The following is a 229,224-nucleotide window of genomic DNA, read 5'->3' on the forward strand; positions in this document are numbered from 1 at the left end:
GCGCGCGGCGCCCAAGCCCTCCCGCGCCAGCATGCTGCGCAGGTCCTCGCGCACTTCCGCTTCAGCGGCCGGCGGCACACGGTCGAGGACCACCGCCACCATGATGTCCCGCGATGCCGCGTTCAGCAGCAGCTTCCATGGGACGGCGTCGGCGTACCGGTTGGCGGTGGTCACGAAGATCCAGAGGTCGGCGGCCGCCAGCAACTGCCCGGCGAGCCTGCGGTTCTCGTCGGAGATGGAGTCGACGTCGGGCGCATCCAGCAGTGCAATGCCTTCGGGCACGGCTGGTTCGCCTACCAGGACCAGCGACGAGACGGGAGCAGAGTCCGACGGCGGCCCGGCCTGCCCGGCCGGCTGGCGGTTGGGGAGGGCCGGGACAGCGGCCGGGACTACGGTTCCGCGGATCCGGCTGAGGCCGGGCAGTACCCGCTGGTCCTCGAACCAGGCGGCTTCCGAGGGATGGTGCAGCAGGATGGGCTGCCGGGTGGTGGGCCGGATGGCCCCGGCACGCGTTACGGGATGGCCCACGAGCGCGTTCACGAGAGTTGATTTGCCGGCGCCCGTTGAACCGCCGACGACGGCCAGCAGCGGGGCGTCCAGGCTGCGGTAGCGGGGCAGGATGTAGTCATCGAGCTGGGCCACGGAGTTCCGGATCTCCAGCCGTGCCTGGTCGGCCGTCGGCAGCGCCAGCGGCAGCGTGACATCTGCCAGGTTGCGGCGGACCTCCTCGAGGAGGCGCACGCCGGCAGGCTGCGTTTCCATGTCCTGGCCGCTGGCTGGCGGGATCCGGTTGGAGGTCACAGCCTCATCATGCCAGTTCAGATGTGTTTTGGGGTTCAGGACCACCGAACAGAGCGGAACCACAGGACAGAGTGGAGCCACAGTACAGAGCAGAACCACAGAACAGACCATACAAATTCAGGCAACACAAAACCGGCCCCGGGCTGTTGCCCGGAGCCGGTTGCTTGTGACCCCAGCGGGATTCGAACCCGCGTTACCGCCGTGAGAGGGCGGCGTACTAGGCCGCTATACGATGGGGCCGCGTACTTTCCGATCAGCGTTTCCGCTGATCAAGCCAAGTTAGTGTTTCACACATTTGGCTTTGTTCCAAATCGATGATTTTCGATTCGCAACACCTGAAATTCTTCGGAAAATCCGGAGAAATCCAGAGCTGGGATACCAGGACTCGAACCTAGAATGACGGTACCAGAAACCGTAGTGTTGCCAATTACACCATATCCCATTGGCACTTTCGGGCCGGTGGAAAGTCTTTATCTTTCGCTCCGTGCCCCTCAGCACGAGTAATTACTCTACCCGAGACTTTTGCGCCGCACAAATCGGCGGGCCGTTACCTGCGCCACACTTTCTGAACGCCTCAAGCGGGAGCAGGCAACGGACCCAACCGGCTAGCTGGAGTCGGCAGGCAGCGCCAGGAGTTCCAGCAGGGAGGCGACTTCCTGCCCCTGGAAACCAGGGGCCTGTTCCCCGCCGCGATTCAGCCAGATGCCCGACAGTCCTGCCGCCGTCGAGCCCTCAGCGTCCAGAAGCCGGTTGTCCCCGATATACAGGGTGGTGGCAGGAGTGCTGCCGATCAGCCGGACACCCTCGAGGTAGATGGCCGGGTCCGGCTTGGGAACACCCACTGTGTCCGTGCCCACGAGGAACCGGATCCGTTCCAGTCCGGCACTGTCCAGCTTTGCCCGCTGGTAGTCGTGCACATTGTTGCTCACCGCCCCGTAGGGAATGCCCGCCTGGTCCAAGGCGTCCAGAAGCGGCTCAACGTCCTCAAAGGCCCGCACATAGCTGGGCTGTAGCCGCGCATAGGTGCTGAGCCAGTTATGCGCTTCCTCCCCCTCGCCCATTTCCACGCCGAAGTGGCCCAGGGCCGCACGGCCCCGGAGCAGCCGCTGCTCATTGAAGGTCAGCTCGCCCGCGAGATAGCGGTCGTAGTAGTGGGTTGTCTCGTGCGTGAAGATCCGCCCCACCCTGTCCCACCCGGCCTGGTCCAGGCCGGGCAGGAGGTGTTCGCTGGCATCCCGCAGCGCCGTGGTCATGGCGTAGGCAAGGTCCACCAGCGTGTCGTCGATGTCGAACAGGACACCGCTGACCGTCCCAAGGGCGTGGGACAGGACGGCGGTTTCGGCTGCGGGGTGTGACATCAGCCGCGGAAAGCGCGCAGGCGCGCCAGGGACGAGTCCTTGCCCAGGATGACCATGGACTCAAAGAGCGGCGGGGAGATCCGGCGGCCGGAGATCGCAGTGCGCACTGGACCGAACGCAAGCCGCGGCTTGATACCCAGGTCCTCCACCAGCGCCTGCTTCAGGGCGGACTGGATGTTCTCTGCGTTCCAGTCGCTGATCGGTTCGAGGGCTGCCAGCGCCGCCTCGAGGACCTCGGTAACGTTCTCCGGCAGGCCCTTGCGGGCGTCGGCGGCGACGTCGATCTGGTCGTCGGACTTGAAGAGGAAAGCCAGCATCTCCGGAGCTTCGCCGAGCAGGGTGATCCGTTCCTGGACGAGCGGTGCGGCTTCGGTCAGGATCTCCTCCTGGCGGTCGGTGAGAATCTCCCCCACCAGGCCCTCGTGGCGGAGGTACGGGACCAGCCTTTCGCGGAAGACCGCGGGGTCCAGCAGCCGGACGTGCGTTCCGTTGATCGCTTCGGCCTTCTTGAGGTCGAAGCGGGCCGGGTTGGCCAGGACGTCGTGGATGTCGAAGTTCTTCACCAGCTGGTCCACCGTGAAGATGTCCTCGTCGGCGCTCAGGGACCAGCCCAACAGGGACAGGTAGTTCAGCAGGCCCTCGGGGATGAAGCCGCGTTCCCGGTGCAGGAACAAGCTCGATTCCGGATCGCGCTTGGACAGCTTCTTGTTGCCCTGGCCCATGACGTAGGGCAAGTGGCCGAACTCCGGCATGTACTCGGCCACGCCCACCGCATACAGCGCCCGGTACAGGGCGATCTGGCGCGGCGTGGAGCTCAGCAGGTCCTCGCCGCGGAGGACGTGGGTGATGCCCATGAGGGCATCGTCCACCGGGTTGACCAGGGTGTACAGCGGTGCGCCGTTGGCCCGCACCACGGCGAAGTCCGGCACAGAGCCGGCCTTGAACGTGATCTCGCCCCGGACCAGGTCGGTGAACGTGATGTCCTCGTCCGGCATCCTCAGCCGCAGCACCGCTTCCCGGCCCTCGGCCTTGAAGGCAGCGACCTGTTCCTCGTTGAGGTCGCGGTCAAAGCCGTCGTAGCCCAGCTTGGGGTCCCGGCCGGCGGCCCGGTGGCGCGCTTCGATCTCGTCAGGGGTCGAGTAGGACTCGTAGATGTGGCCGCCTGCCCGAAGCTTGGCGATGACATCCTGGTACAGCTCGCTCCGCTGCGACTGGCGGTACGGTTCGTGCGGCCCGCCCACCTCGACGCCCTCGTCCCAGTCGATGCCGAGCCACTTCAGGGCGTCCAGCAGCTGGTGGTAGCTTTCCTCGCTGTCGCGCGCCGAATCGGTGTCCTCGATGCGGAAAATCATCTTGCCGCCTGTGTGGCGGGCATAGGCCCAGTTGAACAGCGCCGTGCGGATCAGCCCGACGTGCGGGGTGCCCGTGGGAGACGGGCAGAAGCGGACGCGGACGGGCGTTTCGGCGGTGACGGCAGGGATGGCAGCAGGAGCGGCGGAGGGGGTAGTCATAGTGATACCAACTTTACCAACCGGCCACCCCTGCGCCGTCCCCGGCTGGGTACGGCTAGCGGCGGACCACGGGGTTCGACAAACGGCCGATTCCCTCGATCTCCACTTCGTACCGGTCGCCGGCCTGGACGAGGCCGACTCCCGCCGGCGTGCCGGTCATGATGACGTCGCCGGGCAGCAGCGTGAACGCGCTGGAGACGATGGAGACCAGTTCGCGGACGCCGCGGATCATCTGGGTGGTGCTGCCGTCCTGGCGAAGTTCACCGTTGAGCCGGCCCTTGATGGACAGGTCCTCCGGATCGAGGTCGGTTTCGATCCATGGTCCCAGGGGCGCGGACGTGTCGAAGCCCTTGGCGCGGGCCCACTGGAGGTCGGTTTTCTGCACGTCGCGGGCGGTGAGGTCGTTGCCGCAGGTGTATCCGAAGATGACGTCGTCCACTCGGTCTTCCGGCACGTCCTTGCAGATGCGGCCGATGACGACGCACAACTCCGCCTCGAAGGAGACCTCCTCGGAGAACTCGGGCAGCACGACGGGATCGTTCGGGCCAACCACGGACGTGTTGGGCTTCAGGAACAGCAGCGGCTGCTGGGGCACCTCATTGCCGAGCTCGTGGGCGTGCTCCACAAAGTTCCGGCCCACGCCGATGACCTTGCTGCGCGGAATGATGGGCGCCAGCAGGCGGACATCCTCCAGCTTGTGCCGCACCGAAGTGCGTTCCACGCCGTTGAAGAACGGGTCGCCGTTGATGACAGTGATTTCCTCACTGCCGGGCTGGCCTTCAACAACGCCGTAAAGGGGATCAGAATCGACTACAAACCGGGCAATACGCATGGCCCCAAGCCTACAGTCTCAGCCTCGCCCACTCAGGAAGCGAAGGTACTGTAGCTGTGCCGCCACGGAATTCTCTGCGGCGCGCCGCACGGAAGGGTCGACGTCGGCATAGACAACGCTGGTGACCTCGCCCACTCCGGCGTCAGTACCGAGGCCGGCGAGAGCCGAGCGGATCTGCGCCAGCCGGTCCAGCCGATGGTCCCGGTAGGCGCGGACCACTGCGTCGAGGGCGGGCAGGACAGGGCCGTGGGCAGGCAGGACCGTGGCGGGCCCCAGCCGCTCCAGCCGGTCGAGTGAGGCGAGGTAGTCGGCCAGCGTGCCGTCCGGGTGGTCCAGGACGGTGGTTCCCCGGCCCAAGATGGTGTCACCGGTCAGCACGGAACCGGCAGGTCCGTCGTGGGGAAGGTGGAAGCAGACGGAGTCCGAGGTATGCCCGGGGGTGGAAACCACCCGGATCTCGGTTCCGCCGGCGGCGATGGTCTCCCCCGCCTGCAGCGTGCTTCCCCCATGGCAGTGCTCGCGTGCGGCGGCCCGGACGGGCGCGCCGGTGATTTCTGCAAGGCGGGCCGAACCGGCGGTGTGGTCCGCGTGCCGGTGCGTGACCAGGATGAGCTCCACCGGCCCGGCTGCCGCCAGCGCCTGGAGATGGTTTTCGTCCAGGGGACCAGGATCAACCACCACCACTGCCCCATGGCGAGGTTCCCCGACGACGTAGGAGTTGGTCCCCTCCAGGCTCATCGGGCCCGGATTGGGCGCCAGGCGGAAACGCGTCAGCTGGCTGCTGCGGGTAAATGCAGTGGAGATGTCCTGATTCACAGGTTTCATTCTGTCACCCGGCACCACCGGATACAGCCAGACAAAATGGCACAAGAACGACGGCGGGCGGCCGGTGAGCTGCCAAAACAGCCCAGCCAGCCACCCGCCGTCGTTCTACAACCGCTCGCTAAAAGCCTCAGGCGAGCCGGGTCAGCCAGCCGTGGGTGTCTGCGACGGCCCCGGTCTGGATGCCGAGCAGCTGCTGGCGGATCGCCATGGTGGTCTCGCCGGCCTTCGCATCCTCCGAACCGATGAACTCGGTGGCATCCTTCAGCACGCCGATGGGCGTGATGACGGCCGCGGTACCGCAGGCAAACACCTCGGCGATGTCGCCGGAGGCAACGCCGTCGCGCCATTCGTCCAGGGTGATCTTCCGCTCCGTGACCTCACGGCCCATGTCCTTGGCAACCTGGATGATCGACGAGCGGGTCACCCCTTCGAGAATGGTGCCGCTGAGCGCGGGCGTCACCAGCGAGCCGTCCTTCATGACGAAGAAGACGTTCATTCCGCCCAGCTCCTCAACGGCGTTGTCATTGAACTGGTCCAGGAACAGCACCTGCTTGCAGCCGTTGGCCTCGGCTTCCTGCTGGGCGATGAGCGAGGCAGCGTAGTTGCCGCCGCACTTCGCGGCACCCGTGCCGCCCCGGCCAGCACGGGCGTACTCGCGGGAGATCCAGATGGAGATCGGCTTCAGTTCCCCGCCGAAGTAGTTCCCGGCCGGCGAGGCAATGACGCGGAAGGACACCTCACGGGCCGCCCGCACGCCCAGGAACGCCTCCGTGGCGATCATGAACGGGCGCAGGTACAGGGCCTCGCCGTCGCCGGACGGAACCCATTCCTTGTCCACCGCGACCAGTTCGCGGATGGCGCCCAGGAAGTATTCGGCCGGGAGTTCCGGAAGCGCCAGGCGGCGGGCGGACTTGTTCATCCGGGCGGCGTTGGCCTCCGGCCGGAAGCTCCAGATGGAACCGTCGGCGTGGCGGTAGGCCTTCAGCCCCTCGAAGATCTCCTGCCCGTAGTGCAGCACCGCGGCGGACGGGTCCAGCATGATGGGCCCGTAGGCCTCGATCCGGGCATCATGCCATCCGCCCTGGCCGCTGGCGTCGACCGTGTAGTCAACAATCGCAGTGTGGTCGGTGAAGTGGTCGCCAAAGCCTGGGTTCGCCAGGATGGCTGCACGCTCTTCAGCAGACTTCGGGGTGGCCGAGAGCTGCTGGGTGAATTCGACGCCATGGGCAGTCTGAGTCATGGTTCCTCCACGGTCGGCTGCCTGGCATCTGAAGGTGGTTCAGCGTCGGACCACGGCAGCGATTGGTAATTCAGGTCAAGCTTACGCCTGCTGGCGGAGGCTAAACGGCCGCTGCGATGGCATCACCAATGGCGCTTGTGCTGCGCACTTCACCGTTGCGGCTTTCGACGTCGGCCACCACCGCGGACTCGATCCGCCGGGCAGCGTCGGAGTAGCCCAGGTGGTCCAGCAGGAGGGCTGCGGACAGGATCGCGGCGGTGGGGTCGGCCTTCTGCTGGCCGGCAATATCCGGTGCGGAGCCGTGGACGGGCTCGAACATGGACGGGGCGGTGCGGTCCATGTTGATGTTGCCCGAGGCTGCCAGGCCGATGCCTCCGGTGACGGCGGCAGCAAGGTCCGTGATGATGTCGCCGAACAGGTTGTCGGTGACAATGACATCAAAGCGGGCCGGATCAGTAACCATGAAGATCGTCGCGGCATCGATGTGCAGGTAGTCGTGGGTGACCTCGGGGAATTCCTTGGCCACAGCCTCGACAGTGCGCTTCCACAGGTGGCCGGCAAACACCAGCACGTTGTGCTTGTGGACCAGGGTCAGCTTCTTGCGCGGGCGCTCGTTGGCCCGGCGGAATGCATCGCGGACAACACGCTCCACGCCGTGGGCGGTGTTAAGGGAAACCTCGGTGGCCACTTCGTGCGGCGTGCCGCCGCGGAGGGTACCGCCGTTGCCCACGTAGGGTCCTTCGGTGCCTTCACGGACGACGATGAAATCGATGTTGCCGGGCTCGGCCAGCGGGCTGCCCACCGTGCCGTAAAGCCGGGACGGACGCAGATTGACGTAGTGGTCCAGGCTGAAGCGCAGCTTGAGAAGCAGCTCGCGTTCAATGAGCCCGGACGGAATGCGGGTATCCCCGGGCGCCGCGCCGATGGCACCGAAAAGGATGGCGTCGCGCGTCTTCAGGTCCTCCAGGACAGCATCCGGAAGGGTCTCGCCGGTCTCGAGCCAGTGCCGGGCACCGAGCTCGTAGTGGGTCTGCTCCAGGGTGACCCCCTCGGCGGCCACGACCTTTTCGAGAACCTTCAGGGCTTCGGCGGTGACCTCCGGGCCAATGCCGTCGCCCGGAATGACAGCAAGATTGATGGTAGATGCGCTCATACTTTCAGCGTAGCCAAACCATCCACATTCTGGTCAAAGCGTCTCATTATTCAGACAACAGGAATGGTGGGCGCTTCATTTGGCCCGCACCGGTGACGCGACCACCGCCACGTTCTTGCCCCAGAGGTCCTGCGTGTAGCAGCTGATCAGCACGAGGCGGTTCGGAACAACAGACCAAATCGGACTGTCCTTCAAGGTGGACTTCGTATAGGTCGTGACTGAGTCCACTCTGTAGGAAAGTTTGGCTTTGGCGGTTACAACGGTGAATACATCCCCCGGGACTGCCGCTGCGCTGAGGTGGTTAAAGGGGGCGTCCTGGCCCTCCCAGCTGTGCCCGATGACGTAGGTCGTGTTGACGGAGCCGACGCCGGGCTGGCCGTACGGTGTGAGCCAGTAGCCGTCCATGGTCTCCGGGGGCACTATGGACCGGCTGTCCATATCTCCACTGCCGGGTTTCAGCGGGTGCACCACCACATCCATGCCGGCAGCAGGATAAATAATCCGCTGCGGAGGCGCAGCTGTTATGGCCTTTGGAGCCGGTGATGGCTTCGGTGCCGCGGGTTTTGCAGCAACGGCGGATTTTGCGGGAACGGGCGCCTTGGTGGTCCCTGCCAGCGCGCCTGCCTTCGGAATCTCGGTTGGGGCCCCGGCAGGTGTGTAGCGGACCACCGGTGCGTCCACGGCGGAAGCGGATGATGGGCTGATACCCCCGGCGCCATAGATGAGCCAGGCGGTCAGGATCCCAAGACAGCAGAACGACAGCACAAGGAGGTCCACATAGCTGAGCAGCAGCCGTCGGCTGCCCCCGCGTTCGGTCTCGCTGCTCCGGCGATGCCTGCCCATGGCCCCTCCTTTGCCGGGAATCGGATAGGAAGGCGCCACGCCCAGCAACGTGGCACCCTCAAACCGCTACCAGTCAGCTGCCAAGGTTCCTGGCCCGGGCACCGCCCCGCGCGAGGATAACGCCGGACAGGCCCGCAAAGAGGGCCGTCAAAGTGGCCAGCCAAGCTGGAATCCCGCTTTCTGTTCCCCCGCCTGCGGCCGTTTGCACGTTATATCCCTCGTTGATCGCCGCCGGAGCTGCAACGGGCGCCGCTGCAACCGGCGCCGCCGCTGCAGGGGCCGCCACGGCTGGCTTTGCAACGGGCTTCACCACTGGTGCTGCGGGTACCACGGCCGCCGGGGGTGCTACCGCCGGAGGAGCGACAGCAGGAGGCTGCTCCTCTGCCGGGGGCTGTTCGGCCGGCGGCTCTTCGGCCGGCGGCTCTTCGGCGGGCGGCTCCTCATTCGGCGGCGTTTCGTTGTCTGGGTAGCATTCCCCCTGATGGCCGACGCCGTTCCCGTTGCCGCCGTTCCCGGCGTTACCGTTCCCGTAGCCGCCGTTCCCGTTTCCGTTCCCGTTTCCGTTCCCGTTTCCGCCGTTCCCGTTCTCGGCAGCCCGCTCATTGACATCGATCTCAAAGGCCGGGTTCGATTCAGAGCCCGTGTGGTGGCAGACCGTGACCTGCCCGTTGTCCGGCGTAGCAATAGCCGGAATTGTGGTGCCCACGAGTCCCAGACCCACAAGCCCCACCGCCGCGATAGTTCGTCTCATTTCGTGTACCTCCATACCGCTGGACCAAACTGACGGGATCGTTCGCGGCATTCCGTCTCAACGAACCACTGGCTGAAGACACCAAACGGTGGAAGAGAGAGCGATGAATACTTCCGAAAATGCCGGCAGTCTGCTTGCAATCTCAGGGTAGGGTTCGGTCCTGCGGCAGTCCCGAGTAGTCACTACGCCTTATTCTGAGGCCTTCTACTTGGTGGTATCGGCCCCGTAGCCCGGTTGTACCTAGAACTACTTGGATAGGCGGCGTGGGGATGGCATCAAAAAAATCCCCCGTGCCATGGGTGGAACCATGGCACGGGGGATCAGCCGGCAGCGGCACGCCGCCGGGAAAATCACGGTCAGGCTTCCGCGGGCTCCTCGTACTTCGGGAACACCGGCGCGGGGGCGGGCAGGTCGGTGCCCGCGGTGATCGGCGTCCCAATGGCCGAGAACTCCCGGGCTTCCCCCTCCGGCTGGCCGAGGTACCCAAGAAGGGCGGCAGTGGCCGTGGGCATGACGGGCTGGGCGAGGATCGACACGATGCGGAGCACTTCCAGGGTCACGTACAGCACCGTCTGCATGCGTTCGACGTCGGTCTTCCGCAGCACCCACGGTGCCTGCTCGGCGAAGTACGCGTTGGTGTCGCCCAGCACCGTCCAGATCGCCTCGAGGGCGCGGCTGAACTCCTGCTTTTCGAACGCGGCGCGTGCCTGCTCCAGGAGGGCATTGGCCTGGCCCAGGATAGCTGTGTCAGCGTCGGTAAACGCGCCGGGCACAGGTACGCGGCCTTCGCAGTTCTTGGCCACCATGGACAGTGAGCGCTGCGCCAGGTTTCCGAAGTTGTTCGCCAGGTCGGAGTTCATCCGGCCGACGATCGCTTCATGGTTGTAGCTGCCGTCGGCGCCGAACGGGACCTCGCGCAGGAAGAAGAAGCGGACCTGGTCCAGGCCGTACTGCGCCACGAAGTCTTCCGGGGCAACGACGTTGCCCAGGGACTTGGACATTTTGACCCCGTTGTTATGCAGGAAGCCGTGGATCATGATGCGCTTGGGCAGTTCGAGCCCGGCGCTCATGAGGAAGGCCGGCCAGTAGATGGCATGGAAGCGCGAGATGTCCTTGCCGATGACGTGGACGTCGGCCGGCCAGTACCTCTTGAACTGCTCCGATTCGACGTCCGGGTAACCCGCGCCCGTGAGGTAGTTGGTCAGTGCGTCGACCCACACATACATGACGTGCTTTTCGTCGCCGGGAACGGGCACGCCCCAGTCGAACGTGGTGCGGCTGATGGAAAGGTCCTCGAGGCCGCGCCGGACAAAGCTGATGACCTCGTTGAACCGGGACTGCGGCGCGCCGAACTCCGGCTGTGCCTCGTACAGGGCCAGCAGCTTGTCCTGGTAGGCGGACAGCCGGAAGAAGTAGCTTTCCTCGGCGGTCCAGGTGACCGGGGTGTCGGTCTCCTTGGTATACCGTGCCCCGTCCTCCTTGACCACGGTGTCGTCTTCACCGTAGTAGGCCTCGTCCCGCACGGAGTACCAGCCCTCGTACTTGGACAGGTAGATGTCCCCGTTGGCTTCCATCTTCTTCCAGATGGCCTGGGAGGCGGTGTAGTGGTCAGCGTCCGTGGTGCGGATGAACCGGTCGTAGGTGATGCCGAGGGCGGCGTGGGCGGCCTTGTATATTTCGGCGTTCCGGTCCACCAGTTCCTTGGGCGAGATGCCTTCCTTCTCGGCCGTCTGCGCAATCTTCAGACCGTGTTCGTCGGTGCCGGTCAGGAACTTCACGTCGTAGCCGTCGAGCCGCTTGAACCGGGCCATTGCATCCGTGGCGATGTACTCGTAGGCGTGGCCGATGTGCGGCACGCCGTTCGGGTAGGTGATGGCCGTAGTGATGTAGAAGGGGCTCTTGTCTGAGGAAGTCACGGGCAGAACATTACCTTTAGTGCGGAGGAATGGATCTAGATCAGTTCGGTCAGCGTATCGCTCAGCCGGACCAGTTCGTGGTCATGTGACGCCACGAGGACTGCGATGCCGTCGGACGTGGTGTCCTTCAGGATGCTGATAATGCGGTTGGCGGAGGCCCGGTCCAGGCTCGCCGTCGGCTCATCCACCACCAGGACGCGGGTCCCCAGGATCAGGGCGCGGGCGATGGCGACGCGCTGGCGTTCACCGCCGGAGAGCTGCTCGGGGCGGTGCCGCATGCGGCGTCCCAGGCCCACGAGGTCCAGCAGGTCCTTGGCCATCTCGCGCCGCTGCTCCACCTCGCCGTCCGGAACCGCCGGGAGGAGCACGTTTTCGAGCGCGCTCATGCCGTCAATCAGGGCGCCGCCCTGGTCGACGTAGCCGATCAGGGCCCGGCGGCGGTCGGCGATCTCGTCGTCGGACATGGTCTCGAGGGAATCGCCCTCCCACAGCACCCGGCCCGACGTCGGCAGGGTCAGGCCTGCGCCGACGGTCAGGATACTGGTCTTGCCCGAGCCGCTTCGGCCGGCCACGCAGTGCATCTCCCCCGCGTTGAGGGTCAGGTCAAAACCTTCGACGACGCTGACGGCTTCAGACCCGTTCTTGCCCCCGCCGTAGCGGATGGTGATGTTGCTCAGCTCCAGCGGGGTGGCGTGGTCCGCTTCCTTGACAATGGTGTTGGCCCGGGTCTGGACCGGGGTTTCAGCCTCATTGTTCCCGCGCACGCGGCGAAGGTTCAGGTCGTTACTCATTTGACCACTTTCGTTGCAATCGGAATCCAGCAGAGAACAGCCACGAGCCCGGCCACGGCGGCCCACAACGCGGCGTAGGGGGCAAGAACAAGGCCGATGCCCAGGGCACCGAGAATACCCAGCGGCACGGCGACCGCTCCCACCAGGGCGTTTTCGAACAAGCGGACCTGGCCCAGCATGTCGGGGTTCCAGCCCATCGCCTGCAGCGTTCCGAGGTACCGCCGCTTGGCCTTCAGCTCAAAGCGCCCGGTCACCAGTGTGAGCAGGAGCCCCACTGCCACGCCGGACAATCCAAGGATGATGCTGGGCAGGGCAACGCTGGCGGCGGCCAGGCCGCTGAGGGCACTGGCGCCGGCGGCACGCGGAATGTCGATCAGCAGGGCGATCAGCCCGCCGACGGCCGAGGCGAACACGCCGACGGCGACAGCCAGCGAGATGGCGTTGAACCGGTGCGTGCTGAGCTGGCGGTTCGCGAAGGTCAGCGGCGAGTCGACGGCAATGAGCTTTTCGTCGTGCTGCGGCTCCTGGCTGACCACTTCGCGGTGGCGCAGCTGCTGGGCGGCGAAGAAGGCCGCGCCCAGGTAAAGGGCCAGCACGGACGCCGAGACGATGGCGGTTGCGATGTTCCAGCTCAGGAGGCTGAGCACGATGCCGGCCACGGCCAGCAGCCCGGCGCCGACGGCGAACTCCTCCAGCACCCAGGACCGGATGCGGCGCTGGGTCCAGCCCATGGCCCGGAGGGTGCCGGCTTCGCTGCGGCGCAGCCGCACGTAGCTGACGGTCGAGGCACCGGTCAGCAGCGCGGCGCCGCACAGGGTGATGAACAGCAGCGTCAGGTTGGTCGCCGTCAGGGAGCCGGCCACGGCGTCGGCCGCGTTCTGCCTGACCCACGACTGCTGGACTGTTCCGAGCGCGGACTCCTTGCCGGCGTCGTCCTTGGAGTAGCCGGGAACGAAGATGTTGGCGTCTTCACGGGCAGAACCGGCCACAACGGTGGCTTCCAGTCCCATCTCCCGGATTTCCGCGGCGAGCTTGTCCACCTCAGGCTGGACCTGCTTCCAGCTGCCGGCGGCGCTGGCACGGACGCGCACAGCGTCGATGACAGAGGCATTCTTCTCGTAGCCGCGGGCAGCAGCAAGGCCGTAGTAGTCCGTGATCGCGCCGGCCGACTGGCTGACGAGCCCGGTGGCGCTCAGGGAAGGCTTGAGCGTGGTGTCGTCAACATCCTTGCCCTGTGCGTCCTTGGTCAGGGTCATGGGCGCGGGGTCGTAACCGCCGAGCGGGAGCCGGTTGACATCGCCGGCCGCAGCCTGGACAGCGGCCGGATCGAAGGTGCCGTAGACCATGGCGAGCGGCGTGGCCAGCTTCTTGCCCGTTTCGAGGTTCTCCCGGTAGGAGCGCTCGTCCACGGGGTTGCGCTGGGTCTGGTCCACGGCTTCCCCGGTGACGCTCTTCTCGGGCAGGCGGTTCACGGTGACCCACTCACCCGGGGTGGCGGTCTTGTCCTCGGCACCGTTGCCGGCAGTCGATCCGTCCTTGTACTTGGGAGCGGCGGCGAAGTTGGTGCTCCAGGTGGCGGGGCTGTAGAGGCCGCGGCTAAAGGCTGCCGAGTTGCCGAGCAGCTCGGAATAGTCGGTGGATCCGGGCCAGGACAGCGCGAAGGGCGACTTGGAGACGAAGGGCAGGTAGTCCTTGTCCAGGGAGCGCTCTGCCGTGCCGACTTCCTTGACCACGTTTCCGGAGTCGTCGATTTCCTCGATTTTCACCGAGTACTTCAGGTCAACAGAGGTGCCGGAACGGACGATCAGCGGGATGGCCTGGGAGTCCTCGGTGAGCTGGCCGTTGCGCTTGGCCTGCTGGTACTGGGTCATGATGGGGGCCCAGTACTTGAGCTTGACGCCGAGGAAGTCCGGACCCTCCTCGAGTTCCTTCATGCCAATGCCGGTGGTGAAGAGGCTCTCCAGGTGCTGGCCCACCGCCTCGGCGCTGCGGGCATCCGCCGGCGGCGCCTTTTCCAGCGGGGCCAGGAAGTCACCGGCGCCGCCCAGCAGGGCGCGTTCGGAAACGGGGTCGACCGCGACCACGGATTCCGTGACCTCCGGTGCCATGGGCAGCGCAACGGTGAGGTTGAAGAGGTTGTGCTCGGAGCCTCCGGCCGGCGCCGGGAACTTGATGCCGGTTTCGCCTTCGGGGCCGGCGATCTGGACGCTGTTGCCGCCCTCCACCTGCTGCTCCACGAGCTTGCCCTTGCCGAGCGTGCCCTCGGCGGTGGACTTGAACAGGGTGTGTTCGGAGGAACCGTCGGAGCTCGTGGCGCTGGCCGTCAGGCGGTACTTCTTCGGGGTGTCGCTGAGCACGGACTGGGCTTCGGGCCATTTGCTGGGGTCGGTGCCCCCGGACTGGCCGGCGGTCGCCGTGCCGACGAGGCCCGCGTTGAAGCCCAGGTAGTCCATGGCCTCCAGCCGGGGGGTCTCGAGGTTCTGCGTCACGCGCGAGACCAGGCTGATGGGGGCAGCAACGGAGGTGCCGGAGAGGTCCCGGATCTTCTGCAGCTGGTCGAAGCTGATGCCGCCCTGGCCCGTGGCAATCTCGGGCTGCATGAGCGTGCCGTCCGAGCCGGCCTTGGCCTGGACCAGGATGTCGTAGAGCCCGCGCGAGTTCTGGTCCACGGTCCGGTTCAGCGCAGCCTGCGACTGGGTCTGGACGAGGACGGAGAGGCACATGGCGAAGATCAGAATGGCAGCGGTCAGCAGCAGCACTTTGCTTCTGATGAACCTCTGGACGGCGTTCATTGGGCTCCCTGAAACCTGGATTGCGTGCGCACGCCACTATGACCAGAAAGTGGAGGTGTCCCTTGAGGGCGTGCAAAAAGTATTGGCCGGCCTGCCGGCTGGATCCTTGAATTCGAACCTAGCCATTGTACGCAGACCGGCCAATCATACTTGGCCGGGGTGAACTCCAGGGGACGTGGAGTTCACCCCGCGTTAGGACCCTGGTCCCTGCGGACCAGTTCTTCGGGGACTAGTCCTCGAGGTCCACTTCGCGCACCATCTCGGCACCGATGCCGGCCTTGATGGCGTCCAGCACCTGCTGCGGGACGGAGCTATCGATGGTGAGCAGCGCCAGGACCTGGCCGCCCTCCGCGTTCCGTGCCACCTGCATGCCGCCGATGTTGATGTTGTTCATGCCCAGGATGTGGCCGATCGTGCCGATGACGCCCGGACGGTCCGCGTAGGAGACCACAACCAGGTGCTCGCTGACTGGAATCTCGACGTCGTAGCCGTTCACGCCGACGAGCTTCTGGACCTGCTTGGGTCCGGTCAGGGTACCGGAAACGGAGATCTGGGCTCCGTCGCTCAGGGCGCCGCGCAGGGTCAGGACGTTGCGGTAGTCCTCGGCTTCAGGGGTGGTGATGAGCCGGACGTTGATGCCGCGCTGCTCAGCGATCACCGGGGCGTTGACGTAGGACACCTGCTCGGTGACGACGTCGGCGAAGATCCCCTTGAGAGCGGCCAGTTCCAGGACCTTGACGTCAAGCGCGGCGATCTCGCCGGCAACCTCGACGTCGATCTGGGTCACGGAGGCGTGGGTCAGCGCCGTGAAGATGCGGCCCAGCTTCTCGATCAGCGGGATGCCCGGGCGGACGTCGGGGGCGATCACGCCGCCGGCGACGTTCACGGCATCCGGAACCAGTTCCCCGGCGAGGGCGAGGCGGACGGACTTCGCGACGGAGACGCCGGCCTTTTCCTGTGCCTCGTCGGTGGACGCGCCCAGGTGCGGGGTGACCACAACGTTGTCCAGCTTGAAGAACGGCAGGTCCGTACTGGGCTCCTGGACGAAGACGTCCACGGCGGCGCCGGCGATCTGACGGTCCTGCAGCGCGGTGTACAGGGCTTCCTCGTCCACGAGGCCGCCGCGGGCAACGTTAACGACGTAAGCCGTGTCCTTCATCTTCCTGAAGGCGTCGGCGCCCAGCATGCCAACCGTCTCCGGCGTCTTGGGCATGTGGATGGTGATGAAGTCAGACTGCGCCAGCAGTTCGTCGAGCGTGACGAGCTTCACGCCGAGCTGCGCGGCGCGGGCGGAGGTGATGTAGGGGTCGTACGCGAGGATCTCGGTGTCGAAGCCCTGCAGGCGGGCGGCGACCAGGGCGCCGATGCGGCCCAGGCCGATAATGCCGATCTTCTTCTCGAACAGTTCGATGCCCGTGTACTTGGAGCGCTTCCATTCGCCGTCCTTCAGGGCGGCGCTGGCCTGCGGGATGTGGCGGGCCAGGCTCAGGATGTGGCCCACAGTCAGTTCCGCGGCAGACACGATGTTCGACGTCGGGGCGTTGACCACCATGACGCCGGCCTGGGTGGCGGCTTTGATGTCCACGTTGTCCAGCCCGACGCCGGCACGGGCGATGACCTTCAGGTTCTTCGCGGCGGCAATGGCCTCGGCGTCCACCTTGGTGGCGGAGCGGACCAGGATGGCGTCAACGTCCCCGATGGCAGAAAGCAGCTGGGAACGATCGGCGCCGTCGGTCTGGCGGATTTCAAAGTCCGGGCCAAGCGCCTCGATGGTGGCGGGCGAAAGTTCTTCGGCAAGCAGTACTACGGGTTTTGACACAGCTGATCCTCTGCGTTGAAGTCCTGGGGGTAAATAAAGTCTAGGCGTAGGGAAAGGCCGGGCTCACATTGTTAAGTGTGAACCCGGCCTCACTGTCACGCTGAAAGGGGGGCAGCCTTAGCGGGCTGCAGAGCCTTCGACGTAGTCCTGGTCCTGCTGCTGCCAGGAGAACAGGGAGCGCAGTTCGCGGCCAACGCCCTCGATCGGGTGCTGCTCAGCCTTGGCGCGCAGTTCCTTGAACTCGACGGCGCCGTTGTCCTGGTCTTCGATGAAGCGCTTGGCGAAGGCACCGGACTGGACGTCTGCGAGGACGGCCTTCATGTTTTCCTTCACCTCGGGGGTGATGACGCGCGGGCCGGAGACGTAGTCGCCGTACTCGGCGGTGTCGGAGACGCTCCAGCGCTGCTTGGCGATGCCGCCTTCCCACATGAGGTCAACGATGAGCTTGAGCTCGTGCAGCACCTCGAAGTAGGCGATCTGCGGCTGGTAGCCGGCCTCGGTCAGGGTCTCGAAGCCGTACTGGATCAGCTGGGACACGCCGCCGCAGAGGACAGCCTGCTCGCCGAAGAGGTCGGTTTCGGTCTCTTCGGTGAAGGTGGTCTTAATGACACCGGCGCGGGTGCCGCCGATGGCCTTGGCGTAGGACTTGGCCAGTTCCCAGGCGGAACCGGAGGCGTCCTGCTCCACAGCGATGATGTCCGGGATGCCGCGGCCGGCTTCGAATTCGCGGCGGACCGTGTGGCCCGGAGCCTTCGGGGCGACCAGGATGACGTCAACGCCTTCCGGTGCCTCAATGTAGCCGAAGCGGATGTTGAAGCCGTGCGCGAAGGCGAGGGCCTTGCCCGGGGTCAGCTTGTCCTTGATGGAGTCGTTGAAGATCGAGCGCTGGTGCTGGTCCGGTGCCAGGATCATGATGACGTCGGCCCATTCGGCGGCGTCGGCAACGTTCTTGACCTGGAAGCCCGCGTCCTCAGCCTTGGCGGTGGACTTGGAGCCTTCCTGGAGGGCGATAACAACCTCGACGCCGGAGTCGCGCAGGTTCAGTGCGTGGGCGTGGCCCTGGGATCCGTAGCCGACAATGGCAACCTTGCGACCCTGGATGATCGACAGGTCTGCGTCGTCGTCGTAAAACATTTCAGTCACTTGCGTAACTCCTCTTGAGTGGATTTTTTGTAGATGTGTGTCTTTGGTGCTGCGTTTCCGGGCGATGCCCCCGCCTAGGCTGTGCCTTACGCGGAGCGTAGCGCCCGATCACTCATGGAGCGGGATCCCCGTCCAACGGCCAAGGTGCCGGACTGCACAATTTCGCGGATACCGAAGGGCTCCAGCACTGAGAGCAGTGCCGTGAGTTTTTCGGGATGGCCAGTTGCTTCAATGACCAGCGAGTCTGTGGAGACGTCGACCACTGAAGCGCGGAACAGGTCTGCAGCCTGGGTCACCTGCAGACGAGTTGCGGCATCCGCACGTACCTTGACCAGGATGTGGTCGCGCTGTACGGAAGATTCGGAAGTAAGTTCAACAATCTTGATCACGTTGACCAGCTTGTTCAACTGCTTGGTGACCTGTTCGATCAGGTCACCGTCGGCGTCGACGACGACGGTCATCCGGGAGATGCCCGGAACTTCCGTCGGGCCGACGGCCAGGGAATTGATGTTGAAGGCACGGCGGGCGAAAAGGCTGGCCACGCGGGTCAGCACACCGGGCTTGTCTTCGACCAGAACGGACAGTGTGTGGCGGCTCATGATCAGTCCTCCTCTTCCCATTCCGGGGTCATGTTGCGGGCAACCTGGATCTGGTCGTTGCTGACTCCGGCGGGCACCATCGGCCACACCATGGAGTCGGGGCTGACCACGAAGTCGATGACCACGGGGCGGTCATTGATTTCCAGCGCCTTCTGGATTGTTGCGTCGATGTCCTCGTCCCGCTCGCACCGGAAGGACGCGCAGCCGTAGGCCTCGCCGAGCTTGACGAAGTCCGGGATCCGGATGGTCTCGTGGCCGGTGTTCAGGTCCGTGTTGGAGTAGCGGCCCTCGTAGAAGAGGGTCTGCCACTGCCGCACCATGCCCAGCGAGGAGTTGTTGATGACGGCAACCTTGATGGGGATGTTGTTGATGGCACAGGTGGCCAGTTCCTGGTTGGTCATCTGGAAGCAGCCGTCGCCGTCGATGGCCCAGACCACGCGGTCCGGCTCCCCCACCTTGGCACCCATGGCAGCCGGAACGGCGTAGCCCATGGTGCCGGCACCGCCGGAGTTCAGCCAGGCGTGCGGGCGCTCGTACTTGATGAACTGCGCCGCCCACATCTGGTGCTGGCCAACGCCTGCCACGTACACACCCTCCGGCCCGGTCAGGGCGCCGATGCGCTCAATGACGCGCTGCGGGGCGGTCAGGCCATCCTCGGGTTCGGTCCAGCCCAGCGGGTAGGTTTCCTTCAGGTTGTTCAGGAACGCCCACCAGTTCGTCAGGTCCGGGGTTCCGGAGGCGCCGAACTGGGTCCGGACAGCTTCCGTCAGTTCCGGAATGATCTCCTTCACGGAGCCAACGATGGGAACGTCGGCGGTGCGGTTCTTGGAGATTTCCGCGGGGTCGATGTCGGCGTGGATGACCTTGGCGTTCGGCGCGAAGGTCTTCAGGACGCCGGTGACGCGGTCGTCAAAGCGCGCGCCCAGGGTAATCAGCAGGTCAGCCTGCTGCAGGGCCGTCACGGCCGAGACGGTGCCGTGCATTCCGGGCATGCCCACATGCTGCGGGTGCGAGTCCGGGAAGACACCGCGGGCCATGAGGGTCGTGACCACGGGGGCACCGGTGAGTTCTGCCAGCTCGCGGAGTTCGGCTGAGGCGTGGGCCTTGACCACACCGCCGCCCACGTACAGGACAGGCTTGCTGGCGGCCGAGATCAGCTTGGCGGCCTCGCGGACCTGCTTGTTGTGGCCGCGGACCACGGGCCGGTAGCCCGGCAGGTCGATCTTGGGCGGCCAGGAGAAGGTCATCTGCCCCTGCTGGGCGTCCTTGGCAACGTCAACGAGGACCGGGCCGGGCCGTCCGGTCGAGGCCAGGTGGAAGGCCTCGGCCATGACGTGGGGAATGTCGTTGGCGTCCGTCACCAGGAACGAGTGCTTGGTGATGGGCATGGTGATGCCCACGATGTCGGCTTCCTGAAAGGCGTCGGTGCCGATCACGCCGCTGGAAACCTGGCCGGTAATGGCCACGAGCGGAACGGAGTCCATGTGCGCATCCATGATGGCGGTGACGAGGTTGGTGGCACCCGGGCCCGAGGTGGCGATGCAGACGCCCACCCGGCCGGTGACCATGGCATAGCCTTGCGCGGCGTGGCCGGCTCCCTGTTCGTGACGGACCAGAACGTGGTTCATTTTGGAGGCCATCAAGGGGTCGTAGGTGGGCAGGATCGCGCCACCGGGCAAACCGAAAATATCGTCGACGCCGAGTTCTTCGAGCGAACGGACAATTGCTTCTGAGCCGGTCATCACCGTCGGGGGTACGACGTTGTTCGGCCCAAGGACAGGAGAGGCGGCTGCAGCAGTGTCGACGCCGGCATCAGCCGGCTTGTCGACGCGTTCCGGAGCCTTGGGGGCTCCAGCGGACTTTGAAGCCATCAGCGAGGGGCTGATGGGCGATCCTTTGCTCATCGAACTCTTCCTTAGTGGATCTTGAATTGGTGTTGTGCTTGGAAAACTGAACGTTCCGTCCCGCCCGGAAAATAAAAAAACCCCTCAGCCTGGCGGCTCTTCGAGGGGTTGCGCGTGACAGTTCGTTACCAGTCGGGCTATGGAGCCACGCGCTTGGTAAGTACGACGACTGCATTTGCAGCGGCGCGGCTGGTAACGAGTGCGATCATGCGTTCAGTTTTCCCTCTAAGTGAGATAGGTGTCAACGAAGGTTAACGCTATCTCACCATATGGACATCATTGTCCATTTTTCGGGAAGCTCCCACCCCAAGCGCGCGGCGCAGGCGCCGTGTGTTCAGGGCCCCTTGGAGCATCCCTTATTAAGCCTGGTTACCCAGGCCTAAAAAATCACCCGCAGTAGGCGCCCGTGCTGGCGCTGTGGACCAGCTTGGCGTACTTGGCCAGCACACCCTTGGTGAACTTGGCCGGCAGCGGCGCCCAGCCTTCCTTGCGGGCTTCGAGTTCTGCATCGTCAACGAGCAGGTCGAAGGTGCGTGCTGCGATGTCCACGCGGATCCGGTCGCCGTCCTTGACGAAGGCGATGGGGCCGCCGTCGACCGCTTCGGGCGCAACGTGACCAATGCACAGGCCGGTGGTTCCGCCAGAGAATCGGCCATCGGTGAGCAACAGGACGTCCTTGCCCAGTCCGGCGCCCTTGATGGCACCGGTGATGGCGAGCATCTCGCGCATGCCCGGACCGCCCTTGGGGCCTTCGTAGCGGATCACCACGACGTCACCCTTCTGGATCTCGCCGTTGTCCAGCGCGTCCAGCGCGCCCTGTTCACGCTCGAACACGCGGGCGCTGCCTTCGAAGACGTCGGCGTCGAAGCCGGCGCTCTTCACCACGGCGCCCTCGGGGGCGAGCGAGCCGTGCAGGATGGTGATGCCGCCGGTCTTGTGGATCGGGTTGTCCAGCGCGCGAAGGATCTTGCCGTCGACGTCCGGCGGGTTGATGGCCTCGAGGTTTTCGGAGACCGTTTTGCCCGTGACGGTGAGGCAGTCCCCGTGCAGCAGGCCGGCGTCGAGCAGCGCCTTCATGATCACCGGTACTCCGCCGATCTTGTCGACGTCGGTCATGACGTAGCGGCCGAACGGCTTCAGGTCGCCCAGGTGCGGGATCTTGTCCCCGATGCGGTTGAAGTCGTCCAGGCTCAGTTCGACCTCTGCCTCGCGGGCGATGGCCAGCAGGTGCAGGACAGCGTTGGTGGATCCGCCGAAGGCCATGGTGACGGCGATTGCATTCTCGAAGGCCTTCTTGGTCATGATGTCGCGCGCCGTGATGCCGTTGCGCAGCAGGTTGACCACTGCCTCGCCGGACTTGCGCGCGAATTCATCACGGCGGCGGTCCGCCGAGGGCGGGGCTGCCGACCCGGGCAGGGACATGCCGAGGGCCTCACCGATGCAGGCCATGGTGTTGGCCGTGTACATGCCGCCGCAGGCGCCTTCGCCGGGACAGATCGCCTTTTCGATACGGGTGAGGTCTTCCATGCTCATCTTGCCGGCAGCGCATGCACCGACCGCCTCGAACGCATCGATGAGGGTGACTTCCTTTTCGGAGCCGTCCTCCAGCTTGACCCAGCCCGGCATGATGGAGCCGGCGTACAGGAAGACGCTGGCAAGGTTCAGGCGCGCGGCTGCCATGAGCATGCCCGGAAGGGACTTGTCGCAGCCTGCCAGCAGCACGGAGCCGTCGATGCGCTCTGCCTGCATGACGGTTTCCACGGAGTCGGCGATGACTTCGCGGGAGACCAGGGAGAAGTGCATGCCCTCGTGGCCCATGGAGATGCCGTCGGACACGGAGATGGTGCCGAACTGCATCGGGAACCCGCCGCCGGCGTGGACGCCTTCCTTGGCGCCCTGGGCGAGCCGGTTCAGGGAGAGGTTGCAGGGAGTGATTTCGTTCCAGGAACTCGCGACGCCGATTTGCGGCTTGGCGAAGTCATCGTCCCCCATGCCGACAGCCCGGAACATTCCGCGTGCCGGAGCCGCGTGAATGCCGTCAGTGACAACCCGGCTCCGGGGCTTAATGTCAGGCTTGGTGGCGGTTTCAGTCAGGGCGTCCTCACTCATGGGTCAAAGTCTATGACTCCTCAAGGACCGCCAACGACCGGAAGCGGCCCCTTTTGCCCAATTTCCAGAAAAAACTGGCCCAAATAGTGGACTCACGTCTCATCATATGAGACGTGAGGACCGTCTTCCGTAGCCAAAACCGGCTCTGACAAGCCTAGACAGCCCTATTGACACCGACGTACCGTCAAGCAACGGCAACCTAGCGTGACGGATGAAAGGCTGTGCTATGGAGTGGATTATCTGGGTCATTGTCATCGTTTTGATCATCGCCGTCGTTTGGTGGCTGTTGAACCGGACCTCGCGGGGAACGGCAGCGGACGCGGCACGGAACGAACAGCTGGCCTCCCCGGCGGAAAGCACTTCCGCAGGATCGACCCGGACGGAAGGGGCGCCGTCCGCTGCCGCAGCAGCGGCGGGGCCGCCGTCGAACATCACCCGCACCGTTCCGGAGACCGGCCGTCTTGCCGAACCGGACGCCGGGCCGGCAGCGGCGGAAGCCGCACCGCTGGCCTCCCGCCCCTCCCCCGCACCGGCGCGCCGGGAGCCCGAGGATGTGGAACCGGACATCGAATCCTGGGAAGCCGCCACCGCCCGCCCCTCGGCGCCGTCCGCCGGGCGGGACGTTGATGACTGGGACGACGACGGGGACAAGGCCGAATGGGATGCCCAGTGGTCAGAGGCCGGCAGCTCCAGCCAGACTGGCATCTCCGGCGGGCACGGCGCGCCACGTGCTGCCCAGCCTGCCACGGAACGGCCCGCCCAGCCGGCCGCCCCGACGCACCACGCCGAGTACACCGACCCCCACGCCCCCACCCTGCCGGGCGCCGAATCTGCAGCGGCCGAATCCCTGGATGCTGAGGCCGAAACCCAGCAGCGGATTGAGTCGTCCGCTGCCACCGAGGCAGGTGCCAGCCATGTGGCCCAGCCCCGCCAGGAAGCCCATCCGCGCCACGAACCGCAGCCTCATCATCTGGAACAGGGCTTCGGCTCGGAGCGGGGCTTCGGCGAACAGCCCATCCATCGGGAACAGGTCGCCCCGGTAAGTGCACCAGCCGCCGGGGCTGAGCCCTACGGTGAAGGTTCAGCCGCCCCGGCCGCAGACGGCAGCGCCCCCGAGGGATACACCGTCAAGGGCGACGTCAGTGCCATGACCTATTACGACGAAGACAGCTCCGGCTACGCGGACGCCAAGGCGGAGGTCTGGTTCCTGTCCGTGGCGCATGCCGAGGCAGCGGGATTCCGGGCGCCGCGCCGGACCCGGCGCTAGGGCCATGCGGCGGCAGCCCGCGGACCAAGGACGCGCATGAGACGCAACCATCCGGTACAAGCCGCCGCGGCTGCCCTCGCCATGTCCGCCCTAACGATGTCGCTGTCCGCCTGCACCGGGGACGGCGGCGCCCCGGCCCCGGGCAGCACCCCGCCGACAACCGGCGGGGCTACTTCGGCCTCCGCGCCGGCTCCCACCACACAGGGCACTTCTTCCAGCCCGGCAGCCCCCTCTCCGCCGCAGGCACCGGAAGTGCGGGGCAGGATCGAGGGGCTGCAGATTCCCTGGTCGACCGTGTTCCTGCCGGACGGCACGGCCGTCATTTCCGAACGCGATACGGCACTGCTCAAATCCGTCACTGACGGCAGGGTCGGCACCATCGGTGCCGTGCCCGGCGTCGTACCCGGCGGTGAAGGCGGGCTGATGGGCCTGGCGCTGTCGCCTGACTTCGCCTCGGACCGCTATCTCTACGCTTACTTCACCGCGGCCGACGACAACCAGGGCCGGCTCTGGGCCAGCGAGTTCGGCCCGGATGTGAATGACGAACTCAACCTGATCCAGCCGGGCGGCAACTACGGGTGGCCGGAGGTCACGGGGGCGCCCCACCGGGACGGCTTCATCGACGCCGAGACTGTCTGGCCGTCGACAGCGGACTCCTCGCCCAGCGGGCTGGAAATTGTTGGCAACACGGCGTATCTCGGCGCGCTGCGGGGCCAGCGCATCTGGGCCGTACCGCTCGCCGGTGAAAATGCCGGGGATCCTGTGGGCTATTTCACACGGGAGTTTGGGCGGATCAGGAACGTTTCGCTGGCGCCTAACGGTGATTTGTGGGCCCTCAGCAACAACCAAAACCCTGATTTCGCGCTGATTTTGCGGCTTCCGCGGTAGCGCTGGCACGTCCAGTCCGCCCCGATTTCACACCGGCCAAAAGTTCGTGTAAAGTTACATGTCGTTGCGGAGGTCAGCGAGGGAATAAAAGCCCGCGAATGAACAAGACAACAAAATGCACCTCTAGCTCAATTGGCAGAGCAATTGACTCTTAATCAATGGGTTCCGGGTTCAAGTCCCGGGGGGTGCACCACCGAAGCCCCGTCTTCAAGGCGAAAGCCTGAAGGCGGGGCTTTGTCGTTCCGGGAAAAGCCACTGCGCCGAATACCGGCGCGCGGGAGGCGGTCGTGTGTTGTGGCAGCCAAAACTTCGTGTAGAGTTGCATGTCGTTGCGGAGGTCAACGCGGGAACCAAAAGCCCGCCGATGAACGAAACAACAGATGCACCTCTAGCTCAATTGGCAGAGCAATTGACTCTTAATCAATGGGTTCCGGGTTCAAGTCCCGGGGGGTGCACCAGCGAAGCCCCGCCTTCACGCCGACAAGCGTGAAGGCGGGGCTTCCCCTTTCTGTACGGCAGTTCTGTATGGCAGCGCTGTCAGCCCGCCGTCTGGAGCGCGACGCGCACCGGTTCCCCGGACTGCAGCGACGCCTGGGCAGCGTCAGCCACCATCGATGCCGCGACGGCGTCCTCAGGTGTGCACGGGTTCTCCCGCTGCCCCAGCACCAGTTCCACGAAGGCCGCCATCTCGGCACGGTACGCGGTGTGGAACCGCTCGGCGAAAGTCGTGTGCGGCGGCCCTGCCGGGAAAGTCACTCCGGGTTCAGCGGAGGACATCGCCATCTGCTCGTCCATCCCCACCATCACGGACCCGGCGGATCCTTGGAGTTCCAGCCGGACATCGTGGCCAGCCCCGTTGTAGCGGGTGGCCGAGACCGTTCCGACGCTGCCGTCGTCAAACGTCACCACGGCGAGCGCGGTGTCGACGTCCCCGACGGCGCCGATTGCGGGGTCGCCGTTGTTTGACCCCTTGGCGAAGACCTCCACGATTTCCCTGCCGGTGAGCCACCGGAGGATATCGAAATCGTGGACGGAGCAGTCACGGAAGAGCCCGCCGGAGGTTGCGAGGAACTCCACCGGCGGCGGTGCCATATCGCACGTGACCGCCCGGATCGTATGGAGCCATCCCAACTCCCCGGCGCCGAAGGCACGCTTGGCCTCGAGGTAGCCGGGATCGAACCGCCGCTGGTGGCCGATCTGCACCGTACCGCCCCCAGCCCGGATGTGGTCGAGCACGGGCAGTGATTCCGGCACGTTCACGGCCACGGGCTTTTCGCAGAACACCGGGATGCCGGCGTCGACGCCCGCCCTGATCAAATCCGGATGCGTGGCCGTTCCGGTAGCGATGACCAGGCCATCGACGCCGGATTCAAGCAGTGCCTCAACGGACGGAACGAACCCGGCGCGTATTCCTGCAGCCAGCGACCGGGCGTGCTCCGCGGCGACGTCGGTCAGCTTGAGGTGCACCGCGGTGCCTTGCGGGTTCATCAGCTCATTCAGGCCGGTGATGTTCCGGGCGTGCATGGCGCCGATGCGGCCGACTCCCACGAGCCCAAGAGTTACTTCTGTCATACTCCTCCTTGCCTTCCCTGGTTTCCTTACTCCGGTGCCCGGCCGGATTCCGGGACCCTGCCGGATTCCGGGACCCTGTCGGCTTGCAAGGACTTGCCGGCATCCGGCGTGGTCTCGTGCACGTCGGCGACTTCGGCCTGGACTTCCTTGAGGGCGTCGGTGTGGCCGCCGAGCTGTTCGAGTTCGTGCGCCAGTTCGGCCAGTTCTGCGCCGCCGGCCATCTGCGCGGTGAGCTCCTCGAGCGTGATGTCCTTTTTCTCGTAGTAGCCGATGGATTTGCCGCGCTTGAGGAGCAGGAACCGGTCGCCGACGGGGAAGGCGTGGTGCGGGTTGTGGGTGATGAAGATGACGCCGAGGCCGCGGTCCCTTGCCTGGAGGATGTAACGGAGCACGACGCCGGACTGCTTCACGCCGAGGGCGGCGGTGGGTTCGTCCAGGATCAGGACCTTGGCTCCGAAGTACACGGCACGGGCGATCGCCACGCACTGGCGTTCACCGCCGGAGAGCTGCCCGATGGGCTGTTCGACATCGCGCAGGTCGATGCCCATGTCCGAGAGCTCCTTCTTGGTGATGTCCTTCATCCGCTGGACGTCCAGGCGCTTGAAGGGTCCCCCGCCGGTGGTCAGTTCGGAGCCCAGGAAGAAGTTCCGCCAGATCGGCATGAGCGACACGACGGCCAGGTCCTGGTACACCGCGGCAATGCCCGCGTCCAGGGCCTCCCGCGGTGAATTCAGCTTGCGCTCCTCCCCCATGATCCTGAAGACGCCCTCGTCATGCTGGTGCAGGCCCGCGATGATCTTGATCAGCGTGGACTTCCCGGCGCCGTTGTCACCGAGGACGCAGGTGACGCGGCCGTTGTCCACCGCCATCGTGACGTCGCGCAGCGCGATGATGTTGCCGTAATGCTTGCCGACGTTCTCCAGCGAAAGCAGGTGGACAGGGGTGTGCGTCAGCGGGTCTTTTTCGTCCTTGAGCAGCGTCTGCTGGTCAATCTGGTGTGCGTTCATGGCTCGGCTCCTACTTCAGTTCCGCGCGGCGCTTGACGATGAGGTTGACGATGGTGGCCAGCAGCAGCATCAGGCCCAGGAAGAACTTGAACCAGTCCGGGTTCCACTGCGCGTACACGATGCCCTTGTTGGCCATGCCGAAGATGAACGCACCGATCGCGCCGCCAACCGCGGAGCCGTACCCGCCGGTGAGCAGGCAGCCGCCGATCACTGCGGCGATGATGTAGAGGAACTCGTTGCCCACGCCTTCGCCGGACTGCACGGCGTCGAACGCGAACAGATTGTGCATCCCCAAAACCCAGCCGCAGAATCCGACGGCCATGAACAAACCGATCTTGGTCTTCGTTACCGGAACACCCACCGCGCGGGCCGCGTTTGCGTCCCCGCCGGAAGCGAAGATCCAGTTGCCCACGCGGGTACGCAGCAGCACCCAGGACGCCACCGCGACCAGGGCGATCCAGATGAACACGGTGACCTTTACCTCCACCCCGCCCAGCGTGATCGAGGAGGCGAAGATGGCCTGCGCGGAGGAAAACCCGTCCATGTTCGAGATTGACGGCGAGGACACACTGCCGCCGACCAGCCGGGTCAGGCCAAGGTTCAGGCCGGTCAGCATCAGGAACGTCGCCAGGGTCACGATGAAGCTCGGCAGCTTGGTCTTGATGAGGATCCAGCCGTTGATGAAGCCGATGCTGAGCGAGACGACCAGGGCCAGACCGACGCCGACCCACACGTTCGTGCTGAAGTACCAGCTGAACAGGGACGCCGTCAGCGCCGAACTGATCACGGCAACACCGGTGGAGAGGTCAAACTCGCCGCCGATCATCAGCAGCGACACGCCCACCGCCATGATGCCGATGGTCGAGGACCCGTAGAGCACCGTGGCGAAGGCGTTCGGCTGGGTAAAGGTCGGGGATACGGAAGCGAAAAAAACGAACAAAACGATCGCGCCGACGAGGGCGCCCACCTCGGGACGGCCAAGCAGCTTCTGCAGCGGATTGCGCCTGCCGACGCGTTCGTCGGTCACCGCCGGTTTGGTAATGGTCTGGGTCATGGTCATTGGAATGCTCCTTGCTGCCCGGTCCGGCGTAACCGCCGGACGGGGCTGGCGGACTCTAGCGGATTCCCTGCTGGGCGAAGGTGAGGGCGTTGGCTGCTCCGGCCTTGTCCACGATGGTGGGCCCGGTCAGGACGGGCTGGCCCCCGCCGAGCTTGAAGCCGCCGCGCTTTGCCTGCCACAGCGCATCCACCGAACCGTAGCCCTGAAGCCAGGGCTGCTGGTCGACGGTGAACTCGACGTCGCCGTCAGCGATCTTCTGGGCGAGTTCGGCGTTCATGTCAAAGGAGGCCACCTTGGCCTTGCTGCCGGCCGTGGTCACCGCCTTAAGGATGGTGAGCGTGTACGGAGCACCCAGTCCGATGATGACATCGGCGTCAGCGGTGGCCTGCAGTTTGGCGGTCACCGTGGACGACACCTGGGTCATGTCCGTGCCCTGCACGTACAGGATTTCGGTTGCCGGAACCTTCGACTTCACACCTCCACAGCGCGCCTCGAGGCCGACGTGTCCCTGCTCCTGGATGACGCAGACCGGGTGCTTGAGTCCGAGGGAGTTGAGCTTGTCGCCCACTGCCTCGCCGGCCAGTTTCTCATTCGACCCGAAGTGCGTGAACGCACCAAGCTGGGCGAACACGGACTCGCCGGCGTTCAGGCTCACCACCGGGATGCCGGCGTCGGTGGCTTTCTTCAGGGCGTCCTTCAAAGCGTCCGGCTTGGCAAGGGTCACTGCAATGCCGTCGACCTTCTGGTCCACGGCCTGCTGGATCAGCTGGGCCTGGCGTCCGCCTTCAGGGTCTGAGGTGTAGAGCAGCTCCACATTGTCCTTGGCTGCAGCTTCCTCGGCGCCCTTGCGGACAATGTCCCAGAAAGTGTCACCGGGTGCAGCATGGGTGATGAGGGCGACCTTGATGCGCGGCGTTGACGCTGCCTGCCCGCCGGCTCCGGCGTTCGCATTTTCCGGGGCCCTGCCGCCGGTGGATGAACAGGCGCTGAGGGCCAGCATCGGCACGACGGCCGTAACGAGCGCCACCCTCCGCCATGAAAATTTCTTCACCGAAAATCTCCTTTGATTCGGGCTCCGGCCATGCCACCGCGCACTGGCCGGAATCTTGATAACTCTGATCATGGTGACTTGGATCACCCTTGTCAATCTTTGTCCTAACATTAGGACGATATTAGTTTGATGATGCCAGCACTCCGGCCGAAAAGGCGTTCCGGAACGCCGCCAGGGCCTTGTCCCCCGCAGCGGGTCCCGCCCCACCAGAGGCGGCTGCCTCCAGGCCAATAACGCCGGAGTAGCCGGCGTCGGCGATCGCTTTGGCGACAGCCGTGTACTCGATCTCCCCCGTTCCGGGCTCGCACCTGCCCGGGACGTCAGCCACCTGGATCTCCCCGATCCACGGGAGTGCGCCGCGGACAAGCCGGATCAGGTTCCCTTCGCCGATCTGAGCGTGGTAGAGGTCCAGCATCATCCTCACGTTCGGGTGGTCGGCCGCGGATACCAGCGCCTGCGTGTCCTTGGCCCGTGCGAGCGGTATGCCCGGATGGTCCAGGACCGTATTGAGGTTCTCAAGGGCAAACACCACACCGTGCCGTTCACCCAGGCTGCCAAGCCGCTGCAGGGTGCGGAGCCCGGTCAGCCACATCTGGCCAGTGGAGCGGTGGAGGGGCCGTACGGCAACCCCGCCGTCGCCAAGTTCGGCCGGATGGATGACCAGGCGCTCGACGCCGAGTTCCAGTGCCGTCGGAATGAGTTTCTCCGCCGATTCAACCACCCGGTCCGCGCTGTCGGGGTCGATAAGGCTGCCGCCGAAATAGCCGCTCATGGAGGAAAACCGGGCACCCGTGGCAGCCAGTGCTGAAATGTCCCGGTTCCGGGTGTCCCAGAGCTCCACCTCGAACCCCTGCTCATGGATCCGCCGCACCCGTTCGACGAGGGGCAGCTCTCCGTAGATCATCTCGGCACAGGCCGCCAGCCGGAAGCTCATGCGCCCGGTCCTGCGGGCTGCAGGCCTGCGAGCTGCGGTCCTGTGAACTCCGGTCCTGTGAGCTGCAGTTCAGGCTCTGCAGCCTCCAGGTGCGCCACAGCCGAAACATCCACCGGGAGACCGGTCTCGTGCGACCGGATCGCCGCCAGCGCCACCGCGAGAGCATTGCGGGCGTCGGTGCCGCCCGGGGCCGGCGCTCCCCTATCAACACGTCCCGCCCGGCGGGCCGCAGCCAGCTCGACGAAGCGGGCGAGTTCGGCCGTATAAGCGTCGTGGAAGAGGTCGATGTTCCGCCGCACGGTGTCCGACGCAATGCCCGCGGCGGTGTAGCTCACGGCATTTGACGCCTGGGGACCGCCGGCAGTGACCATACCCGCCGATCCGAAAACCTCGCCCCGCACGTCGTAGCCATACAGGGCGTTGAAGTTGGCTTCCGCCACCGCAATGGCCCCGTTGCTGTAGGTCACAGTAACCACGGCCGTATCCAACAGGCCTCCGGCTTTGGCGTCCGGCGCCACCAGGGCATCAGCCACGGCATGCACCTTCAGCGGAACAGCCCCGGGGTTCAGCCAGTTCAGCGTGTCAAAATCGTGGATCAGCGTTTCCAGGAAAATCGTTCCCGGCGCAATTCGCTCCGGGGAGGCGAGCCCGGACGCCGTGCCGGGGTCCCGGGTAAGGGAGCGCAGCAGCTGCGGGGTGCCCACGGCACCGTCGTCGATAAGCTTCCTGGCAGCGGCGAAGTCGGCCGCGAAGCGCCGGTTGAACCCAAACTGGACATGGACCCCCGCGGCATCCGCAGCAGCCAGCGCCTCATCCAGTTCCTCGACAGTGCGGCCGCCCGGCTTTTCGCAAAACACGTCCTTCCCCGCCCGGGCCGCAGCTGCGATCAGGCCGGAATGGAACCTTGCCGGAGACGCCACCAGGACAGCGTCGATGTTGGGGTCGTCAATCACGTCCGCCGGATCGGCGGTGATCCTGGCAACGCCAAGCCTGCCGGACAGAGCCTCGGCGGCGGCAAATGCCGGATCGGCGACGGCGTCCAGCCGTGCATCGGGAAGGCGGCGCGCCACGGACTCGGCATGGAAGGCGCCGATCCAGCCTGCCCCTATCAGGCCAAGGCGGAGGGGGCGGTTTTCACCGGCCGGCTGCTGGACGTAGGTCATGGTTCAATTCCCTTCGCAGTTCTCTAGATCGTTCTAGTGATCCGATCGTGGCGCAGCCTTTGGCATTCTGTCTAGATCGTTCTATAGACTGCTGTCAGCAAGGAGGCACATGACTGAACAGCAACGGCGGCCCACCCTGATGGATGTAGCCGAAGCGGCCGGCGTATCAAGGGCCCTGGTTTCCATCGTGATGCGCGGCGCCCCGGGTGCGGCGGAAGCCACCCGGAAGAAGGTGCTCGACGCCGCGCGCGAGCTCGGCTACCGGCCCGACAGCCGCGCCCGGCTGCTGCGCAGCACCCGCACCAAGCTCCTGGGACTCAGCTTCTCCACGGCCCAGGCTTTCCATACCGAAATCGTGGATGCCGCGTACGCCGAGGCCAGCGCCAAGGGGTACGAACTCGCATTGGGCGGCGTCACCAGCGGCAGGCCCGAAACGCGGACCATCGAGGCCCTGCTGGATCTCGGGTCCGAGGCCCTGATCCTGATTTCGCCCACGCTCAGCAGTGACGAACTGGGGCGGTATGCCGGCCAGGTGCCGGTGGTGAGCCTGCTCCGGAACGACGTCGGCGAACTCACCGACTCGGTGAGCAGCGACGACCGTGAGGGAATCCGGATGGCAGTGGATCACCTGGTTTCCCTGGGGCACCGGAGGATTGTGCATGTCGACGGCGGTTCTGCTGTTTCTGCCGGGCCGCGCCGCGCTGCGTTCCGGGCGGAGATGGAACGCCGCGGCCTTCGGCCCACGATCATTGCCGGCGGCCCGATGGAGGAAGACGGGATGGCGGCCGGAAATTCGTTGCGTGAGGACATGCCAACGGCCGTCATCGCCTTCAATGACAGGGCCGCCCTCGGACTCATCGAAAGCCTCCGGGCACAGGGGCAGCAGGTCCCGGCGGATGTGTCAGTGCTGGGCTATGACGACAGCCAGTTCGCGCGGCTCAGCTATGTGCAGCTGTCCTCGATCAGCCAGGATGCCCCGCTGCTGGCTGCGGCAGCCGTGGACCGGGCCGTGGCGCGGATAGAAGGAGCGCAACCGGCCGCGCACGTTGTGCGGACCCCGCACCTGGTGGCGCGCAGGACCACTGCCGCTGCACCCGCCGGCGGGTAGTGCCCGGGCGGGTGGAGGCGGTGCTAGGACTTGGCGTCGAGCGTCAGTCCGGCGTCGGCGCCGGCAACAATGGCGTTGGTCTCCGGCGAAGCGAAACGTTTGGCCAACTCCCTGACCACGGCCTGAAGCTCCTGGCGGAGCAAATCCGGGTCTATGGACGCCGCGGCGAGAACGGACCGTTCCATGTCGGCTGCAGCCATGACAGCTTCCGTGCCGCGCTCGGTCAGCGATACGACGTGGCTGCGGCGGTCCGACGTGCTGCGCTGCCGCACGATGTGCCCATGCGCTTCGAGGCGGCTCAGCGTCTTGCCCATGGTTTGGGCCTGCACACGGACGAGTTGCGCAAGCTGCGCCTGCGTCATGGGGCCGCTGTTGTAGAGCACCTCGATGGCGATGACGCCGGCATGGGTCAGCCCAATGGCGCCCAGCTTCTCGTTCCAGGAGTGCTCAACAAGGCGGGCCGCCGTGGACAAGAGGCGCCCCGTGGGCCAGCGATCCATATCAGGCATAGCACCAAGTATAACTAAGCCTGATTAGTACTTGGCACGGACCCCTTACTAAGCTGAAATGTCCTGAACTAAAACAAGGAGTCAATGTTGGCTGAAAAACTTACGCCGGGCGACACCGCCCCCGGATTCACACTGAAGGACGCTACGGGAGCGGACGTCAGCCTCAGCGATTACCGCGGCCGGAACACCATCGTTTATTTCTACCCGGCCGCTGCCACGCCCGGCTGCACCAAGCAGGCCTGCGATTTCCGTGACAGCCTGGCATCGCTTCAGGCTGCCGGCTACGAGGTGCTGGGGATCTCACCCGACCCCGTGGGCAAGCTGGCCAAATTCGCCGACGCCGAAGGCCTCACCTTCCCGCTCCTGTCGGACGAGGACCATGCCGTTGCCGAGGCGTATGCCGCGTGGGGCGAAAAGAAGAACTACGGCCGGACTTACGAGGGCCTCATCCGCTCCACAGTGGTGGTGGACCAGGACGGCAAAGTTGCAGTGGCCCAGTACAACGTCCGGGCCACCGGACATGTCGCCAAGCTGCGGAAGGACCTCAAGCTCGCAGAGGCCGGCTAACCCTGCGCCTGACACCCGGGCGGCACCTGCCGCCAGGACCGCACAGGTGACGGTACAATTGAGGCTGGCATCCGCCGTCGTACGTTTTCCCGCTGCTAACAGCGGGCTGGGTGCACCAGGCGGAGCCGGGCGCGAGTGGTGAAATTGGCAGACACGCAGGATTTAGGTTCCTGTGCCTTCGGGCGTGGGGGTTCAAGTCCCCCCTTGCGCACAATTTATGAAGAAGAAATCCCGGGCTCCGGCCCGGGATTTCTTCATTTAAAAATCTTTTGCGGTTCCACCCATCCATGGCTGCCAGTCCGGCGAATACCCAGTGAGACACCGCCCCACAGCCTGGAACCTCAGGCCGGTGCCCCGCAGTCGGAAAAGATCACCGGAGGACTCCGCACTCCATCCGATCACCATATTCGGCACAACCAAGGAGAATCGAAATGCAGTCAGTCAAGCGCCAAACCTTCACCGTCGCAGGCATTGCAGCCGCAGCACTGCTGGGCCTCACCGCCTGTGGTGGCTCCGCCGGCACGTCCAGCACCTCCTCGGCAGCCGCAGAGCCGTCCGCCTCCACCATGGCTCCGTCCCCGTCCGAGACCTCGTCCGCGGCTATGGATCCGGCGGCCAACCTGGCCGGACCCGGCTGCGCCGACTACGCCAAGCAGGTCCCCAGCGGCAAGGGTTCCGTCGCAGGCATGGCTCTTGACCCCGTGGCCGTGGCAGCCTCGAACAACCCGCTGCTGAAAACACTGACAGCAGCTGTCTCCGGCAAGCTGAACCCGAAAGTCAACCTGGTGGACACGCTGAACGGCAGCGAGTTCACGGTGTTCGCACCGGTTGACGACGCCTTCGCGAAGGTGGACGCAGCCACGATCGAGACGCTCAAGAAGGACGACGCCCTCCTGACCAAGATCCTCACCTACCACGTGGTCCCGGGGCAGGTCACCCCGGACAAGATCGCGGGCACGCACAAGACCGTGCAGGGCGGATCGGTGACCGTGACCGGCACCAAGGATGCCCTCAAGGTGGATGGCGCCAACGTGATCTGCGGCGGCGTACAGACGGCGAACGCCACCGTTTACCTGGTGGACTCGGTGCTGATGCCCAAGTAGCCGCCGGGCCTGGTCCGGGACACGTTCCCGGGCAGAGGCCGCGGTCCGTGCCCCACGGCGCGGACCGCGGCCTTTTCGCTGCCCGGCGTGTCCTGGCTCACGCATAAGCCAGGGGTGGGCGATCCGTCAACTAGACTGGGTGCCGGGCAAGCAGCCGCCCACGCGCACCCCAGCAGTCCAGAGGTGGTAATCGAGTGCCCAGCAGCAGTATCCCGCGCCGTACGGCCCTCAAGACGGGCGCCGTGTTCCTGGGCCTGTCCCTCACCTCCTGCACGAGCGAGGCCGAAGCCCCGCCGCCGTCGGCTGCGCCGAGCACCACAACAGCCGCGGTAGCACCTTCAGAGACCTTCACGTTCGGTACCGCCTCGCAGCCCCTGGGCCTGGACCCCGCGCTGGCCGACGACGTCGAATCGCAGCGCGTCACCCGGCAGATCCTGGAAGGGCTCGTGGGTGTGGATCAGACAACCGGCGAGCCCACGCCACTGCTGGCAACGGCGTGGACGGAATCACCGGACGGGCTGTCGTACACCTTCACTCTTCGCCCGGGCATCAGGTTCCACGACGGTTCCCCGTTCAACGCCGACGCCGTCTGCACCAATTTCCAGCGCTGGTTCAAGTTTTCGGAGGCGCTGCGGAAGCAGGCTCCGGGCACCACTTTCAAGGGGGTCTTTAAGGAACACGCCGACCACGCGGAGCTGTCCGTCTTCAAGTCCTGCACCGCCCTCTCGACGTTGCGGGTGCGGATCAGCCTGACGGAGCGCTTCACCGGTTTCCTGCAGGCCCTGACGCTGCCGGCGTTTGCAATTTCCTCTCCCAAGGCACTCGCCGCCGGAAAGGCCGACCAGCTCAGCCTCCGGCGCGGCAGCCAGGCACTGTCCTCTTACGCCACCCATCCCGTGGGCACCGGCCCCTTCCGTTTCTCCGCGTGGGACAGCGCTGGCGTCACCCTCGTGACCAACAAGGAGTACTGGGGCACCAGGGGGCAGATCGCCACCCTGAAATTTGTCACCTACGACCATCCGCAGACGCGGCTCCAGGCCCTGCTGGACGGCAGGATCGACGGGTATGACGCGGTGACAGTGGGGAACTTCGACCAGCTGGTCAAACGCGGCAAGCAGATCATCCAGCGGGACCCGTTCTCCGTGATGTACCTGGGCATGAACCAGGAAATCCCGGTGCTGAAGGACCTTAAGGTCCGCCAGGCGATCGAACTGGCCATCGACAAGGACACGCTGATCAGGCGCTTCTTCATCGACAACACGGCGCAGGCCTCACAGTTCGTTCCGCCCAAGCTCAGCGGGTTCAACAACAACGCCCCTGCACTGGGCCATGATCCCGGCAAGGCGAAGGAACTCCTGGCAGAGGCCGGCTACAAGGGCCAGCCCCTGAAGTTCTACTACCCCATGAACGCCACCCGGCCGTACCTGCCCACGCCGGAAAAGGTCTATGCGGAAATCAGCCGCCAGCTGACCGCCGTCGGCCTGAACATCAAGCCCGTCCCCGTCGACTGGGCGGACGGCTACCTGCAGAAGGTGCAGAATCCCGGCGACCACGCCCTGCATCTGCTCGGCTGGAACGGTTCGTATTCCGACGCGGACAACTTCCTCGCGCCGCTCTTCGCCGAGAAGAACGGCGAGTTCGGCTACCAGGACCCGCAGGTGTTCGCCAAGATCGACCGCGCCCGCGGCCTGCCCAACGGCCAGGAGCGCACGCAGCAGTACCAGACCATCAACGCCCAGATCGCGGAGTCCTTGCCCGCCGTCCCCATCGCGTTCCCGATCTCCGCACTGGCCCTCTCCGACCGGGTCATCAGTTATCCTGCCTCGCCGGTATTAAATGAAGTTTTCACCAAGGTCCAGCTGAGGTCTTGACGTCGGGGACCAATTTCAGTTAGTGGGCGCCGCAGGGATATTCTGTGACAGCCAGAGCCGCCTATCGGAGACTGATTGTGACCTTCATTTCCAAGACCCAACATGCCGACGTCGTTCTTATTGGCGGCGGCATCATGAGCGCCACACTGGGTGCGTTCATCAAGCAGCTCGAACCCAACTGGACCATCTCCCTGTTCGAGCGGCTTGACGAGGCCGGCCTGGAGAGCTCGGGCCCGTGGAACAACGCCGGCACCGGACACGCCGCCCTGTGTGAGCTTAACTACTCCCCCGCAGCCAAAGACGGCTCGGTCAATCCCGCCAAGGCACTGCACATCAACGAGCAGTTCCAGCTCTCCCGCCAGTTCTGGGCCCACCTGGTGGACAACTCCCTGATCGGCTCCCCCAAGGGCTTCATCAACACCGTTCCGCACATGAGTTTCGTCATCGGTGACGACAACTCCAACTTCCTCAAGGCCCGGTACGACGCGCTCAAGCAGCACACCCTGTTCCGGAGCATGGAGTATTCCGAGGACTACGCGCAGATCGCCAAGTGGGCGCCCCTGATCGTCAAGGGACGTGACCGGAAGCAGCGCGTCGCCGCCACCCGCGCAGCCGAAGGCACCGACGTCGACTTCGGTACCCTCACCCGGGAGCTGACCGGCTACCTGGCCAACAACGGCGTCGAAATCAACTACGGCCACGACGTCACCGACGTGCGCAGGGCGTCCGACGGCGGCTGGGACCTTTCGCTCAAGCACCCGGCTTCCGGTGAGCGCGGCAGCATCCGGGCCAAGTTCGTCTTCGTCGGCGCGGGCGGCGGGGCGCTGCACCTGCTGCAGGCTTCGGGTATCCCGGAAAGCAAGGGCTACGGCGGGTTCCCCGTCTCCGGCCAGTTTTTCCGCTGCACTGACGCATCCCTTGCGTCCCAGCACAACGCCAAGGTCTACGGCCAGGCATCCGTCGGCGCGCCGCCCATGTCCGTGCCGCACCTGGACACCCGCTACGTCAACGGCAAGCGGTCCCTCCTGTTCGGCCCCTACGCCGGTTTCTCAACGAACTTCCTGAAGAACGGAAGCTACCTCGACCTCCCGCTGTCCATCCGGCCCAGCAACATCATCCCGATGCTCGCCGTGGCCAAGGACAACATGGACCTGACCGCCTACCTGGTCAAGGAGGTGGCCAAGCGCCACGCTGACAAGGTGGAGGCACTGCGCGAGTACTACCCCGAGGCCAAGGACGGCGACTGGGAACTCATCACCGCCGGCCAGCGCGTGCAGATCATCAAGAAAGATCCGAAGAAGGGCGGTGTCCTGCAGTTCGGCACCGAGGTGATCGCCGCACGCGACGGTTCCATCGGCGCCCTCCTCGGCGCCTCGCCGGGGGCGTCCACGGCCGTGCCCATCATGATCGAACTCCTGCAGAAGTCCTTCCCCAAGAACTTCAAGGGCTGGCAGTCCAAGCTCAAGGAGATGATGCCCGGCTACGGCGTCAAGCTCAACGAGAACCCGGAACTGGCGGCGGAGCTTGAAAAGGCCACGGCCAAGAGCCTCCAGCTGGAAGTATCGCCCGCAGTCCAGCGCTAACCCAGGAGATCATGCGATGTTCCGGCTGGCCCAGCTATCCCTCGGGAACCGCGCGCTCATCGCGCTGATCACCATCTTCGCCTCGGTGTTCGGCGTGATCACCATGTCCTCGCTGAAGCAGGAACTCATTCCCTCGATTGAGTTCCCGCGGATCACGGTGATCACGTCGATGCCCGGGGCGTCCCCCGAGGTGGTGGACAAGCAGGTCAGCCGGCCGCTGGAGACGGCACTGAACGGCGTCGAAGGGCTGGAGTCGACGTCGTCCACCTCCCGCAACGGCGTCTCGCAGATCAGCTTCGTATTCACCTATGGCTCCAATCTGGACCGTGCCCGGAACCAGATCGACCGGGCCATTTCCAACGCGAAGCGCACGCTCCCGGACGACGTCCAGCCGCAGTCAATCGCCGGGAGCATCAGCGACTTCCCGATCGTCTTCCTCGCGGTTTCGTCGGACAAGCCGCTAAGTGAGCTGAACACGGACCTTCAGCGCCTTTCGGTGCCGAGGCTGCAAAAGCTAGACGGCGTCCGCGGCGCCGACGTGACGGGCGGCGCCAGCCGGCACATCCTCATCCAGCCGGACACGGCCAGGATGGCCTCCGGGGATGCCAGCATCCAGTCGATCCGGAACGCCCTGACCAACAACGGGGACCTTGTCCCGGCGGGCACCATCGAGGAGAAAGGCCAAAACCTCTCCCTGCAGATCGGCAGCCCGGTCGACTCCGTGGCCGCGGTAAAGGCCCTCCCGCTCAGCGGGGCCAAGGCCGGCACCACCATCGGTTCTGTGGCCGACGTCAGCATCAAGGATGACGAGCGGACGTCCATCACCCGGACAAACGGCCTCGAAACGCTGGCCATCTCCGTGACCAAGAAGCCCGAAGGCGACACCGTGGCGATCTCGCACGCGGTGAAGGATCTGCTGCCGCAGCTCGAGGCGGAGCTTGGCTCCAACGCCAGGTTCACGCCTGTCTTCGACCAGGCACCCTTTATCGAGAAGTCCATCAAGGACCTGACGACGGAGGGGCTGCTGGGCCTCGGTTTCGCGGTGGCCGTCATCCTCCTCTTCCTCATGTCCGTCCGGTCCACCCTGGTCACGGCCGTCTCCATTCCGCTGTCGCTGCTGATCACTTTCATCGGCCTGTCCGGCACGGGGTATTCGCTGAACATCCTCACGCTCGGGGCGCTGACCATCGCCATCGGCCGGGTGGTGGACGATTCCATCGTGGTGATCGAAAACATCAAGCGGCACCTGAGCTACGGCGAGGCCAAGCTCACCGCGATCCTCACCTCCATCCGCGAGGTGGCCGGCGCCATCACCGCTTCCACGCTGACGACCGTGGCCGTCTTCCTTCCCATCGCCTTCGTCGGCGAGCTCGCGGGCGAACTGTTCCGCCCGTTCGCCCTGACGGTCACCATTGCCCTGCTCTCCTCGCTGCTGGTGTCCCTGACCATCGTCCCCGTGCTCGCCTACTGGTTCCTGAAGAGCCCCGCCAACGGCAGCGCCGATGATGCCCCGCGCTCCGCCCGCGAAGTGCAGGCGCAGGCACACGAAGCCGAACAGCGCAGCCTCCTCCAGCGCGGCTATCTGCCCGTGCTGAACAAAACCCAGAAGCACCCGGTCATCACGCTGATCGCCGCGGTCCTGGTCCTCGGCGGAACCGCTGCAATGACGCCGCTGCTCGCCACCGACCTGCTGGGCCGGTCCGGGGAGAACAGCATGACGGTCAAACAGGAACTTCCTGCCGGGACGAGCCTGGAAGACACGAGCGCCGCGGCCCGGACGGTCGAGGACGTGCTCATGGGCATCAACGGGATCAAGGACGTCCAGGTGACCTCCGGCAATGCGCAGGCGGGTTTCACCGCACTGACGTCCTCGGGCGCCTCCAATTCCTCCTTCACCGTTGTCACCGACGAAAAAATGAACCAGGGCAGGCTGCAGGACACTGTCCGCAGCGAACTCGCCGCGGCGGGTGCTGCCGGCAAGATCTCCGTCGGCTCGCAGCAGGGGGGCTTCGGAACGTCCTCCACCGTGGACATCACCCTGAAGGCAGCCACCTCCGAGGACCTGAGGAAGGCCAGCGACGCCATGGTCAAGGCCATGGCCGGAGTACCGGGAAGCAGTGAGGTGACCACCAACCTGGCAGCCAGCCAGCCCGTGGTGCAGGTTCGGGTCGACCGGGCCAAGGCTGTTGCCGCTGGCCTGACCGAAGAGCAGGTGGCCGGCGTCCTGGCGTCCACCATCAGCCCCGTCCCCGCAGGCACCGTCCGCATCGACACGGACGACTTCCCGGTCCAGATCGGGGAGGGCAAACGCTTCACCAGCATCGCCGCCGTCCGCAACATCCCGCTGCCCACCGCCTCCGGGCCGGTCCCGCTCAGCCGGATTGCCGCCGTCGAACAGGTGGACGTCCCCGTCTCGATCACCTCGAGCAACGGCCAGCGGACCGCGCAGGTGTCCGTCACGCCGTCGGGATCCAACCTGGGCGCCGTCAGCGCCGAGGTGCAGCAGCGCCTCAAGGCCGTGGATCTTCCCGCCGGCGTGACGGCGGCGATCGGCGGTGCCACCACCCAGCAGGCGGAATCGTTCCGCCAGCTCGGCCTCGCGCTGCTGGCCGCCATCGCCATCGTCTACGTGATCATGGTGGCGACCTTCAAGTCCCTGGTGCAGCCGCTGATCCTCCTCGTTTCAGTGCCGTTCGCCGCGACCGGAGCGGTGGCCCTGCTGCTGGTCACCCGGGTGCCGGTGGGGCTGCCGTCGCTGATCGGCATGCTGATGCTGGTGGGCATCGTGGTGACCAACGCGATTGTGCTGATCGACCTGGTCAACCAGTACCGGAAGCCAGCCGGCGGCACGCCCGGCATGAGCGTTGCCGACGCCATCACCCACGGCGCCCGGCAGCGGCTCCGGCCCATCCTGATGACCGCGCTGGCTACGGTCTTCGCGCTCACCCCCATGGCTCTTGGCATGACGGGCGGCGGCGGGTTCATTTCCCAGCCGCTGGCCATCGTGGTGATCGGCGGCCTCGTCTCCTCCACCGCGCTCACGCTGGTCCTGGTTCCCGTGCTGTACCGGCTGGTGGAGGGGCGGAAGGAGAAAAAGGAGCTCCTGCGCCAGCTCAAGGAGCGGCCCGGCTTCTCCCCTGCGGATGACGACGTCGATGCCGAATTTGCCGACTGGACCACCGGCATGGTGCCCAAGCTCAGCGGCCGCCGCGCCGCCCCCGGCTCCCCCGACTGATTCCCGTCCGGGCTGGTTCCTCGCCTGCGACTTCTGCTGGTCCCGGAACAGGTCTTGAGGGCTAGAGTGAGCCTCATGAGCGAGCAATTTAGCGTGGAACCCGTGACCGAGCACCAGTTCGTGGTGCGCGCCACCATCGAGGGCGGGGTCATCGAATCCTGGTTCCGGGCAGACCCCGAGGTCATTGAGGAGCTTGGCCTGGATGATGTCGATGAAGCGGAGATCGTGAAACAGACGGCGGTCTTCCTTGCCCAGCACCAGCCCGTGGAGGATTTTCCGCCGATGCTTGACCTGGTCGATGTCATGGCCAGCTACGACGACTATGCCGACAGGATCCGGGGGCAACTTCGCTCCAGTTAGGCGCGGACGTTTCACGGCTGGCCGGCTCGTCGCGGGGACCGGGAATATCCTGGCGCCGGGGACGTTGAGGTGGGTACATGCAAATGCATGTAAATCGGGTACACTGGTAATGCAGGCCCGGACTACTTCGGCGAACGGAAGGCACATCATGCAGATCGGCGTATTCAGCGTCAGCGACATCACCCAGGACCCCACCACGGGCCGGACCCCCACGGAGCACGAGCGCATCAAGGCATCCGTGGCCATCGCCAAGAAGGTCGAAGAGATCGGCATGGATGTATACGCCCTCGGCGAGCACCACAACCGGCCGTTCTTCTCTTCCTCCCCCACCACCACCCTCGCATACATCGCCGCGCAGACCGAGCGCATCACGCTTTCCACGGCCACCACGCTGATCACCACCAACGATCCGGTCAAGATCGCCGAGGACTTCGCCATGCTGCAGCATCTGGCCGACGGCCGCGTTGACCTGGTGCTGGGCCGCGGCAACACCGCTCCGGTCTACCCCTGGTTCGGCAAGAACATCCAGGACGGGATCGAGCTGGCCATCGAGAACTACAGCCTCCTCCGCAAGCTGTGGGATGAGGACACCGTCAACTGGTCCGGAAAGTTCCGCACGCCGCTGCAGAACTTCACCTCCACCCCCCGCCCGCTCGACGGCGTGGCCCCCTTTGTGTGGCACGGCTCCATCCGTACGCCGCAGATCGCGGAGGTGGCGGCGTACTACGGCGACGGGTTCTTCGCGAACAACATCTTCTGGCCCAAGGAGCACTACCAGCAGCTGATCGGCCTGTACCGCGAGCGCTACGAGCACTACGGCCACGGCAAGGCAGACCAGGCCATCGTGGGGCTCGGCGGGCAGTTCTTCATGCGGAAGAACTCGCAGGACGCTGTCCGGGAGTTCCGGCCGTACTTCGACAACGCCCCCGTCTACGGCCACGGCCCGTCGCTGGAGGACTTCACGTCGCAGACACCGCTCACCGTCGGCAGCCCGCAGGAGGTCATCGAGAAGACCCTGACCTTCCGCGAGTTCTTCGGTGACTACCAGCGCCAGCTGTTCCTGATCGACCACGCAGGCCTGCCGCTGAAGACCGTTCTGGAGCAGCTGGACCTGTTCGGCGAGGAAGTCCTGCCGGTCCTGCGCAAGGAGTACGCCGACCGCACGCCGGCGCACATCCCGGCCCCGCCCACGCACGCCGGACGCGTCGCGGCCCGGATTGCCGCCGAAGGGGCTGCCGGTGAGGACGCTGCCGCCGGAATCGGCCAGGACACCGCTGCCGCCGCAGGCTCCCCGACGGAGTCACGGTGACACCGAGGAACACCCCGGCCACGTCCGGGGAGTCGAGGTCCGGGCGCTCGGCGCCCGGGCCGTCGACGTCCGGGAAGTCGACGTCCGGGAAGTCGACGTCTACAGTCCGGCTGGCCGCTGAAACCTGGGAGTCGCTGTTCCGGGCGCAGGTGGCCGTGATGCGCCGGCTACAGTCTGGGCCGGCCTTCCGGAACCTGGCAGTTAACGAGTACGACGTGCTGTTCACCCTGTCGCGGTGCCCGTCCGGCTGGCTTCGCCTGAATGAGCTGAACGACAATGTGCTGCTGAGCCAGTCCAGCCTGAGCAGGCTGGTGGACCGGCTGGAGAAGCGCGGCCTGCTGGAGCGCATGCCTGCCCCGGACGACGGCCGGGGCGTGCTGCTGCGGCTGACGGAGGAGGGTGCCGCGCTGCAGAAGGAAATCGGCCGGGAGCATGTGCGGGACATCGCCGAGCTCGTTGGCCCGGCGCTGACGGCGGCGGAGCAGCGGGAACTGCTGCGGCTCACGGAGAAGCTGCGCGCGTCGCTGCCACCCCGTTAGCGGGACGGCAGGAGATGCCCGACGGCGGGACGCCAGTCCCGCCGCAGCTTGCCTTCCGCCCTGCTGCAGTCAGCGGCAAACAGTCAGCGGATCACTGCCAGCTTGTCCGGCTCCTCCGCCGGGAGTTCACCGTCCACGGTCGCGGACACCCGGATCTCTTTGAGGGACAGGCTTCCGCCCACGGTGGACAGGAACGCCGTGTCCGAGGAGTCGCGCCCGGCCGTGATGCGCAGCATGGCCTCCCGGGGCGCCAGGCCGGTGGGGTCGATCACGTGCCAGGCCCCGTTGACATGGGCCTCGGCGACGGCATGGAAATCCATCGGGGAAAGCCCCGGCGCGTAGACGGCCGCCAGCCGGGCGGGCACGTTCTTCGCCCGGAGCAGAGAGATCGCCAGGTGCGCGTAGTCCCGGCAGACGCCCCGCCGGTGCAGGAGGGTCTCCACGGCGCCGTCCGTTCCCCGGGAAGAACCGCTGACGTAGCGCAGCTCGCTGAACACCCAGTTGCGCACAGCCTGCAGGAGCTCCCCGCCCTGGAGTCCGCCGAACTCCGCATAGGACGTGGGAAGCAGCCGGTCGGACTCTGCATACCGGCTGGGCCGGACATACCTGATCAGTTCCATCAGTGAGGCCTCGGCGGGTTCCGCCCGGCCCCCGACAGTCGCCGAATAATCCACGGTGACTTCCGTGGGGTCCGCGAACTCCATGTAGTGGAACCTGCCGCCGTGATGGTCCGAAAGCTCAGTGAGCGGAACCTGTTTCCCGTCCGCCGTCACGCTGAGGTCCTCCTCAAAAGACGTGTAGCCGGCGTTCCTCGCCACGGCGATGGCCATGGCCACCTTGGTGTCGGCCACAGTCTTAAATACCAGGCGGGAAGCAACAGTTCGTTCCATGGGTCTCCGGGGTGTGAGGCGTCAGCCGCGGCTGCGGGCTGGGGTGTGCCGGAGGCGCAGCGGGACTAGTTCTTGATCTCCAGAGACATTAGCATCCGCTGGACGTTGGCGAATTCGGCGCCCTCGTTGACGTAGCCGGCGGCCTGGTCAAGGGTGTCGAAGGCTTTGGCGGGGGCCACCTTTTCATCCGGCGCGAACGCCTTCAGCGAGCGCACGTCGCTGAACGAGTAGTTCCCCTTGCCCGCCAGGCCCTGCACCACATTCTGCAGCTGGCAGGCCTTGGAATCGGCGCCACCCACCATGTTGGTGATGCCGTAGGAGCCGAAGTACCGGTAGCCCTGGATCACCCTGAACACCACATGCGGGTCGATGGTCCCCTCCCCGCCGCTGTGTGGCAGCTCCACCGGGACACTGCTGACCACGACGTATGACTTACGGGCAGAAGCCGGGCAGCTCGCTGCGGTGCTGCTGGGCAGGCCTGTCTGCAGGGTGGCCAGATACGTGCCTTCTGCGTCCTTGACTTCAATCTTCACGGCACCCGGAAGGGTTCCCTTGTCAGGTTCCACCGACTGGGCGATCCAGTCCTGCGGAAGGTCAAAGCTCACGGTCTTGGCGGGGTCGGTGAAGACCTTCCACGCCGCTGCCGTGGCACCGGCCGAGGCGGAGGCACCGGCGGATGCCGTTGGGGAGGGACCTGCGGAACCCGTGGCCGCACCGCTCGCCGGGCTGGTGCCCGGCTCCGCTGTCCAGGCGGGCGCACCTTTGCCGCCGCTGCTGCAGCCAGCCAGCAGCCCTGCCGTCAACAGCACGACGGCGGCGATCGCCGTACGTCCAGAGGCCGTGATCCCTGTCATGGCTCCAGCCTAGCTGTATTGAACTGGGAGGCTGGGGACGCCGGGCCTGGCCGCAGGTTGCGGGCCAGCGTTTCGCCCTGTGCTCCGGCCCCCGCCCCAGCCCACGACTGGAATTGGCAATAGGCTGTGATCATGGCCGAACACGAACTGGATGCAGCGGAACAGACCCTGGCGGACATGTCCGCCGTCGACATTGCAGACTGGCGGCTGCGGACGTTTGCCCTCTACGACACGGTGCGCAAGATCGCCGCGGACAGTCCCGCTGAAGCCCACGCCTACTGGCGCCAGGAGCGTGACCGCATGTTCGGCACGCATCCGGCGTCGGCCCTGACCGCCGAGGCCAAGGCGTCCTTCTACGGTCTGAAGACGGCTGACTACGATCCCATCTACCGGTTCTACGTTCCCTTGACCAAGGAGGGCGCCGGACAGGAGATGAACGTCGAAACCGGAACGGACGGGCTGGTGAGGTTTGTCCGGCTGGGTACGTTCGACCTTCCCGAGATGGGGCAGCTGGCCGTGTGGAAGCTGTTGGGCTACGGCGGCGGGATCTTCGTCCCGTTCCGCGACGCCACGGCCGGACAGCCGGGCGGCAGCTACGGCGCCGGCCGCTACCTCCTGGACACCATCAAGGGGGCATTCCATGGCATCCGCGGTTCCGGGTCCGAGGCCCAGTACGTGCTTGACTTCAACTTCGCCTACAACCCCTCGTGCGCCTACAACGAGGCCTGGGCCTGCCCGCTCGCCGGCCCCGCCAACCGGCTTGCCGTGGAGATCCCCGTCGGCGAGCTGTACTGACGTCACGCAGTCCCCGGCTGCTCCACCCGGCACATACGATGGCTGAATGACCCCACCCGTCCCGCGCCGGATCGCCCGCGTCCGCCCCCTCGCCCCTGCACAGTCCCCGCATATTGCACAGTCCCAGCTTCCCGAACAGTTTTTCGTGGCCAACGACGCCAAGGATTTCGGGGGCACCGCGGGACGGACCTGGACCGTGGTGGAGTCGCCGTTCCCTGGCTCACGGGCCAACGCCGCCAGTAACCACCGGCAGGGATGGGAGCCCGGCGCCCAGGTCTCCGAGGACAGCTTCACCTTCCTGGCACCGAGCGTGCCTGCGAATGTCCTGGGGATGGCCCACAACACCGGGCAGGCCGGCCGGGACCTTCCGGCCCAGGCCTTCCACAAGGCGGCCACCAGCGTAATCGGACCCGGCGAGGCGATCGAACTGCCGGCCGGAATCGGCCTGGTGGAGCCGGAAGCGGAACTGGCCGTCGTCGTCGGCCGGACAGCGAAAAACCTGACCCTCGACAACGCCCGGACAGCGGTTCTGGGCTACACCATCGCCAACGACGTCACCGCCCGCAGGCTGCAAGGGACCGATGAGCTCTGGTTGAGCGCCAAGAGCCAGGACACCTTCACGCCCGCGGGGCCCTGGATCGTAACCGGGCTGGACCACGCGGACCTGCCGGTCGGCGTGGTGCACAACGGCACCGAACTGCCGGCGGCAAGCACCGCAGACCTGGGCTGGAAGGTGGACGAGATCCTCGTCTACCTGACGTCGTTCATGACCCTGCACCCCGGCGACCTGGTGCTCACCGGATTCCCGGCGGCCAGCGCCGGCATCCAGCCGGGCGACGCCGTCACGTGCCGGGTGGGCGGAATCGGCGAGCTCTCCAACCCCGTCACAGCCGCTACCTGACCGGCAGCCTACCCCGGAATCAGGCCCAGGTTCCGGACGCTTCCGACGGCGGCCGTCACCGCCGCCGCGGCAGCCTCCAGGTCCGCCGCGGTCACCGAGGAATCAAAGCTGAAGCGGACGGCCGTCTGTGCCACCTCGGCCCCGATGCCCAGTGCCACCAGCACCGGGGACGGCGCATCCGAGCCCGCCGCGCACGCCGATCCGCTGGAGCAGACCACGCCCTGGCGTTCGAGTTCCAGCAGCACGGACTCCCCGCTGGTGCCCGGGAAGCAGAAGGATGCCACCGAGGGCAGCCGTTCGGTCGGGTGACCGGTCAGCAGTGCTCCGGGGACGCTGTGCAGCACCTCTTTGATGAACTGGTCCCGCAAGCCAATGACGCGGCCCGCGAGCGCCGGCTGGTCGGCATGCGCCAGGGTGAGGGCGGTGGCCAGGGCCACGGCGCCCGCAACGTTCTCGGTGCCGGAGCGGCGGCCGCGTTCCTGGCCGCCGCCGTGCAGGAGGGGCTCCATGCGGGTCCGGCCGCGCACGAACAGGACGCCGTTGCCCTTGGGCGCCCCGAGCTTGTGCCCGGAGATGCTCAGCGCATCCACCCCGAGCGCCCTCACATCCAACGGCAGCCAGCCGGCGGCCTGGACGGCGTCGGTGTGGAACGGGATCCCCCGCCCCCTCGCCAAAGCCGCCAGTTCGGCCACCGGCTGGACCGTGCCCACCTCGTTGTTGGCGTACATGATGCTGACCAGCGCGGTTTCATCCCGCAGCACGGCGGCAAGCGCCTCCGTTGCGACCCTTCCGTCCCCGTCAACCGGCACCACATCCACGGTGAAGCCGTGGAAGCGCTCAAGGTATCGCGCGGACTCCTCCACGGCAGGATGCTCGACGGCGCTGATCGCCACCCGGTTCAGCGCCGGGTCCGCGGCCTGCCGCGCCAGGGCAATCCCCTTGAGGGCGAGGTTGTCCGCCTCCGTCCCTCCGGAGGTGAACGTGATCTCCCCCGGCCGGCAGCCCAGCACCCCGGCCACGGCCTTCCGGGCATCCGCGAGCGCCCGCGCGGCAGAGTCTCCGAGCGAATGGTGGCTTGAGGGGTTGCCGAATTCGCCGGTGAGGTAGGGCCACATGGCCTCCAGCACCTCCCGGCGGACGGGTGTTGTGGCTGCTGCGTCCAGGAAGATCATGGTGTGCTCACCCCACTGTCAGTTCGACGTCCAGGCCGAGGTCCAGTGCCGTGACGCTGTGCGTCAGGGCTCCGACGGAGATGACGTCCACGCCGGCGGCCGCGATATCGGCCACGGTGCGGAGGTTGACGTTGCCGCTGGCTTCCACCACGGCCCGGCCGGCGACCTGCCGGACCCCGGCGCGGAGTTCCTCGATGGCGAAGTTGTCCAGCATGATGGTGTCCACGCCGGCCGCCAGGACGGGTTCGATCTGCTCGGCACTGTCCACCTCCACCTCGAAGTGTGTGGTGTGCCCCAGCTGCGCCTTCGCGCCGGCGAGGAGCTCGGTCAATCGTGCGGGGTCTCCCCCGGTCATGACGGCGAGGTGGTTGTCCTTGGCCAGCACGGCGTCGGAAAGGCTGTAGCGGTGGTTGGCGCCTCCCCCGCACCGGACGGCGTACCGTTCCAGGACGCGCAGGCCCGGAGTGGTTTTGCGAGTGTCCGTGATGCGGGCCTTGGTGCCGGCGGCCAAGGCTACGAATTCCGCCGTCTTGGTAGCGATGGCGCTCATCCGCTGAGCCAGGTTCAGGCCGACCCGCTCGGCCAGCAGCACGCTGCGCGCCCGGCCGGTGACCCGTGCCAGCTTCGTTCCGGCGGCGAATGCCTCGCCGTCTGCCACGAGCAGCTCCACCTGCGTGTCCGGGTCAACCATCAGCATCGCGTCGCGGAACACGCTGCCTCCGCTGAAGACTCCCGGGACGCGGGCGTTAAGGACCGCGGTGGCCCGGGCCTCTGCCGGGATCAGCAGCTGCGAGGTGATGTCGCCGCTGGGTGCATCCTCCGCAAAGGCCCGCTCCAGGATCTCGCGGACGGGTGCTGCAGGGAGGGTCAGGCTAGTCATGGACAAGGCTCGCTTTCGGGCTCATTCTGAATGCTTCGTCTAGGGTGTCCGGAACTGCGGGTTCCGCCAGGCTGTCGTCCCGGTAATGCGCGCCGAGCGAGCCGGTTCGCTCCCGCGCCGCGTGGACCAGCAGCTGCGCGGCGAGCAGCAGGTTGGCGTCCTCATGGGCCCGCGGGTCCGCGCTCAGCGGCGCGACTTCCGGGCACACGTCTTCAAACCACCCGGCAAGCGTGGTTCCGGCCTCCCGCAGCAAGTCGCCGCTGCGCAACACCCCGGCCTTGGCAGTCATCAACCGCCGCAGGCTCTCGCGGGAAAACTCCCCCGGCTCCACGGCGAAGTCATCGATAGGTCCGGTTCGAGGCAGCGGGTCGAGCTCCCGCGCTACCCGAAGTTCGGGAACATCCTCCAAAACGCTCTCGGGGTAGGTCGAAGAAGTTCGGGCGTCCGCCGCGAAGTCGCGGGACAGTGCTACGGAAGCGTGCGTCAAGGGGAGGCCGCCAGCGGCCCTGGGCCCACGCGATCCGGGTTCCCTGGCCGAGCTTGCGAGGTTAGGGCGATCGTGGGGACGCGGAGTAGTGCTGTCCTGCGACGGCTCAACCAGGAACGCCTCAACAGCCCGCCGCCCGAAGACGAGTCCTTCAAGCAAGGAGTTGCTGGCGAGCCGGTTGGCGCCCTGGACTCCGGTGCACGCAACCTCGCCGGCGGCATAGAGGCCGGGGACGGTGGTGCGGCCGTGCAGGTCGGTGGAGACGCCGCCCATCCAGTAGTGCGCAGCCGGCGCGACGGGCACCAGCTCCCGGGTCCAGTCGATGCCGGCTTCGCGGGTGCGCTGCGTGAGGGTCGGGAAGCGCTTGGCCAGGAAGCCTGCTCCACGTGCTTCCTCGAGACCCCGGGCGTCGAGGTAAACGTGGCCGTTGGGGTCGCCCAGCGCGGCCAGGTGCAGGGCGATACTGCGCGAAACCACATCGCGCGGGGCGAGTTCACCGTCCGGGTGGTACCCGTGCAGGAAGCGGCGGCCGTGCGCATCGACGAGGATGGCACCCTCGCCGCGGACGGCCTCGGAGATCAGCAGCGGGTCCAGTCCGTACTCAGCCCCTGCTCCCCCGCCCAGCCGGACCAGGCACGTGGGGTGGAACTGGAAGAACTCGAGGTCCGCAACGGCGGCGCCGGCGCGCCAGGCGAGGGCCAGCCCGTCGGCGGTGGCAACGGACGGGTTCGTGGTCTGCGCGAACAGCTGTCCTGCCCCGCCGGTGGCCAGCAGCACGGCGTCGGCCTGGAGGCTGCCTGCCCTTCCATCCTGCAGGAACTCAACACCGGTGACCCGCCGGCCCTGCTGCAGGAGGGCGGTGACCGTGGCGTGGCCCAGCAGCCGGATCCTGCCTGTGGCCTGCGCGGCGAGCACGGCGCAGATCAGGGCGTTGGCGATCCCGGCGCCGGTGGCGTCGCCGCCGGCGTGCAGGATCCGCGGCGCCGAGTGGGCGGCCTCCAGGCCCAAGGCCGGGTCGCCGTCGTCGTCAAGGTCGAAGCGGACGCCGAAGCGTCCGAGCCCGGCGATGTCCCGGCGCGCCTCGGTGCAGAGAATGCGGACGGCCGCGGGGTTGCAGTGCCCGGCACCGGCCTTCAGCGTGTCGGCGATGTGGGCGGCCACGGTGTCGCCGGGTGACGGCTCATCGAGGACGGCGGAAATGCCGCCCTGCGCGAAGTACGTGTTGCTCTCCGCGGGTGCGCCCTTGGTCAGCAGCACCACGTCGGCGCCGGCCTCCGCCGCGAGCAGGGCGGCGTAGAGGCCGGCGATGCCGCTGCCGACGACGGCGAGCCGCCGGCGGCCGGCCGTTCCGTTATCGCTGGTCATTGTGGGCTCCCTATCAGGGCTTGGCGGCGAGCATGCGTTCGAGTGCTGTCCTGGCGTCCTGCTGCACGTCGTCGTCCACGGTGATGCGGTTGACCACCCGGCCGGCGACGAGCTCTTCGAGGACCCAGGCCAGGTAGCCGGGGTGGATCCGATACATGGTGCTGCAGGGGCAGATCACCGGGTCCAGGCAGAAGATGGTGTGCTGCGGGTACTGGGCAGCCAGCCGGTTCACCATGTTGATCTCGGTGCCGATCGCGAAGACCGTGGGTTCGGTGGCTGCCGCGATGGCCTTCTGGATGAAGTCCGTGGAGCCGGCGGAGTCGGCTGCGTCCACCACTTCCATGGGGCATTCGGGGTGCACAATCACGTTGACGCCGGGGAAGTCGGCGCGGGCCTTCTCGATCTGGGCAACGCTGAAGCGCTTGTGGACCGAGCAGAATCCGTGCCAGAGGATGACGCGGGCGTCCAGCAGTGCCTGTTCCTCGTTGCCGCCAAGTTCCTTGCGCGGGTTCCACATGGGCATCTGCTCGAGCGGGACACCCAGGGCCTTGGCCGTGTTCCGGCCGAGGTGCTGGTCCGGGAAGAAGAGGACGCGCTGGCCGCGCTCGAAGGCCCACTCCAGCACCGTCTTGGCGTTGGAGGAGGTGCAGACGATGCCGCCGTTCCGGCCGCAGAAGGCCTTCAGAGCCGCCGAGGAGTTCATGTAGGTGACAGGGATGACCGGAACGCGGCCTTCGGCGTCGGGCTCGGTGCCGAAGATCTCCTCAAGCTGTTCCCAGCAGTCCTCCACGGAATCGGCGTCGGCCATGTCCGCCATCGAGCATCCGGCGGCGAGGTTGGGCAGGATGACAGCCTGCTCCGGCTTGGATAGGGTGTCAGCGGTTTCGGCCATGAAGTGCACCCCGCAGAAGACGATCGCCTCGGCGTCGGGCCGGGTCAGGGCGGCATTGGCCAGCTGGAAGGAGTCACCCACAAAGTCGGCGTACTGGACAACCTCGTCGCGCTGGTAGAAGTGGCCCAGGATGACGGCGCGGTCGCCCAGTGCCGCCTTGGCAGCCCGGATCCGGGTGTCCAGCTCGGCTTCGCTGGCCAGCTTGTACTCCTCCGGAAGCTGCCCCTGGCGCGGCGTGGCGGCGGGCGCGACGTCGGCGCTGGAAGCGCCGGGACCGTAGGCCGGAACACCGGCGAGGGCTTCCGCGAGGTCGTACTCCCAGGGGCCCTGGGCAAGAGCTGAACTGCAGGTGCCGCCGGCGCCGGTTGCACTGGCCTTCTCGGCCTGTTCACGCGTGATCAGCTGGATGGCAGTGTTGACGCTGCTCATGGGTTGCTCCTGTTATCTGGGTCGAGGCCGGGGCGGCCGGTGAATCGGTAAAGACGCGGCGGACGGTGCTTGCCGCCCTGGAGGTATTCACCGGTTTCTTCGATTTCCGGCGTCGACTTGATCTGCCGTCGGAAGTTGGCGGGGTCCAGTTGCGTGTCCAGCACGGCTTCATAGACCTCGCGGACCTGGGCGAGGGTGAAGTACTCGCCCAGGAAGTGGTAGGCGATGGAGCCGTAGGCCAGCTTGTTGCGCAGGCGCCAGAGGGCATAGTCCACAATCGCGTTGTGGTCGAAGGCCAGGTTGCCGAGCTTGTCGGCGCGGAACCACCGGACGTTCTCGGATTCGTCCGCCAGGGCAGCTTCCGTGGGCTGGACCAGCGCCCAGTAGACGATTGACACCACCCGCTGGGTGGGTGAGCGGTGCAGGCCGCCGAAGGCGTAGAGCTGTTCGAGGTAACTGGGTGCCAGCCCCGTGGTTTCCCGCAGGTTCCGTGAGGCGGCGTCCTGCAGCGACTCGGAGTGCGTCAGCGGGCCGCCGGGCAGGGCCCACAGGCCTTTGAACGGTTCCCGGATGCGGCGGACCAGCGGCAGCCAGAGTGTTGGCCGGCCGGAGGACTCGCTGGGGCGGAGGGCGAAAATCACCGTGGAGATGGCCAGCGACGGCGGCGCGGACTGCCGCTCGGCCACGTTGGCTGAGGTGGTGTACACGGTAATCACCCGCTTCGCTGCGATCGCCGGCACTTCGGCCGGCTCGGAATTAGTTATGGTCAAAATGACCTGAACTGATTCTACGGCGGCTTGCCCGCGATGCAAAATGTTGCGGACTTTGCGGCCGGAAGTTGGGTGTAAATTCGAAAGGTCCCAAAAGGACCATTTCCCCAACCCCAAGAAGGTACGCAGCATGACGATGAAGTCCACAGCAGAGCGACCCGCGGTACAGCTCCGCCACAGCATGAAGCCCCGCCAGCTCACCATGATGGGCCTGGGCAGCGCCATTGGCGCCGGGCTCTTCCTGGGCTCCGGGGCCGGCGTCCAGGCGGCCGGTCCCGCGGTCCTGGTCTCCTACCTGGTGGCCGGCACGCTCATCATCCTGGTCATGTGGGCGCTCGGCGAAATGGCGGCAGCGAACCCCAACAGCGGCGCTTTCTCCGTTTACGCCGAACGCGCCATGGGCAAGACCGCCGGGGCAACGGTGGGCTGGCTCTGGTGGCTGCAGCTGGTGGTGGTCATCGCCGCCGAAGCGCTCGGCGCTGCAGGGCTGCTCTTTTCTGTCTGGCCTGTGATTCCGGTGTGGGCGCTCTCCCTGGTCTTCATGGTGGTGTTCACCGGCATCAACCTGGCCGGTGTGAAGAACTTCGGCGAGTTCGAGTTCTGGTTTGCCATCCTCAAGGTGGCCGCCATTGTCCTGTTCCTCGCCATCGGCGCCGCCCTGCTCCTGGGACTCCTGCCGGACGTGGCATCCCCGGGGCTGGCCAACATCACCGGCGACTTTGCTCCGGCCGGCCTGGGCGGCATCGCCACCGCCCTGTTCGTGGTGATATTCGCCTTCGGCGGCACGGAGATCGTCAGCGTCGCTGCAGCGGAGACCGAAGACCCCGAGCACAGCGTCACCAAAGCGATCCGCACAGTTGTGTGGCGGATCCTCGTCTTCTACATCGGCTCGGTCTTCGTGATCGCGGCCGTCCTTCCGGCCACCTCGGAGGCACTGTCCTCGCCGTTTGCCGGCGTCCTGGACTCCGCCCGCATCCCCGGTGCCGCCACGGCAATTACCCTGGTGGCCGTCGTCGCGCTCCTGTCTGCCCTGAACGCCAACCTGTACGGCGCGTCCCGCATGGTGTTCTCGCTCGCGGAGCGCGGCGAGGCTCCCGGTTTCCTGTCCCGGCTCAGCGGTGCAGGAGTGCCCATGATCGCCGTCGGCGTCTCGGTCGCCTTCGGATTCATCGCCACAGTCCTGGAACTGCTCTTCCCCGAACGCATCCTGCCCGCCCTGTTCCAGCTCGTCGGGTCCACGTGCCTGGTGGTCTGGGGCTCGGCGCTGGTGGCCCAGCTGATCCTGCGCCGGCGCGCCGACCGCGACGGTACTGCCCTGCCGTTGCGGATGAAGGGCTTCCCCGGGCTCACGGTGTTCGGCCTGGTGCTGCTTGGGCTGGTGTTCGCGGTGGGTTTCAGTGCCGAGAGCAGCCGCATCCAGCTGGTCAGCACCCTCCTGCTGATCGCCGGCATCGCCGCCGCCTGCTGGGCAGGGGCCCGGATCGCTGCAAGCCGGCGCGCCCGGCGCCGCTAGCCGTGGATTTGCCCGGTCCGCCGGCAGGTAGAGTGGTGCCCATCCACGGCGGACCGGCAAAGAAGCAGCGCTGGCGAGCCCTGTACTGACAAGGATCGAGACTTGACGAGGACTGAGGCGATGAGCGGCAGACACACCGGCGAACAGCACTCCCACACGGTCGAGGGCACCGACCCGCAGCTATACGTCGAAGTGCACGAACCCCGGAACGACGCCGGGCTCCGCCCCATCCTCCTCATTCACGGCTTCTCCGCATCGAGCAAGCTGAACTGGGAGGATACGGGCTGGATCCCGGCACTGCTGGAGGCCGGCCGCCGGGTCATCGCCGTCGACCTTCCCGGCCATGGCCGGAGCGGTGCGCCCGAGGACATGGACTCCTACTCGCCCAGTCGGATCCGGGCAGACCTCCTGCAAATCGCGTTCGACGCCGGAGCGCGGCCCCTGCGCGAGGATGACCCCGCCAGCGGGCTGGACGTGATCGGCTATTCCCTCGGTTCCCGGCTCGCCTGGGAGTTCGGCGCCACCCAGCCGGAGCTGGTGCACCGGCTGGTCTTGGGCGGACCGAACATGGCTGACCCGCTGGCGGCCTTCGACCTGATCGCTGCCCAACGCTACCTGGCGGACGGCACGCCCATTGCCGACGCGTCCACGGCCGGGCTCCTCAGCATGGCGCAGGCGCTGCCGACCAACAACATCTTCGCCCTGCTGTCCCTGGTGGAGGCCATCAAGGGAGAGCCGTACGATCCCGCCGAGGCCGTGCCGCACATGCCCGTGCTGCTGGTGGCCGGCGAGAACGATGAGCGCGCCGCGTCCATGCCGCAGCTGGCCGAACTGGCACGGAACGCCGGCTCTTCGGCCGAGCAGCTGGTGCTGCCCGGACGCACGCACACCAATGCCATCACCAGCCGCGCCTTCAAGCAGGCGGCCATCTCGTTCCTCGGCAGTTAGGGAAGCCGCAGGAATATGCCGGCTCCCGCCGGAGCTGACGGGCGTAGGCTGGATCCTGGGGGGAGACACCGGAAGAGGAACCCATGGGCATGGTTTTTGAAGGCCGGGAAGACGCCGGACGGCAGCTGGCGGCCGCCCTGCCGCAATTCCGCGAGCGCCCTGACACGGTGGTGCTGGGCCTGGCCCGGGGCGGCATCCCCGTGGCCGTCGCCGCCGCTGACGTCCTGCACCTGCCGTTCGGCGCCCTGCTGGTCCGCAAGCTCGGCATCCCCGGGCATGATGAGACCGCATACGGCGCGCTGGCCTATTCGGGCGGCAGGATCGTCCGGCTGCTCAACAGGCCTCTCGTCGAGCGGATTCTTGTCGACGGCGTGCGGCAGGAGTGGCTTGACCAAGTGGAGGACCGGGAACGGACCGAACTGATGCGCCGCGCTGACAGCTATCCGGCGGTACACCCGGATATCCACGGCAAGACGGTCCTGCTCGTGGACGACGGACTGGCGACGGGAGCCACCATGCGGGCAGCGGTCGAGGCTGTCCGGATGGCAGGCGCGGCAACCGTGGTGGCTGCCGCGCCCGTCGGTTCGATCGAGGCGGAGAAGTCATTGTCGCGGGTCTGCACTGTCCTTTGCCTCCACCTGCCGGGAAGATTCCGGGCCGTGGGAGCTTTTTACCGGCACTTTGAGCAGCTGAGCGACGAGGACGCCATCGCCCTGTTGCAGGGCGCCCGCATTTAGTGCCGGCTGACCATTTAGTGCCGGCTGACGCCGAGCGGGCGGCCCCGCGTCTCCTTCGCCAGCAGCACACCAACGGCCGAGATGACGCACAGGATCATGATGTAGATGCCGATGGAGCCGGCCCACCCGGTGCTCTGCAGCAGCGACTCGGCGATCGTGGCGGCGAACGCGCCGCCCAAAATGGCGCCGAAGGCGTAGCCGATCGAGATGCCCGAGTACCGGACGTTGGCCGGGAACATCTCCGCGTACATGGCTGACATGGGGCCGTAGGACAGGCCGAGGCCCACCGTCAGGACGAACAGGGCAATGCCGTACAGCCAGATGTTTTTCGTGTCGATGAGGGCAAACATCGGAATCATCCAGGCGAAGACGATGGCGTAACCGGTCAGGAAGGTCTTGACCCGGCCGATCCGGTCCGACAGCCAGCCGCCCACGAGGGTGAAGATCAGCCAGCCGAACGAGGCCAGCGTGGTGGCGAGCAGCACCGGCGGGGCCGGCATCTTCAGGATGCGGGTGGCGTAGGAGATGAAGAAGGCGATGAGGAGGTAGCCTGCCGCGTTGTTGGCGATGAAGATCAGGGTGGAGTGCAGCACGGCCTTCTTGTGGTGGCGGATGAGCTCGCCGAGCGGCGCCTTGCTTTCAGCCTTGCGCGCGGCCATTTCCTTGAAGACGGGGCTTTCGCCGACTGCGCGGCGGATGATGTAGCCCACCACGATCAGGATGATGGAGAGCAGGAACGGAACGCGCCAGCCCCACGAGGCGAAGTCTTCCCGCGACATTCCGGAGTTCAGGAAGAACAGCAGCCCGGTGGCCAGGATCATGCCGACGGGAACGCCGATCTGCGGATAGGCACCGAACAGCCCCCTCTTGTGCAGCGGCGCGTGCTCTACAGCCATGAGGGCGGCGCCGCCCCACTCGCCGCCTGCGGAAAAGCCCTGCAGGACACGGAGGAGGATCAGCAGGACTGGGGCCCAGGCGCCGATCTGGGCGTAGGTGGGCAGCATGCCGATGAGCGCAGTTGCGGCACCCATCATGATGAGGGTGAACACGAGCATTGCCTTGCGCCCGAGGCGGTCCCCCAGGTGTCCGGCGATGATGGCGCCGAGCGGCCGGAACAGGAAGCTGATGCCGATCAGGGCGAAGGAGAGGATCTGCGCCAGGCCGGGGTTGGATGCGTTCAGCGGGGCCAGGAACAGCGGGGACAGCAGCGTTGCCGTGAGCTGGGCGAAGATGAAGAAGTCATACCACTCGATGGTGGTGCCCACCAGCGTGCCGGCAAGGACTTTGCGTTCCTCGCGCTTGCTGCTGGGGCCTGCCTCTGAATCTACGGGTGAAGTTGCGGTCATTGAAACTCCGTGACTGGGGGGCAGTGCTACTGCCGCAGGTGATGAATGGCCGTCCGATTTACTGATCGAACGGTCAGTTAGTGTCAAAGGATACTACGGAAATGTGATGTGGCGCACCCCTCAGTCAGCCCTGTGCAGGAACTCGCGCAGGCGCGCCCTGGCCGGTTCACGGTCATAGGTGTTGACCAGCGCCCCCGCCATCCGGACCGGATCCCCGAAGAAGAAGTATTCATAGAGGGACTGCCGGCCGGAGAAACCGGAGATTGAGGCGTCGAACGCCAGCTTGAACAGCCGGACCCGCTCAGGCCCGGTCAGCGTCTTCCCCTGCAGGTAGAGGTCGATGTCCGCCCGGGCCTCGCCGTTGACGTCCGCTTCACCGGGCAGGGCCATCAGCCCCGACGCCGAGAACTTCCGAATGATCTGCGGGAAACGCTGCGCCACCTTCGGATACCAGTTGCGGGCAGCGTTGAGCGTGGTCCACTTTGGCAGCATCATGCCGGCCTCGTTGGGTGCGGCGTCCGCCTCCGAGGCGCGCACCAGCGCCTTGCCGATTTCGACGTCGATGATCAGTTCGGCGATGTCCTCCTGGATGTGCTGGAACCCGTCGATGCCGATCGAATCGGCGAGTTCGGAGGCCAGGCCAAGGAAGAACTCACTCTTGGCGATGGTCCGGGTGACAACCTGGTGGGTCATGAGGGCACCGGCGCCGGTTTCCGCGTAGAACGAGTTGCACAGCTGCGGGTTGCCGAGCATGAAGATGCGGTCGCCTGGCACGAAGACGTCATCAAAGACGGCCACGGCGTCCATTTCCTCATAGCGGGATGCCAGTGGTTCGTCGTGGACGCTTCCGCCGTTGTACAGGGAGGTGCGGCACAGGTACCGGAGCCCGGGCGCGTCATTGGGAATGGCGAACGCAAAGGAATACGGGGCGTCCTCCGGCGTGCCGCGCAGCACCGTTGAGGGAAAAACCAGCAGCTCATCGGCGATGGGCGCGATCGTGGCGAGCATGCGGGCGCCGCGGACCACAATGCCGCCGTCGCGCTCCTCCACAACGTGCGCCGTGAGCTGGCCGCCCAGCTGCTCTGAACCGGAGACGGACCTGTTCACCTGCGGCGGGATCAGCGTATGGGTTGCCAGCAGGTCGTTTTCACGGGCCCACTCATAGTAGTTGCTGATATTTTCGGCAAACTTGGGATCGGCCTGCGAGAACCACTTCCCGGCCGCGCCCAGGGCAGTGAGCGCGGAGTTCATGTAGTCGCCGGTGCGGCCGAGGAATCCGTTGGTCGCCTCGGCCCACGTGGAGGTCGCCCGGCGCCGGTGCTGCAGGTCCTCGATGGTCCGGGGCACCAGGAAGGACGCATTGACAAGGTCCCCCGTGGTCGGCGAGGTGTAGGTCAGCGCGCCCTGGTACCGCTGGTCGTGCTGCATGTCGAACAGCTTCGCGTACTGCCGGGCAACGTTGCGGAAGGCCGGATGTTCGGCGACCTTCCCGCTGACCACCTCGCCGTCGATCGCGATGTGCGGGCTCATCGCGTTGAGTTTGTCCAGGTACTGCTGGCCGGTCCTGATGCCCATTGCTGCCTCCAGTCGTCGTCGAACTGTCAATTTGGTGGTGGTGAAGGAATGGCGCCTACAGCAGGTCTTCTATCCCCAGCTGGCTCTCCGGGATGGTGGTGAAGGCACTGTTGGCAAACGCGAGCGCATCGCCGCTCCGGTGGTCGAAATCCACCACCTCGCCGAGATAAAGGGTGTGGTCGCCGCCGTCGTACGCCGCCCAGGGCCGGCACTCAAAGTAGGCAAGCACGCCAGCGAGCCGGGGAGCCGTAGCCCCTTCCACCCATCGTGGTTCCGGGCCCGGACGTCCCGCAAAATGCATGGCCAGCTGGCGCTGCTCGGCTCCGAGGATGTTGACGGTGAAGGGCCTGCCGGCCAGCTCGTCGTGGGCTTTGGCGGTGCGGGCGATGCTGGCCAGGACCAGGGGCGGGTCCATGGAGACGGCGGTGAAGGAGTTGACCGTAATCCCGTGGCGCTTGGTGACGCCGTCGAACGTGACAATGGCGACTCCCGTGGCAAATCGGCCCAGGCTGCCCCGGAACCGGTGGGCGCGGGGAACTGAAGTTCTGCCCGGAACGTCGGGGCCAGCTGCTGGATTGGCCATCATCATGAACTGTTCTATAGTTGACTTGTTCGATAGTTGAACAGGCAATTCCTATATGGAACCGTAGCCCAAGGTGACGTGCTGCACAAGCCCTTGTGGCTGGCCGCCCCGCCTACATGCCTAGGATGGACAGCATGACTCCCAACGCCGGTGCCGCAGCGCAGGTTGCGCCCGCCCAGGCTTCCCCCTCCCAGACCCTCTCCCGAGGCATCCGTGCACTGGAAATCCTGGCCGAAGCCGACCGCCCGCTGACCATCGCCGAACTGGCCGAGGCCATGGGCGTGCACCGCTCCGTCGCCTATCGGATCCTGCGGACCCTCGAGGACCATTCCCTGCTGGTACGTGACGACGCCGGGCGCGTCCAGCCCGGCCCCGGCCTCGCGGTGCTGGCGCGTGGCGTCTCGCGGAACCTCCAGACCGCAGCCCTTCCGGAACTGACCCAGCTGGCCAACAGTCTCAACATGACGGCCTTCGTGGCGGTATGGGACCACCAGGACTGCGTGACGCTCGTGACGGTGGAGCCCCGGCATTCGGCCGCGACGGTGGTGCAGCACCCGGGGTCCCGTCATCCGATCAGTTCCGGCGCGCCCGGCATCGCCATCCAGTCCGCGCTGACGGAGCAGGAGTGGAACCAGCTCGCTCCCGCCGTGCCGTACCGCCCCGAGGCCGCCGAGGCCCGGAAGCGCGGTTATGCCGCGAGCCATGACGAAGTCATCGCCGGGGTCTCCTCACTGGCCGCCCCCGTCCGGGTTCCCGGCGGGCGCCCGGCCGCCGTCGCCGTCGTCTATATCCGGTCAGCGCAGGACCCGGAAGCGGTGGCCGCTGCCCTGACCGCCAGCGCGGCCAGGATCGAAAGTCAGCTCGCCTGAGCTGCCCGCTGCCTGGAACGGACGACGACGGCGGCCGCCACCCCGAGGGCGAACAGCGCCGCCGCGGCGGCAGCCGTGACCAGGAAGGCGGCGCCGTGGCCGGCGTCCTGGGCCAGCTGGCCTCCGATGGATGAGCCAAGCGCCGTGCCGGCGACGATGCCGCTGGCGAGCGCCGTCATCACCGTCGCCAGCCGGCCCGCCGGTGCCACCATCCCGCCAATTGCAAAGACCGTGACCATGACCGGGCCCACCGGCAGGCCCAGTGCGAGCAGAACCAGCACCATGCCCCAGCCGTCTGTTGGCAGGAACAGCAGCCCCGACAGCGCGGCCATGGCTGCGGCTCCGGCCACCCAGCGGGCAGCCACCGGGAAGCCGGCCGGCCAGTAGGCCACCGAGATGGCGGCCGCGGCCGAGCTGATCCCCATGACGGCGTACAGGAGCCCGGCTGCCTCCGACGTCGCGAATCCGGCGGAAAAGGCGCTCAAAGCTGCCTGCGTCGAACCGAAGAAGGTGCCCATGCAGACCATGGCCAGGACAGGAAGCGCCACCGGGCCCAACCCGGCGAGGCGGCTGCCTGCCCGGGTACTGGGCGCCTTGCCGCGGGTAATGGCCTTTTCCCGGCGCGGGACTGCCGTGTGGGTCGGGTGGACGGCGAAGGCCGGAACGAGCGTGAGCGTCAGCGCTGCGGCCAGGGCCAGCGGGAGCCACGGAGCCACAAGGCTGGCCAGGACGCCCACGAGGGCCGGACCAAGCACGAAGGTCAGTTCGTCGGCCGTGCTCTCATAGGACAAGGCGACGTCGAGGTCAGTGCTGTCCCCTGCGCGCCGGCTGTCAGACGTAAGCGCCATCCACCGGACGCGGGCCAGCGGGCCGACCTGGGGGGAGCTGACTCCTGCCAGGAACGCGGCCGTGATGACGCCCCAGGCGGCGCCGACCTCGTGCACGCCCGGAATCACATACGCGGTGGCGATGACGGCAAGCACGGCCACGACATTCAGGACAGCGGCGGCCAGCAGCACGGGGCGCTGGCTGAACCGGTCGGCCAACCAGCCGAGGACCGGCGCACCTGCGGCCGAGCCGATACCGACGGCGCCGGCCGCAGCTCCGCCCACGGCATAGGAGCCGGTGACCGAGGTGGCAAGGGTGAGGGTTCCCAGCGTCAGCATCGCGAGGGGCAGGCGCGCGAACAGGCCCAGGGGCAGGAATCCCCTGCCGGCCAGGGCCGGCAGGCGGGCGAAGCGGCCGCCGAATTTTGCGGCCGGCGTGCCGGTTTCAGGTAAGTCCGTGCCGGGAGATTCAGGGCTGGCAGGGACGGTGCCTGCTACGTCGATGCCGCCAGGGTCGGTGCCGACGGTGCCGGCTGGTGGCGTGGAGGGGCCAGGGTTGGCGTGTGATTGGGACGCCGTTGGAGTGTGCATGTATCCGGGCTCGTTCAGTCGTGCGCATCGTCCCTCCTCCCGATGCGCCGAACCCGGTAACAGTCCCATGGTACCGGACCGGTGAAGCCGCCCGGCAGCGGCTTCACCGGTTCAGGCCGTCACCGGTTCAGACCGTCACGAGCGCATCGACAACGTGGACAGTCGAGCCGTTGCGCTGCTTCACCACCTGGAGCTGGCTGCCGATGCGCTGCTTCATCTCCCCCACATGGCTCACGAGGCCCACCACGCGGCCGCCGTCACGGAGGCCCTCCAACGCATCCATGACCTGCTCCAGTGCCTGCTCATCGAGGCTCCCAAAGCCCTCGTCGACGAACAGTGTTTCAATATCGACCCCGCCCGCCTCCTGCTGCACCACGTCCGCAAGGCCGAGGGCGAGCGACAGCGAGGCCATGAAGGATTCCCCGCCGGAGAGTGTCGACGTGTCGCGGCGGCGCCCGGTCCATTCGTCCACGACTTCCAGCCCCAGCCCGGACTTGGCGTTCCGGGCTGCCCTCGCATCCGAGTGCTGGAGTGTGTAGCGGCCGTCGCTCATGGCAACCAGCCTTTCCGATGCAGCAATGGCAACCTGCTCCAGCCGCGCGGCCAGGACGTACGCGTTCAGGCTCATGCGGTAACTGTTGTCGCCGGCACCACGTGCCGCTTCGGCCAGGCCCTTCAGCACTTCGGCGCGTTCCCTCGGTTCCCGGCCGGATTCGGCTAGCTCCCCGTACTCGGCGCGCAGGCGCCCGAGCGTCCTGGCGGCCTGCTTGGCCAGGCCCGCCGCCAGTGCAACGTCCTTTGCGGCCTGCTCGGCCCGCTCCGCCTCGGCCCGCAGCGCATCCAGGTCCGCCGCGGTGGCCGCAGAGCCGGCGGCCTGCTCCTTGACTGCCAGGACGAGCTCCTCGCTGGCGAACAGTTCCTCGAGCCGCACCTCCTCATCCCGCCCGGCCTGCACGGCCGACTCCAGCCGGGCCGCTTCCGGCGCGGGCAGGAGGGCCTGGCGAGCCTCGGCAGCCGAGGCAAATCCGGCCTCGGGAAGGGCGCGGTCGAGCTCCGTCCGCGCCTCGGCCACGCGGGCCGCTGCCTGCTCCAGCTGTGACTGGGCAGCATCAGCCTGTTCCAGAATGCCAACAACCTGGCCGATGGCTTCGCTGCGGAGAACGAGGCTCGCGTGGCCGGCACGGAGCGCTTCGAGCGACGATTCCAGCGCGGCGGACTGCCCCTCGATTTCGGCCAGGGCGGACTCCGTCTGCGCCAGCTGTGACAACGTATCCACACGCAGGTGCTCCGCGGAGTCGATGCGTTCGGCCAGCTCCTCCTGCCGGCTCCTGCTGGTTGCCAGTTCCGTTACGGCGGCTGCTGCTTCGGCAGCGGCTGCCCGGGCGGCCTTGGCTGCCTCGGCCGCTTCGGCGGGATCGGCGTCGCCGCCCTGTCCGGCGAGAACGGCAACCAGCTGCCTGGCCTCGGACAGTTCGGCTTCCAGTGCAGACAGTGCCCCCTCGGCTGCCTCGCTGAGCTCCTTGGCGCGTTCCTCCCTGTCGGCCAGCCCCAGGACGGAGTCCCCCGCAGGCACCGGCGCCGGATGCTCAGCGCTGCCGCAGACGGGACAGGGCGCGCCGTTTTCCAGGCGGGAAGCCAATTCGGCCGCCGCATTGGACAGCCGTTCCTCGCGGACGTCCAGCCACTGCCGGCGCACTTCCTGGTGGTGTTCCCTGGCCCTGAGGTGCCGTTCGGCCACGGCAGCGCACTCGGCCGCCGCAATGCCGTAGCGCCTGACAACGTCCACCAGCTCATCCGCGTCGGCGGCCTCCTTGGTGCGGAGGACTGATTCACCTGCCAGCTGTTCCAACGGCTGAAGAGTAGTGCGCAGGCCCTCCATCTCAGTGCGGAGGGAAAGCAGCCGGGCGGCATGGTCGTCGCCGGCCCGGGTGAGTTGCTGCCGCTGCTGGACGAGCCCGGCAGCGCGCTGGTGCAGGCCGCCCAGCCGGTCCTCGTCGGCAAGGCGCTCCCCGATCACGGCCGCCAGCGAACGCAGGCGCGACAGCTCCGCGGCCACGTCAACGGAAACGTGTTCTGCGACAGCACTGCGCCCTGCGGGGCCGCCTCCTCCAGCAGCGCGTTCTGCGGGGCCGTTTTCCGGTCCCGCCAATTCGACGCTGGACCTGGCTGCCTCCCGCACGCTGGCGGCGGCGAGGTCCGCGGCTTCCTCTGCGCGGGCGAACATCGCCTCGGCGCTGGCTACGGACTTCAGCTGCCCGCCGAGAAGTTCTGCCTTCCGGTGCAGTGCCAGGGCGGCCCCTGCGCTTTCGAGTTCGGGCGCGGCGGCCTCTGCGTCCGCCCTCCGCCTCAGGGCGGCAGCAAGCTTCAGGCGCCTGCTCTCCCTGGCCAGCTCCACTTCGAGCTGGTCCGCGCAGCCGCGCCGCTGCTCCTCGCACGATTCTGCGTCCCGGGCAAGCACCGAGGCACGTTCCTTGGCCGCAGTCTCCAGCCAGGACAGGAGTTCCGGATCGCCAGCAAATTCCGGTGCTGCATCGAAGTCGACTTCGAGAGCCGCGGCCTCCGCCCGGGCCCTCGCCACGAGCAGGCCCAGCCTGTCCTCGAGATCCCCTACTTCCTTGACGGCACCCGTGGCCTGGACCACCAGCTCCCGCTCCACTGCCTCAAACCGTTCCGTGCCAAAGAGTTTCTGCAGCAGCTCGAGGCGGTCCGAAGCCTTGGACCGGAGGAATGCAGCGAAGTCTCCCTGGGGGAGCATGACCACGCGGGTGAACTGTTCCCGGTCCATGCCGAGGAGCGCGGTGATTTCCGCCCCCGCTTCGTCGTTCCGGCCGGATTTTTCTACCCAGGCACCGGCGACCCGTTCGCGGAGGAGCGTCTTGGCCTGTTGTGTGGTGAACCCGTTCCGTCCGCGGGCGCTCGGCTTGTCCCAGGCCGGTGACCGGGAGACTTCGTACCGCCTTCCCCGGGCGGTGAATTCACAGGTCACGCGCGGTTCTGCAGCCGCGTCCGCATGGTCGCTGCGAAGTCGCTTGCCGTCCTGCCGTGCTCCGGGAACGGACCCGTAGAGCGCATAGCAGATGGCATCCAGCACGCTGGTCTTGCCGGCGCCGGTGGGCCCATTCAGCAGGAACAGCCCGTGGGCGCTCAGCTGGTCGAAATCAATTTCCTCTGTTCCGGCAAACGGCCCGAACGCCGAGATCTCCAGACGGTGGATCCTCACAGTGATGCCTCCTGCAGACGCACATTCTCCAAAGCTTCGGTGAGAGCGGCCCGTTCTGCCGCTTCAGGCTCCCGGCCGCGGACGTGTTCGAGGAATCCGCAGCACACGGCGAGATCGTCCTCGGCCTTGGCCAGCCGGCTGCTGTAGCTCGCCGACGATGCCGCGGTGGCCCCTTCCGGCTCGAAGCCGAGGACAAGCGTGTCCGGGAACCTGGCCCGCAGGCGCTCCATGGCCTGGGCCGGCCGCTGGGCGTCGGTCAGGGTCACCTGGCAGTAGGCGTCCTCGGCCCAGGCATGCTCCGGCGACTCCAGCAGTTCGTCGAGCGTTCCCCGGAGGACGGCAAGCTGCCGGGGTGCGTCCCAGAGGATCTCCTCCACAGCGGTGACACCGGACCCGTCAATGTCCACGAGCCAGCCGCCCTTGAGGTGCTTCGCCTCTGAGAAGGAGTACGCCAGGGGCGATCCCGAATAGCGCACCTCCGGGGAGAGGGACTGCCGGCCGTGCAGATGGCCCAGCCCGGTGTAGCTGAAGCCGTCGAACAGGTCCAGCGGCACAGCGCCGACGCCCCCGATGCTCAGGTCGCGTTCGCTGTCCGAGCTGATGCCGCCGCTGGCGAAGGTGTGTGCCAGCACCACGGAATGGACGGTCCGGGACGAGCTGCGTGCGGCGACATCGGCCCTGATGCGTTCGGTGGCGGCACGGGTGACCTCGAAGTGGCTGGCGGTGTCCGCGCCAAGCTGCTCGGCAACAAGGCGTGGTTCGAGCCAGGGGATCCCGTAGATCGCCAGCACGGGGCCATCCGAGTCCGCCCCGGCCCCGCCGAGCGGCAGGGTGACGGGGACATCCAGCTCCTGGAGGCGGGTGCGCAGATGGACGCCGCCCTTCTCCAGCAGACGGGACGCGAATCCTAGCCGGATGGCGGAGTCGTGGTTTCCGCTGGTCAGCACCACCTGCGCGCCCGCTCCGGTTAGCCGGACCAGGGCGTCATCCAGCAGGTTGACGACATCGACGCCGGGCAGCGCGCGGTCGTAGACGTCGCCGGCAATCAGCACGACGTCGACGGACAGTTCACTGACCCGGGCAACCAGCTGGTCGATGAAGGATCGCTGGGCGTCCAGCATGCCGACGCCATGGAAGGACCGGCCCAGGTGCCAGTCGGAAGTGTGCAATAACCGCATATTCATAAGCTAAGCGCGGGCACCGACAATATTGCCGACCCCGCGCTTCGGCGCGTCAGGACTACTGGCTGCGCGGGCCGTCGAAGAAGTCGCGCGCCTCGTCGCGGCCTGCCTCCGGCGCTCCGGCCGGGCGTTCAGCGCTGGCGGTGCGACCATTTGCGGTCTGTGTTTCCGCGGCACCCGGCTCTTCGTCTGAGTCGTCGGAGTCGTCGGAGTCGTCGTCGAACTCATCCTCGGCATCCGGTGCGGCTCCGGCGTGCTCGGTGTCTGCCGCGGCACTCCGGGCGCCGGCGTCAGCGAACCCGCGGAAAACAAGGCCGGCAATACCGGCACCGACGATCGGGGCCACCCAGAACAGCCACAGCTGTTCCAGCGCCCAGCTGCTGCTGAAGAGGGCCGACGCGGTGGCCCGTGCCGGGTTGAAGGGCGCGTTGCCAAGGGCCTGGCCCAGCTGCAGCAGCACCGCAAAGGCCAGCCCGACGGCGAAGGGGGCTGCGGCCGCGTGGATGTTGCGGCGGGCCGTCGTGCCGAGGAACACGGCAACCAGGAGCGCTGCTCCCAGCACTTCGGCGAGGAGGACGCCTGCCATCGACGTCTGGATCACGGAATGCTCACCGAAGCCGGCGGTGACAGTGCCAAACGCCGTCCGGGCGTCGGGAATGTTGGGCACAGTGCGGAGAATCCCGAACAGCGCAAGCGCGCCGGCTGCCGCACCGATCAGCTGCGCGCCGATGTACGCCGCGGCGCCAGCGATGCCGATCCTGCCCGCCACGAGGTTGCCCACTGTGATGGCCGGGTTGAAGTGCCCGCCCGAGATGTAAGCGAAGGCCAGCATCGCCGCCGTCACGGCGAGGCCTCCAGCGAGGGCGCCGGGCAGCGGGTTGGACTGCGGAAGGGTAAAGAGCGGCACGCCCAGCCCGGCGACCACCAGGAACAGCGTGCCGAACGCCTCCGCTCCGAGCCGCGACAGAAGCCCGGGCCGGAACCCGTTGTCACCGGCGGATGGCCGGCCGTCGGTCGGTGGGACGGACACAGGGGTGCTCATGGTGAAATCCTTATGTTTTGGTCAGCGGGGAACGCCGCTCGCCTGGGGAGCCGGCCCCAGCAGTCTGGCAGCAAAGTCTGGACAGTTCCTGAATCCGAGCTTATCGTCCGGTCTGCGGACCCCCGGCATTCAGAGTTCGAGATCACAGCAGCGTGCAAATCATCGGGACGGGAGAGCTCCGGCGGGCAGGTAAATTTGCCTGCATGAGCATTGTTCCCGGCACCGTTGTGTCCCCCGAGTCCCGCATCCATGGCTGCCTGCTCGGCGGCGCCCTGGGCGACTCGCTCGGCTACGCCGTCGAGTTCGACCCGATAGAGGAGATCCGGCGCCGTTTCGGCACTGCCGGCCTCCGGGATTTTGCGGCGCTCGACGGCGGGACGCACTTTTCGGACGACACGCAGATGACGCTGTACACGGTGGACGGGATCGTCGAGGCCCTGGAGTGGGCCAATTCGGGTGTAGGTGCGGACGCCAACGCCTGCGTGTGGCTTGCGTACCTGCGCTGGCTGGACACGCAGGGCGTTTCCGTTCCCGAATCCGCACCGCGGCCGCAGCCCCGCTGGATTGACGGCCAGGAGGTGCTGCGGCACCGGCGGGCGCCCGGCAATGCCTGCCTGAGCGGGCTGGCCACCGGCGAAATGGGAACGGCCGCCCGCCCGGTCAACCCCGAGTCGAAGGGCTGCGGAACCGTAATGCGCTCCGCCCCTTTCGGCCTGGTGCCGCATATCCCGGCAGACTCCGTCTACAAGTTGAGCGCCGACGCCGCCTCGCTCACCCACGGGCATCCCTCCGCCCGGCAGAGCGCGGGCGCTTTTAGCCTGCTCATCCATTTCCTGGTGCAGGGCAGCAGCCTGGCCCAGGCAGCGGAGGCTGCACTCGCCCGGGTGCTGGCCGATGATGAAGCGGCGCCCGAACTCCGCGAGCGGCTGGAAGCAGCCATAGGCCTCGCCGGCGAGGCCGCATCCGGCACAATCCTCAGCCCGGAGGACCTGGTCCGTGAACTGGGTGAAGGGTGGGTCGCAGAGGAGGCCCTCGCCGTCGGACTTTATGCGGTGCTGGCAACGGTCCAGCAGGGAGCCGCGACCGCTCCGGTGGACCATTTCAAGGCCGCCATCGCCCTGGCAATCAACCACAGCGGCGACAGCGATTCCACTGGGTCCATCGCGGGCAACATCCTGGGCGCGTACTACGGCACCGACTGCCTGCCTGCAGACTGGCTGGAGGCGCTGGAGGCCCCCGAAGTGATCCGCGGCATGGCCAGTCAGCTGGTTGCGGTCACATCTGCCTAAGCAGAGTCTTGCTGCGCGCCCCGCGGCCCCTGCCTGCCACGCGAGGACGCGTTTGGAAAAAACCTGCAGGACGTGAGGACGCGTTTGGGAAAAACCTGCAGGATGTGAGGAAGCGTCGGGAGAAAACCTGCAGGACGTGAGGAAGGGTTTAGGCCCTGCCTACCCGTTCGCCGTCTGCCGGTGGGGTTTCCCGCAACGCTCCATCAGATCCTGTCGGGTTTCCCGCAACGCTCCATCAGATCCTGTCGGGTTTTTCAGGACGCTCCATCACGTCGTGCCGGGTTTCTCGCAAAACCGGCAGGACGTGAGGGAGGCCCGTTCAGCAGGCTGCAGGATCTGCGGCAGCGTTCGCCAGGTGCACCGGTGCCCCGCCCACCATCTGCAGGAACTCCCCTTCGGAAATCACCTCGATGGCCTGGCCGCGGTCGTGCAGCTCCAGGACGCGTTTGGCCTTGCCGGTGAGCCTGCCGGACCGCAGGTCGCCGGCCACGAAGCCGTCCCCCACCACCAGGACGCTGGTCCGGGCCGTGACCCGGCTCTCCGGACGCGCCCCCAGTTCGGCGGAGCGCGTCTTCGCTTCGGGACGCGGCATCGCGAGCTGGCCGGTGAACACCACGGTCTGTCCGAACAGCGGATTCCCGGGCTCGGCGTCGGGATTCGGCTCGGGGTTGGGCCCTTCCTCGGGCCACCCGCTGCGGAAGGGCCGGGCAACACTCGTGCCGCCCGCGGCGGCGAGCGCCGAGACGGTCGCCTTGGAAAGCTCGCCGGTCGCCGGGTCGAACGCCGGCTGCTGGGGTATGGACAATCCCAGCGAAAGGTAGAGCTCGGCGATGCTGTTGGCCCGGTTGCGCCCCGCGATGTCGATGAGGATGCCGGCGCACGCCCGGGCATCCTCGGCCGCATCGTGGTGGTTCACGAGCGGCACGCCCGCCTCCTCGGCGGCAAAGGGCAGGGAATTCGAAACCAGCGAATAGCAGCGCCGGGAGAGCATCACGGTGCACACGTAGTCGTAGGCCGGGCCGGGAAGCCCCGAGACCTCAAGCCCGGAGCGGATCACCCCGAGGTCGAAGGCGGCGTTGTGCGCGGCGAGGATGTCGCCGCCAATGAATGCGCCGATCTCCGGAAACAGCTCCCCGAAGCGCGGCAGGCCGGCCACCTGTTCGGGCCGGATGCCGTGGACGCGGACGTTGTGGTAGTCGAACGTGTCGTGGTTTTCCGGAGGCCGCATGAGCCAGGAGGCCTCCTCGACGATGACGCCGCCACGGACCTTGGTGAGGCCAACGGCACACGGCGAACCGCGGAAGCCGTTGGCGGTCTCGAAGTCGATCGCCGTAAAGTCCAAACCCACGGGGACAACTGTAGCCCGGCAGGGGCGCGGAACCCGTCAAGTACCCTTGAAACGTGAACTTAAATGCATTGAGCGACTTTGCCGTGCCCGCGCTGGGTGGCGCCGGCCCCGTCCAGCCGCATCTGGCATCATTCCTGCCGGACTGGCTCAACCCCCAGGTGTTCCTGGCCGACCCGGCCCTGGCCCCGTGGGTTGTCCTGCTGGTCTGCGGGATTGTCTTCGCGGAAACCGGGCTGCTGATCGGGTTCTTCCTGCCGGGCGATTCCATGCTGTTTACGGCGGGCCTGCTCGTGGCAACGGACACGATCAAATTCAACATCTGGCTCTTCGCGGCACTGATCATCGTGTCCGCCATCGTCGGCAACCAGACGGGCTATTTCATCGGTTCGAAGGCCGGCCCCGCCATCTTCAACAAGCCGGATTCCAGGCTGTTCAAGCATGAGAACGTGGACAGCGCGCACAAGTTCTTCGAAAAGCACGGCGGCAAAGCCCTGATCCTTGCACGCTTTGTTCCCATCATCCGGACGTTTGTCCCGGTCATCGTGGGCGTTGCCCAAATGGACAAGCGCAAGTTCTTCCTCTTCAACGTCATCGGCGCTCTTCTGTGGGGCGGCGGCGTGACCCTTCTCGGCTACGTGCTGGGCGACCGGGTGCCGTGGGTGCGGGAGAACCTGGACATCATCTTCATCGTCATTGTCCTGGTCTCGGTGATCCCGGTCGGCGTTGAAGTGGTGCGCGGCATGACCGCCAAGCGCGAAGCCGCAGCATTCGGGACCGATCCGGTGGAGGAGTTCATCGAGGAGCACGAGCCCGAGGCCGAGCGCAAAACAAACCTGGACTGACCGGAGATCCGGCCGGCTTCCACCGGAAACCCGGACAGCAGAAAGGCACCTCAGGAATGAGGTGCCTTTCTGCTGTTTACGGCCGTTTCAGCGGATAGCGCAGGGCCTCGACGATCGAGGGCAGCAGCGCACGGAACGCCAGCCCGCGGTGGCTGATGGCGTTTTTCTCCTCCGGGCTGAGCTCTGCGCAGCTGCGGTCCATGCCCAGCGGCTCCAAAACGGGGTCGTAGCCGAACCCGCCTTCGCCCCGCGGCTCGCGCAGCAGCGTACCGGCAAGCTGTCCGTACTCCACCACCTCGCGCGCCCCGTCCGCGGTGGCCGACGCCGGCACGGCGAGGGCCGCGGCGCACACGAAGGCGGCGCCGCGGTGGCCGTCCGGCACGTCGGACAGCTGGGCCAGCAGCAGGCGCAGGTTGGCGACGTCGTCGCCGTGGCGTCCTGCCCACCGCGCGGAAAAGATCCCCGGCGCGCCGCCGAGGACATCCACGGACAGCCCCGAGTCGTCCGCGATGGCAACCAGACCCGTGGCGTCGGCCACGGCCCGAGCCTTCAGCAGCGAATTTTCGGCGAACGTCACCCCTGTCTCGGCGACATCGGGCGCTCCGACGGCGGCCGCGTCAACCACCTGGGTGTCGACGTCGAGCCCCGGGACCTGCCCGCGCAGCAGCTCACGCAGCTCCCGCAGTTTTCCGGCGTTACGGGTGGCCAGCACCAGCCGGGGCGCGGGAGAAGCGCTGTCCGCGCTCACGGGGCTGTTCTCACTCACGGCGCTTCAGCCAGGGTCTCGCGCTGGATGGCAGCCAGCTGTTCTGTTCCCAGCAGTGCCAGGTCCAGCAGCTTGTTGAGTTCCTCCCGGTCGAACGGGGCGCCCTCGGCCGTTCCCTGGACCTCCACGAACTTGCCGGAGCCGGTCACGACGACGTTCATGTCGGTCTCGGCCCGCACGTCCTCGATGTACGGCAGGTCCAGCATCGGAATGCCGTCGATGATCCCCACCGACACGGCGGCGATGGTGTCCACCAGGGGCTGGGCGTTGCGGGCGATCATCTTGTTCTCGCGGGCGAAGCGGATAGCCTCGGCGAGCGCCACGTAGGCGCCGGTGATGGCTGCCGTCCGGGTACCGCCGTCGGCCTGCAGGACATCGCAGTCCAGCACGATGGTGTTCTCCCCCAGGGCCTTGGTGTCGATGATCGACCGCAGCGAACGCCCGATGAGGCGGGAGATCTCGTGGGTGCGGCCGCCGATCTTGCCCTTGACGGACTCGCGGTCGGAGCGGGTGTTCGTGGCCCGCGGGAGCATCGCGTATTCGGCGGTCACCCAGCCACGGCCTTCGCCCTTGAGCCAGCGCGGAACACCTTCGGTGAGGGAAGCGGTGCACAGGACCCGGGTGTTGCCGAACTCGATGAGGGCCGATCCCTCGGCCTGCTTGGACCAGCCGCGGGTGATGCTGATGGGCCGGAGCTGGTCCGGGGTGCGGCCGTCGGCACGGATGACGGGGGCAGTGGTTGCTTCGGAAGTCATGCCTTTAGCTTATCGAGGCTACAGGCATGCCGTGTCAGGTCAGCCGGCGCCACGTCGGTCGAGTGCCCAGTCCGGCAGGTCCCCAGTCCGGCAATTGCCAGATCAGACAGCTGCCACATCAGACGTTGTAGTGCACGCCCGCAACGGCCACGGCCACGTCGCCGGCGAAGGCGGGACGCGCCTCGGCCATGACCTTGGTCTGCGAGGTCCATACCGGAATATGGGTGAGCAGCAGGCGGCGCGCGCCGGCGGCGGTGGCTGCCTCCCCGGCCCGCTTGCCGGTCAGGTGGACGTCCTTGATGCCGTCGTCGCGGCCTTCCTCGAACGCGGCTTCGCAGAGGAAGAGGTCGGCGTCCTTGGCCGCCTCCTCCAGCCCGCGGCAGGAATCGGTGTCACCCGAATAGGTGAGCACGCGGGTCGCGGTGCCGCCGGCCGGATCCGGCTCGGTGACCTCCACGCGGAGGGCATAGGCCTCCTCCACCGGGTGGTTCACGGCGAAGGGCGTCACGGTGAAAGGGCCCACCGTGACGGACTGGCGTTCGGTCCAGTTGGTGAAGTCGAACTCCTCGTGCATCCCCGGGTCCAGGTCCAGCCCGTAGGCAGTGGCCATCCTGTCGGCGGTGGCGGCAGGCCCCCAGACGGGGATCCTCCCCCGGTCCCAGCCGCCCGGTTTCCAGCGCACGGCAACGTGCAACCCGCACAGGTCCATGCAGTGGTCGGGGTGCAGGTGCGTGAGGAAGATCGCGTCGATGTCCTCGAGGTCGGTGTAGCGCTGGATGGCGCCCAGGGCCCCGCTGCCGAGGTCCATGACCACCTTCCACACCCGTTCGCCGTCGTTGGCGGTCAGCAGGTAGCAGGAGGCGGGTGATCCGGGGCCTGGAAATGAGCCAGTGCAGCCGACGATGGTGAGCTTCACAGGAAGGACCCCCCGGAGGCTGCACCGCTGGCAGAGGCCTGCCCGACGAAGTTGGAGATGCGCGGGCGCGCTGCCGCCTCCCGGGCTGCGGCGATCATTTCGGGGGTGATCCGTGCCAGGCTGCCCGTGGGGTACTGCGCCGCGACGTGGTCCACGTGCTTGACGCTGAGCACCTCCGGTCCGAGGAACCTGCGGGCCAGCGCTTCGAACTGGCCCGGATCGCCGGTGGCGATGAAACTGTGCTCCGGCGCAGCGGCTTCGGTGCGTTCGAGACCGTTGCTGGCCAGCGCCCGGTAGACGTCCTTGGCGGTTTCCTCGGCGCTGGAGACCAGGGTGACGTCCTCGCCCATGACGTAGGAGATCACACCGGTCAGGAGCGGATAGTGCGTGCAGCCGAGCACCACGGTGTCCACGCCGGCTGCCTTCAGCGGCTCCAGGTACTCACGGGCTACGTCGAGCAGTTCCGGCCCCGTGGTGATGCCGGCCTCCACGTACGGCACGAATGCCGGGCAGGCCACCGAGGTGATCTGCAGGTCGGGTGCGGCGGCGAACGTGTCCTCGTAGGCCCGGGAGCCCACGGTGGCTGAGGTTCCAATCACGCCGACGCGGCCGGTGCGGGTTGCTGCGACAGCCCGGCGGACGGCGGGCTGGATCACCTCGATGACTGGGATGCCGTAGCGCGCGGTGTACCGCTCACGGGCGTCACGGAGCACGGCGGCCGACGCCGAGTTGCAGGCGATGGTCAGCAGCTTGACGCCGGAGTCCACAAGTTCGTCCATGACGCCGAGGGCGTTGGCCCGAACCTCCGCGATGGGCAGCGGCCCGTACGGGCCGTGGGCGGTATCGCCCACATAGAGGATGGATTCGTTGGGCAGCTGGTCGATGATTGACCGTGCCACGGTGAGGCCGCCGACCCCGGAGTCGAAGACGCCGATCGGCAGCGATCCCACATTTATGCCGTCGGCCGTTGCGGATTCCGCTGCAGCTCCCGCTGCCGGATCCATGCTCGATGCTGAAGTCATGATTATTTGAGGATAGGTCTTCCCGTGAGGTGCGGCCATCACTTGTGGCGAGCGACTCATGTCGAATTTGTCACACTTGGCGCGTCGGAAACCGCTCAGCGCCGGGACCGCGGACCGCGGAAACCGCTCAGGGCCGCGCGTCCAGCGACTGCAGCATTGCCTGCACGAGCGACTCCTGCAGCCAGGTAGTGAAGTTGTAGACCAGGGCAAGGTAGCTTTCCACGTCCTCGGCCTGGGACCAGTCCTGCATCTGGTGGACGTGGTCGGCGTCCGCCTCGTCCCGGATGTCGAGGCGTTCGGCAAGCACCAGCCGCACGTCGTTGAGGGCTGTGGACCAGTGCCGGGCATCAGCGGGAGTCAGGACCAGTTCGTCCTTGTCCAGGCCAAGCGCGGCGGCGCGCAGCGCGCCGATCTTGCTTTCCCGCAGCGAGCGTTCGGTGAGCTGGCGGAACTCAAGCGAGGCGGCGGCGTCGTCCTTCACGGCGTTGGGCAACAGCCGGCGGAGGGCGCGGTCGGCCGGTTCCCGGACCTCCAGGTCCAGCCCGATCATCGCGGCGAGCGGGTCCTCGGAGCCGCGGTCCGCCGGCTCCAGCATGGAGATGACATCGGCGAACAGGCTGCGCAGCAGTTCCCGCTCGGCCGGTTCCAGGAAACCGGAGATGCCCTTGAGTCCGTATTTGAAAGCCTTAGCCACGTTTTCCCTTGCCCTTGCCCGGGCCGCCGCTTTTGCCGCCGCCGCTGTCTCCGCCGGTGGCCTTCTCCACGGTGGCCCACAGGCCGAACCCGTGCATCGCGACCGCGTGCTGCTCCACCTGTTCCTTGCTGCCGTGGGCAACGATGGACCGGCCCTTCCTGTGGACCTCGAGCATCAGCTTGTTAGCTTTGGTTTCCGAGTATCCGAAATAACTCTGGAAAACGTAGCTGACATAGCTCATCAGATTGACGGGGTCGTTCCAGATGACAAGGTTCCAAGGGACGTCCGGGGCGGTCAGGGAGTCGGTGGACACCGCCGTACCGGTCTGGATGCTCTCCTGGGTGTCAGGGCCGAGCGCAACGCTTGAGGTCATCTGTCCATTCTATGGCGATGATGGGGCCACGCCGGCGAGGGCCCCGCGGCGAAGCGAAGCGAGACGTGGGAGCCGGTGGATGGGGCCACGCCGGCGAGGGGCCCGCGGCCAAGCGAAGCGAGACGTGGGAGCCGGTGGATGGGGCCACGCCGGCGAGGGGCCCGCGGCCAAGCGAAGCGAGACGTGGGAGCCGGTGGGTAGGGCCACGCCGGCGAGGGGCCCGCGGCCAAGCGAAGCGAGACGTGGGAGCCGGTGGGTAGGGCCACGCCGGCGAGGGGCCCGCGGCGAAGCGAAGCGAGACGTGGGAGCCGGTGGGTAGGGCCACGCCGGCGAGGGGCCCGCGGCGAAGCGAAGCGAGACGTGGGAGCCGGTGGGTAGGGCCACGCCGGCGAGGGGCCCGCGGCGAAGCGAAGCGAGACGTGGGAGCCGGTGGGGACTAGAGTGATTTTGTGAGTACCTCCGCTGGCTGGGAGCAGCCCCGCACGTCCCTGTTCACCGACCATTACGAGCTGACCATGCTGCAAGGGGCCCTCCATTCCGGCGCCGCGCACCGCAAGGCCGTGTTCGAAGCGTTCGCGCGCAGGCTGCCGGACGGGCGCCGCTACGGGATTGTGGGTGGCACGGGCAGGCTGCTGGAAGGCATCATGGCGTTCCGGTTCGGCGCCGAGGAGCTCGAATTCCTGGCGCGCACCGGCGTGGTTAACCAGGAGACCCTGGACTACCTGGCCGACTTCCGGTTCACTGGCGACGTCTGGGGCTACGCCGAGGGCGAGGCGTACTTCCCCAACTCCCCCATCCTGATTGTCGAATCGACGTTCGCCGAGGCGTGCATCCTGGAGACCTACGTCCTGTCCGTCCTCAACCACGACAGCGCCATCGCCTCCGCGGCCTCGCGCATGGTGATGGCCGCCGGCCAGCGGCCCTGCATCGAGATGGGATCCCGCCGCACGCAGGAGGAATCGGCCACGTCCGCCGCCCGGGCCGCCGTCATCGCCGGATTCGACAGCACCTCAAACCTTGAGGCCGGCCTGCGGTACGGCCTCAAAACGGTGGGCACCGCCGCCCACTCCTTCACGCTCCTCCATGACACCGAACGGGACGCCTTTGAGGCGCAGGTCGCCTCCCTGGGGGCCGGCACCTCGCTGCTCGTGGACACGTACGACGTCGAAACGGCCGTCCGTACGGCCGTGGACATCGCCGGGGACAAGTTGGGCGCCGTCCGGCTGGACTCCGGCGACCTCGTGGAACAGGCGCAGTGGGTCCGGCAGCTGCTGGACGACCTCGGCAACCACCACACGCGCATCACGGTGACCTCGGACCTGGACGAATACGCGATCGCCGCACTGCAGTCCGCCCCCGTCGACTCGTACGGTGTGGGCACGTCGCTCGTGACCGGCTCCGGGGCGCCCACGGCCAGCATGGTCTACAAGCTGGTCAGCCGGACCAACGATGCCGGCGAGTTCGTATCGGTGGCCAAGGCCGCCAAGAACAAGACAAGCAAGGGCGGGCGGAAATACGCCCTGCGCCGGCTCAACGACCACGGGACGGCCACCCAGGAGCTCATCGGCGTGGGACACCGGCCGGCGGACGACGGCAACGACCGCACGCTGCTGCAGCAGTTCATCAAGAACGGCGAGCTCCTGCCCGGCTGGACCGGCCACGAGGGCGTCCTGCGCGCCCGGCAGCGCCATGCTGATTCCATGGCCGAACTGCCGGCAGTGGTTCACCGCCTGCACCGCGGCGAGCCGGCGATCCCGACGATCTATGAGGAAAACTGAAGGAAACAGAGGAGAACTGATGGCACGGGCACTCATCATCGTCGACGTCCAGAACGACTTCTGCGAGGGCGGCGCGCTGCCCGTGGAAGGCGGGGCTGCCGTGGCCGGGGCCATCAGCGAGTACGTCGAGAACCACCACGGCCAGTTCGACCACATCGTGGCCACGCAGGACTGGCACATCGACCCCGGCACCCATTTCTCGGAGGCCCCGGACTTCAAGGACAGCTGGCCGCCGCACTGCATCGCGGGCACCAAGGGTGCCGAGCTTCACCCGGAGCTCGACACCGAACACATCCAGGCGTACTTCCACAAGGGCCTCTACGCCGCGGCCTACTCCGGTTTCGAGGGCCTGCTGGCACCCGAAGACGCCGTTCCCACCGGGGAGCGGCAGCCGGGTTCCCTGCCGGGTTCGATGTCCGCTGCCGCTGAAACCGGCTACGCCCCCGAAGAAGACGCCATCGGCCTGGACGACTGGCTGCAGAGCCACGACGTGGAGGACATCGTGGTGGTGGGACTGGCCACCGACCACTGCGTCATGGCGACATCCCTGGATGCCGTGCAGGCAGGTTACTCCGTCACCGTGATCAAGCGGCTGACGGCGGGCATCGCTGATGACCTCGACGACACCTACGCCGAAATGGAACTGGGCGGCGTCGACCTCGAGTAGTCACGCCGCCCGGGTTATTTCCGTCCGGGCTATTTCCGCCCCGGTTATTTCCGCCCCGGTTATTTCCGCTCCGGTTATTTCCGTCCGATGAACCAGTCCTGAAGCTTCTTCAGCCGGGACTGGAGCTGCTCCTCGTTGGCCTGGGCCACCGGAGGCCCGCCGCAGACGGTCCGCAGCTTGGTGTGCACCACGCCGTGCGGGGTGCCCGTTCGTGCCGACCAGGCCGCCACGTTCTTGGCCAGCTCGTTGCGCAGGTCCATCAGCAGGCGGTGGTCGGGTACCGCGGCAGCGGGCGCGGCTGCGGGACTCTGGCGTTTCTTCCGGCCTTGCTGCTCGTGCTGGCGCTGGCGCAGCAGCAGGCCCACCTGCTCGGCGTCCAGCAGGCCCGGGATGCCGAGGAAGTCGAGTTCATCCTCGGAGCCGATGTCGCCCCCGGTGCCGAACTCGCCGCCGTCGAACAGCACGCGGTCAAAGGATGCCTGCGAGTCCAGCGCCTCAAACTTGCCCTTGGTCAGGCTGTCCGAAGCCTTTTCCTCGCGGTTGGCCTCGTCCATGAGGGACTCTTCGAGGTCCATCAGGCCGTCCGGGTCGTCGTTCTGCGGCCGGTCCAGGGCATGGTCGCGTTCGGCTTCCATGCTGTTGGCCAGCGCCATCAGCGGGGGCACGGACGGCAGGAAGACCGAGGCCGTCTCGCCCCGCTTCCGGGAGCGCACAAAGCGCCCTACCGCCTGGGCGAAGAACAGCGGCGTGGAGGTGGACGTGGCGTAGACGCCGACCGAAAGGCGCGGCACGTCCACGCCTTCGGAAACCATGCGCACGGCAACCATCCAGCGCTTGTCGCCTGCGCTGAACTCCTCGATCTTGCTGGAGGCCTTCGCGTCATCGGACAGAATGACCGTGGGCGACTCGCCCGTAATCTTCTTGAGCTGGCCGGCGTACGCCCGGGCATCTTCGTGGTCGGTGGCGATCACCAGGCCACCGGCGTCGGGAACGGAACGCCGGACCTCGCTCAGCCGCTTGTCCGCTCCTGCCAGCACGGCCGGGATCCACTCCCCTGCAGGATTCAGGGCGGTCCGCCATGCCTGCGACGTGATGTCCTTGGTGACAGCGGCCTCACCAAGGGAGGCCGCCATCTCGTCGCCCGCGCTGGTGCGCCACCGCATCTGCCCGGAGTACGCCATGAAGATGACGGGACGCACCACATGGTCACGCAACGCATTGCCGTAGCCGTAGGTGTAGTCCGCCTTGGAGCGGCGGATGCCCTCTCGGTCCTCGATGTACTCCACGAAGGGAATCGGCGAAGTGTCCGAACGGAAGGGCGTGCCGGTGAGGGACAGCCGCCTGACGGCGGGGTCGAAGGCCTCGCGGAGACCGTCGCCCCACGACAGCGCCTCGCCGCCATGGTGGATTTCGTCAAGAATCACCAGGGTGCGGGCGGCCTCGGTCTTGGCCCGGTGCAGCAGGGGCTTGCTGGCCACCTGCGCATACGTCACGGCCACGCCGATGAACCCGCGGCCGTGCTGGCCGTCCGAATTCTTGAAGTTCGGGTCGATGGCGATGCCAACACGCGCCGCAGCATCGGCCCACTGCCGCTTCAGGTGGTCGGTGGGTGCCACGATCGTCACGCGGTTCACCGTGCCGGCCTCGATAAGCATGGAGGCCACCCTGAGTGCAAAGGTGGTCTTGCCGGCGCCGGGGGTGGCCACGGCCATGAAGTCGCGAGGACCTTTACTGAAGTAAAGGTCCAGGGCTTCCTGCTGCCAGGCACGGAGCTTCGGGGCGGTTCCCCAGGCTGCACGTTCCGGATAAGCCGGGGGCAGGGTGGGTCCGCCGAAGAGTGTCTCCGTCACTACTTGTTGTTGCCTGAGTCTCCGCCGGACCCGTTGCCGCCGTCGTTGCCCGGGCGGAGGCCGTCGTAGACCTCTTTGCACATCGGGCAGATCGGGAACTTCTGCGGATCCCGGCCGGGGGTCCAGACCTTGCCGCACAGCGCGATGACCGGTTCGCCCGTCATGGCGGACTCCATGATCTTTTCCTTGCGCACGTAGTGTGCAAAGCGCTCACGGTCGCCGGGCTCCACTTCCTGGCGCAGTTCCTCGCGCTCAATGGTTGCGGTGGACGATCCGGCGCCGGAAAGCTCACGCATGGGGTCGTTGTCGAGAGGATCCGTCATGCTACTCATGGCATCCATCTTAGCCGTTCCGCACGCGCGCCTGCGGGAGGACCCGGGCGCACGTTCCGGTCACAGCCCCTGCCACGCAGGTTTGTGGTCGTAGGTGTGCCGGTAGTAGTCGGCAAGTTTCAGTGACGATGCCGCGGCCTCATCCACCACGATGGAGGCATGCGGGTGCAGCTGCAGCACCGAGGCAGGACAGATCGCGGCCAGGGGCCCCTCCACCAGGTCATGGACGGCCTGTGCCTTCTGGGCTCCCGTGGCCAGCAGGATGGCGTGTCGGGACTCGAGGATCGTGCCCAGCCCCTGGGTCACCACGTGGTGCGGCACTTCATCGAGGCTGCGGAAGAAGCGGGCGTTGTCGCGGCGTGTCTGCTCAATTAGCGACTTGATGCGGGTGCGGGAGGCCAGGGACGACCCCGGCTCGTTGAACCCGATATGCCCGTCGGTGCCGAGCCCCAGCAGCTGCAGGTCGATCCCGCCGCGCTCCCTGATCCGGTCCTCGTAGGCACGGCACGCTGCCGGAAGGTCGGCGGCGCCTCCGTCCGGCCCGAAGACGTTGTCCGGGCCGATGTTGACCCGGTTGGCGAACTCGCGGCGGATCACCTCCCGGTAGGACTCGGGATGGCCGGGCGCCAGCCCGACGTACTCATCGAGAGTGAATCCAGAAGCCCGGCTGAAGTCCAGGCCGGCCTGTTCATGGCGCCGGGCGAGTTCGTCATACACCGGCAGCGGCGATGATCCAGTGGCCAGCCCCAGGACTGCGTCGGGTTTGCTGCGCAGCAGGCTTTCCACGGCGTCCGCCACGAGGGAGGCTATCTGCCTCCCGCCCTGAAGAATGACGACCTCCATGGCCAGGCCTTTCTCTCAGCTGTCCTGCTAGTCAACCACGGCTGGCCGCCGCCCGGCAGTGGCATTCTGCGGTTGTAAGCTCACCGGTTGACCGTCACCTGGGCGAGGAGCTCCGGCCCGCGGGCATCGAGCCAGCGCCCGCCCACCACGACGCCCGTGGTGAACAGTGCGGCGCCGAGGACAGGGCCGACCGCAAGGTTGATCCAGCCAAAGAGCGGGTCCCCGGTGAGCAGCTGGGCAAGGACCAGTCCGGCCTCCGGGAGGACCAGCACCAGCAGGACCGCCATCCCGCCAAACTGCACGGCCAGCGTCTGTCCCACGTTGCCAGGGGGCTTCTTGAAGGGGCTGTCGCCGGGAAGCGGCACCGCAATGGTGTAGCGGGCGGACACCACGGATGACAGGCCCAGGCCGGTCAGCAGCACTCCCACGGACATTCCCACGGTGGCCGGCCACCACGTCCAGTCCCCCGTTATGAAGAACGGCACGATGGCGAGGACCAGCACGGCGGGCAATGCGAAGGCCAGGCAGGCCAGCGCGCGTCCCAGCCGGTCATGGACACCCCGCACGCCGGCAGCAAGGTGCAGGGCAAACGCGGTGTTGTCATAGGACACATCGCCTGAAATGGACCACGCCAGGAGGAATGCCGTGAGCGGCCCGGTGATCATCAGAACGCCATAATCGTTGGTCTGGCTGCCCTGGAAAGCCAGCACAACCGGCAGCAGCGGAATCACCACCAGCGAACCTGAATACCGTGGATCACGGAACCAGTAGGTCAGGGCGCGCGCCGTGACAGCACCGGCCGGCGTCGCAGGCAGCAGGGTGAAAAGACCCAGCCGCCCGCCCTTCCGGCGGCTGCTTCCGCTGTACGGAGGCGTCACCAGGGCCCGTTCCAGCAGCAGCTTCCAGCACCAGGCCAGCCCTGCCAGGGTGGCTGCGGCAATAAGCAGTTTCAGCCCCGCCGCGCCTGCCTGTCCGGCTTCGAGATCCCCGCCCAGTGACCACGCTGCCCCCAGGGGCGTCCAGGAAATCCTGCCGGCCAGCTCCGAAAGGAAAGCCCCGGAACCCGCCATGCCCTGGAAGACGGCGGCGATGATGGGGCCCAGGAGAACCAGCGGAACCATGAAGGCGATCCCGCTGACGTCCTTGAAGCGCCGTGAGGCCGCCAGGCTCGAGGTGGCGGTGGTGACCACGCGGGCAAACACGACGCAGGTGAGCACGCCGAGGACAGCGCCCACCAAGGCGCCCGCCGCGGGCAGCACACCCCGGGACCACGTGACGACGGTGGCCAGGGCGACGAGCAAGGTGGCCAGTCCCGGCAGGCCGATGGGGCCGCCGAGTGCCAGGCCCGCCAGAAGCTGCGGCATGGGCACTGCGGACGTGGTGAACCGGGCAGGGTCCAGGGTCATGTCCACGGCCGAGGCTATGACCGGCACAATCCCCCAGCCGAGCACGGCTGCCGAGCCGCCGAGCACCACCACGGTCTGGGCAAGAACGGGGTCCTCCTGCCGGAGCAGGACCAGCAGCACCACACACATGCCGACGATGAACAGCGCGTAGAGTCCGCCGAACGCCAGGCCAACCAGCTGCCACGGGCTCCGGCGCAGGCCGTTCCGGAGCAGCGTGAGCTTCAGCCTCAGAAGGTGCGCAACCATTCGAGCCCCTCCGTCCGGCTCCTGCCGCCCACCAGCTGCACGAACCGTTCCTCCAGGGTTGCCCCGGCCCGCACCTGCTCAACGGTTCCGGCAGCCAGGATCCGGCCGGCGGCAACCACGGCAACGTGATCGCACATGCGCTGGACGAGGTCCATCACGTGGCTGGAAACGATCACGGTACCGCCGGTGGCAACGTACCTGTCCAGGATGTCCCTGATGTTGGCGGCTGAGACAGGATCGACCGACTCGAAGGGCTCATCCAGCACGAGCACTTTCGGAGCGTGGATCAGAGCGGAGGCCAGCGCGATCTTCTTTGTCATGCCGGCCGAGTAATCCACCACCAGGGTGCCAGCGTCCTGGGTGAGGTCCAAAGCTGCCAGCAGCTCCCCCACCCGTGAAGCCACCACATCCCTGCTCATGCCCCGGAGCAGTCCGGCGTAGGTGACCAGCTGCTCACCGCTGAGCCGGTCGAAGAGCCGCACCCCGTCGGGCAGGATGCCCATCAGCTTCTTGGCTTCCAGCGGCTGCGCCCAGACGTCCACCCCGTGGACCACCGCCGTTCCGAAGTCCGGGCGGAGAAGGCCCGTGGCCATGGACAGGGTGGTGGTCTTTCCGGCACCGTTGGGTCCGACGATGCCGAAGAACGATCCGGCGGGGACGTCGAGGTTGATGCCGTCCACAGCGATTTTGCTACCGAAGCGTTTTGCAAGCCCCCTGATCGAGAGGGCCACTAAGGGAGTGCTCATGCACTCACCCTAGCCGCGGGCCGTCCCCACGGGGATCCTCCGGAAGGAGTAAAACCTCAGAGGGGAACAGCACGGCTAAAAAGCGCGGCGCGGCACGGCCCGTTCGTACTGCGGCGCCCAGCGCAGGTCGTGGCCGAGCTCAAAGGCTGCCCGGAGCCACCAGTGCGGATCCCGCAGTGCGGCACGGGCTATGAAGACGCCGTCCGCCTGGCCGGTGGCCACCACATGCTCCGCCTGCCCGGGCGACGTCAGCAGCCCGACAGTGCCGGTGGGGACCCCCGTTTCGCGCCGGATCCGGGCCGCGAACTCCGTCTGATACCCCGGCCCCGGCTGGATCCGCTGGTGCGCCACCGCTCCGCCGCTGGACACGTCCACGAGGTCTACCCCGTGCTCCGCGGCCTGGGCAGCCAGCCGGACCGAATCCTCAATGCCGATCCCGCCTTCGGCCCAGTCGGTGGCGGAGATCCGCAGCAGCAGGGGCATGGAGTCGGGGATGACGTTGCGCACCGCGTCGATGACGGCCAGGGTCAGCCGGTTCCGTCCGTCCGCGCCGCCGCCCCAGGCGTCCGTGCGGTCGTTGATCAGCGGGCTTTGGAACTGGTGTAGGAGGTATCCGTGGGCACCGTGCAGCTCGATGCTGTCGAAGCCGATGTCAACGGCGCGGGCAGCCGCGGCGGCAAAATCAGCAATGACGCGATGGATGTCATCCTCGGTCATGGCGGCGGGTGACGCATAGCCGTCGAAGGCCTGGGTGCCCGGCCCCACAGTCTCCCACCCGCCGTCGGACGCCGGGACCGATCCGCTCCGCCCGGAGAACGGCCAGTACGTGGACGCTTTGCGTCCGGCATGGGCGAGCTGGGCGCCGATCTTCGTGCCGGCCGTACCGTGGCGGTGCACGAAGCGGACGATCCGCTCCCAGGCCGCCGCCTGCTCATCGTTGTAGAGTCCCGCGTCGCGCGGGCTGATGCGCCCCTCGGCGTTGACTGCCGCGGCCTCGGTCAGGATGAGGGCTGCTCCCCCGGCGGCGAACGATCCCAGGTGCATGAGGTGCCAGTCGTTCGGCACACCGGGCGCCCCGTCAGGCTCGCAGCTGTACTGGCACATCGGCGAAACCCAGCCCCGGTGCTGCAGCTCAAGGGACCGCAGCGTCAGGGGCTGGAACAGCGCGGGGACCGCCACTAAAAGAGCACCCGGGCCAGCGCCTGGCGGGCCTTGCCCACCCGTTCGTCCGTGGTCCCCACAACTTCGAACAGCTCCAGCAGGCGCACCCGGGCGGTCTCGCGTTCGGGTCCGAAGTTCCTGCCGATGAACGCCACGACGCGGTTCAGGGCATCCTCCACGTGGCCGCCTGCGAGATCCAGGTCGGCAACGCCCAGCTGGGCTGTGAGGTTGTCGGGTTCATCAGCGGCAAGCTGGCGCAGGGCCTCGCCCTCGGGACCGGACAGGCTCTGCAGGCGTTCCATCAGTTCCACCTGCGCCAGGCCTGCCTTGGCCTCCGCATCGGCCGGCATCTCGGCGAGCGCCTGCCGGTACGCGGCTGCGGCAGCGGCGTAGTCACCGGCTTCGATGGCGTCGAAGGCCTTCTGGTGCAGGGGCGGCAGAGGTGCAGGGGCAGGTTCCTCGGACGTGCCCGCGCCGCCGCCGACGTTGCCAGTCACTCCGTTCGCGGCCGCAACCGTCAGCAGCTCGTCCAGCAGCGGGCGGATCTGCTGCTCGTCGGCGCCGCCCTGGAAGAGGGGAACCGGCTGGCCCTTGAGCACGGCCACCGCGGTGGGAACGGCCTGCACCTGGAAGGCCTGGGCCAGCTGTGGGAATGCTTCAATGTCCGCAGCAGCGAGAACCAGCCGGCCGCCGTAGCTCTGGATGATCCGCTCCAGGACGTTCAGGAGGCCGCTGGATTCGGGCGAATAGGCGGCCCACAGGGTAAACACCACGGGCACCTGGGCGGACAGCTCCACCAGGCTCTGGAAATTTGCCTCCGTGACGTCCACCCGGAGGGCCGGCCCGCCCTCGGACTGTTGCACCGGCGGGGCACCCGCCGCGGCGGCGTTATTCGGCGCCGGCGGCGCCGGCCGCTGCTTGAGGGAGGAGAGATCGACGGCGCCGCGAAGGTTTAGCTGGCTCGCGGCCGAAGGGACAGGACGGGAAGCTGGCGAACTCATAGCTCCCACTCTAGCCACAAGAGCGGCCGCGGTAGCACCGCGGCCGCTCCAGTGACGGCAGGTTTACGGAAAAGCCGTTGCCTACTTGAAGCTGGCGTCAACCAGACCACGCGTGGCGGCCACGAGCTTCATCGGATCCTTCGAGTCGGCCGGCGGCACGTACACGGCCACGGATTCGGCGAACTTCAGCACCATGCCGGTGGTGGTCTCCTTGCCGCCGGCGAGGACGGCAGCATCGTTGCCGATGGACAGCTTGTCGCCGTCCGCCTTGGGCGTGCCGTCGAAGTTGAAGTTCAGGTGGCCCAGGACCAAGGCCCCGCCGTCCTCGGTCCGGAACACGACAGTGCTCTTCGGGTCAACCTTGTGCGAGAAAGTGAACTTGCCGTCGACGCCGTCCTTCACGATGTCAGCCTGGTAGGACAGCGTGTCGGCGATGTAAGGGGAGGACTCCCCTTCCACCAGCTTGCTCTTGAAGGTCGAGCTGGACTTGGTGAGGCGGTCCGCCAGACCGGCGAGCGCTTCCTGTCCGCTGTAGAGAAGGCCGGACTTATCACCCGCGGCAAGCGACTCGGTGCCGCCGCGGACGATGGCCGGGAAGGTGGTGCCCGGCTGCAGCGGCGACGTGCCCACGAGCTTGTAGTTCTCCCGCGGGGATTCCTGCACGAGCGTGAGCAGCTGCGGCACCACGTTGCCTTCACCCTGCGTGACGGCCAGGACGGAGCGCGGCCATTCGCGCTTGTCTGTGACAACGGTGGTCAGGAGCTTGGTGGACCGCACGGGCATGCGGGCGTCGTACGACGCCACCCGCGACCTGATCTTGTAGTTCTGCGTGCGCACTTCCAGCTCGGTGCCGGCAACGCGGGCGGCAAGCTTCTTGGCATCCTTGGCGGCGTCGCCGGCGTCGGTGGCGCTGGCCACCTGTTCCAGGATGCGGCGGAACTGGGCGTCCAGGACCACCGGAGTGCCGCTGGCCTTGGCAGCGTCCGACGCGCCCGTCGTCGGGGTCGTCGTCGTGGAAGCCGGGGCAGAGGACGTGCTGGCCTGGGCGGCAGCTGCGGTGCCGGCCAGGACGGCGGCGGTGGTGGCCGCAACCACCACGCCGAGCCGCGCCGAGGAGGACCGGTCTCCGGCCTTGGCTGCTGCCTTGGCGCGGGCACGCCGCGCAAACGGGCTGCCCTGGTTGTCGCCGCCGTTGCCGGCGGATCCGTTGCCGGAGGTTCCGTTACCGGGGGATTCGCCGTCGCGCGGCGCCCCCGCCTTCGGCTTGAGCACCAGCAGTGCACCGCCGGCGAGGATCAGGAGCCCGCCGAGGACCATGAGCGGCACGGCCCACGGGGTGGAGGTGTCATTGGGGAACGTCATGGAAATGGACGACGGCGCGGGCTTCTTTCCGTCCGCGGCGAGCAGCAGGGACCACTCGCCGTCGGCCGGGGCGGACCACGTGTAGTCCAGCTCGCCACTGGCCTTCTCGGTGCTGACCCAGAGGTCGGAGCCGGCCGGCGACGGCGCGCTGGCTTCGCCGCCGGTGTGCTCTACCTGCAGCGACTTCTTGTCCTCGGACAGGCCCGTAACCGTATTGTGGGCGGTCTTGCCCACCCAGGCGTCAACGTCGTCCGGGCGTCCTGCCGCGAGCAGGAAGCTGCCCTCTCCCTCGACCTTGATGCTGACGGTTCCGCCCTCGAGGGTGCGCAGCTTCTGGTCAATAACGGTCAGGGGCGCGGCTTCACCGGCGGAAGCCGTTGCCGTCACCGTCTCGGCGGGCGCCCAGAAGGTCTTCTGCCCGATGCCGGCCAGCAGTGTCAGGAGGCCGAGCAGCACAAGTGCAACTGCAGTCTTGAAACGCAAAGGAATACCTATCATCAGCGGGGGGTTTGCCTTCAATAGTAACCGTTTTGTTACCAATAGGCCTGATCGGGGGTTTCCGGGGCCGGCTGCCGCTACGGTTAAACCCCGACCGGCCCGCTATTCACAAGGCTGCTGATAGTGTTTGCGATGATCATCACACCGGCGCGCAGCCGCGGCGCCACGGACGGTAAGGGCATCAAAAAGCAGTGACTCACAACACGGATCCGTCCAAGCGCGGCCCCGAAGATCTGCCAAACGCCGACTCCTCCCGGAGCCTGCCCGAGCCCTCTGAAACCGCAGCACAGGACGCTGCCGCGGAGAGCGCGGCAGGACACGGCGGCGCTCCACACCCCTCGGCGCCGCAGAAGCCGGCAAAGACGAAGCGCCGTCCGGCTGCCCTGGGCGCCGTGCTGAGGCGGCTGCGCCAGCCGATCCCGGGTGCCCAGCCCAGGCTGCGGTTCGAGTTTCCGCCGGAACACCCCGAGACCGTCGAGGCGGAGGAAACCGGGGACACCGAGCGTTTTGGCCCGCCCGGGCCCCGCATCTCCACCCAGCACCCGCTGTACCTCGGATTCATGGGCACCGTGGGTGTGGGGCTTGCGCTGCTGGTCTACTGGATCGGATCCCACACCACGCAGCTGCTGCTTTGGATCGTCGCTGCACTGTTCATTGCCCTCGGCCTGGACCCGGTGGTGCGCTGGCTGGAGGGCCGGAAGATACCCAGGCCCGCCGGCATCCTGGTGTCCGTATCGGTGCTGATCATCGCGGTTGTCGGCTTCTTTGCCACCCTCATCCCCACGATCGTGGAACAGGTGACCGAGCTGGTGAAGCAGGCCCCCGTGTGGGTGCGGGACTTCATCAACTCGGATTTCTTCCGCACCCTCGACAACCAGTTCGGCGTCCGGGACCGGATCATGGAGGAGCTCGACAAGTTCGTCAAGAACCCTGAGGCCATGAGCGGCATCTTCGGCGGCGTCCTCGGCTTCGGGTCAACGGTGGCCAACGGTCTCTTCGGCGCACTGATCGTGCTGGTGCTCAGCCTGTATTTCCTCGCCGCACTGCCTGCGATGAAGAGATGGGGCTACCGGCTCGCACCGCGGTCCCGCCGGCAGCGCGTCGAGGCGCTCTCCGAGGAGATCACCCGCTCGGTGGGCAACTACGTCATCGGGCAGGCCGTGGTCGCCCTCCTGAATGCCACCTTTGCCTTCATCGTCATGTCCATCATCGGCGTGCCCTTCGCCGTGCTGCTGGCCTTCATCGTGGCGCTGCTGGCCTTCATTCCGCTGGTCGGCGGGCTGATCGCCGGCGTCCTGGTCATCCTGATCACGCTGACGCTGGGCTGGCAGTCCGCCCTGGCCTACGCCATCTGCTACTTCGCCTACCTGCAGTTCGAGGCCTACTTCATCTCGCCGCGCATTATGCAGAAGGCAGTGGCTGTGCCCGGCGCCGTCGCCGTGATCTCGGTGATCGCGGGCGGCAGCCTGCTCGGCGTCCTGGGGGCGCTCATTGCCATCCCGACGGCGGCCGCCACCCTGCTGCTCATCAAGGAGATTTACATCGTCCGGCAGGACAAGCACTAGACACAGTCGGGCATTAGGCCCAGTCAGGCATTAGGCAGGTTCACACCGCCGCGGTGGCCACCGGACCTTCCCATTCCTGCGGCAGGCCCGCGGCGCCGGAGCCGGCGCGCGTGACGTCGTCGACAATCTCGTTCAGCACCCGCGCGGCCTGCTTCTCCCCCACCCACAGGTGCTTGGCGCCGTCGACCCCCACCACCCTGGCCTGGGGCACCAGGCTGAACCGGGATTCCGCTGCAGCGGGCCGCAGGTAGTCGTCGTGCTCGGGCACCAGGACCGTCAGCGGCTTGCCGAACGCAGCCCAGAGCTTGAGGTGCTCGTCGGTGGCGCGGTGCAGCGGCGGGGACAGCAGTACGGCGCCCTCCACCTGTGAGGCCACCGGTTCCACTGCGCCGTACATGAGCGCGAGTTCGGTGCCGAAGGACCAGCCCACGAGCCAGCGGTTGGGCAGCTGCCGCTCGACGGCGAAGCGCACGGCCGCCTCCACGTCGTACCGCTCGCCGATGCCTTCCTCAAACATTCCGTCGCTGGTTCCGCGCGGCGAGGAGGTGCCCCGGGTGTTGAAGCGCAGCACGGCCACCCCGGCCAGCGCCGGCAGACGGTAGGAGGCCTTGCGGTACACGTGGGAATCCATGAAGCCGCCGTGCGTGGGCAGCGGGTGCAGGGTGATCAGCGTGGCGGTGACCGGACCCGATTCAGGCAGCGCCAGCTCGCCAACCAGCGTGTGGCCGTCCTCGGTGCGGATTTCGATGTTCTCCCGCCGGGCCGGGAGCACCGTTGAGGCACGGATGGCGGTGGATCCTGATGGCTGGCTGAACACGTACGACGCCGGGTCAAAAGTCATGCGCACCAGCTTATCTTCCGGCCGGGTTGCGTCCGGACACCGGCCGCTTGGTTACCGGTACCGGAAGTTCCGGGACGTCCAGCAGTTGGTGTGCCAGTGGCGCCGCTCGGCCAGTCCCGCGGCTGCCCCAAACATATGGTCGTCGGCCCAGACCACAAGATGGGCGATGCCGGGCAGGACAGCGGTGGAGCAGCCCGGGCAAATATACGTCTTCTCGGCGTTGCGGGCCGTCATGGTCCGCACCATCCACTCCCCGTCCGGTGCGCTTTCCCTGCGGGCAATGCCCGCCCGCGCCCGTTCCAGGTCAAGTTCCGGTGCGGGACCTGCGCCGTGCTTCCGGCCGCCCGGGCCACTTCCGGCCGCGCCGCGGCCCGTCTTGGCACGGCGGGGACGGTTGGAGCGGGGCATGCCTCCATTCTGCCCTAGCCGGTACCCCGTGCCGTCCAGCGTGACACTGTGCTACCTGCGGGAGAAGGTATGGTGTAGGGCGTGCGTCTCGTCATAGCCCGTTGCTCCGTTGATTATGTTGGCCGGCTCAAAGCCCATCTCCCCCTCGCCACCCGGCTCCTGCTGGTGAAGGCCGACGGGTCGGTGCTGGTGCACTCCGACGGCGGCTCCTACAAGCCCCTGAACTGGATGAGCCCTCCCGCCGTACTCCGCGTCACCTCGCCGGAGGACGCCGACATCGAGGTGGGCGTCGTCGAACAGTGGACGGTGCAGTCGGCCAAGACGGACGACAGGCTCATCATCAACATCCACGAACAGCTCCACGACAGCTCCCACGAGCTGGGACAGGACCCCGGCCTGATCAAGGACGGCGTGGAAGCCGATCTGCAGCGGCTCCTCGCCGACCAGATCGAAACTCTCGGGGAAGGGTTCTCGCTGATCCGGCGTGAGTACTTCACGGCCATCGGGCCCGTGGACATTCTTGCCCGGGACGCCGACGGCGCCACGGTCGCCATCGAGCTGAAGCGGCGCGGGGACATCGACGGCGTGGAACAGCTGACGCGCTACCTTGAGCTGCTGAACCGGGATCCGCTGCTGGCGCCGGTGCGGGGCATCTTCGCCGCCCAGCAGATCAAGCCGCAGGCCCGTGTGCTCGCCACGGACCGCGGCATCGACTGCGTGACCCTCGATTACGACGCAATGCGCGGCGTTGACGACATTGAATCCCGCCTTTTCTGATCTCTGTTTCTCACCGCCGGGGCGGCTGGCCAAGCGGTGATCAGGCGTTTACTCCGGATTTGCCCAAAATTTGCCGGAATTCGCGTTTTGACCGTTGACCAGACCGTTTGCCCGTGAAATTCTTGTATCAGTCTTTGTGTAGGTGTTTTTCATGCTCGCAAGACATGTTGCGAGCGCGAAGCTCCTGCAACGCATTTCCGGTTATCCGGAGTGCAGGCCAGGATTCTTCTCGCGGAGTAACCAAGACCAGTACGAGGTGTGCTGGCCTTAAAAAGTTCCATACTGAGGAGAAATAAATGGCACAGGGAACCGTCAAGTGGTTCAACGCTGAAAAGGGCTTCGGCTTCATCACCCCGGATGACTCCGAGGGCGATGTCTTCGTTCACTACTCTGAGATCCAGACCGGCGGCTTCAAGACCCTCGACGAGAACCAGCGTGTTCAGTTCGAAATCGGCCAGGGCGCCAAGGGCCCGCAGGCTACCGGCGTCACCGTCGTCTAATTTGCCTTAAACGAAATGATCCTCGGCATTCGTGCCGGGGATCATTTTTTTGTCACTAATATTTTCAAATATTGCAACATTTAGGTGAAACACCTCAGCGCCAGGTTCCCACGCCGATTACCGGGCCCGCCTCAAGCCACGATGACAGCCCCGTGTAGGCGTCGAACTTCATCGCCAGGAAGACGTCCTCCCCCTCGTACCGAAGCTCCACGATCACGACGTCGGGCTGCACCTTGACCAGCTCCGCCTCGGTAGGCTGGCGCCGGCCCAGCAACTCCAGGGAACTCCGTTTGAAGCGGTGCCGCGGCCGCACGCTCAGGGACAGGAGCTTGAACCACTCAAGCTCATTGTCCTGATAACGACAAACCCCCATCCGCCAGCTCTTTCCAGCTGTACGAATGGAGGCGTCCACCGTGCCCAGGGCGCGCCGCAGGTTGAAGCGGCGCACCCCAAACAGGCACAGCGTAAAAATCAGCACCGCGAACACGGTTGCTATGGCGATGAACGGAAAGGAAGTAACGTCCATCAGGGTTGTGCTATCGGATCCCCGCAGTGGCCGCGTCACCCATGTGGGCGTTGTCAGCAACGATTACCACCCGGTTGTTGTCGACGGAAAAGAATCCGCCGTCAACATCTACAGCAATGCGGTCGCCGGAGACCGGCTCGATTGCCAGCTGACCCTCGGCCAAAATCGCCAGCACGGGCGAGTGGCCGGGCAGGATTCCGATCTCACCATCGCTGGTGCGGGCCTTGACCATCTTGGCCGCCCCGGACCACACGAAGTGGTCCGCTGCGACAATCTCAACCTCAAGCTCAGCCATATTACTTGGTCTGTTCCTGAATCTTGGCCCACTGGCGCTCGACGTCGTCCAGACCGCCGACGTTGAAGAACGCCTGCTCTGCAACGTGGTCAAGTTCGCCGTCGCAGATGGCCGCGAAGCCTTCCACGGTGTCCTTGATGGAAACGGTGGAGCCCTCAACGCCGGTGAACTGCTTGGCGGTGTAGGTGTTCTGGGAGAGGAACTGCTGGATGCGGCGTGCACGCGACACGACGATCTTGTCCTCTTCAGACAGTTCGTCAACACCGAGGATGGCGATGATGTCCTGGAGTTCCTTGTTCTTCTGCAGGATCTGCTTCACACGGACAGCCGTGTTGTAGTGGTCCTTGCCGATGTACTGCGGGTCCAGGATTCGGGACGTGGACGTCAGCGGGTCCACGGCCGGGTACAGACCACGGGAAGCGATTTCACGGGAAAGTTCCGTGGTCGCATCCAGGTGCGCGAAGGTCGTGGCCGGTGCCGGGTCGGTGTAGTCATCTGCGGGAACGTAGATGGCCTGCATCGAGGTGATGGAGTGGCCCTTGGTGGACGTGATGCGCTCCTGCAGGAGGCCCATCTCGTCGGCAAGGTTCGGCTGGTAACCCACGGCGGAAGGCATACGGCCCAGCAGCGTGGAAACCTCGGAACCTGCCTGCGTGAAACGGAAGATGTTGTCGATGAAGAGCAGCACGTCCTGGTTCTGGACATCGCGGAAGTACTCCGCCATGGTCAGGGCGGACAGGGCCACACGCAGACGCGTTCCCGGCGGCTCGTCCATCTGGCCGAACACAAGCGCGGTGTCCTTCAGAACGCCGGCCTCTTCCATTTCAACCCAGAGGTCGTTGCCTTCACGGGTACGCTCGCCAACACCGGCGAACACGGAGGTACCACCGAAGTTGCGGGCAACACGGGTGATCATTTCCTGGATCAGAACGGTCTTGCCGACGCCGGCGCCGCCGAACAGGCCGATCTTTCCACCCTTGATGTACGGGGTGAGGAGGTCGATGACCTTGATGCCCGTTTCGAGCATTTCGGTGGAACCCTCGAGGGACGCGAAGGACGGAGCCTTGCGGTGGATCGGCCAGTGGTCAGCGGCCTGGATCTCGGACTCTGCAACGTCCAGCGGCTTGCCGAGCACGTTGAAGATGTGGCCCTTGACGCCGTCGCCGACAGGCACGGAGATCGGGGCACCGGTGTCCACCACAGACGTGCCGCGGACCAGGCCGTCGGTTGCCTGCAGGGAGATAGCGCGGACGAGGTTGTCACCCAGGTGCTGGGAGGTCTCGAACGTGATGGTCTTGGTCTCACCGTTGAGAGTGATCTCGGTGGTGAGTGCGTTGTAAATCGAGGGGATTGCGTCAGCCGGGAATTCGACGTCGACAACCGGGCCAATGACACGTGCGATACGGCCGGTGGCACCGGCCGTTGCTGCTACGTGCTCGGTAGCGGTGGCAGTCATCTCTCTCACTTCACTCGTAGATGGCGTGGGGTTAAGTTTATCTGGTGGTGCAGGTCTGGCTGGATCCGAGATCCGGCCGGTTAGGACGCGAGTGCGTCGGCGCCGGCCACGATCTCGGAAAGCTCCTGCGTAATCTCTGCCTGGCGGGCGGTGTTGCGCAGACGCGTGTACTTCTTGATGAGCTCCGTGGCGTTGTCGCCGGCGGATTTCATCGCCCGCTGGCGTGCAGCAAGCTCGGAAGCCGCTGCCTGCAGCATGGCCGCGAAGATGCGGGATTCGATGTAGCGCGGCAGCAGGGCGTTGAGCACCTGTTCCGGCTCCGGTTCGAACTCGTACAGCGGCAGCAGGTCCGTCTCGGAGGCTGCCTGCTCTTCCACAACTTCGAGGGGAAGAAGTCGGATGACGGTCGGCTCCTGGGTCACCATGGACTTGAAGCGGGTGTACACAACGTGGATCTCATCCACGCCGCCCTCTTCGAAATCAGTGGCGAAGTCCTCGAGCAGAGCCGCACCGATTTCCTGCGCCGTGGCGAACTCAGGGGCATCAGTGCTGCCGGTCCAGACACGTCCGTACGGACGGTTCCGGAAATCGAAGTAAGCCTGCGCCTTGCGGCCCACCAGGTACGTCTTGACTTCCTTGCCTTCGGCACGGAGCAGTTCGTTCAGCCCTTCAGCCTGCTTCAGCACGCTGGCGGAGTACGAGCCTGCGAGGCCGCGGTCGGAAGTGATGACCAGAACAGCGGCCCGGCGGATGCTCGCCGGCTCGGTGGTCAGCGGGTGGTCGATTTCGCTCTGGCTTGCGACGGCAGAAACGGCGCGCGTGATCGCGTTCGCGTAAGGCAGTGAAGCTGCTACGCGGGCGCGGGCCTTGCCGATGCGCGAGGTAGCAATCAGTTCCATCGCCTTGAAGATCTTGCGCATCGACGTCGTCGAGCTGATCTTCTGGCGGTAGACCCGAATCTGGGCTCCCATACTTATCCTTTCCTAAGATCCCGATGGCCGGGACTGCCGGAGCCCCGAAGGGTTCCGGCAGTCCCTGCCAGCGAAACTAGCGCTTCTGCCTGACGATTTTTTCCTGGTCGACCTGACCCTCCGAGATAGCTTCATGCTCCTCGTGGCCGGCGCCCACCAGCTGGCTGTCACCCTCGCCGAAGAAGCCCTTCTTGAAGTCCACAATGGCGGTCTTCAGTGCTTCCACGGTGTCGTCGTCCAGGACGTTGGTCTGGGCCAGCGTCGTGAGGATCGAGGACTTGTGCTTGAGGTGCTCCAGGAATTCGGACTCGAAGCGGCTGATGTCCTCAACCGGAACGTCGTCCAGGTAGCCCTGGGTACCGGCCCAGATGGACACAACCTGGTTCTCCACCGGGAACGGCGAGTACTGGCCCTGCTTGAGCAGTTCCATCAGGCGTGCACCGCGGGTCAGCTGCTGGCGGGATGCGGCGTCGAGGTCCGAAGCGAACATCGCGAACGCCTGCATGTCGCGGTACTGGGCCAGGTCCAGCTTCAAGGTACCGGAGACCTTCTTCATGGACTTGACCTGGGCGGCACCACCAACGCGGGACACCGAGACACCAACGTCAACAGCGGGACGCTGGTTGGCGTTGAAGAGGTCCGACTGCAGGAAGATCTGGCCATCGGTGATGGAGATCACGTTGGTCGGGATGTAGGCGGAAACGTCGTTTGCCTTGGTTTCGATGAGCGGCAGACCGGTCATCGAACCTGCGCCGAGGTCGTCGGAGAGCTTGGCGCAACGCTCCAGCAGGCGGGAGTGCAGGTAGAAGACGTCACCGGGGTACGCTTCGCGTCCCGGCGGGCGGCGGAGCAGCAGCGACACGGCGCGGTAGGCTTCAGCCTGCTTGGACAGGTCATCGAACACGATGAGGACGTGCTTGCCGCCGTACATCCAGTGCTGGCCGATGGCCGAACCGGCGTACGGTGCCAGGTACTTGAAGCCGGCCGGATCGGAAGCCGGGGAGGCCACGATCGTGGTGTACTCGAGCGCTCCGTTGTCCTCAAGGGTCTGGCGGATTGCTGCAATCGTGGAAGCCTTCTGACCAATCGCAACGTAAACGCAGCGGACCTGCTTGTTCACGTCACCGGAAGCCCAGTTGTCCTTCTGGTTGATGATGGTGTCGATGGCAATGGCGGACTTGCCGGTCTGACGGTCACCAATGATCAGCTGGCGCTGGCCGCGGCCGATCGGGATCATCGCGTCGATGGCCTTCAGGCCGGTCTGCATCGGCTCATGCACAGACTTGCGCTGGGTAACGCCCGGAGCCTGGAGTTCCAGGGCGCGGGTGGCCTCGGCCTTGATCTCGCCGAGGTCGTCGATCGGCACACCCAGCGGGTCCACCACGCGGCCGAGGAAGGCGTCGCCGACCGGAACGGACAGAACCTGTCCGGTGCGGTGCACTTCCTGGCCCTCTTCGATGCCGTTGAAGTCACCGAGGATGATGACACCGATTTCGCGCACGTCGAGGTTCTGGGCGAGGCCCAGGGTACCGTCTTCAAAGCGAAGCAGCTCGTTCGCCATGACCGAGGGAAGACCCTCAACACGGGCGATGCCGTCGCTTGCGGTGGTCACACGGCCGACCTCTACGCGCTCTGCGTTGCCGGGTTCGTAGGACGCCGCGAATTCGTTCAACGCATTACGGACGTCGTCGGCGTTGATGGTCAATTCGGCCATCTGCAGTCCCTGCTCTCCTGTATTCGTGATCATCGTTGCTCACGATGACCGGGGTTTCTATCAGTTGTGTTGTGCTTGTCCGGCTAGCCGGCCAGCTGGCGCTGGAGCTCATTCAGGCGGGTGATGACCGAAGCGTCGAGCACTTCGTCCCCCACCTGCACCCGGATGCCGCCGATCAGCGTGGGATCAACCTTGAAGTTGACCTTCAGCTCGCGTCCGTAGAGGGAGTTCAGTCCCTGCTGCAGACGGCTTGCCTGCGTCTCCGTCAGGGGACGCGTAACGCTGACCGTCGCAATCCAGCGCTGCTGGCGCTTAGCGGCGAGCTCGGCGAAACGGCTCACGAGCCTGGTTGCCTTGATGCCGCGGGGCTGCGTCACAGCCTGTCCGATGAGGACCTTCGCTTCCTCGCTTGCGGAAGGAACGAGCCTTTCGGCCAGCGCAGTCTTCGCTGCGGCGCTGGCCTGCGGTTCAGACAGGGCACGCTGCACCTCGTGGCTGGCAGCCACGGCCTGGTTGAAGGAGAACAGATCGTTCTCCAGCGCTTCCAGGCCGGTGATTCCGGAGGCAGAAACGGCCGACTTGTTTTCAGCAACGGCGATGACCACCGTTGCGGCAAGCGTCTCGAGTGCATCGCCGATGTCTCGCGCCGATGCCCAGCGTGAGCTGGCCAGACCGGCTGCGATGTCCACGGCCTCAGCGGAAGCTTTTCCGCTGAAGAGCTGCTTGATCAACGCCGACTTTTCCTCACCGCTGCGGGAGGGGTCAGTCAGGGCGCGGCGCAAGCCAGCCGAGCTGTCTACCGCTCCCAGGATCCCGAAAAGTTCCTTTGCCAACTGCAGCGATGCAAACGGAAGCTTTGGCTCCAGCTCGGTCAGCGCCTTGGTCAGCGATTCGCTCGATACACCTGCCATTACTTAGCTACACCTGCGTTCTGGGTCTCCAGATCGGCCAGGAAGCGGTCAACAACACGTGCTGCACGTGCGTCGTCCTCGAGGGTCTCCCCCACGATGCGGCCTGCAAGCGTGGTGGCAAGGGTGCCAACCTCAGAGCGCAGGGACGCGACGGCCGCCTGGCGCTCGGATTCGATCTGCACATGTGCCTGGGCGGTGATCCGCGCAGACTCGGCTGCAGCCTTCTCCTTCAGTTCCGCCAGGATCTGGGCGCCTTCGGCGCGTGCTTCCTCGCGGATGCGGTTGGCTTCCGCACGGGCATCAGTGAGCTGCTGCTTGTACTCTTCGAGTGCAGCAGAAGCTTCGGCCTGGGCCTGCTCGGCCTTGGCGATGCCACCCTCGATGGCCTCGGCGCGCTCTGCGAACGTCTTCTCGAACATCGGGACAACGAACTTGACCACGATGAACAGGAGGACGGCAAAGCCGACGAGAACAACGCCCATTTCCCAGACGTTGGGCACGAGCGGGTTCGCACCTTCGGTGGCGGCTGAGATGATCATAGGATTCATAATTCACCCGTCCTTATCTACTAGGTTCTGGATTCGCTTGGCTCTAGCGGGACTAGAGAACGAAAGCGAAGACCAGACCGAGGATGGCGAGAGCTTCAGTCAGGGCCAGGCCCAGGAACGCGATCGGCTGCAGCACACGCTGAGCTTCCGGCTGACGTGCCACACCGTTGATGTAAGCGGCGAACACGAGACCAACACCGATACCACCGCCGATTGCGGACAGACCGTAACCTACGAGGTTGAGATTGCCTTCCATTTTATTCCTTTCAAGATGCCACCCGTGTGGCAGGTTGTTTGGTTTGCTTCATCCCGTGAGGGAAGTTTGTGGGGCCTTAGTGGCTGTCCGCGTGCAGGGCACCTTCGATGTAGATCGCCGTCAGCAGCGTGAACACGTAAGCCTGCAGGGCCATGATCAGGGCCTCGAGCATGTACATGGCGATTGCGCCGACAAGCACCAGGACCGACGTTCCCTTCAGGAGGACGTTCTCCTGCATGACGAGGAACTCGATGCCGGATCCGGCGAGCATGACGATCAGGTGGCCGGCGAGCATCGTCGCGAAGAGACGGAGGCTGTGGGTGACCGGGCGGACCAGGAAGTTGGAGATGATCTCGATCGGTACAACGATCGGCAGGATGTACCACGGGACACCCGAGGGCACGGTGGCCAGCTTGAAGTACTTCAGGCCGTTCTTCTTAAGGCCGATGCCGATCCAGGTGAAGTAGACGATGCCGGCCAGCACGTAGGCTCCGCCGACGTGCGAGAAGCTCGGAAGCTGCAGGACGGGAATGGCGCCGTAGATGTTGTTCACCAGGATGAAGAAGAACAGGCTGAACAGCAGGGGGACGTACTTGATGAAGTCCTTGCCGCCGATGATGTCCTTGGCGATGCTGTTACGGACGAAGCCGTAAGCGGCCTCACCTGCAAACTGCAGCTTGCCGGGAACGAGCTGCTGCTTCCGCGCAGCGGCAACGAAGAATGTTGCGATAATGACAACGGACAGCACTACCAGCAGCATCTGCTTCGAGAATCCGTCTGCGGCACCCCACGGCAGGATTGCCGGCAGGTGCATTTCTTCAATTCCGGGAGGCGTGAAGCCTCCTGAATTTTGGGCCGGGAGCGCAAGCGCGATCAACGCGTTTCCTCTCTGCAGTGTCCATCGTTGGGCGTTGGTCGGGTTCCGGCGCGCGTCATGCTTGCCCTCCCCCTCGTGAAGTTATTTGGCATTACTGTTCCCGTCCTCGGACGGGCCGCTGGCGGCACTTTTCCCGCCAGCTGAATCTTTCGAACTGGTGAGGCCGTGCATATGGGACAGATAGAACCCTCCCGCTGCTCCAAGAAGAGCACCAGCGAGCACAATCCAGCGGGTTCCCCACAGATAATCCAGTCCCCACCCTATCAAACTCCAGACGATGATTCCGCCAATTATGTAGCTGAAGACGGCGATGCCAGCGTTGTAGCCGCCGTCGGAATTTTCGTTGGATGCAGCGGCAGAAGCCGGTGCCGGATCGGGTGTTTGGGACCCGTTTTTGCCACGGGGATTGCGCTTATTCATCGGTGCTCCCCTTGTCAGGTTCAGGGTCGTTGTAGATCTGCAGCCGGGCCTTGCTAAAGCCATAGATCTCGGCTGCCTGCCAGGTGACTACTGCCACGACGGCGCCAAGCACGAACCAGCGGCCGTGCAGCCAGCCGGGGGCACCGATGGCGAAAAGCACCACGGCGAACCCGATGACCTTGACGAAGTATGTCGCCACGAACAGTCCGATGGCGCCTGAGGGGTTGTTGCGCCCCACAAAGTGTCCGATGAGCAGGCTGATTGCAAAGAACACAACCACCAGCAATCCACCAAGACCGCTGGAGACAGCACCGGTCCAGCCATCCAGCATGGCAGCGACCACGCCGGTGATGACCAGGGCACTGCCCGCGACTGCGGAACTGAGTCCCAGCAGCCCCAGCCAGAGGGACCGCGTGGGCCCGGAGACGCCAACGGTTCCTTTGCCGGACGCAGGTCCGGGCTCGGCGTTGGAGGTCATGCGAACCCAATCTTCGGGGCAGGGTGGAGTGGTGCAGGAAATGCCTGCACCTGAATTCTACATGAGATAGAAATTTTCCGAAAAGCGGCCCTACTGCGGTGTTGGCCCCACCCCGCTGTTCTCGCCCCGGCGGCTTAGATAAGGCCATGCCGTGACAAGTCCCATGACCAGCGTGGCAGCGATGACCACCGCGAGCACCACCTGCCAGGGGTAGACGGCGAACGCGAGGCCGCCGAAAGAGAGCACAGCCGCCCACAGGTAAAGCAGCATCACCGCGGTGCGGTGGGAGTACCCGATGTCCATCAGCTTGTGGTGCAGGTGCCCGCGGTCTGCTGACCAGGGTGAACGGCCGACGGCGGTGCGGCGCACCACCGCGAGGCAAAGATCCAGCAGCGGCAGGAACAGGACAGCAAACGGCAGCAGGATGGGGACAATCGTGGGGATACCGTTCACCCGGTCATAGAGGCCTGAGGTGATCTGGCCCGTTGAGACCACACCGGCGGACGCCATCAGCAGCCCTATCAGCATGGCGCCGGAATCGCCCATGAAGATCTTTGACGGAAACCAGTTGTGCGGCAGGAAGCCAAGGCAGCTGCCAACGAGGACTGCCGTCAGCAGCGTGGCGAGGTCCGAACGGTCCAGGATGGGCGCGTTCCGGTGGACCCAGTAGGCGGTCAGGAAGAACGCGGAGCCGCCAATAATGGCCACCCCGGCGGCCAGCCCGTCCAGCCCGTCAATGAAGTTGAACGCGTTCATCGTGACCACGATGAGGATGGTGGTGAGGGCGATGTTGACCGGGTCCGAGTCGAAGCGGATCGGCTCCGGAACGAACGGGATAATGGCCATGCGCACGCCCCAGACCGCCACCACGAGCGCGGCCAAAGCCTGCCCGATCAGCTTGATCCACCAGCGGAGGTCCAGAAGGTCGTCCGCCACCCCCACCAGCACGATGACGGCAGCGCCGGCCAGCACGCCCCATGGAGCGCCGTTGTTCCGGAAGATGTCCTTAACGAAGAAGGACTGGCTGGCCACTGCCAGCGCCACCAGGACGCCGGCGAAGATACCCAGCCCGCCGAGCCGCGACACCGGGCTTGAATGCATGTCCCGGCTGCGGATCGGGGCGAACAGCTCAAGCCGGTTGCCGATCAGGCGCGCGCCCCACGTTGCCCCGTAGGAGACGACCGCCGCTGTGAGCATCATGGACAGGTACATGATCATGGCGCGGCCACCAGATTATACGGATACGGATTCGGGGTCAGGCCGGGCGGACCATGCGGGCTCGATAGGTATGGATCTGAGCAATAAATGAAACTTCTCCGTCGCCATGCGCACAGACAGGCAGTGCATAGTGCCTGACGGGGCTGTATTACAGTGGACTCTAGTCAAGATACTAACGCCAACGGGTACATCGCTTCGCGTCACACGGCCTCATGCCGGCGGGAAACTTGCCGACGGCTGTGCTGAAAGGATCCCCGCAATGCCAGTGTCGGTCGCAGTTGCCGCCGTGACGTTTGACCGCCCCGATGAGCTCGCAGTCCTGCTGAAGGCCATCAATGGCCAGACCGCCCCGGTGTCCACCATCTGCCTCGTTGACAGCGGAACGAAGCCTGCCAGGGACGTGGCGGCACAGCATGCGAACGTGGACTACGTCCGCTCCGAGGCCAACCTTGGCGGCGCCGGAGGCTTCTCCCTCGCAGCCCTGAAGGCCGTCGCCAGCGGCGCGGACTGGGTCTGGATGATGGACGACGACGCCGAGCCGGCGGACGCCGACTGCCTGGCCACGCTGATCCGCGAAGCGGAGGCGCGCGACCTGGAGGCTGTGGTTCCCCTGGTGGTGGCCCCGGGCCACCCCGACCAGCTCTCCTTCTTCTTCCGCCTGGACGGCAAGGTCACCCATGACCGGGCCGCACTGGAGAAGGTCGGCTTCCTGCCCAACGACGGGCACTTCTTCAACGGCGCGCTCATCCGCTCGGACGTCTTCTTCAAGGTGGGCCTGCCGGACATGCGGCTTTTCATCCGCGGCGACGAGGTGGACTTCACCATCCGGCTGCGCAAGGCCGGCATCCGGTTCGGCACTGTCACCACGGCCGCGATCATGCACCCGCACGCGTTTTCGGAAACAAAGCACGTGTTTGGCGCCCGCTGGCACGTTATCGTCCCGGAGAGCGCCTTCAAGCGCTATTACTACTACCGCAACCGCGGGTACCTGATCCGCCGCCACTTCCGGGTCAAGTCCCTGGTGGCAGATGTGGGCGGCTACCTGGGCTACTTCCTCCGCAGGGGCGATCTCCGTGGACTGGCGGACTGGTTCCGGGCCTTCTCCACAGGGCTCCGGGGCAAGGGGTTTGCACCGCTGAAGGACCAGAACTTTTAATCCGGGGCTCGGTGCCCCGCCGGGGCGGCCCCGTCAGTCCTGTCTCCTTAGGCTTGCCCGCGCAGCCGGCGCCGCACCAGGAGAGCCAGCAGGACCCACGGCTCGCCGAACACGCGGTATGCCACGCGGCGCGGATGCAGCAGCAGCCGCCAGGCCCACTCCAGCCCCAGCCGGCCCAGCCAGCGGGGCGCCAGCTTCTGGATCCCGGCGATCTGTTCAATCGCTCCCCCGACCGCGCAGTAGATTGCGGGCGGCAGCGCCGGCAGGCGGCGCCACAGCACCTCTTCCTGCAGCGGCATGCCGAGGCCGATCAGCACCAGCTGCGGCTGGAGTTCCGCAAGCCACGCGGCAGCCTTCTCTTCCAGCTCCGGGTTCCAGTCCTCCCCCGGCATTCCGGAGACCGTGGCACCCGGGACGATGGCCCGCAGCTTCGCGACGGCCTTGGCGTTCGCGGCCGCCCCGGCGCCGATGACGGCGATGCGGTGGAGGCCGTCCAGCCGGCCCAGGGCAGGAATCCAGTCTGTCGAACCGAGCCGGTAGTCCATGACGGGCCTTGTCTTCGAGCCTGGAGTCCCGGAGCCTGGCTTTTCATTGCCACCCTTTTGCCGGCCCCTCCCCCATAGCCACAGGACAGGTGCGCCGTCCAGAAGGACAACGTCGCTGTTCTCGTAGAACTTCCGGAACTGCGGCTCGGAGTGGAACAGCGTCACGCTGTGGAGATTGTGTCCGACGACGGTCCTGGTGGCGCCGTCAGCCAGGTATCCGTTGAGGACTGCGGTCAGTCCTTCGACGTCCAGGGGCGTAGCATCCACGCCGAGGACCGGTATGGGTTGCCTCTGCAGCGTCATTCGGCGCTTGCGGGCTTTTCGCCGGCGTCGGCCTGCACAGCTTCTGGTACGGCCTGAGTCTCGATTACCGTCACGTCGGGCTCGTCGGCTGCATTGCCGTTGATATCGAGAATTCCGGGAACCACCTCGCGCAGCCGTTCCAGGCTGATGGCCCCCTCCCGGACCACGCGCAGCGGCAGGGATGTGGCATCCACGATGGTGGACGGCGTGGCGTCGGTTCCCTCGACCGGGCGGAAGCCGGCCTCAAGGTACACCTCGACAGACTCCGCGAGCTGGGTACGTGCTTCAAAGGCTGTCTGTGCCGGTGCCTGGCCCGTCCGGTTCGCCGAGGATACGGCGAGGGGGCCGGTGACGGTCAGCAGGTCGATGGCCACCTCATCGTCCGGAATGCGAAGGGCAACGGTGCCCTTGGTTTCGCCCAGGTCCCAGTCGAGCGACGGCTGGGCATGGAAGATCAGGGTCAGTCCGCCGGGCCAAAAAGCCTCGGCCAACTGGCGGGCATCCGGGTACACATCGGTGGCCAGCCCGTCGAGCGCATTCAGCCGCGGAATCAGGACCGGTGGCGGCATGTTCCGGCCGCGGCCCTTGGAAACCAGCAGCATGGTGACCGCCTGCGGGGAAAAGGCGTCGGCCGCAATTCCGTAGACGGTGTCCGTGGGAAGGACAACGCATTTCTTCTCGAGGATCGCCCGCCGTGCGTGCGCGATACCGGCGGTCCGCTCGTCGTCGGCCGTGCAGTTGTACGTAGTGGTCACTGCCTCATTCTTTCATTACTCCGCGGGCGGAAAAGCAAGGACGGCGCTGGTGGCACGTTCCTTGCCATTCAGGTCAAAGTGCGTGGTGACGTCGGTCCACAGCCCGGTCCGGTTCAGCATCGTCGATATCCAGCCAGCCTGGACCTCGGCGTGTTCCATCACGAAGTAGCCGCCGGGAACCAGGAGGCGGGCCGCCGAGGCGGCCGCCGCCGTCGGCAGTTCCATGCCGTCCGCTCCCCCGCCGTAAAGCGCTTCCGGCGGGTCATGGAGCGCCACCTCCGGTTCGTTGGGGATCGCTTCGGCGGGAATGTACGGCGGGTTGGAAACCACGACGTCGAACGTTCCGTTGAGTTCCGGCAGGGCGTTTCGCAGGTCCCCCAGCAGCAGGGTGACCCCGAGCGGGCGGAGGTTCTTCGCCGCCCAGGCGTGCGCGAATTCGCTGAACTCCACCGCGAAGACCTCGGTCTCGGGCACCTCGTGCGCGATTGAACCGGCAATCGCACCGGAGCCGGTTCCCAGGTCCACCACCTTCGGGCGGACCACGCCGGCACGTTCCAGTGCCCGCAGCCGGTCGATGACCAGCTGCACCACGGATTCCGTCTCCGGGCGGGGAATGAAGACGCCGGGACCCACCGCGAGCTGAAGGTAGCGGAAGTGGGCGACGCCGGTGATGTGCTGGAGCGGAACGCGCGTGGCCCGCTCGGCAACGAGTTCGGCGTAGCCGGCCGGGGCGGGAGCATCGCCGAGCAACATGGCCCGCAGCCGGCCCAACCCAACCCCCAGCAGGTGGTCCGCCAGGAGTTCGGCATCCACCCGGGGGCTGGGGACACCGGCCTCGGTAAGGCGTTCCGTTGCCTCACGGACCGCGGCAGCCAGGGACTGCGCAGGCTGGCTGTGCTCAGCCGGCTCCGGAGTGTGCTCCGACGTCATGTATCCGGGGGCTCCTAGTCGCCGATGGCGTCCAGCCGCGCCTGCTCGTCCATCTCGATGGCGGACTGGATGACCGGTTCGAGGTCGCCGTTCATGACCTGGTCAAGGTTGTAAGCCTTGTAGCCGGTGCGGTGGTCGGCGATCCGGTTCTCCGGATAGTTGTACGTGCGGATGCGCTCGGACCGGTCCATGGTGCGGATCTGGGACTTCCGCTGCTCGGAGTTGGCGGCGTCGATCTGCTCCTGCTGGTGGGCCAGGATACGGGCGCGGAGGACGCGCATGCCTGCTTCACGGTTCTGCAGCTGGGACTTCTCGTTCTGCATGGCCACGACGATTCCGGTGGGGAGGTGCGTGATGCGGACCGCGGAGTCGGTGGTGTTGACGGACTGGCCGCCAGGCCCCGAGGAACGGTACACGTCAATCTTGAGGTCGTTCTGGTTGATTTCGAGCTCTTCGGGCTCATCCACCTCGGGCAGGACCAGGACGCCGGCGGCCGACGTGTGGATGCGGCCCTGCGATTCAGTCACAGGCACACGCTGGACACGGTGCACACCGCCCTCGAACTTGAGCCGTGCGTAAACGCCTTCGGCGGGATCATTGGAGCTGCCCTTGACGGCCACCTGGACGTCCTTGAAGCCGCCGAGGTCGGACTCGGTGGCCGAGATGATCTCGGTCTTCCAGCCCCGGGACTCCGCGTAGCGGGTGTACATGCGCAGCAGGTCGCCGGCGAACAGGGCAGCCTCGTCGCCGCCTTCGCCGCCCTTGACCTCGAGGATCACGTTGCGTGCATCGTCCGGGTCCCGCGGAATCAGCAGCCGCCGCAGCCGCGCCGCAGCCGTCTCCAGGGCTTCCTCCAGTTCAGGCACCTCGGCAGCAAACTCAGGGTCCTCGGCAGCCATCTCCTTGGCAGCCGCAAGGTCATCCCGGAGACCTTCCCACTTGTGGTAGGCCTCCACAATGCCATTCAGCTGTGCAGACCGCCGCCCCAGCTTCCGGGCGAGCTTCTGGTCAGCATAAACAGCCGGATCCCCCAACTGCGCCTGGATGGAATCATGCTCATCCAACAGGCCCTGTACGGACTCAAACATTTGTGATTACCCTTTCAACGCTCTGGTATCAGTCTAATGACGCCCACAGCGGTAGGTGACGGGCGACCGTCGTCGTATATTTTTGCCGGCCTGGGAGTGGCATCGAAGGGCCTGGCCGAGGGACCCGGCGCGAGCTTGTGAGCGACGGGAAGGCCATGCCCGCTGTCGGAGCGTTGCAGCTGACGTACGCACTACGTCAGCTGCAACGCGAAGGGGCGGGGCCGGCAAAAATATGCGACGGCCCCACCCCCTAGCTCAGCTACTTGTCGTTATCCGACTTCGCACCAAGCGTCGTCTTCTGAACCTGCATGAGGAACTCGACGTTGCTCTGGGTTTCGCGGATCTTGTTGGTCAGGAGTTCCAGGCTCTGCTGGGTCTCAAGGCCGGAGAGTACGCGGCGCAGCTTCCACATGATCTTGACCTCTTCGGCCGAGAGCAGGTTCTCTTCGCGGCGCGTGCCGGAGGCGTTGACGTCCACGGCGGGGAAGATGCGCTTGTCTGCCAGCTGGCGGGACAGGCGGAGCTCCATGTTGCCGGTGCCCTTGAACTCTTCGAAGATGACCTCGTCCATCTTGGATCCGGTTTCCACGAGGGCCGTTGCCAGGATGGTCAGCGAGCCGCCGTTTTCGATGTTGCGGGCAGCGCCGAAGAACCGCTTGGGCGGGTACAGCGCTGCGGAATCCACACCACCGGACAGGATGCGGCCGGAGGCCGGTGCTGCCAGGTTGTAGGCGCGGCCCAGGCGGGTCATGGAGTCCAGGAGCACCACGACGTCCATGCCCATCTCCACGAGGCGCTTGGCGCGTTCGATGGAGAGTTCGGCCACGGTGGTGTGGTCGTCGGCGGGACGGTCGAAGGTGGAGGCAATGACCTCGCCCTTGACGGTGCGCTGCATGTCCGTGACTTCTTCGGGGCGTTCGTCAACCAGCACCATCATGAGGTGGACCTCAGGGTTGTTGGTGGTGATCGCGTTGGCGATGGACTGCAGGATGAGCGTCTTGCCGGCCTTGGGCGGGGAAACGATCAGGCCACGCTGGCCCTTGCCGATCGGGGCCACGAGGTCGATGACGCGGGGGCCGATCTTCTTGGGGTCGGTCTCGAGGCGCAGGCGCTCGGACGGGTACAGCGGGACCAGCTTGGCGAACTCCACGCGGTCCTTGAGGTCCTCGGCGGTCTTGCCGTTCACCGAGGTGACGCGGACCAGTGCGTTGAACTTCTGGCGGGCGGACTGCTGGCCGCGGTCCTCGCCGTCGCGCGGCGCACGGATGGCGCCAACCACGGCGTCGCCCTTGCGCAGGTTGTACTTCTTGACCTGGGCCAGGGAGACGTAGACGTCGTTCGGGCCCGGGAGGTAGCCGGACGTACGGATGAACGCGTAGTTCTCGAGGACGTCCAGGATGCCGGCCACCGGCAGCAGGACGTCGTCGTCGGTGATTTCAACGTCGTCGACGTCGGGACCCTGGCTGCGTCCGCGGCGGCGGTCGTTGCGGTCACGGAACCGGTCGTTGCGGCCGCCGTCGCGGCTGTCGGACCGTTCGTTGCGGTCGTTCCGGTCACGGCGGTTGCGCCGGTTGCGGCGGCTGCCGCCGTCTTCGTCGCCCTCGCGGCTATCGTCACGGCGGTTGTCGCGTCCGCCTGCCTCGCCGGCGTCACGGCCTCCGCGGCCGCGGGTCTCCCGGCGTTCGCGCTGGCCGGCTTCACCTTCCGGGGCCTGCTCGCGGGCCTCGGCACCGCGGGATTCCCCGCCACGGGCCTCAACACCGCGGGCTTCGGGAGCAGCTTCGGCAGGAGCGGCCGGTGCCTCGGCGGGCGCAGCTGCGGCGGCTTCGCCGCGGCGGCGGTTGCGGGTCCGGGGCTGGCGGCGTTCTGCACCTTCTGCCTCGACGGCGCCTTCAGCGGCCGGGGCGGCAACGGGTGCCTCGGCAGCAGCCGGTGCTTCAGCGGGCCGTGCTTCGGCGGCCGGAGGAGCTGCCGGCGCCTCAGCAGCAGGCTGTGCTGCGGCTTCCGCAGCGGGTGCGGCGACGATGCCGTCGCTCACTGCCCGGCGGCTGCGGCCACGGCCACGCGCACGGGTTTCCTGGGCCGGTGCCTCGGCTGCCGCAGCGGCTTCCGGGGCCACAGCTGCTGCAGCAGCTTCCGGGGCCGGAGCTGCCGGAGCGGCTTCAGCACCCTTGGCTGCGGCCCGCGCCGGTGCCTTGGTGGCGGGGGCGGACGTACCTGCACGGTGTGCGGAAATGGCCGCCACCAGGTCGCCCTTGCGCATGCGGGATCCGCCGGAGATGCCAAGCTGGCTGGCGAGGGCCTGCAGCTGGGCGAGCTTGAGGCCGGCAAGGCCGCTGCTCTTGGCGGGTGCTTCCGTCAACGATCCGGAAGCAGAAGATGGAGTGTCCACAGCTGGTGACAGCTCAGTGGTTTCGGTCACGAAGGATCCTTCCCCCTCGACGGCGTCCAGACTGTGAGCTGGACGCGATGATTGGATCTGGGCTGCAGTTCAGATCTGCAGCCGGGATGTCGGCCTTGCCGGTTGGAGTTCGGCCAGCAGGGCCGGATACTGATCACCTTCAATCGCCCCGCATAGCTGGCGGGACGGCGGACTGGCGGTTCAGGGAACAGAAACACTCTGTAGGTTCCTGGCCAGGCCAAGCAGGTGGCGCCGAAGGAAGTCGCGCAATAAGAGAGATCGAAGCAGCAGCAGCAGATCGAAGCAGATTCTGACCCGATGACCGATAAAGGCCATCCTGGGGGTCGTTGACTGCACGGTCTCTTGGCTGCAGGGCCCTCTCGACTGCAGAGTCGCCGTCTGGCTGCATCAATGTAAATGCGGTATTCACTAAATGCGGTAGAGACTGCGGAGACTGCATGCGGTGTTACCGCCGGTGCACTCCCACTTTAGCACCTTCAACGTCCACTGCCAGCTTCATCACACGCCAGTTGATATCCGGCGTATTTGCCTCGGAGAACGCGGCAATGAATTCCAGGACTGTGGCGGCTTCCGCCTCGCCATTTGCCACGACCATGACCGTCGGTCCTGCACCGGAGACAACGGCGGCGTGGCCGGCTCCGCGCAGGGCCTTGATGAGGCTGGCGCTGGGCCGCATGGCCTCGGCACGGTAGCTCTGGTGCAGGAAGTCCTCGGTCCCGGCGAGCAGGAATTCAGGCTTCTGGGTGAGGGCATGGATCAGCAGCGCCGCGCGGCCGGAGTTCATCGCCGCGGCGTGATGGCCAATGGACGCAGGCAGCAGGGCGCGGGCGGCCTCGGTGGAGAGTTCGTAGTCCGGAACAGCCACGACCGGGATAACGGCAGCGTCGACAGTGGCGCACGTGGTGCTGTACTGGTCACTGTCCTGCCACGACAGCGCCAGTCCGCCGTAGATCGCCGGAGCGACGTTGTCCGGGTGGCCTTCCATCTCGCTGGTCAGCTGCAGGATCCAGTTCCTGTCCTGCTGCTCCCCCGCCGGCAGAAGGGCGTTGGCTGCCGTCACGGCTGCCACCACGGCGGATGCCGACGAACCCAGGCCACGGCCGTGCGGAACGACGTTTTCTGCCGTGATCTTCAGGCCGGTGTGCCGGTAACCCAGCCGCGCGAAGGCGGCGTTCATCGCCCGGACCACCAGGTGGCTGGCGTCGCGCGGAAGGGAATCGGCCCCCTCGCCGCTGAGCTCGAAGATCAGCTCACCGCTGTCCAGGCTCTCCACGGTGAGGGTGTCGTGCAGCGTGAGCGCCAGTCCAAGGCTGTCGTAACCGGGACCGAGGTTGGCGCTGGTGGCCGGAACGCGGACCGTCACCTGCTGCCCGGCCTGGATGGCGGGCAGCTGGGCGGTCTGCGGCAGCATGGTTTCCACTGTTATTAGTCTTCCAGTCCCAGTTCAGCAGCAACGGTCACGACGTCGTTCGGCACCTTGACGGGCTGCACATCGCTGCCGTCCTCGGTGCGGAGGGCCCACTGCGGGTCCTTGAGGCCGTGGCCGGTGACGGTGATGGCGATGGTCTTGCCGGCGGGCACCTCACCTGCGGCGTGCTTCTTGAGCAGGCCTGCGACGCCGGCGGCAGAGCCGGGCTCCACGAAGACGCCCTCGCGGGAGGACAGCCAGCGGTGTGCGGCGAGGATCTCCTCGTCAGTGACGGAATCGATGAACCCGCCGGATTCGTCGCGGGCGGCGATGGCACCGTCCCAGGAGGCCGGGTTGCCGATCCGGATGGCGGTGGCGATGGTGTCCGGTTCCGTGATCGGGTGGCCGGCGACGAACGGCGCGGCGCCGGCGGCCTGGAAGCCCCACATGGCAGGTGTCTTGGTGGAGACGGGAGCCAGCGTGCCGGCGGTTTCGGACTCGAAGGGGGCAGCGTACTCCTTGTACCCCTTCCAGTAGGCCGTGATGTTTCCGGCGTTGCCGACAGGAAGCACGTGGATGTCCGGGGCATCGCCCAGGGCGTCGACGATCTCGAAGGCGCCGGTCTTCTGGCCCTGGATGCGGGCAGGGTTCACGGAGTTCACGAGGAAGACCGGGTAGGACTCGCCCAGCTTGCGGGCGATGTCCAGGCAGTTGTCGAAATTGCCGTCAACCTGCAGGAGCGTGGCGCCGTGGGCGATGGCCTGGCTCAGCTTGCCCATGGAGATCTTGCCTTCGGGCACCAGCACGGCACAGGTCAGCCCCGCGGCGGTTGCGTACGCCGCAGCGGAGGCGGACGTGTTTCCGGTGGAGGCGCACACCACGGCCTTCGCGCCGGCCTCCACAGCCGCGGTCATGGCCATGGTCATGCCGCGGTCCTTGAAGGAACCGGTGGGGTTCATGCCCTCGACCTTGAGGTAGACCTCCGAGCCCGTCAGCTCCGAGAGCTTCTGGGCGTGGACCAGGGGCGTGCCGCCCTCGCCGAGGGTAATGACCCGGGTTGCCTCGGTTACGGGCAGACGGTCAGCGTATTCGCGGATGACACCGCGCCATTGGTGAGCCACTTAAGCTCCTTCTACCCGCAGTACGGATGTAACTGAATTGATCACGTCAAGGCCCTTCACGGCCTCGACGGTTGCTGCCAGTGCAGCCTCGCTTGCGCGGTGCGTGACGATCCGCAGCTCGGCTGATTCCACGTTGGAGTCGGCATCGCGGTGGATGGTCTGGCGCATGAGTTCGATCGAGACGCCGTGCTCGGCGAACAGCTGGGCGATCTTCGCCAGCACGCCGGGCTGGTCGGCAACGTCCAGGCCGATGTAGTAGCTGGTGGTCGCGGCATCGATGGGCAGCGCCGGAACGTGGCCGGTGGTGGACTCGATGCGGCCCGGTCCGCCCAGGACGATGCGGCGTGCCGCGGACACGAGGTCACCCAGCACGGCAGACGCCGTCGGGGTTCCGCCGGCGCCCTGGCCGTAGAACATCAGCTCACCGGCGTTCTCGGCCTCGACGAAGACGGCGTTGAACGCACCGCGGACGGCTGCGAGCGGGTGCTCGCGCGGCAGCAGCGTGGGATGGACACGCACGGAGACGCCCTCGTTGCCCCCTGTTTCCGTGCCGGTGGCGGCGAGCTTTTCAGCGATGGCCAGCAGCTTGATGACAAAGCCGGCGTCCTTCGCGGCGGCGATGTCGGCGGCGCTGACGCGGGTGATGCCCTCGCAGTAGACGTTCTCCAGGTCGAAGCGGGTGTGGAAGGACAGGGACGCCAGGATGGCGGCCTTGGCGGCGGCGTCGTGGCCCTCGACGTCGGCCGTCGGATCAGCTTCGGCGTAACCGAGCCGCTGTGCCTCGGCGAGTGCGTCGGCGAACTGCGCGCCGGTGGAGTCCATCTGGTCCAGGATGAAGTTGGTGGTGCCGTTGACGATGCCCAGCACGCGGGTGATGCGGTCACCGGACAGGCTGTCGCGGATGGGCCGCAGGATGGGGATGGCCCCTGCCACGGCGGCTTCGTAGGACAGCTCGACGCCGGCCTTGTCCGCTTCTTCGTAGAGTGCCGGGCCGTCGGCTGCCAGCAGGGCCTTGTTGCCGGTGACGACGCTGGCGCCGTTCTGGATGGCGGACAGGATCAGCGAGCGGGCAGGCTCGATGCCGCCCATCAGCTCGATCACGAGGTCGGCGTCCTTGACCAGGGTTTCACCGTCGGTGGTGAACAGGTCGCGAGGGAGATCGACCTCGCGTTCCGCGTCGAGGTTCCGCACGGCGATGCCGGCCAGTTCCAGGCGGGCGCCGGTGCGCGGCGCCAGGGTACCGGCGTCGTCAATCAGAATCCGCGCCACCTGAGCCCCGACGTTGCCACAGCCCAGCAGGGCCACTTTCAGGGTTCGCAATTCGGTCATTCAGGCTCCCATGTCGCGGTTCAGCAGATCTTCTTCGGTTTCCCCGCGGACAATCAGCCGGGGAGATCCGTCGCGCACAGCGACAACGCCCGGCCGGGCCAGATAGTTGTAGTTGCTTGACAGGGCCCAGCAGTAGGCGCCGGTCCCCGGTACAGCGAGCAGATCACCGGCTGCCACGTCCTCGGGCAGATATACATCTCTAACAACTATGTCGCCGCTCTCGCAATGTTTGCCCACTACGCGGGACAGCTGCGGGGCCGCCGCGGAGGTCCGCGAGGCGAGAATGGCCGAATAATCCGCGTCGTACAGCACCGGACGGGCGTTGTCGCTCATGCCGCCGTCCACTGAAACATAGCGGCGCGGGTGCGTAACGTTTTCAGCCGTATTTTCACCAGTTCCGCCGTCGCCGGCGGCCGGGGCATCAACGCGGACGGTTTTCAGCGTGCCCACCTCGTACAGCGTGAAGGTGCTGCTGCCGACGATCGCACGCCCGGGCTCGATGGAAATCCGGGGTGCGGTGATCCCCAGTTCGGCGCACTTGGAACGGACGACGGCGGCCATCGCCTGCGCGATGTCGGCTGCCGGGCGGGGCGTGTCCACCGGGGTGTAGGCGATGCCGTACCCGCCGCCCAGGTCGAGCTCGGGCAGGGTGATGGAGTACTTCGCCTGCATTGCGGCCAGGAACGTCAGCAGCTTCTGCGCGGCGAGGGCAAAGCCGTCCGGCTCGAAGATCTGCGAGCCGATGTGGCAGTGCAGGCCCAGCAGTTCCACGCTGTCATACGACGTTGCCGCGGCGACGGCTTCTTCTGCGGCCGACAGGCCTGCCTCGTCGGTGGAATCCCCGGCCATGGAGAGGCCGAACTTCTGGTCCTCGTGGGCGGTGGCGATGAACTCGTGGGTGTGGGCGTGCACGCCGGGCGTCAGCCGCAGCATGACCTTGGCTTTGGCGCCGCGGCCGGAGGCGATTTTGGCCACACGCTCCAGCTCGTCCAGGCTGTCCACCACGATGCGGCCGAGGTCCATGTCCAGCGCCCGGCTGATCTCGGCGTCGGACTTGTTGTTGCCGTGCAGCGAAAGGCTGGCACCGTCGATGCCGGCGCGGGCCGCCACCGCGAGCTCGCCGCCGGAACAGGTGTCCAGCCGCAACCCTTCTTCGGCCACCCACGTCGCGACGGCGGTGCAGAGGAAGGACTTGCCCGCGTAGTAGACGTCCACTCCCCCGCAGATGTCGGCGAAAGCCTCATCGAAGGCATCCTTGAAGGCGCGGGCACGGGCGCGGAAGTCCGATTCGCTCATGACGAACAGGGGCGTTCCGAACTGCTCCTTGAGGCTGCTGACCGGGATGCCGTCAATGGCAAGTTCGCCGCCCGCGTTCCGTTCCACCCCGCCGGCCCACACCGGAGTATGGAGGGCGTTGAGGTCGGCGGGGACGGCGAGCCACTCCGGAGCCAGCGGCGAGGCGGTGTTGGTGCTTTCCAACCTGATCACATCCGTTCCGGCGCCGAGACGCCCAGCAGTTCGAGCCCGTTGGCGAGCACCTGGCTGGTGGCGTCGTTGAGCCAGAGCCTGGTGCGGTTGGTATCGGTAACCGACTCGTCGCCCATGGGCGCGATCCGGCAGGCGTCGTACCAGCGGTGGTACGCACCGGCGATGAGCTCAAGGTGGCGCGCCACCCGGTGCGGCTCGCGGAGTTCGGCAGCCTTGGCCACCACCGAGGGGTAGCTGCCGAGGTAGGAGAGCAGTTCGTTTTCCGTAGCGTGGTCCAGCAGGGAGGCATCGAAAGCGCTCCGGTCCACACCGGCAGCCACGGCGTTGCGGGCGGCTCCGCGGGAGCGTGCGTGGGCGTACTGCACGTAGAATACGGGGTTCTCGTTGGAGTGCTTCTTGAGCAACTCGGGGTCCAGGGTGAGCGGCGAATCAGCCGGGAAGCGTGCCAGCGAGTAGCGCACCGCGTCCGTGCCCAGCCACGAGATCAGGTCCTTGAGCTCGATGATGTTGCCCGCCCGCTTGGAGAGCTTGGCGCCGTTGACGGAGACCAGCTGGCCGATCAGGACCTCGATGTTGACCTCGGGGTCGTCCCCGGCCGCGGCCGCGATGGCCTTGAGCCGGTTGATGTAGCCGTGGTGGTCGGCTCCCAGGAGGTAGATCTTTTCGGTGTAGCCGCGGTCCTTCTTGGAGAGGTAGTAGGCGGCGTCGGCGGCGAAGTACGTCGGCTCGCCGTTCGCGCGGATCATGACGCGGTCCTTGTCGTCACCGAAGTCGGTGGTGCGGAGCCAGACGGCACCGCCGTCGTCGAACACGTGGCCCTGCTCGCGAAGGCGGGCAACGGCACTTTCGATCGCACCGGCGTCGTGCAGTTCCTGCTCGGAGAAGAACACGTCGAAGGAGACGCCGAAGTCCGCCAGGGTGTCCTTGATGTCCTTGAGCTGCGCCTCGTAGGCAGCGGCCCGGATCACGGGCAGTGCTGCGGCATCGGTCAGTTCGCGGATGTCCGGGTGCTGGGTCAGGACCTCGTGGCCGAGGTCGCGGATGTATTCGCCCGGGTAGCCGCCCTCAGGCACGTCTCGGCCGTGCAGGCGGGCCAGCACCGAGTTGGCGAACACGTTCATTTGGGAGCCGGCGTCGTTGATGTAGTACTCGGCGGTGACGTCGGCACCCGAGGCGCGCAGCACCCTGGCAATCGAGTCGCCCAGGGCCGCCCAGCGGGTGTGGCCGATGTGCAGCGGGCCGGTGGGGTTGGCGGACACAAACTCCATGTTCACCGTGTGGCCGGCGAGCGCGCTGTTGGTGCCGTACTCCTTGCCGGCTTCGACGATGGCCTTGGCAAGCGCACCGGCTGCGGCAGCGTCAACGGTGATGTTAAGGAAGCCTGGACCGGCTATTTCCACGCCGTCGACGCCGTTGATGTCCTTGAGCCGCGAGCTGAGCAGCGTGGCGAATTCGCGCGGGTTGGTGCCGGCCTTCTTGGCCAGCTGCAGGGCGATGTTGGTCGCCCAGTCGCCGTGCTCCCGGTTCTTCGGTCGCTCCACCAGGACGGAGTCCGGTATTGCCGCCTCGTCAAGGGCAATGTCACCGGCGGCAACGGCGTCTTTCAGGCAGGCGGATATTGCGAGGGAGAGTTCTTCGGGAGTCACACTCCTAGCCTACCGGGGAGCCCGTCATGGCGCGGAATCCGGCAGGGGGACCCGGGGCCCCTCAGCGTCACAGCAAACAGAGGGGGAATTCACAGGAAAGGCACTTAGCCTTTACTCAGCCCCTCGAATGTTGAAATATCAACCCTGTCCCTGTCAGTGCCAGCACCACGAAAAGAGACCACAGTGAAGCCTTCAATCCGCAAGACCGTATTCGCCGGCATGGCGGGTCTGTCACTCGCAGGAACGGTGGCCGGCTGCGCGCCGTCCGCCCAGCAGCCCGCCGCCCAGGAAACACCGCAGGAAACGCAGTCCTCGTCGGCACCGTCATCCGCAACCGGGTCCGGATCCGCGGCGGGCTACAAGGACGGCACCTACAGCGCAGACGGCAACTACACGTCCCCCAACGGCACCGAGACAGTGGGCGTCCAGCTGACGCTGGCGAACGGCACGGTGTCCGCAGTGGAGATCACCCAGCACCCCTCCAATCCGAACACCCGTAAGTTCCAGGGCGAGTTCGCCGGCGGTATCGCCGACCAGGTGGTGGGCAAGAGCCTGGATGAAATCAAGGTCTCCAAGGTGGCAGGTTCCTCCCTGACCAGCGGCGGCTTCAACCAGGCTGTCGAAGCGATCAAGACGCAGGCCCTCTAGGCCGACTGCTGGATCCCTGCACGACGCCGAGCCAAAAGGAGGGCGCATGCCGCACCCGGGCTGGCAGAACTTCGGGTTTGATGGAATCGGAACCCGGTGGGAAATTTCCACGCCCGCTCCTTTGGCCCCCGCGCTGCGTGCCGGGCTGTTGGCCGAAGTGGAGCGCTACGACTCCACGTGGTCCAGGTTCCGGGCGGACTCGCTGGTCACCCGGGTGTCGGTGGCCCCCGGGCAGTACGGGTTGCCGGCCGAGGCCTCCGGACTCGCTGCCCTTTACCGTCAGCTCTATGCGCTCAGCGGCGGCGCCATGACTCCACTCATCGGCAAAAGCCTTGAGCAGCTGGGCTACGATCCGCAGTACTCTCTCCGGCCGCACGGAGCGGCCATCGCGCCGCCGGCGTGGGACGACGTTTTGGAATGGCACGGCACGTCACTGACCACCACGGCTCCGGTGGTGCTGGACATCGGAGCGGCCGGCAAAGGCCAGCTCGTGGACCTCCTCGCCGGGCAACTGAGGAGCCACGGGGTTCCGGACTTCTTCATTGATGCCAGCGGGGACCTGCTGAACGGCGGCCGGCAGCCGGTGCAGGTGGCCCTGGAGCATCCGTATGACGCCACCAAGGCGATAGGAACAGTTCCGCTGGGATCGGGCGCGCTCTGCGCCTCGGCATCGAACCGGCGGGCCTGGGGAGACGGGCTCCACCACGTCCTGGACGGCACCACCGGGGCGCCGGTCAGGACTGTCGTGGCCACGTGGGCGCTGGCGGACAGCGCCATGGAGGCGGACGCCCTCGCCACCGCCCTGTTCCTGGTTCCGGCCGCGGACCTGGAACAGCACTTCCGCTTTTCCTGGCTCAAGGTATTTTCCAACGGCAGCGCGGAGTATTCCGCGGCATTCGAAGGAGCGCTGTTCACATGAGTTCCACCACCTCCCGGCAGCAGACCGCCCCCGGCACCGCCCTGGACGCCTACCTTGGCCGGTTCACGATGTACCGGCTGGTGCTGCTGGTGCTTGCAGTGCTGGCCGTCTACAGCCTCGTCCTCGACGCCCTCGGCTGGCTGACGTTCGGCATTCCCAACATGCTGGCCCACCTGGCCCTTTGCCTGGGGCTGACGTACGTTTCCAACCGCGCCCTGGCAGCGCTGTTCCGCGTCCGGCCGCACAGCGAATCCTCGCTGATTACGGGCCTCCTGCTCTACTTCCTCTTCTGGCCCACCCAGCTCGGCCCTGCATTTGCGCCGATGGATCTGGGCGGGGTTGCCCTGGCCTGTGTCCTGGCGTCAGCTTCCAAGTACGCCCTGGCCTGGCGCGGGCGCCATGTGTTCAACCCTGCTGCTGCCGGGGCATTCATCACCGGGCTCACGGGCCTCAACATCGCCACATGGTGGGCCGGCACACCGGCCATGCTGTGGCTACTGGTTCCGGGCGTCTTGCTGGTGCTGTACCGGACCCGGAAAATGCTCATGGCCGCTGTGTTCGTCCTGGTGGCCATCGCCGTCGTGGCCGCGGTGCAGGTGCCTTCCGGCGTCGGCCCCGGAAGTGCCGTCTGGCAAACCCTGGCCCAGGGTCCCGTGCTGTTTTTTGCCGGCTTCATGCTCACCGAGCCGCTCACCCTGCCGCCCCGGCGCTGGCAGCAGCTGGCGATGGCCGCCGTCGTGGCGGTCCTGCTGGCGACGCCCTTCAACCTGGGCATTATGGCTAACTCCCCCGAGCTGGCTTTGCTGGTTGGCAACCTGCTCGCGTTCCTGGTGGGTCAGCGTGGAAGCGTCCGGCTGCTTTTCAGCCACTCCCGCCCGCTCACGCCGAGCACCACAGAATTCGTCTTCCGCCCCCACCGGCCGCTCCGCCACGAACCCGGACAGTACCTGGAGCTGGATCTTCCACATGCCAAGCCGGACGGACGCGGCCGGCGCCGCGTCTTCAGCCTGACCAGCTCCCCGGAGGCATCCCACGTGAAGATCGGCGTCGGCACAGCACACCCGGTTTCGGCTGCCAAGCGCAGGCTTCTTGCACTCGAGCCCGGCGACGAACTCACCGCCACCACCGTCGCCGGAGACTTCGTGCTGCCAAAGGGACCGGACCCGCTCCTGTTCATTGCCGCAGGCATCGGCGTGACGCCATATGTGGCCCACCTTTCCCAGGGTGTGGCCCGCGAGCGCGACACGGTCCTTCTGTACCTCGCCCGGAACACCTCGGAGCTCGCCTACACGGCGGAACTGGAGGATTCGGGCGCCCGCGTCGTTGCCCGGCTCGCCGACGGGTCGGTTCCGCCGGACTTTATCGAGGATGCCGGCGCCGTGCTTGCCCCGGGGGCACGGCTGGACGGCCACGCGCTGAAACGGCTGGTACCGGACATCGGCCAGCGGAGGGTGTTTATCTCGGGTTCGCCCGCCAGTGTCGGCTCGCTGCGGCGCGCCGCGCGGCATGCCGGCGCCCGCCGTATCCACGTGGATTCCTTCGCGGGATACTAGATAGGAGATCCCGTTTTCCTTTCCGGGCCACCTTCCTGCTAAGCTCTAGGACGTCCGGCCGGGAACGGCAGGATCCCTGAATGCCCTCGTAGCTCAGGGGATAGAGCGTCTGCCTCCGGAGCAGAAGGCCGTAGGTTCGAATCCTACCGAGGGCACAGAAGAAACCCCCGCCGCTGACTGAAAGCGGCGGGGGTTTCGTGCATGCCCAGTGCGCCTGACAAAGAATGTCAGACGCCGTCCATAGGGTGAGTCGCATGATCTGTTCAATTGTTCCGCCGTACATCCTCCGCCGCCTGGCCGCCCAGGGGTCCCCCCGGTACTCGGCTGTTGCCCGGGCGGCCAAGGAGGCCCTGCACCACGTTGGCGCCGTGCACGCGGCCCGCACGGCGGCGCCGTCGGCTCCGGCCAGCGTCAGGCAACTGCAGCCCGCCCCGGTTAACAGGTCCATCTTTGACGCGATGTACGGTGAGTCGCTGCCCGGGCAGGTTGTCAGGAAGGAAGGCGACCTGGCCACCGGTGATCCCGCGGTCGATGAGGCCTATGACGGCATGGGCCACACGCACGGCCTCTACGCCGACGCGTTCGGGCGCAACTCCGTCGACGGGCAGGGAATGCCGCTGAAGGCCACCGTCCACTTCGGCCGGATGTATGACAACGCCTTCTGGGACGGCCAGCAGATGGTGTTTGGCGACGGCGACGGCGAGGTCTTCCAGCGGTTCACCCGCTCGCTCAGCGTCATCGGCCATGAACTGGCGCATGGCGTGACGCAGTTTTCTGCCGGGCTCGCCTACCGCAACCAGGCCGGGGCCATCAACGAGTCCGTCTCCGACGTCTTCGGCGCACTCGTGGAGCAGTATTCCCGGAAGCAGACCGCCGCCGAGGCCTCCTGGCTGATTGGCGAGGGCCTGTTCACACCGCAGGTCCAGGGATCCGCCCTGCGTTCCATGAAGGCACCGGGAACCGCGTACGACGACGACGTCCTGGGCAAGGACCCGCAGCCGGACTCCATGGACTCCTATGTCCGCACGCGGGCGGACAACGGCGGGGTCCACATCAACTCCGGCATTCCGAACCGGGCGTTCTGCCTGGTAGCCCAGGCCTTGGGCGGGAATGCCTGGGAAGCTCCGGGGCAGATCTGGTACGAGACCCTGACCGGCGGCTTGCTCAGCCCCAACAGCACCTTCACAGCGTTCGCCAAAGCCACCGCTGCAACGGCGAGGGAACTGTTCGGCGAGGAGTCCGCAGAGCATGACGCCGTGCGCGGGGCGTGGGAGACTGTGAAGGTAAAGCTCTAACCGACGCCGGGACTGTGACCTTCCGTTTCCCGGCAGCTGCGGAAAACCGGGAACCTCGCCATGAAAATCACAGTCGAGCGCAGCGGCGGGATAGCCGCACTCACCCGCGTGTGGACGGTGCAAGCCGTCACGTCGAGCGACAAGAGCCGGTGGCAACCCATCGTCGAAGCCTGCCCCTGGGACGCCGTCGCCGACCCCCGGCAGGCGGCGGACGGGCAGCCGGACCGCTTCACGTACTCCATCCGGGCAGGCCAGCACCGTGCCACGCTGCCCGAGACGGCAGTCACCGGCCCGTGGCGGGTGCTCGTGGAGTCGACGCGGGCCGCCGCCGAAGAATCCCGGCAGTCCTAGCCTGCCGTCCCTGCCTAACCGGCCGGGGCCATCTGGCCGCGGAAGGCCCTGCGGTAGGACTGCGGACTCGTGTCCAGCACCTTGGCGAAGTGGTGCCGAAGCAGCACGGGGTGGCCGAACCCCGACTGGCGCGCCACCTCGTCAATGTTCAGCTCCGTGGACTCCAGCAGCTCCTGGGCCCGGAGGACCCGCTGGGAATTGAGCCACGCAGCGGGAGTGGCGCCCGTCTCCGCGCGGAAGCGGCGGGCAAAAGTGCGCGGCGACATGTGCACGCGGGCGGCCAGCTCATGGACGGGATGTTCCTCGTCCAGGTTCTCCACCATCCAGCGAAGGAGTTCCTCCATCGGCTGGGAGCCGCATTCGGGCATGGGCCGGTCGATAAACTGGGCCTGGCCACCGTCGCGGTGCGGCGGGACCACCATGTCCCTGGCGATGGCGGCCGCCACGGCAGCCCCGAATTCGATCCGCACCAGATGCAGGCACGCGTCAATGCCGGCGGCCGTTCCGGCGCTGGAGATGATCCGCCCGTCCTGGACGTAGAGGACGTTCTCGTCGACCAGGACTTTGGGATACTGGGCCGCCAGTTCCTCCGAGTAGTGCCAGTGCGTGGTGCAGCGGCGCCCGTCCAGAAGTCCAGCCCGCGCCAACGCAAAGGCACCGGAGCAGATGGACATCACCCAGGCGCCGCGGCTGTGCGCGGCCCGGAGGGCATCGAGGACCGCTTCCGGAACGTCTTCATCCCGGCCGTAGGGCGCCATAATCACCAGGTCCGCGTCGGCGGCAGCTTCGAGCCCGAGTCCGACATTCATGGTCAGGCCGGACTTCAGCGGAACTTCGCCGGGCACCGGAGTGCACACGCGGAAGTCGAACTGCGGCACGCCCGTCCCCCGGTCCGAACGGTCGATGCCAAACACTTCAAAAGCGGTACCGAACTCAAAGATCGAGAAGTTGGAAACCACGATGACTGCCACTGACTTGAGCATGTTTCCAGTATGGCAGAAATTTGTACTTTTTAGGCATTTCTGCCACTTCTTTCCGCTGTTCCACGGGAGAACCATGGAGGCATGGAAATCCTCGGAATCGCCCTTCTTGTCCTGGTCCTCGTTGCCGCTGCAGCCACGGTCGGCGCCATTCTTCGGGATGGCCGCGGGCACACCCCTCCCGAGTATTCGGTCCGGGACTGGTCCGCACTGGACCTGCCCAGCAGCAACTACACCATGCGCATCTTCTAGCAGCGCTAACCAAGCACCCAACCAAGGACCCGGCGCACGCCGGGTCCTTTTACGCGGCAGTAGACTTGGAGGAGCCATGACTTTTCACATCTCCTACCCCGCCGAGCTGCCGGTTTCCGAGCGCCGCGAGGACCTGATGGCCGCGATCGCCGCCAACCAGGTGACGATCATCGCCGGTGAGACCGGCTCCGGAAAGACCACCCAGATTCCCAAGATGTGCCTCGAGCTGGGCCTGGGCGAGAACGGCCTGATCGGCCACACCCAGCCGCGCCGGCTCGCGGCGCGGACGGTGGCCGAACGCATAGCCTCCGAACTCGGCGTCGACATCGGGCAGGAAGTGGGCTTCCAGGTCCGCTTTACCGGCGAGGTGAGCAAGTCCACCAAGGTCAAGCTGATGACCGACGGCATCCTGCTGGCCGAGATCCAGCGCGACAAGCTGCTCCGCAAATACAACGCGATCATCATCGATGAGGCCCACGAACGCAGCCTGAACATCGACTTCATCCTCGGCTACCTCAAACGGATCCTGCCGCAGCGGCCGGACCTGAAGGTCATCATCACCTCCGCCACGATCGATCCGGAGCGCTTCGCCCGGCACTTCGGCTCGGACGAGGAACCGGCACCCATCGTTGAGGTGTCCGGACGCACCTTCCCGGTGGAGATCCGCTACCGGCCGCTCTCCCAGCCTGCCGGCGGCCCGTCCGGCGATGACGAGGACAACTCCTCCGACGATGAACTCGAGGAAGACCGCGACCCGCTGGACGCCGTCTGCGACGCCGTCGACGAGCTTGCCCTTGAAGCGCCTGGCGACATCCTCATCTTCTTCTCCGGCGAGCGTGAGATCCGGGATGCCGCGGACGCCCTGCAGGCCAGGATCCAGTCCAACCGGCGGCTCGCCGGCACCGAGGTCCTCCCCCTGTTCGCGCGCCTGAGCCTGCAGGAGCAGCACCGGGTGTTCAACCCGGGCGGCAAGCGGCGGATCGTGCTGGCCACCAACGTGGCCGAAACCTCGCTGACCGTGCCGGGCATCAAGTACGTGATCGACACCGGCACTGCCCGCATCTCGCGCTATTCGCACCGCACCAAAGTGCAGCGGCTGCCCATCGAACGGGTGTCCCAGGCGTCGGCAAACCAGCGTTCCGGACGCTGCGGCCGCGTCTCGGACGGCATCGCCATCCGACTGTACTCCGAGGAGGACTTCGAGTCCCGGCCGCTCTACACCGATCCGGAAATCCTGCGCACCAACCTGGCGGCCGTCATCCTGCAGATGACCGCCATGGGGGTGGCCCGGGGACCGAAGGACATCGAAAACTTCCCCTTCGTGGAGCCCCCGGACTCGCGGGCCATTAACGACGGCGTGACCCTCCTTCGTGAGCTTGGCGCCTTGAGCGCGCCGCAGGCAGCCGGTGGTGTGTCGCAGGCAGGAAGTAGCGCGCCGCAGACTGCCGGCGCCGCGGGAAAGCGCAACGGCCGCAACGGCGGCAGCGGACTGACCGCCGTCGGACAGAAACTTGCCCAGCTGCCGGTGGACCCGCGACTCGGCCGCATGATCGTGGAAGCGGGCAAGCGCGGCTGCGTCCGCGAAGTCATGGTCCTGGCGGCGGCCCTCACCATCCAGGACCCCCGGGAACGCCCGACGGACAAGCAGCAACTGGCGGCCGAAAAGCACGCGCGCTTCCGTGACGAGAACTCCGACTTCACCGGCTACCTGAACCTCTGGAATTACATCCATGAGAAGCAGCAGGAGCTGTCCTCCACCCAGTTCCGCCGCCTGTGCCGGAACGAATTCATCAATTACCTCCGCGTCCGTGAGTGGCAGGACCTGTTCACCCAGCTCCGGCAGCTGGCCCGGCCCCTGGGCATCAGTCTGGACAACAAGCGGGAAGCAGACCCCGTGGGCAACCACGAGGGCATCCACATCAGCCTCCTTTCCGGGCTGCTCAGCCACATCGGCATCCTCGACGAGCGCAAGCGGGAATACGCCGGCGCCCGTGGCAGCCGCTTCGCCATCTTCCCCGGCTCGGCGCTGTTCAAGAAGTCGCCCACCTTTGTCATGGCCGCCGAGCTCGTGGAAACCAGCCGGCTGTGGGCGCGGGTCGCTTCCAGGTTCGAGCCGGCATGGGCCGAGCAGGTGGCTCCGCACCTGATCAAGCACAGCTACAGCGAACCCCACTGGTCCACCAAGATGGGGGCCGTGATGGCCTACGAAAAGGTCACCCTCTACGGTGTGCCCATCATTGCCCAGCGCCGGGTCAATTACGGCAAGGTCGATCCCGTCCTGGCCCGCGAGCTGTTCATCCGGCATGCGCTGGTCCAGGGCGAATGGAAGACGCACCACAAGTTCTTCCACCGCAACCGGGCCCTGCTGCAGGAAGTCGAAGAGCTCGAGGCGCGGATGCGCCGCCGGGACCTGCTGGTGGACGACGAGACGCTCTTCGAGTTCTACGACGCCCGGGTGGGCAAGGACGTCGTCTCGGAACGGCACTTCGACAAATGGTGGAAGGACGCCCGGCAGCAGGAGCCCGCACTCCTGGACTTCGATGAGGCGCTGCTGCTGAGCGAGGACGCCGAGGCGCTCGATGAGTCCGCCTACCCGAAAATCTGGCTGCACAAGGGCTTCGAACTGCCCCTGAGCTATGAATTCCATCCCGTGGCACCCGGCTCGACGCCCAATCCGTCGGACGGCGTCACGGCCGAAGTGCCGGTCCTCTTCCTGAACCAGCTCGACGACGCACCCTTCCGCTGGCTGATCCCCGGCCAGCGGGTGGAGCTCGTCACCGCGCTGCTCAAGTCACTGCCAAAGCAGGTCCGCAAAAGCTTCGTTCCAGCCCCCGACGTCGCGCGGCAGGCGGTGGCGGCCCTGGAATCCGGTTTCGACCCTGCCGAGGACGAGCTGGAAAGTTCACTGGAGCTTGTCCTGCGCCGCCTGAAGGGCCAGATTATCCCTCCCGGTTCCTGGAACTGGGACGCGGTCCCGCCGCATCTTCGGGTGAGCTTCAAGGTGGTGGACAGCCGGGGCAAGGTGCTGGACGAGGGCAAGGACCTGGAAGCGCTGCAGGAGCGGCTGGCACCGGCCACGCGCCGGGCAATCGCGGAATCGCTGGGTGCAACCCCCGCCACTGCCGGTCCAGGCTCCCCCAACTCGCGGACGCCGAAGAAGACCCGGCAACAGGCGGCCGCCCCCAAATCCAGCCCGCAGGCGCACGCCGGATTCAAGGAACAGTCCGGCCTGACCCAGTGGCAGTTCGGCACCCTCCAGCGCGAAGTCAGCGTTACCGTCAAGGGCCACACCGTCACGGGATTTCCCGCCCTGGTGGACGAGGGGACGTCCGTGGGCCTGCGCGTCTTCCAGACGGCGTCCGAGCAGCTTGAGGCCATGCGGGGCGGCGTCATCCGGCTCCTCGCGCTGCGGGTACCGGCGCCGGACCGCTATGTGCTGGAGCACCTGAACAACACGGAGAAACTGACGTTCAGCCAGAACCCGCACGGTTCCGTTTCGGCCCTGATCGCCGACTGCGTCCTCGCAGCGGTGGACAAGCTCACGCCCGCAGAACTTCCCTGGGACCAGGCAGCGTTCGACGCTCTGTATGAGCACGTGCGGGCGGAGCTGATCGACACCGTCTTCAGCGTCACTGCCGTGGTGGAGCGCATCCTTGCCAGCACCAGGCGGATCGAGAAGCAGCTCAAGGGCACCACCAGCCTGGCTCTCATCAGCGCGCTCAATGACATCCGCAGCCAGCTTGAGCAGCTCGTGTTCCCCGGCTTTGTGGCCAAGACCGGCTATGCGCAACTGAGCCAGCTTCCGCGCTACCTCGCCGCCATCGAAAAGCGCCTGGAGAAGCTGCCCGGGAACGTCCAGCGCGATGCGCTCAACATGGCCGCCGTCCAGCGGCTGGAGGACGACTACGACGACGCCGTGTCGGCGCTGCTCCCTGGCCGCCGCGCCGGGGCGGAGCTGACGCAGGTCCGGTGGATGATCGAGGAGCTAAGGGTGAGCCTGTTCGCCGTCGAGCTCGGCACAGCCTATTCCGTATCCGAGAAGCGGATCCGGACGGCACTGAACAAAGTGCTGGCGGCATAAGCCGCTTTTAAGCCCGACGGCGGCCGCCTCCTCCCGGAAGCAGCCGCCGTCGTATGCCCCCTTGCACCGGGCATTTGGGTATGGCTTAGCGGGCGCCAGCGCCTACAGCCTCTGCCGGTTCAGGCGAGAGCAGCATGGTCCTCGTGTCGAGGCGTTCGTTGCTGTCCTGCCCTTCAACCAGCTTTGCGGCCTCATCGTGGCTGGATACCACCGGAACGGAACCGAGCAGCGGCCGAGCGGCAGATTCGCGCATCTTCACGAGTGCCACCAACGCGACGGCGGAGAAAAACATGACGTAGAAGGCCGGCGCATAGGTGTTGCCTGTGACCTGGACGAGGATCTGGCTGACAAGCGGCGTGGTGCCGCCAAAGATTGAGATGGACAGATTGTGGGTGACGCCTACGCATCCATAGCGCGAGGCCGTGGGGAACAGTTCGGACATCACGGCACCCGTCAGCGACAGGAAGAAAGCGCTGGGCACCATTACCAGGAAGAATGCGAGATACAGCGACCAGAGAGTCCCGACATGCATCAGCGCGAATGCCGGCACCAGCAGGACAAGGTTTCCAATCGTCGCCATGGCGTAGATGGGGCGCCGGCCGATGCGGTCGGACCAGCGTGCCACGACCGGAATCAGGAGAGCCTGCAGGACCAGCACAACAACCGCAGCCACGGCGGTGTGCACAGCGTTCGAACCGATCTGGGTTTCCAGGAAGGTGGGCATGTAGCTCGTGAGCATGTAGCCCGCGGTTCCATCGGCGGCGACGATAGCGCAACCGATGAGGATCTGGGGCCAGTAGTGCTTCATGATGTTCGGCAGGTTGTGCCGGACGAAAATGGGGTCGACGTCCTCGGTGGCCGTCCTTACATGCGCGACCTCGAAGCTGGGTGACTCCGGGATACGCCGCCGGAGGGAAATGGCCAGGATGCCCAGGGGCAGGGCAATCAGGAAAGGAATGCGCCAGCCGCCGTCGAGCATTGCCGACTCGCCCCACAGCGAGGTTGTGACCATGGTGGTTACCGCCACAACGCTGGCCCCGGCAGCGAAGCCGAGCATGGACCCGGAATTCAGCAGCGAGGTCATGAAGCCGCGGTTACGGTCCGGCGAGAACTCCGCGATGTATGTCGCGGCGCCGGAATACTCGCCGCCGGTGGAGAATCCCTGCAGCATCTTCAACAGGTAGAGGGGAATGATGACCCAAAGGCCGACCTGCCCGGCGGTGGGCAGCAGGCCGATGATGGTGGTTGCCGCGGCCATGATGGCCATCGTGAAGAAGAGCACCCTGCGGCGGCCGATCCTGTCCCCCAGCGGGCCGAGGATCATGCCACCCAGGGGGCGCACCACGAAGGAGACGGCGAAGCCCAGCAGCGTAACCAGCAGACCCATCCGCGAGTCCATGCCCTCGGTGAACACAGACGTCATGGTGACAGCGAGGTAACCGTAGATGCCGATGTCGTACCACTCGATGAAGTTGCCGACGCCGGCACCGATCTGGGCCTTGCGGAGCTCACGCTTGTCAACGACGATGCAGTCGTCCGTCCGCAGCCGGCGGGTGGTCGTTTTCAGCGCCGACTCTTGTGTTCTGGACTGATCGAACATCCTTGTCCTTCTTTTCCTAGAGATGAGAAGCGCAGTTCATGGTCGCGTAGGACGGGGTATTTGCGCTGCCTCGTTGGGGATCGTCGGTTCAACGGGACTGAAGCTCTCCGGCGAGGTCACCGCCCAGATGTCCGGCGCCAACGCCGGGCTCAGTCCGTTCATTGTACGAACGTTGCGTTCAAAACTATGGCATGGACCACACGGGTGTCAAGAGCCGGCCGACCCTGTTGGTCGCTGGAACCGCATCGGCTGGCCCCGGCCCGTACGCCCAACTGGGTGGCAGATCAGGGTGTTCCCAGGGCTGGAAACCCCCTATGCTGCTAGCCGGTTTTCGTTCCTGCGTGGACTCAGAAAATGTTGCAGGATTTACCCGGATCCGGTGCCCGATCGGGCCTAATTGTCAGTACCCCTTGGCAGACTGTGTTCATGGAGGTCATTGGGAGCTCAGCACCGGCGCCGGACTGCTGTGACCTGCACGCTGCAGCAGTTCTCGAGGGCTGGATGATTGAGACTTATCCATTCGATGGGTTTGCGGGCAGCGGGTTCGTCGACGACATGTTCCCGGACGATGGGGTTCCCTACGACGATGAGTACCCGGAGGTTCTTCCGGAGGACCCGTTCCCCGAAGCGGGGTTTTACGATGCTGCGTTCGTCGATGCTGCTAGCGCCGGCGGCGCGGCCTCCGATGCTACTGCGTCGCGGCTGAGCCTGGACGACCGGGTCGAGGCGGTTAGGGCGCTGTTGCCGGCCGATCTCACCGCTGACGGTCCCGGGCTGATGGACCAGAACCGGGCGCTGGAGAAGGTCAAGTGCATGATTGCCGGGCAGCAGGCCCGGCTTGCCGTGGAGTTCGAAGCCAGACAGCGGCAGGAACAAACCGAACCAGGAACGGAGAGCAGCCCGGGGATGGCCGATCCCGGGCAGACTGCTCCCGCGCTGGCCAAAAGCAGCACCCTGTCGACCGAGGCGCCGGGCAGGAAACGCCCCAAAGACCACAACTTGGGCGTGGCTGAGCAGATTGCCCTTGCCCGGGGTGAATCCCCGCACCGGGGCGGCCGGCTGCTGGGGATGGCCAAAGCCCTCGTCATCGAAATGCCGCACACCCTCGCGGCCCTGGATACCGGCCAGCTCAATGAAGAGCGCGCGATGTACTTCGTGAAGGAAACAGCTGTCCTGACCGTCGAAGACCGGGCCGCGGTGGATGAGGAACTCGCCGCCGATACCGGGACCTTTGACGGGGTCGGAACCCGCGGCGTCATCGCCGCCGTCAAGGCCGCCGCGATCCGAAGGGATCCGCGCTCGGTCACGCAGCGCGCCAGCCACGCCGCATCCGAGCGGGGCGTGAGCCTGCGCCCGGTCCCGGACTGCATGACCTACCTGACAGCCCTGCTGCCCGCCCACCAAGGCGTCGCCGTCTACAAGGCACTCACCCTGCAGGCGGATGCCCTCCGTTCCGCCGCGGACCCGCGATCCAAGAACCAGGCCATGGCAGACACCCTCGTTGAATGGATCACCGGAACGCCCGGCGGCATCACCGGGATAGACGTCAACCTCGTCATGACCGACCGCACCCTCCTCCAAGGCGACAGCGAACCCGCTCGGCTCACCGGGTACGGCATCGTCCCCGCCGCCTGGGCCCGGGAACTCCTCAACCAAGAAGAAGCACAGGAAACTGAACAATGGGAAGGTGCCAAGAAAAACGCGGTGAAAGACCTGAAGATCTGGCTGCGCCGGCTCTACACCGCCCCGGAGACAGGCGATCTGGTGGCCATGGACTCGAAACGGCGGCTCTTCCCGCCACCGCTGCGCCGCTTCATCCAGGTCCGCGACGACACCTGCCGCACCCCCTACTGCGACGCACCCATCCGACACCTGGACCATGTTGTCCCGTGGCATAACGACGGCCCAACCAGCCTCGCCAACGGCGCCGGACTCTGCGAAGCCTGCAACCGCACCAAAGAACTCCCCGGCTGGAAAGCCCAACCCCGCCCTGGCCCGCGGCACACCCTAGAAATCACCACCCCAACCGGCCACACCTACCACTCCACCGCACCCCCACTGCCAGGAACCAGACTGGCCAGATCCACAACGTCCGGAACTGGGGTGGGTGAAACCGGACCGCCGGGCGGGACTTAGGCCTCGGGCACGAACTCCCCGTAGCCGGCGTCGCGCAGGCCCGCCCGCAGCTTTTCCGCGTTGGCGTCCAGCCGGGCCGGATCAGGGTTGTGCTCAGCGGTGGCGAAGTTGAATTCCGACATGCTGTTGGAAGGCCACACGTGAACATGCATGTGGTTGATCTCGTAACCGGCAACGATCAGTCCTGCCCGGGCCGCCCCGAAGGTGTCCACCTGCACCGCGCCGATCCGCCGGGCCACTTCCATGACCTTGGCCAGGGTCTCCGGTGAGGCGTCAGTCCAGCGGTCCACTTCCTCGGTCGGGACCACCAGCGTGTGGCCGTCTGCCAGCGGACCCATGGTGAGGAACGCGGAGACGTCCGGCTCACGCCAGACAAACCGGCCGGGAATCTCCCCGTTGAGAATCTTGGTGAACAGCGTGCTCATGCGTCAGCCCTTTCCGACGGTTCCTGCAGGGTGGATGTATCCAGGACAAAACGGTACTTCACATCGCCTGCAACCATCCGGTCATAGGCGTCGTTAAGTTGCTCGGCACCCACCAGTTCGATATCGGAGACAACCCCGTGCTCGGCGCAAAAGTCGAGCATCTCCTGCGTTTCGGCGATACCCCCGATCAGGGAACCCGCGTACGAGATCCGCCTTCTGATCAGTGCCCCAGGGTTAACGGGCGGCATGGATTCCGAGGGCAGGCCCAGCTGGAACAGGGCGCCGTCCCGGCGCAGGGTGCGGAAAAGCGGGTTGAGGTCGTGCGGGGCGGCAACGGTGTCGATGATGACGTCGATGCTCCGGTTTTCAGCGGCCATCGCCTCCTCGTCGCGGGACAGCACAACTGCGTCAGCACCCAGTTCCAGCGCCGCGGACACTTTGGCTTCGGACGTAGTAAAGACCTTGACTTCGGCTCCCATTGCTTTGGCCAGTTTGACGGCCATGTGCCCCAGGCCGCCCAGGCCAACGACGCCGACCACGTGGCCTTCCCGGACACCGAAGTGCCGCAGCGGCGAGAACGTGGTGATGCCGGCACAGAGCAACGGGGCAGCCGCCGCAGGGTCCAGGCCCTCCGGCACCCGCAGGACATACCGGCGGTCCACCACCACTGACGAGGCGTAGCCGCCCTGCGTGACAGCGTCCCCGTTCCTGGCATCCCTGGCGCCGTACGTCCCGGTCAGGCCGCGTTCGCAGTACTGCTCCAGCCCTTCACGGCAGCTCCCGCATTCCCGGCAGGAGTCCACCATGCAGCCCACGCCCACACGGTCTCCCGGCTGGAAGTCCACCACATCAGAACCGACGCGGCTGACCCGTCCCACGATCTCGTGGCCCGGTACGAGCGGGTAGTTCTGGGAGCCCCACTCCCCCCGGGTGGCGTGGACGTCGGAGTGGCAGAGCCCGCAGAACTCGATCGCAATTTCGACGTCGTCGGCTTTGGGCGCCCGCCGGGCAAGGGTCAGCGCTACCAGACCGCTCGTGGCAGAGGATGCCCCGCGGGCCGCGGCAAGGCGTCCCTCGAGGGGCCCGACGGCGGCCTCCTCCAGCGGGATTCGCAGGTTCAGCGGCGGGGGCACAGGGCGTCCAGGAGTCATATGGCGACGCTACCGCGGCTCCCGGATGACTTCCAACCGCAAGTGCACTTCGCTATTCCCCGGGACGGTCGCCCGTGGCCACGGGGCGGGAGGCGTCATTGGACCATTCGGAGAAGGACCCGGGGAACAGCGTGGCGGCAAACCCGGCTATTTCCAGGGCCGCGATCTCATGGGAGGCGGTCACGCCGCTGCCGCAGTAGACGGCGGTCGGCGTTGCACCATCAACCCCAAGGCCGGCAAAGCGCTTCCGCAGCTCCTCCGCCGGCAGGAAGCGGCCGTCGTCGTCGAGATTCCCGGTGGTGGGGGCGCTGACGGCGCCGGGAATGTGGCCGGCCCGCGGATCCACCGGTTCCACGTCCCCGCGGTAGCGTTCTGCGGCACGTGCATCCAGCAGCAGTCCTCCGGCAGCCCAGCCGGCGGCACCGTCCGCGTCGGTCACCGGCATGCCGCCGTCTGTAAGTGTCACGTTGCCTGCCTCGGGCTCCACGGCCCCTCCCTCCACGGGCAGCCTTGCCGCACGCCAGGCGGCCAGGCCGCCGTCGAGCAGGTGAACGGTGCGGACGCCAGCGTTCCGCAACATCCACCACACGCGTGCAGCGGACGTGCTGCCCGCATCGTCGTACGCAACCACGGTGTCGCCGTCGCTAATGCCCCAGGACCGGGCCGCTTCCTGGAAGCGGGCCGTCGAAGGCAGCGGGTGGCGCCCGCGGCCGGGGTCCGCCGGGTCCGCCAATTCGCTGGGAAGGTCCACGTACACAGCACCAGGGATGTGTTCTTCCAGGTACCGTGAGCGGCCGTCCGGATCCCCGAGCTTCCAGCGGACGTCGAGCACCACGGTGCGCTGGCCGGAGGCCATCCTGGCATTCAGCCCGGCCGCGTCAATGAGGATGTTCATCTGTCTCCTTGAATTCGTCTGAAGGGTTTGCGCGGGCCGCTCGGGGGCGCAACAGCACTAACTCTAGCTGCGGGTGCCCGCGCCGGTAGGCTGATGCGGTGAGCAGGCGATTCAGTGACCGGGCATGGGCGGATGAGGCAGTCCGCAAGATCAACGCTGAAAACAACCGTTCGGCGGACACCCACCTGTACTCGGTGCCGCTGCCGGAACACTGGGGCGTCCAGCTCTACCTCAAGGACGAATCCACGCACCGCTCCGGAAGCCTGAAACACCGGCTGGCCCGTTCCCTGTTCCTGTTCGGGCTGGTGAACGGGTGGATCCGCGAGGGGACCACGATTGTGGAGGCATCCAGCGGCAGCACCGCGGTTTCCGAGGCGTACTTCGCCCAGCTCCTCGGCCTGCCTTTTATCGCCGTGATGACCCGCACCACCAGCCCCGAGAAGATCGCCCTGATCGAACAGTTCGGCGGTGCCTGCCTCCTGGTGGACCATGCTTCAGAGGTGTACGCCGCAGCTGCCGAGGTCGCCGCCACAAGCGGCGGCCACTACATGGACCAGTTCACCTACGCCGAGCGCGCTACCGACTGGCGGGGCAACAACAACATTGCCGAGTCCATCTTTGAACAGCTGGCGCTGGAGGAGCATCCGGTCCCCCGCTGGATTGTGGTGGGCGCGGGCACAGGCGGAACCAGCGCCACGATCGGCCGTTACCTCCGCTACCACCGCCATCACACATCCCTGGCGGTGGTCGATCCGGAAAACTCCGCGTTCTACCCCGGCTGGCGGAGCGGCGCCGCGGACTTCAGCACCGGCCAGCCCTCCCGGATCGAGGGCATCGGCCGGCCACGCATGGAACCGAGCTTTGTGCCCTCGGTCATCGACCACATGATCCAGGTTCCCGACGCTGCGTCCGTCGCAGCCATGCGGCACCTGCGTTCGCTGGCGGGCCTGCACGCCGGGCCTTCCACGGGCACCAACCTTTGGGGTGTCTGGCAGCTCGTGGCCCAGATGATCGCCGACGGCGAGCGGGGAAGCGTCGTGTCCCTGATGTGCGACGGCGGCGACCGGTACGCGGGCAGCTACTACAGCCCTGCGTGGCTGGCATCCCAAGGACTGGATCCCCAGCCACATGAAGCCACGCTGAAGGCGTTCTTCGAGACGGGAATCTGGCAGCCCTAGAGGTCCACCGACTCCCTGCTGGAGAGGTGGGTGTACTCGGTTCCGTACTTCGCCCCGATCCGCTTGACATGGCCTTCCACGAGTCCCAGGCCGGTCTCGTTCAGGAGCCCGTCGTGGATGGGGAAAGCCCGTCCGGCGCGGACGCCGATGACGAAGTCCACGACTTCGCTGACCTTGTTCCACGGGGCATAGATCGGGACCAGGAGCGTACGCACGCTAACGCCGTCCGGGATGATGAACGAGTCACCCGGGTGATACACGTCCCCGTCCACGAGGTACCCGATGTTGGCGACCACCGGAATCTGGGGATGGATCAGGGCGTGCTGGCCGCCGAAGCTGCGGATCGCAAACCCGGCCGTGTCGAAGGCCGTTCCCGGTTCCACGGCATGCACCCGATCCGCTGCCTCCGGCGCCTCCTTGCGCACGTTCTGCGCCACACCTGCCGGAGCAAAAAGCTCCAGCCCTCCGTTGTCCTTGAGGGCAGCCGCGACAGCGGGAACGTCGATATGGTCGGGATGTTCGTGCGTGATGAGGACGGCGTGTGCGCCGTCCAGCGCTTCGGCGGTTTCGGAGAAGGTTCCCGGATCAAGGACCAGGACCTGGCCATCCTTTTCGAGCCGGACGCAGGCGTGCGTGAATTTAGTCAGCTTCATGGGGCCAGCCTAGGGACGGGCCCGGGCAGTGTCCACGCACCTCCGGCTGGTAACGTTAAAGCTTGCCATTACCCGAAAGAAAAGCGAGTTCCATCCATGCCACAACGCGCCAGCGCTGACGGCAGGCCACAGGCACCTTCGACGCCCGCCGGCGGGAAAGAGCAGCGCGTCACCAAGCAGCGGATCGCTGTCAGCGCCGCCTTGGACGAGCTCAATGACTTCGTGAGCACCCAGGAGCTGTACCGGATACTCCAGAACAAAGGTGTATCCGTTTCCCTGGCCACCGCCTACCGGATCCTGCAGTCGCTGGCCGACGAGGACCTCGTGGACGTGCTGCGCAATGGCGACGGCGAGGCGGTCTACCGCCGCTGCGCCGTGACGGTGCATCACCACCACCTGCTGTGCCGCAACTGCGGCAAGGCGGTTGAGGTGGAGGCCCCCGCCGTCGAGACGTGGGCCGCCCGGACGGCCCAGGAGCACGGCTACACGGAAGTGGCCCACACGGTGGAAATCTACGGCCTGTGCCCCGACTGCTCGGCGCGTAAGGGCGCCGCGCAATAGTCAAGCACAGCGCAGTAATCAGACGCCGGGCAGTAGACCCCCCAACCGGATTATGCGGTCCGCATCACCCGGCCGTTAAGGCCGCGCTTGGCGCGGACGCTGCCGATGACCCGGCAGGCCACGTAGATCAGGAATGACAGCGTGGTGACGTAAGGGCTGATGGGGATGCGCCCGCCGAGGGCCAGCAGTATGCCGCCCACCGTCGCCGAAACGGCGAACACCACGCTGAGCAGAACCACGAGGCGCGGCGAGGATGTCACCCGCAGGGCCGCTGCCGCGGGCGTGATCAGCAGGGCAAGAACCAGCAGCGCGCCCACGATCTGGATGGACAGCGCCACGCTGACGCCCAGAAGCACCATGAAAACCAGGGCAAGTGAACGCACGGGAACGCCGCGGGCCTCGGCCAGTTCGGGATCGACACTGGCGAAGCTCAGCGGGCGCCAGATGAAGCACAGCGCCACCATCACTGCCACCGCGGTCCCCGCCAGGACCTGAAGCTGGACGGTATCCACGGACACAATCTGCCCGGTGAGCAGGCCGAACTTATTGGCCGCCCTGCCTTCATAGAGCGACAGGAAAAGAATCCCGAGCCCCAGGCCAAAGGGCATGATCACGCCGATGATGGAGTTCTTGTCGCGGGCCCGGACACCCATCAGCCCGAGCAGGAGCGCAGCTGCCACCGATCCGACCAGGGAACCGAACACCACATCGGTGCCGATGAGAAGCGCAAAGGCGGCGCCGGCGAACGAGAGCTCGGAAATTCCGTGGACAGCAAACGCCAGGTCGCGCTTCATCACGAAGGTCCCTACGAGGCCGCCGAGGAGTCCAAGCACGGCACCGGCCCACAGCGAGTTCTGCACCAGCACGAGCAGTTCCCCGTAGTTATCGAAGTTGAACACCGTTTGCAGGAATGATTCCAGATCCATCAGGAGCCCTTCCCGGAAGCGGCGTGCGCGTCGTCATGATGGTGCGTGGTGGCGTCGGGCAGACCGACGACGACGATCCTGCCGTTGGCATGGATCACTTCCACGTTGCTGTCATAAAGATCGGACAGGACTTCGGTGGTCATGACCTCGTGCGGCGTTCCCACGCTGAACCGGCCGCCGGCCAGGTACAGGATCCGGTCCACGTAGTCGATGATCGGATTGATCTCGTGGGTTACGAACACCACTGCGCTCTTCCGGTCATGGCACTGCTTGTTGATGAGCGCGCTCACAGCCTGCTGGTGGTGCAGGTCCAGCGACAGGAGCGGCTCGTCGCACAGCAGCACCCTGGGGTCGGTGGCGAGTGCCTGGGCAACGCGGAGGCGCTGCTGCTCTCCGCCGGACAGCTGTCCGACAGGCACCTTGGCGTAGTCGCTGGCCCCGACAAGCTCCAGCAGTTCGTCAATCCTGCGGTTTGCCTTGGCGGTGCCGAGCCGGATTCCCCAGCGGTGCCCGTCGACGCCCAGGCCCACCAGGTCGCGGGCGCGCATCGGGGTGTCGGGCGGGAAGGGCTTTTGCTGCGGGATGTAGCCGATCATCCGGCTTCCGCGCTCCACGGGGTGGCCGCCGAGGCTTGCGTGGCCGGAGTGAAGCTCCTGCAGTCCCAGCAGGACCTTGAGGAAGCTGGTCTTGCCGCTGCCGTTAGGACCCAGCACCGCGAAAAACTCGCCCGGATTGATGTCCAGGTTCAGGTCCTCCCAGAGCGCGCGCCGGCCGAACTTCAGCGACGCTTGCTTCAGGCTGACGACTGGGTTCAACGCTGGCTCTTCAGTGCGTTGCTGATGTTGTCCACGTTGTCCGCCATCCACTGCAGGTAGGTCTTGCCGCCCGGAAGCGTCTCGGTGAAGTTCACCACGGGGGTCCCGGCGGCGGTGGCTGCTTTTTTCACGGCCTGCGTCTGCGGACCTTCCGTCTGTTCGTTGTAGGCGAGGAAACTGGTGCTCTTTGCGGCGGCCGTCGCGGTGGCCGCCTTCAGGACCGCGGGCGATACGTCGGCACCTTCTTCGACGGCGGCGGTGTACTCGGCGGGCGTGCGGTTCTCCAGCCCGGCCGCTTCCAGCAGGTATAGCGGGACCGGTTCCGTGATGGCAACGCCGGCACCGCCGTGCGAGGTCTTCATTGCCGAAATCTTACTCTCAAGCTCCGCAAGACCGGACTTGAACTCAGCGGCGTTGGCGGTGAACTGGGCGGCCGAAGCGGAGTCGAGCGCACCGAGACGGGCGGCGACGGCATCGGCAAGGTGCGCCATGGCATCAAAGCTGTACCAGACGTGTTCGTTGAACTCGCCGTGGTCATGGGCATGTTCATCGGTAGCGTGGGCAGAGGAGGTGCCTGCCTTCTCCGGGGCCAGTCCTGAAACCTCCACTGCACTGACGATGTTTTCGTGCGGCACCTTGCCGTCGTCCGCGAGAGTGTGGATGAAGTCGTCGTAGCCGCCGCCGTTTTCCACCACCAGCTTGGCCTTGGACACTGTCAGACGGTCCTGGGCGTTGGCTTCGTAGGAGTGCGGGTCCTGGCTCGGCCGGGAGATGATGGCCGAGACGTTGACCTTGTCCCCGCCGACTGCCTCAACAATTTCCCCGTAGACGTTGGTGGACGTGACGACGGCGATGCGGCCGTTGTCCCCTGCGGCTCCGGTCTCGGCCGCCGGCGCACCGCAGCCGGTGAGGAGCAGGCCGAATCCGGCCACTGCGGCGGTCAGGACAGTACGGGCGTAGCTGGGCACGGAAATACCTCGGTTCTGAACGGGATGAGTTGCGGGGAGGAGGCAACCTCCCTTCGAGTGTATCGCTAAATAGGAATCATTCCTATTTAGCGAATGCGGCGGGTTGGCCCGGCACCTGCCCGGCTATTCGCCGTCGGGCGCGCCGAGCCTCCGGATGCCCTTTGCCTGGGTGGCGTCCCTGATCTCGCCCACGAGCTGCTCAATCACATCCTCCAGGAACAGCACGCCTTCGGTTTGCCCGCCCGGGCCGATGACGCGTGCCAGGTGCGAGCCGGAACGCTGCATCACGGACATGGCCTTTTCAATCTCGTCGTCCCGCGAGAGGTTGGCCAGGGAACGGATGCGGCTCTCCGCGATGGGCTGCTCATAACCTGATTCCGGAATGGCGAGCACGTCCTTGATGTGGAGGTAGCCGGAGAGCAGGCCGTCGTCGTCCACCATCGGGAACCGGGAAAAGCCTGTGCGGCTGACCGCCTTCTCAAATTCCAGGGGCGACGCCGACGACTTCAGCATCACCAGCCGTTCCAGCGGAACCATGACGTTGCCGGCGGTGTACTCCGAAAATTCCAAGGCACCCGTGATAAGTCCCGCATCATCGTCCACCAGGCCATGCCGGGTGGACTCCTGCACGATGGACTGCACCTCTTCCAGCGTGAAGGTGGAACTGACCTCGTCCTTGGGCTCGATACGCATCAGCTTCAGGATGTGGTTCGCAGACCAGTTCAGCGCAGTGATGACCGGGTTCACGATCCGTGAAATGAACATCAGCGGCGGAGCCAGGAGCAGCGCTGCCTTGTCCGCAACGGACACCGAGATGTTCTTGGGCACCATCTCACCGAACGTGACGTGCAGGAACGTCACCAGCATCAGGGCCACCGCGAACGCCGAGACATCGGCAACTTCCTCCGGCATACCCAGCCCGGCCAGGGGCGCAGCCAGCAGGTGGTGGATCGCCGGCTCCGCCACCAGCAGGATCAGCAGCGAGCACACCGTGATGCCCAGCTGGGCGCAGGCCAGCATCAGCGAAACGTTCTCCATGGCCCGAAGTGTTGTTTGCGCCCGGACGACACCCTCGTCCGCCAGGGGCTCAATCTGGCTCCGGCGCGCGGACATGACGGCAAACTCCGCCGCCACGAAGAAGGCGTTGCCCAGGAGCAGCAGCACCAGCCAGATAAGCCCTGCCCAGTCGCTCATGGCCGGCCGCCGTTCCCAGACTTGCCGTTCCCGGCCTTGTGGTTCCCGGTCTTGGCGTTACCCGTTTTACCGTTCTTTGCGGTGCCGTTACCGGGGCTGTCCCGGGGTTCCCGGTGGGGCCGGAAGCAGATCCGGTCGATGCGGCGGCCATCCATCCGGGTGACGCTAAGGGTTCCGCCGCCAGCCTCCACCGTGTCCCCAACCACGGGTATCCGTCCAAGCTCGCTCATGACATACCCGCCCACTGTTTCGTAGGCCGACTCGTCCGGGACGGTGAGGCCGGGGATCTGTTCCGAGAGCTCGTCCGGCCGCATCAGCCCGGGAAAGTACCAGTCGCCCGAAGCGCTTTGCAGCAGCCCGGGCCGGACCTTGTCGTGTTCATCGGACACTTCTCCCACGATCTCCTCGACCAGGTCCTCCAGCGTGGCGATCCCGGCAGTTCCGCCGTACTCATCCAGCACCACGGCCAGCTGCAGGTTTCCCTCCCGCAGTTCGGCAAGCAGGGCGTCGAGGTGGATGGTTTCGGGCACCCGGAGGACGTCGGTCATGATGGCTCCGGCCTCGAGTTTCCGCCTGCGGTCGGGAGGAACCGCGATGGCCTTTTTGACATGCACCAGCCCGCGGATGTCGTCCGCTGACTCACCCAGGACGGGGAAGCGCGAATAGCCGCTGCGGCGGGCCGCGGCGATGATCTCCGAAACGGGCTGGTCGGCGTCGATGGTTTCGAGCCGGATGCGCGGGGTCATGACGTCGGCTGCGGTACGGCCGGAGAAGTTCAGCGTGCGGGCAATAAAGTTCGCTGTTCCCGGATCGATCGTGCCCATGGCGGCGGACCTGCGTACCAGGGAGGCAAGCTCCGCCGGCGTGCGGGCGCCGGATATCTCCTCCTTGGCCTCCAGTCCGAAGATGTTCAGGACCTTGTTCGAGAAGCCGTTCAGAACCACGATGGCAGGCTTGAAAATGGTGGTGAAGAGCAGCTGGGGCGGCGCCAGGGTGCGGCCGATGCGGAACGCGAGGGCAATGGCCATGTTTTTGGGAACGAGCTCGCCCAGGAGCATCGACAGTCCCGTCGCGATCACCATCGCCACCACCAGGGAGACGGAGCCGGCCACCGGTTCGGGGATTCCGACGGCGGCAAGCGGCACCTCGAGCAGCGCCCCGACGGACGGCTCCATGACATAGCCGGTCAGGAGCGTTGTCATGGTGATGCCCAGCTGGCAACTGGACAGCTGCGTGGACAGGGATTTCAGGCATTTCAGCAGCGGCACTGCCGCTGCATCGCCGTCGTCAACGGCGCGCTGCACTGTTGGCTGGTCCAGCGCAATAAGGGAAAATTCGACGGCGACAAAGAAGCCGGTTCCGAGGATGAGCAGCAGGCCGGCGGCAACAAGGAGCCACTCCATCATGGGTGGTAGCCCCCAGGCCGGCACCTGGATTTACCGTCCATGGCACCTATATTTACTGTCCATAAGGATTGCAGTCTACAGGAGCGGCGCCCCGCCACAGAGGGACTAAAACCGTTCATCCGGCCCTTCCGGAAGCGGTGTCTGCCCATGGCGGGAAGGGCACTGTTTCCGGCTCGTTTGAAGCGCCATTTCGCCACAATTCGGGTGGTACATGATTTGGGTCACCCTTATTGGCAGTTAAGCCGGAACGGTCACTAGACTGGCAAAGGTCTGGGTTCATAGGACGCAGAAACTGGTTCGATAGTAGTGCCGTGGCACCTTCGGCGACCAGAGGGAAATCAAACTCATGGAAGAGGCGTATTTCAAGTGCCAGAGCAGCCTAGCCACCGTCTGCCAGAGGAATTTGGTGGGAACGAGTGGCTCGTTGACGAACTGTACGAGCGTTACCAACAGGACAAGAATACGGTCGATGCCAAGTGGTGGCCCCTGTTCGAATCATTCGACAGCGGCAACGGTCCATCTTCCAACGGCGCTCCGGCCGTGACGGCACCGGAGGCCAATCCGGCTACCCGCGAACTGCCCGTCGTCACTCCCCCGGTGCCCGCGCAGGCACCGGCATCGGCTACCCCCGCGGCCCAGGCGCCTGCGGCAACTCCGGCACCGGCGCCGGCAGCAGCCCCCGCCCAGCCCGCACCCGCCAAGAAGGCTCCGGCAACGGTGGCCCGCGACGGCGCGAAGAAGACTGAGGCGGGCACCGGCGCCCAGCCGATCCCGGCCCAGCTGCCGAAGAACGTCAAGGCCCCCACCGCCCCCGAGGAAGACGTCGTGTCCGTCCTCCGCGGACCGGCCAAGGCCATTGCGTCCAACATGGTCACGAGCCTTGAGGTTCCCACGGCCACCAGCGTCCGGGCGGTTCCGGCCAAGCTCCTGATCGACAACCGGGTTGTCATCAACTCCAACCTCGCCCGCGCCCGCGGCGGCAAGGTCTCCTTCACCCACCTCATCGGCTACGCCGTAGTCCGGGCACTGTCCCAGTTCCCGTCCATGAACGTCTACTACGACGAGGTCGACGGCAAGCCTGTGGCGGTGCAGCCGGCCCACGTGAACTTCGGCATCGCCATCGACATGCCCAAGCCCGACGGCACCCGCCTTCTGATGGTTCCCAACATCAAGAAGGCCGAAACCATGAACTTCGCCGAGTTCTGGCACACCTATGAAGACCTCATCAAGCGCGCCCGCAACGGCAAGCTGACGGCTGACGACCACGCCGGCACCACCGTGTCGCTGACCAACCCTGGCGGCATCGGCACCGTGCACTCCGTGCCCCGCCTCTCCAAGGGCCAGGCCGCCATCATCGGCGTCGGCGCCCTCGACTACCCGGCCGAGTGGCAGGGCGCGAGCGAGAAGATCATCGCCCAGAACGCCATCAGCAAGATCCTCACCCTGACCTCCACCTATGACCACCGCGTCATCCAGGGTGCAGGCAGCGGCGAATTCCTCAAGCTCGTCCACTCGCTGCTCCTGGGCGCGCAGAACTTCTACGACGAGATCTTCGAAGCCCTGCGCATCCCGTACGAGCCCGTGCGCTGGAGCCCGGACCTGCAGGTGGACCCGTCCGACCAGATCAATAAGGTCGCCCGGATCCAGCAGCTGATCCACTCCTACCGCGTCCGCGGCCACCTCATGGCGGATACCGATCCCCTCGAGTACGTCCAGCGCAAGCACCCCGACCTCGACGTCCTCACCTACGGCCTGACCCTGTGGGACCTCGACCGCGAGTGGCCCACGGGCGGCTTCGGCGGCAAGCCGATGCTCAAGTTCCGCGACATCCTGGGCGTGCTCCGTGACGCCTACTGCCGCACCACCGGCATCGAGTACATGCACATCCAGGAGCCGGCCGAACGCAAGTGGTTCCAGGACCAGCTGGAGCACCCGTACTCCAAGCCGAGCCGTGACGAGCAGCTGCGCATCGTCTCCAAGCTGAACGCCGCGGAGGCCTTCGAGACCTTCCTGCAGACCAAGTTCGTGGGCCAGAAGCGGTTCTCGCTTGAGGGCGGCGAATCCCTGATTCCGCTGCTGGATGCGATCATCTCCGATGCCGCCGACGACGGACTGGACGAGGTTGCCATCGGCATGGCCCACCGCGGCCGCCTGAACGTGCTGACCAACATCGCCGGCAAGACCTACGCCCAGGTGTTCCGCGAGTTCGAAGGCACCCAGGACCCCCGCTCCGTGCAGGGCTCCGGTGACGTCAAGTACCACCTCGGCACCGAAGGCACCTTCACGTCGGACAACGGCAAGGAGACCAAGGTCTACCTGGCCGCCAACCCGTCCCACCTCGAGGCCGTGGACCCTGTCCTGGAGGGCATCGTCCGCGCCAAGCAGGACCGGCTGGACCAGGGATCGTCCTTCCCCGTGCTGCCCATCATGGTGCACGGCGACGCAGCCTTCGCCGGCCAGGGTGTTGTGGCGGAAACGCTCAACCTGTCCCAGCTGCGCGGCTACCGCACGGGCGGAACCATCCACATCGTGGTCAACAACCAGGTCGGCTTCACCACCGCGCCGTCCTCGTCGCGTTCGTCCACGTACTCCACGGACGTCGCCAAGATGATCCAGGCTCCCGTGTTCCATGTGAACGGCGACGACCCCGAGGCAGTTGTCCGCATCGGCCAGCTCGCCTACGAGTTCCGCCAGCGGTTCCACAAGGACGTCGTCATCGACATGGTCTGCTACCGCCGCCGCGGCCACAACGAGGGCGACGACCCCTCGATGACGCAGCCGCTGATGTACAACCTGATCGAGGCCAAGCGCTCCGTCCGCAAGCTCTACACGGAATCGCTGATCGGCCGCGGTGACATCACCGAGGAAGAAGCCGAGCAGCTGCTCCGCGACTACCAGGAACGCCTCGAGCGCGTGTTCGCCGAGACCCACGCTGCCCAGACCTCGCCGATTCCGATCATCACTGCCGACTCGGCAGCGGTCTCGGACATCGAGCGTCCGCAGGCGCAGCAGTCGGACATGGGCACGAACGCTCCGGCGTCGACGGCGATCTCGGCCGACACCCTGGCCCGCATCGGCAAGGCGCACGTGGAGATCCCCGAGGGCTTCACTGTCCACGCCAAGCTCAAGCAGCTGCTGGAGAAGCGTGAACAGATGTCCCGCGAAGGCGGCATCGACTGGGGCTTCGGCGAAATCGCTGCCTTCGGCTCCCTGATCATGGAAGGCGTCCCGGTTCGCCTTGCCGGCCAGGACTCGCGCCGCGGCACGTTCGTGCAGCGCCACGCCGTGTTCCACGACCGCGCCAACGGCAACGAATGGCTGCCGCTGGGCAACCTCTCGGACAACCAGGCCAAGCTCTGGATCTACGACTCCCTGCTGTCCGAGTACGCGGCGATGGGCTTCGAGTACGGCTACTCCGTCGAGCGCCCGGATGCCCTGGTCCTGTGGGAGGCGCAGTTCGGTGACTTCGTCAACGGCGCGCAGACCATCATCGATGAGTTCATCTCCTCCGCCGAGCAGAAGTGGGGCCAGCGCTCGTCGCTCGTGCTCATGCTGCCGCACGGCTATGAGGGACAGGGCCCGGACCACTCCTCGGCCCGCATCGAACGCTTCCTGCAGCTGTGTGCCGAGGAAAACATCATCGTCGCCAACCCGACGACGGCCGCCTCGCACTTCCACCTGCTGCGCCGCCAGGCCTACAGCCGGCCGCGCAAGCCGCTCATCATCTTCACGCCGAAGCAGCTGCTGCGCCTCAAGGCCGCTGCCTCGTCCGTGGAGGACTTCACCACCGGCGGTTTCCGCCCGGTGATCGGCGAGCACGAGCTGCTGAGGGCGGAAGACGTCGAGCGCGTGCTGCTGGTCTCCGGCCGCCTGTACTACGATCTGCTGTCAACGCGGCAGAAGACGGGCGACAAGTCGACGGCGATCATCCGCGTCGAGCAGCTGTACCCGCTGCCGCAGGCGGAGATCGAAGCCGAACTCGCCAAGTACCCGAACGCGGAAGTTGTGTGGGCGCAGGACGAGCCCGCCAACCAGGGTCCGTGGCCCTTCATGGGCCTGCACCTGCCGACCGCCCTGGACCGGAAGGTGCGCCTGGTCTCACGCCCGGCCTCAGCTTCCACCGCGGCCGGCTCCATGAAGCGCCACGCTGTGGAGCAGGACGCGCTCCTGAAGCAGGCTTTCGCCCGCAAGTAGCAGATCAGCTGCCCGGCCGGACGGTGACATACCGTTCCAGCCGGGCAGTTCTGTTTAATCGGCGTGAGTTAATAGATCTTTAGCGTTGGCACGTAAACGGTCCGTGTCCGGGACACGCCCTCCCAACAAGTGAAGAGGTAGTAGTGGAAGACAGGAAGCTGCGGATTGCGGCTGTTGGAGATGAACTGCTCGCCGGGCTCGGTGATCCCCGGGCGCTGGGGTGGCTGGGCCGGGTGCTCGCCCGCACTCCGCAGGACGGCATGACGGTGGAGAGCTTTTCCCTTCCGTGCCCTCAGGAAGGCACCGAGGGCCTGTCCGCCCGCTGGCTCGAGGAGGCCGGCCGCAGGTTCAGCGATCTTCACGAGAACCGCCTGGTCATCGGACTCTCCGGCCGGGACATTGAGTTCGGGCTGTCCACGGCCCGAAGCCGGCTCAATCTCGCCAACATCCTGGATTCGGCCACGCAGAAGCGGCTGGAAGTCTTCGTCGTGGGACCGCCGCCAACACTCGATCCCGCGCAGAACCGACGCCTCGGCGAGCTGAACACTGCCTTTGCCGACGTCACCACCCGGCGCAAGCACCTCTACGTGGACACCTTTTCGCCGCTGCTGAACCATGAGCAGTGGCGCCAGGACCTTGCGGCTAACGGAGGGTCCCCCGGACAGGCGGGCTACGGGCTGATGGCGTGGCTGGTGCTGCACCGGGGCTGGTTCCAGTGGCTGGGGATGGAAACCCCTGAATAGGGAAGTCGCGGACTAGGCAATCGCGATATATCTTGATATTACTGCACGGGAGGACAATCGTGACTCGCACAGTCACGATATATCGCAAGTGGAGGAACCGTGGAAGAGAACTCCTGGACCGTCACCGGCCCGCAGACCATTGATGTCGACGGCGTCGCGCACCTTAAGCTGGGCATCGTCCGGGGCAGGTTTGACGTCGTCACGCACGACGAGGCTGCCGTCCGGGTCGAGGTGTCGGAGGTGCACGGAGACCCCCTGGCTGTCTCCGTGGCCGGCGGGCGCCTCGAAATCCGCCACCAGCTCCACGGCCCGCACGGCTGGTTCAGGAACCTGATGGAGTCGGTCAACAACAGCAGCAACAACTCCGCGGTCATCAGCATCGCGGTCCCTGCCGGCGTGGAGGTCGAGGCCGGCACGGTCAGCGGTGACGGACTGGTTTCCGGCGTCCACGGCCGGACCCGGCTGAGCACCGTGACCGGATCCCTCCTGGCGGACGGGACTTCCGGCGACCTGCACGTGAACACCGTCAGCGGCGAGGTGATCGCCCGCAACCACAACGGCGTCCTCACAGCCAAGAGCGTCTCCGGCGAGGTCACGGCCTCCGGACGGTTCAGCAACATCCGGGCCAACACCGTCAGCGGCGATATGAGCTTCGACCTGCACGGCTTCACCCACGACTTCGGCGCGAACTCGGTGTCCGGGGACCTGACGGTCCGCGTCCCGCACGACGTTGGCGTGGACATCGTGGCCCAGTCGGCCAGCGGACCGGTGGTCATCGACGACCGGAAGTACGGCCATCCCGGCGGCAAGGTGCAGACCATCTCAGGCCCGGACGCCAAACTCATGCTGGTCCGCACCAACTCGGTCTCCGGGAAGACGGCTATCTTCCACGGCCAGGCACCTGCCACCACGGAACCGGCGCTCTGATGCCTCCCGTCTTTGCCCATGGCGCGCTCCGGCTGTATCTGCTGGCGCTCCTTGAATCGGGTCCCAAGCATGGATATGAACTCATCAAGGCCCTGAGCGACCGGTTCGGCGGCACCTACTCCCCCAGTGCAGGCACCATCTATCCGCGCCTGGGCAAGCTGGAGGAGGACGGCCTGGTGGCCACTGAAGCCCAGGGGCGCCGCACCAACTACCGGATCACCGCTGCGGGGCTGGCTGAACTGAACAGCCGGCGCGGGGAGCTGGAGACGGTGGAGAACGACATCGCGGCCTCCGTCCGCCGGCTCGCCGATGATTTGCGCGCCGACATCCGCAGCAACATGCGGGGGCTGCGCGCGGACCTGGCGGCCACGGCGGAAGCGGCCCGCACCGCCGCCAGGTCAGCCAACGCTACCGGGTCGCCAAGCCCTGCCAGGCCGGCCGGCGGGGCCGGCGGAGGCCGGTACACCGCTGAGGGCCAGGGCATGCTGAAGGAAGCGGAGATGCTGCTGCAGTCGTTCCGTGACGACATGCGCGCCGAGCTGCGCCTGCAGACCAGCGCCAGGCCCATGACGCCGGTGGCCCTCGAGACGGTGCGGACAGTCCTGGACCAGGCCCGGGTTGCGATCCGGAACTCGCTGTAGGCGCTCCACAATGCCGCCGGTTCGCGGCCTGTCCGCCGATATGGGAGACTGGAGGGCAACTCTTTTGGGTAACGAGATTAAGGAGGCCAGCTATGAGCAAGCGTGCACGTAAGCGTCGTGACCGTAAGCGTGGCGGCGCGAACCACGGGAAGCGCCCCAACACCTAAGCCACGGCTTGAACCGAAGCTTAAACGCGATGCCCCCGCTACCGGCAAGGTAGCGGGGGCATCGTGTTTAACTCAGTGGCCCTGTCAGGCGTCCACCGGACGGATCGTGTGGATCCGCTGCAGGATGGCGTTCTTGAGGTTTTCCGGAGCAGCCTCGGTACAGGAGCGCTTCACCACTTTCCGGATGACGCACTCCAGATCGTACTGCTCTGTGCATTCGGGGCACTCGTCCAGGTGCTGCTTGATCTCCGCAAGGTCGCTGCGGGTCAAGGCCCCGTCCAGATACTCGTAGATGCGTTGCATCCTGGTGTCGTCGCAATCACCCAATCCCTGGCAGTCGCTCATTTCCCGTTCTCCTGTTTGTTGCCCTGCGCTGCCGCCGTGGTGTCCGCAGCAGCCTTGAATCCCCGCTCGGCGGCGTAATCCGCCAGCATGTCCCGCAGCATCTTTCGGCCCCGGTGCAGCCGGGACATCACAGTGCCGATGGGGGTGTTCATGATGTCCGATATTTCCTTGTACGCGAAGCCCTCGACGTCGGCGAAGTACACGGCCAGCCGGAACTCCTCGGGGATGGCCTGCAGTGCCCGCTTGACGTCCGAATCCGGCAGGTGGTCCAGCGCCTCGGCCTCGGCCGAGCGCAGGCCGCTGGAGGTGTGGGATTCGGCGCGGGCGAGTTGCCAGTCCTCGATGGTGTCCGAATTCGACTGCAGGGGTTCCCGCTGCCGCTTCCGGTACAGGTTGATGTAGGTGTTCGTCAGGATCCGGTACAGCCAGGCCTTCAGGTTGGTCCCCGGCTTGTACTGATGGAACGCCGAGAACGCCTTGGTATACGCCTCCTGGACGAGGTCCTCGGCATCTGCGGGGTTCCGCGCCATGCGCATGGCCGCCGAATACAGCTGGTCCACGTACTGCATGGCGTCGCGCTCAAACCGCGCCCGGCGCGCTTCAGTGCTCTCCGAACCGACGTCGATATCCTCTGCCGCTTCAGCAGCGGGCGACGTGCCATTCTCCGGGATGCCGCTGGCGGCGTCCTCCTGTGCGGCCTGCAGGGCCGGGTCCACGGTGCTCATTGCATTCAAGTCTACTTTGATCGGCGCCGGGCGCCCCTGGCGGCGTGCCGTGCCATAGTCCGGGCCAAGAAGCCCGCCCGGAGCGGGGAAGGCACTTCCTGACTCCAGCGCGCCAGCTTCGGACACCACGAACGGCCGCATTCTGGCGGGACTTCGCACCCCCACAGCTTCCTTCACCAAAGTCAATGCTCCATCTCCACTCCGCCTGCTAAGACCCGTCGAAAAGACCCGCGTTCGTGCAGCGGTCCGTGCTCCTGCCGGTTCCGGCCATCCCCCAGCCGCCGCTGAACACCGGGAACGGCAACAGGACACCGCCTGCCTATCGTTTCCGGCCAAAGAGCACAACGACGCGCGGTGGGCAAATATTCCGCAAAAGTGCAAGACTAGAACCGACTCCGCCGCGGCCACCGCGGCTCGGCCATCCAGGAGGAAATTCATGTCCTTTGTCCGCTTTTTTGCCCGGCCGATGCTGGCCTCAAGTTTCATCCTCGCCGGCACGGACAAGCTCAGGAATGCGGACGACACCGCGCAGCAACTGTCGCCCCTCCTGCGCCGTGCCGCTGAAGCCCTGCCGTTCCAGACTGACGAGAGGGTCCTTGCCCGGATCATCGGCGGCACGCAGGTGGGCGCCGGCGTCCTCTTCGCCCTCGGCAAGTCGGCACGGCTGGCAGCCTCGGTACTGGCCGTCATCTCGGCACTGAACGCCTTCGTTGAATGGCGCAGCGCCGACATCAGCAGCAAGGAAGGCCGCGAAGCGCGCCGGAACCAGCTGCTCAAGAACATCACACTCACCGGCGGCGTGATGCTGGCCTCGGTGGACACAGCGGGCAAGCCCAGCCTGGCCTGGCGTGCAGAGCACCTCGCCGCCGACGCCCGGAAGGCAGCGACCCACCTCGCCGCCGACGCCCGCAAGACCACCGGCAAGAAACTGCACAGCGCGGACAAGGCTGTCCGCCGGGCCGACAAGGCAGTCCGCAGGGCCGTCGACCAAGCGGTAGGGGCATAAGCAGGAATGGCAGCATCACCCATGGGCGCGTCCGCTGAACACTCCGGCGCTGCTCCGCACTGGCCCGCGCCATTTGCGGAACAGCCGGTTGACGCAACAGTCCGCGTACCGGGCTCCAAGTCGTTGACCAACAGGTATCTGGTGCTTGCCGCGCTGGCCGACGGGCCGTCCCGGCTCCGGGCACCGCTGCACTCCCGGGACTCTGCGCTCATGATCGCCGCCCTGCGCCAGCTTGGCGCCGACATCCGGGAAGTCCCGGGCGACGGCGCCTTTGGCCCGGACCTCGAGGTGACGCCAATTCCGGCCAACGCCGGCGGCGCGGACGTCGCCATCGACTGCGGCCTGGCCGGGACAGTCATGCGGTTCGTACCGCCTCTGGCGGCACTGCGCTCTGGCGCCACCCTTTTCGACGGCGACCCCCACGCCCGGGAACGGCCGATGGGCACCATCATCGACGCGCTCTCAGCGCTCGGAGTAGCCGTAACGGGCGACGACGGCGGCACGCCCGCCTCGCTGCCGTTCCGCGTCGAGGGCTCCGGCCAGGTCCGCGGCGGGCACCTCGTCATCGACGCCAGTGCGTCCTCGCAGTTCGTCTCCGCCCTGCTGCTGGTCGGTGCACGGTTCGCCGACGGCCTGCACCTTGAACATTCAGGCAGCACGGTCCCGAGTTTGGACCATATCAACATGACCATCGCCGTGCTGCGCGGCGCGGGCGTGGCGGTGGATGACTCCACGCCCAACCACTGGGTTGTCAGCCCCGGCCCGATCCGCGCGTTCGACCAGCGCATCGAGCAGGACTTGTCCAACGCCGGCCCGTTCCTGGCCGCCGCGCTGGCCACCGGCGGTACTGTCCGGATTCCGGACTGGCCCGGGCACACCACGCAGGTCGGCGACATGTGGCGCAGCATCCTGACCGATATGGGGGCCACGGTCACCCTGGCCGACGGTACCCTGACGGTGACCGGCGGCAGCGAGATCAAGGGTGCGGACTTCGCCGAAACCAGCGAACTGGCGCCCACAGTCGCCGCGCTCTGCGCCCTGGCATCCGGACCGTCACGGCTGAGCGGCATCGCCCACCTTCGCGGACATGAAACGGACAGGCTCGCCGCGCTCGTCACCGAGATCAACCGGCTCGGCGGCGATTCAGAGGAAACTGCCGACGGACTCATCATCCGGCCTGCGGAACTGCACGCCGGCGTCGTCCACAGCTATGCGGACCACCGGATGGCCACCGCCGGAGCCATCCTCGGGCTGGCGGTCAGGGGCGTGGAGGTGGAGGACATTGCCACGACGTCCAAGACCATGCCCGATTTCCCCAAGCTGTGGGCGGACATGCTCGCCCAGCGGGGCAGCGGTGTGACCAACAGTGCTGTTACCAATACCGCGGGGACCACCGGTGGCACGCAGCACTGATTCCTGGGACGAGTCCGACGTCCGGATCCGGCCGAACAAAAAGGGTTCCCGGCCCCGGACGAAGGACCGCCCAAGCCATGAGGATGCCGTCACCGGCCGGATCATCACCGTGGACCGGGGCCGCTACACCGCCGTCGTCGGCGAGGACTCGGGCCACGAGCGGACGGTCATTGCCGCTCGCGCCCGCGAGCTGCGCCGCTCCCCCGTGGTGGCCGGAGACTTCGTCTCCCTCGTGGGGGACGTGTCCGGCTCGCCGGACACCCTGGCCCGGCTGGTGAAAATCCAGGACCGCAAGACCCTGCTGCGCCGCAGCGCCGACGACACCGATCCCGTGGAACGCGCCGTCGTCGCCAACGCCGACCAGCTGGTGGTGGTTGTGGCCGCCGCCAACCCGGAACCCCGCACCGGCTTCATCGACCGGGCGCTGGTGGCAGCCTACGACGCCGGGATCGAGCCGCTGCTGCTCGTCACCAAAGCGGACGTCAAGGATCCGACCGAGCTGCTGAGCAACTACCGGCACCTCGACTTTCCGGTGATCATCAGCCGCACTGCCGATGCCGACGCGTCCGGCATCGACGCCCGGTCCGACGACGGCCTCTCCGCCCGGCTCGACGTTGCCGCCGTGTCCGATCTCCGCGCCCATCTGGACGGCAAGGTGACGGTGATGCTGGGCCATTCCGGCGTCGGAAAATCCACCATGGTCAACGCGCTGACGGGCGCCGAACGGGCCACCGGCGGCGTGAACGCGGTGACGGGCCGCGGACGGCACACGTCGTCGTCGGCCCTTGCCCTCAAGCTCGCCGACGCCCCGGCGGGCAGCTGGATCATCGACACGCCGGGCATCCGCTCCTTCGGACTGGCGCACGTCGATCCGGACCGAATCCTGCGTTCCTTCCCCGACCTTGAGCCCGGCACGGAGGCCTGCGAACGCGGGTGCAAACACGACGCCACCGCCGTCAACTGCGGCGTGGACGCGTGGGTGGAAGCCGGCCACGCCGGCCCCTCGGGAGCAGCACGGCTCGCGTCCCTGCGCCGCCTGCTGGGCACCGACCCGCGCGCTGAGGCCCAGGAAACCAAGGAACTCGGCAGCGTCGGCTAGCCGCCCCCGGCGCTGTCCGGCCGCTGCCTCCCCGCCGTGCCGGGCCTTTGAGGGTAGTTTGGAACCATGACCCAACCCGCTTCAACGTACAACGATGACCTGCGTCTTGCCCATGTGCTGGCCGATTCCGTGGACGACCAGACCATGAGCCGGTTCAAGGCACTGGACCTTCAGATCGAGACGAAGCCAGATCTGACGCCGGTCACCGATGCGGACAAGGCCGCCGAGGAGTCAATCCGCGGCCAACTGTCACGCTCCCGTCCCCGTGACGCCGTCCTCGGTGAGGAGTTCGGAAGTTCCGGCCACGGTTCCCGCCGCTGGATCATCGACCCCATCGACGGCACCAAGAACTTTGTCCGCGGGGTGCCGGTCTGGGCCACGCTGATTGCCCTCGTCGACGAGGGAGAACCTGTGGTGGGCGTTGTCAGCGCCCCGGCGCTCGGCAAGCGCTGGTGGGCGGCCAAAGGCGCCGGCGCCTACTCGGGCCGATCCCTCGCGGCCGCCACCCGGCTCAAGGTGTCCAACGTGTCCAGCCTGTCCGACGCCTCGCTTTCCTACTCCAGCCTCGGCGGCTGGAAAGACCGCGGCAACCTTGAAGAGTTCCTCCAGCTGACCGAGGATGTGTGGCGCACCCGCGCCTTCGGCGACTTCTGGTCCTACTGCATGGTGGCCGAAGGGGCCGTGGACATCGCCTGCGAACCGGAACTGAACCTGTACGACATGGCGGCGCTGGTGCCGATCGTGACGGAGGCCGGCGGCCGTTTCACCTCCCTCGAGGGCACGGACGGCCCGTTCGGCGGCAACGCCCTGGCGACCAACTCGATCCTGCACTCGGAAGTCCTGAAGCGGCTGAACCCGCAGCTGGACGACCTGCTCTAGGTTTTCTCCCACCACCGCCCTGGCGCTGAACATTACGACGGCGGCCGCCCGCTTTTGGGGGCGGCCGCCGTCGTTTCTTCGGCAGCAGGCCCTATATCCGGTTCGCGTAATAATCCGCTTAACATTCCAACCGGCTTTTTCATCGCCTCTGCCGATGTCCTAATCTCGTAACAGGTCACGAGTGCCAGCGCTAAACCCCGGTTAGCTGGCCGGCAACCCTCCATTCGCGGTGGGGTGCCCCGGGTGACGACCAGGCCGATCCGGAACGGACCCGGCAAGCGCGGATCCCCGTCACACGGGGTCCTTATCCCAGTGAGGTCCCATGACGACTGCCATCATTGCTTCCACCCCCGACGCCCTCGCGCTGGACGGCCGGTTCGCCGCCGCCCGCCGCCCCCTGGCCGCCGTCACCGGCGCAGAGATCCAAGCCCCGCTGATACAGGGCGGCCACGTCCGCTACGCAAACCTCGACTATGGCGCCTCCGCCCCTGCGCTGTCGGTCGTCTCCGCGTACCTCAACGAGATCCTGCCGTTCTACGCGAGCGTGCACCGCGGCGCCGGCTACGCCTCGCAGATCAGCACCTCCGTGTACGAGAACTCGCGGAACATCGTGCGCGAATTCGTGGGGGGCCGCGCCGATGACGCTGTCATCTTCACCCGGAACACCACCGACTCCCTCAACCTGCTGGCCGGCTGCCTGCCCGTGGAGGACCACCACCACACGGGCGAGGTGCTGTACCTGGACATCGAGCACCACGCCAACCTGCTGCCGTGGCAGGGCGTGCCGCACCGCAGCGTGGTGGCCTCCGAAACGCTTGAAGCCACCATCGCCAGCCTGCGTGCCGAACTGGAGCACGGCGACATCAGCCTCCTCGCCGTGACCGGCGCCTCCAACGTCACGGGCGAAATCCTCCCGATCCGCCGCCTCGCCGCGCTGGCCCATGAATACGGCGCCCGCATCGTGGTGGACGCCGCCCAGCTCGCGCCGCACCGCCGCGTCAACATCGCCGCGGACGACGTCGACTACCTCGCCTTCTCGGGCCACAAGCTCTACGCCCCCTTCGGGGCCGGCGTCCTCATCGGCCGTCCCGACTGGCTCGACGCCGGCACCCCCCACCTCGCCGGCGGCGGCGCCGTAAGCGAGGCCCGGCTCGACGGCGTCAGCTGGGCCACCGGCCCCGCCCGCCACGAGGGCGGCTCACCGAACGTCCTCGGCGCTGCCACCCTGGCCCGGGCAACCCAGGTCATCGCCGCCCTTGATCCGCAGGAATGGCACGCCCATGAAGCCGGCATCCGGTCCTTCCTGGTCGAGGGACTGCGCCAGATCGACGGCGTCACCGTCCACCAGATTTTCGCGGACAGCGACCCGGACGACGCCATCGGCGTAGTCAACTTCTCGGTAGAGGGTTACGACGCCGGCCTGGTCGCCGCCTACCTGTCGGCCGAACACGGCGTGGGTCTGCGCGACGGACGCTTCTGCGCCCACCCGCTGCTGAAGCGCCTCGGACTGCCGTCCGGGTCCCTGCGCGCCAGCTTCGGCGTGGGTTCACGGCTCGAGGACGCACAGCGGCTGCTCGCCGGCATCGAGGAGCTCCGCCGCTCGGGCCTCGGCTGGGACTACGTGGTGGACGCCGGGCGCTGGGTTCCGGCGAACGACACCCGCACCTACCCCGAGTGGGCGCCCAACACGCCCGGCACCGCCGGCGCCGCACCGTGTGTCCAGGACTGATCGGCATCCAGGACTAACCCGCACCCAGGACTAAGCACCTCCCGCTCCCCGTACGGTAAATTCGAAGGGTAATTTTCGACGTCGGTATAAGGAGACTGTGCGTGGCACGGGGCGGTCCCAAACTTCATCACGGCCGGCGGCAGGAGCTTGGACAGAGCTTCCAGGACGGCGGCGAGCACTACCACCGCGTCCGTCCGGGCTACCCGGAGGACTCCGCCAGCTGGCTTATTCCGGCCGGGGCCCGTACCGCCGCTGACCTCGGCGCAGGAACGGGCAAATTCACCGCGTTGCTGGTGGACCGCGGGCTCGAGGTCAGCGCCGTGGACCCTTCCCGGGACATGCTGGAGCAGCTGGGCCGTGACTGCCCCGCGGTCCATGCCGTGGTGGGGACCGCTGAGGAAACCGGGCTGCCCTCGGCGGCGTTCGACGTCGTCAGCGTTGCCCAGGCGTGGCACTGGTGCGATCCGCTGCGGGCCAGCACGGAGATTTCCCGCATCCTCAGGCCCCAGGGAGTACTGGGCCTGATCTGGAACCAGCTGGACACGTCAGTACCCTGGGTGCACCGGCTGTCGCGCATCATGCACGCCGGGGACGTCCACAAACCGGACTTCAGGCCCAGGATCGGCCCGGAATTCACCTCCCTGGAAAGCCACCTGACCAGGTGGGAGGATCCCGTCACCCCGGACGACATCCTCGAACTGGCCAAGTCCCGCAGCTACTACCTCGCGGCCAACGATGCCACCCGCGCGAAGGTGACCGGAAACCTGACCTGGTACCTGCACGAGCACCTCGGCCATGCCGACGGCGAGCTGCTGCAGCTCCCCTACCTCACCCAGACCTGGCGGGCGGTCAGGGCGGAACGCCGTGGTGGCAGCAGGTAGGCTTGAAGCTGTGAAGACCAGTACGCCCTCCTCCTCGATCGAGGACTACGTTAAGGTCATCTATTCCTTCACGGAATGGCAGGACAAGCCCATCACCTCCACCCAGCTTGCACAGCGCCTCGGTGTGGCCAACTCCTCGGTCTCCGAGATGGTGCGCAAGCTCAAGGACCAGGGCCTGGTCCTCCACAAGCCCTACAGTGCCATCACGCTCACGCCCCAGGGTGTCCGGCTGGCCCTCTCCATGGTCCGCCGGCACCGGCTGATTGAGACGTACCTGGTCAAGGACCTCGGCTACAGCTGGGATGAAGTCCATGACGAGGCTGAGCAGCTGGAGCATGCGGTCTCGGACACGTTCATTGAGCGGCTGGCCGCCCGGCTGGGCAACCCGTCCAGGGACCCGCACGGCGACCCCATCCCCTCGGCTGACGGAACTGTCAGGATGCCGTCCGCCCACCGGATGATCGAGCTCGATGACGGCCACACCGGCAGGATCACCCGGATCAGTGACGAGAACCCGGATCTGCTGCGCTACCTGGCCGCGGAACAGATCAGCCTCGATGCCGACGTCGAGGTGCGGGGCCGCAGGCCCTTCGGCGGCGCGCTCGTGGTGCGAATCGGGTCCCCCGGAACCAGCCGGGACGTTGACCTCGCCGACGAAGTGGCCTCCGCGCTCTGGATCCACAGCGACTCCGCCCACCCCGGCTGCCGCATGGCCGGCCTGTAGCCTCAGGTGCGGGTCCCCCTGGCAGGCCGCACCGGCACCGCCGCCGCGACCGGCTCCGGTTATGGCTGGCGGGTGTGGACAGCCGTGGCCGCCGGCGGACTGCTTGGCACGGAACTCCGGTACGCGCTGGGACTGCTGTTCCCCGACCGTCCGGGAGACCTGCCCTGGGCCACACTGGGCATCAATATCCTCGGCAGCTTCGTGCTGGCGGCCCTCACCACCATCTGGATCGCGCGTCCCCGCACCGCGTTCTGGCTCCGCGCCGCCGTCGGGCCCGGTGTGCTCGGCTCCTTCACTACCTTCTCCGCCGTCGTCTTTTCCGCGGACCAGCTGACCCGTGCCGGGCTGCCGGGCCTGGGGCTGCTCTACCTGGGGCTGTCCGTGCTGCTGGGGCTGGCGGCGGCGGCCGCCGGCTGGCGGACCGGCAAGGCAATCGGCGCTGCCCGTGAGGCTAATCCGTGACGGCGCTCCTCGTGGGTCTATTCGGCATCGGCGGGGCGCTGCTCAGGTTTGCCGTGGACGGCTGGCTGGCCGGCTACCCCTCGCCGCGGCGGCACTGGCCCTGGGCCACCCTGCTGGTGAACGTGGCCGGCTCGTTTGTGATCGGGCTGTCCATGGGGCTCACCGCATCGTTCGCCCCCGAATGGCGTTCCGCCCTTGCCACCGGGTTCGCCGGCGGGTTGACCACCTTCAGTTCCTGGACCACGGCAACAGTCCGGCTGGCCAGTGAGCGGCGCTACCTTGCCGCCGTCGTTAATGTCCTGGCCAACCTGCTGCTGGGCCTGGCTGCGGCGTGGGCGGGAATCGCGATCAGCGGCGGCTAGCCGGCGCGGGGTTGCGGATTCCGACGGCGGAGCAGGCCGCCCCCAGCAAGAGCAGCGCGGCGGTGGCCAGCAGCGCGCGGTGCAGGCCCGGCGTCGTCAGCTCCGGGCCGACGATGAAGCCCGTAAATGCGATGCACACCAGGCCCGCGATCCTCGAGACCGCGTTGTTCACGGCCGAGCCCACGCCGGCCTGCTTTTCCGGCACGGAGCCCAGGATGGCAGCCGTCAATGGTGCCACCGTCATGGAAAGGCCGAGGCCGAAGACCAGCTGCCCGGGCAGGATCTGGGTCCAGTAGTTCAGGGAGCCGCCAACGGACAGTGTCAGCAGGAACCCGGCGGCGCACAGCACGGGCCCGGCCGTCATGAACCAGCGCGGCCCGTACTTGCCGGCGAGTTTTCCAAAGAACGAGGCCAGCAGCATCAGGATCAGCGTGGAGGGCAGCAGCGCCAGTCCGGCGGTGGTCGCTTTCATGCCGCCCACCTGCTGGATATAGATGCCCAGCGCGAAGAACCCGAGGGAAAGGCCGCCGTAAATCGCGGCGGTGGCGATGTTGCCCCAGCCGAAGTTCCGGACCGTGAACATGCCAAGTGGCAGTAGCGGGGCGGCCGCGCGGGCTTCATGGATGAGGAAAAACACAGTGGCCAGGAGCCCGGCGGCCAGCGGCAGCCAGACCTGCGGGCTGCCCCAGCCGGCCGTGCCCTGCTCGATCAGTGCGTAGACCGGCCCGCCAAGCGCGATGACGGCCAGCAACGCGCCGGCAATGTCGATGCTGCCAGCGGCAGCGGGAACGGTGCCGGTCTTCCGTAGCCTTGCCAGCACGGGCCAGATGGCAGCCGCAGGCAGGACGTTGACGAAGAAGATGACCCGCCACGACAGCACGTCCACGGACAAGCCGCCGATCAACGGGGCCACGATGGCGGCGGCGCTTGTCCACGCCGACCATTTGCCGATGGCCGCCCCCTGGGCGCCGCTGTCAAAGTGGCTGACGATCAGCGCCAGCGAACTGGGAACGAGGAGTGCTCCCGCGACGCCCTGCAGTCCCCGGCTGACCACCAGCACTTCCCCGGACCACGCTGCCCCGCAAAGGACCGAGGTGAGGGCAAAACCGCCCAGCCCCCACTGCAGCACACGCACCCGTCCAAAGTGATCGGACAGCGAGCCGGCCGCCAGAATGAGCGCACCGAGTGTCAGGAGGTAGGCATCCACCACCCACTGCTGGATGCGGAGGCCGCCGCCGAGTTCCCGGCCGATGGCAGGCAGCGCCAGGCTGACAACGAAGCTGTCGAGGATCGCCATGAAGGACGCCACGATCGCGACGGCCAGGACCTGCCGCTGGAGGCGGGTCGGGGCAACCGTCTGGCTGGTGTCGCTCATGACTTACCGTATCGTGGACTGGATGATCAGCAGACGTGATGCGGCAATTGCCCTGGATGTACCACTGGAAATGGCCCAGCGCCACGGCATTCCAAAACACCTGACCGAAGCCGAGCTGGGTGAACTGCTGGACAATCCTCCTGCCTGGCTCCTCCAGTCCCGCGCCAACCGGACGGGAAAGAGGCCGGTGTGGGTGCATCTCACCTGCGCGGTCTGCGGGTACACCGAGGCGGCCAGGCCCAAGAAGTGGTGGCCGGAGTTCACGTACGTCATGTGTGCCCATCACCGCCCCTCCGAAGTCCCTCCGCCGGCGCCCGGTTCCGTCCGGAGCGAGTTCGACGGCGTGGGCACCAGGTTTGTGGGAATCGCCGACGTCGTGGGGTGAAAGTTTTTGCCGGTTGACTGTCAGGTCAGGCAGTTACATTTGGGCTGCAACAGGCGTAATTTACGTAGGGAGGGGCACCCTCCTGCCCCTCGGACGAGGGAGCACGCCATGCCGGACAAGACGCCGCACCAGCAACAGCAGAAAAAAGCGGGCAAGACCATTAAGCAGAAACGCGCGGACAAAAAGGCCAAGCACCCGATTGAGGGACCTGCAGACCCTGTCGCACATCTGAAGAAACGCTGATTGCCGGACAAGTCGAATACAGTCGGAGCGGGGCGGATACACCGTCCCGCTCCGGCTGTTTCCCGCTCCTCCCGGCTAAGGCCGCACCCTATCCCCAGTCCGCCATCTCGCCGGGAACTGCAGAAATGGCTGTTACATGTCCGTCGCGCAGGACGGCTATGTCCATCGGCACGCCGATGGCCTCGGCGAAGAGGAGCTTCTGCAGGCTCTCGGCGTTGCTGACTGCACGGGAACCAACGCGCAACAGAACATCACCGGGACGGAGACCTGCCTGTTCAGCAGGGGAACCGGCCAGCACCTCAACCACGCGCAGCCCCTCCCGCTGGCCGGTGCGGACCACTTCGCTGGTACCCAGCCGGATCGGCGTGCTCACCACGCCGAGGTAGGCGCGCCGGACTCTTCCGTCCGACAGGAGCGCAGAGATGATCCGGCGCGATGTGCTGTTGATGGGAACGGCCAGCCCCAGCCCGGCGCCGGCCACCGCAGTGTTGATTCCCACGATCCGGCTTCGTGCGTCGGCCAGTGCCCCGCCGGAACTGCCGGCGTTCAAGGCGGCATCGGTCTGGATGACATCCTCGATGACGCGGCGGTTGCGGCCTGCCCAGACGGGAATTGCCCTTCCGAGTCCGCTCACCACACCGGCCGTCACCGAGCCCGACAACCCCAGCGGATTGCCGACGGCAATCACAAGCTGCCCCACCTGTAGTGACTCGGCGTCGCCGAATTCGGCAGGAGCCACATGCGGGGCACGCCCCAGGAGCACAGCCAGATCGGACAAGGGATCCGCGCCCACCACCTCGAGGTCCGTACCGGAGCCGTCGGCGAAGACCGCGCGGCCTTTCTGGGTTCCGGCCACCACGTGGGCGTTGGTCAGCAGGTAGCCATCCTCAGTGAACAGGACCGCAGACCCGGCGTCGACCCGGAAGCGGCCGTTGCGCCGGTTTCCCGTCATCTCGATGGCAGCCACGTGGGGCGTGACGGTCCTGGCCACCCTGATGACCGTCTCCGAATAAGAGTCGAGGGCCGCGCCGTCGTCGACGGGTCCGGGCTCGTTGGCAGCCGCCGTGGGCATCGCTTGCCTCCCTACCGCAGGAATCGCACGATTCGTGATACCTGTCACAACCGCGCGGGCGAGGCAGGTAGTCCCGCCTTGGCTACGCCGTGGGTGAACGGCAGCGGCCAGTACTTTCCCAGGCAACAAAGTGGGGTTATAGGACAAAACGTGTGTATGGGATGGGGCTGCTTCCCAGTAACGGCGCGCGAATTCCGGGGTGGCTAAGCTTTTGGAGCTTAGGGTGGCTGGGGTGCGTGCATATCTCTGGAGTGTTTGATTTGTGGTCGGGGTTTGGTTCGGAACGGAAAAACGGCCGCGGGTAAGCAGCGCTACCGGTGCCTGGCGTGCGGGGCGAGCCGTTCTGGTGAGCGCCCGGACGTAAGCCTGCGGGCTGAGCTGGACGCCTTTCTGGGCTGGCTGGTCGGCACCGGCAGCCAGCAAGGGGTTGCGTCGCTTGGCACCGCGCGGTCCTTCCGTCGGCGCACCGCCTGGTGCTGGAACATCACGCCGCAGATCCCGGTCACGGGCGAGGTCCATGACCAGATCCAGGTCGACGGGATCTACGTCGGGTCATGGTGCTGCCTGATCGCTGTCGCCGGGGACTACGTGCTCGGCTGGCAGTGGTGCGACACCGAAAAGAAAGCCGCGTGGGCGGCCTTGCTCGCCCGGTTCCCGGCCCCGACGGTGGTGATCACAGACGGCGGTTCAGGGATAGCAGCGGCCCTGTCCGAGTGCTGGAGTGAAACCGCCGTCCAACGCTGCCTGGTCCATGTCCAGCGCAACGTCCGCACCTACCTCACCGGCCGGCCCAGAACCGAGGCGGGCCGGGCGTTGCTGCGGTTGGGCCGGACCCTGACCAGGATCACCACCGCCACCGAAGCGGCGGCATGGCTGGGCGGGCTGAACGACTGGCACCAGAGTTACGGGCAGCTCGTCAAAGCCCGCACCTACCGCAACGGCAACCCCATCGTTCCGGGATGGGTCAGGGCCAACCAGACCTGGTGGTACACCCACGACCGGCTCCGCAAGGCCTACCGGCTCCTGGAACGGCTCAGCCAGGCCGGGACGCTGTTCACCTACCTGCGCACCGAATTCGCCGGACTCGAGATCGCGTCCACGACCAACCGGATTGAAGGCGGCACCAACGCCCAGCTACGGCTGCTGCTGCGGTCACACCGCGGGATGAGCGAAGAGCACCGAAAACGCGCCATCGAGTGGTACCTCTACCTCCACAGCGAACAACCCATGCCGCCGGCGAAACTCATCAAAGCCCAGCACCACCAGCCGCCAAAACCAACCACCGGCACCAGCACTGAAGACGATCCAGGCCCCGAACGCTACAGCAGCGGACTCAGCGCCGAAGAAGGCCTCTGGACCCGGAAAGGATGGGCAGGACGCACATGACACACCCGGGATTTACACACGTTTTGTCCTATAACCCACAAAGTGGGGTTCTTGGCCAACAGGCAAAAAGAAAGCCCCGGAAGCTCAGGGCTTCCGGGGCTCACATTGGTGGAGATGGGGGGAATTGAACCCCCGTCCGATGTCGTGTTGTCAGGGCTTCTCCGGGCGCAGTTTGCGTCGGATTTTCTCGGCCCCAGCCGTCCTGCAAACAGGCGGCTGATCCGGGCCCAGTCATCTAAAAGTCCCGCTTACTCCGATGACGGGAGCAAACAGCAGTGGCTATCTAAATGACGCCAGGAACCGGGGCGATAGCAACCCCGGGCTGACGGACTGAACTACTGCTTAGGCAGCGAGTTCGAAGTCAGTGCGCTTAGATTCGGCACTTATTGGTTTGCAGAAAGCGTTTACGAGATAATTCTGCATCCTCGGCCCGCTTCACCTGTCGCGACTAACATCGTCGAAACCGATCATCCCCGTATTTTGTTACCAAACCGGCTGGAAGGTCAGCACCCGCCTGCCGGACTATCCATTGTAACGCATACCTGCCGCGAATAATTCCTACCGGCGGTTGCGTTCCCGCATGGCCCGCAGGGCCTCGCGCTTGTCCTGCTGCTCGCGGAGCGTCTGGCGCTTGTCGTAGTCCTTCTTACCGCGGGCGATTCCGATTTCCACCTTGGCGCGGCCGTCCAGGAAGTACAGCTGCAGCGGAACAATAGTGAAGCCCGATTCACGGATCTTATGCGAGATCTTGGTGAGTTCCTCGCGGTGCAGCAGGAGTTTCCGCCGCCGCCGAGCCGCATGGTTGGTCCAGCTGCCCTGGTTATATTCAGGGATGTGGATGCCTTCCATCCAGAGCTCGTCGTTGTAGAACATGCAGAACCCGTCCACCATGGATGCGTGACCTTCGCGAAGGGACTTCACCTCTGTCCCCATCAGTGCGATCCCGGCCTCGTAGGTATCCAGGACATGATAGTCGTGCCGGGCCTTCCGGTTGGTGGCCACGACTTTACGGCCACTTTCTTTGGGCACGGTTCAACTCCTCGGTTCTCGGTACTTGCTGCTCCGGCGGCGCAGGAACACAGTCTTACTATTCTACGGCAGGTGCACCGGCTGCTCCCTGGTCAGAGCAGGCGCATCGGGTCAACGGCCTCGCCGTTCAGCCATGTCTCAAAGTGCGAGTGGCAGCCCGTGGAATTGCCGGTGGTGCCCGAGTAGGCGATGAGCTGGCCCTGGCTGACCTGCTGTCCCGATGAGACCACCACGCTGGTGTTGTGGTAGTAGATCGTCGTCAGCGAGTTGCCCTGGACCACGCCGTGCGAGATCTTGACGTTGTTTCCGCCGCCGTCGTCCGCCCAGCCGGCGGAGAAGACGGTGCCGGCGGCGGCCGCATAAACCGGAGTGCCGCAGGCGGCACCGAAGTCGATGCCGGTGTGCATGTATCCGCCGGCGCCGTAGAAGTCGATGGTGCCGGGCGGCGTCGCACGCCACCCAAAACCGGACGTGATGGGCACACCGCCGGAGAACGGGTTGCGGAGGCCAAAGGCCGACGGCGGACCTGCCACGGGCGGCACGTAAGGCTTGGGCTGCTCGCCCTTGGCCTTCGCCGCCGCGGCGGCGGCAGCGGCGATCCGCCGCTGCTCGGCGAGCCACGCCTCGCGCAGCCTGCGGTCACGCTCTTTGATTTCGGCGGCGACGGCGTCCTGGCGCGCCTTGACGCCGGCCAGCTTCTTCTGGATTCCGGGCTTGGCGGCCTCAAGTTCCTTGTTCAGGCGCGCGGTGTCGGCGATGAGCTTATCCACCTTGGCCTTCTTGGCGGCGGCTTCGTCACGGGCAGCCTTCTCCTTGGCAAGCGCCGCGTCGGCCTTGGCCTTGAGATCCTTGATCTCGGCTTCCACCGCCTGCAGGCGGGCCTGCGAGTTCACGTTGGTGGCGTTCTGCTGCGTGAGCTTGTCCATCGCGGAGTTCTGGCTGCGCAGCGCCTGGTCGGCCAGGTCCATCGTTTCAGTGAGGCTGCCGGTGTTGTTGGAACCGAAGAACAGCGTGAGGTCGGAGGGCACACCGCCCGACTTGTAAGCCTGCGTCGCGATCTGGCCGATCAGCTTCTTGGTGCTGGCAATCTTCTGCTTGTCCGCATCGAGCTGCTGCGTGATTTTGGCTTTGTTCTGCTGTGCGAGGTCCACCCTGGCAGCGAGGGCCTCCACTTCCTTGACCGCACTGGCCACCCGGCCCTGGGCCTCGAGGAGCGCCTGCTGGGCAGCCGGAAGCTGTCCGCGGTAGATCACGAGGTCGGCGGCAGCCTTGGAAATTTTGGCGTCGACGAACTCGAGTGACTGCTGGACCCGGGCGGCTTCTTCCTTCAGTGCGGCCTGCTGGTCTTCAAGCTCGTCCGCGAAGGCGGCGGGAGCCGACGCGCCGAGGCTTGCGGCCAGCATCAGTGCCACGGCGGCGCTGAGGATCCTGCGCTGGCGCCTGGGCCCGCCGGAACTGGTCATGGGCATTCCTTCAATGAGCATGGCCTACACCCTCAAGTATCGGCGGAGCGTGAGCAGAGATGAAGTACCCGCCAGAACCACGCCCAGCCCAACGAGGGCCGGGACAAGGAGCAGGGTCTGGGCCGGGGAGATGAACGCTGTGTCCGGATACTGTTTGGACAGGTACTCACCCAGGAAGAAGTGGGCCACCGCCCACAATGTTCCGGATGCGAGGGCGGCGCCGATGACAGCGGCGATCACGCCCTCGAGGATGAAGGGCAGTTGGATGACCATCTTTGAGGCGCCGACGAGCCGCATGATGCCCGTCTCCCGCCGCCGGCTGAATGCCGAGAGCCGGATCGTGGTGGCGATGAGGAGGATCGCACAGACCGTCATCACCCCGGCGATGATGACTGCCACGAGGGAGGCCGCGTTCATCACGGAGAAGAGCCGCTCCAGGACCTGCCGCTGGTCGATGACGGTTTCCACGCCCGGCTGGGAGGAGAAGGTCTCGCTGATGATCTGGTACTTCTCCGGGTCCTTCATGTTGATCCGGAACGAGGCGGGAAGCTGGTCCGGTGTGACCGAATCGACGATGGGAGAGTTGGAGAACTGCTCCTTGAAATGCTTGTAGGCGTCGTCCTTCGACTCGAACTGGAAGTCATTGATGTACTGGGCCACCGCGGGCGACGCCAGCAGGGTCCGGAGGTTGTCCTGCTGTTCGGCCGTCACGGGTCCCGAGGCGCAGCCGGCGGCCGTCGACCCCTCACCGCAAAGGAAGATGGCCACCTGGACCTTGTCGTACCAGTAGCCCTTCATCTGGTTGATCTGAAGCTGGAGCATCCCGGCCGCGCCCACAAAGGTCAGGGACACGAAGGTCACCAGGATGACGGAGACGACCATCGACAGGTTGCGCCGCAGGCCGCCGCCGATCTCGCCGAGGATGAACTGGAGCCTCACAGCCGGCCCTCCCCTGCCTGGCCGCGGGCAGCCCCGGCGTCGTCGCGGCCGCTGGCGTCCTTGAGCCTTCGGGACTGGCCGACGACCGGCATCATCGACGTGTAAAGGGCCCGAGCTTCGTCGCGGATGACTTTGCCGTTCTTGAGCTCCACGACGCGCTTGCGCATCTCATTGACGATGTCGTCGTCGTGCGTGGCCATGACCACGGTGGTGCCGTTCTGGTTGATCTTGTCCAGGACCCCCATGATTCCCATGGATGTGGTGGGGTCGAGGTTACCGGTGGGCTCGTCGGCCAGCAGGATGCCGGGGCGGTTGACCACGGCGCGGGCAATGGCCACGCGCTGCTGCTCACCGCCGGAGAGCTCGTGGGGCATGCGCTTCTCTTTGCCCTCCAGGCCCACGGTCTTGAGCACCTCGGGAACGGTGTCGCGGATGACGCTGCGGCTCTTGCCGATCACCTGCATGGCAAAGGCGACGTTGGCGAAGACGTTTTTCTGCGGCAACAGGCGAAAGTCCTGGAACACCACGCCTATTCCACGGCGCAGGCGGGGCACCCGCCAGCTGGAGATGTTGGCCACGTTCTGGCCGGCGACGTAGACGGTGCCGGACGTCGCGCGGTCTTCCTTGAGGACCAGGCGCAGGAATGTGGACTTGCCGGATCCCGACGCGCCTACGAGGAAGGCGAATTCACCACGGTCGATCTCAAGGCTGACAGCATCCAGGGCGGGCCTGGCCTTCTGGTCGTAGACCTTGGTGACATTTTCGAAACGGATCATGACCCTAAAACCCTGCAGGACGCGGCTTTATGGGCATGGTCTGCAACCGGTGCGGGGGCTGTCGCTAGGGGGAAGTATGGCTCCGGCCTCTTGACTATACGCACGGGCTGCCATGCGCAGGCGGGAGTCGAAGGGGCGTGTCGCGGGATTGGTGGTTCCGTTTCCCCGCGGGTGCCTACCGTTCCGCGTTGCGGTTGTCAGTACGCCAGCGGATCCCGGCTTCGATGAAGTCGTCGATGGCGCCGTCGAACACGGCGGAGGTGTTGCCCACCTCGTGTTCCGTTCGGAGGTCCTTGACCATCTGGTACGGGTTGAGGACGTAGGAGCGCATCTGGTCGCCCCAGGACGCCTTGACGTCCCCGGCCAGAGCCTTCTTTTCCGCGTCCTCCTGCTCCTTCTTCAGCAGCAGAAGCCTCGACTGGAGCACCCTCATCGCGGCGGCGCGGTTCTGCAGCTGCGACTTTTCATTCTGCATGGACACTACCGTGCCCGTGGGGATGTGGGTCAGGCGGACGGCGGAGTCAGTGGTGTTGACCGACTGGCCGCCGGGGCCCGACGAACGGAAGACGTCAACACGGATTTCGTTGTCCGGGATGTCGATGGAGTCCGTCTGCTCAATGAGGGGAATGACTTCGACGGCGGCGAAGGACGTCTGCCGGCGGCCCTGGTTGTCGAAGGGGCTGATCCTGACCAGCCGGTGTGTTCCCGCCTCGACGCTCAGGGTGCCGAAAGCGTAAGGGGCATTGACCTCGAAGGTGGCAGACTTCAGGCCCGCCTCTTCCGCGTAGGAGGTGTCCATGACGGTGGTGGGGTAGCCGTGGCGCTCCGCCCACCGCAGGTACATGCGCAACAGCATTTCAGCGAAGTCCGCGGCATCGACGCCGCCGGCGCCGGAGCGGATGGTCACCACCGCCTCACGCTCGTCATACTCGCCGGACAGCAGGGTGACGACCTCAAGGTCTTTCAGGGATTTGCGGATGGCCTCAAGCTCCGTCTCGGCCTCCCCCATGGAGTCGGCGTCGTCCTCGTCCTGGCCGAGCTCCACCAGCACCTCGAGGTCGTCAATCCGGGACGCCAGGGTGTTCAGCCGCTCCAGCTCGGACTGGCGGTGCGAAAGCCTGGACGTGATGACCTGGGCGGCTGCGGGGTCGTCCCAGAGGTCCGGCTCGCCGGCCCGCTCGCTCAGTTCTGCGATCTCTTCCTTGAGCGCCTCGACATCGGTGACCTTTTCGATGGAGGTATAGGTGCCGCGCAGCGCGCGGATTTCTGCAGCAAAATCAATTTGAGCCATGGTTGTTTAAGCGTACGCTATCCGCCCTCACCGGCTGTGCCGGCCGCCAGTGCGGCGGCCGCTGCGGGGTTAGCGGGTCAGCCGCGAGCGTGCGGTGGACGAGGCCGTAATGGGTATGCCGTCCGGTACGAGGAAGTTGACCACCGGCGGATGCACGGTGGCGCTGAGAACCACGACGGCGGTGGAGCCGTCGGGCGTCCCCGTTCCGGCCGCGACGGCCAGCCCGTCGACGCGGCCGAAGGCACCGTTGCGGCTGAGGTAGTCCGCGGCGACGTTCCGGACTCTTTGGCCGTTCAGCAGGGCCGACGGGGTCCCGCCGGCCGTTTCGACCTGCCCCAGAGTATAGGAGTCGGCAGCGGCCACCGAGGCGCCGTCCGCGAGCGAGAGAAGCTTCTTGTGCTCGATGTAGAGGCTCGAAGCGGCCATGACCACGGTGCTGACCAGCAGGGCCAGCATGACGAAGCCGATGATGAGGACCGTCATTTGCCCGTCCTCGTGGCTGCTCGTTTTCGGTGGTCCCCCTGCGGCGCCGTCCGGCGCGGGACGCGTCAACGGAACCTGCCCACGACCTGGGTGGCCGAAGCGCTCAGCTCGCCGGCGTTGAGCCGGAGTGCTTCCCCAAAGGGCACGAAGGGCAGCGGTACGGTCAGCCCTACGGTGACGGTGACCGCGGAGCCTGCCGCGCTGCAGTCGCCGCCGGAGTCACAGTGAACCTCAATGCGGGCGTTTCCGGCGGGATGGCCGTAATCGGCAAGGGCCACCATGGCGGCCTGCTCTGCTGCCGCCCGGCCCTGCGACGCATCCGGCTGGGCCACGAAGACTTTGGCCGCCTGGTCCGCTGCGCCCACCACGGCAAACGAGCCGCCCTGAATCTGGCCAACGGTGATGATGAAGTAGACCACTGGGACCATGAGGAGCAGTCCCAGGAAGGTGAACTCCACGACGGCACTCCCCCGCTCGCCGCCGTCGCCTAAGGCATCCCGGAACCTGCCCGCGACGCTGCCGGTGAGGCGGCTCGTGAGGCGGCGCCCTCTGTCAGCCGGTGATCGCGGCATGGCCCGAAACCTCCAGACCTTCGCGCGGGCCGATCAGACCGATGACCGGCAGCGGAGCCCTGACGGTTACCTCCAGCGTCCGCAGCCCCTGGAAGACGACCTCACGGGTTTGGATGTCGCGGGCAAAATCCGGGTTGAGTGCCGTTGCGATGAGTTCACCGGTGCGGCGCCTGGCGTCGTCCGCGCTACGGTCAGCCAGGGTCCCGTACCGCGCGCCGGACGCCGCCGCATCGATGAGTGTGTTCCGCACGTGCAGGACGAGCGCGAGCTGGATGATGGAGACAAAAAACATGGCCAGCAGGGCGCCGACGAGCACAAAGTCAACCACTGCGGCACCCCGTTCGCTTCCGGGGTTGTCTGCGCCGGTCACGTTGCGGACTACTTTCCGACCGTGTCCATTGCCTGATTGAACATGGCTTCCAGGGCAGGACCCGCCAGGGCCAGCAACGCGGCAACAAGCACCGCCGACATCAGAGTGATCATGACCCAACCGGGCACGTCCCCGCGCTCAGGATGATCCACGTGCGCCGTAGTCCTCCGGGGTCGCGGGACCGCTTCCGAGTGGCCAATCAGCGCAACCACTGAGGCGAGAAGTGCAAGTCCGTGCCGGGCCATGAATGTCATGTGCTTCCCTCTTCTGCGAGTCGTTTCTTGTTAGGAGCGGTTGTTGGGCATGATTTGTTGGGCATCGCCACCGCCGGCCGTTGCCGGAACAATGGCGTCAAAAATTCAGGCTGAGGGCCGCTATTCCGGGGAACACGGCGAACACCACTGTCAGGGGCAGCACGCCGAAGACAAGCGGCACCATCATCGCGATTTCCTTCTTGCCGGCAGACTCCATCAGCTCGCGCTTCGCGGTATCCCGGACGTCCTGGGCCTGGGCCCGCAGCACCTCGGCCAGTGGGGTTCCGCGCTCCACCGCCACGATGATGCCGTCGACAAAGCGGATAAGCGGCCCGAGATCAGTACGCGCGGAAAACTCCTGAAGCGCCTCCACCAGGGGCTTTCCTGCCCGGGTTTCGCTCAGGACCCTGCCGAACTCTTCGGAGAGCTCACCCCGGGCTGTCCGGCACACACGGTCGAGTGCGCCGGTGGCGCTTTCCCCCGCCCCGACCGCGAGCGCAATCATTTCCGCCAGGCTCGGGAACTCGGCCAGCATCCGCTCTTCCCGCCGCCTGATCTGCACCCCCAGCCAGTAATCACGGAAGAGGAATCCGCCAACTCCACAGCCGACTGAGACTGCCACGGCCAGGACGGGACTGAATCTGCCGGCCAATGCTGCCAGGACGATCACGCCGACAGCGGCAATGAACGCGCACAGTGCCCAGAAGAGCTGCTGGGCACGGAAGTCCAGCGGCGACTTGTCGATACGGGCCTGGGCGAGCCTTCGGCCGAGGGCTGCGGATCCGAGGTTGAGCCGGGCCAGTTTGGCAGTGGCTTCCTGGATCAGCGGACGGAGTATGCGTTCGAGGGGACCAAACGGAGTGATGACCCGCTCCTCCGCCCGCAGAAGCCTCGATTCGAGGTTTTGGGACCGGAGCTGTGGTTCGATGCGTTCGACGAAACTGACAGAACGCATGAACGGGAGTCTGACCAGGAGGAGCCACAGTCCGCCGCCCAGGAGTACACCGCAGACGATCGCGGCCGCTGGCACCGTGCTCATCGCAAGACCCTCTCTTCCTCAGGCAGGGCTCCGATCTTCAGCATGACCGAATAGCACACCAGCGAAACCACCAGTCCTCCCAACAGCACGGCTGCCCCTATCGGCGTGTTGTAGGCAGCCACGGCCTCCGGACGGCTGACCAGCAGCAGCATGACGAACCACGGGGCCGCAACAGCGAGCCGGGCTGCGTTCACCGTCCATGACTGCCGCGCCTCAAGCTCGCTCCGGGTCCGCGCATTTTCCCGCAGGAACTCAGCGAGGGTCCCAAGCAGCTTGCCGAGATCGGAGCCGCCCACTTCCCTGGTCAGCCTGAGCGCCTCGATGATGCGGTCCGCGACAGGGTCCGCCAGCCGTTCCTTGAGTCTGTTCAGGGATGCATCGAACTGGCCGCCCGAGCGGTAATCCGAACCGAAGTCGCGAAACACGTGCCGCAGCTCCTCCGGTCCCTTGTCGCCCAGCTGTATGAGTGCTTCCGGCAGGGACAGCCCGGCCCGGATGGCCGATCTCAGGTGATCAACGACGTCGGGCCATACCCGCCGCAGGACGGCGCTGCGCCGTTTGGCCCGCCATTTCACCACCGCCACCGGAAGCCAGCCGCCGAACAGGCCAAAGCAAACGGAAATGGGCCAGGACCGGCTCACTGCAAAGAACGCCAGCGTGGCAAAAGCACCAAGACCCAGGCACGTCCCGATGAGACCCGCACCGGTGACCTTTTCAATGCCCGCGGACAACAGCAGGTCATGGAGGCGGCTGGGCCGCGGTCCTCGTTTGGGGCGGGCGGGCTGGTCCCAGGCCGACCACCAGATGAGGAACAATCCGGCACCCGTCAGAACCCCCAGCAGCGCAGCCATCAGCGCGGATCCAGTAGAGCCGCGACCTCATAGCCTGCCCGGGCGAATTTATGCTCCGCCGGCATGGTGTTGGCCGTCGGCTCCAGCAGGCCGTCGACCATCGAAAAGATCATGGAGGACTCGATGATTCCGTTCTCGACCCGCCTGCCCAGGGAGAGGATTTCGGTCACCTGCCTGCGCCCGTTGGCAAGCCTGGTGCAGTGAACAACCAGATCGATGCAGGAGGCCACGGTGGGGACCACGAACGCGCTGGAAATGTTGTCCCCGGCGAGCAAGGGCAGGGTGCACAGTTTGGTCACGGCGTCGTGTGCAGAATTTGCGTGGACGGTGCACATCCCGGGGAGGCCGCTGTTAAGGGCAATCAGCATGTCGAGACTCTCTGCTTCCCGGACCTCCCCCACCACCAGGCGGTCGGGCCGCATCCTGAGAGCTTCCTTGACCAGCCGGCGGAGCGGAATCTCCCCTTCACCTTCCAAGTTGGGTTGCCGGCATTGCAGCCCGACGACGTCCCGCAGCGGAAACTGCAGTTCGAAGATCTCCTCAACAGTGATGACGCGCTCCCGGCTGCCGATGCTGGCCGCAAGGCAGTTCAGCAGTGTGGTCTTGCCTGCCTGCGTCGCCCCTGAGACCAGGATGTTGAGTCCACTCGCGACGGCGGCGCCCAGGAACCGCGCAGCATGCGGGGTCAGGGTGCCCAGCTCCACGAGATGATCCAGCCGGCTCGCCTTCACAACGAACTTGCGGATGTTGACCGCCCAATGGCGCCGCGTAACGTCAGGAATGACCACGTGCAGGCGGGCCCCGTCCGGCAGCGCGGCGTCCACGAACGGAGATGAGATGTCCAGGCGCCGGCCGGAGCTCTTCAGCATGCGTTCGACCAGGTCCCGGACCTGCTGGTCCGTAAGGCTCAGTGAGGTGAGTTCGGATTCGCCGTTCCGCGCGACGTAGATTTCCGTGGGTGCATTGATCCAGATCTCCTCGATCCCCGGATCATCCAGCAATGGCTGGATGGGGCCGAATCCGGCCACGGCATCAAAGACAAACCTGCGTGCTGACTCCAGCGGTCCAAGGGGCGGAAGCGGACCCATAAGGGCGCGCTCGTCATAGTCCGTCACCGCCGCCTCAACGAGCCGCCTGACCTCGGCAGTCTGGTGCAACGGATCGAGACCCCGCCGACGAATCAGCTCCCGGACTTCATCCTCGACAATGCGCACTGCATCCATGAATTCCCCCGAACGACTGCCGGCCCCAGCGGAGGCAGTACATCTGGGTTAAAGCTAAATGATTGCTTCCGGCGAATACAGAGAAAAGGCGCAATTGTGGATAACTGATCCCCCTGCCGTTGGCAGGCGAAGCCAGGACCAGGACTAATGGGATAGCATCGCGGACCGCGTTGACCGCGGCTTGCCAGCTTTAGGAGTGCCCAACATCAGGGGCGACAGGGGCGTCCGGAAAACGAGCACGGCGACCAGCCAGGGGACGACGAGTGATCCGGCAAACACGGTCCAGGTGTCCGCGTTCAACTGCACCAGAACTGCCAGGAGAAGTGCGTGCGTAAGAACAACCAGCAGGCCGCATCTGGCCAGCATGGATACCCCGGCGGCAAACCGCGCTCCGGCCAGTGGAATAAGAGCCTCCGTAGTGAGCACCATTCCGGCGCAAATAGCGACAGCAACAACGACGGTGACTACTGGCACTCCGAGCTTTGCGCTCTTGAGGTCAAGGTATGACGACCACCCTGCCATGGTCGCGGCAGCAGATCCCAGGAGCAGAAGAGTTCCGGTAATCAATGGCCGCTCTACCCGGCTCCTTAGCCTCTTGAATGCACGTCCAGCCAGCACGAAAACAAGGCAAGTGCATCCCACACCCGCAGCCAGCGGAATCCGCGCGACCAGGGCGCTGTCGGCGTAGGTCACGGCAAGAGCAGCGAGAGCCGCCGCCCATTGAAGCACGAGCGGGAACCGCTGCATGGCGCGAAGAAGCACTACCGTCACAAAAAGTGCCGTGACGAACCAGAACGCAGCAAACGGGCCGGTGAGCCGTGATCCACCCTGCAGGAGTCTGCTAAACGTCGAAGGCCCAATCACGTCCAACTGCGCTATCCACCACGCGCCCACCACCACCAGCCAAAACAAGTAAGGGACCAGCAGTGATTTTGTGCGATTAGTGATCTCCGATTTCAGGGTCCTGTTCGCTGACCAGAAGTAGCCGGACAGAAAGAAGAACAACGGCACGTGCCATGTGTACAGCATTTCCCGAGTCAAAGGACCGCCCCAGGCAGCCACATGCCCGGCAACAACGGCCACAATCCCCAGGACCCGAAGAAAATCCACGGCCCCGGACCGGCCGGGACTGGCCGGCCTGCTCTGGCCGGACTCCCCTACCGGATAGGATCTGTCAGCGCGGCCTGGTTCAGAGACATAACTCTGAATGGGCTCCATAAATCTACGTCGTGCCTGACGCAGCGACCGGTTCTGTTGCTTCCGTCCCTGCGTAGCCGTAAGGGTTTGCACTCTGCCAGCGCCAGTGGTCAGCACACATTTGCGCCAGGTCACGGTGCGCGGACCATCCAAGATCCGCCAGGGCTGCCGAGGGGTCGGCGTAACTCACGGCGGCGTCACCCGGCCGACGCGGTGCAAACTCATAGGGAACCGGGTGCCCCGCGGCAGCGCCGAAGGCTTCAATGACCTCCAGGACGGACGAACCGCGGCCGGTTCCAAGGTTCCACCGGAACGAACCGGTCTTCGTCTGCAGGTAGTTCAGGGCTGCCAGGTGGCCGGCCGCCAGGTCCATGACGTGGATGTAGTCACGGACCCCTGTACCGTCCGGCGTAGGGTAGTCGTTACCGAACACCATGACCTTCTCCCGCCGCCCCACTGCAACCTGGGCGACGAAAGGCAGCAGGTTGTTGGGGATACCGCGGGGGTCTTCGCCGATACGCCCTGATTCGTGTGCACCAACGGGATTGAAGTAGCGCAGCAGCGCGACGCTCCACCGCGGGTCGGCCTCGCTCAGGTCGGACAGGATGTCCTCGATCTGCTCTTTCGTCCGGCCGTAGGGATTGGTCGCATCCAGCGGGGACTTCTCAATGAGGGGAACGTGCTCGGAAGCGCCATATACCGTGGCCGAGGAACTAAAGACCAGCCGCCGGACGCCGGCCTTCTCCATGCTCTCGAGGAGGTTGAGCGTGCCCACTACGTTGTTCCTGTAGTACCAGAGCGGTTTCGCCACGGACTCACCGACGGCTTTCAGGCCCGCGAAGTGGATGACGGCGCCGAAGCCACCTTCCGCGAAGACCTCGTCGACAGCCTCGGCGTCGAGCAGGTCGGCCTCGCGGAACTCCACCTTCTTGCCGGCGAGTTCTTCAACACGGCGGACTGCCTCGATGTTCGAGTTCATGAGGTTGTCCAGCACGACGACGTCATGTCCGTCCTCGAGCAGGCAGAGAGCCGTGTGTGATCCGATGTAGCCGGCGCCGCCGGTAACCAAAACCTTCATGGCCCTCATTTTATGCGGGGTCCCGGCACCGCCGAAAAACCGGGGCGCGTGTTCCCGTCTCCGCTTGACAGGAGCCCCCGGCACCCCAGGGCCCTATAGCAGGAATCACAGGAGCAACATTAGTAACATCAGCACCTTCAGTGTTAGGATGGCCGCCTACATCGCCGCCGGCGTGATGGGACTCAAGACGGCGAAGACGTCAGCCACGAGCCGGCTCTCTGCCCGGAATTTGAAGGCTACGGAGTATTAGATGCAGCGTTCCCCCAACAACAGGATCTCCGCAGCGCTCACGGCAAACGTGAGGCGGCTTGGACTCGTGGGCGGCACAGCGCTGCTGTCCACGATGCTCTGCCTGGGTGGCGGACTCCCCGCTCAAGCAGTGTCGCCTTCCCCGACGGACCCAGCCTCTCGGGAAGCCTCCTCGCCGCCTTCGGAGACAGCCAAACCAGCAGCAGAGCCCACGCCGGCCCAGATCGACATGACAGCGCTCCGCGCCGAAATCGGCAGGGACGGCGCCTACCTCGGCCAGGGCGTCAAGCGCCGGGCCGCTACGTTCGCAAAGCAGTCCACGGCGTCGTCCCTTAACGCGATCTCCACCGAAGCGGCCAACACATGGATGGCACCCGGCGTGCAGGGCCTGGACGTCAGCAGCCACCAGACAAGTGTCAACTGGGCCGCGCAGTACAGCATGGGGGCACGGTTTGCCTACGTGAAAGCCACCGAGGGAACCACGTACAAAAACCCGTACTTCGGAAGCCAGTACGGCGGGGCGCTCGCCTCCGGCATGATTCGCGGGGCATATCACTTCGCCCTGCCCGGTGTCTCAACCGCCGCAGCCCAGGCCGATTACTTCGTCAACAACGGCGGCGGCTGGAGCGGTGACGGGAAAACCATGCCCCCGCTGCTGGATATTGAGTACAACCCTTACTCTTCCTTGGGCAACACTTGCTACAACCTGAGCCAGGCGGCGATGGTCAACTGGATCGCGGCTTTCTCCAACAGGGTGCTCGCCCGGACCGGGCGCCTGCCCATGATCTACACCACCACCGACTGGTGGACCCAGTGCACCGGCAATTCGGGCGCCTTCAGCCGCCAGCCGCTGCATCTGGCGTCCTATTCACGCTACGTGGGCTCCATGCCCAACGGATGGGGCACATACAGCGTCTGGCAGTACAGTGCCACCGGGCCGTTCGCCGGCGATTCCAATGCCTGGAACGGAGACCTCGCCAGCCTCCGGAAGTTCGCCTCCAAGGCGGACGGCGCCGTGCCCACCCCCTCCATCACGTCACTGGGCGACGTGGTGGCAGCCGACTCCTCCGGTGTCCTCTGGGATTATCCGGCGACTGGCAACGGGACATTCCGCACCCGGAAGCAGATCGGCGTCGGCTGGAGCGGGCTGCGGTCCATCAACGCCATTGACTGGAACGCCGACGGCGTCTTAGACCTGATTGCCCAGTGGAAGACCGGGCGGGTCAACATCTACCTGGGGATCGCGGCCGGAGGTTTTGCCACCGGCCCTGTCCTCGCGGCGTCGGGCTGGGGCAACTACCATCTGACGGTCGGATATTGGTTCAACAGCAGCTACTACCCGCAAATCATCAGCCGTGATGACTCTGGCGTGCTGCGCCTTTGGCAGAATAACTCAGGCGCCGGTGTCAGCGGAGGAACAACGATCGGTCAGGGCTGGGGCGGCCTTAACCTCACGATGATCGATTTCGACGGCGACGGCAACCAGGACGTCCTGGCGCAAAGGCCTGGCGGCGAGATGTTGCTGTACCGGACGAACGGCAGCGGAGCCTTTATCGCCGAAGCCCGCAGGACCATCGGCAGCGGCTGGCACAACATGACGAGCGTAACCGTCACCACGAACTTCAAGGGGGCCGGCACCAACGGCCTCATGGCCCGCAATGCCGACGGTCAGCTCTACTATTATCCGGTGCCCGGCAATTCCGCATGGGGTCCCGTCAGTGCCATTGGCGCGGGTTGGAACAACTACCTCATCGCTGGCGGCGAAACGATCAACGTCGGCACGGCTCCCCCTGCTCCGACGCCGGTGACCCCCTCGATCTCCTCGGCCTCCGACGTCGTGACCGTTGATCCTTCGGGTAACGTCTACCGGCGAAGCTCAGGTACAGGCACCCTGGGGACCGCCACGAAGATTGGCACCGGCTTCACCGGGCTCGCGTCCATCCACGTGACTGACTGGAACGCCGATGGCATCCAGGACCTGGCCACGCTGAGCACTACAGGCGTACTCGGAATCCAAACCGGACTGCCGGCCGGAGGCTTTGCCGCCCGCACCGTACTGGCCTCCGGCCTGACCGGAGCCGACGTCACCTTCGGTACCTGGATCAAGGCCTCCAAATATCCCGGCGTTGTAGTACGGCGGGCAGACGGCTCGGTCCGGTTCCATGCGAACCCCTCCGGAGGGGCGCTCGCCCCCGCGACCAGCGTCGCCTCCGGATTCGCGCGCACGGATATCTCCATGGTGGACGCCGACGGCGATGGGAACCAGGATCTCGTGGCGGTCGACTATCTGGGCCGGATGACGCTGTACCGCTCCGGCGGAACAGGGACGCTGGTTTCCGAAGCCCGCAAGCTCCTGGCCAGCGGATGGAACGCCATGAACAGCATCAGCCCGATCAGGGGCTTCGCGGCCGCGGGCTCGAACGGCCTCCTCGCCCGCGACCGCGCCGGGCAGTTGAGCTACTACCCGCTGACAGCCGGCGCCCTGGGTGCCCACTCGGTGCTGTCCTCCGGCTGGACCGGGCACCTCATCGGGGGAAGCGGGCTCCTGGTGCCCGGACACGCAATCACCAGCACTGCAGACATCCTGACCGTCGACACGGCCGGGGGGCTCTGGAACCGGCCTGCAGGGAATTCCTCCGTCAGCAGCCCCTACCAGATCGGGACCGGCTGGTCCGGAATGAAGTCCCTGAACGTTGTGGACTGGAACAGTGACGGCATTGCCGACGTCCTCGCACAGAGGTCCAACGGCACGATGTCCCTGTACCCAGGATCGGCGTCCGGCGGTTTTTCGACGCCGTTCACGGTTGCATCATCAGGCTTCGCGCAGACCACCCTGGTCACCGGCAAATGGGTCTCCGGTTCCCGCTTTCCGGGCCTGCTGGGGTACGGCGCCGACGGGGCCCTCTACTACTGGGGGAACGCGACAGGACGGACCGTCAGCGGCCCGGTCCGCCTCGGGTCCGGCTGGTCGGGTCTGAAACTCGCCATGATCGACTTCGATTCCGACGGCAAGCAGGACCTGCTGGCCATCAACACCGCTGGTGCCATGCGGCTCTACCGCTCCACCGGCGCGATCGGGTTCATCTCGGAAGCGAGGAGAACCGTCGGCAGCGGGTGGCAGTCATTCCGCCAGTTCTCCGCCAACAAGGGCTTTGCCGGGACGGCCAGCAAGGGCGTGATGGCCGTGCAGACCGATGGACAGCTGCGCTACTACCCGGTGGTGGCCGGCAGCCGGTGGGGCACGTCCTTCGTGGCCGGGTCCGTGGGCTCGGCCACCACCGTGTCGTCGACCTCCGGCGGTAGCTAAGGCCTGACGGCATGAAGAAGGCGGTTCCCCTGTGGCTTTAGGGAACCGCCTTCTTCATGTGCAGTTTTGTTGGTGCCGGGGTCAGTGTCCGGCCATGACGCCGCGGTAGATGCCCGCCAGCTTCTCCACTGCCGCGTCCGGGCCGTGGTACTTCTCAACCCATGCCCGGGCATTGGCCTGCGCCGAGACCGCCAACGGGTCCTCCAAGACGTGACGAGCCTGGGCCGCCAAACCCTCAGGCCCGTCACCCTCAAGCACAGGCGCGTCCACGTAATAACCCTCACCAAGGTTCATCAGCACCGGAACACCCATCGACAGGGCCTGCAGCTCACTCATCCCCATGATCCCGCTCGACTGTCCGACGATGCAATGAGCTCCCGACATCCACTGCAGGTAAGCTGCTTTGGGCATCCGCGGGACTAGGCGCACGCCTAACGCCTCTGCCTCCGATGCCATGTTGCCCCAGTCGAGTCCTTCAAGGACCACCTCACCCTGCACTACGTCCCTAATGGCAGCGGCAACTTTGAGCTGTTCAACCCCTCCTTTTGAATTTTCCCAGCGTGAGGCAAAAACCACCCGCGGCGGACCGGCCGGAGTCCAGGCCGGCAACTCAGCAAAGTCCACCGGATTCGGCAGATAAATCGCATCAAACCGGACAGGTTCAGCATGCTGCCGCAAATCCGGAGTCGAGTACACGACCGCAGCCGCATGATCCGCCCCCCACTGGACGTTCGGGCGCCCTTTCGGTGTGTGGTACGTGGTGCGGATGTCCGTGCCGTGCCAGTGCATAACGAAGGGGATGACCGGCCTACTGTTGGCGACCCCGCCACGGGTGCCGAAATGGACGTGCATCAGATCAGCGCGAAGTGCTTCCACCGTCCGGCGTATCCGCCAGGACACGTTGGTGTACTTGGTCTGGAAGGCCCCCGAGGGAACTGCACCGCCTTGGCCAGGGGCAAGGGCGGGACGATGCCGCCAGTTGTATCCTCCCCGCCTGCCATAAGAGACCAACGTCTTGCCGACGTCCGCGCAATCAAAGAAATGGACAACGGACGGTTCGTGCCTAGTTTTTCCCACGACAGCAACCCTAGCATCGCGGTCTTCCACGAATCCGGCCCCGAGGCGAGGCCAGAGGGCCGGCGCCTGGCGCAAGCGGATAACCTGCCGCATAGCATTCTCCAGTAACCTGATCCATGTATGAAAAATCTAATCTCGGTTTTGCGGCCCCTGCTATCGACCCTGCCAGCCGGGAGCAGGCGGTTCCTGCTGAGCTATGGCATCGCCAGCGCCTGCCTGGCTCTGTTGGACATGCTGGCACTGGGAATGATCGCGCTGCTGCTGCCGTCCCTTGTCTCCAATAGGCCGGTCACGCTTCCGGTATTCGGGGACGTCTCGGACTACGTACTGCCAATCCTTGGCGGGGTCTGCACGCTCATCGTCCTCAAAGGGTTGCTGGCCGTCCTTCTCCTGAGGGTGGCGACGCGGCGCTTCGCCCAGCACGAAGTCGCGATCGGCGACCGACTGTTCGCCTCGTACCTCGCTTCGCCTTGGGAAAACCGGCTGAAGAAGAATTCCAGCGAGCTTATCCGAATGGTCGACGTCGGAGTTGGCATCACGGTTTCCGGTGTCCTGATCCCGGCGATGACACTCTTCGGTGAGTTCGGCACGCTGATTGCTGTCATCGTCGTGCTTTTCGTCGCAGAGCCGCTCATCGCCGTCGTCACTCTCGCCTACCTGGGCATCATCGCCTTCCTCCTGGCCCGCGTGATCTCTCCCAGATCCGTCGCTGCGGGCAGGGAGAACCGCCACTGGTCCGGACGCACCGTCGTGATGCTCACCGAGGCGATGAACGCCCTCAAGGAACTGACCCTTGCGGGCAGGGCCGGTGACGTGCAGGAAGGGGTCCACGACACGAGGACGCGCAGTTCTGCCGCCCGCGCTCAATCGATATTCCTGGCGCAGGTCCCCCGCTACGTTCTTGAGACCGCCTTGATTGTCGGCTTTGCCCTCGTGGGCGGAGTCGGCCTTGCCACTGGCGGACCGGCAGGGGCTGTCAGTGCGATTGGACTCTTTGCCGTTGCCGGCTTTCGGCTCGTGCCGTCATTGACCAGGCTCCAGGCCGTCCAGTCACAGGCAAACTCCAGCGCCTCCTTTGCCCACCAGGTCATGCGTGACATCACCAGCGGCGAGGAGTTACTCGCAACCAAGGCCGCCGAGCGGCCGCAGCGCGAACTTGGCAGCGGCAAGACTGACATTGTCCTGCACGACGTTTCCTTCAGCTACCCGAATGCGGATCAGCCTGCGCTCAGCGGCGTGGACATGACGATTCCTGCCGGAACACACGTAGCGCTGGTTGGTTCCTCTGGGGCCGGCAAATCCACTCTGGTGGACATTCTTCTCGGGCTGCTGGAACCCAGCGGCGGCTACATCGAGGTTGCCGGCCAGAACATGGACTTCGTGCTGGACGACTGGCGCAAGCGCATCGGCTACGTTCCCCAAGAGGTCTCGCTCTTCGACGCGACGGTGGGCCAGAACGTGGCGCTGACCTGGAACCCCGACAACGTCGACCGGGAGAAGGTGAAGGCGGCCTTGCGACGTGCCCAGCTTCTTGACACGGTGATGGGCCGCGAGGGCGGCATCGATGCTGTGATCGCCGAACGGGGCCTGGCACTGTCCGGCGGCCAGCGCCAGCGGCTCGGCATCGCCCGGGCCCTCTACAACGAGCCGAAGGTGCTGGTAATGGACGAGGCCACCAGTGCCCTCGACACCAGCACGGAGGCCGCCGTCACCAAAGCCATTCACGAACTGCACGGTGAGGTCACCGTCATCACCGTGGCTCACCGTCTCTCCACGATCCGCGACGCCGACATTGTTTTCTTCATGCGGGACGGCCGCGTGGTGGCCCAGGGCTCCTTCGACGAGGTCGTGAAGAGCGTGCCGGACTTCGCTGTCCAGGCGGCGCTGGCGGGCCTGAGCTGATCCCTACTACCGCTTCAGTCCGTCAGCAGATCCGGACAGTGAGGAATAGACCGCGGACAACTCCCTGACGATCCTGTCCGGATCATGGTGCTCGATGACCCAGGCGCGTGCGCCAAGCCCGGCCGACACTTCCCGGGCATCCTTCGCGGCGGCCACGATCGAGTCGACCTGCTCGCCTAGGGAGCCGGTGCCCACAACAGGCACCGTGCCGGGGTAGAGTCCCGGGCGCACGTTCGAGGCCGTCGGGACGCCTATGGCCAACGCCTGCAGTTCGCTCATGCCCAGCAGCCCGGTGGATTGCCCGACGACGGTATGCGCCTTCGCCAGCCACTGCAGATAAGCGGGCTTGCTCATGACAGGGACGAGTTCGACGCCGAGCTCTGCTGCCTTTGCGGCATTCTCGCCCCAGTCCAGCCCCTGCAGCCGGATGCAGGTCCCCTGCACGGCCCGCGCCAGCTTGGCGGCCAGTTCGAGCTGCTCTGTGCCACCCTTGGCGGCTCCCCACCGGGAGGCAAACACAATTCGCGGCTCAGGGGCGGGCTGCCATCGGGGCAGTTCCGCAAGGTCCACGGGATTGGGAAGGTAGCGCGCGTCGGAACGGGCTGCCAGCGCGTATTCGGCCAGATCCGGCGTCGCATAAAAGACTGCCTGGGAGTTATCGGCGCCCCACTGGATTCTCTGGCGCTGCCTGGGGTCCTGGTAGAACTCCCTGATATCTGTGCCGTGGAAATGGACCACGAAGGGGCGCCGCGGCCAGCGCGTGGCAATGTCCACCCGGGTGCCGAAATGGATGTGGAGCAGGTCAGCCGGCAGCGTCAGCTGCCAGCGCCGCGCCGTCCACCCTGCGACTCCACGCAGCCTGTTCGTCCGTCCCAGCAGATCCGCTCCGTCGTATGCGGTGTCCCGGGCCGGCAGGTAGCTCCACTGCTGCCCTTGGGACCGGGCGGCCCTGACCAGTGTGGCACCGACGTCTGCGCAGTCAAAAAGGTGCACAACCCGCGGATTCCCGTTGCTTTTCGCCATGGTTCGAACCTAGCAGACAGGCCAGGACCGGGCGGACAGCCAGGTCAGGGACCAGGGACGGTACAGTAATACGGTCAGAACACCGGAAGGAATCTAGTGAGTTCACCGAAGCGCCCCCACCTGTTGTATGTCGCTTGGGGCTTCCCTCCCTCGCGGGGTGCCGGCGTCTACCGTGCTCTGGCTACTGCCAACGCCTTCGTCGAGGCGGGCTGGAAAGTGACGGTCCTGACAGCCACCCGGGAGGTGTTTGAGTACCAGACAGGCACGGACATCGAACTGGAACTGAAGGTGGATCCGCGCCTTAACATCGTACGGGCGCCGTTCAGCTGGGTCCGTGGTGAACCCGACCTGGCCAAGTGGTCGCGGATGCGCATCACCTCAAACCTCCTGTGGTCCTTCGCCCGCGCGAAGTCGGACCGCCTCGCCTTCCCGGAGCCTGTTTATGGTGGCTGGAAGCACGCATTGCTCAAGGAAACGGACCGGATCCACAAGGACGATCCGGTCGACCTCGTGATCGGCACCGCCAATCCAAACGTTGACTTTGTTCCCGGCTGGCACCTGCACAAAACTGCCGGCGTTCCCTACGTTATGGACTACCGCGACACGTGGCACCTGAATGTCTACACCGACACCTTCGTGGGCTCCCGCTTCAGCCGGTCCGCCAGGCTGGAGAAGAAACTCCTGCGCTCGGCTGCTGAGGTCTGGTTCGTGAATGCCCCCATCCGCGACTGGCATGCGAAAACCTATCCGGAGGGATCGGAGCGCTTCCACGTGGTGGCCAACGCTTTCGATCCGGACTTTGCACAGGCCTTTGCCGGTATCTCCAAACCGTCCCGCTCCCCCGCTGACGGCCTCGTATTTGGCTACCTCGGGACCATCTACGGGCCGATGCCCCTGCGGGAGTCTCTCGAAGGGTGGAGGATCGCCCGCAGCCGTTCCGAGCTCGTGCGCAACTCCCGGTTCGAAATCCACGGCAGACTGGGACATTACGCGGAGCCCGATCCGGCGATCCTGGCGCTCCTGGAGGAATATGCGGGGGACGGTGTCAGCTACGAGGGTCCTGTCAGCAAGACGGCAGTAGCGGACAGATACAAGAGTTTCGACGCCCTGATGCTCATTCTCGGCCGCAGCAAGTACGTGACTAGCGGCAAGGTCTTCGAGTACGCGGCCAGCGGCCTTCCCATCGCGTCCCTGCACCACCCGGAAACCGCCTGCACGTCAATTCTCTCCGGTCACCAGGACTGGTTCCCGGTTCCGGATCTCGCTCCGGATAGCATCGCGGAAACGATTCTCAAGACAGCCCAGCGGGCGATGGTGATGACTCCCGGGGACTACTCGCGTAACCAGGCCTGGGCAGACCACCTCTCCAGGGATAAGCAACTGCAGCCCCGCATCGGACACCTGACAGAACTAGTGGCGGAGGCCAACCGTGGATAAACCCCTGCACGTCGTCATAGTCGTCGGCTCCCGTTCCGTACCGGAGCAGCTGTTCCGTTCGGCACTGGGTGAGCTCTCCCCGCAGGCTGCACTTCGCCGGGCGGTAGGAAGGGACGTCAGCGTTTCAGTGCTGTCGCAGCTTCCGCCCGATGAAGCCGGGGACCTCTCGGCTGTGCACGTGGTCTCCCCTTCCCGCAGGCCGCTGGCCGACCGTGTCCTCGCACGCCTCCCCCTAGGCGGTGCAGAGACGGTCCTGCGCAAGTCGCCTCTGGGCCGCCTGCTTATTTCCCTCGGTCCGACAGACCCTTCGAGGGTTTTCTGGCGTGCAGTCCGTGCAGATCCCGCAGCGCTTGCGATGCTATCCTCGGCGGACGTTGTGCTCGCTGCCGACCTTCCGGCGGTCCGAACGGCTTGGCAGGTCCTTCACACCGGGAAAGTTCCGCAGGCCTACTTTGGCCTGCAAGCAGCGGAAAAGGTCTTCACGGCAAGGTTCCGGGACACCCAGCCGGCCGTCTGAGCGCGGCGGGCAGGTGCAAAAATTACTGAAGCGCCTGCGCGTAGATGTCCAGCAGCCGGTCAACAGTGGCGGCTGTGGAATGATGCTTTTCGATCCAGCCCACGCCCGCCGCTGCGCGCGCCTCAAGATCCGAACCGTTGAAGAGCTCCGCGGCGACGCATCCTGCAAGCCCCTCCGGGTCGGAGGAGCGGCCCCAACCTACGGGCGGATTGTTCGTGTACAGCCCGGGAGCCAGGGGCATATAGAGCGGCACGCCGAGCCCCAGGGCTTCCAGCTCGCTTGAGCCCAGCAAACCGGAGGACTGACCCACTGCCGCGGAGCAGCCTGCAAGGAATTCCAGGAACTCCTGATGACTCATCTTCGGAACGAGGGTGACGCCGGACTGTGCTGCCGTGATTGCATAAGGCCCCCAGTCCAGTCCCAGCACCTCATACCGGCCGCCGCTGAGCCGGACGAGCTCGCGGGCGGTGGCCAACTGCTCCACGGCACCCTTGGAATCATCCCAGCGGGAAACAAAAAATATCCACGGTTTATCTGACGAATCCCTCTGCCGGGCCGGCAGGGATCCGAGGGTGATGGGCACCGGCAGGTAAATGGCGTCCGGGCGAAGGCCGATAACATGCTCGCGCAGGTCGGGCGTGGTGTACATTACCGCTGCTGCATGACGCACGCCATTGTGGATAGACCTTTGCCATCGGGGGTCGTATTGGAGCGTGCGGATGTCCGTGCCATGCAGCGTCAGGACGTATTTTTTTGGAACGAACCTGGTGTGGTGCAGCATGCTGCCGGAATGGATGTGAAGCAGGTCCACTTTCAGTGAGCGGCTGGCCAGACCTCCGAGCCAGGCAAGGCCTTGCCGTGCATAGGCCAGCTTGCCGGCAAGACCTCCCCACTGGGAACCCGCGACCGCGCGCGGGTAGAACCCCCACGGCAGACCGCGTGTCCTGGCGTCCTCCAGGACACGGTGGGCATAGAAGGCACAGTCATTGACGTGAAGGATCCGCAAATCCTTCCGGTCCCCGCTCATAGTCCCTGACCGGGGTGGGAATCCACTGTCTCCTTGTTCGCAGTCTGGCCGGCCACCGGTACGTGCTCCCAAGGCCGCTCAGCTTCATCCAGTGCAATCCTGCGGGACAGTTTGGTGAGAGTGGTCTCGGTCTGCCTGAAGCGCTGGTGTGTTGTGGACATATACACCAGGAACGAGACGATGAAGGCGTACAGCATGAGATCAGTACCGCGGCCCACGCCAACGAGACGTGCCAGCTGGCTGAGAATCGTGGGAAAGAAAATGGACAGGACAGCGGAAATGGCAAAGAGCATGACCATGATCCGGCGCACAGCCATATGTTTCGCGTTCGATCCTCCCCGCACGAGCATGAGCGAGAAGAAGATAACGACGAGAACCAGGATTACTTGAACGATAATGATCATAGGGTCTACCTAAATAACAGGTCCGCCAGAATGTTGACGGAATTGAGGAGTGACTGGCCCTTCGACTTCGAATACTGTGTGTAGATGATCTCCACCGGGTGCTCAGTCCATCTCGGCTTAAGAGCAGCAAGGATCTGAATCAGCTCGGAGGCGTGGGCCATCCTGTTCTGTGTGAGGTGGATGTTCGAAACCACGTGACGGTTAAATGCACGGAGCCCGTTGTGGGCGTCAGTGAGCGGCATGCCAGTACTCCAGCGGGACTGCACCGCGGCGGTGCGCAGAACCAATCTTTTAACCGGGCCGATGCGAGTGCGCGAGTCAAGGAACCGGGAGCCGAGGACGACGTCGGCTTCCCCACTTTGAATCCTCGCCACCATGGCCGCGGCATCGCTCACGCGATGCTGCCCGTCGGCGTCGAAGGTCACGACGCAGGACATCTCGGGATCCTGGAGAACGTACTCAAAACCGGTCTGGAGCGCCGCGCCCTGCCCGAGGTTGACCGGGTGTTGCACCACCACCGCACCGGCGGCCCGGGCGGCTTGGGCCGAGGTGTCGGTGCTTCCGTCATCGACGCAAACGACATGCGGAAACTCCGGCAGAAGGTCTTTGATGACGGAGCCGATGACAGGGGCCTCATTGAACAGAGGGATGACAATCCAAGTACGACTCACTACGCAAGTATCGCATAACAGGCCTACAGGATTCGAAGCAGAGCCTCTGCCGGAGAGGGCCGTGAGCGCCGCCGGCGTCGGGTCACGCCGGCGTCTGCCCGTAGAATCGAACAATGCGTCCTAAGATTCTCTGCATCTCGTTCTCCGATATCAAGGCCGACGCACGCGTGCTCCGGCAGCTTGACGTCCTGGCCGAGTACGGCGACGTGACGACCCTCGGTTACGGGGAGAAACCCGATGCAGCGGCCGAACATCTCCGGCTGGACGCCGCGCTCCCCTCGCTTCCTCAGACGGTGGCCGGGGTCGCTCTTCTGGCAGTCCGGTTCTACAAACGCCTTGAGCTCGCGGCGCCCGCCGTCAGGGCGGCCGCCGATCTTGCCGCCGGCCGCACCTTCGATCTTGTGGTTGCGAACGAGGCCAGGGCGCTTCCGCTGGCACATCATTTGGCGGCAGGAGCACCCGTCTGGGGGGACATGCACGAATGGGCTCCGGAGGAACGGGTCCACGTCCTGTCCTGGCGGCTACTGATTAAGCCCTTTATGACCTATGTCTGCGCGAAGTACCTGCCACGGACCCAGGCAGTGACAGTAGTCAACGACTCCATCGCCCACCTGTATGCACAGGAATTCGGGTGCGATACCGCTACCGTCCGTAACTCCCGGGCGTTCGAGGACCTGCATCCGAGCCCCCTGTCCGAGGAAACGATCCGGCTCGTTCACAGCGGTGCTGCCGTACCGGGCAGGAACCTGGAAGGAATGATCCAGGCGGTCAACATGCTGGGCCCCGGGTACAGCCTCGACTTCTATCTTGTTCCTGCGAGGGACGGAGGGAAGTACCTGCGCTTCCTGGAATCCCTCGCCTCGGGTCCCAACAAGGTGACGTTCCATCCTCCTGTCAGCCCTGCGGACCTGCCTCGCGTACTGAACGCCTACGACGTCGGAATCTTCAGCCTTCCGCCACAGACCCGCAACCATGCGCTGATGCTGCCCAACAAGTTCTTCGACTTTGTCCAGGCCCGCCTGGCCATCGTCTTTAGCCCTTCACCTGAAACTTCCCGGCTCATTGAGCGCTTCGACCTCGGCGCCGTGACCGAAGACTTCTCACCGGAATCACTCGCCGAAGCCCTTCGACGGCTGGACAGGCCGCGGATCGCCGCGAGCAAGGCCAACGCCCACGGTGCGGCCATGGAACTGAGCTCGAAAGTCGACGAAGACACGGAGCGGGAGATTCTTCGCCGGCTGCTCCCGCAGAACTGATATTCCACCGCCCCGATTCCCGACCCCTCCGGATGGAACGGTAAAGTCCTCTTCATGCGTATTCTCAGCGTGGTTGGTGCACGCCCCCAGTTCGTGAAGCTTGCTCCCATTGCGTCCGCCATGAAGGGCCGCGCAGACCACCTCATCGCTCACACCGGCCAGCACTATGACGAGCTCATGAGCGACGTCTTCTTCCGCGACCTCGGCATCCCCGCACCGGACTTCAACCTTGGCGTCGGCTCAGGCAAGCACGGCGCCCAGACGGGCGCGATGCTGCACGGCCTGGAAAACGTGATGGAAGAGGCGGCGCCCGACTGCGTCCTCGTCTACGGCGACACCAACTCCACCTTGGCCGCTGCCATCGCCGCCATCAAGATGCACATCCCCGTGGCCCACCTCGAGGCCGGACTGCGCTCGTTCAACCGCCGGATGCCTGAAGAGCACAACCGCGTCCTGACCGACCACAGCGCAGACCTCCTGCTCGCACCGACCGAGGTGGCCGTCAAGCACCTCGCCACCGAAGGCCTCGCCGAGCGGACAGTCCTGGTGGGGGACGTCATGACCGATGTCCTCTTTAAGGTCCGCGACATGCTCGACGGCGGCGGGCAGCCGCTGCCCGTCGACGCCACTCCGGGCGCATACTACGTCTGCACCATCCACCGGCCGGACAATACCGACTCCCCCGAACGCCTGGCCGCCATCATCGGGTCCCTGGCCAGCCTCGAGCAGCCGGTCTTCCTGCTGGCCCACCCCCGGCTCGTCAGCCTCGCGGCCAAGCACGGCATTGAGCTCGAGCAGGGAGCGGTGCGGGTTGCGTCCCCGCTGGCTTATCCGCAGCTGGTCCACGCTGTCCGCAACAGCGCAGGTGTCATCACGGACTCAGGCGGACTGCAGAAGGAAGCCTTCCTGCTCCGCACACCCTGCACCACCATCCGGCCCGAAACGGAATGGGTCGAGACCGTTGAGCTCGGTTGGAACGTGCTGGTGAGCAGGGATCTCAGTGTCCTGGCCGACACCGTGCGCAGACCGGCGCCGGCCGCGACGGATGCCACACCCTACGGCGACGGCCATGCCGCCGAACGCACCGTCGCAGCGCTGATTCAGGCATTCGGAGGCTGACGCCACTGCCCGTTTCAGCCGATATTTGGCGGTACGGTAAAAGCCCCCGGTCCTGCCACCGCCAGGTGGAAGGACCGGGGCTTTTTGCCGCCGCCTGCATTTATCCGCAGGCTGTCACCTTGTAGAGTTTGGCGTCGCCCTCAGAGTCCACCAACTGCAGGCTCCGTGACTTCTCAAGGTCCTGGAGGCCCGGATACATCCGGCTGGACGGGTGGTTCAGCAGATACTGTTCGCCGAAGTCCAGGGCGTAGGTGACCTGCAGCTTCCGTACTGCGGCACACACCTTGGGGTCAGAGGCGGCGTTGGCCAGGTCCTCGGCGATAATCCGAAGGTCATCGTTCATGCGCTGGGTCTGGTGGTATTCAAGGACCTTGCGGTCGGCGAAGGCATAGGCCAAGGATCCGCCGTTCCACGGGTTCACCGCGATCACAGCATCCTCGGGCACCTCGGCGGGAAGGCGGTCAAGCAGCCTGTATTCGTCCGACGACAGGATCGATTCCTTGGTATCGCGCTGATAAAAGATCTTGTTATCCACGATGTAGTCCCGGACCGTGCCAGTCTGCGTCAGCACAAGAAGGAGCGCGCACACAACAACTCCTCCGGCCAGGTCCGGCAACCGAATACCGCGAACATCCATGAACGCTGCGCGCCGGGCGGGATACAGGGCCTGCAGCCTGCCACCCTGCCGGGAGATCATCCTGCGGACGGCTTCAACTACGGCAGTGACACCGAGAGCAGCCAGGACGACGGCGAAGATCGGCAGATAGGCTGCAAGCCGGTTAACGTCCTGGTACCAGGTTCCGGTGAAGAAGTCCCGGGCCCACCCGGCCTCGTAACCTGCATCCACGACATATAGATATCCGGCCACCACGTAGCAGGCGAGCAGCCACCACAGCGTCCGCCGCCTCACAATAGTGGCAATGCCGATCAGGGCGAGGATGGAGGTGAGGATGGCGACGTCGGTCCCCGCAGGGGCGTTGCTGACGACTTCACCGATGGCGCCCGGCACAGTTTGGTGCGGTTTCCAGCCGCCGTAAAAACCTGGGCGGACCAGCTTCCAGATGACGGCTGCGGCCGCGGCCGCCAGCACCGTAGCAGTAACCGGGAGGATGTACTTGCCCAGAGGCGCCCGGGCGCGGATCAGTCCCCTGACGTGCACCGCCAGCTTCCACAGCAGTATCGGGGCGCTGAAGGCCAGGAGCGCGTTCACGGAACTCATATGGGACAAGGCAAGGCCCGGTAACCCAACCAACAAGGCCAGCCAGGAGCGCAGACGCGGCTCATCCGTGTCCGGGGCGATCCTGCAGACCAGGATGACCGTGGCGAGTGCCGCAGGCAGAACACTGGCTGAGAGAAGGTTCGGGAACAACGGTCCCCAAACCATGAGGAGATAAGGAAAAGCGACGAAGCCCCCGGAGAGCACCGCGGCAGCGGCCAGTGCCATCAGCCGGGGCCCCAGGATGACGCGCGTGAGGAAAACAACGGAGAGTGGCCAGATGACCGCCCCTGCGACAAGGTTCACCACATTGACCGAAACCGCTATTTCAGTCCCGGTAACCTGCGTGACCAAGGCACACAGGGAGTGCCACACGGCTGGATAGATCGTGGCCCTTCCGCCGCCGTTGCCGCCCATCCGGCCCAGGTCCAGGGACGAGGCATTTTCGGTATCCAGGACGTAGCGCACAGCGTTCAAATGGAAGACGTTGTCGTACCGCTGGGAGATATTGTCCGGGGCTCCCACGAGCTGCGTGATGCGGCGTCCGACCATCAGTGCAGTTACGGCAATGGCGGCCGCGACGCCCGCGACCAGGGGCCATTTTTCCGGCGCGGCAGCGCCCAGCGCGGCCCGCCGGCCCACGAGGAACCAGGCACCCGCAGTGGCCAGGACAGTGATGGCCAGTACCACGGCCGGACTCCAGGGGACGCCCAGCCAAGCGGCAATAACGGCCCCTACCCCGGCCAGGGTCAGAGAGAACAGCGGGGCCAGTCCGAAAAGGCTCAGTCTCCGGATCCCGAGGCCCCACGCCAGCGCGGCACCCGGAAGGAGCACGATTGCCAACGCAACAAACACAGCTGGCAAGGTCTCGAGCCAGGACACATTTCCTCCAATTTGAATTTACGAGTGTTGCCGCGGCCGCTTGGCAGGCGGCCGTCCGGCGCGCCCAGCCGTTGACAGATCCGGGACTAACCGTGGTGGTGCGGGGGCAGGAGCCTAATTGCCGCGGAGGCGGCCAATCACGTCGGCCACGGGGCCGTCCATGATGACCCGCCCATGTTCCAGGAGCACCCCGCGCTCGCAGACGTGCGCAACAAGGTCGAGGTCATGGCTGACCACCACCAGCGTCTTGCCTGCCGCCGCGAGTTCCTTAATCTTGGCGAGGCACTTCTTTTGGAACGGTTCGTCGCCCACGGCCAGGATTTCGTCGACCAGGAAGACGTCGGGGTCCGTGTGGACCGCCACCGAGAACGCCAGCCTGAGGTACATGCCCGAGGAGTAGAACTTGACCTCGGTGTCGATGAACTCCCCGATCTCGGCAAACTCGACGATGGAGTCGAACTTTTCCTTGATCTGGGCCTCTGTCATCCCAAGGATCGCTCCGTTGAGGAAGACATTGTCACGCCCTGAGAGGTCCGGGTGAAAGCCGGCACCGACCTCAATCAGGCCAGCCACCCGCCCGCCGGTGCGGACCGTGCCCGAATCGGGAAGCATGACCCCGGAGATGTGCTTGAGCAGCGTGGACTTTCCGGAACCGTTAAGCCCCAGCAGGGCCACTGTCTCGCCGTGTTCGACGTCGATGGACAGGTCGCGGAGGGCATGGAACTTCTTGGACAAATCACCTTTGCGGCCCCGCAGGAGCCACACCAGTGCTTCCTTGAGCGACCGGGTGTGCCTGAGCACGAACTGCTTGTTGATATTGCGGATTTCGATTGCGGTGGTCAAGGCTTACAGCTCCTGTGCGAAGCGGCCCTCGAGCCGCCGGAAAGTCCACTGGCCGAGGAGGAGGATGGCAAGCGAGACCAGAATCCCCACCGGTACCCACACGGTGAGCAGGTTCGGCGGACTTCCTTCCGCCCCGGCCGTGGTTGGGAGCCAGAAGGCATGGTGGAAACACTCGACTGCGATCGTGATCGGGTTGAGCTGGTACACCGTGAACCAGGTTTCGCCGGCCTTATCCAGCACCATCCGCCAGGAATAAAGCACGGGTGCCACCCAGGTGGCGATCAGCAGAATCAGGTCAACCAGGTTCTCTGAATCACGGAAGTAGACGTTGACGGACCCGAAGAACAGGCCCAGCCCCGTGGCCAGCAGCGCGATCATGACAAAACCGGCAACGGCGGTCACCAGCTCCATCAGGCCGGGGCGCCAGCCGCTGAACAGGCAGGCCACCACCAGGACAAACAGCTGCGGAAAGAAGTGCACCGCGGAGACCCACACCGAGGAGACCGGAAACAGTTCCCTCGGCAGGTAGATCTTGTTGATCAGCCCGCTGTTGTTGACGATCGACCGCGTGGCCGTGCTCAGCGACTCCGTAAAGAAGTTGACCAGGATGATCCCGGAAAACAGGTAGACCGCGTAGTTGGGAAGCCCGCCCCGGTTCGTCGGGCTCTGCTCCAGGCCCAGGAAAACCCCCAGGGCAATGTAAAAAGCAACGAACTGGACCCCGGGCTTGACGTAGGTCCACAGCAGTCCGAGGATCGAGCCCCGGTACCTGATCCTGAGCTCCTTGCGGACAAGCAGCTTCAGGAGGAACCGGGAACGGAACACGTCTACGAGCCCGTTCCCGGTTCCCGGAGCCACCAAAGCCCGGCCGGAGTCCTGGTGTGTTGGCAAAGTGCGTCCGTTTGTCACTGACCAGGCTTCTGCTGTTCAGCGCCGGAGCCGGAGTTGGCAGCAAAGGTCTTGCGCCAGGCATCCGGGGACGTGAAGTTCGGCAGATCCTTCTTATAGGCCGCCGAGAGTTCGTCCCAGCGGGCCACCACACGTGTGTGCAGGGCGAGGCTGCGCAGCAGCTCCTTGCGGAACCGGACGTTGTCCCGGCGGTACCAGGAGGCCCCCGTACCGTCAGACGCCGACACCAGGGCTGAATCCAGGTGCGCAAGCCGCCACCAGCGGGCATCCGCCGCGGGCACCACTGCCTCAGGGTGCTCGGTTGCAGCCGGGTCCACGGGCTTGAGCTGGCGGATCGCCCCGGACAGGGCGCCGGTTACGGTCTGCGCAAAGTTCTTGGGGCGCGCCGGAACCCTGCCGAACTTGGGCAGGTGCAGCCGCTTGACGGCGGGGAACTCGGTGATGTCCTTGCTGACCTGGGCATCCGGGAACTCCGCCCGGACCTTGCGGATTTCCGGGAGTTTGCCGCCGATGGTGCGGTGCAGATGCGACGGGCCATCGAGAAGGTCCTGGAGGGCACGGTTCCGCAACTCCACCGCCGAGTACTGCAGCGAAAGGAGGTGCCTGACGTCCTGCAGGAAGCTCTCGATGGGCAGCCGTCCGCCCTTTTCGTACTGCGAATACAGCAGCGCCGCCACCCAGCGGTTCCGCTGGTGGAAGTAGGCCTGCCAGTCGATGGTGTCGTCTTTCTCGGTCCAGGGCATGTGCCACACCGCCGCACCGGGCAGGCTCACCGTGGTGTAGCCGTTCGCCTTGGCGCGGATGCCGTATTCGACGTCGTCCCACTTGATGAAGACGGGCAGGGCCAGCCCGATTTCCCGGATGATCGACGTCGGGATCAGGCACATCCACCAGCCGTTGTAGTCGACGTCGATCCGGCGGTGCATCCACGGGGTGGTGCGCAGGTTGCTGGCGGCAAAGTCGTGGGCGCTCTGGCCCTCGCCCATCGGCTGGTACTGGAACCGGTATTCGTTGATGCCTTCGCCGAAGTTGTGGATGACGGAGCGTTCAAAGAGGTTGAACATGTGCCCGCCCACGATCGTGGCGCTGCGGGTGAAGTCGGCGAAGTTGACGGCCCGGAGGACGCCTTCGGTTTCCACGACGACATCATCGTCCAGGAGCATGACGTACTTGCTTTCGCCGCCCTCGACAGCCTCGTGCATGCCCCGGGCAAAGCCTCCGGATCCGCCGAGGTTGCCCTGCTCCACGAGCTTGAACTTGTCGCCGAGCACGGCCGCAGCTTCTTCGAAGCCCTGCTCATCGCGGACCTTTTGGTTGCCCTGGTCCGTGACGATGAGCCGGTCCATGACCGCGAGCAGTTCCTCGGACTCGGCAAACGTCCGCAGGTGCTTGACGCAGTAGTCCGGCCGGTTGAACGTGGTGACCGCAATGGACAGAGACCCCGGGCTGAAGCCTTCCGGCTGCGGAACGGACCAGTCCGCCTGCTTCAGGGTGACATCCTCGCCGTGGGCGACGAGGTCGAACCAGTACCAGCCGCCGTCGGCGAACGTGGTCAGCGTCAGGTCGCAGGTGGCCGTGGTGCCGCCCGTGACGTGCAGGCTCTGCACGCGGTTTGAGCTGCCGCGGGGGCTGGACTTGTAGACGATGACCGTAGCCTCGGCGTCCACCTCAACGCTCAGGCGGACCTGCTGGACGTCCGTGTGGGCGCGCCAGTAGCTGGCGGGGAAGGCGTTGAAGTACGTCCCGAAGGAAACGCGCCGGTGAGCCGGCAGCGACAGCTGGCGGCGGCCCAGGATGAAGTCCGAGCGCATCTCGCTGCGCAGCACCGCCTGCTGCGAACCGGCGGCACCCTTCTTGCTATCCGATTCCTGCGATTCCACCACACGGCGTGCAGCGTCGAAGTCGACGTACAGCGGGAGGGTGTCGGTGTCGCCGTCGACCGGGAAGACAACCCGGTGGACTGTCTTCCACACTGCCTCGTCGCTGCCGGGTTCGGTTCCCTGCCGGAACTCCGTCGCTACGCTCATGCGTCTACTCCTCCGCTTTCCAGCTTCGCGCCGCCGCTGAAGTGCGGCTTGATCTTGTTGTCGAACATGCTCAGGGCCGAGCCGATGGCCATGTGCATGTCGAGGTATTTGTAGGTTCCCAGCCGGCCTCCGAACAGCACGGAGTCCTCGCCGCGGGCAAGGTCGCGGTAGGCCAGGAGCTTCTCGCGGTCCACCGCCGTGTTCACCGGGTAGTAGGGCTCGTCGCCCTTCTCGGCGAAGCGGGAGAACTCCCGCATGATGACCGTGGCGTCCTTGGTGTAGTCGCGCTCCGGGTGGAAGTGCCGGAACTCGTGGATCCGGGTGAACGGGACGTCCTCGTCCGGGTAGTTCATCACCGAGCAGCCCTGGAAGTCCTCGATCGGGAGCACCTCTTCCTCAAGGTCGATGGTGCGCCAGGACAGGTCGCCTTCGGCGTAGTCGAAGTAGCGGTCCACGGGGCCGGTGTAGACCACCGGCACCTGGCCGCGCACGGCCGACTGGCCGTATTCGCCGCCGTCGAAGAAGTCCGTGTTGAGGTGGACCTCGATGTTCGGGTGGTCGGCCATCCGCTCGATCCACGCCGTGTAGCCGTCAACCGGCAGTCCCTCGTACGTGTCGTTGAAGTAGCGGTTGTCGTAGTTGTAGCGGACGGGAAGCCGGGAAATGATTTCGGCGGGCAGGTCCTTGGGGTCCGTCTGCCACTGCTTGCCCGTGTAGTACTTGATGAACGCCTCGTACAGGGGGCGGCCGATCAGCTGGATGCCCTTGTCGTTGAGGTTCTGCGGATCGGTGCCAGCGAGTTCGCCTGCCTGCTCCTGGATGAGGGCACGTGCCTCGCCGGGGCCCATGGAGGACCGGAAGAACTGGTTGATGGTGCCCAGGTTGATGGGCATGGAGTACACCTCGCCCTTGTGGCTGGTGTAGACCTTGTGCTGGTAGTTGGTGAACGCCGTGAAGCGGTTCACGTACTCCCAGACGCGCTCATTGGAGGTGTGGAAGAGGTGGGCGCCATACCGGTGGACCTCGATGCCGGTCTTGGCCTCATTTTCGCTGTACGCGTTGCCTCCGATGTGGTGGCGGCGGTCCAGGACGGCGACTTTGAGCCCCAGTTCCGTGGCGGCGCGTTCCGCGATTGTCAGGCCAAAAAAACCCGAACCGACTACGACGAGATCAGCGTTCACAACTCTCCTGTGTGTTTTGGTGGCAGGGTTCAGCAGCCCTATCTGCCGGGTCTAGACTACCCGAAGTTAAAAAGCGTCCCGCATTCGGGGGCGGCCCCGCAGGGCCGCCCCGGTGGTTCAAACTAGCCCTTGGACGCTACGGTGGACAGCACTTCAGCGGCGGCATGCTGCCCTGACGTTGCCAGCGAAGCATTCTGCTGCACCCAGCCGGCCCTGGCATCCCGGCCGTCCGCGTTGCCGCCGGACTTTTCAGCAGCCGCAACACGGCACATGGCGGCGGCGACGCTGTCCACGTCGTAGCTGGCCGCTTCACCGAGTCCGTTGCCGGACACGAGCGCCGCGCCCTCCCCGGTTCCGGCGAAGACCACGGGCGTCCCGCAGCCGGCGGCGGCGTAGATCTTGGTGGGCTTGGCAAAGTCGTAACCCTGGCCCGGCTTGATGCTGACCAGGGCTGCGGCTGCGCCCCGGATCCAGCGGGCCGCGTCAGCGGGCGGGATGACCCCGCCGAACGTCACACGGCCGGGCGCTGTTTCCCCGGCCAACTCCCTCAGGTGGGGTTCGTCGGCACCCTGCCCGAAGAACCGGATGCTGGCGCCGGGGTATTCGGCGAGCACCGCAGGCAGGGCACGGATGAAGATGTCGGCGCCCTGCCACTCGGACATGGTTCCGGTGTACACAAAGTACGGTCCGTCGGACCCGGCGCTCTCCCCCTCGGGGCCGAACACCGAGGTGTCGATGCCGTTGCCGACGACGGTCACACGGTTCTGCGGAACACCGAACTGCTCGACTTTCTGTGCCACGGCGTCGGAGATGGCGATGACCTTGGCAGCCCTGCGCAGCGCAAACCCCTCGGCGGCGCGCATCACGCGGATGACGACGGCGGGCACGTCCGTGGCGGACAGGGCTTCAGTCCAGATGTCCGCCGCATAGTAGACAAACGGCCTGCGCCGCAGCGCAGACGTCAGCGCCACCACCACCCCGGTGGTGGGCGGCGGTTCGGACACCACCACGTCGGCGCGCGAAAACAGCAGCCGGAAGAAGGCGGGCAGGTCAAAGCTCATGTACTGCACGTAGCCGCGCACATTGCCTCCGGCGTCGCGGAGCACTGGCCACCGGGAGACCTTGTACCGGGGCTTGAACGCCGGCGATCCCTTGGGCGGCCTGGTGGTCACCACGCGGACGTCCGCGCCGCCGGCCACCAGTCCGTCCACAAGAGCTTTCAGCCGGAACGAGGCCGCACCCACTTCGGGTGTGAACAGCCGTGTTGCCACGGTGACCCTGACAGGTCTGTTGTCACTCACGAAGCGGCAATCTTCACGATCTGCCGGTTGGTGGCGGATTCGAGCACGGCTTCGGCCACGCGGAGGGTGTCCAGTCCTTCACGCATGGTGACGATGTCGTTGCGCAGTCCGAGGACGGCGTCGCGGAAGGCTTCGTGCTCGGTCCGTAGCGGTTCGGGCTTGGCGATGGCGAGCCGGGTGACGTTGCCTTCGGAAACGCCCCGGAACGCTGCCATGGATTCCCATTCGGTGGCGACCGTGCCGTTCTCGAAGAACGTCAGGTCCGCGGTGATGGTGTCGGCCACGAAGGCACCCTTTTCACCGGTGACGATGGTGAGGCGTTCCTTCATCGGGGAGAGCCAGTTGACCAGGTGGTTGGTGATGACGCCGTTGCCGAGCTGCCCTGTCGCGGCGACCATGTCCTCGTGCGGGCGGCCGCTGCGGGTGGTGGTGCGGGCGAAGATCGACTCGAAGCGGCTCTGTGCCAGCCACGCGGTCAGGTCGATGTCGTGCGTGCCGAGGTCCTTAACCACGCCGACGTCGGCGATCCGGGCCGGGAAGGGGCCCTGGCGGCGGGTGGCGATCTGGTAAACGTCACCGAGTTCGCCGGCTTCGATCCGCTTGCGCAGTGACTGCAGCGCCGGGTTGAACCGTTCGATGTGGCCGACGGCGCCGACGAGGCCCTTCGCGTCGAAGGCGTCAACGAGGCGCTGGCCGGCCTCCGCGCTGGAGGCGATGGGCTTTTCCACGAGGGTGTGGACGCCGGCGTCGGCCAGGGCCAGGCCGACTTCCTCGTGCAGGCCGGTGGGCACGGCCACCACAGCCATGTCAATGCCGGCGGCGATGAGTTCCTCGACCGAAGACAGGACGCCGAGCTGGCCGGCAACGCCGTGCGGGTCGCCGAAGGAGTCGGCGACGGCGACCAGGTCGACGCCGTCGAGCTCCCGCACCACGCGCGCGTGGTGGCGGCCCATCATGCCCAGGCCAATGAGGCCGACGCGCAGGTTAGCCATCACGCACCTGCCCGGACGAGCTTGTTGACCGCGGTGACGATGCGGTCCAGGTCGTTCTGGCTCAGCGACGGGTGCACCGGCAGGGACAGGACTTCCTTCGCCGCGGTTTCCGTGTTGGGCAGGTCTTCGGTGCGGTTGAACGAGGGCAGGCGGTGGTTCGGAACCGGGTAGTACACTCCGGTGCCGATGTTGAATTCCTCGCGCAGGGCCTTGGCCAGTCCGTCCCGGTCCTCCGGCACACGGATCGTGTACTGGTGGTAGACGTGCGACGCGCCCTCGGCGACCTTCGGCGTGCCGACGCCCTGGAGGTTGGCGGTGAGGAACGCCGCGTTCTGCTGCCGCTGTTCGGTCCAGCCAAGGACCTTCTTCAGCTGGACCCGGCCGATGGAGGCGTGCAGGTCGGTCATCCGGGCGTTGAAGCCCACGAGCTCGTTCTCGTACTGCTTTTCCATGCCCTGGTTCCGCAGCAGGCGCAGGTTCCGCTCCACGGTGCTGTCGGGGGTGGAGACCATGCCGCCCTCGCCGGAGGTCATGTTCTTCGTCGGGTAGAGGCTGAACATGGCGAACTTGCCGAACGTTCCCACCTTCTGGCCGTTGAAGCTGGCGCCGTGGGCCTGGGCTGCGTCCTCGTACAGGTCGATCCCGCGCTCGGCAGCGAGCTTCCCGAGGCCCTCGACGTTGAACGGGTGCCCGTACAGGTGGACCGGCATGATGCCCTTGGTCTTCTCCGTGATCAGCGAGGCGACGTGGTCCACGTCCAGGGTGTAGTGGTCCAGTTCGATGTCGGCAAACACCGGGGTGGCCCCGGCCAGCGCCACCGAGTTGCCGGTCGCGGCAAAGGTGAACGAGGGAACGATGACTTCATCGCCTGCGCCGACGCCGGCGGCCAGGAGGCCCAGGTGCAGGCCCGAGGTGCCGGAGTTGACGGCCACGGAGGAGCGGCCGTCGAGGAGAACCTCGGAGAATTCCTTCTCGAATTCGGCGACCTGCTGGCCCTGGGCCAGCATTCCGGTGGCCAGAACGGCGTCGACGGCGGCCCGCTCGTCATCGCCGATGATCGGCTTCGCCGCGGGGATAAAGTCGTAACTCATGCGTTCTCCTCAGACTCTTTCAGGGAATTTCCGTCTTCAATGTATTTGGCGCCGGTGGCGGGGCAGACCCAGAAGTCCCCCTCCTGGCGCAGCGGCTCACCGGCCTTGCCCACCCAGCCAAGACGCCGGGCGGGAACCCCGGCCATCAGGGCAAAGGCAGGCACATCCTTCGTGACAACAGCGCCGGCGGCCACCGTGGCCCAGCGCCCCACGGTCAGCGGGGCAACACACACCGCGCGGGCACCAATCGAGGCGCCGTCCTCGATGGTCACGCCCACCGGCGTCCAGTCGTGGGCGCTCTTGAGCGAACCGTCGGGGCTGACCGACCGCGGGTAGGTGTCGTTGGTCAGGACCACGGCCGGACCGATGAAGACGCCCTTGCCGAGCCTGGCCGGTTCGTATACCAGGGCGTAGTTCTGGATCTTCGTGTTCTCACCGATCTGCACTCCGGTGCCGACGTACGCGCCGCGGCCCACGATGCAGTTCGCGCCGAGGTTCGCCTGTTCCCGCACCTGGGCCAGGTGCCAGATCTTCGTTCCCTCGCCGAGGATTGCCTGGTCCGAAACGTCGGCGCTCGGAGCAATGGTCGTCGTCATACTGTGATTCCTCTCAAAAGTGCCGCTGCGGACCGGCCGCAGCGGCCAAGGCGGCCGCGAAGCGCTCTTTAGGCCTTGCCGATAACGCGGTAAACGACGCCGTCCCACCGGTCAGCCGAGCTCACCCGGCGGCCGTCAATGAAGGCCTTGATGCCGGGCAGGTCAGCCGGGGCCAGCGTGCGGTACTCGGCGTGGTCGGCCTGGACGATGGCCGCGTCAACGGGCTCGCCCACGTGGTACGCGGTGAAGCCGAGCTTTTCCAGTTCAGCATCCGTGTAGAGCGGGTCGTGCACCGTCACCACGGCACCGCGCTTCTCGAGGCTGGAAACGGCGTCGAACACGCCGGAGAAAGCGGTTTCCTTCACGCCCCCGCGGTAGGCGGCACCGAGCACCACCACACGGGCATCGGTGAGATCGCCGTAGGCACCCTCGAGGAGGCCCACGGTGTAATCCGGCATGTCGGCGTTGGCCGCGCGGGCCGCCCGGACCACCGTGGCCTCGGGGTCGTTCCAGAGGTACAGGCGCGGGTAGACCGGGATGCAGTGACCGCCGACGGCGATGCCCGGCTGGTGGATGTGGCTGTACGGCTGCGAGTTGGAAGCCTCGATGACCTGGTAGATGTCGATGCCCGCGGTCCCGGCGAACCGGGCGAACTGGTTGGCCAGGCCGATGTTCACGTCCCGGTAAGTGGTCTCGGCCAGCTTGGCCAGCTCGGACGCTTCCGCGGATCCCAGGTCCCAGACCCCGTTCGGCCGGCGAAGGTCAGCACGCTCGTCGAAGTCCAGCACCGACTCGTAGAACTCAACGGCCTTGGCCGCGCCCGCCTCGGACAGGCCGCCCACCAGCTTCGGGTACTTGCGCAGATCCTCGAACACCCGCCCGGTCAGCACACGCTCCGGCGAGAAGACGAGGTGGAAGTCCTTACCCTCAACCAGCCCGGAGCCCGCCTCGAGGGCCGGCTTCCAGCGCGTCCGCGTGGTGCCCACAGGCAGGGTCGTTTCATAGGACACCAGGGTGCCCGGCGTCAGGTGCCTGGCCAGTTCCGCCGTTGCGCCGTCCATCCAGCCGAAGTCAGGCTTGGCATCCGCGTCCACGAACAAAGGGACCACCAGCACCACGGCGTCCGCACCCGGAACAGCATCGGCGTAATCAGTAGTGGCACGAAGCCTGCCCGCCGGAACGAGTTCGGAAAGCTTCTCCTGCAGGTGGGCTTCACCCGGAAACGGCTCGGTCCCCGCGTTGATCAGCTCCACTACCTGCTGGTTGACGTCCACACCGACGACGTCATGGCCTTTGGAAGCAAACTGGACAGCCAGCGGCAGCCCGATTTTTCCCAACGCAATTACAGCAATCTTCACGAGTCAGAAGCCTTTTCTCTCAGGACTGGCAGGCGGCAGCCACGCTGCCACACCCGCTTTTGCTTAACACTATCCGCTGACCGGACCTTACGCCGATTCCGCGGCCGGGTGCGGCGTAGCAGGACTCCGCGGTCCGGGGAAGCGGCCGGGTTTTCCACATGGACCAACTCACGGCCTCACTTCGGGCCGCGCCGACACTAGCGTGGTGCCCAGGTTTTCCCGAAGAACGGAGATCGCCGGTGCTGCTGCAATGCACTCTGGTCCGCGCCCCCGGTGCTGCTTCCAGCGGCCCCGGTTTCCCAACCATGCCAGTAGAGCTGACGGTGACGGCCCCGGAGGGGTGCCCCGGGACAATATTGGAGGCTGAGCTCACGCGCACATTCCGGACTGGCGCGCTGTCAGTAGCTGGCCTGCCGCTCCGTGAGCTGACTGCCGGCCACGCGCCCCTGGTCAACGGGGCTGTCCTCGTGGACGGCCCTGCCGCCTGTCCGGCGTCCGGCCCTGCCGCCTGTCCGGCGTCCGGCCCAGGAACTGCCGGCGAACTTGCCGCCGCCGTCCTCCTCACGGTGGACAGCGGCCCTGCTGCAGGCTCCGTGCTTCCGCTGCGGCGGGGAAGCTACCGCATCGGCCGTACCGGCACTGAGCTGACGATTACGGACGCCGACCTGTCCCGCGAGCACGCCAAAATTGAGGTTTCGGACACAGCCCTGACCCTGGTGGACCTTGCCAGCGTCAACGGCACGGAGGTTGACGGCAAACGGGTGTCAAAAACAGCCATCGCGATCGGTTCCCGCATCCGCTGCGGCAATTCCTCCATGTCGGTCGTTCTGGCTGCGCCGCCGGCTGCTCAGCAGGATGACCTTGGGTTTGCCGGGAGCACTGTGGCGGAGCCCATTGCCGTGCCCGGTCCGGCCGCACCGGCTGGCCGTTCGGTGCTGGTTCTCGGGGCCGTTCTCCCGGTGATCATCGGTGTGGGCCTGGCCCTGATGACGGGGACATGGATGTTTCTGGCCTTCACGCTGGTGTCGGCAGTAACCCTGCTCGTCCCACTGGTCTCAGGCGCCCGGCAGCGGCGTGAACTCACGTCGGCAGTCGCGGCGGCAGCCGCGCAGGATCAGGAACGACGACGACGGTCCGCACCGTCCGCTGCTGTCCTGGCCATTGGCGCCGCGGTTGCCGTGAGGAGCCCTGCCGGCGGCGGACCGCACCTCGCCCGGGAGGTTCCGCTGTCCACGGACGCGCCCAACCCTGCGCCCGGTGTCTGGCTGCGGCTTGGCCTGGCCGACCAGCTGGCCAACATCCGCCTGGAGCCGGAGCGGCCGGGCTTCAAACCCCCGGGGCTCGGCGCGGTGCCGCTGCTCCTTGACCCGGGGCCGGCGGTCGTGACCGTCCGGGGGCCGGAAGCGGAGGTTCATGGCCTGGTCCGCTACTTCCTCATGCAGCTCGCCGGGTACCCGCTGGCCAGGGGCACCCGGATCGCGGTTCACGGACCGGTTTCCGTCCTGCCGCTGGCTGCCCGGTTCCTTCCCGGCGTGTCACTCCATACCAGGGCCCCTGACACCATGGCGGCCCTGACGGACGCGTCCGGCAGGAAGGGCACGGCACGCATACTGCTGCTGTTCGGCAGTGCGGAAGCCGGCACCGCGGAGGCAGGCATTGTCGCAACCGCGCGGGGGCTGGGCTGGCGGGTGCTTCATCTCCCTGGGCCCGGACAGCAGCCGTCGGAGACCGACATTGAACTCGGCGAGCGCGGAGCGGTGCTTCGCATGCGGGACTCGTGTCAGCGCTTTATCGCAGACTTGGTGCCGGCCGGTGTTTTCGACCGCTACTGCCGGACCCATGGGCCGTCCCTCCCTGACGTTCCGGCCGACGGGCATGCCGTGCCTGCACGCTGCGGGCTGGGCGATCTCCTTGATGGGTCGGCCGCTGCGACGGCGAAGCGCTGGGCGGCGGGCAGACTGGCGCCAGGACTCACCATTCCCCTGGGCCGCACCGCCCGGGGCGTGCGCGTCCTCGACCTTGAGGCCGACGGCCCGCACGTCCTCGTTGCCGGCACCACGGGTTCCGGGAAATCGGAGCTGCTTCGCACCATGACCGCCGGGCTCGCACTGTGCTATCCGCCGGACCGCGTCAATGTCCTCTTCCTCGACTTCAAAGGCGGGTCCGGGCTCAGTCCGCTGACTGGCATCCCGCACTGCGTTGGCATGCTGACGGACCTTGCCAGCAGCCAGCTGGAGCGTACGGTGGTGTCCCTGCGGGCAGAAGTCCGCAGGCGAGAACAAGTTCTCGCAGCCGCCGGAGCCCCGGATCTGGCCGCCTATCGGCTGGCACCGGCTGGCGGGCCGCCCCTCCCCCAGCTGATCCTCATCATTGACGAGTTCCGGATGCTGGTCGAGGACGCTCCGCAGACCCTCACCGAGTTGATGAGGATTGCGGCCATCGGCCGGTCCCTGGGTATCCACCTGATCATGGCGACCCAGCGCCCACAGGGGGCTCTCACCTCGGACATCCGCGCGAACGTCACCACCAGCATCGCCCTGCGTGTGCAGTCCGCGCACGAGTCGGCCGATGTCATCGGCACCGAAGCGGCCTCGACGATACCCGTTAACCGGCCCGGCCGGGCCTACCTGGCGAGGGGAACCGAACCTGCGGAGGAGTTCCAGTCGGCATCACTTGCCGCGGTGAACGAGGACTCCTCGCCTTGCCTCAGGGTGCTCGAGACCACCGAGGCGCTTGCCATGCTGCCTTTCGTCGACGGAAGCAGTCCTGCGCCGGCGACCCCGTCCGACACTGCCAGGCCTGTCGTGGAGCTGGCGGCCGCGCTGTGGGCGGGGATCGGCGGTTGCGCGGTGCGCCGTCCGGTGGCTCCACCCTTGCCAGACGAGTTGGTGGTAGCCGCTGACGCGGCAACACTCACCGCGCAAGGCCCGGGCCCTGAAAGTCCTGTCCCTGGCGGCCCCCTCCCTGCAGGCACTGTGTCCGTCGACACAGTGCCGGGGATGACCGGTGACTGGGCCGTCCGGCTGGGTTTGCTGGACCTGCCCGACGAACAGCGGCTCGCCGATCTCAGCTGGCGGCCCGGAACTGATGGGCATCTGGCCCTGATCGGCGCGGGATCCGGCGATGCTGCCTGCACCGTGTCAACGGCAGTCCAACAGCTCTTGACCCATCCCACCGAATGCCACCTCTACGTCCTCGATGCGGACGGGTCCCTGGCGGGACTGGCCGGCGCCCACCGCACCGGATCCTTTGTAAACCTCCACGACCTCCGCCGCGGCGTGCGCCTGCTGGAGCGCCTGGCCGCCGAAATGTCCGAGCGGCTCAGCCGGCCTACGGAAGCTCCTGGTCCGCCGCTGGTACTGGCCGTTTCCGGCTGGGGCTCCTGGCTGTCGGCCCTCCGCTCAGGTCCTCTGAACCGCGCCGAAGACCATCTCCAGGACATTGTCAGGGATGGCCGCCCTGCCGGAATCACCGTCGTGATCTCCGGCGACCGCGAACTCGTAACGTCGCGGTTCTTTCCGGCCATCCCCAACCGCGTCTACTGCCCGCGGGGCGCCAGCGCCGAGAGCAGGCTGGCGTGGCCCAAAATGCCAGACCTTCCGCCGGTTCCGGGGCGCGCCGTCGCATCCGGCGCCCTGTGCGCCGGGCGCCAGGCCGTCTGCCAGCTTTTCGTCCCGGGTAGCGGACGCGTCGGGCGCGGAGGAGGCACGGCCGCCGGCGGGGCCGCGCAGAGGGCGGTACAGGTCAGGCCCTTCCGCGTGGATCCCCTTCCGGTGCGGCTCTCGGTGGCGGACGTACTGTTCCGGATGCCCGGAGCCGGGCAGGCTTCAGCCGTTCCCGCCTCAGACGGCCCCGACGATGACGCCCGCCGCTTCCATTCCCCGAATTCGGATGCCCCTGCACCCGGGGCCGTTCCCGCACCGGCTGCCGTTCGCACAGCCTCACCGCGCCTGGTGGTCGGCGTGGGCGGGGACGAACCCGCCCCGGCCGCCGTGTGCCTGCCGAGAGGGTCAGTCCTTGCCGTGCTGGGCAGTGCAGGTTCTGGCAAGTCCTCATTCCTTGCCTCCCTGCCGGCGCTCAATCCGTCGGTGACCGCGTGGCTGCAGGCCGGCCAGGAAACCGGAACGGACGGCTTCTGGACTGAAGTCCACCAAGATGCCGTGGAAGGCCGCCTGCCCCGGGACGCGATACTCCTCGTCGATGACGCCGACCTGCTGCCTGCCGCCTCGCACCAGCATCTCGCGGACCTGAACAGCCGCGGTTGGGCAATAGTTTTTTCCGCTGCTTTCAGCCAGTCGCTGATGCAGCGCGTCCCGCTCGCGCTGGCGGCCCGCAGTGGCGGCAAGGGCGTCCTCATCGCACCCCGCAGTCCCCTGGATGGCGACATCTTCGGGCTGCGGATTGAGCCGGATTCCCATCCCCCGCCGGGACGCGCCCTGCTCGTGGCGGACGGTACGGCACTGCCAGTCCAGCTGGCACTGGCCGAAGATGGAGCCAAAATGCCGGGCAAGCGGCCGGACGAGGGCACTGCAGGGTGAGACACCCAAGCTGCGTCAGGGCGCCACCCGCGTCAGGGCGCCAACTGCGTCAGGGCGCCAACTGCGTCATAGTGCCGGCGGTGCAGAAGCTGCGCGGGAGGCGAAGCTAATCACACGCTTGTCGAACAGCAGGATGATGGCCGTGGCGGCCGGGATCAGCATCGCGGCACCGGCCACGGGAAACCCGCCGGTGAGGGTCGGGAACCCAATCGTCAGCACGAACAGCTGCGCCACCAGTGCCCCGGCGCGCGGCCAGCGGAAACCCCGGAACAGGAACACCGCAACGGCGTACAGCCAGGCCGCAAATGCCAGGAGCAGGCCGAGTGTGAAGACAGCACCCCAAAACGACATGACGGGCGCGCCAGTAACGAGCTGGAAACCGTACCAGGCCGCCGCCCCCAGCAAGGCGGTCGCCTCGGCTGCCACAATCGCGGAGATCACGGCGATCGCGCGGGGACGGCCCTGGTTTGAGGGCTCCGCGCTAGCCGGGGCCGCCTCCTCCGGGATGCCGTTGTCCCCGTCGTGGGAGAACGGGCCGGACGGGTCTTTTGGGGCTCTTGACACACTGGCACACTACCCGAGATAGTCGACACGCGGCGGGACAGCCCGTGGATGTGATGCATCGCTCACGTTTCTGGCGGATTTCGTAGTCCACTACCCCTTGTTTACACAGCGTTAACATGAAACGCTTGATCCAGATGACCAAGGGGGCCCTGCAGGGCCCCTTTCCTATGTAAGCCCTAGTGAATTTTTTCACAAAGGCTATTGACTTCCCAGGAATGGAGTGACTGATCAGCATGGATTGGCGTAACCGCGCGGCCTGCCTCGACAAAGACCCGGAGCTGTTTTTCCCCGTCGGCAACACGGGCCCGGCCCTGCTGCAGATCGAAGAAGCGAAGAGCGTCTGCCGCCGTTGTCCGGTAGTTGACACCTGCCTTCAGTGGGCGCTGGAGTCCGGACAGGACGCCGGCGTGTGGGGCGGCATGAGCGAGGACGAGCGCCGTGCGCTTAAGCGCCGGGCAGCCCGGGCACGCCGCGCTTCCTGACGCGTTACTGCAGCAAACAGCTGCCACAGGAATTAAAGGCGACGGCCGCGGACCATTGGTCCGCGGCCGTCGTTTTTTCATGTCAGCGGTTTGCCAGACTCAGGACAATCTGCACCGCGGTTCCGCCGCCCTCACGGGGCTGCCACTGGATGGTGCCGCCCAGTTCGCTCGTGACCAGCGTCCGGACAATCTGAAGCCCCAGGCCCTCCACATGCGGCGTGTCCGGCAGTCCAACGCCGTCGTCCGCCACGGTGACAGTGAGCAGTTCCTCGTCGTCCTCGTTCGCCGAGCGGTCGGCGAGCAGCCACACCGTGCCGGTACGTCCCTCCAGTCCGTGTTCGACGGCGTTAGTGACGAGTTCGTTGATCACCAGCGCCAGCGGCGTTGCGAAGTCGCTGGGGAGCTCACCGAACAGGCCCGACCGCTGCGTCCGGACCTGCTGGGACGGCGAGGCCACCTCCGCGGACAGGCGGAACTGGCGTCCGATGAGTTCATCGAAATCAACGCTTTGGGTCAGCCCCTGCGAGAGCGTCTCGTGCACGAGGGCAATCGTTGCCACGCGCCGCATGGCCTGTTCGAGGCCCTGCTTTGCTTCGTCGCTGACCATCCGACGGGACTGCATGCGCAGCAGCGCGGCAACCGTCTGCAGATTGTTCTTGACCCGGTGGTGGATTTCACGGATCGTGGCGTCCTTCGTGACCAGTTCCATCTCCCGGCGGCGCAGCTCGGAAACGTCGCGGCAGAGGACCAGCGCCCCGAACCGCTGCTGCTCGTCCCTGAGCGGAATCGCGCGCAGCGACAGGCTCACGCCGCGGGATTCGATCTCACTGCGCCACGGCATCCGTCCGGTTACAACGAGCGGCAGCGTCTCGTCCACCATGCGGCGGTCCTTCAGCAGACCCGCGGTGACCTCTGCCAGTGAGCGGCCCTCCAGGGATTCGCCATCACCGAGGCGTCGGAAAGCCGAGACGCCGTTCGGGCTGGCGTACTGCACGATGCCCTCGGCGTCGAGCCGGATCAGGCCGTCCCCCACGCGCGGAGCACCGCGGCGGGAACCGGTCGGCGAGGCGAAGTCCGGCCAGAGACCCAGTGTGCCCATGCGCAGCAGGTCATAGGCACACTGGCGGTAGGTCAGCTCCAGCCTGGACGGCATCCGCGAACTGGACAGGTCCATGTGCGAGGTGACCACCGCGAGCGTCCGGCCGTTCCTGACCATCGGCACTGCTTCAACCCGCAGGGCCATGTCGCTGCTCCAGTTCGTCTCACTGGAACGCTCAATGGTGCGGCTCTCCCACGCCTTGTCCACCAGCGGCTGCAGGTCCGACCGGATGCCCTCCCCGACGAAGTCGGCGTGGAACACCGTATGTGTCGTGGAGGGCCGGACGTGCGCCAGGGCGACGTAGCCGTGCTCCGGATGGGGAAACCACAGGGCAAGGTCGGCAAACGCGAGATCGGCCACCATCTGCCAGTCGCCCACCAGGAGGTGCAGCCACTCGGCATCCCCCGGCCCGAAATCAGCGTGTTCCCTGATGGGGTCCGTAAAGATTGCCACTGCACCTCCAGTTTTTCGACGGCAGGACTTTGTCCTAGCGTCGGACGATTGACCTCAAGAGCCTCAATGCTACCGAGAGCGAGGCCATGTCGTCCGCTTCGAGGGCGTTGACCTCATCGAACATGCTCTTCGCCCGGCCCAAATGCTCCGCGTTCAGCTGCTCCCAGTCCCTCAGCCTATCCTCGGCGGACGATCCTTCACCGGTCGAGTCCAGGACCGCCGTCGTCATGTCCGAGACGGTCGAGTAAAGGTCATCGCGCAGCGCGGCACGGGCCAGGGCCTGCCAGCGGTCCTTCCGCGGCAGGGAACTGATCCGTTCCAGGAGCGAGTCCACGTGGAACCGGTTGAACACTGTGTAGTAGACGTGGGCGATGTCCTCCACCGGCTCCTTGCGGCTGTGCGCGATTTTCGCGATGTCCAGCAGCACGAAGCTCTCGAACAGCTCGGCCCAGCGGTGGCCCAGGTCCTCGGGCAGGCCCCACGACCGTGCCTTCTCAAGCCAGGAGGCAACGCGCGCACGGTCGTCACCGCGCAGGTAGTCAAGCAGCCGGGCACGCATGGGTTCCATCGGCGGCTTGAACTCGGCGACGATATCGGCGATGGGCCGTGACGCGCTGCCCTGGGCAAGAACCCACCGCACCGCACGGTCCAGGAGCCGGCGGATATCGAGGTGCACCGTGCTCCAGTGCTCGGTGGGGAACGACGCGGGCAGCTCGTTGAGCTCGGACACCATGATGTCCAGTTCATAGATTTCCCGCAGCGCCACGAACGCCTTGGCCACAGCCACTTCGCTCGCAGAGGTCTCCTCCATGGTCCGGAAGGCAAAGGTGATGCCGCCCAGGTTGATCATGTCGTTGGCCACGACCGTTGCGATGATTTCCCGGCGCAGCGGATGGGTGTCCAGTTCGGCGTCGAATTTCTCCCGGAGCTGGACCGGGAAGTACTGCCGGAGCGTTTCGCGGAACCAGGGGTCGTCGGCCAGGTCGCTGTCGCGCAGGGCCGTGGCCAGCTCGATCTTGGCGTAGGCGGCCAGCACGGACAGTTCTGGTGAGGTCAAGCCCTGGCCCTGTTCCAGCCGGTCGTGAAGGACGGCGGTGGAGGGCAGTGCCTCCAGGTCCCGGTTCAGGTCCGCCTTCTTCTCCAGCCAGTCCATCAGGCGTTCGTAGCTCGGGCTCCATTCCGCGACCTTCTGGCGGTCATTCAGGAGCAGGATGTTCTGGTCAACGTTGTCTTCCAGGACCAGCCGCCCCACCTCGTCGGTCATGGATGCAAGGAAGTCCGAACGCTCGCCGGCGTCCAGCTTGCCCGCCGCCACCATCCGGTCTACGAAGATCTTGATGTTGACCTCGTGGTCGGAGCAGTCGACGCCGGCCGAGTTGTCGATGGCGTCCGTGTTCAGGATGACGCCCTGCAGCGCCGCTTCGATGCGGCCGCGCTGCGTCATCCCGAGGTTGCCGCCCTCGCCTACAACCTTGACACGAAGGTCACGGCCATCCACGCGAATGGCATCGTTGGACTTGTCACCGACCATGGCGTGAGTCTCCGTACTGGCCTTCACGTACGTGCCGATGCCGCCGTTGTACAGCAGGTCCGCGGGGGCGAGCAGGATGGCCCGCAGGAGTTCGGGCGGGCTGAGCTGGGTCGTGTCCTCGGACAGGCCCAGCGCGGAGCGTACCTGCGGCGAGACCGGGATGGATTTCGCCTGCCTCGGGTAGACCCCGCCACCTTCGCTGATCAGGTTCTTGTCGTAGTCGTCCCACGACGACCGGGGCAGTCCGAAGAGCCGCTGCCGCTCCGCGTAGGAGGTTGCCTCGTCCGGGTTCGGGTCGAGGAAAATGTGGCGGTGGTCAAACGCCGCGAGCAGCCTGATGTGCTTGGACAGGAGCATGCCGTTGCCGAAGACGTCTCCGGACATGTCGCCGACGCCGACTACGGTGAAGGGCTCGGACTGGGTGTCCAGGTCCAGCTCGCTGAAGTGCCTCTTGACGGATTCCCAGGCACCGCGGGCGGTGATGCCCATGGCCTTGTGGTCATAGCCCACCGAACCGCCGGAAGCGAAGGCATCGCCCAGCCAGAATCCGTAGTCCGCGGCAAGTCCGTTCGCAATGTCAGAGAAGGTCGCCGTGCCCTTGTCCGCTGCGACCACCAGGTAGGAGTCGTCGCCGTCGTGGCGCACAACGTCCGACGGCGGGACAAGCCGTTCGCCGTCTGCTCCCGTCACGAGGTTGTCCGTGATGTCCAGCAGGCCCCGGATGAAGGTCTTGTAGCTTTCGACGCCCTCTGCCATCCAGGCCGACCTGTCCTGGGCAGGATCCGGCAGCCGCTTGGCGAAGAACCCGCCCTTGGCGCCCGTTGGTACGATCACGGCGTTCTTGACCGTCTGCGCCTTGACCAGGCCCAGGATTTCCGTGCGGAAGTCTTCGCGCCGGTCCGACCAGCGGAGGCCGCCGCGGGCCACCTTGCCGAAGCGCAGGTGAACACCCTCCACCCGGGGCGAGTAAACCCAGATTTCGAACATGGGCCGCGGGAAAGGCAGCCCTTCGATGGCTGATGGGTTGAGCTTGAAGCTCAGGTGCGGCTTGTCCTGGTAGAAGTTGGTGCGCAGCGTCGATTCGATCAGGTTCGTGAACGTCCGCACCACGCGGTCGGCGTCCAGGGTGGCGACGTTTTCGATCGACGCGGCGAGCCGGGCGCGGACCGCTGCCTGCTTGTTCGCCCGCTCGGCCTCGGGCACGCTGGGATCGAAGCGTGCCTCGAACAGCTCAACGAGCCCGAGCGTGACCTCAGGGTTGGCCAGCAGTGTGTCGGCCATGAACTCAAACGAGTTGGTGTTTCCCATTTGCCGCATGTACTTCGCGTAGGCCCGCAGCACGATGACCTGCCGCCATGTCATGCCCTCGCGGAGCACCAGCCGGTCAAAGCTGTCGGATTCGACGGCACCGGAAACGGCCGCGCCGAAGGAATCCGCCAGCAGCCGGCCCGTGGACACCGGGTCCACCCCGGCCGGGTATTTCAGCCCGAGGTCGTAGAGGAAGAAATCCCGGCGGTCCGCGGTCTCGATCTCGAACGGCCGCTCGTCCAGCACCTCCAGCCCCAGGTTGTGGAAGTAGGGAAGGATCTGGCTCAGGCTCTTGGGCTCCAGCATGTACAGCTTGACGCGGGCATCCTCTTCGAGGGTCGCGCCGGCGCCTTCGGGAAGGTACACGTGGACGCCCGGCCGCTCCTGCCGTGCACCAAGCATGCGCTCGGCTTCGGCCCCGTACTGTTCGAACCGGGCGATGTCCTCGAGGGCATCTTCGATTTCATAGTCGACGCGGTAGCTGGCCGGGAAGGCCTCGGCCCAGATGGCCGCCAGTTCATTCGCACCGTCGTCGGCGCTCCGCTCGCGCAGTACCTCGGCGATTCCTTCACTCCAGGACCGGGCAGCCCGGACAAGCCGCTTTTCCAGCGCGTCCGTGTTGACGTGGCTGACGTCCTGGCCCTTGGGCAGGCGGATCCGGAAGAACAGGCGGGCGAGGGCTGATTCCGTCATCCTCGCCTCATAGTCAATGGACTCGGCATGGAACGTCTCACGGAGTTCCTGCTCTATCCTCAGCCGGACGTTGGTGGTGTACCGGTCGCGCGGGAGGTAAACGACGGCGGACATGAACCGTCCGTAGATGTCGGGCCGGAGGAAGAGCCGGGTGCGGCGCCGTTCCTGCAGCCTTTGGATTCCTGTTGCCGTCGCGGCGAGGTCGGGAATCTCGATCTGGAAGAGTTCGTCGCGGGGGTACGTTTCCAGGATGCCCAGCAGGTCCTTCCCGGAATGTGAGTCCGGCGGGAAACCGGCGCCGCGCAGCACGGCCTCGACCTTTTCCCGGACAATCGGGATATTCCGCACGGAGTCGGTGTAGGCGCTGGTGGCGAACAGTCCGATGAACCGCTGTTCGCCGTTGACGTTGCCCGCGGCGTCGAAGCTTTTGACCCCGATGTAGTCCAGGTAGGCGGGACGGTGCACGGTTGAGCGCGAATTGGCCTTGGTGATGACCAGGGCACGCTTTTCACGGGCCTTGCGCCTGCCCGCGTCGGTGAGGTGCTGCACCTGGCGGGTGTCGTGGTGGGCCCGCAGCAGGCCCAGTCCGCTGTCCTCGCGCAGCTCCAGGACATCCTCGCCTTCTTCATTGACCAGGTCGTATTCCCGGTAGCCGAGGAAAGTGAAATTGCCGTCGTCGAGCCAGCGAAGCAAATCCTGCGCCTGGCGCAGCTCGGCGATCTGTGCCGGATGCGCCACCTTGTCCAGGTCCTGCGCGATCTGCAGCGCCTTGCTGCGCATCTTCGGCCAGTCCTCGACGGCGGCACGGACGTCCCCGAGGACGCGTTCCAGCCCCTCCTGGAGCTTGTCCGCAGCCTCGTCGCTGGCCCGGCCGATCTCCACCGCAATCCAGGACTCCATGTGGGAGGCGTTGTCGCCCTGGGCAATCAACTGGGAAAGGACAGGCAGCGCAGCGGTGTCGCCGCTGGAGATGCCGAAGCCGGAAGGGACCCGGTCCACTTTGACCAGTTCGTTGGTTTCGCGGTTGCGGGCGACCACGAACATCGGGTGCAGCACGAGGTGGATGGCCGAATTCTGCCGGACCAGCTCAGCGTTGACGGAGTCCACCAGGAATGGCATGTCGTCGGTGACGATGTATACGACGCTGCGGTCGCCCTCGGGAACGATGGATATGTTGGCCGTCCCCGGCTTGCGTTCAAAACCGACTGCACGGTGGGTTTCAGCCCGGGCCGTCAGCAGCTCGTGCGGGTAAGCCCGCGCGTCCTCCTCCGCCAGATGCTCGTAGTAGTCCGCAAAAAAGCCTTCCTCAGCTTCGATTGAACGGGACTGATCCTCCACGCTGGACCCAGACGACATCGACACACGCCTCCATCACACAGTTTGCGGCTGCTTCCTTGCAGCCCTCACCGTGAGCCTAGCCCGTCCGTCTGCGCCTTGCTGTGGATGCGAATACAGAGGATCTCCGCTTTTGCTGGGCAGATGCACAAACCAATCCGGCGATGGCCGAGCGAAGCCGTGATTCCGGAGCGGTTTCAAGCAGCAGCGACCCCGCCAGCAGGGCGGCGTCCGTCGTGTCCGGCTCCCACGGCAGGAAGGCCTTAATGCCTGCCGTCGGGGCGAACCGCTCCCATGCCTCGCGAAGCTGACGTTCCGGGGACCGGCCGACGGCCGAGGCCCGAACCTTGTTGAGCACCACGTCGGGGCAAATTCCCGGTACCGAACCTTCGAGCTCCGCCAGCGCCCTGATAAGGCGGGGGACGCCGACCGGATCCGCGGAGCCAACCGCAATCACGGTGTCGGCCATTTCAAGGCTCCTCAACGTCGCCCCGTTGCGCCGCGGCGCCATGGTGTCGAAGCTGAGCTCTTCGTCAGCTTCAAGGCAGAAACCGGCGTCCACCACGATGACGTCGGCGACTTCCCGCGCCCGGTCCAAAACGAGCGCCAGCGCAGCGGCACGAAGCTCGGTCCAGCGGTCGGCCCGTGTGATCCCGGTCAGAACCCGGAAAGTACCGGCCGTGGCTGCAACCGGGACGGCAACGCGCAGCAGCGCTTCCCGGTCCAGGAGCCCCTGGTCGGCCAGCCGGCACGCCTGCGCCAGACCTGCCGCTTCGTCGAGGAGCCCAAGGACCCCGGCGACGCTGGCCCCATAGCTGTCGGCATCGACCAGCAGGACGGATTTGCCCGTGGCAGCCAGCTCGCCTGCAATGTTGACCGCGACAAGAGTCCTGCCGGGCGCGCCGGCCGGTCCCCAGACCGCCAGGACCTTCCCCGTTCCGGCGGCCGCGGGTCTGTTTCAGCATCGACAGGCTCCGGGTGCAGTGCCGCGGCGGAATCCGCAAAACCCGTACTGTAAACGGGTGCGGCACCGGGACCCGGTCCCGCCCGGCCTATGCCTGCATGCCTGCTGACGGCGTCGGCGATGCTTTCAGCAAGGTCTGTGGATTCAACGGTCGACGGCGCTGCCGTGACTCCGATACTGCGAAGCCGCAAGCGCTCCTCGGGGCTGTCCGTGAGCGCAATGATGACGACTCCCACGGCGCCGAGCCTGTCCACCAGCGAGGCAGTCAGGTCCTGGCTCCCCGCAGCCACAACGGCCGCCCGGGCCAGCCCGCTTTGGCAGGCAGCCAGCAGCTCCGCGAGCTCCCCACAGCGCCGGACGACCGTGACGGGACCATGAAGCCGCTCCAGTCCACCGACCAGGTCTTCCTGCGACTCCCCGACGGTGACAACGGGGATGCTCACTTGGCCGTCCCGCCCGGATTCCACACCACGGATATTTTGGCCTCGTTTGCCTGTGCACCGAGGAGCGAGGCCATCTGCCCGTCCCCTACGAGGACCATCAGGACCGTGGATTTCGAGGCACCCAGCGCAGTGGATCCCTGCGAAACCTCGGCGATTTCCGCACCTGGGAGCAGCAGCTTCGGTTCAGCAAAGCCGTTCCGGGCGTCGGGCATGGAGACCCAGACGTCCACCCTGGTGCCCGCCACTGCCTGCTCAGGCAACGCTTCCTGGACAGTGATGGCCACCGGCTTTCGGTCCAAGGCATCAACACTGCCGAGGCTTTCCCGGGGAACCAGCTGGTCCTTGGCGATCCGCTGGACGGCCACCTGGCCGTCTGGAAGGCCTGACTCCGCCGTGACGTAGTGCGCTTCGACGTCGCCGAGTCGCACCCTGACCCGGCTGATATTTTCAGGCGTCAGTTTCTGGCCCACGGCAATTGCCTCACGGGCGGCAAATACTTCTGTGGTCCGGTCCGCGCTGCCGACGAGTGCAACAACTCCGGCGACGGAGGCCAGGACAAGGAGCACACCCACCAGCAGCCTCGGATCCTTCCAGGAAGGTTTCTTCAGCCTGGCCCCGCTCGCCGCCGTGCCTGCACTCATGCGTACCGCTCCCCCTTGACGCCTGGGCGCCTGGATCGCGCCGGTCATGATCATTGTTACGGCCTGCCTGCCCGTTCGGAAGGGTCTTGCAGCAAACGACATCAAACTGTGGATAACGGCATCATTTGGAACCAACGGTGGCACAATAGGACTATGCCCCGATTCCTCACGCTTGCAGATGTAGCCGAGCAGCTTCAGATCAATGCGCCGGCGGCGTACGCCCTCGTCCGCAGCGGTGAACTGAAAGCCATTCAGGTGGGTGGCCGCGGGCAGTGGCGGGTCGAGGAAAAGATGCTTGAGCAGTACATCGAAGAACGCTATGCCGAGGCAAGCCGCATGATTCAAGAGTCCAAGTCGAAGTCCCTCTGAACTCAGAACTCCCCGCCGCGCCTTGAGCGAAGCGCATCCAGCGCCTGGAACGGAACTGTAGCCACGTCGGCCACCCGGCCCGCCCTGCGCGCTTCCCCGGGCAATGTCAGGGCGAGGTCGAAAAAGTCCCGCCCCACCCTGTCAATCACACCTTGAAGCTGCGCGTCCCGCGGCTGTCCCGCCAGCAGGACGGTCAGTTCAGCGCGGTCCCGTGCCAGTCCGCGCAGCGCGCTCGCGAGGCCCAGCTTACGTCGCACAGCCGAAGCCTCCGCGACCGCAAACCGCCCGAGGCCGCTGTAGTGGCTTACGGCCGCATATGGAATCAGCACCTGGTGCAGCGGCTCGTCAAGGACCAGGCTTTCCGCACCCGCATGTGTAAGCGTGCCGGCAAAGACCTGCCCCGACCCCAAGAGGACGCCAACGTGGGAGCCAAGTGATCCACGCAGCCTGTCTCCGAGCGCAATGGCAGCCGTCTCTGCCCGGGAGCGCTCGGCAATCTCGGACTCCAAATCCAGAACTCCTGCTTCGGCCAACTGCAGCTCAAGGTCCTGGAAAAGTGCGTTCCATCGCATGGCGCCAGCGTAGGCGTGCCGGTCAAGAGGGTCAATTCATCCACAAACTTCCCTGGGTCCATAGACAACACCGAGAGAACTGGCGCAAACTTACTCCACACGGTTTACATCACATCAAAGTGGACCAAATTGCATCAAACAGGATCATCTCGGGGGAAGTCATGACGGAAGCAATACAGCGCCCGGTGAGGGCAGAGGCCGCCCTGGCGGCTGTCATCCTGGGGCTGGGAATCTTTCTTGCTTTCACCGGGAGCTCGATGATCGGCCATTGGCAGCTGTCCGCTGCCCGGGGCCAGTCCCTGTTGTTCGACGACCTGCTTGGTCTGTTGGCCCTCGCCGCCGGGCTGGCCGTGACCACCTGGTGGCTCCTGTCCCTCGCAACCGCCTTTGCATCAGCCCTCTTGGAACGCGCCGGGCATCACGCTGCTGCCCGCGCCACTGGACGCCTCAGCCCCGTGTTTATGCGGCGGCTGGCCGTAGCTGCCGTGGGTGTCCAGCTCCTCGGCGCACCGCTTGCCCATGCGGATGCCTTGCCTCCCGCGGGCCATTCCTCGGGCAACGGGTCCTCCCTGTCCGCTGCTTGGATGCCCCTGACTGAGCGGCTGCCACTCCTGCCCGAGAGCCATTCCGCAGACGCCGGCACCGCGGAAAGCACTGTCGCTGGCGGCAGCGGACTCCAGCCCCAGTGGAAGCCGCGCGTCCCGGCGGTGGAGCCGGGCCCCGTCGCCTCATTGCCGGCCAGGACAGACGCCGGGCCGGCAGATACCCGCCGTGAGGTTACGGTCAGGGCCGGCGAATCACTGTGGACTCTCGCCGCCCGCGAGCTGGGACCCGGGGCAACCGATGTGGAAATCGCTGCCCGCTGGCCACTCTGGTACCAGGCGAACCGGGATGTCATCGGGGCCGACCCCAACGCCCTCCTTCCGGGCCAGCTCCTCAGCCCGCCGCCACCCCCTTAATCTGCCCCGCCTACCTCCACGCCGCTTTCCTCCCACGCCGCTTTCTTTCCGCACTGCTTTGCTTCCGCGCTGCTTGCTTTCCGCGCTGCTGACTCTGCGGCCGCACCTGCGTGCGGCCTGCCCAAGCCCGCCCAACCAAAAGGACCGATCATGACTGCAGTAACTCCAATACGGCGTGCAGGAAGCGCTGTTCTTGAACCCGTCCCGGCCGCGTCGGCCCGAACAGCAACGGCTCCCGCCCGCGTCCCCGCCCCGGGCGACGAGGTCCGCGAAATATGCGCCATCACCAGGGCCACTGTCCAGGCCGCCATTGAGGTCCTGGCGGGAACGCGGCCGATCCACCAACTGGCACGGCGGTTGGACCAGCGCTGCCTCACCGTGCTCCAGCACCGGGCCACCCTGACCCGGAGGGTGGCTGCCAGGGCGCCCCGGAAGATGGGGCTGCTCCACCGCAACGCATCGGTACGTTCCGTCCACGCCTGCGTGGTGACGCCGGACGTTTACGAGGCCAGCGCCGTGGTGGCTGATGAACTGCGGGTCCGGGCGGTCGCCGTCCGGCTGGAACGCAGCAAGAACGTCTGGCGCGTCACCGCTCTGGAAATTGGCTGAGAGCAGAACGGGAAGGGACCGGAGCCTGAGCTCCGGTCCCTTCCGTAAATGTCCGCTGGCTAGCGCTTTTTCTTCTTCCCGTCGCGCCGGTCCTGGGCAGCGGCCTTGGCGGGGTTGCCTGAGCGGCCGGCAGCGCGGCCCTCGATCCGGGTCTCCGCTCCGCCGTCCTCCCGGGGCGCGGTGTACTGGAGCTGCGCGGGCTTTTCCGGAGCCTCGAGACCTGCCGCGCGGATTTGCGGCTCGTGGTGCTCAGTGTGGCCGCCGGCCGCATCCGCAACCACGACGTCCTCGGCCGGAGTGACTTCCACTTCGAGGTTGAAGAGGAAACCGACGCTCTCTTCCCGGATGGCTTCCATCATGGACTGGAACATCGTGAAACCTTCACGCTGGTATTCCACCAGCGGATCACGCTGGGCCATGGCGCGCAGGCCGATGCCTTCCTTCAGGTAGTCCATCTCGTACAGGTGTTCCTGCCACTTCCGCCCGATGACGGAGAGGACCACCCGGCGCTCCAGTTCGCGCATGCTTTCGGAGCCGATGGCTTCCTCGCGTGCCTGATACACCAGCTTGGCATCAGACATGATTTCTTCCTTCAGGAACTCCACGGTGATGCGCGACTTGCCGCCCGCCTCGTCGATGACGTCGTGCGGTGTGACAGTGACGGGGTAGAGCGTCTTCAGGTTGGTCCAGAGCTGGTCGAAGTCCCAGTCGTCACCGTTGCCCTCGGCCGTTGCTTCGTCGATCAGTGCGTTGATGGTGTCTTCCAGGAAGAACTGCACCTTTTCGTGGAGGTCGTCGCCCTCCAGAATCCGGCGCCGGTCGCCGTAGATGGCTTCGCGCTGGCGGTTGAGGACGTCGTCGTATTTCAGGACGTTCTTGCGCTGTTCCGCGTTCCGGCCTTCCACCTGCCCCTGGGCCGAGGCGATGGCGCGGGAGACCAGCTTCGATTCCAGCGCGACGTCGTCGGGCACGGAGCTGTTCATCAGCCGCTCCGCTGCACCCGAGTTGAACAGGCGCATCAGGTCATCGGTCAGCGACAGGTAGAAGCGGGATTCGCCGGGGTCGCCCTGGCGTCCGGAACGGCCGCGCAGCTGGTTGTCGATGCGGCGGGATTCGTGACGCTCAGTTCCCAGCACATACAGGCCGCCCAGGCCCAGTACTTCCTCGTGTTCATCCTTGACGGCCTTTTGCGAAGCTTCCAGGGCGCCGGGCCAGGCGGCCTCGTACTCGTCCGAGTTTTCCTCCGGGTCCAGCCCCCGCTGCGCGAGTTCGGCGATGGCAGTGAACTCGGCGTTGCCGCCCAGCATGATGTCGGTGCCGCGGCCGGCCATGTTGGTGGCAACGGTGACCGCGCCCTTGCGGCCTGCCTGCGCCACGATGGCGGCCTCACGGGCGTGGTTCTTTGCGTTGAGGACCTCGTGCCGGATGCCTTCCTTTGCCAGCAGGCGCGAGAGGTATTCGCTCTTTTCCACGCTGGTGGTGCCCACCAGGACCGGCTGGCCCTTCGCATGGCGTTCGGCGATGTCGCGGACCACGGCCTCGAATTTCACGATCTCGTTCTTGTAAACGAGGTCGGACTGGTCAATCCGCTGCATGTCGCGGTTGGTGGGGATGGCCACCACGCCGAGCTTGTACGTGCTCATGAATTCGGCGGCTTCAGTCTCGGCCGTGCCGGTCATGCCGGAGAGCTTGTCGTACATGCGGAAGTAGTTCTGCAGCGTCACCGTGGCGAGGGTCTGGTTCTCGGCCTTGATCTCGACGCCCTCTTTGGCTTCGATCGCCTGGTGCATGCCTTCGTTGTAGCGCCGGCCGGCGAGGATACGGCCGGTGTGCTCGTCAACGATGAGGACTTCACCGTCGAGGATGACGTAGTCCTTGTCCCGCTTGAACAGCTCCTTGGCCTTGATGGCGTTGTTCAGGAAGCCGATCAGCGGCGTGTTGGCGGATTCGTAAAGGTTCTGGATGCCGAGGTAGTCCTCAACCTTTTCGATGCCGCTTTCCAGGACGCCGACAGTGCGCTTCTTCTCGTCGACTTCGTAGTCCTTCTCCGGCTGCAGGCGCAGGACCACCTTGGCGAACTCGCTGTACCAGCGGTTGGTGTCGCCCTGGGCGGGACCGGAAATGATCAGCGGCGTACGGGCCTCGTCGATGAGGATGGAGTCGACTTCATCGACGATCGCAAAGTGGTGGCCGCGCTGCACGAGTTCAGACTTGTCCCAGGCCATGTTGTCGCGCAGGTAGTCGAAGCCGAATTCGTTGTTGGTGCCGTAGGTGATGTCAGCGCTGTACTGCTCGCGGCGGACGGCGGGGTCCTGGTTGGCGAGGATGCAGCCGCTGGTGAGTCCCAGGAAGCGGTAGACGCGGCCCATAAGCTCAGACTGGTATTCGGCCAGGTAGTCGTTCACGGTGACAACGTGCACGCCATTGCCGGTAAGGGCGTTGAGGTAGGCCGGAGCAGTGGCCACCAGCGTCTTGCCTTCACCGGTCTTCATTTCTGCGATGTTGCCCAGGTGCAGTGCAGCGCCACCCATGAGCTGGACATCGAAGTGCCGCATGCCGAGCGTGCGGGAGGACGCCTCACGCACTGCGGCGAAGGCCTCCGGCAGGAGGTCATCAAGCTTTTCGCCATCCTGGTGGCGCGCCCGGAGCCGGTCTGTTTCTTCACGCAGTTCCGCGTCCGTGAAAGTTTGGAACGAGTCTTCAAGGGCGTTAATGGAGTCAGCATAGTTCCGCAGTTGCCTCAGAAGCTTCTTGTCACCTGTGCGGAGAATTTTTTCGATTAGTGATGCCACGTGAAGTTGCTCCCAGTCTCATGCTGCCGAATTCTGGCGTGATTTAGTCTACGGGAGAGACGCACGGCACGTGGCCCTGTTCCCTCACAGCGGATAGCCGTTCATGGCGGCGGCGACGGCGGGAGCAAGGTCCCCCACCGGCGCGACGGCCACGCCGTCCAGTCCCAGCCAGCCGGCCATCAATTGCAGCTCGGCGGCAAGTTCGACGGCGGTGTCCGCCGGCGCGTCCGGCTCACCGAAGCACGCCTTGGCCAGCAGCGTGCCCGCGGCCCGGTCTGCCTTAAGGTCCACCCTGGCGACAATGCGGTCGCGGAGCAGGAACGGAAGCACGTAATAGCCAAAGCGGCGTTTGGCCTCAGGGGTGTAGATCTCGATCCGGTAATGGAAACCGAAGAGCTCTTCGAGCCTGCGCCGTTCAAACACCAGCGAATCGAACGGGCTGAGCAGTGCGCGGCCAACTGCCTGGCGTGGAAGCCGGGCGTCGGCGTGCCGGTACACCGCCCGGTCCCACCCCGCCACCGTCACCGGCTCCAGGCGGCCGGCATCCACGAGGCGCCGAACGGAGGCCGTTGCTGCCTTGAGTGGGGTTCTGAAGTAATCCGCGAAACAGCGCACACTGCCAATGCCGTGGGCCTGCGCGGCCGCCTCGATGAGCCGGTCCATGGCGGCCGAAGGGTCCGGTACCGCCTCAAGATCATGGCCCGGTAAAACCTGCCGGGTCAGGGCGTACTGCCGCTCGAACTGGTCAGTCCTTGACGCCGACGACACAATCCCCTCTTCGAACAGGTGCTCCAGAACGCGTTTGACGGCGTTCCAGTTCCAGCCCCAGTTGACGTGCTTGCGGTCCTCAACGTGCCCCAGCCTGGCCGTGAGCTGGGCAGCCGTCATGGGTTTTCCGTCGGCGAGCGCCTCGAGGACGCGCCCGGTCACGCCGGAGCGGAGTGCCGGGTCCATCCCTGCTGCTCCCACCCATTTGCGGTTCTGCCACACCACCAGGTCCAGGAAATGTTCCGGGCGGACGTAGCTGGCTTCGTGGGCCCAGTACTCCACCATGCGCCGTGGGTGCTTGCCTGCCATTTTCTGGAGGATGGAGCGGTCGTAGTTGCCGAGCCGGGAAAAGAAGGGCAGGAAGTGGCTCCGGGCCAGAACGTTGACCGAGTCGATCTGTACGAGGTGAATCCGGGCAAAGGTCCGGCCCACCGCCCGTGACGTCACGGGGCCGGCGGGCCGTCCTTTGTCCAGTCCTTGGGCTGCCAGTGCAATCCGCCGTGCCTGCGGGAGGCTCAGCGATGCACCCATGTCAGCCCTTTCGTTGCCTGGGCTCCATCCTATGCAGTTGCGGCCGCATCATCCGAGCGGTACGCGATGATTTTCTCCTCATGCGTGTTCTCGCCGGGTTCGCAGTAGTGGTCCAGGGTGATGACCCCATATGTCCAGCCGCGGCGGCGGTACACAACCGATGGCGCGTTCGTGGCCTTGTCCACGAAAAGGTAAAAATCGTGACCGATAAGTTCCATGTTGTCCACGGCGTCGTCAAGGGTGAGCGAGGTGGCCGGGAATATTTTGCGCCGGATCAGTACCGGCGAGTCACCGGCAGGGATGTCGTTGTCGACGTCGTACGGCGATTTTTCAGCCGGTTCCGGAGCGGCCTGGGCATTATTGCTCGCTTCCACGTAGATCGGCTGGTTGGAGCTCGCGGGCTCCAGCGTTGCAGTTGCCTCGCGTACGGCCTTGGGCGTATGCCGCCCGTGGTGGACCTTCTTGCGGTCCTTGGCCCTGCGCAGCCGCTCAAGCAGCTTGTTGTAGGCGAGGTCGAACGCGGCGAACTTATCTGCGGCGCTTGCTTCGGCACGGATCACGGGGCCGCGGCCCAGGACTGTCACTTCTACCGTGAGCTGGTCACCGGTCTGCCGCGCATTTGTTTCCTTGGAAACCTTCGCGTCGACCCGCTGGACCTTGTCCCCAAGCGATTCGATCTTCGAGATCTTCTCGCCGGCGTATTCGCGGAAGCGGTCCGAGACCGTCAGATTTCGTCCGCTGATCATGAACTCCATGGTGCCCTCCAAATGACTTCGGTGACACGACGGCGGCACTTCCGGGGGACGATCTGATTGACAGTCGAGCCCCTTTCCGAGCCGCTATCGAAAGGTACAACTGATCTTGGTACCCATATCCGACGTTAGTTCATAGCAACCAGTTATTCATCCTTTCGCAGTTTATTTTTTTCCATGTCTACCCCAAAGTGTTGCGGGACCTGCACCTAGCCAAGCTGGCCTAGGTGGGACCTGAATTGAGGCCGGGGCGTCTGAATCCACGATGGACCCGGGCCGTAAAGATACGTCAGCGGTGGCTGACCGGCATGAAGGACATCGTGCTCTCGCAGCCCGAAGGGACTTGCGACTGGAGAGACCGCGCGGCCCACCCTCACTGGCTTGAAACGCCTCCGCTGCCGTTGTGTCGACTTTGACGAATTGTCTCACCCAAATGTTGCTAACGGCCCACTCTCGCGTCCGCATCCGCTACCCGCCGCGGAGGTTGGAACAACCACCGGAACCGAGAACCAATGGCTAGGTCATATGCCGCGAGGGAACCTGCAGTAGTGACTACAACCATGAGCGGGACTGCTGCCACATTAAGAAGGACCACATCCTGGGGGATAGGACTTCGCCCACCACCAAGGAAAATAGCAATCCCGCCCAGCACACTCAACAGCACGGGGTGGACCAAATAGATAGGCAAGGTCCGCGCCGAGAGGTACCTTGATGCTGCGCGTACAGGGGCGAAACGGGACGCCCACACCGAAAGGGTGATCGCCGCCATCAACCCGGTAACGGTCGCCACAGTCAGAACAGGCAACTCAGTGCCCCGGACATACACCAAGTAGGCCATCCCGCCGTAGATGACGACTGCTCCCACCATCAACGCACGTGTCCCTGTGGCAGCCAGACGCCTCACATATGTTGATGCGTAGCATCCGACGAAGTACCAGAGCGCAAAGGTGACTAGGCGGCCGATGTTAGTTGCCAGTGCGTCAGGAACGAACTCCGGAATTTGCCGTGCAACAGCCGGCTGAACAACCAATAGCAGTAACGCCACCAAAGTAGTGAGTTGTGGATGCCCGCGCAACAATTTGGCGGTGGCAAAGAACACCACGAGCACAGGCAGAAACCAGTACGCTGTCCCGCCCTGAAGGACCGTCCCCAAACTGAACTCTGTGTATCCCCAAGGATCAGTAGGTCTGTATGCGACGCCGGCCACCAGGGCAAACACCACACTCCATAGGATGTACGGCCAGAGGATGTCCGCGAAGCGGGAACGCCAGGACGTCCTCCATGGACGGTGAATAGCCTTCGAAGCCAACATGCCGGCCGCCAGAAAGAACAAGGGCATCCGCACCGGCAACAGCATTCGGCTGAGTTCATTCCATACGGTCATGGCGAAACTAGTTGTGCCTGGGAACAACATGGTTATTCCCGTGCCGCTCACGTGATAGAGCACTACGAGAAGTATGGTGGCGGCTTTCGCGGTGTCTACCCAGTGCAATCTTCCTTCCTGGTGGCTATGGGCATCGATCGGGCTAGGAAGGCGAGAAGTCACCGAGCAAATTTACCACCAACCAAGGCGCCTGCAGGCTCTTTTCGTCGGTACCCCGTCCTACTTACTTGCGGATGGCGGCCACCATATCAAGACGACTAGATACCACCCCTGAAACGGCCCACACACAGCGACGCTATCACCGGGCCTCCGAAGCATGCCGCATGCTGGTGAACCTACAACGGAAAAGCAAGCTCCAAGAGAGCTACCCCTTGGCAGATGTTCTCGACTCCCAAACGCATGTCAGCCGGGCGAGCCCTTTACCTGGAAGGCTCGTCTCGAAGGCCCGTCGCTGAACCTGGCATTTTACGTAGCTAGTGGGGCTGCGACTTGCACCTGTGGCCGGGTAATTGCGAGCGGTCTTGCCGCGCTTCATGGCGGAGCGTGCAGTGTTTGGATCGGCTGACTCCGCGCTCCAACGTTGCGGCTCCTGCAGGCCTGGGTGTCAAATGCTGGTGACCGTAGGTTGGAGCAGTCGTTCCGTTTCCCGTTGGCCGGTTGGTCAGGCTCTTCCACGATAGGGCGTGATGTCGATCGGATAGCAAACTGCGGTTGGTCCGGCGGATGCGCGATCTGCCCCTTTTCCTGGACGTGAAAACCGGTATGTGTTCCAGTGTGGCGGCAATCGTGGTCGTGTCATTGACGTTGCGGGCGGTCGGCTGAGAACGTCCCCCTTTGCCGTCGGTGGCCATGCGAGCCTGGAAGTCAGCGGCCGCCGGACCGTGCGCTCGCGTGGGTCGAGGCTCCCCCACTACGTGACGGGGAAGTAGGGCGCCTTACTGGTGGACTTCCCATTGTGGAATCTGGACTCGCCCCAATGGTCACCGAGGGTTTCGGCCAGACTGCCGCGACTGCGCCGGAACGGCCGCCGCGTCCGGCGGGCGGGTAGCGGCCAGGACCACGGCGCCGCGCACTATTCCGCCGGCCTCGTGGATGGCCCGGGCAGCTTCCGCCAGCGTGGCGCCGGTAGTCAGGACGTCGTCGACAATGATGCACTGCCTCCCCCGCAGGGCACGTCCGCGGGCACCCCGGGCGCTGCGCATGGAGCCGCGGACCCGTCGGGACCTGTCTCCCCTGCCAAGCCCTTTCTGCCCTCCCAGCGAGTTTCCTGTCCTGGGGTTCCTGACTTTGCGCAGCGCGTCCAGGTACTCCGGATGCCGGCTGCTGATGCTCCACGGGGCGCCGGCCAACAGCAGATGAACCGGGCTGAATCCGCGTTTTCGGTACGCGCCCGCGCTGGTAGGGACCGGAACGAGGACCATCCGGTCCGTCCCCGCATAGGCTGCCGCGAGCGCGCCGGCGAGTATCTTCGACAGCACGCTCCGCAGCTGTCCCTGCCCGTGGCGCTTGAAGGCCAGGATCGACTGGGAGAGCTCCTCGCGGTAGATGCCGGCGGCCACCACAGGAAGGATGACGGATCCGTCGGTGTCCATGAGCGCGGGTGAACCGGTCTCCGCCCGGAAGGGATGGCGGGTGAGCATCCGGAGCCTGCGCTCGCAGCCGGAACAGAGCGTCAGGTCCTCCTTGCCGCAGCAGACGCATTCCACGGGCAGCACCAGGGCGACGACTTCCGCCGCGGCCCCCGCGAGCAGATCCCAAACCCGCAGGAACCGATGCCGGTGCTCGCCGCGGTGGCGGGCGGGCCAAGGCGGCCCGGCCACGAGGTCAGGATCCGCCAAAGTCCTCTGCCCGCCAGTCCCCTGCCTACCAGTTCTCTGCCCGCGGCCCGATCTATGGCTCCCCACGGGTCAAGGTTCCGGTACCGGCACGGTCCCGCAAAAGGGCCGGCGGCCGCCATGTGGAAAACGCCGGCACACGAAGGCCGGGCAAAGTCAGCCCGGGAAGGACGGGTCCGTCGGCCCCCTCAGCTGCGCCGACCACCCATTGCCGAGCCGCTGGAAGATGCCGTCCCTGGACTGTGCATAGATCTCCTCGGGGCCGTTGCCTGCGCTGAGCGCAACCAGCCCCGGCCAGGGGGCGAGCTTCTGCGGCTGGGGGGAGGCGAGGGAGAGAAGCTCGGGGGTCACGTTGGACGTCGCGGCGCCCTTCATCACCACAACGGTGGTGTCGTTGACCCAGACGCCCTGGTCCGGGTTCCCGCTGGACGGCAGGGTGATGGGCGCGGTCAGTTCCTTCGGCGTTCCGTCAGCGCCGCGGATGATCCCCGTTACCTGCACCCGTGTCTCGCCGTTCTGCTCGGAGATGACCAGAGCCCGAACACCCTCACGGGACACCCGGAAGTCCTTGACGTTGCGGCCTGCCAGCCAGGAGGGGGTCAGGGTGACAGCCGGCACGGGTGCGCCCTGCGCCACGCCGGTGGGACGGAAGGCCTTGATTTCCGTGACGCCCTGCGCGCCCGGACCGGCAGTCCACAGCCAGTCGTGCAGGCTGAACGACGGGTGCGTCAACGTGCTGCGCGTAACCAGGGCGCGCGCAGGCTGGCCGGGCACCATCGAATAGAGCGTGTTGCGGCTGCCGTTCAGGAACGCCACCGTCTGCGAGACGGGCGATTCGGCAGGTGACCGCGGTTTCAGCGCCGCCACCGGCTGCATGTCGGGCAACGGTGACACCCGGTTGTTCTCGTACCGCACCAGTTCACCGTTGCTGATGGCGATCTGGCGTGCAGGGGCGCTTTTGTTCTGGACCGGCGGAAGGACCGAACCGTTGTCCTCCACGCGTACGAGGTCCTGGTTCGCCCGGAGCTCCACGTTGATGACGTCCGGCTGGCTCCGGAATGTGAGGGCCAGCTGCGTCTGCATCCGGAGCCTGTCCTCGGTGGAGGCTTCGGTCAGCTCCTTGGCCGACAGGTCCACCTGGGCAGCGCCGGAAACTACCGGCACCGACTCCCTGGCGAGTTTCATTCCGGACGGGAAGGCGCTGACGACGGCGCCCTTAAGGTACGGGGCAGGCCCGGCGAGCAGGGCGCTCGTCATCGCCTTCACCGTTTTCTTCTTGATGAACCACCGTACGTCGGGCACTGCATACGTGAAGCTGGGGTCATAGAAGTAGATGGGATAGGCGCCGTAGATGACCTTGAAGGTCTCTTCGGGGATGGCGGTGCCGTCAGGGATCTTGGAGATGCGCCATTCGCCGTCAACCTGCACGAGGGTAACGGGGATGTTCTCCTTGGTGCCTGCGGGCATCTGGGTGGCGACGCCGTCGGAATCCACTGAGTAGGCGACGTCGAGTTCGTAGTTGTAGACACCCTCGACGCCGGTCTTCACCACGCGCTCCGAGCGGAACACGAGCGTCCGCTGGTCCGGCTTCCAGGCGACGGAGGAAGCCTGGGTCAGATACTGGCGGGCAACGGCGTAGTCGTCCTCATACCCGCTGCCCGCCAGGTAGAAGTCCTCAATGACGGCTTCCGGGCTGGACCCGCTGCGCGGGGCGACGGGAAAGAAAACGGGCGCATTGGGGTTTCCGGCGCTTTCGTCCGTGCTCTTTCCAACCGGCCCGGAGCGCGGGATCTGGGCGCACGATGCCAGGAAGAGCAGCATGACAGCCAGCAGCCCCGCGGCCAGACCGCGGGCTGCCGGGGGCACCCGGCTCACGAGCGCTCCCCTGTTCGCGCCGGCTCCGGTTTGCCCGGACCGGCGCCGGCAGCACGCTCGGCTTCCTTGCCGAGTGCAGGGCTGCCCGGCACAGGGCTGGCCGGTTCAGGGCTGGCGGGTTGAGGGCCGGCGGGTTCAGGGCTTGCCGGTTCAGGGACCGCCGGTTCAGGGACCGCCGGCATAGCGGTGGCGCCCGGCCCGAGGACGAGGACGCTGTGGTCGCCGGGGGCACCCAGCCCCACGTCCGTCGGCTCAAGGGGCAGCGGTGACTTGGTGATGGTGCCGCCCTGTTTGAGCGGAAGCGTAAGCCGGAAGTTGGAGCCGACCCCGGTGTTTCCCCAGGCCTGCAGCCAGCCGTTGTGCAGCTTGGTGTCTTCGGTCGCAATGGACAGGCCCAGCCCGCTGCCGCCGGTGGTACGTGCCCGGGCAGGATCGGCGCGCCAGAAGCGGTCGAAGACCCGCGCCGCTTCGGCGGGGCTCATGCCGATTCCGTGGTCCCTGACAGTGACGGCGACGGCGTCGGCATTGGAGACGACGGAGATATTGACGGGCCGGCCTTCGCCGTGTTCGAGGGCGTTCAGGATCAGGTTCCGCAGGATCCGGTCGATGCGCCGCGAGTCCATTTCCACCACGACGCTGCCTTCCGGCGGCGCATTCAGCACCATCTTCGAGCCGTATTCTTCGGCGACCGGGGCCGCGCCTTCCATCACGTGCGAGATGAGCTGGACGATGTCGGTCGCCTCGGCGTCGAGCATGGCTACGCCGGCGTCGAACCGGGAAATCTCCAGCAGGTCCGCCAGCAGTGACTGGAACCTCTCCACCTGGTTGTAGAGCAGTTCGGCCGACCTCTTGTTGATGGGGTCAAAGTCGTCGCGGGCGTCGTATAGCACCTCGGCGGCCATCCGGACGGTGGTAAGCGGGGTGCGGAGCTCATGGGAAACATCCGAGACGAACCGCTGCTGCATCTGCGACAGCGTGGCCAGCTGCGTAATCTGCTCCTGCAGGCTGGCGGCCATGTGGTTGAACGACGCCCCGAGGCGGGCCACCTCGTCCTCCCCCTTGACCACCATGCGTTCCTGCAGCTGGCCTGCCGCCAGCTTCTCCGACACCACCGCGGCATGGCTGACAGGACTCACCACGTTGCGCGTGACGTACCAGGCGATCGCCCCGATCATGAGGATCAGCGCGGCGCCGCCGGCCCAGAGCACATTCTGGATTTCATTAAGGGTCTTCTGTGCCGTATTGAGGTCGTAGATCAGGTAGAGCTCGTAGACCGTGCCGTTAAAGGTCACCTTGTTGCCCACGGCGATCCCCGGCCGGTCTTCGGTCCCCACGGGGAATTCCGTGGACGCCCAAAACTGTTCCTTGCCGGAATCCTGGACTGCCTTGCGGAGGTCCGGCGGGATGACGCTGATGGTCAGCTGGTCGGAGGCCCGCGATTCCACCCACCGGTTGCGGGGCTTGGTCTGCTCCGGCATCGCCTCAAACACGTAGCGGCGCTGGATCACGGAGCCCCTGCCTTCCACCGCATTGAGGGTGTCGTAGACGAGGGTGATCACGCTGGACTGGTCGGTGACCTGGGCGCCGTCGAACGTGTCCTGCACCTGCTTGACGTTGTAGCGGGTCTCGGACTCAGCCTGCGTCAGCCGCTCCTGGAACAGGTTGTTGGCGATCTGGTTGGACAGGTAGGCGCCCACGATCGCGAATGAACTGATGGACAGCAGCAGAGTGGTCAGGACTGTGCGGAACTGCAGTGACCGCCGCCATCGGCGCTGGAGGGAATGCAGCAGGTAGCGGATGCCGGGGAAGATGCGGTCGACGCCGGTGCGCACCAGCCGGCCGACCCGCAGCACGACGATCAGTGCCCGGCGCCGCCAGATCCGGGCCTGCGACGGCAGCCTCGCGAGCCCGGCGCCGAAGGCGTCGGTGTGCTCCGGGCCTGGGCGGTGACCGGGTTTGCGCGAACCGTCCCGGGCATGCTCCGCCGCGGGAGCGGCTGCGCGGGATTCGGCGCCGGATCCCGCGGGAGTCTCAGGGGGATTCTGGCCCTGGGGTTCAGGATCCTGCTTTGTAGCCGACACCACGAACCGTCAATACAACTTCCGGGGCTTCCGGATCACGTTCAATCTTGGACCGCAGTCGCTGGACATGGACATTGACCAGCCGGGTGTCAGCCGCGTGGCGGTAACCCCACACCTGCTCCAGGAGCAGTTCGCGGGTGAAAACCTGCCAGGGCTTGCGCGCCAGGGCAACCAGGAGATCGAACTCCAGGGGGGTGAGCGAAATGCGCTCGTCGCCGCGGCTCACCAGGTGGCCGGCGACGTCGATGGTCACGTCCGCGATGCGCAGCGTCTCGGGCGCCTTCTGGTCGCCGGGGCGCAGGCGCGCGCGCACACGGGCAACGAGCTCGGCCGGCTTGAAGGGCTTGGGCACATAGTCATCGGCACCTGATTCCAGTCCCCTGACCACATCGGAGGTGTCCGATTTGGCCGTCAGCATGACGATCGGAACATCCGACTCCGAACGGATCTGCCGGCACACCTCGATGCCGTCCGTTCCCGGCAGCATCAGGTCGAGGAGCACGAGATCCGGCTTTGACGACCGAAAGACGTCCAGAGCCTGTCCACCGTCCGCGCAAAAGACGGGCTCGAACCCGTCATTGCGCAGGACGATGCCGATCATCTCTGCGAGCGCCTCGTCATCATCAACCACCAGAATGCGTGCCTTCATAGTTATATATTCCCTTATTGATGTTGCTTTGTCTTATTGATGGAGTTTTCGGCGGGGCGTGTGCCGGACCGGCGGGAACGGCAACCGGCGGCTTCTCCCGCCCGGCCAGACCCGGAAGCTAGGATGCCCGACGGCGGAACTATAGTCTGGAGGTGCCCGGCCGTTGGCCGGTGCGCACCTTGGGGAGGAACAGGTTGTCAGAGCAGGATCCGCAGCACCCGCCGTCCGGAAACCGGCCGCCCGAACAGCCTGCCGGCCAGCCGCACCCGCCGTGGGCGCCGCCGCACCAGCAGCCGCAGCAACCCTGGGGCATATCCCCGCAATGGGGCAGCCCGCAGCCTGGCCCCTATCAGCCTGGACCGTACCAGCCCAGCGCCCACCAGCCCTACGGTCCTCCGCAGCAATGGAGCAGCGGACCCAATATCGCAGGTCCGAATCCCGCAGCCCCCTATCCCGCCTACATGGCCCCGCCGAAGCCCGGAGTGGTGCCTCTGCGGCCGCTGATGTTCGGCGAGATCATGGACGGCGCGTTCCAGACCGTCCGCCGGAATCCCAAGGCGATGCTCGGAGCAGGCCTCCTGGCACAGGCACTGGGCGCTGTGATTGCCAGCGTCCTCCCGCTTGTGGCCCCGGCCTCCGATGCGTCGGCGGAGGCCTGGATGGGGAACCTCGGCCCCTCCGAAATGACCTCCATCTTCGGGGCCCTGGTGGGCGGCTTCCTGGTTGTGGGCGTGGTGTCCCTGTTCATCGCCCTGGTGATGCAGGGGGCCATGGTGGTGCCTGTGGCCAGGTCCATCCTCAACAGGCGCACGGGGTTCCGGCAGATGTGGCTGCTGGCACGCGGACGCGCCTGGGCCCTGGTCCGGCTGGCCGGGCTGGGTGTGGCAGCCGTGCTGCTGGGCATTGCCCTCATTGTCCTGGCCACCGTGGGGCTGGCCAATTCCATGGGGACGGGATCGCTGGTGATTGTGCTACCGCTGTTCCTGGCCTTTGTTGCCGCCTTGATCTGGGTTTCGGTGAAGCTGACGGTTGCGCCGGCCGCGATCGTCGTCGAGGACGTCGGGGCGCTGGATGG

198 protein-coding genes, 6 tRNA genes, 1 other RNA gene, 1 pseudogene and 1 riboswitch (2 of these 207 running past the window's edge) are annotated in these 229,224 nt (G+C 66.1%); of the genes and pseudogenes, 68 read left to right on the forward strand and 138 right to left on the reverse strand.

What is annotated here, in order from left to right; translation table 11 throughout:
* The 19 genes from ACFTR6_RS00595 to ilvD form a co-directional block, all read right to left on the reverse strand.
* Positions 1-762 carry the 5' portion of a dynamin family protein gene (locus tag ACFTR6_RS00595; RefSeq protein WP_377956832.1) on the reverse strand. Its footprint begins 996 nt before the window's first position, so 762 of the gene's 1,758 nt are visible here — the first part of the coding sequence; it begins with the start codon at positions 760-762; the stop codon falls past the left edge of the window.
* A 206-nt stretch (positions 763-968) separates the two neighbouring features.
* Positions 969-1,041 (reverse strand) — tRNA-Glu (locus tag ACFTR6_RS00600).
* Between the two features lie 130 nt (positions 1,042-1,171).
* A tRNA-Gln gene (locus ACFTR6_RS00605) sits at positions 1,172-1,243 on the reverse strand.
* Positions 1,244-1,406: 163 nt separating this feature from the next.
* Entirely contained in the window at positions 1,407-2,159 is a 753-nt protein-coding gene (locus ACFTR6_RS00610) for an HAD family hydrolase (RefSeq protein ID WP_377956540.1), read from the reverse strand.
* Positions 2,159-3,670 carry a glutamate--tRNA ligase gene (gltX, locus tag ACFTR6_RS00615; protein WP_377956541.1) on the reverse strand — a complete coding sequence of 504 codons (1,512 nt, stop codon included), beginning with the start codon at positions 3,668-3,670 and terminating at the stop codon, positions 2,159-2,161. Before gltX ends, ACFTR6_RS00610 begins: the two co-directional genes overlap by 1 nt.
* Before the next feature lie 55 nt (positions 3,671-3,725).
* On the reverse strand, positions 3,726-4,502 hold the full coding sequence (locus tag ACFTR6_RS00620) for a fumarylacetoacetate hydrolase family protein (RefSeq protein ID WP_076802170.1): 777 nt from the start codon (positions 4,500-4,502) through the stop codon (positions 3,726-3,728).
* Positions 4,503-4,520: 18 nt separating this feature from the next.
* Positions 4,521-5,318, reverse strand: a complete 798-nt coding sequence (locus ACFTR6_RS00625; protein ID WP_377956542.1) for an MBL fold metallo-hydrolase — start codon at positions 5,316-5,318, stop codon at positions 4,521-4,523.
* Between the two features lie 136 nt (positions 5,319-5,454).
* Positions 5,455-6,567, reverse strand: a complete 1,113-nt coding sequence (locus ACFTR6_RS00630; protein ID WP_377956543.1) for a branched-chain amino acid aminotransferase — start codon at positions 6,565-6,567, stop codon at positions 5,455-5,457.
* Between the two features lie 100 nt (positions 6,568-6,667).
* Positions 6,668-7,720, reverse strand: coding sequence for a 3-isopropylmalate dehydrogenase (locus ACFTR6_RS00635; RefSeq protein ID WP_076802164.1), 1,053 nt, complete (start codon positions 7,718-7,720; stop codon positions 6,668-6,670).
* A gap of 75 nt (positions 7,721-7,795) precedes the next feature.
* The gene (locus ACFTR6_RS00640) at positions 7,796-8,563 is read right to left on the reverse strand and encodes a class F sortase (RefSeq protein WP_377956544.1); all 768 of its coding nucleotides are present in this window, start codon (positions 8,561-8,563) and stop codon (positions 7,796-7,798) included.
* Positions 8,564-8,636: 73 nt separating this feature from the next.
* Complete coding sequence (locus ACFTR6_RS00645) at positions 8,637-9,314, reverse strand: hypothetical protein (RefSeq protein ID WP_377956545.1); 678 nt, start codon at positions 9,312-9,314, stop codon at positions 8,637-8,639.
* Positions 9,315-9,670: 356 nt separating this feature from the next.
* Positions 9,671-11,230, reverse strand: coding sequence for a methionine--tRNA ligase (gene metG, locus ACFTR6_RS00650; protein ID WP_076802157.1), 1,560 nt, complete (start codon positions 11,228-11,230; stop codon positions 9,671-9,673).
* A gap of 35 nt (positions 11,231-11,265) precedes the next feature.
* The gene (locus tag ACFTR6_RS00655; RefSeq protein WP_087872964.1) at positions 11,266-12,021 is read right to left on the reverse strand and encodes an ABC transporter ATP-binding protein; all 756 of its coding nucleotides are present in this window, start codon (positions 12,019-12,021) and stop codon (positions 11,266-11,268) included.
* A complete protein-coding gene (locus ACFTR6_RS00660) occupies positions 12,018-14,813 on the reverse strand; it encodes an ABC transporter permease (RefSeq protein WP_377956546.1) in 2,796 nt (931 codons plus the stop codon). Before ACFTR6_RS00660 ends, ACFTR6_RS00655 begins: the two co-directional genes overlap by 4 nt.
* Before the next feature lie 229 nt (positions 14,814-15,042).
* Positions 15,043-16,632: a phosphoglycerate dehydrogenase gene (gene serA / locus ACFTR6_RS00665; protein ID WP_377956547.1), complete on the reverse strand. Its 1,590-nt coding sequence runs from the start codon at positions 16,630-16,632 to the stop codon at positions 15,043-15,045.
* Positions 16,633-16,749: 117 nt separating this feature from the next.
* Positions 16,750-17,775, reverse strand: a complete 1,026-nt coding sequence (gene ilvC / locus ACFTR6_RS00670) for a ketol-acid reductoisomerase (RefSeq protein ID WP_076802149.1) — start codon at positions 17,773-17,775, stop codon at positions 16,750-16,752.
* 86 nt (positions 17,776-17,861) lie between these two features.
* Positions 17,862-18,374 carry an acetolactate synthase small subunit gene (ilvN, locus tag ACFTR6_RS00675; RefSeq protein WP_076802147.1) on the reverse strand — a complete coding sequence of 171 codons (513 nt, stop codon included), beginning with the start codon at positions 18,372-18,374 and terminating at the stop codon, positions 17,862-17,864.
* A gap of 2 nt (positions 18,375-18,376) precedes the next feature.
* The gene (locus tag ACFTR6_RS00680) at positions 18,377-20,278 is read right to left on the reverse strand and encodes an acetolactate synthase large subunit (RefSeq protein ID WP_076802144.1); all 1,902 of its coding nucleotides are present in this window, start codon (positions 20,276-20,278) and stop codon (positions 18,377-18,379) included.
* A gap of 387 nt (positions 20,279-20,665) precedes the next feature.
* Entirely contained in the window at positions 20,666-22,387 is a 1,722-nt protein-coding gene (gene ilvD / locus ACFTR6_RS00685; RefSeq protein WP_377956548.1) for a dihydroxy-acid dehydratase, read from the reverse strand.
* A 226-nt stretch (positions 22,388-22,613) separates the two neighbouring features.
* Here ilvD and ACFTR6_RS00690 point away from each other — a divergent pair, with 226 nt between their 5' ends.
* From ACFTR6_RS00690 to ACFTR6_RS00705, 4 genes are all read left to right on the forward strand, one after another.
* Positions 22,614-23,654, forward strand: a complete 1,041-nt coding sequence (locus ACFTR6_RS00690) for a hypothetical protein (protein WP_377956549.1) — start codon at positions 22,614-22,616, stop codon at positions 23,652-23,654.
* A gap of 36 nt (positions 23,655-23,690) precedes the next feature.
* Positions 23,691-24,542, forward strand: coding sequence for a PQQ-dependent sugar dehydrogenase (locus tag ACFTR6_RS00695; protein ID WP_377956550.1), 852 nt, complete (start codon positions 23,691-23,693; stop codon positions 24,540-24,542).
* Between the two features lie 117 nt (positions 24,543-24,659).
* Positions 24,660-24,735 (forward strand) — tRNA-Lys (locus ACFTR6_RS00700).
* Positions 24,736-24,924: 189 nt separating this feature from the next.
* Positions 24,925-25,000 (forward strand) — tRNA-Lys (locus tag ACFTR6_RS00705).
* A 79-nt stretch (positions 25,001-25,079) separates the two neighbouring features.
* Here ACFTR6_RS00705 and ACFTR6_RS00710 read toward each other — a convergent pair.
* From ACFTR6_RS00710 to ACFTR6_RS00735, 6 genes are all read right to left on the reverse strand, one after another.
* A complete protein-coding gene (locus ACFTR6_RS00710) occupies positions 25,080-26,114 on the reverse strand; it encodes a Gfo/Idh/MocA family oxidoreductase (protein ID WP_087872962.1) in 1,035 nt (344 codons plus the stop codon).
* Positions 26,115-26,140: 26 nt separating this feature from the next.
* Positions 26,141-27,121, reverse strand: coding sequence for an ATP-binding cassette domain-containing protein (locus ACFTR6_RS00715; RefSeq protein ID WP_253250371.1), 981 nt, complete (start codon positions 27,119-27,121; stop codon positions 26,141-26,143).
* A gap of 10 nt (positions 27,122-27,131) precedes the next feature.
* Complete coding sequence (locus ACFTR6_RS00720; protein WP_087872961.1) at positions 27,132-28,181, reverse strand: ABC transporter permease; 1,050 nt, start codon at positions 28,179-28,181, stop codon at positions 27,132-27,134.
* A gap of 55 nt (positions 28,182-28,236) precedes the next feature.
* Entirely contained in the window at positions 28,237-29,232 is a 996-nt protein-coding gene (locus ACFTR6_RS00725) for a substrate-binding domain-containing protein (RefSeq protein ID WP_087872960.1), read from the reverse strand.
* Between the two features lie 121 nt (positions 29,233-29,353).
* Positions 29,354-30,166 (reverse strand): TIM barrel protein, encoded by an 813-nt coding sequence (locus ACFTR6_RS00730; protein ID WP_377956551.1) that lies wholly within the window; start codon positions 30,164-30,166, stop codon positions 29,354-29,356.
* Positions 30,163-31,329, reverse strand: a complete 1,167-nt coding sequence (locus tag ACFTR6_RS00735) for a Gfo/Idh/MocA family oxidoreductase (RefSeq protein WP_377956552.1) — start codon at positions 31,327-31,329, stop codon at positions 30,163-30,165. The genes ACFTR6_RS00730 and ACFTR6_RS00735 overlap by 4 nt, the downstream gene beginning before the upstream one ends.
* Before the next feature lie 109 nt (positions 31,330-31,438).
* On the opposite strand from ACFTR6_RS00735, the gene ACFTR6_RS00740 reads away from it, so the two are divergent.
* Complete coding sequence (locus ACFTR6_RS00740) at positions 31,439-32,437, forward strand: LacI family DNA-binding transcriptional regulator (RefSeq protein ID WP_377956553.1); 999 nt, start codon at positions 31,439-31,441, stop codon at positions 32,435-32,437.
* A gap of 23 nt (positions 32,438-32,460) precedes the next feature.
* Here ACFTR6_RS00740 and ACFTR6_RS00745 read toward each other — a convergent pair whose 3' ends face one another.
* Entirely contained in the window at positions 32,461-32,937 is a 477-nt protein-coding gene (locus ACFTR6_RS00745; protein WP_087872955.1) for a MarR family winged helix-turn-helix transcriptional regulator, read from the reverse strand.
* 96 nt (positions 32,938-33,033) lie between these two features.
* Here ACFTR6_RS00745 and bcp point away from each other — a divergent pair, with 96 nt between their 5' ends.
* The 9 genes from bcp to ACFTR6_RS00790 all read left to right on the forward strand — a co-directional run bounded on the left by bcp (position 33,034) and on the right by ACFTR6_RS00790 (position 43,513).
* On the forward strand, positions 33,034-33,513 hold the full coding sequence (gene bcp, locus ACFTR6_RS00750; protein WP_076803828.1) for a thioredoxin-dependent thiol peroxidase: 480 nt from the start codon (positions 33,034-33,036) through the stop codon (positions 33,511-33,513).
* Positions 33,514-33,642: 129 nt separating this feature from the next.
* Positions 33,643-33,724 (forward strand) — tRNA-Leu (locus ACFTR6_RS00755).
* Positions 33,725-33,944: 220 nt separating this feature from the next.
* Positions 33,945-34,616, forward strand: coding sequence for a fasciclin domain-containing protein (locus tag ACFTR6_RS00760; protein ID WP_076802115.1), 672 nt, complete (start codon positions 33,945-33,947; stop codon positions 34,614-34,616).
* A 194-nt stretch (positions 34,617-34,810) separates the two neighbouring features.
* Positions 34,811-36,487, forward strand: a complete 1,677-nt coding sequence (locus ACFTR6_RS00765; RefSeq protein ID WP_377956554.1) for an ABC transporter substrate-binding protein — start codon at positions 34,811-34,813, stop codon at positions 36,485-36,487.
* 77 nt (positions 36,488-36,564) lie between these two features.
* Positions 36,565-38,070, forward strand: a complete 1,506-nt coding sequence (locus tag ACFTR6_RS00770) for a malate:quinone oxidoreductase (RefSeq protein ID WP_076802113.1) — start codon at positions 36,565-36,567, stop codon at positions 38,068-38,070.
* Positions 38,071-38,086: 16 nt separating this feature from the next.
* Positions 38,087-41,305, forward strand: a complete 3,219-nt coding sequence (locus tag ACFTR6_RS00775) for an efflux RND transporter permease subunit (RefSeq protein WP_377956555.1) — start codon at positions 38,087-38,089, stop codon at positions 41,303-41,305.
* A 75-nt stretch (positions 41,306-41,380) separates the two neighbouring features.
* The gene (locus tag ACFTR6_RS00780; RefSeq protein WP_140416478.1) at positions 41,381-41,665 is read left to right on the forward strand and encodes a hypothetical protein; all 285 of its coding nucleotides are present in this window, start codon (positions 41,381-41,383) and stop codon (positions 41,663-41,665) included.
* A 148-nt stretch (positions 41,666-41,813) separates the two neighbouring features.
* Positions 41,814-42,974, forward strand: coding sequence for an LLM class flavin-dependent oxidoreductase (locus tag ACFTR6_RS00785; RefSeq protein WP_377956556.1), 1,161 nt, complete (start codon positions 41,814-41,816; stop codon positions 42,972-42,974).
* Between the two features lie 110 nt (positions 42,975-43,084).
* The gene (locus ACFTR6_RS00790; protein ID WP_076803826.1) at positions 43,085-43,513 is read left to right on the forward strand and encodes a MarR family winged helix-turn-helix transcriptional regulator; all 429 of its coding nucleotides are present in this window, start codon (positions 43,085-43,087) and stop codon (positions 43,511-43,513) included.
* Between the two features lie 83 nt (positions 43,514-43,596).
* Here the strand turns inward: ACFTR6_RS00790 and ACFTR6_RS00795 are convergent, their stop codons facing one another.
* Together ACFTR6_RS00795 and ACFTR6_RS00800 are read right to left on the reverse strand one after the other, a co-directional pair.
* The gene (locus ACFTR6_RS00795) at positions 43,597-44,403 is read right to left on the reverse strand and encodes a transglutaminase family protein (protein ID WP_377956557.1); all 807 of its coding nucleotides are present in this window, start codon (positions 44,401-44,403) and stop codon (positions 43,597-43,599) included.
* A gap of 65 nt (positions 44,404-44,468) precedes the next feature.
* Positions 44,469-45,257 (reverse strand): hypothetical protein, encoded by a 789-nt coding sequence (locus ACFTR6_RS00800; RefSeq protein WP_377956558.1) that lies wholly within the window; start codon positions 45,255-45,257, stop codon positions 44,469-44,471.
* A gap of 132 nt (positions 45,258-45,389) precedes the next feature.
* On the opposite strand from ACFTR6_RS00800, the gene ACFTR6_RS00805 reads away from it, so the two are divergent.
* Both ACFTR6_RS00805 and ACFTR6_RS00810 read left to right on the forward strand, forming a co-directional pair.
* On the forward strand, positions 45,390-46,052 hold the full coding sequence (locus ACFTR6_RS00805; protein ID WP_076803825.1) for a DUF1684 domain-containing protein: 663 nt from the start codon (positions 45,390-45,392) through the stop codon (positions 46,050-46,052).
* Between the two features lie 46 nt (positions 46,053-46,098).
* Complete coding sequence (locus ACFTR6_RS00810; protein ID WP_377956559.1) at positions 46,099-46,953, forward strand: fumarylacetoacetate hydrolase family protein; 855 nt, start codon at positions 46,099-46,101, stop codon at positions 46,951-46,953.
* Positions 46,954-46,961: 8 nt separating this feature from the next.
* Here ACFTR6_RS00810 and ACFTR6_RS00815 read toward each other — a convergent pair whose 3' ends face one another.
* Genes ACFTR6_RS00815 through ACFTR6_RS00835 form a run of 5 tightly spaced genes read right to left on the reverse strand, consistent with a single transcriptional unit; the run spans position 46,962 to position 52,885 of the window.
* Entirely contained in the window at positions 46,962-48,125 is a 1,164-nt protein-coding gene (locus tag ACFTR6_RS00815) for a cysteine desulfurase family protein (protein ID WP_377956560.1), read from the reverse strand.
* A 7-nt stretch (positions 48,126-48,132) separates the two neighbouring features.
* Complete coding sequence (gene nadC, locus ACFTR6_RS00820) at positions 48,133-49,005, reverse strand: carboxylating nicotinate-nucleotide diphosphorylase (protein WP_087872460.1); 873 nt, start codon at positions 49,003-49,005, stop codon at positions 48,133-48,135.
* Positions 48,998-50,857, reverse strand: a complete 1,860-nt coding sequence (nadB, locus tag ACFTR6_RS00825; RefSeq protein WP_377956561.1) for an L-aspartate oxidase — start codon at positions 50,855-50,857, stop codon at positions 48,998-49,000. Before nadB ends, nadC begins: the two co-directional genes overlap by 8 nt.
* A 13-nt stretch (positions 50,858-50,870) precedes the next feature.
* Positions 50,871-52,178 (reverse strand): quinolinate synthase NadA, encoded by a 1,308-nt coding sequence (nadA, locus tag ACFTR6_RS00830; RefSeq protein ID WP_377956562.1) that lies wholly within the window; start codon positions 52,176-52,178, stop codon positions 50,871-50,873.
* Positions 52,175-52,885 (reverse strand): NUDIX domain-containing protein, encoded by a 711-nt coding sequence (locus tag ACFTR6_RS00835; RefSeq protein WP_076803824.1) that lies wholly within the window; start codon positions 52,883-52,885, stop codon positions 52,175-52,177. Before ACFTR6_RS00835 ends, nadA begins: the two co-directional genes overlap by 4 nt.
* A gap of 193 nt (positions 52,886-53,078) precedes the next feature.
* Here ACFTR6_RS00835 and ACFTR6_RS00840 point away from each other — a divergent pair, with 193 nt between their 5' ends.
* The 3 genes from ACFTR6_RS00840 to ACFTR6_RS00850 all read left to right on the forward strand — a co-directional run bounded on the left by ACFTR6_RS00840 (position 53,079) and on the right by ACFTR6_RS00850 (position 56,146).
* Positions 53,079-54,461, forward strand: a complete 1,383-nt coding sequence (locus ACFTR6_RS00840; RefSeq protein ID WP_076802083.1) for an amino acid permease — start codon at positions 53,079-53,081, stop codon at positions 54,459-54,461.
* A 120-nt stretch (positions 54,462-54,581) separates the two neighbouring features.
* The gene (locus ACFTR6_RS00845; protein WP_076802080.1) at positions 54,582-55,409 is read left to right on the forward strand and encodes an alpha/beta fold hydrolase; all 828 of its coding nucleotides are present in this window, start codon (positions 54,582-54,584) and stop codon (positions 55,407-55,409) included.
* A gap of 83 nt (positions 55,410-55,492) precedes the next feature.
* A complete protein-coding gene (locus ACFTR6_RS00850) occupies positions 55,493-56,146 on the forward strand; it encodes a phosphoribosyltransferase (protein ID WP_377956563.1) in 654 nt (217 codons plus the stop codon).
* A gap of 14 nt (positions 56,147-56,160) precedes the next feature.
* On the opposite strand, the gene ACFTR6_RS00855 is transcribed toward ACFTR6_RS00850, so the two are convergent.
* The 3 genes from ACFTR6_RS00855 to ACFTR6_RS00865 all read right to left on the reverse strand — a co-directional run bounded on the left by ACFTR6_RS00855 (position 56,161) and on the right by ACFTR6_RS00865 (position 59,650).
* On the reverse strand, positions 56,161-57,492 hold the full coding sequence (locus ACFTR6_RS00855) for an MFS transporter (protein ID WP_087872457.1): 1,332 nt from the start codon (positions 57,490-57,492) through the stop codon (positions 56,161-56,163).
* A 120-nt stretch (positions 57,493-57,612) separates the two neighbouring features.
* On the reverse strand, positions 57,613-59,067 hold the full coding sequence (hpaB, locus tag ACFTR6_RS00860) for a 4-hydroxyphenylacetate 3-monooxygenase, oxygenase component (protein WP_087872456.1): 1,455 nt from the start codon (positions 59,065-59,067) through the stop codon (positions 57,613-57,615).
* 55 nt (positions 59,068-59,122) lie between these two features.
* Positions 59,123-59,650 (reverse strand): flavin reductase family protein, encoded by a 528-nt coding sequence (locus ACFTR6_RS00865; protein ID WP_377956833.1) that lies wholly within the window; start codon positions 59,648-59,650, stop codon positions 59,123-59,125.
* A 134-nt stretch (positions 59,651-59,784) separates the two neighbouring features.
* Between ACFTR6_RS00865 and ACFTR6_RS00870 the strand changes: the two genes are divergently transcribed.
* Positions 59,785-60,519 carry an IclR family transcriptional regulator gene (locus ACFTR6_RS00870; protein WP_076802065.1) on the forward strand — a complete coding sequence of 245 codons (735 nt, stop codon included), beginning with the start codon at positions 59,785-59,787 and terminating at the stop codon, positions 60,517-60,519.
* Here ACFTR6_RS00870 and ACFTR6_RS00875 read toward each other — a convergent pair.
* From ACFTR6_RS00875 to ACFTR6_RS00890, 4 genes are all read right to left on the reverse strand, one after another.
* Positions 60,507-61,937, reverse strand: a complete 1,431-nt coding sequence (locus ACFTR6_RS00875) for an MFS transporter (RefSeq protein WP_377956564.1) — start codon at positions 61,935-61,937, stop codon at positions 60,507-60,509. The two genes, ACFTR6_RS00870 and ACFTR6_RS00875, sit on opposite strands and share 13 nt — an antisense overlap.
* 127 nt (positions 61,938-62,064) lie before the next feature.
* A complete protein-coding gene (locus tag ACFTR6_RS00880) occupies positions 62,065-65,157 on the reverse strand; it encodes an AAA family ATPase (protein ID WP_377956565.1) in 3,093 nt (1,030 codons plus the stop codon).
* The gene (locus ACFTR6_RS00885; RefSeq protein WP_377956566.1) at positions 65,154-66,335 is read right to left on the reverse strand and encodes an exonuclease SbcCD subunit D; all 1,182 of its coding nucleotides are present in this window, start codon (positions 66,333-66,335) and stop codon (positions 65,154-65,156) included. The genes ACFTR6_RS00880 and ACFTR6_RS00885 overlap by 4 nt, the downstream gene beginning before the upstream one ends.
* 61 nt (positions 66,336-66,396) lie before the next feature.
* Positions 66,397-67,380 (reverse strand): MIP/aquaporin family protein, encoded by a 984-nt coding sequence (locus ACFTR6_RS00890; protein WP_377956567.1) that lies wholly within the window; start codon positions 67,378-67,380, stop codon positions 66,397-66,399.
* A gap of 203 nt (positions 67,381-67,583) precedes the next feature.
* Here ACFTR6_RS00890 and ACFTR6_RS00895 point away from each other — a divergent pair, with 203 nt between their 5' ends.
* The gene (locus tag ACFTR6_RS00895; protein WP_377956568.1) at positions 67,584-68,669 is read left to right on the forward strand and encodes an ADP-ribosylglycohydrolase family protein; all 1,086 of its coding nucleotides are present in this window, start codon (positions 67,584-67,586) and stop codon (positions 68,667-68,669) included.
* A gap of 319 nt (positions 68,670-68,988) precedes the next feature.
* On the opposite strand, the gene ACFTR6_RS00900 is transcribed toward ACFTR6_RS00895, so the two are convergent.
* A complete protein-coding gene (locus ACFTR6_RS00900; protein ID WP_087872449.1) occupies positions 68,989-70,017 on the reverse strand; it encodes an exonuclease domain-containing protein in 1,029 nt (342 codons plus the stop codon).
* 68 nt (positions 70,018-70,085) lie between these two features.
* Here ACFTR6_RS00900 and ACFTR6_RS00905 point away from each other — a divergent pair, with 68 nt between their 5' ends.
* Positions 70,086-70,859: a DedA family protein gene (locus ACFTR6_RS00905; RefSeq protein WP_087872448.1), complete on the forward strand. Its 774-nt coding sequence runs from the start codon at positions 70,086-70,088 to the stop codon at positions 70,857-70,859.
* 76 nt (positions 70,860-70,935) lie between these two features.
* Here the strand turns inward: ACFTR6_RS00905 and rdgB are convergent, their stop codons facing one another.
* The 6 genes from rdgB to clpS form a co-directional block, all read right to left on the reverse strand.
* Entirely contained in the window at positions 70,936-71,607 is a 672-nt protein-coding gene (gene rdgB, locus ACFTR6_RS00910) for an RdgB/HAM1 family non-canonical purine NTP pyrophosphatase (protein WP_377956834.1), read from the reverse strand.
* A 14-nt stretch (positions 71,608-71,621) separates the two neighbouring features.
* Complete coding sequence (gene rph / locus ACFTR6_RS00915; RefSeq protein ID WP_076802039.1) at positions 71,622-72,380, reverse strand: ribonuclease PH; 759 nt, start codon at positions 72,378-72,380, stop codon at positions 71,622-71,624.
* Between the two features lie 118 nt (positions 72,381-72,498).
* A complete protein-coding gene (locus ACFTR6_RS00920) occupies positions 72,499-73,296 on the reverse strand; it encodes an MBL fold metallo-hydrolase (protein ID WP_076802036.1) in 798 nt (265 codons plus the stop codon).
* Positions 73,293-74,318: a glutamate racemase gene (gene murI, locus ACFTR6_RS00925; protein ID WP_377956569.1), complete on the reverse strand. Its 1,026-nt coding sequence runs from the start codon at positions 74,316-74,318 to the stop codon at positions 73,293-73,295. Before murI ends, ACFTR6_RS00920 begins: the two co-directional genes overlap by 4 nt.
* 127 nt (positions 74,319-74,445) lie before the next feature.
* Positions 74,446-75,012: a DUF2017 domain-containing protein gene (locus ACFTR6_RS00930; RefSeq protein WP_076802028.1), complete on the reverse strand. Its 567-nt coding sequence runs from the start codon at positions 75,010-75,012 to the stop codon at positions 74,446-74,448.
* Positions 75,005-75,385 carry an ATP-dependent Clp protease adapter ClpS gene (gene clpS, locus ACFTR6_RS00935; protein ID WP_087872446.1) on the reverse strand — a complete coding sequence of 127 codons (381 nt, stop codon included), beginning with the start codon at positions 75,383-75,385 and terminating at the stop codon, positions 75,005-75,007. The genes ACFTR6_RS00930 and clpS overlap by 8 nt, the downstream gene beginning before the upstream one ends.
* Before the next feature lie 449 nt (positions 75,386-75,834).
* On the opposite strand from clpS, the gene ACFTR6_RS00940 reads away from it, so the two are divergent.
* On the forward strand, positions 75,835-77,163 hold the full coding sequence (locus ACFTR6_RS00940; protein ID WP_076802021.1) for a nicotinate phosphoribosyltransferase: 1,329 nt from the start codon (positions 75,835-75,837) through the stop codon (positions 77,161-77,163).
* A 19-nt stretch (positions 77,164-77,182) separates the two neighbouring features.
* Positions 77,183-77,830, forward strand: coding sequence for an isochorismatase family protein (locus ACFTR6_RS00945; RefSeq protein ID WP_377956572.1), 648 nt, complete (start codon positions 77,183-77,185; stop codon positions 77,828-77,830).
* Between the two features lie 74 nt (positions 77,831-77,904).
* On the opposite strand, the gene ACFTR6_RS00950 is transcribed toward ACFTR6_RS00945, so the two are convergent.
* The 8 genes from ACFTR6_RS00950 to ACFTR6_RS00985 all read right to left on the reverse strand — a co-directional run bounded on the left by ACFTR6_RS00950 (position 77,905) and on the right by ACFTR6_RS00985 (position 87,275).
* Complete coding sequence (locus ACFTR6_RS00950; protein WP_076802014.1) at positions 77,905-79,680, reverse strand: DEAD/DEAH box helicase; 1,776 nt, start codon at positions 79,678-79,680, stop codon at positions 77,905-77,907.
* Positions 79,680-80,021 (reverse strand): DUF3039 domain-containing protein, encoded by a 342-nt coding sequence (locus tag ACFTR6_RS00955; RefSeq protein ID WP_076802012.1) that lies wholly within the window; start codon positions 80,019-80,021, stop codon positions 79,680-79,682. The genes ACFTR6_RS00950 and ACFTR6_RS00955 overlap by 1 nt, the downstream gene beginning before the upstream one ends.
* A gap of 51 nt (positions 80,022-80,072) precedes the next feature.
* On the reverse strand, positions 80,073-80,855 hold the full coding sequence (gene nagB / locus ACFTR6_RS00960) for a glucosamine-6-phosphate deaminase (protein ID WP_076802010.1): 783 nt from the start codon (positions 80,853-80,855) through the stop codon (positions 80,073-80,075).
* Between the two features lie 80 nt (positions 80,856-80,935).
* On the reverse strand, positions 80,936-82,507 hold the full coding sequence (locus tag ACFTR6_RS00965; protein WP_377956574.1) for a transporter: 1,572 nt from the start codon (positions 82,505-82,507) through the stop codon (positions 80,936-80,938).
* Positions 82,489-83,253: an ABC transporter ATP-binding protein gene (locus tag ACFTR6_RS00970; RefSeq protein ID WP_087872440.1), complete on the reverse strand. Its 765-nt coding sequence runs from the start codon at positions 83,251-83,253 to the stop codon at positions 82,489-82,491. The genes ACFTR6_RS00965 and ACFTR6_RS00970 overlap by 19 nt, the downstream gene beginning before the upstream one ends.
* Positions 83,254-83,328: 75 nt before the next feature.
* A complete protein-coding gene (locus ACFTR6_RS00975) occupies positions 83,329-84,432 on the reverse strand; it encodes an NADH:flavin oxidoreductase/NADH oxidase (RefSeq protein ID WP_377956575.1) in 1,104 nt (367 codons plus the stop codon).
* Complete coding sequence (locus ACFTR6_RS00980) at positions 84,432-85,415, reverse strand: co-chaperone YbbN (RefSeq protein ID WP_377956576.1); 984 nt, start codon at positions 85,413-85,415, stop codon at positions 84,432-84,434. The genes ACFTR6_RS00975 and ACFTR6_RS00980 overlap by 1 nt, the downstream gene beginning before the upstream one ends.
* An 81-nt stretch (positions 85,416-85,496) precedes the next feature.
* Positions 85,497-87,275: a hypothetical protein gene (locus ACFTR6_RS00985; protein ID WP_377956577.1), complete on the reverse strand. Its 1,779-nt coding sequence runs from the start codon at positions 87,273-87,275 to the stop codon at positions 85,497-85,499.
* Positions 87,276-87,466: 191 nt separating this feature from the next.
* Here ACFTR6_RS00985 and ACFTR6_RS00990 point away from each other — a divergent pair, with 191 nt between their 5' ends.
* Entirely contained in the window at positions 87,467-88,840 is a 1,374-nt protein-coding gene (locus ACFTR6_RS00990) for an AI-2E family transporter (protein ID WP_377956578.1), read from the forward strand.
* Positions 88,841-88,880: 40 nt separating this feature from the next.
* Here the strand turns inward: ACFTR6_RS00990 and ACFTR6_RS00995 are convergent, their stop codons facing one another.
* Together ACFTR6_RS00995 and ACFTR6_RS01000 are read right to left on the reverse strand one after the other, a co-directional pair.
* A complete protein-coding gene (locus ACFTR6_RS00995) occupies positions 88,881-89,681 on the reverse strand; it encodes an alpha/beta hydrolase (protein ID WP_377956579.1) in 801 nt (266 codons plus the stop codon).
* Positions 89,682-89,732: 51 nt separating this feature from the next.
* Positions 89,733-90,089 carry an ATP/GTP-binding protein gene (locus ACFTR6_RS01000; RefSeq protein WP_377956580.1) on the reverse strand — a complete coding sequence of 119 codons (357 nt, stop codon included), beginning with the start codon at positions 90,087-90,089 and terminating at the stop codon, positions 89,733-89,735.
* 81 nt (positions 90,090-90,170) lie between these two features.
* Between ACFTR6_RS01000 and nucS the strand changes: the two genes are divergently transcribed.
* The gene (gene nucS / locus ACFTR6_RS01005) at positions 90,171-90,866 is read left to right on the forward strand and encodes an endonuclease NucS (RefSeq protein ID WP_377956581.1); all 696 of its coding nucleotides are present in this window, start codon (positions 90,171-90,173) and stop codon (positions 90,864-90,866) included.
* Between the two features lie 296 nt (positions 90,867-91,162).
* The gene (locus ACFTR6_RS01010) at positions 91,163-91,366 is read left to right on the forward strand and encodes a cold-shock protein (RefSeq protein ID WP_056738186.1); all 204 of its coding nucleotides are present in this window, start codon (positions 91,163-91,165) and stop codon (positions 91,364-91,366) included.
* Between the two features lie 94 nt (positions 91,367-91,460).
* On the opposite strand, the gene ACFTR6_RS01015 is transcribed toward ACFTR6_RS01010, so the two are convergent.
* The 12 genes from ACFTR6_RS01015 to ACFTR6_RS01070 form a co-directional block, all read right to left on the reverse strand.
* Positions 91,461-91,892, reverse strand: coding sequence for a DUF2550 domain-containing protein (locus ACFTR6_RS01015; protein WP_076801988.1), 432 nt, complete (start codon positions 91,890-91,892; stop codon positions 91,461-91,463).
* 10 nt (positions 91,893-91,902) lie between these two features.
* Positions 91,903-92,187 (reverse strand): F0F1 ATP synthase subunit epsilon, encoded by a 285-nt coding sequence (locus ACFTR6_RS01020; RefSeq protein ID WP_076801985.1) that lies wholly within the window; start codon positions 92,185-92,187, stop codon positions 91,903-91,905.
* Position 92,188: 1 nt separating this feature from the next.
* Entirely contained in the window at positions 92,189-93,643 is a 1,455-nt protein-coding gene (atpD, locus tag ACFTR6_RS01025; RefSeq protein ID WP_076801980.1) for a F0F1 ATP synthase subunit beta, read from the reverse strand.
* Between the two features lie 80 nt (positions 93,644-93,723).
* Positions 93,724-94,614: a F0F1 ATP synthase subunit gamma gene (locus tag ACFTR6_RS01030; protein ID WP_076801978.1), complete on the reverse strand. Its 891-nt coding sequence runs from the start codon at positions 94,612-94,614 to the stop codon at positions 93,724-93,726.
* Between the two features lie 76 nt (positions 94,615-94,690).
* Positions 94,691-96,328, reverse strand: a complete 1,638-nt coding sequence (atpA, locus tag ACFTR6_RS01035; RefSeq protein ID WP_087872432.1) for a F0F1 ATP synthase subunit alpha — start codon at positions 96,326-96,328, stop codon at positions 94,691-94,693.
* 83 nt (positions 96,329-96,411) lie between these two features.
* Positions 96,412-97,239: a F0F1 ATP synthase subunit delta gene (locus tag ACFTR6_RS01040; RefSeq protein WP_076801974.1), complete on the reverse strand. Its 828-nt coding sequence runs from the start codon at positions 97,237-97,239 to the stop codon at positions 96,412-96,414.
* Positions 97,239-97,787: a F0F1 ATP synthase subunit B gene (locus ACFTR6_RS01045; protein ID WP_076801971.1), complete on the reverse strand. Its 549-nt coding sequence runs from the start codon at positions 97,785-97,787 to the stop codon at positions 97,239-97,241. Before ACFTR6_RS01045 ends, ACFTR6_RS01040 begins: the two co-directional genes overlap by 1 nt.
* A 52-nt stretch (positions 97,788-97,839) precedes the next feature.
* Complete coding sequence (gene atpE, locus ACFTR6_RS01050; protein WP_009356484.1) at positions 97,840-98,043, reverse strand: ATP synthase F0 subunit C; 204 nt, start codon at positions 98,041-98,043, stop codon at positions 97,840-97,842.
* A 76-nt stretch (positions 98,044-98,119) separates the two neighbouring features.
* Positions 98,120-98,920, reverse strand: coding sequence for a F0F1 ATP synthase subunit A (atpB, locus tag ACFTR6_RS01055; RefSeq protein ID WP_076801969.1), 801 nt, complete (start codon positions 98,918-98,920; stop codon positions 98,120-98,122).
* 81 nt (positions 98,921-99,001) lie between these two features.
* On the reverse strand, positions 99,002-99,340 hold the full coding sequence (locus tag ACFTR6_RS01060; protein WP_076801967.1) for a hypothetical protein: 339 nt from the start codon (positions 99,338-99,340) through the stop codon (positions 99,002-99,004).
* Positions 99,333-99,818, reverse strand: coding sequence for a hypothetical protein (locus ACFTR6_RS01065; RefSeq protein WP_076801965.1), 486 nt, complete (start codon positions 99,816-99,818; stop codon positions 99,333-99,335). Before ACFTR6_RS01065 ends, ACFTR6_RS01060 begins: the two co-directional genes overlap by 8 nt.
* Positions 99,819-99,908: 90 nt before the next feature.
* Entirely contained in the window at positions 99,909-101,036 is a 1,128-nt protein-coding gene (locus tag ACFTR6_RS01070; RefSeq protein ID WP_076801963.1) for an MraY family glycosyltransferase, read from the reverse strand.
* A 259-nt stretch (positions 101,037-101,295) separates the two neighbouring features.
* Here ACFTR6_RS01070 and ACFTR6_RS01075 point away from each other — a divergent pair, with 259 nt between their 5' ends.
* Positions 101,296-102,192: a glycosyltransferase gene (locus ACFTR6_RS01075; RefSeq protein ID WP_087872429.1), complete on the forward strand. Its 897-nt coding sequence runs from the start codon at positions 101,296-101,298 to the stop codon at positions 102,190-102,192.
* A 47-nt stretch (positions 102,193-102,239) separates the two neighbouring features.
* Here the strand turns inward: ACFTR6_RS01075 and ACFTR6_RS01080 are convergent, their stop codons facing one another.
* From ACFTR6_RS01080 to argS, 10 genes are all read right to left on the reverse strand, one after another.
* Positions 102,240-103,040 carry a WecB/TagA/CpsF family glycosyltransferase gene (locus ACFTR6_RS01080; RefSeq protein ID WP_377956582.1) on the reverse strand — a complete coding sequence of 267 codons (801 nt, stop codon included), beginning with the start codon at positions 103,038-103,040 and terminating at the stop codon, positions 102,240-102,242.
* On the reverse strand, positions 103,037-103,795 hold the full coding sequence (locus ACFTR6_RS01085) for an L-threonylcarbamoyladenylate synthase (RefSeq protein ID WP_076801956.1): 759 nt from the start codon (positions 103,793-103,795) through the stop codon (positions 103,037-103,039). The genes ACFTR6_RS01080 and ACFTR6_RS01085 overlap by 4 nt, the downstream gene beginning before the upstream one ends.
* Before the next feature lie 15 nt (positions 103,796-103,810).
* Entirely contained in the window at positions 103,811-104,725 is a 915-nt protein-coding gene (prmC, locus tag ACFTR6_RS01090) for a peptide chain release factor N(5)-glutamine methyltransferase (protein WP_377956583.1), read from the reverse strand.
* A 14-nt stretch (positions 104,726-104,739) separates the two neighbouring features.
* Complete coding sequence (gene prfA, locus ACFTR6_RS01095; protein ID WP_076801951.1) at positions 104,740-105,813, reverse strand: peptide chain release factor 1; 1,074 nt, start codon at positions 105,811-105,813, stop codon at positions 104,740-104,742.
* Positions 105,814-106,072: 259 nt separating this feature from the next.
* A complete protein-coding gene (gene rho / locus ACFTR6_RS01100) occupies positions 106,073-108,235 on the reverse strand; it encodes a transcription termination factor Rho (RefSeq protein WP_377956584.1) in 2,163 nt (720 codons plus the stop codon).
* 445 nt (positions 108,236-108,680) lie between these two features.
* Positions 108,681-109,646: a homoserine kinase gene (thrB, locus tag ACFTR6_RS01105; RefSeq protein WP_076803820.1), complete on the reverse strand. Its 966-nt coding sequence runs from the start codon at positions 109,644-109,646 to the stop codon at positions 108,681-108,683.
* A 14-nt stretch (positions 109,647-109,660) separates the two neighbouring features.
* The gene (gene thrC / locus ACFTR6_RS01110) at positions 109,661-110,764 is read right to left on the reverse strand and encodes a threonine synthase (protein ID WP_087872423.1); all 1,104 of its coding nucleotides are present in this window, start codon (positions 110,762-110,764) and stop codon (positions 109,661-109,663) included.
* Positions 110,765-112,093 carry a homoserine dehydrogenase gene (locus tag ACFTR6_RS01115; protein ID WP_076801943.1) on the reverse strand — a complete coding sequence of 443 codons (1,329 nt, stop codon included), beginning with the start codon at positions 112,091-112,093 and terminating at the stop codon, positions 110,765-110,767. It abuts the gene before it with no gap.
* Positions 112,094-113,581: a diaminopimelate decarboxylase gene (gene lysA / locus ACFTR6_RS01120; RefSeq protein WP_377956585.1), complete on the reverse strand. Its 1,488-nt coding sequence runs from the start codon at positions 113,579-113,581 to the stop codon at positions 112,094-112,096. It abuts the gene before it with no gap.
* A complete protein-coding gene (argS, locus tag ACFTR6_RS01125) occupies positions 113,578-115,227 on the reverse strand; it encodes an arginine--tRNA ligase (protein WP_087872421.1) in 1,650 nt (549 codons plus the stop codon). Before argS ends, lysA begins: the two co-directional genes overlap by 4 nt.
* Before the next feature lie 183 nt (positions 115,228-115,410).
* On the opposite strand from argS, the gene ACFTR6_RS01130 reads away from it, so the two are divergent.
* The 6 genes from ACFTR6_RS01130 (at position 115,411) to ACFTR6_RS01155 (ending at position 119,993) form a co-directional block, all read left to right on the forward strand.
* Complete coding sequence (locus ACFTR6_RS01130; protein WP_087872420.1) at positions 115,411-115,875, forward strand: FMN-binding protein; 465 nt, start codon at positions 115,411-115,413, stop codon at positions 115,873-115,875.
* 46 nt (positions 115,876-115,921) lie between these two features.
* Positions 115,922-116,794 carry an FAD:protein FMN transferase gene (locus tag ACFTR6_RS01135; protein WP_377956586.1) on the forward strand — a complete coding sequence of 291 codons (873 nt, stop codon included), beginning with the start codon at positions 115,922-115,924 and terminating at the stop codon, positions 116,792-116,794.
* Positions 116,791-118,347, forward strand: coding sequence for a ferredoxin--NADP reductase (locus ACFTR6_RS01140; protein ID WP_377956587.1), 1,557 nt, complete (start codon positions 116,791-116,793; stop codon positions 118,345-118,347). The genes ACFTR6_RS01135 and ACFTR6_RS01140 overlap by 4 nt, the downstream gene beginning before the upstream one ends.
* A gap of 82 nt (positions 118,348-118,429) precedes the next feature.
* Positions 118,430-118,502: transfer RNA gene (locus tag ACFTR6_RS01145), tRNA-Arg, on the forward strand.
* Between the two features lie 99 nt (positions 118,503-118,601).
* Positions 118,602-119,642, forward strand: a complete 1,041-nt coding sequence (locus tag ACFTR6_RS01150) for a M4 family metallopeptidase (RefSeq protein ID WP_377956588.1) — start codon at positions 118,602-118,604, stop codon at positions 119,640-119,642.
* Positions 119,643-119,702: 60 nt separating this feature from the next.
* The gene (locus ACFTR6_RS01155; RefSeq protein WP_076801931.1) at positions 119,703-119,993 is read left to right on the forward strand and encodes a protealysin inhibitor emfourin; all 291 of its coding nucleotides are present in this window, start codon (positions 119,703-119,705) and stop codon (positions 119,991-119,993) included.
* Positions 119,994-120,007: 14 nt separating this feature from the next.
* On the opposite strand, the gene ACFTR6_RS01160 is transcribed toward ACFTR6_RS01155, so the two are convergent.
* Positions 120,008-120,976: a helix-turn-helix domain-containing protein gene (locus tag ACFTR6_RS01160; RefSeq protein ID WP_377956589.1), complete on the reverse strand. Its 969-nt coding sequence runs from the start codon at positions 120,974-120,976 to the stop codon at positions 120,008-120,010.
* Positions 120,977-121,057: 81 nt separating this feature from the next.
* Here ACFTR6_RS01160 and ACFTR6_RS01165 point away from each other — a divergent pair, with 81 nt between their 5' ends.
* Both ACFTR6_RS01165 and hrpA read left to right on the forward strand, forming a co-directional pair.
* On the forward strand, positions 121,058-121,225 hold the full coding sequence (locus ACFTR6_RS01165) for a hypothetical protein (protein ID WP_377956590.1): 168 nt from the start codon (positions 121,058-121,060) through the stop codon (positions 121,223-121,225).
* 76 nt (positions 121,226-121,301) lie between these two features.
* On the forward strand, positions 121,302-125,306 hold the full coding sequence (gene hrpA, locus ACFTR6_RS01170; RefSeq protein ID WP_377956591.1) for an ATP-dependent RNA helicase HrpA: 4,005 nt from the start codon (positions 121,302-121,304) through the stop codon (positions 125,304-125,306).
* Between the two features lie 85 nt (positions 125,307-125,391).
* Here the strand turns inward: hrpA and ACFTR6_RS01175 are convergent, their stop codons facing one another.
* Positions 125,392-126,906, reverse strand: coding sequence for an MFS transporter (locus ACFTR6_RS01175; protein WP_083706361.1), 1,515 nt, complete (start codon positions 126,904-126,906; stop codon positions 125,392-125,394).
* A 426-nt stretch (positions 126,907-127,332) separates the two neighbouring features.
* Here ACFTR6_RS01175 and ACFTR6_RS01180 point away from each other — a divergent pair, with 426 nt between their 5' ends.
* Positions 127,333-129,042 carry an HNH endonuclease gene (locus ACFTR6_RS01180; protein WP_377956592.1) on the forward strand — a complete coding sequence of 570 codons (1,710 nt, stop codon included), beginning with the start codon at positions 127,333-127,335 and terminating at the stop codon, positions 129,040-129,042.
* On the opposite strand, the gene ACFTR6_RS01185 is transcribed toward ACFTR6_RS01180, so the two are convergent.
* From ACFTR6_RS01185 to ACFTR6_RS01195, 3 genes are read right to left on the reverse strand one after another with little or no spacing between them, the layout of a single operon-like run.
* On the reverse strand, positions 129,039-129,467 hold the full coding sequence (locus ACFTR6_RS01185) for an HIT family protein (RefSeq protein ID WP_076801923.1): 429 nt from the start codon (positions 129,465-129,467) through the stop codon (positions 129,039-129,041). The two genes, ACFTR6_RS01180 and ACFTR6_RS01185, sit on opposite strands and share 4 nt — an antisense overlap.
* Complete coding sequence (locus tag ACFTR6_RS01190; protein WP_377956593.1) at positions 129,464-130,618, reverse strand: NAD(P)-dependent alcohol dehydrogenase; 1,155 nt, start codon at positions 130,616-130,618, stop codon at positions 129,464-129,466. Before ACFTR6_RS01190 ends, ACFTR6_RS01185 begins: the two co-directional genes overlap by 4 nt.
* 52 nt (positions 130,619-130,670) lie before the next feature.
* Positions 130,671-131,513 carry a sulfurtransferase gene (locus ACFTR6_RS01195; protein WP_377956594.1) on the reverse strand — a complete coding sequence of 281 codons (843 nt, stop codon included), beginning with the start codon at positions 131,511-131,513 and terminating at the stop codon, positions 130,671-130,673.
* 98 nt (positions 131,514-131,611) lie between these two features.
* Here ACFTR6_RS01195 and ACFTR6_RS01200 point away from each other — a divergent pair, with 98 nt between their 5' ends.
* Positions 131,612-132,691: a PLP-dependent cysteine synthase family protein gene (locus tag ACFTR6_RS01200; RefSeq protein ID WP_377956595.1), complete on the forward strand. Its 1,080-nt coding sequence runs from the start codon at positions 131,612-131,614 to the stop codon at positions 132,689-132,691.
* On the opposite strand, the gene ACFTR6_RS01205 is transcribed toward ACFTR6_RS01200, so the two are convergent.
* A complete protein-coding gene (locus ACFTR6_RS01205; protein ID WP_377956596.1) occupies positions 132,688-133,344 on the reverse strand; it encodes an MBL fold metallo-hydrolase in 657 nt (218 codons plus the stop codon). The two genes, ACFTR6_RS01200 and ACFTR6_RS01205, sit on opposite strands and share 4 nt — an antisense overlap.
* Positions 133,345-133,440: 96 nt before the next feature.
* On the opposite strand from ACFTR6_RS01205, the gene ACFTR6_RS01210 reads away from it, so the two are divergent.
* Positions 133,441-133,905, forward strand: a complete 465-nt coding sequence (locus ACFTR6_RS01210) for a Fur family transcriptional regulator (protein ID WP_377956597.1) — start codon at positions 133,441-133,443, stop codon at positions 133,903-133,905.
* A gap of 50 nt (positions 133,906-133,955) precedes the next feature.
* On the opposite strand, the gene ACFTR6_RS01215 is transcribed toward ACFTR6_RS01210, so the two are convergent.
* From ACFTR6_RS01215 to ACFTR6_RS01235, 5 genes are all read right to left on the reverse strand, one after another.
* The gene (locus tag ACFTR6_RS01215) at positions 133,956-134,831 is read right to left on the reverse strand and encodes a metal ABC transporter permease (RefSeq protein ID WP_076801911.1); all 876 of its coding nucleotides are present in this window, start codon (positions 134,829-134,831) and stop codon (positions 133,956-133,958) included.
* A complete protein-coding gene (locus ACFTR6_RS01220; RefSeq protein WP_076801909.1) occupies positions 134,831-135,646 on the reverse strand; it encodes a metal ABC transporter ATP-binding protein in 816 nt (271 codons plus the stop codon). The genes ACFTR6_RS01215 and ACFTR6_RS01220 overlap by 1 nt, the downstream gene beginning before the upstream one ends.
* Complete coding sequence (locus ACFTR6_RS01225) at positions 135,643-136,614, reverse strand: metal ABC transporter solute-binding protein, Zn/Mn family (protein WP_377956598.1); 972 nt, start codon at positions 136,612-136,614, stop codon at positions 135,643-135,645. Before ACFTR6_RS01225 ends, ACFTR6_RS01220 begins: the two co-directional genes overlap by 4 nt.
* 123 nt (positions 136,615-136,737) lie before the next feature.
* Complete coding sequence (locus ACFTR6_RS01230; protein WP_087872406.1) at positions 136,738-137,808, reverse strand: hemolysin family protein; 1,071 nt, start codon at positions 137,806-137,808, stop codon at positions 136,738-136,740.
* Positions 137,805-139,211 carry a hemolysin family protein gene (locus ACFTR6_RS01235; RefSeq protein WP_377956835.1) on the reverse strand — a complete coding sequence of 469 codons (1,407 nt, stop codon included), beginning with the start codon at positions 139,209-139,211 and terminating at the stop codon, positions 137,805-137,807. The genes ACFTR6_RS01230 and ACFTR6_RS01235 overlap by 4 nt, the downstream gene beginning before the upstream one ends.
* A 369-nt stretch (positions 139,212-139,580) precedes the next feature.
* On the opposite strand from ACFTR6_RS01235, the gene ACFTR6_RS01240 reads away from it, so the two are divergent.
* From ACFTR6_RS01240 to ACFTR6_RS01260, 5 genes are all read left to right on the forward strand, one after another.
* Positions 139,581-143,408 (forward strand): multifunctional oxoglutarate decarboxylase/oxoglutarate dehydrogenase thiamine pyrophosphate-binding subunit/dihydrolipoyllysine-residue succinyltransferase subunit, encoded by a 3,828-nt coding sequence (locus ACFTR6_RS01240; RefSeq protein WP_076801902.1) that lies wholly within the window; start codon positions 139,581-139,583, stop codon positions 143,406-143,408.
* Positions 143,409-143,551: 143 nt separating this feature from the next.
* Positions 143,552-144,151: a GDSL-type esterase/lipase family protein gene (locus tag ACFTR6_RS01245; RefSeq protein WP_076801897.1), complete on the forward strand. Its 600-nt coding sequence runs from the start codon at positions 143,552-143,554 to the stop codon at positions 144,149-144,151.
* Positions 144,152-144,250: 99 nt separating this feature from the next.
* Positions 144,251-145,078: a DUF4097 domain-containing protein gene (locus ACFTR6_RS01250; protein WP_377956599.1), complete on the forward strand. Its 828-nt coding sequence runs from the start codon at positions 144,251-144,253 to the stop codon at positions 145,076-145,078.
* Positions 145,078-145,719, forward strand: coding sequence for a PadR family transcriptional regulator (locus tag ACFTR6_RS01255; RefSeq protein WP_377956600.1), 642 nt, complete (start codon positions 145,078-145,080; stop codon positions 145,717-145,719). Before ACFTR6_RS01250 ends, ACFTR6_RS01255 begins: the two co-directional genes overlap by 1 nt.
* A gap of 92 nt (positions 145,720-145,811) precedes the next feature.
* Positions 145,812-145,886, forward strand: a complete 75-nt coding sequence (locus ACFTR6_RS01260) for a 50S ribosomal protein bL37 (protein WP_369299106.1) — start codon at positions 145,812-145,814, stop codon at positions 145,884-145,886.
* 84 nt (positions 145,887-145,970) lie between these two features.
* Here ACFTR6_RS01260 and rsrA read toward each other — a convergent pair whose 3' ends face one another.
* Both rsrA and ACFTR6_RS01270 read right to left on the reverse strand, forming a co-directional pair.
* Positions 145,971-146,231, reverse strand: coding sequence for a mycothiol system anti-sigma-R factor (gene rsrA / locus ACFTR6_RS01265; protein ID WP_076801889.1), 261 nt, complete (start codon positions 146,229-146,231; stop codon positions 145,971-145,973).
* Positions 146,228-146,956 (reverse strand): sigma-70 family RNA polymerase sigma factor, encoded by a 729-nt coding sequence (locus ACFTR6_RS01270; protein WP_377956601.1) that lies wholly within the window; start codon positions 146,954-146,956, stop codon positions 146,228-146,230. The genes rsrA and ACFTR6_RS01270 overlap by 4 nt, the downstream gene beginning before the upstream one ends.
* 436 nt (positions 146,957-147,392) lie before the next feature.
* On the opposite strand from ACFTR6_RS01270, the gene ACFTR6_RS01275 reads away from it, so the two are divergent.
* The 9 genes from ACFTR6_RS01275 (at position 147,393) to ACFTR6_RS01315 (ending at position 155,511) form a co-directional block, all read left to right on the forward strand.
* Positions 147,393-147,962 (forward strand): DoxX family protein, encoded by a 570-nt coding sequence (locus tag ACFTR6_RS01275; protein ID WP_076801886.1) that lies wholly within the window; start codon positions 147,393-147,395, stop codon positions 147,960-147,962.
* A gap of 21 nt (positions 147,963-147,983) precedes the next feature.
* On the forward strand, positions 147,984-149,375 hold the full coding sequence (aroA, locus tag ACFTR6_RS01280) for a 3-phosphoshikimate 1-carboxyvinyltransferase (RefSeq protein ID WP_377956836.1): 1,392 nt from the start codon (positions 147,984-147,986) through the stop codon (positions 149,373-149,375).
* Entirely contained in the window at positions 149,359-150,474 is a 1,116-nt protein-coding gene (locus tag ACFTR6_RS01285) for a ribosome small subunit-dependent GTPase A (protein WP_377956602.1), read from the forward strand. The genes aroA and ACFTR6_RS01285 overlap by 17 nt, the downstream gene beginning before the upstream one ends.
* A gap of 66 nt (positions 150,475-150,540) precedes the next feature.
* Positions 150,541-151,353, forward strand: coding sequence for a histidinol-phosphatase (gene hisN / locus ACFTR6_RS01290; RefSeq protein WP_076801880.1), 813 nt, complete (start codon positions 150,541-150,543; stop codon positions 151,351-151,353).
* A gap of 173 nt (positions 151,354-151,526) precedes the next feature.
* A riboswitch (SAM riboswitch) is annotated at positions 151,527-151,640 on the forward strand.
* A 35-nt stretch (positions 151,641-151,675) separates the two neighbouring features.
* Positions 151,676-153,082 carry an aminotransferase class V-fold PLP-dependent enzyme gene (locus tag ACFTR6_RS01295; protein ID WP_076801877.1) on the forward strand — a complete coding sequence of 469 codons (1,407 nt, stop codon included), beginning with the start codon at positions 151,676-151,678 and terminating at the stop codon, positions 153,080-153,082.
* A gap of 101 nt (positions 153,083-153,183) precedes the next feature.
* Positions 153,184-153,963, forward strand: coding sequence for a class I SAM-dependent methyltransferase (locus ACFTR6_RS01300; protein ID WP_087872398.1), 780 nt, complete (start codon positions 153,184-153,186; stop codon positions 153,961-153,963).
* Positions 153,964-153,973: 10 nt separating this feature from the next.
* On the forward strand, positions 153,974-154,687 hold the full coding sequence (locus ACFTR6_RS01305) for a metal-dependent transcriptional regulator (protein WP_087872400.1): 714 nt from the start codon (positions 153,974-153,976) through the stop codon (positions 154,685-154,687).
* A 6-nt stretch (positions 154,688-154,693) separates the two neighbouring features.
* Positions 154,694-155,149: a fluoride efflux transporter FluC gene (locus tag ACFTR6_RS01310; protein ID WP_377956603.1), complete on the forward strand. Its 456-nt coding sequence runs from the start codon at positions 154,694-154,696 to the stop codon at positions 155,147-155,149.
* Positions 155,146-155,511: a fluoride efflux transporter FluC gene (locus ACFTR6_RS01315; RefSeq protein ID WP_377956604.1), complete on the forward strand. Its 366-nt coding sequence runs from the start codon at positions 155,146-155,148 to the stop codon at positions 155,509-155,511. The genes ACFTR6_RS01310 and ACFTR6_RS01315 overlap by 4 nt, the downstream gene beginning before the upstream one ends.
* Here the strand turns inward: ACFTR6_RS01315 and ACFTR6_RS01320 are convergent.
* Positions 155,498-156,886 (reverse strand): MFS transporter, encoded by a 1,389-nt coding sequence (locus ACFTR6_RS01320; RefSeq protein WP_377956605.1) that lies wholly within the window; start codon positions 156,884-156,886, stop codon positions 155,498-155,500. The two genes, ACFTR6_RS01315 and ACFTR6_RS01320, sit on opposite strands and share 14 nt — an antisense overlap.
* A gap of 22 nt (positions 156,887-156,908) precedes the next feature.
* On the opposite strand from ACFTR6_RS01320, the gene ACFTR6_RS01325 reads away from it, so the two are divergent.
* Positions 156,909-157,271, forward strand: coding sequence for a hypothetical protein (locus ACFTR6_RS01325; protein WP_377956837.1), 363 nt, complete (start codon positions 156,909-156,911; stop codon positions 157,269-157,271).
* Positions 157,272-157,379: 108 nt separating this feature from the next.
* Positions 157,380-157,514 (forward strand): hypothetical protein, encoded by a 135-nt coding sequence (locus ACFTR6_RS01330; RefSeq protein ID WP_257787654.1) that lies wholly within the window; start codon positions 157,380-157,382, stop codon positions 157,512-157,514.
* A gap of 88 nt (positions 157,515-157,602) precedes the next feature.
* On the opposite strand, the gene ACFTR6_RS01335 is transcribed toward ACFTR6_RS01330, so the two are convergent.
* On the reverse strand, positions 157,603-158,586 hold the full coding sequence (locus ACFTR6_RS01335; protein ID WP_377956607.1) for a S1C family serine protease: 984 nt from the start codon (positions 158,584-158,586) through the stop codon (positions 157,603-157,605).
* A 255-nt stretch (positions 158,587-158,841) separates the two neighbouring features.
* Here ACFTR6_RS01335 and ACFTR6_RS01340 point away from each other — a divergent pair, with 255 nt between their 5' ends.
* On the forward strand, positions 158,842-159,972 hold the full coding sequence (locus ACFTR6_RS01340; protein ID WP_377956609.1) for an IS1249 family transposase: 1,131 nt from the start codon (positions 158,842-158,844) through the stop codon (positions 159,970-159,972).
* 106 nt (positions 159,973-160,078) lie between these two features.
* On the opposite strand, the gene ssrA is transcribed toward ACFTR6_RS01340, so the two are convergent.
* The 15 genes from ssrA to galE form a co-directional block, all read right to left on the reverse strand.
* Positions 160,079-160,447: a transfer-messenger RNA gene (gene ssrA, locus ACFTR6_RS01345) on the reverse strand.
* 83 nt (positions 160,448-160,530) lie between these two features.
* Positions 160,531-161,001 carry an SsrA-binding protein SmpB gene (smpB, locus tag ACFTR6_RS01350; protein WP_076801863.1) on the reverse strand — a complete coding sequence of 157 codons (471 nt, stop codon included), beginning with the start codon at positions 160,999-161,001 and terminating at the stop codon, positions 160,531-160,533.
* Positions 161,002-161,093: 92 nt separating this feature from the next.
* A complete protein-coding gene (locus ACFTR6_RS01355) occupies positions 161,094-162,470 on the reverse strand; it encodes a peptidoglycan DD-metalloendopeptidase family protein (protein ID WP_377956838.1) in 1,377 nt (458 codons plus the stop codon).
* Positions 162,471-162,488: 18 nt separating this feature from the next.
* Positions 162,489-163,403 (reverse strand): permease-like cell division protein FtsX, encoded by a 915-nt coding sequence (ftsX, locus tag ACFTR6_RS01360; RefSeq protein ID WP_076801858.1) that lies wholly within the window; start codon positions 163,401-163,403, stop codon positions 162,489-162,491.
* The gene (ftsE, locus tag ACFTR6_RS01365) at positions 163,400-164,179 is read right to left on the reverse strand and encodes a cell division ATP-binding protein FtsE (protein ID WP_076801855.1); all 780 of its coding nucleotides are present in this window, start codon (positions 164,177-164,179) and stop codon (positions 163,400-163,402) included. The genes ftsX and ftsE overlap by 4 nt, the downstream gene beginning before the upstream one ends.
* A 175-nt stretch (positions 164,180-164,354) precedes the next feature.
* Positions 164,355-165,470 (reverse strand): peptide chain release factor 2, encoded by a 1,116-nt coding sequence (gene prfB, locus ACFTR6_RS01370; RefSeq protein WP_076801853.1) that lies wholly within the window; start codon positions 165,468-165,470, stop codon positions 164,355-164,357.
* Between the two features lie 69 nt (positions 165,471-165,539).
* Complete coding sequence (locus ACFTR6_RS01375; RefSeq protein WP_076801847.1) at positions 165,540-165,953, reverse strand: pilus assembly protein TadG-related protein; 414 nt, start codon at positions 165,951-165,953, stop codon at positions 165,540-165,542.
* Between the two features lie 65 nt (positions 165,954-166,018).
* Positions 166,019-166,525 carry a hypothetical protein gene (locus tag ACFTR6_RS01380; protein ID WP_377956610.1) on the reverse strand — a complete coding sequence of 169 codons (507 nt, stop codon included), beginning with the start codon at positions 166,523-166,525 and terminating at the stop codon, positions 166,019-166,021.
* On the reverse strand, positions 166,506-166,895 hold the full coding sequence (locus tag ACFTR6_RS01385; protein ID WP_377956611.1) for a TadE family protein: 390 nt from the start codon (positions 166,893-166,895) through the stop codon (positions 166,506-166,508). Before ACFTR6_RS01385 ends, ACFTR6_RS01380 begins: the two co-directional genes overlap by 20 nt.
* A gap of 8 nt (positions 166,896-166,903) precedes the next feature.
* The gene (locus ACFTR6_RS01390) at positions 166,904-167,140 is read right to left on the reverse strand and encodes a hypothetical protein (protein ID WP_377956839.1); all 237 of its coding nucleotides are present in this window, start codon (positions 167,138-167,140) and stop codon (positions 166,904-166,906) included.
* A 106-nt stretch (positions 167,141-167,246) separates the two neighbouring features.
* Entirely contained in the window at positions 167,247-168,188 is a 942-nt protein-coding gene (locus ACFTR6_RS01395; RefSeq protein WP_377956612.1) for a type II secretion system F family protein, read from the reverse strand.
* On the reverse strand, positions 168,185-169,039 hold the full coding sequence (locus ACFTR6_RS01400; protein ID WP_377956613.1) for a type II secretion system F family protein: 855 nt from the start codon (positions 169,037-169,039) through the stop codon (positions 168,185-168,187). Before ACFTR6_RS01400 ends, ACFTR6_RS01395 begins: the two co-directional genes overlap by 4 nt.
* Positions 169,039-170,262, reverse strand: a complete 1,224-nt coding sequence (locus tag ACFTR6_RS01405; protein WP_377956614.1) for a CpaF family protein — start codon at positions 170,260-170,262, stop codon at positions 169,039-169,041. Before ACFTR6_RS01405 ends, ACFTR6_RS01400 begins: the two co-directional genes overlap by 1 nt.
* 144 nt (positions 170,263-170,406) lie before the next feature.
* A complete protein-coding gene (locus tag ACFTR6_RS01410; protein WP_377956840.1) occupies positions 170,407-171,480 on the reverse strand; it encodes an acyltransferase family protein in 1,074 nt (357 codons plus the stop codon).
* A gap of 4 nt (positions 171,481-171,484) precedes the next feature.
* On the reverse strand, positions 171,485-172,537 hold the full coding sequence (gene galE / locus ACFTR6_RS01415; RefSeq protein ID WP_377956615.1) for a UDP-glucose 4-epimerase GalE: 1,053 nt from the start codon (positions 172,535-172,537) through the stop codon (positions 171,485-171,487).
* 250 nt (positions 172,538-172,787) lie between these two features.
* Between galE and ACFTR6_RS01420 the strand changes: the two genes are divergently transcribed.
* Positions 172,788-176,093 (forward strand): GH25 family lysozyme, encoded by a 3,306-nt coding sequence (locus ACFTR6_RS01420; RefSeq protein ID WP_377956616.1) that lies wholly within the window; start codon positions 172,788-172,790, stop codon positions 176,091-176,093.
* Positions 176,094-176,174: 81 nt separating this feature from the next.
* Here ACFTR6_RS01420 and ACFTR6_RS01425 read toward each other — a convergent pair whose 3' ends face one another.
* Entirely contained in the window at positions 176,175-176,969 is a 795-nt protein-coding gene (locus ACFTR6_RS01425; RefSeq protein ID WP_377956617.1) for a hypothetical protein, read from the reverse strand.
* Between the two features lie 321 nt (positions 176,970-177,290).
* Here ACFTR6_RS01425 and ACFTR6_RS01430 point away from each other — a divergent pair, with 321 nt between their 5' ends.
* Positions 177,291-179,072, forward strand: coding sequence for an ABC transporter ATP-binding protein (locus ACFTR6_RS01430; protein ID WP_377956618.1), 1,782 nt, complete (start codon positions 177,291-177,293; stop codon positions 179,070-179,072).
* 6 nt (positions 179,073-179,078) lie between these two features.
* Here ACFTR6_RS01430 and ACFTR6_RS01435 read toward each other — a convergent pair whose 3' ends face one another.
* Complete coding sequence (locus ACFTR6_RS01435; protein WP_377956619.1) at positions 179,079-180,095, reverse strand: glycosyltransferase; 1,017 nt, start codon at positions 180,093-180,095, stop codon at positions 179,079-179,081.
* A gap of 96 nt (positions 180,096-180,191) precedes the next feature.
* Here ACFTR6_RS01435 and ACFTR6_RS01440 point away from each other — a divergent pair, with 96 nt between their 5' ends.
* Positions 180,192-181,532: a glycosyltransferase gene (locus tag ACFTR6_RS01440; protein ID WP_377956620.1), complete on the forward strand. Its 1,341-nt coding sequence runs from the start codon at positions 180,192-180,194 to the stop codon at positions 181,530-181,532.
* Entirely contained in the window at positions 181,525-182,049 is a 525-nt protein-coding gene (locus ACFTR6_RS01445; protein WP_377956621.1) for a hypothetical protein, read from the forward strand. The genes ACFTR6_RS01440 and ACFTR6_RS01445 overlap by 8 nt, the downstream gene beginning before the upstream one ends.
* 22 nt (positions 182,050-182,071) lie before the next feature.
* Here ACFTR6_RS01445 and ACFTR6_RS01450 read toward each other — a convergent pair whose 3' ends face one another.
* Genes ACFTR6_RS01450 through ACFTR6_RS01460 form a run of 3 tightly spaced genes read right to left on the reverse strand, consistent with a single transcriptional unit; the run spans position 182,072 to position 184,151 of the window.
* The gene (locus tag ACFTR6_RS01450; RefSeq protein WP_377956622.1) at positions 182,072-183,076 is read right to left on the reverse strand and encodes a hypothetical protein; all 1,005 of its coding nucleotides are present in this window, start codon (positions 183,074-183,076) and stop codon (positions 182,072-182,074) included.
* Entirely contained in the window at positions 183,073-183,480 is a 408-nt protein-coding gene (locus ACFTR6_RS01455; protein WP_377956623.1) for a DUF2304 domain-containing protein, read from the reverse strand. The genes ACFTR6_RS01450 and ACFTR6_RS01455 overlap by 4 nt, the downstream gene beginning before the upstream one ends.
* 5 nt (positions 183,481-183,485) lie before the next feature.
* On the reverse strand, positions 183,486-184,151 hold the full coding sequence (locus tag ACFTR6_RS01460; protein WP_377956624.1) for a glycosyltransferase family 2 protein: 666 nt from the start codon (positions 184,149-184,151) through the stop codon (positions 183,486-183,488).
* A gap of 113 nt (positions 184,152-184,264) precedes the next feature.
* Between ACFTR6_RS01460 and ACFTR6_RS01465 the strand changes: the two genes are divergently transcribed.
* A complete protein-coding gene (locus tag ACFTR6_RS01465) occupies positions 184,265-185,407 on the forward strand; it encodes a hypothetical protein (protein WP_377956625.1) in 1,143 nt (380 codons plus the stop codon).
* Between the two features lie 54 nt (positions 185,408-185,461).
* Positions 185,462-186,526, forward strand: coding sequence for a non-hydrolyzing UDP-N-acetylglucosamine 2-epimerase (gene wecB, locus ACFTR6_RS01470; protein WP_377956626.1), 1,065 nt, complete (start codon positions 185,462-185,464; stop codon positions 186,524-186,526).
* A gap of 100 nt (positions 186,527-186,626) precedes the next feature.
* Here wecB and ACFTR6_RS01475 read toward each other — a convergent pair whose 3' ends face one another.
* From ACFTR6_RS01475 to ACFTR6_RS01520, 10 genes are all read right to left on the reverse strand, one after another.
* Entirely contained in the window at positions 186,627-188,597 is a 1,971-nt protein-coding gene (locus ACFTR6_RS01475; RefSeq protein ID WP_377956627.1) for a DUF6541 family protein, read from the reverse strand.
* Between the two features lie 141 nt (positions 188,598-188,738).
* A complete protein-coding gene (locus ACFTR6_RS01480; protein WP_076801761.1) occupies positions 188,739-189,467 on the reverse strand; it encodes an ABC transporter ATP-binding protein in 729 nt (242 codons plus the stop codon).
* A 3-nt stretch (positions 189,468-189,470) separates the two neighbouring features.
* Positions 189,471-190,358 carry an ABC transporter permease gene (locus ACFTR6_RS01485; protein WP_236782996.1) on the reverse strand — a complete coding sequence of 296 codons (888 nt, stop codon included), beginning with the start codon at positions 190,356-190,358 and terminating at the stop codon, positions 189,471-189,473.
* Between the two features lie 14 nt (positions 190,359-190,372).
* Positions 190,373-192,403 (reverse strand): glycosyltransferase, encoded by a 2,031-nt coding sequence (locus ACFTR6_RS01490; protein ID WP_377956628.1) that lies wholly within the window; start codon positions 192,401-192,403, stop codon positions 190,373-190,375.
* Positions 192,400-193,584 (reverse strand): UDP-galactopyranose mutase, encoded by a 1,185-nt coding sequence (gene glf / locus ACFTR6_RS01495; protein ID WP_377956629.1) that lies wholly within the window; start codon positions 193,582-193,584, stop codon positions 192,400-192,402. Before glf ends, ACFTR6_RS01490 begins: the two co-directional genes overlap by 4 nt.
* Positions 193,585-193,706: 122 nt before the next feature.
* On the reverse strand, positions 193,707-194,885 hold the full coding sequence (locus tag ACFTR6_RS01500) for a glycosyltransferase family 4 protein (RefSeq protein WP_377956630.1): 1,179 nt from the start codon (positions 194,883-194,885) through the stop codon (positions 193,707-193,709).
* Positions 194,882-195,877: a Gfo/Idh/MocA family protein gene (locus tag ACFTR6_RS01505; protein WP_076801749.1), complete on the reverse strand. Its 996-nt coding sequence runs from the start codon at positions 195,875-195,877 to the stop codon at positions 194,882-194,884. The genes ACFTR6_RS01500 and ACFTR6_RS01505 overlap by 4 nt, the downstream gene beginning before the upstream one ends.
* The gene (locus tag ACFTR6_RS01510) at positions 195,877-196,968 is read right to left on the reverse strand and encodes a DegT/DnrJ/EryC1/StrS family aminotransferase (RefSeq protein WP_377956632.1); all 1,092 of its coding nucleotides are present in this window, start codon (positions 196,966-196,968) and stop codon (positions 195,877-195,879) included. The genes ACFTR6_RS01505 and ACFTR6_RS01510 overlap by 1 nt, the downstream gene beginning before the upstream one ends.
* Positions 196,965-197,564, reverse strand: a complete 600-nt coding sequence (locus ACFTR6_RS01515; RefSeq protein ID WP_377956633.1) for an acyltransferase — start codon at positions 197,562-197,564, stop codon at positions 196,965-196,967. Before ACFTR6_RS01515 ends, ACFTR6_RS01510 begins: the two co-directional genes overlap by 4 nt.
* A gap of 68 nt (positions 197,565-197,632) precedes the next feature.
* Positions 197,633-198,922, reverse strand: a complete 1,290-nt coding sequence (locus tag ACFTR6_RS01520) for a nucleotide sugar dehydrogenase (protein WP_377956634.1) — start codon at positions 198,920-198,922, stop codon at positions 197,633-197,635.
* A 305-nt stretch (positions 198,923-199,227) separates the two neighbouring features.
* Here ACFTR6_RS01520 and ACFTR6_RS01525 point away from each other — a divergent pair, with 305 nt between their 5' ends.
* Positions 199,228-203,460, forward strand: a complete 4,233-nt coding sequence (locus ACFTR6_RS01525; protein WP_377956635.1) for an FtsK/SpoIIIE domain-containing protein — start codon at positions 199,228-199,230, stop codon at positions 203,458-203,460.
* 66 nt (positions 203,461-203,526) lie between these two features.
* Here ACFTR6_RS01525 and ACFTR6_RS01530 read toward each other — a convergent pair whose 3' ends face one another.
* Entirely contained in the window at positions 203,527-204,024 is a 498-nt protein-coding gene (locus tag ACFTR6_RS01530; protein WP_377956636.1) for a hypothetical protein, read from the reverse strand.
* Between the two features lie 233 nt (positions 204,025-204,257).
* On the opposite strand from ACFTR6_RS01530, the gene ACFTR6_RS01535 reads away from it, so the two are divergent.
* Positions 204,258-204,506 carry a WhiB family transcriptional regulator gene (locus ACFTR6_RS01535; protein WP_003804966.1) on the forward strand — a complete coding sequence of 83 codons (249 nt, stop codon included), beginning with the start codon at positions 204,258-204,260 and terminating at the stop codon, positions 204,504-204,506.
* 82 nt (positions 204,507-204,588) lie between these two features.
* Here ACFTR6_RS01535 and ACFTR6_RS01540 read toward each other — a convergent pair whose 3' ends face one another.
* From ACFTR6_RS01540 to ACFTR6_RS01555, 4 genes and pseudogenes are all read right to left on the reverse strand, one after another.
* Complete coding sequence (locus ACFTR6_RS01540) at positions 204,589-206,058, reverse strand: sensor histidine kinase (RefSeq protein WP_076801737.1); 1,470 nt, start codon at positions 206,056-206,058, stop codon at positions 204,589-204,591.
* Between the two features lie 34 nt (positions 206,059-206,092).
* Entirely contained in the window at positions 206,093-210,946 is a 4,854-nt protein-coding gene (locus ACFTR6_RS01545) for an NAD-glutamate dehydrogenase (protein ID WP_087874298.1), read from the reverse strand.
* A gap of 58 nt (positions 210,947-211,004) precedes the next feature.
* Positions 211,005-212,332 (reverse strand): annotated as a pseudogene (locus ACFTR6_RS01550) (CpaE family protein).
* Entirely contained in the window at positions 212,329-212,973 is a 645-nt protein-coding gene (locus tag ACFTR6_RS01555; protein ID WP_087874299.1) for an SAF domain-containing protein, read from the reverse strand. The pseudogene ACFTR6_RS01550 and the gene ACFTR6_RS01555 overlap by 4 nt, the downstream one beginning before the upstream one ends.
* A 153-nt stretch (positions 212,974-213,126) precedes the next feature.
* Between ACFTR6_RS01555 and ACFTR6_RS01560 the strand changes: the two genes are divergently transcribed.
* Positions 213,127-213,342 carry a helix-turn-helix domain-containing protein gene (locus tag ACFTR6_RS01560; protein WP_076801729.1) on the forward strand — a complete coding sequence of 72 codons (216 nt, stop codon included), beginning with the start codon at positions 213,127-213,129 and terminating at the stop codon, positions 213,340-213,342.
* A gap of 2 nt (positions 213,343-213,344) precedes the next feature.
* Here the strand turns inward: ACFTR6_RS01560 and ACFTR6_RS01565 are convergent, their stop codons facing one another.
* Positions 213,345-213,914: a hypothetical protein gene (locus tag ACFTR6_RS01565; protein WP_377956637.1), complete on the reverse strand. Its 570-nt coding sequence runs from the start codon at positions 213,912-213,914 to the stop codon at positions 213,345-213,347.
* Positions 213,915-214,075: 161 nt separating this feature from the next.
* On the opposite strand from ACFTR6_RS01565, the gene ACFTR6_RS01570 reads away from it, so the two are divergent.
* Complete coding sequence (locus ACFTR6_RS01570) at positions 214,076-214,873, forward strand: LysM peptidoglycan-binding domain-containing protein (RefSeq protein ID WP_377956638.1); 798 nt, start codon at positions 214,076-214,078, stop codon at positions 214,871-214,873.
* Positions 214,874-215,023: 150 nt separating this feature from the next.
* Positions 215,024-215,482 carry an Rv3235 family protein gene (locus ACFTR6_RS01575; protein WP_377956639.1) on the forward strand — a complete coding sequence of 153 codons (459 nt, stop codon included), beginning with the start codon at positions 215,024-215,026 and terminating at the stop codon, positions 215,480-215,482.
* 59 nt (positions 215,483-215,541) lie between these two features.
* Here ACFTR6_RS01575 and secA read toward each other — a convergent pair whose 3' ends face one another.
* The 8 genes from secA to mtrA form a co-directional block, all read right to left on the reverse strand.
* On the reverse strand, positions 215,542-218,274 hold the full coding sequence (secA, locus tag ACFTR6_RS01580) for a preprotein translocase subunit SecA (RefSeq protein WP_076801723.1): 2,733 nt from the start codon (positions 218,272-218,274) through the stop codon (positions 215,542-215,544).
* An 84-nt stretch (positions 218,275-218,358) separates the two neighbouring features.
* Positions 218,359-219,573, reverse strand: coding sequence for a winged helix-turn-helix domain-containing protein (locus tag ACFTR6_RS01585; RefSeq protein WP_377956640.1), 1,215 nt, complete (start codon positions 219,571-219,573; stop codon positions 218,359-218,361).
* A gap of 29 nt (positions 219,574-219,602) precedes the next feature.
* Positions 219,603-220,328 carry a ribosome hibernation-promoting factor, HPF/YfiA family gene (gene hpf / locus ACFTR6_RS01590; RefSeq protein WP_087874305.1) on the reverse strand — a complete coding sequence of 242 codons (726 nt, stop codon included), beginning with the start codon at positions 220,326-220,328 and terminating at the stop codon, positions 219,603-219,605.
* Between the two features lie 436 nt (positions 220,329-220,764).
* Positions 220,765-221,871 carry an acyltransferase family protein gene (locus tag ACFTR6_RS01595; RefSeq protein WP_377956641.1) on the reverse strand — a complete coding sequence of 369 codons (1,107 nt, stop codon included), beginning with the start codon at positions 221,869-221,871 and terminating at the stop codon, positions 220,765-220,767.
* An 818-nt stretch (positions 221,872-222,689) separates the two neighbouring features.
* Positions 222,690-223,529, reverse strand: a complete 840-nt coding sequence (locus tag ACFTR6_RS01600) for a ComF family protein (protein WP_377956642.1) — start codon at positions 223,527-223,529, stop codon at positions 222,690-222,692.
* Between the two features lie 171 nt (positions 223,530-223,700).
* Positions 223,701-225,410: an LpqB family beta-propeller domain-containing protein gene (locus tag ACFTR6_RS01605; protein WP_377956841.1), complete on the reverse strand. Its 1,710-nt coding sequence runs from the start codon at positions 225,408-225,410 to the stop codon at positions 223,701-223,703.
* Between the two features lie 5 nt (positions 225,411-225,415).
* Positions 225,416-227,317, reverse strand: coding sequence for an MtrAB system histidine kinase MtrB (gene mtrB, locus ACFTR6_RS01610; protein ID WP_377956842.1), 1,902 nt, complete (start codon positions 227,315-227,317; stop codon positions 225,416-225,418).
* A gap of 157 nt (positions 227,318-227,474) precedes the next feature.
* Positions 227,475-228,149 (reverse strand): MtrAB system response regulator MtrA, encoded by a 675-nt coding sequence (mtrA, locus tag ACFTR6_RS01615; RefSeq protein ID WP_076801713.1) that lies wholly within the window; start codon positions 228,147-228,149, stop codon positions 227,475-227,477.
* Positions 228,150-228,610: 461 nt separating this feature from the next.
* Between mtrA and ACFTR6_RS01620 the strand changes: the two genes are divergently transcribed.
* Positions 228,611-229,224, forward strand: partial view of a hypothetical protein gene (locus ACFTR6_RS01620; RefSeq protein ID WP_377956643.1) — the 5' portion only. 424 nt of this gene lie beyond the right edge of the window; the window shows 614 of its 1,038 coding nt (coding positions 1-614); it begins with the start codon at positions 228,611-228,613; its stop codon lies beyond the right edge, outside the window.

Origin of the sequence: Arthrobacter sp. NPDC057009, from assembly GCF_042673905.1 — a bacterium.
GTDB lineage: Bacteria > Actinomycetota > Actinomycetes > Actinomycetales > Micrococcaceae > Arthrobacter.

Bases quoted from the DNA above. Each gene is read 5' to 3' on its own strand.
- ACFTR6_RS00610 (WP_377956540.1), bottom strand. From the start codon at position 2,159: ATGTCACACCCCGCAGCCGAAACCGCCGTCCTGTCCCACGCCCTTGGG.
- gltX (WP_377956541.1), bottom strand. From the start codon at position 3,670: ATGACTACCCCCTCCGCCGCTCCTGCTGCCATCCCTGCCGTCACCGCC.
- ACFTR6_RS00620 (WP_076802170.1), bottom strand. From the start codon at position 4,502: ATGCGTATTGCCCGGTTTGTAGTCGATTCTGATCCCCTTTACGGCGTT.
- ACFTR6_RS00630 (WP_377956543.1), bottom strand. From the start codon at position 6,567: ATGACTCAGACTGCCCATGGCGTCGAATTCACCCAGCAGCTCTCGGCC.
- ACFTR6_RS00635 (WP_076802164.1), bottom strand. From the start codon at position 7,720: ATGAGCGCATCTACCATCAATCTTGCTGTCATTCCGGGCGACGGCATT.
- ACFTR6_RS00640 (WP_377956544.1), bottom strand. From the start codon at position 8,563: ATGGGCAGGCATCGCCGGAGCAGCGAGACCGAACGCGGGGGCAGCCGA.
- ACFTR6_RS00645 (WP_377956545.1), bottom strand. From the start codon at position 9,314: ATGAGACGAACTATCGCGGCGGTGGGGCTTGTGGGTCTGGGACTCGTG.
- ACFTR6_RS00655 (WP_087872964.1), bottom strand. From the start codon at position 12,021: ATGAGTAACGACCTGAACCTTCGCCGCGTGCGCGGGAACAATGAGGCT.
- ACFTR6_RS00660 (WP_377956546.1), bottom strand. From the start codon at position 14,813: ATGAACGCCGTCCAGAGGTTCATCAGAAGCAAAGTGCTGCTGCTGACC.
- ilvN (WP_076802147.1), bottom strand. From the start codon at position 18,374: ATGAGCCGCCACACACTGTCCGTTCTGGTCGAAGACAAGCCCGGTGTG.
- ACFTR6_RS00680 (WP_076802144.1), bottom strand. From the start codon at position 20,278: ATGAGCAAAGGATCGCCCATCAGCCCCTCGCTGATGGCTTCAAAGTCC.
- ilvD (WP_377956548.1), bottom strand. From the start codon at position 22,387: ATGAGTGAGGACGCCCTGACTGAAACCGCCACCAAGCCTGACATTAAG.
- ACFTR6_RS00690 (WP_377956549.1), top strand. From the start codon at position 22,614: ATGGAGTGGATTATCTGGGTCATTGTCATCGTTTTGATCATCGCCGTC.
- ACFTR6_RS00695 (WP_377956550.1), top strand. From the start codon at position 23,691: ATGAGACGCAACCATCCGGTACAAGCCGCCGCGGCTGCCCTCGCCATG.
- ACFTR6_RS00710 (WP_087872962.1), bottom strand. From the start codon at position 26,114: ATGACAGAAGTAACTCTTGGGCTCGTGGGAGTCGGCCGCATCGGCGCC.
- ACFTR6_RS00715 (WP_253250371.1), bottom strand. From the start codon at position 27,121: ATGAACGCACACCAGATTGACCAGCAGACGCTGCTCAAGGACGAAAAA.
- ACFTR6_RS00720 (WP_087872961.1), bottom strand. From the start codon at position 28,181: ATGACCATGACCCAGACCATTACCAAACCGGCGGTGACCGACGAACGC.
- ACFTR6_RS00730 (WP_377956551.1), bottom strand. From the start codon at position 30,166: ATGAGCTTCCGGCTGGCGGCCTGTGCCGAGATGATCTACGGAGAGCTG.
- ACFTR6_RS00735 (WP_377956552.1), bottom strand. From the start codon at position 31,329: ATGACCTACGTCCAGCAGCCGGCCGGTGAAAACCGCCCCCTCCGCCTT.
- ACFTR6_RS00740 (WP_377956553.1), top strand. From the start codon at position 31,439: ATGACTGAACAGCAACGGCGGCCCACCCTGATGGATGTAGCCGAAGCG.
- ACFTR6_RS00745 (WP_087872955.1), bottom strand. From the start codon at position 32,937: ATGGATCGCTGGCCCACGGGGCGCCTCTTGTCCACGGCGGCCCGCCTT.
- ACFTR6_RS00760 (WP_076802115.1), top strand. From the start codon at position 33,945: ATGCAGTCAGTCAAGCGCCAAACCTTCACCGTCGCAGGCATTGCAGCC.
- ACFTR6_RS00775 (WP_377956555.1), top strand. From the start codon at position 38,087: ATGTTCCGGCTGGCCCAGCTATCCCTCGGGAACCGCGCGCTCATCGCG.
- ACFTR6_RS00780 (WP_140416478.1), top strand. From the start codon at position 41,381: ATGAGCGAGCAATTTAGCGTGGAACCCGTGACCGAGCACCAGTTCGTG.
- ACFTR6_RS00785 (WP_377956556.1), top strand. From the start codon at position 41,814: ATGCAGATCGGCGTATTCAGCGTCAGCGACATCACCCAGGACCCCACC.
- ACFTR6_RS00795 (WP_377956557.1), bottom strand. From the start codon at position 44,403: ATGGAACGAACTGTTGCTTCCCGCCTGGTATTTAAGACTGTGGCCGAC.
- ACFTR6_RS00800 (WP_377956558.1), bottom strand. From the start codon at position 45,257: ATGACAGGGATCACGGCCTCTGGACGTACGGCGATCGCCGCCGTCGTG.
- ACFTR6_RS00805 (WP_076803825.1), top strand. From the start codon at position 45,390: ATGGCCGAACACGAACTGGATGCAGCGGAACAGACCCTGGCGGACATG.
- ACFTR6_RS00810 (WP_377956559.1), top strand. From the start codon at position 46,099: ATGACCCCACCCGTCCCGCGCCGGATCGCCCGCGTCCGCCCCCTCGCC.
- ACFTR6_RS00815 (WP_377956560.1), bottom strand. From the start codon at position 48,125: ATGATCTTCCTGGACGCAGCAGCCACAACACCCGTCCGCCGGGAGGTG.
- nadC (WP_087872460.1), bottom strand. From the start codon at position 49,005: ATGACTAGCCTGACCCTCCCTGCAGCACCCGTCCGCGAGATCCTGGAG.
- nadB (WP_377956561.1), bottom strand. From the start codon at position 50,857: ATGACCAGCGATAACGGAACGGCCGGCCGCCGGCGGCTCGCCGTCGTC.
- nadA (WP_377956562.1), bottom strand. From the start codon at position 52,178: ATGAGCAGCGTCAACACTGCCATCCAGCTGATCACGCGTGAACAGGCC.
- ACFTR6_RS00840 (WP_076802083.1), top strand. From the start codon at position 53,079: ATGACGATGAAGTCCACAGCAGAGCGACCCGCGGTACAGCTCCGCCAC.
- ACFTR6_RS00845 (WP_076802080.1), top strand. From the start codon at position 54,582: ATGAGCGGCAGACACACCGGCGAACAGCACTCCCACACGGTCGAGGGC.
- ACFTR6_RS00850 (WP_377956563.1), top strand. From the start codon at position 55,493: ATGGGCATGGTTTTTGAAGGCCGGGAAGACGCCGGACGGCAGCTGGCG.
- ACFTR6_RS00855 (WP_087872457.1), bottom strand. From the start codon at position 57,492: ATGACCGCAACTTCACCCGTAGATTCAGAGGCAGGCCCCAGCAGCAAG.
- hpaB (WP_087872456.1), bottom strand. From the start codon at position 59,067: ATGGGCATCAGGACCGGCCAGCAGTACCTGGACAAACTCAACGCGATG.
- ACFTR6_RS00865 (WP_377956833.1), bottom strand. From the start codon at position 59,650: ATGGCCAATCCAGCAGCTGGCCCCGACGTTCCGGGCAGAACTTCAGTT.
- ACFTR6_RS00870 (WP_076802065.1), top strand. From the start codon at position 59,785: ATGACTCCCAACGCCGGTGCCGCAGCGCAGGTTGCGCCCGCCCAGGCT.
- ACFTR6_RS00875 (WP_377956564.1), bottom strand. From the start codon at position 61,937: ATGCACACTCCAACGGCGTCCCAATCACACGCCAACCCTGGCCCCTCC.
- ACFTR6_RS00885 (WP_377956566.1), bottom strand. From the start codon at position 66,335: ATGCGGTTATTGCACACTTCCGACTGGCACCTGGGCCGGTCCTTCCAT.
- ACFTR6_RS00890 (WP_377956567.1), bottom strand. From the start codon at position 67,380: ATGAGCACCCCTGTGTCCGTCCCACCGACCGACGGCCGGCCATCCGCC.
- ACFTR6_RS00895 (WP_377956568.1), top strand. From the start codon at position 67,584: ATGAGCATTGTTCCCGGCACCGTTGTGTCCCCCGAGTCCCGCATCCAT.
- rph (WP_076802039.1), bottom strand. From the start codon at position 72,380: ATGACTTCCGAAGCAACCACTGCCCCCGTCATCCGTGCCGACGGCCGC.
- murI (WP_377956569.1), bottom strand. From the start codon at position 74,318: ATGACTTCAGCATCGAGCATGGATCCGGCAGCGGGAGCTGCAGCGGAA.
- clpS (WP_087872446.1), bottom strand. From the start codon at position 75,385: ATGACCTCAAGCGTTGCGCTCGGCCCTGACACCCAGGAGAGCATCCAG.
- ACFTR6_RS00945 (WP_377956572.1), top strand. From the start codon at position 77,183: ATGGCACGGGCACTCATCATCGTCGACGTCCAGAACGACTTCTGCGAG.
- ACFTR6_RS00955 (WP_076802012.1), bottom strand. From the start codon at position 80,021: ATGGATGCCATGAGTAGCATGACGGATCCTCTCGACAACGACCCCATG.
- nagB (WP_076802010.1), bottom strand. From the start codon at position 80,855: ATGGAGGTCGTCATTCTTCAGGGCGGGAGGCAGATAGCCTCCCTCGTG.
- ACFTR6_RS00965 (WP_377956574.1), bottom strand. From the start codon at position 82,507: ATGGTTGCGCACCTTCTGAGGCTGAAGCTCACGCTGCTCCGGAACGGC.
- ACFTR6_RS00970 (WP_087872440.1), bottom strand. From the start codon at position 83,253: ATGAGCACTCCCTTAGTGGCCCTCTCGATCAGGGGGCTTGCAAAACGC.
- ACFTR6_RS00980 (WP_377956576.1), bottom strand. From the start codon at position 85,415: ATGAGTTCGCCAGCTTCCCGTCCTGTCCCTTCGGCCGCGAGCCAGCTA.
- ACFTR6_RS00985 (WP_377956577.1), bottom strand. From the start codon at position 87,275: ATGATAGGTATTCCTTTGCGTTTCAAGACTGCAGTTGCACTTGTGCTG.
- ACFTR6_RS00995 (WP_377956579.1), bottom strand. From the start codon at position 89,681: ATGACTTTTGACCCGGCGTCGTACGTGTTCAGCCAGCCATCAGGATCC.
- ACFTR6_RS01000 (WP_377956580.1), bottom strand. From the start codon at position 90,089: ATGCCCCGCTCCAACCGTCCCCGCCGTGCCAAGACGGGCCGCGGCGCG.
- ACFTR6_RS01010 (WP_056738186.1), top strand. From the start codon at position 91,163: ATGGCACAGGGAACCGTCAAGTGGTTCAACGCTGAAAAGGGCTTCGGC.
- ACFTR6_RS01015 (WP_076801988.1), bottom strand. From the start codon at position 91,892: ATGGACGTTACTTCCTTTCCGTTCATCGCCATAGCAACCGTGTTCGCG.
- ACFTR6_RS01020 (WP_076801985.1), bottom strand. From the start codon at position 92,187: ATGGCTGAGCTTGAGGTTGAGATTGTCGCAGCGGACCACTTCGTGTGG.
- atpD (WP_076801980.1), bottom strand. From the start codon at position 93,643: ATGACTGCCACCGCTACCGAGCACGTAGCAGCAACGGCCGGTGCCACC.
- ACFTR6_RS01030 (WP_076801978.1), bottom strand. From the start codon at position 94,614: ATGGGAGCCCAGATTCGGGTCTACCGCCAGAAGATCAGCTCGACGACG.
- atpA (WP_087872432.1), bottom strand. From the start codon at position 96,328: ATGGCCGAATTGACCATCAACGCCGACGACGTCCGTAATGCGTTGAAC.
- ACFTR6_RS01040 (WP_076801974.1), bottom strand. From the start codon at position 97,239: ATGGCAGGTGTATCGAGCGAATCGCTGACCAAGGCGCTGACCGAGCTG.
- ACFTR6_RS01045 (WP_076801971.1), bottom strand. From the start codon at position 97,787: ATGAATCCTATGATCATCTCAGCCGCCACCGAAGGTGCGAACCCGCTC.
- atpE (WP_009356484.1), bottom strand. From the start codon at position 98,043: ATGGAAGGCAATCTCAACCTCGTAGGTTACGGTCTGTCCGCAATCGGC.
- ACFTR6_RS01060 (WP_076801967.1), bottom strand. From the start codon at position 99,340: ATGAATAAGCGCAATCCCCGTGGCAAAAACGGGTCCCAAACACCCGAT.
- ACFTR6_RS01065 (WP_076801965.1), bottom strand. From the start codon at position 99,818: ATGACCTCCAACGCCGAGCCCGGACCTGCGTCCGGCAAAGGAACCGTT.
- ACFTR6_RS01070 (WP_076801963.1), bottom strand. From the start codon at position 101,036: ATGATCATGTACCTGTCCATGATGCTCACAGCGGCGGTCGTCTCCTAC.
- ACFTR6_RS01075 (WP_087872429.1), top strand. From the start codon at position 101,296: ATGCCAGTGTCGGTCGCAGTTGCCGCCGTGACGTTTGACCGCCCCGAT.
- ACFTR6_RS01080 (WP_377956582.1), bottom strand. From the start codon at position 103,040: ATGACGCTGCAGAGGCAACCCATACCGGTCCTCGGCGTGGATGCTACG.
- prmC (WP_377956583.1), bottom strand. From the start codon at position 104,725: ATGACGTCGGAGCACACTCCGGAGCCGGCTGAGCACAGCCAGCCTGCG.
- prfA (WP_076801951.1), bottom strand. From the start codon at position 105,813: ATGTTTGAGTCCGTACAGGGCCTGTTGGATGAGCATGATTCCATCCAG.
- thrB (WP_076803820.1), bottom strand. From the start codon at position 109,646: ATGCTGCCGCAGACCGCCCAGCTGCCCGCCATCCAGGCCGGGCAGCAG.
- ACFTR6_RS01115 (WP_076801943.1), bottom strand. From the start codon at position 112,093: ATGACCGAATTGCGAACCCTGAAAGTGGCCCTGCTGGGCTGTGGCAAC.
- ACFTR6_RS01135 (WP_377956586.1), top strand. From the start codon at position 115,922: ATGCCGCACCCGGGCTGGCAGAACTTCGGGTTTGATGGAATCGGAACC.
- ACFTR6_RS01140 (WP_377956587.1), top strand. From the start codon at position 116,791: ATGAGTTCCACCACCTCCCGGCAGCAGACCGCCCCCGGCACCGCCCTG.
- ACFTR6_RS01150 (WP_377956588.1), top strand. From the start codon at position 118,602: ATGATCTGTTCAATTGTTCCGCCGTACATCCTCCGCCGCCTGGCCGCC.
- ACFTR6_RS01155 (WP_076801931.1), top strand. From the start codon at position 119,703: ATGAAAATCACAGTCGAGCGCAGCGGCGGGATAGCCGCACTCACCCGC.
- ACFTR6_RS01160 (WP_377956589.1), bottom strand. From the start codon at position 120,976: ATGCTCAAGTCAGTGGCAGTCATCGTGGTTTCCAACTTCTCGATCTTT.
- ACFTR6_RS01165 (WP_377956590.1), top strand. From the start codon at position 121,058: ATGGAAATCCTCGGAATCGCCCTTCTTGTCCTGGTCCTCGTTGCCGCT.
- hrpA (WP_377956591.1), top strand. From the start codon at position 121,302: ATGACTTTTCACATCTCCTACCCCGCCGAGCTGCCGGTTTCCGAGCGC.
- ACFTR6_RS01175 (WP_083706361.1), bottom strand. From the start codon at position 126,906: ATGTTCGATCAGTCCAGAACACAAGAGTCGGCGCTGAAAACGACCACC.
- ACFTR6_RS01180 (WP_377956592.1), top strand. From the start codon at position 127,333: ATGGAGGTCATTGGGAGCTCAGCACCGGCGCCGGACTGCTGTGACCTG.
- ACFTR6_RS01185 (WP_076801923.1), bottom strand. From the start codon at position 129,467: ATGAGCACGCTGTTCACCAAGATTCTCAACGGGGAGATTCCCGGCCGG.
- ACFTR6_RS01190 (WP_377956593.1), bottom strand. From the start codon at position 130,618: ATGACTCCTGGACGCCCTGTGCCCCCGCCGCTGAACCTGCGAATCCCG.
- ACFTR6_RS01195 (WP_377956594.1), bottom strand. From the start codon at position 131,513: ATGAACATCCTCATTGACGCGGCCGGGCTGAATGCCAGGATGGCCTCC.
- ACFTR6_RS01205 (WP_377956596.1), bottom strand. From the start codon at position 133,344: ATGAAGCTGACTAAATTCACGCACGCCTGCGTCCGGCTCGAAAAGGAT.
- ACFTR6_RS01210 (WP_377956597.1), top strand. From the start codon at position 133,441: ATGCCACAACGCGCCAGCGCTGACGGCAGGCCACAGGCACCTTCGACG.
- ACFTR6_RS01215 (WP_076801911.1), bottom strand. From the start codon at position 134,831: ATGGATCTGGAATCATTCCTGCAAACGGTGTTCAACTTCGATAACTAC.
- ACFTR6_RS01230 (WP_087872406.1), bottom strand. From the start codon at position 137,808: ATGAGCGACTGGGCAGGGCTTATCTGGCTGGTGCTGCTGCTCCTGGGC.
- ACFTR6_RS01235 (WP_377956835.1), bottom strand. From the start codon at position 139,211: ATGGAGTGGCTCCTTGTTGCCGCCGGCCTGCTGCTCATCCTCGGAACC.
- ACFTR6_RS01255 (WP_377956600.1), top strand. From the start codon at position 145,078: ATGCCTCCCGTCTTTGCCCATGGCGCGCTCCGGCTGTATCTGCTGGCG.
- rsrA (WP_076801889.1), bottom strand. From the start codon at position 146,231: ATGAGCGACTGCCAGGGATTGGGTGATTGCGACGACACCAGGATGCAA.
- ACFTR6_RS01270 (WP_377956601.1), bottom strand. From the start codon at position 146,956: ATGAGCACCGTGGACCCGGCCCTGCAGGCCGCACAGGAGGACGCCGCC.
- ACFTR6_RS01275 (WP_076801886.1), top strand. From the start codon at position 147,393: ATGTCCTTTGTCCGCTTTTTTGCCCGGCCGATGCTGGCCTCAAGTTTC.
- aroA (WP_377956836.1), top strand. From the start codon at position 147,984: ATGGGCGCGTCCGCTGAACACTCCGGCGCTGCTCCGCACTGGCCCGCG.
- hisN (WP_076801880.1), top strand. From the start codon at position 150,541: ATGACCCAACCCGCTTCAACGTACAACGATGACCTGCGTCTTGCCCAT.
- ACFTR6_RS01295 (WP_076801877.1), top strand. From the start codon at position 151,676: ATGACGACTGCCATCATTGCTTCCACCCCCGACGCCCTCGCGCTGGAC.
- ACFTR6_RS01320 (WP_377956605.1), bottom strand. From the start codon at position 156,886: ATGAGCGACACCAGCCAGACGGTTGCCCCGACCCGCCTCCAGCGGCAG.
- ACFTR6_RS01325 (WP_377956837.1), top strand. From the start codon at position 156,909: ATGATCAGCAGACGTGATGCGGCAATTGCCCTGGATGTACCACTGGAA.
- ACFTR6_RS01330 (WP_257787654.1), top strand. From the start codon at position 157,380: ATGCCGGACAAGACGCCGCACCAGCAACAGCAGAAAAAAGCGGGCAAG.
- ACFTR6_RS01335 (WP_377956607.1), bottom strand. From the start codon at position 158,586: ATGCCCACGGCGGCTGCCAACGAGCCCGGACCCGTCGACGACGGCGCG.
- ACFTR6_RS01355 (WP_377956838.1), bottom strand. From the start codon at position 162,470: ATGCCCATGACCAGTTCCGGCGGGCCCAGGCGCCAGCGCAGGATCCTC.
- ftsE (WP_076801855.1), bottom strand. From the start codon at position 164,179: ATGATCCGTTTCGAAAATGTCACCAAGGTCTACGACCAGAAGGCCAGG.
- prfB (WP_076801853.1), bottom strand. From the start codon at position 165,470: ATGGCTCAAATTGATTTTGCTGCAGAAATCCGCGCGCTGCGCGGCACC.
- ACFTR6_RS01375 (WP_076801847.1), bottom strand. From the start codon at position 165,953: ATGACGGTCCTCATCATCGGCTTCGTCATGCTGGCCCTGCTGGTCAGC.
- ACFTR6_RS01380 (WP_377956610.1), bottom strand. From the start codon at position 166,525: ATGCCGCGATCACCGGCTGACAGAGGGCGCCGCCTCACGAGCCGCCTC.
- ACFTR6_RS01390 (WP_377956839.1), bottom strand. From the start codon at position 167,140: ATGGCCCGGCACGGACTTGCACTTCTCGCCTCAGTGGTTGCGCTGATT.
- ACFTR6_RS01395 (WP_377956612.1), bottom strand. From the start codon at position 168,188: ATGAGCACGGTGCCAGCGGCCGCGATCGTCTGCGGTGTACTCCTGGGC.
- ACFTR6_RS01400 (WP_377956613.1), bottom strand. From the start codon at position 169,039: ATGGCTGCGCTGCTGGGGGTTCTGACGGGTGCCGGATTGTTCCTCATC.
- ACFTR6_RS01405 (WP_377956614.1), bottom strand. From the start codon at position 170,262: ATGGATGCAGTGCGCATTGTCGAGGATGAAGTCCGGGAGCTGATTCGT.
- ACFTR6_RS01410 (WP_377956840.1), bottom strand. From the start codon at position 171,480: ATGGAGCCCATTCAGAGTTATGTCTCTGAACCAGGCCGCGCTGACAGA.
- galE (WP_377956615.1), bottom strand. From the start codon at position 172,537: ATGAAGGTTTTGGTTACCGGCGGCGCCGGCTACATCGGATCACACACG.
- ACFTR6_RS01420 (WP_377956616.1), top strand. From the start codon at position 172,788: ATGCAGCGTTCCCCCAACAACAGGATCTCCGCAGCGCTCACGGCAAAC.
- ACFTR6_RS01430 (WP_377956618.1), top strand. From the start codon at position 177,291: ATGAAAAATCTAATCTCGGTTTTGCGGCCCCTGCTATCGACCCTGCCA.
- ACFTR6_RS01435 (WP_377956619.1), bottom strand. From the start codon at position 180,095: ATGGCGAAAAGCAACGGGAATCCGCGGGTTGTGCACCTTTTTGACTGC.
- ACFTR6_RS01450 (WP_377956622.1), bottom strand. From the start codon at position 183,076: ATGAGCGGGGACCGGAAGGATTTGCGGATCCTTCACGTCAATGACTGT.
- ACFTR6_RS01455 (WP_377956623.1), bottom strand. From the start codon at position 183,480: ATGATCATTATCGTTCAAGTAATCCTGGTTCTCGTCGTTATCTTCTTC.
- ACFTR6_RS01465 (WP_377956625.1), top strand. From the start codon at position 184,265: ATGCGTCCTAAGATTCTCTGCATCTCGTTCTCCGATATCAAGGCCGAC.
- wecB (WP_377956626.1), top strand. From the start codon at position 185,462: ATGCGTATTCTCAGCGTGGTTGGTGCACGCCCCCAGTTCGTGAAGCTT.
- ACFTR6_RS01490 (WP_377956628.1), bottom strand. From the start codon at position 192,403: ATGAGCGTAGCGACGGAGTTCCGGCAGGGAACCGAACCCGGCAGCGAC.
- ACFTR6_RS01505 (WP_076801749.1), bottom strand. From the start codon at position 195,877: ATGGCTAACCTGCGCGTCGGCCTCATTGGCCTGGGCATGATGGGCCGC.
- ACFTR6_RS01510 (WP_377956632.1), bottom strand. From the start codon at position 196,968: ATGAGTTACGACTTTATCCCCGCGGCGAAGCCGATCATCGGCGATGAC.
- ACFTR6_RS01515 (WP_377956633.1), bottom strand. From the start codon at position 197,564: ATGACGACGACCATTGCTCCGAGCGCCGACGTTTCGGACCAGGCAATC.
- ACFTR6_RS01525 (WP_377956635.1), top strand. From the start codon at position 199,228: ATGCCAGTAGAGCTGACGGTGACGGCCCCGGAGGGGTGCCCCGGGACA.
- ACFTR6_RS01535 (WP_003804966.1), top strand. From the start codon at position 204,258: ATGGATTGGCGTAACCGCGCGGCCTGCCTCGACAAAGACCCGGAGCTG.
- ACFTR6_RS01545 (WP_087874298.1), bottom strand. From the start codon at position 210,946: ATGTCGTCTGGGTCCAGCGTGGAGGATCAGTCCCGTTCAATCGAAGCT.
- ACFTR6_RS01555 (WP_087874299.1), bottom strand. From the start codon at position 212,973: ATGAGTGCAGGCACGGCGGCGAGCGGGGCCAGGCTGAAGAAACCTTCC.
- ACFTR6_RS01560 (WP_076801729.1), top strand. From the start codon at position 213,127: ATGCCCCGATTCCTCACGCTTGCAGATGTAGCCGAGCAGCTTCAGATC.
- ACFTR6_RS01565 (WP_377956637.1), bottom strand. From the start codon at position 213,914: ATGCGATGGAACGCACTTTTCCAGGACCTTGAGCTGCAGTTGGCCGAA.
- ACFTR6_RS01570 (WP_377956638.1), top strand. From the start codon at position 214,076: ATGACGGAAGCAATACAGCGCCCGGTGAGGGCAGAGGCCGCCCTGGCG.
- ACFTR6_RS01575 (WP_377956639.1), top strand. From the start codon at position 215,024: ATGACTGCAGTAACTCCAATACGGCGTGCAGGAAGCGCTGTTCTTGAA.
- ACFTR6_RS01585 (WP_377956640.1), bottom strand. From the start codon at position 219,573: ATGGGTGCATCGCTGAGCCTCCCGCAGGCACGGCGGATTGCACTGGCA.
- hpf (WP_087874305.1), bottom strand. From the start codon at position 220,328: ATGGAGTTCATGATCAGCGGACGAAATCTGACGGTCTCGGACCGCTTC.
- mtrA (WP_076801713.1), bottom strand. From the start codon at position 228,149: ATGAAGGCACGCATTCTGGTGGTTGATGATGACGAGGCGCTCGCAGAG.